Source organism: Rhodococcus sp. O3, assembly GCF_048897285.1.
In the GTDB taxonomy this organism is placed as follows: Bacteria; Actinomycetota; Actinomycetes; order Mycobacteriales; family Mycobacteriaceae; genus Rhodococcus.
The window spans coordinates 1-214,211 of record NZ_JBMBTE010000001.1 but is presented as its reverse complement, the minus strand read 5'-3'; the positions used below and the strand labels follow the sequence as shown (position 1 = coordinate 214,211).

The window sequence follows — 214,211 nt, the reverse complement described above, 5'->3', positions numbered from 1 at the left end:
GGAACCGGCCGCCCCCGCCGCTCCCGCCCCTATCTCGGCACCCGAACCGGTCGCCGAAGCGCCGGCGCCGCCCGCCGCGGTCGCGGCTCCGTCGGGTGCCGAACTGACCGCTGTCCTGCGGTCCGCGGTCGATCCGGCCAATCCCGCATCGGTCCGCCAGTCGTACGTCGAGCGCGGCTCGGAAGCGGCGGGTGTGCTCGAACAGATCAGCGGCCGGGCCGGGCAGATGCTCGCGGTCGTGAACCCGACCGTCGTCGACCCGGTCGCGGTCGAGGGCAATACCGCCTCCGGACGACTGCAGGTGATGTTCGCCGGTGCCGCCGGTCCGCAGACCCCGCTGCGGCTGACCTTCGTGAACGACGGCTCCGGGTGGAAGCTGTCCGCGCGCAGCGTGTGCGATGTCGCGTCGTTCAACGGCTTTTCGTGTCCGCCGGGGTACGCGCGCTGACGGCACCCTCACCCGGCGAGAACAATGCGCTCCACCGCCCCACCAGGAAGCGGATCGCGACGTCCACGACGAGCGCGGCGCTGATGATCGTCAGGGCCCACGCGAACAGTTCCGGCGTCTGCAACAGCGTCCGGGCCTGCGCGATCGCGGCCCCGACACCGTCCGGCGCGGACAGCAGTTCCGCCATCACCGCGACCCGCACGGCACCGGACGCGACCGCGCCGGCCGCACCCACGATCGGCGGCAGTACCGCCGGACCGATCACGAACATGATCCGGCGGGTCCGCGAAAGACGCAGTCCCGCAGCCAGTTCCCTCAAATGCGGGTCGACGGCGCGCAGTGCCGCCGTGGTCGCGGCGGCCACCAGTGGTGTCATGACGGTCGCGGTCACCACGATCGTGATGGCGGGATCGCTGCCGAACCACAGCACCAGGCACACGATGAGCACGATCGGCGGCAGGCCCTGCAGGATCGCCCGCAGCGGTGCCAGGAATCCGTCCGCGACGGCGGACACCGAGGCGGCCCAGCCGATCAGCACTCCCACGACCAGTGCCGCGCCGGTCGCCGCCGCCGCCCGGCCCAGGGTGATCGCCAGTTCCACGGCGAGCGTTCCGTCGACGAGCAGGCCCCACCACGCGGTGAGGGTCTCGGCCGGGCTCGGCATCACGGCGGGGGAGCGGCCCAGTGACAGCTGATGCCAGCCCGCGACCAGGGCGACGATGCACGCCGCCGCGCCGAGCAGGTACCGCGGCGCGCTCACCCCGCCGAGCCCGCGTAGAACCCGTCCGCGGGCAGTTCACCTCCGACGGATGCGGGCACGGTCCCGAGCAGCGACGAGTACAGCAGTTCGGTGTCGGCACGACCCTCCGCGGCCGGCAGGTACACCGGGCGCAGGCCGGGCAGGACCCGGCCGACGACGTCTGCGGGCACCGGGATCCGCGCAGCGACCTCCGCCGCACCCCGGGCGGGCGAGGAGACGACGGACACCACCGAGGAGACGAGGTTCGCCTGCAGCGCCGCCACCAGGTCGGGGTGCGTGCGGGCCAGTTCGCCGCGCAGGACGAACCCGGCGAACGGCAGCGCCGTCGCGTCGGTGCGTTCGGTCCACAGCTGTTCGAGCCCGACCGCCTTGCCGACAGAGTCGGGGGTGTCCGCGACGACCGTGGCCAGGTGCTCGGGCAGCACCGCGTACGTCATGGATCCGCTGGTCAGGCCGGTGGCGATGTCCAGGGGGGTCGGGTGGTACTCGATCGTCACGTCCGGGTTCTCGCCGTCGTACGTCAATCCCGCGGAGTCGAGGATCTGCTGCATCGTCAGGTCGAGGATGTCCCCAGGGAAGGGAATGTGCACGACCTGCCCGCGCAGGTCGTCGAGCGTGGTCCCTTCCGGACCCATGAGCTGGACGTTGTTGCCGCTCACGGTGCCGACCAGCACAAGATCGATACCCTGGGCGCACAGGTTCGCCGCGACGTTCACGGGCATCGCGGCCAGGTCGTACCGGCCGGCGATGAAGTTGGTCCGCAGCTCCTCGGGGGTGCTCGCCGTCGAGACGGTCGTCTCCGCGATGCCCAGGTCGTCGAGCCGGGTCAGCGGCACGGCCATCGCAATGTTGTTGGCGACACCGACGTTCAGCGTGTCGGGCAGGCCCGGGACCGGATCACCCGCGGCCGGGGCGGTGCCGCACGCGGTCGCGGCCTCGTCGCTGCCGCACGAGACGAGCCCGGCGATCAGTACACCGGCGGCGGCAGCCGCGACGAGCGGACGGAACAGGAGGCGGACATGGGGTCGGTTCACGCGGATCCTTCCATCGAGGCGGGGGAGCGCAACGAACCCCGGATCGGGTTCGACGACGTGACGATCGTCCGGGGCGGCCGGAAGATCGTGGAGCAGCTCACCTTTCGGGTCGCCGCCGGAGAGATTCTGGCGCTGCTCGGTCCGTCCGGGCGCGGCAAGACCAGCGTGCTGCACGCCGGTGCCGGCCTGCTGCGTCCGGCGTCCGGGACGGTGGAGCGCCGCACCGAGGCGCAGTCCGTGCTGTTCCAGGAGGCCCGGCTGTTGCCGTGGATGAGTGTGGGACGCAACGTGCGCCTGGGCGCGCGGGACCGCTCGGTGTATTCGCTGCGCCCGTGCTCACGTGTCGACGAGGTCCTCGCCGAGGTCGGGTTGGCGGGCCATGCGGGGTCGGCGCCGTTCCGGTTGTCCGGCGGGATGCAACGCAGGGCCGCGCTGGCCCGGGTGCTGTACAGCGAGCCACAGGTGGTGTTCGCGGACGAACCGTTCGCGCATCTCGACGCGCAGTCGGCCGGTCTCGTCGCGTCGGCACTGCGCCGCCTCGCGGATTCGGGGGCTGCGGTGCTGATCACGGCCCACGAGGAGACCGCCGTGTTCCCACTCATGGGGAATTACCGTACATTATTCCTCTAAACTAAGCCTAAGCTGATTCGAGGACGACATGACCGACGACAAGACCACCGCAGCATCCGGTTCGGGAGAACTCCCCCTTGCCGAACGCGACGCCGCGCACGTGCCGGGACACTGGCTGCTCGCCCGTCTGGGCAAGCGCGTCCTGCGCCCGGGTGGCAAGGAACTGACCGAGCGGATGCTCGCCGACGCGAAACTCGCCGGCGCCGACGTCGTCGAGCTCGCTCCCGGCCTCGGCCGCACCGCTCAGGACATCGTCGCCGCCGGACCGAAGAGCTACGTCGGCATCGAATCCGACCCGCAGGCAGCCGATCTGACGCGCCGCGCGATCGCCGGCAACGGGACGGTCGTGTCCGGTGACGCCGCAGAAACCGGCCTCGACAATGCCTCGGCCGACGTCGTCGTCGGCGAGGCCATGCTGACGATGCAGACCGACAAGCACAAGGCGGAGATCGCCGCCGAGGCGCACCGCGTGCTGCGCGACGGCGGCCGCTACGTCATCCACGAACTCGCGATCGAACCGGACAACGTCGACGACGAGGTCAAGACCGAGATCCGCAAGGCGCTGGCCCGTTCCATCAAGGTCAACGCCCGCCCGCTGACCGCGCAGGAGTGGAAGGACTTGCTCGTCGAGGCCGGCTTCGAGGTCGACGTCGTCGGCTTCGCCCCGATGAAGTTGCTCGACCCGTCCCGGATCGTCGCCGACGAGGGCCTGCTCGGCACCGTGAAGTTCGTTTCGAACGTGCTCCGCGACTCGGATGCCCGCGCCCGGGTGCTGCAGATGCGGTCCACGTTCACCAAGTACCGCAACCATCTCGTCGCGATCGAGGTCGTCGCCCGCAAGAAGGCCGCCTGACCGCCCGAGGCGCACCCATTGCACGACACCGCCCCGGTGCCTCCGCGAGAGCGGAGGCGCCGGGGCGGTGTCTTGTTCTGTTACAGCGGGATTCAGCCGCGCTGGGCCTGCTTGACGAGCCCGCCGCCGATGATCAGGCGCTGGATTTCGCTGGTGCCCTCGTACAGGCGCAGCAGGCGCACGTCGCGGTAGATCCGCTCGACGGGAACCTCACGCATGTAGCCGGTGCCGCCGTGGATCTGCACGGCGAGATCGGCGACCTTGCCGACCATTTCGGTGCAGTACAGTTTCGCGACCGACGGCGCGATGCGGCGGTCGGTCTCCTCGACCCACGCCTTCGCGGCGTCGCGGACGAGCGCGCGGCCGGCCATCACTCCGGTCTGCTGATCGGCGATCATCGCCTGCACGAGCTGGAAGTTGCCGATCGGGTTGCCGCCCTGAGTTGCGGTGGCCGCGTAGGCAACCGACTCGTCGAGCGCGCGCTGCGCCTGACCGACGGACAGCGCGGCGATGTGCACGCGACCGCGGGCGAGCGAGACCATCGCGGCCTTGTAGCCGACGTCCTCGCTGCCACCGACGAGCGCGGAGTTCGGCACGCGCACATCGGTGAACGCGACGTCCGCGGTCCAGGCGCCTTCCTGGCCCATCTTGGCGTCCTTGTTGCCGACCTGCACACCCGGAGTGTCCGCGGGCACGAGGAAAACGGCGATGCCGGTGCCGTTCTCGTCGGCCGGACGGGTGCGGGCGAACACGACGAACAGGTTCGCCAGCGGCGCGTTGGTGATGAAACGCTTCTCGCCGTTGATCACCCAGTCGTCGCCGTCGCGCACGGCCTTCGTGCGCAGGCCCGAGGGGTTGGACCCGGCGCCGGGCTCGGTGAGTGCGAACGACGCGACGACCTCGCCGGACGCGATGCCCTCGAGCCACTGTGCCTTCTGCTCGTCGGTGCCGAAGTTGACGAGGACCTGTCCGGCGATGCCGTTGTTGGTGCCGAACATCGAGCGCAGCGACAGGGTGGTGTAGCCGAGTTCCATGGCCAGTTCCGCGTCCTGCTGCAGGTTCAGGCCGAGGCCGCCCCACGCCTGGGGGATCGCGTATCCGAACAGGCCCATGTCCTTCGCGGCCTGGCGGATGTCGTCCGGGATCGCGTTGGTGTCGGCGATCTCCTGTTCACGGGGCACCACCACATTGCGCACGAAGGCACGCGTCTGCGCGAGGATCTCCTGGAAGTCGTCGTCGTCGACCTCGGGGGCCGGTACGGACTTGGTGGCTGTCGACGAAGTGGTCATGGCAACAACGATCGATCGTTCCGCTCCACCTGTCCAATACGAATGGAGTATCTCCACATAGGCACTGTCGATGGTTCCGGCGGGGTCGACGGCGCGGTTCCGCCGTTATATTCGGATCATCAACTCGTGCGGACTGTCCGCACCTGCCGCTCGTGTGCCTTCCACCGATCCTCCCGGAAGGTCGCATGCCGAAAGGATTCGCATGTCTTTGCTGGAGAACCGTACTGCCGTGATCACCGGTGGCGCCCAAGGCATCGGTTTCGCGATCGCCCAGTCGTTCGTCGAGCAGGGAGCCAAGGTCGTCATCGGCGACCTCGACCTCGACGCCGCGACCGCGGCGGCCGAGAAGCTCGGTGGCCGTGACGTCGCGCGTGCCGTGAAGGCGAACGTCGTCGAGGCCGCCGACTGGGACACGCTCCTCGCCGAGGCCGTCGACGGATTCGGTTCGCTCGATGTCGTCGTCAACAACGCGGGCATCACCCGCGACGCGACGATGCGGACGATGACCGAAGAGGACTTCGACCTGGTGATCGCGGTGCACCTGAAGGGCACCTGGCACGGCACCCGCAAGGCGTCGGCGATCATGCGTGAGGCCAAGCGCGGTGCGATCGTGAACATTTCGTCGCTGTCCGGCAAGGTCGGCATGGTCGGTCAGACCAACTACTCGGCCGCGAAGGCCGGCATCGTCGGCCTGACCAAGGCCGCCGCGAAGGAGATGGCGCACCACGGTGTGCGTGTCAACGCGATCCAGCCCGGCCTGATCCGGTCCGCGATGACCGAGGCCATGCCGCAGAAGGCATGGGACCAGAAGATGAGCGAGATCCCGATGGGCCGCCCGGGCGAGGTCAACGAAATCGCTTCCGTCGCACTGTTCCTCGCCTCCGACATGTCCTCCTACATGACCGGAACGGTCCTCGAGGTCACCGGCGGCCGCTTCATGTGATCGCGTCCCGCGACGCCATCCATCTCCCTCTAGAAAGGTCATCATGCGCGACGTAGTCATCTGCGAACCGGTTCGTACCCCGATCGGCCGCTACGGCGGAATGTTCAAGTCCCTCACCGCAGTCGACCTCGGCGTTGCGGCGCTGAAGGGTCTGCTCGAGCGGACCGGGATCGCACCGGACGCGATCGAGGACGTCATCCTCGGCCACTGCAACGGCAACAGCGAGGCCCCCGCGATCGGCCGCGTCGTCGCGCTCGACGCCGGACTGCCGATCACCGTGCCGGGCATGCACATCGACCGCCGCTGCGGGTCGGGTCTGCAGGCCGTCATCCAGGCCGCGCTCCAGGTGGGCAACGGCGACAACGACGTCGTGGTCGCCGGTGGCGCCGAGTCGATGTCCAACGCCGCGTTCTACTCCGTCGACATGCGCTGGGGCGGTGCCCGCACCGGTGTGCGGATGCACGACGGCCTGGTCCGCGCTCGCGAGACGGCGGGCGGCAAGTTCTACCCGGTGCCCGGCGGCATGATCGAGACCGCGGAGAACCTGCGCCGCGAGTACTCGATCTCCCGCGCCGAGCAGGACGAGCTCGCCCTGAACTCGCACCTGCGGGCGGTCGCTGCTCAGAAGAACGGGATCCTCGCCGAGGAGATCGTCCCGGTGACCGTGACCAGCCGCAAGGGCGACCAGGTCATCGACACCGACGAGCACCCGCGCGCCGACATCAGCCTCGAGACGCTCGCCGCCCTCAAGCCGATCATGGGCAAGCAGGATTCCGAGGCGACCGTCACCGCCGGCAATGCCAGCGGCCAGAACGACGCCGCGTCGATGGCGATCGTCACCACCCCGGAGAAGGCCGCCGAGCTGGGGCTGACCCCGCTGGTGCGGATCGTCTCGTGGGGTCTGGCCGGTGTCGCGCCGAAGATCATGGGTATCGGCCCGGTCCCGGCGACCGAGAAGGCACTCGCGAAGGCGGGCATCACCCTCGCCGACGTGGACGTCATCGAGCTGAACGAGGCCTTCGCGGCCCAGGCGCTCGCCTGCACCCGCGAGTGGAAGTTCACCGAGTCGGACTTCGAGCGCACCAACATCCACGGCTCCGGCATCTCGCTGGGCCACCCGGTCGGCGCGACCGGTGGACGCATGCTCGCGACCCTCGCGCGTGAGCTGCACCGCCGCGACGGCCGCTACGCGCTCGAGACCATGTGCATCGGCGGCGGGCAGGGCCTGGCCGCGATCTTCGAGCGCGTGGCCTGATCCGACGCAGGCAGCCGGGTCAGGCGTTCGCCGACCGCACCAGGTCGACGAACGCCTGACCCACCGCCGACAACGAATCGGGATCGAACACGAGCCCGAACGCTCGGGTGAACGTGGGGTCGCAGGGCCGCACGACCGCGTGGTCCTGTGCGGATTCCGCGAGTTGCCGTTCGACGAGCGAACCACCGAGGCCGGCCAGCACCATCGGCAGCCGGGCCTCGCGATGATCGGTCACCACGCCGACGTCCAGACGCACACCGGCCCGCCGCATCGCGGAGTCGATGCTGTCACCCATCGCGCCGCCGCCGCGGGGAACCAGCACCATCGGAATGTCCGGCATGGCGGCGAGCGGCACGGGGCCGTCCGGAAGGTCGGTGCCCGGTGGATACGCGAGCCAGTACTCCTGCTCGCCGAGCTCGATCACCTCGAGTCCGTAGCCGCCTTCGATCGGGAGGTGGGACACCACGAACTCGCAGTGACCGTCACGGATGAGCGAGGCGGCGGTCTCCTCGGTGCGGAACTCCCCGAACCGGACCGCCACCTTCGGGTGGGCCTTGCGGAACTGCGCGACGAGATCGACGAGCGGGTCGATCGCCAGGGCCGGGAACACCGCCATGTCGAGACGACCGGTGATCTCTCCCTCCAGGGACGTGAACAGGTCTTCCACGCCCCCCACATCGCGCAGGATCTGGCGGCTCGGGCCGATGAGGCTGTGCCCGGCCGCGGTGAGCACCATCCCGCGCCCGATCCGGTGGAACAACTGCACGCCGAGTTCACGCTCGAGGCTGCGCAGGGCCTGCGAGACCGTCGGCTGTGCGACGCCGAGCGCGGCCGCCGCACCGTTGATGCCGTCGTTCTCCACCACGGCGAGGAAGTATTCGACCTGTCGGAATTCCATGTGCGATTACGCTCCCGTCGTCCCGTTGGTGGCGATCGCGACGAACGCGGCGGCCGCCGGTGACGGCTCCCCGGCGCGCAGCACGAGACCCACCGGCCGCGACAACGGCGGATCGAGCGACCGCACCTCGGCGGTGGGCATCTGTGCTTCGGCGACCTGCCGGGGAGCGATCGTCGCGCCGGTTCCCCGCATCACCAGTTCCCAGGTGGCCGAGGGATGCGCACAGTCGACCGCGATGTCGAGGTCCTTGCCGTCGGTGAGTTCCCCCGACTGCATCGCGTCGGTCCGGTTCGTGAGGTCGACGACCAGCGGGATCGTGGGGAGGATCGATCGCGGCACCGGATCCGGGAGACCCTCGGCGAGGTTCGGCGGCACCGCGAGCACCAGTTCCTGCTCGACCAGGGGCACGGTGATCATGCCCGCGTGTTCGACGGACAGGTCGGTCACACCGATCTCCGCCTCACCGCGCCGCAGCGCGGTGTGCACCCCGGCCGGTCCGTCGGTGGCGACCACCCGCACCAGGATGCCGGGATAGCGGCTGCGGAAGCGCCGCGCCATCTCGATGACGGGGTGGATGGAGAACGCCGAGTAGGTCACGATCTCGATGCGGCCGGCGGTGAGTTCGCGGACCGCGGCGACCTTGCTCTTCGCGCGCTCCACGTCGGCGAGGATGCGGCGGGCGCAGACCTCGAAGGACCGGCCCTCGTCGGTCAGGGACAGGCGCCGGCCGGTGCGGTCGAACAGGGTGGTGCCGAGGCGGCGTTCGAGCGTGCGGATCGCCTGCGACAGTGACGGTTGCGAGATGTAGAGGGACTGCGCGGCTTTCGTGATCCCACCGTGGTCGACGACAGCGACGAAGTAGGTCACGAGATGCAGGTCCACCCGGCTATCCTATGCGATCACGTAATCTGCCAGTTACCGGTGAACGAGGGCGGACGCTTCTCGACGAACGCACGGATCGCGCCGGGCGCGTCGGTCGCGAGGTTGACGGCCTGGGATCGGGCCTCGTTGTCGAGGGCTTCGCGCAGCGTCGACGACGAACCTTCCTCGAGCAGGCGTGCCGACAGACCCACCGCGACGGGCGGCGCCTCGGCCAGCCGGGCGGCCAACTCGATCGTTCGGGTACCGAGGTCGGCGGGTTCGACGAGTTCGGTCACCAGCCCGAGCGCGAACGCCTCCTCGGCGTCCACGATGTCGGCGAGCATGACCAGCCGCTTCGCCTGGTGCAGGCCGACGAGGCGCGGCAGGATCCAGGAGCCGCCGAAGTCCACGGACATGCCGCGGCGAGCGAAGATCTGGCTGAACTTCGCGGTACGGGACGCCACGACGACATCGCACAGCAGTGCCAGGTTCCAGCCGGCGCCGACCGCATAGCCCTCGACCGACGCGATCACCGGTTTCGAGAACTCGGCGACCGCCAGTGCCACCGAATTGATCTCCCGCATGCGCTCGAGGGGATGCATGGTGCCGCGCCGGTCCATGTCGGCGCCGCTGCAGAAGTTGCCGCCCGCGCCGGTGAGGACGACCACCCGCACCGAGTCGTCGCGCTGAAGCTCGCGGAAGGCATCCCGCAGCGCGGTCCACGACTCGAGCGTCATCGCGTTGTTGCGATCGGGGCGGTCGAGCGTGACGGTCGCGACCGCGCCGTCCCGCTCGACCGCGATGCCGGACGAACTCATTCGCCCTTCCAGACGGGTGCGCGCTTCTCGGCGAACGCGCGGGCACCTTCCTGGGCGTCGGCGGAGGCGAAGACCGGCTCGATGAACTTGCGCTGCGCGACGAACGCGTCGGGGTCGGTGTAGTTGGCGGACATCGCCACGACCTGCTTGGTCGCGCGCACGGCGAGCGGCCCGTTCGCGGCGACACGCGCGGCGAGTTCCTTCGCGACGGCCAGGGCCTCGCCCGGTTCGGTGAGGCGGTTGACGAGGCCGTGCTGGTGGGCGACCTCGGCCGTGAGCGGATCGCCGGTGATCGCCATCTCCATGGCCAGCGGGTAGGGGAGGATCTTCGGCAGGCGCAGCAGGCCACCCGCGGCGGCCGCCAGCCCACGCTTGACCTCGGGAATTCCGAACTTCGCCTCACGCGAGGCGACGATCAGGTCGGCGGACAGTGCGAGCTCGCAGCCCCCGGCCAGCGCCCAGCCCTCGACGGCGGCGATGAGAGGCTTCGTCGGGGGTGCCTCGGTGAGACCACCGAAACCGCGACCCGGGATCGACGGACGCTCACCGCGCGCGAATGCCTTCAGATCCATTCCCGCGCAGAATGTTCCGCCGGCGCCGGTGAGGATGCCGATGGTCAGGTCGGGACGCGCCTCGAACTCGTCGATCGCGGCGGCGAGCGCCTTCGAGACCTCCAGGTCGACGGCGTTCTTCGCTTCGGGCCGGTTCAGAGTGAACACGGCTACACCGTCGGAGAATTCGGTCAGGACAACGCTCATGTCAGATTTCCTTCGTGTCTGTGCGGACGAGTGACCATCGTGCGGGAACACCGCCGTCGGAACGGATCTCACCGCGGTCGGCGAGAACGATGAGGTGCGCTTGGGTTTCGCGGACGGCGAGACGCCGCAAGCGGGGGGACATCACGTCGATCGGCCGCGACCACGTGATGAGCGTGGTGACTTCCCATGCGGTGGATTCCGGGTGCGCGGCGACGGCCGAGCGGATCTCGTCGAGCCGCTCGTCGTGGTGTGCCATGAGCCGGCGAGCGCGGTCGGCGACGCCGCGGAACCGGTACTCGTGGGCCGGCAGCACCTCGCATTCGGGCAACCCGGTCGTGGCGTGCAGTGAAAGCAGGTAGCGGTGGAGTGGATTCTCCAGCTCGCCGGGACCCGACGAGATGTTCGGGCTGATCCGCGGCAGCATGTGGTCGCCGCTGAACAGCAGATCGTGGTCCCGGTCCAGGAACGCCAGGTGGCCGGGGGTGTGGCCCGGCGTCCAGACCGCTTCGATGTTCCATCCGGGCAGGTCGAGCCGGTCCCCGCCGGACAGCACGACGTCGGCGGACTCCCCGGCCGGGAACCGGACGAGTTCGAAGCGCGGTGCCTCGACGACCTCGTCCGGTGCGCCGAGATCCGTCAGGTCCACCCGCCACGCCTCGACGTCCGCGGCTACATCGGCCGGGGTGAAGTGCCCGAGCGCCGTGGCCTCGGCGGCGTGCATCGCGATGGCGGCACCGGTCGTCTCGCGCAGGCGCGGAGCCAGACCGAAATGATCCGGATGCAGATGGGTGATCGCGGCGTAGCGGACGTCGGAGATGTGGTGACCGGTTTCGGCGATGCCGTCGACCAGGGCGTTCCACGATTCCTCGGTGTCCATCCCGACGTCGACGAGGGCGAGACCGTCGTCGATCGCGAAGGCGTAGACGAGGACGTAGCGCAGCGGATTGCGGGGCATGGGAACGGGAATCGACCACAGGCCGTCCCGGATCTGCTCGACGGGCGGGAGGGTTCCGGCGGCCCAGGCCTCGCGCTGCCGCACGCCGATGTCGTCGGTGATGCTCATGGTTGTGCTCCGGACGCCCGCGTACCCAGGGTGCTGCGCAGGGTGCGCTTGAGGATCTTGCCGCTCGCGTTGCGCGGCAGTTCCGGCACGAAATGGATGTGCTGGGGCTTCTTGTAGGAGGCGAGGCGTTCGACAGTGAACTGCAGCAGCTCCGCCTCGGTGGGTACGGGGGCGCCCTCGGCGATCCGGACGACGGCGGTGACGGCCTCGCCCCACTTGTCGTCGGGCAGGCCGACGACGGCGACCTCCGCAACCGAAGGATGTTCGGCCAGAACGGATTCGACCTCGATCGGGTACACGTTCTCCCCGCCGGTGATGATCATGTCCTTCACGCGGTCGGTGACGAACAGATAGCCGTGCTCGTCGAGATGACCGGCGTCCCCGGTACGCAGAAAGCCGTCCTCGGTGAACAATTCGGCGTTCTCGGTGTCCCGCCGCCAGTATCCGACGGTGTTGTTGCGCGAGCGGCAGACGATCTCGCCGGTCGCTCCGATCGGCAGGATCTCCCCCGTCGCGATGTCCCGGATCTGCACGTCGACCCCGGGCAGCGCGGTACCGGCGGAACGCAGCAGGTAGGAACGGGGGCCGTGCGGATCGTGGTCGTCGGCGCGCAGGGCGGTGAGCGCACCGGTGGTTTCGGTCATCCCGTACCGCTGGACGAACCGGCATCCGAGGGTGTCCATCGCGCGGGCGAGTTGTGCCGGCGTGATCGGGGATGCGCCGTACGCGACGAGGTGCAGGCTCGACAGGTCGTAGTCCGCGAGATTCGGCATCTCGAGCAGCATGCCGATCGCGGACGGGACGAGGAACGCGTGGGTGACGCCGTACTCGGAGATCGCCTCGGCGACCAGTGCCGGACGCATCTCGCCGAGCAGTACCAGGTGCAGTCCGGCGGACAGGCTCGTGCTCATCCATCCGGCGCCCGCGATGTGGAACAGCGGCAGCGCATTCAGCGAGACGGAGTCGTCGCCGAACTCGTAGAGCTCGAAGTTCTCGGGCACGTTGTAGAGGTTGCGGTGCACGGACACAACGCCTTTGGGGCGTCCGGTCGTGCCCGAGGTGTAGAGCTGCAGTGCTTCGCAGTCCGGGTCGTCGCCGAAACCGGGGTCGATTCCGTCGCCGGATTCGACGAACTGCTCCCAGGACTGTGCGCCCGGAACGACCGAGGGGTCACCGACGACGACGATGCGCACGTCGGGCAGCACTCCCGCGACCGCCCGTGCGGTGTCCGCGAAGTCGGCGTCGACGACGAGGATGCCCAGCTGCGCGTCCTCTGCGATCGCGGCGGCCTCCTCCGGCGTCAGCCGCCAGTTCAGCGGGGTGAACACCAGGCCGGCCTTCGTGCAGCCGACGAACATCGCCGCGCCGGGCAGGCTCATGCGCAGCAGCGCCCCGACGCGCCCCGACGCGGACCCGATCGCCGCGAGCGCCGAGCCGACCTTGTCGGTGTACTCGTCGAACTCGCGGTACGTCAGGGTCGTCCCGCCGGCAGTCAGCGCGGGATGGTTCGGGCGCTCGGCCGCGAAGTGCCGAATGCGATTGGGAAGATGCAGCCCACTCGACAGCAGTCCACCTGACAAAGGAAGCTCCCGATCCGCGTGATCCGTCACGAACCCGGACGGGCCCGCACAGCCCAGTCGACCACCACGGTGGCCTCCACCACAAAGACGCGGCGCCGCACGAACCGTTAGGGAAGACCTATATCTCTTGCCGGCGGCACTCCAGCGACCGCACCACGGCCCGGATCCGTTCCGGATCGGACGGCCCGGCGTCGGACACGAACTGCCAGTCGGTCCGGGTCCACGGATCGACGAATCGGCCTTCATCCGAGGGGACGTGCTGGGCGGCCTCGGCGAGGATCGGATACGCCGGGCTGTCGACGTCCTCGTCCTCCGTCCCCGTGAAGATCATCGAAATCTGTTGTGTGGCAGCGAGTTGCGTCAGACGGACCAGGTGCAGGAGGTCGTCGCTGCCGTAGCCGTGCGGAAGACCGGAGACCACCAGCACCCGCGGTTCGGGGCGGTGCGCGTCGACACCCGCGGACGCGGCCAGCGAATCCAGGTCCGCGGCGTCGGCGAGACCCTTCAGCTTCGCACCCACACCCGAGACCTCGTGGACCGGCGGAGCGGCAAGGAGCGAGCCGGCGAGGTCGGTGAGCTGCCGCATCGCACCCGCCGGATCGACGACATGGAGGAGGGAACCCGGCCGCGATGCGAGCAGCCGGAGCGCGAGCGCCGACGCCACCGGGGCCGCGGCCTCGGCGTCACCGTCCACCCACAACGGCCGCCCCAGCGGCACGGGGACGCAGAACGGCACCCGCAACGGTCCGCGGTCGGGTGCCGTGACCTCACCGATCCGCACGCCGTCCGCGGCCTCACCCGGCCGCCGCCACGCGGGTGCATCCCACGAGGCGAGCGCGGCCGGTAGCGATTCTTCGAGCGCAGCCAGCTCGGCGATCAGCTGTTCGGAATCGTCGCTGTAGCGGACCTCGGCCGCGGCGACCAGCTCGTCACAGCGCCGATGCGCCCGCGCCCGGGCCTGCTCGGCAGCGTCACCGGTGCGGGCCGAGAGATCGGCGACCGCGGCGGACAGTTCCTCGTCCAGCCGGTGATGCGCGTACTCGTGCGCCTGGACGTATGCCGCGGCCGACCGGGAGGCGTCCTCGAAGATCTGCCACATCCGCACGCACGTCGCCCCGGTTTCGAGGGGCGGCACTTCCTGCGGTGCGGGCGGGGGAGCCGGCTCGGGATCGTCGACCTCGACGCCGTGCGCGGTGAACAACTCGGCCAGGCCACCCGCATAGCCCTGCCCGAGCGCGCGGATCTTCCAGTCGCCGCCGCGCCGGTAGATCTCCCAGCACAGCAGCGCCGTCTCTCCCGCGACCGGTTCGATGCGGAACGTCGCCAGCGGGGTGCCCGCAGTATCGGTGAGCGTTGTGTCCACCGGGGTGACCAGCTCGGTGCCGACGGCGCACAGCACCTTCTCCGCATCCGGCCGCACCCGCCCCGGTTCGACGACGAGTGCGTCACCGTCGAGCCGGACACCCGCGGTCTGTGGCTGGTTGTAGAACACGACGTCCTGCGACGACGCCACCTGCAGGTGCGTGTCGACGACGAGGGCGCACAGATCCAGCGGGACCGATGCGGTCGCCGTGAAGCGGACCGACGGCGCCGCGAGCGGGGCGTTCTGCCCCGCCCGGAACTCGACGGCCATCGATTACGTCGCCAGGAACCGGCCGAGTTGCGGCGCGGCCTCACCCGGATGCTTGGCCTGAATGCCCTCGCCGATCGCCTGCAGCTTCCACTCCGGTCCCTGCCGGTACACCTTCGCCATCACCATGCCGGTGAACGGCATGCCGCCCTGCAGCGTGTAGCGGGCCAGTTCGGCGTTGGTGGTGCCGTCCACGAGGCGGCAGAACGCGTTCCGGACCTGCTCGAACGTGTGGCCCTTGTACGAGGTGACGATGAACATGACGGTGTTGACGTGCGGCGGGATCCGCGTCAGGTCGACGAGCACGACCTCGTCGTCGCCGGCGCCCTCACCGGTGAGGTTGTCGCCCTGGTGCTGGATGGATCCGTCCTTCGACGTCAACTGCCCGTAGTACGCGACGTCGACGATGTTGTGGTCGGCGAACAGGACCGCCGAGGCGTCCAGGTCGATGTCCACCGACCGATTGCCGAACAGGCCGCGCTTCTCGACCGGGTCCCACCCGAGGCCCATGCGCAGGAACGTCAGCGCCACCCCGCCTTCCTTGCGCAAGGTCACCTTCTGGCCCTTGACCAGGCTGACCGGGCGGTTCTTGGTGAGGCTCACCTCGGCAGGCGGAGCGGCCGGCGCGGGGGCCTGCTGGGCGGCCGCGGGCTGGCCGTAGGGCTGGGGAGGTGCGGTCTGCGGGTACTGCGGCGCGGGTGCCGGATGACCGTACGGCTGGGGAGGTGCCTGCTGCGTGTACCGGGGCTGCGTGTACTGGGGCTGGGGCGCCGCCGGCTGGCTGTAGGGCTGAGGTGCTGCGGGCTGAGGTGCTGCGGGCTGCGGTGCCGGCTGAGCGGCAGGTGCATCGTCGACCGACACCCCGTGGTCGGTGACCAGCGCGGCGAAGCCACCGGCGTAGCCCTGACCGACGGCCCGGACCTTCCACGCACCCTGGCGACGGTACAGCTCGAGAGCGATGACGATCGATTCGCTGCTCAGGCCCTCGATGCGGTACTCGTACAACACCGCGCCGGTGGCGTCGGAGACCCGCGCGGTGGGCGGCGCGAACTGCCCGAAGGTGCTCGACGCGTCGTCGAGGGTGATCACGGCGCGGACCTGTTCGATGTCGGCGGGAACCGCACCGAGCGACACCGCCAGGGACGCCGCCTGCCCCGGAGCGCCCGGAACCAGACGCACGCCCGGACCGGTGGGCTGGTTGAAGAACACGAAGTCGGCGTCCGACCGGACCTTGCCGTCGGCCTTCACCAGCAGAGCGGACAGATCGGCCGGAGTGGTCAGCTCGAGCGAGACGACTACGTCGGAGGCGGTGATCGGGCCGTTCTGGCCCTTGGCGAGCGAAGTGGTCACGTCAATCGTCCTCACTGGATAGGCGTACACCGAAAGCGGCACTCGGTTGGGATCGGTCGAGTTCGGTCCCCACTCCGAGTTCGGTCCCCACTCTACGAACCGGACGGGAGCCGGGTGGAACCGGCAAACCAGGCGAGGATCTCCTCGCCGGCCGAGACACCCGACTCCTCGGTGACGGCGACGGTCGGATGCTGCCAGTTCAGCGCCTCGAGTTCCCCGTGGCACGGACGGATCGCGGCATCGGCCGCCTCGAGCATCGGGGCGTCGAGCGCGCCGTCGCCCGCGGCGAACACCGGCGAGTCCTCGCTGAGCACCCCGTCGGCCACGAGCCGACGGTGCACCTCGGCGACCGCGTGGCTCTTGCACACGCTGTCGGGAACCGTATAGATCTTCCGGCCCTGCTGGGAAGCACCCCAGCCGCGCACGCGGCACCACTCGTCCCACTCGACGAGGAAGTCGGCGGGCTGCGCGTCAACGTCGACGACGAGGTAGCAGAACAGGTCGTCGGCGATCCGCAGCTTGCGCACCCAGTCCGGTGAGATCCGCGCCCGTAGAGCGGTGAGCACCTCGTCGAGGCCCGCGCCGCCGGCCCGCACCGCGAGGTCGAGCCCTTCGCGCCAGGCCGGGTCCGGTTCGCCGTCGACGAGGATCGCACCACCGTTGCTGGTGATCGCGTACCGCCACGGCCCGCCCGGCAGCGTGATGCGCCGGAACTGCGCTGGGGTGCGGGTCGTGGTCGGGACGAGTTGTGCGGTCGTGCTCAGCTCCCGTAAGCGCTGCGCGGACGTTTCCGTCAGGTACGACAGCGGGGCGCCCTCGTGGTACTCGACGCACAGCAGATCGGCGCGGTCGAGCTGGGCCCGCGTCATCGCCGCCCGCGAATAGATGAGTGTGCGGTCGAGGTCCGAGGCGATGAGCGCGGTCGTCACGGTAGGTCCTTGATCAGGCCCATGCAGGAATAGGCGAGGTCGGGGACCTCCACGACCGGGACACCGCGCGCCGCGGCGAGCATCCGGATGTGCGCGTGTTCGGGGGCGTCGGCCTCGCGCACGAGAACTTTCCACGGCAGACGCCGCAGCAGCACGCGGGTCGTCTCTCCCACACCCGGTTTGACGAAGTTCACGCTGGAGATCCCGTATCGGGCCCGGATCAGTTCCACCGACGCCCAGCCCGCCCAGGTCGGGGTGCGATCGGAGTTCATGACCCGACGGGCGTCGGCGACCGCGCACTCGCGGTCGCCGAACTCCGCGCACACCGCGTCGATCAGCGTCGTCGACACGTCCTCGTCGGCGAGTTCGGCGTAGAACTTCGCGCCGTGGAACTCGCCCGGCCCGATCAGGGTGTCGTTGAGGACGGTGCGTGAGATCAACCCGGACACAGTGGAATTCAGGCATGCCGAGGCGATGAGGAAGTCGTCACGGGTGCCGTAGGTGCGCACACACTGCCCGGGGTCGGCCAGGACCGCGAGATCGTCGGACAGCGCCGGGCCACCGGCTGCCGCGTACTCGGCCAGCGCCGCGGACAACTCGCGGGCGATCGCGCCCTTGCCGGTCCACCCGTCGACGAAGACCACCGACGCCGGATCGTGCCGCGCGGTGATGTGGTCGAGCGCGGCGGCGTCGATGCCGCGGCCCCGCACGATGGATACCGCGTAGTGCGGCAACGACAGTCCGTGATGATGCTGTGCCCACCGCCGGATCAGGATGCCGACGGGCGTGCCGGCGCGGGCCAGCGACACGAGTGTCAGGTCCGGTCCGCGTTCTGCCAGAAGGAGTTCGGTGACGGTGCCGACCGCGCGCGCCAGCCGCCCGGAGGTCTCGGCAAGCACCTTGTCGAACAGTTCGCGGTACGCCGCGTTTGGCCGGTATTCCACCGGCAGCGACTCGGCGTAGTGCGCCAGCCCGGCCTGGATACGTTGCTCCCGCTCGGCGATGTCGGCTTCGAGGTCGACGTGCGAGAGGTCCTTGAGCAGCCAGGTCACGTCGTCCGGTGCGTACGACCCGAATCCGGGCCCGGTCAACGGTGCCGTCACAGCGCCTCCCTGCTGGTACGAAGCGCGACCGGGTCGGTCGCGGGAACCGTCGCGACGAGCACGTCCTCACCCGCGGCGGTGAGGACGTCGACGAGTCCTCCGGTCGCGCGGAGTCGGTCGGTGTCCGCGGGACTGTCGACCACCAGCACGAGCACGGGCGGCCGGTCGACGTCCGGCCAGTGCGCGTTGTACAGGTACCGGGGTGCCTCGGCTTCGTGCGTCTCCGGCACGTGTTCCGGTGCGAGGAAGGTGAATCCGCGGCGCAGCGGATAGCCGGGGACGTCGAGGACGTAGCCGGGGGAGCGGGTGGTGGTCTGGAACCGGGTGGGCGTGCCGCGGGTCGCGAGGGCGTCGGCGAGCCGCAGCGGCAGGTACATCAGTTCCTCGTGCCCGACGACGACGGCCGGACGACCGGGTTCGAGCGCTGCCGCGAGGGCGTCGGCGGCCGCGGCGATCGCAGCGTCGAAACCCGCGGTGTCGGTGTTCAGGAATCCGTGCCGACCCCCGTCGGGAACGGTTGCCGGCCAGGGAAGCTCGACGAACTCGGCGGTTCCGCGATGCGGTGCGCGCGGGTTCAGCATCGGATCGGGCAGTGCCGTCACGCGTTCGGTGGTGCCCTCGGGAATCACGGCCCGGCCGGACGCGAGCGACACGTGCTCGATCCGTGCGCCGAGATCACCGGCGGCCTCCGCCACCGCACGGTGGTGTTCCTCGGCGCGCATGTCGACGAGGGAGGCGATCACGTACCGGCTGCGCGGGTGGTGCCGGTGCAGCGCGCGAATGGCATCGAGTGCGGTTGTCCCGGTAGAGATCTCGTCGTCGACGAGAACGAGCGGCGCCGAGTTCGCGAACAGGTCCGGGGAGGTCGGCTGGAGCAGGTGGAAGGTCGCGTGGGAGTGTCCCTCCTCGAAACCCGCGAACGTGTCGGCGCCCGGAACGTCGCGGCGGGTGGAATGCAGGTAGCAGGCCGCGCCGATGCGCGCGGCCACACAATGCCCCAGGCCCGTCGCGGTCTCGGCGAAGCCCAGGACGACTGCCGTCGACGCATCCTCGCCGAGCAGTTCGGCCACCAAATCGCCGAGCCGGTCGCCGGCGGCGATCACGACCGCGGGATCGGTCGGCACGTGCTTGCCGAGCACGGTGGACACCAGCAGGTGCGCACGGCGCGGATTGCGGCGCAGCCCGGGCCGGACCAACTCCGGCACCCGGTACCCGGTGGCCGAATCGTGGTGGTACAGCGTCAGGCCGAATTCTTCTGTCGCCCAGGGAATCCGAACGTCCTCGGTGACGCCGGCCGGAGCGGCGGCGCTCACCGGTCCACCAATGCGGTCAGCAGGTCCACGAACGTGACTCCTTTGTTGGTGACACCGAACACCGACGCGCGCAGCACCGTCTGCTGCGCCCACGTGCGGTGCGGGCGGCGTTCGTTCATCTTGTTGCGATATCCGGAGGCGCGGACGCCGCCGGTGTCGCCGCCGAGGATGTCGACGGCGTCGTGGTATTCCTCGTGGGTCACCGCGGACAGTGCGTGCACCGCGGCAACGTGCGACGGATGGATCACCGTCTTGCCCTGGATGCCGTTGGCCCGGTCCAGCGCGATCTCCCGGAGCAGCCCGTCGAGGTCGCGGCTCACGAGCTGCTGGCGGAACAGCACCGCATCGTGTTCCTCGAACGGGGTGGCCCGAAGCATCGGCCGGAACATGCGTTCGTGATCGGCGAAGTACTCCCACACCGGACCGGTGATGACGAACCCGGTGCCGTCGGTGCGGCCCAGGTAGTTGACGACATCGGCGATGACGTCGACGACGACCCGCACGTCGTAGATCGTCAGGTCGCGATCGCGCCGGATCCCGAACGTGCCGCACATGTCGGTCGCGCCGATCCGCACGGCCAGCACCCGCTGCCGGTGCTCGGCGAGCAGCGCCGACACGGCCTGCAGTTCGTGGTCGCGGGTCTGACGATGGACGAGTTCGCTGGACTCGAGCACCGGCATCGCGTACAGGTGCTTCCCGAGCCGTTCCGACGCCGCGGCGACCGCCTCGAGGAACGCGCCCCCGGTGCGCGCTCCGAACTTCGGCAACACGAAGCCGGTGAGGGCACCGACCCCCGCGCCGAGCTCGGCGGCGATGCGTTCGACGCCGTCGGGTGTGCGCACCCGGACGAACAGCAGCATGCCCGCCGCATCCGTCCCGGCCAGCCGGTCGAGGGTATCGACGGTGTTGCGCAGCCCTTCCTCCACCTCGTCGTCGGCGACGGCGTCCTCCAGATCCAGAACCATCGAGGTGACCCCTTCGGCGGCGCGGCGCAGCACGGTCGCGGCCAGATCCGGGCGGGTCGCCGGTACGTAGAGGGTTGCACCGAGCGCGAGCGCCAGGCGTTCACGGTCGTCGCTGTCGTCGAACGGTTGGGGGTGGTGGAGGAACAAGGTGTCCCGTGTAGCCGGATCCAGGTGACGGAAGTGGCATGTGCCACGCACCTGCGTGAAGGTCCCCCCGCTCATGGGCTGTCCGTCCGTCCTCTCATTCGTTGCACCACCCCGGTGATGAAGTCCGTCACCGCGTCCAGATCGCGCACGTACGCCCAGTAGTCCGGGTGGATTCCTGTCAGCGAATCGACGGCTCTGTCGATCCGGGCGAGTTGTGCGTCGAGTACCGAGCCCCATTCTGCGGTCAATCCACGCTGCACCGCGAGGTGCTGCGCGTCACGCAGTCGGAAGCGCACGGCGTCGACCTTCGCTCCTGGATTCTCCCGTACGGCGCGCAGTGTTGCGAGTCGGCCGGTGACGGCGTCGACGTTGTGTTCGGCGACCGACAATTGCGAGCGTGCTGCGTTGGCGTGATCGAGGGCCTCCTCGGGCCGGCCGGCCGACAACGCGGCGCGTGCCGCGACCAGGCTCTCCTCGGCTTTCGCGAGCATTTCGGTGGCGCGCCGGTCGTTGCCGGTCAGGTCGGCGGAACTGGCAGCGTTGAACTCGCGCAACAGCGCCGAGTAGGCCGGTGCGAGACCCTCGAGCCGGGTGCGGACCGCACCGATCCGTGTGGTCACGGACGCGACGGTGTTCCGGGCCCGCTCCGCCTGCGCGGGTGCCTCGTCCAGGGCCGCTCGCAGCGCCGCCGTCGCCTGTTCGACCTGCCCGGCCTGCTTCCGGATCGCGCCCGCCCCGGCAGCGGCCCCGAGCGCGGCCAGCGCGGCGTCCAGCGCTCCCGCCGCGGCCCGGACCGACGGATAGTCGGCGAACACTGTATTCTCCGGCGACTGCAGTGCCTGCGCGACGGCGTGCGCCGCGGTGCGGGCCCGGTGCGCAAGTTGTGGTGTGGCCGCAGCGACGGCCATCGCGTGTTCGAGATGCGCGCGATGGGCCCCGTAGAAGTCGTCCAGAGTTCTTGTCGCGGAACCGATCCGATGGATCGCCTGCTCGTACTCGGCGGCGCTCGCCAGGGGCTGCTCCGGTTCGGTGCGGGCGAGTCGGAGGTAGAACTCGGCGGCGTCGTAACACGCTTCGCGGATCGGTGTCCACATGCGGATCAGGCCACGCTCGGGTTCCAGTTCGTGCGACGCGGTGACCGCGGCTTCGGCGACCGACTGCCGCCGGTCCATGTCGAGGAAGGCCGCCACCATCGTGTCGTGGGCGTGCCGGGCTGCCGGATCCTCGGTAGGCCCACCCCCGAAGAGTCGGCGCGTGAATCGGCTCGCCACGACCCGAATGGTACTGGTCGCTCCGCCCGGGCCGCGGGTCGGCGAGGAGGCTGGGAGCGTAGCTATGGATATCCGTTTAGGCTGGAGAGAACACGCGCAAATCGGGCGGGTCCGTTCGGGCCCGCCGACCCACGATCGAAAGGACCCCGCATGGGCGTCAGCTTGACCAAGGGCGGAAACGTTTCCCTCACCAAGGAAGCGCCGAACCTGACCGCTGTGGCCGTCGGCCTCGGCTGGGATGTCCGCACGACGACCGGCACCGACTTCGACCTCGACGCCAGCGCGATCGCCACCGGTGCCGACAAGAAGGTCGTTTCCGACCAGCACTTCGTGTTCTTCAACAACCTGAAGTCGCCCGACGGCTCGATCGAGCACGCCGGCGACAACCGCACCGGTGAGGGCGAGGGCGACGACGAGGTCATCAACGTCGACCTCGCGGCGGTCCCGGCGAACATCGACAGCATCTTCTTCCCGGTGTCGATCTACGACGCCGAGACCCGCAGCCAGTCGTTCGGTCAGGTCCGCAACGCCTACATCCGCGTCGTCGACCGCGCGAACGGCAACGAACTGGCCCGCTACGACCTCACCGAGGACGCCTCCACCGAGACCGCCATGGTGTTCGGTGAGCTCTACCGGCACGGCGCCGAGTGGAAGTTCCGCGCCATCGGCCAGGGCTACGCGTCCGGCCTGGCGGGTATCGCCCGCGACTACGGCGTGAACGTCTAGACCGTACGCTGGACCCGATCCGGTCCCGGTCGTCCGTGCCGGGACCGGATCGTTGTGTATTGCAGTACCTCGCTGCATCGACCTGACTACTGACAAGAAAGGCCGCAGTCGTGTTACTGCGAATATTCGGGGCGTCGTTCGCCGTCACCGTCGTCTCCCTGGTCGTCGCCTTCTTCTACGGCGGCCCCCAAGCTCTGTTCCTCTGCGTCATCCTCGGCATCCTCGAGGTCTCGCTCTCGTTCGACAACGCGGTCATCAACGCGACCGTGCTGCAGCGGATGAGCGATTTCTGGCAGAAGATCTTCCTCACCGTCGGCATCCTCGTCGCCGTGTTCGGCATGCGCCTGGTGTTCCCGCTGGTCATCGTGTGGGCCGCGTCGGGACTCGGGCCCGTCGAGGCGCTGAGACTCGCCCTGAATCCGCCGGCCGACGGGGCCGCGTACTTCCCCGACGGCAGCCCCAGCTACGAAACGCTCATCACCGACGCGCATCCGCAGATCGCTGCGTTCGGCGGCATGTTCCTGTTGATGTTGTTCCTGCACTTCATCTTCGAGGAACGCGAAATCAAGTGGCTGCAGTGGATCGAGCGCCCCCTCGCGAAGGCCGGCAAGCTCGACCAGCTCGAGGTCGTCGTCGCGTCGGCGCTGCTGCTGATCACGGCGACGGTCATCGCGCCCGACGACAAGGTGTCGACGGTGATGATCGCCGGCGTGCTGGGCATGATCACCTACATCGCGGTCAACGGGCTCGGCGAGATGTTCCACATCCCCGAGGAGGGCGAGGAGGAGTCCACGGGCGGGCCGTCGGGTCTGGCCAAGGCCACCGGTAAGGCCGGCTTCTTCCTGTTCCTCTACCTCGAGGTTCTCGACGCCTCGTTCTCGTTCGACGGCGTCATCGGCGCGTTCGCGATCACGTCCGACCCGATCATCATCGCCCTGGGCCTCGGCTTCATCGGCGCGATGTTCGTCCGGTCGATCACGATCTTCCTGGTGCGCAAGGGCACGCTGTCGGAGTACGTGTACCTCGAGCACGGCGCCCACTGGGCGATCGGTGCGCTCGCGCTGATCCTGCTGTACTCGATCGGCACGCACGTCCCCGAGATCGTGACCGGCCTCGTCGGTATCGCTCTGATCGGCGCGGCATTCGCCTCCAGCATCTACCGCAACCGCAAGGAGAGGGCACGAGAGGCAGCCACCGCCTCCTGACCCGGGCTCCCGCACCCCACGGTGAAGGGCACGTTCGACCGGTTCGACCGGTTGGACGTGCCCTTCACCCGTTTCGGGGCCGGCCGTCACCGAGTGTCGTACGAACATATGAACATCGGTCTTCCCGGCCGCATCACCCCGTGTTTCACCCTCTCCCGCGGTTAACGGAGACGAGGCGAACGTCGACCTTGCTGCTGAGTACAACGCGCTGCCCTTCCGGCCGGTGAAGCCGAGAGGCCGGATCACGCGTGTGGCAGTGACGTTTCTCCGAAATGCCGCGGCACCTGCGAATCCGTGTCTCGGGACCGGAGGCGCGCGCTGCCGTCGTGTGCGGGGCGGAACGTATCGCAAGGAGATGTGGACACGATGGTGCTGGATACGGTTGCCGACGACCTCCGCGTATTGCGGAAAGCGGAAGTACGCCTCGCGGAGGCGCACGAGCTGGCCCGGTGGGACGAACTCATCGGCGCGAACCCCGACGGTGGCTCGGTCTGGCGTGGCCGGGAGTACTCCGAACACGAACGGGTCCTGGGCTTCACCCCGGTCTATCTGATGGTCGACGACATCGCCTGCACCGTGCTCGAGCGCCGCATCCCGCTGCTGGGGCGGCTGTGGCATCTGCCGGCGGGACCGGGCGTACTCGACGTCACGACCCTCATGCGGGTGTCCGATGCGTTGGCGGAGTTCGCGGCCGAGCAGGGTGTGTTCACCGTGCGGATCGAACCTCTGATCCGCGACGATGCCGCCGAGCGGGAGCGCCTGCTCGCGGCCGGGTATCGGCGCGTGCCGGGCTGGGCGCCGTCGAACACGATCGTCGTGGACATCACCGGATCGGAGGACGACGTGCTGGCCCGGTTCGGGCAGCGGGCACGCCGCTGGATCCGCAAGGCCGCCCGGGTCGGTGTCGTCGTCGAACGGGTCGAGGCGACCGACGAGAACTGCCGAGTTCTCTACGATCTGCTGACCGCCACGGCCGACGGCCGGTTCCCGATCCGGGCCTTCGAGCATGTCCGGAGCATGTACCAGCGGCTGCAGGCCAGTGGTAACGGCCAGTTGTTCCTCGCGCGTCTCGACGGGCGGGTCGTGGCAGGCGCCTACGCGATGCTCGTGGGTGAGAACGCTCTGTACCTGACCGGGGCGTCGGTGCGGAAAGAGCCGGGCCGGTCCGAGGAGAACGGGCTCGGCGCGCACGGCGTCGGTCACGCGGTGCAGTGGGAACTGATGCGGTGGGCGCGCGAACACGGGGCGGTGCGGTACGACATGTGCGGGACCCCGCCGTCGGCGGAGGCGGACGATCCGGCACATCCGCTGCACGGCGTCGGCCAGTTCAAGTTGAGTTTCAACAAGACCATCATCGACTACATCGGCGCCTACGACGTGCCGGCACGACGGATCCGGGCGAATCTCCTGTACGGCTACGAGCGGATCCTGATCGCGGCGGCGGGACATCCGTTGTTCCGCAGGTTCCTCACCTGACCGGATGACGTCGTCGCCGCGGGAAGGCTGTCGGTCGCGGGAACGCTTCGGAGTCAGGGAGTTCGGAACACTCCCTCACGCAGAAGTGTTTCCGCGTCGGCGAAAGCGCGGGCGCGGCGCGTGATGGTGGGCGCGCCCGGCGGGTTGCCGTTCCACTGGTCGAACAGTGTGCTCAGGCTCAACACCAGCCGTTCGGGTGCATGCCACGAACTCCATCGTTCGAAGTCGTTGCTGCGCGCGATCTCTCGCGCCGCCTGTCGCACGGAGATTCCGCGCGCGTGGTGAACGCGGCCGATGTCGCGGAGCCACAACCAGTAGTCGCGGACCGCGCGCAGGTCGTCTACGGTCCCGGTCGATCCGTGACCGGGAACGTACACGGCGGCGTCCCACCCGATGAGGCGATCGAGGGCGGCGAGCCAGTTGTCGAGCGGGCCGTTCCACAGGATCGGGGTGGATCCGACCCACAAGAGGTCGCCGGTGAACACCACGCCCGCGTCGGACACGTGCACGACGACGTCGCCCGCGGTGTGGCACGGGCCGAGGCGCTCGAGATCGACCGTGCGATCGCCGATCGTCAGCCGGTGTGTCGTGTCGAAGGTGCGGTCCGGCAAACGCGGTGTGCGACGGGGGAATCGGGCTCCCGCTCGCACCCGTGCCGAGTAGGCCACGGCCGCACCCACCGGCCCCGGCACGCGGCCGATCAACTCGCCGACGGCCGCCAATGCCCTCAATCCGGCGGGTGGCAGGTCCTCGTGCATCGCGTCCAGCGCCGCCGCGCTGGTGGTGATCCGCGCCGTCGGGGGCAGTGTGTCGTTGCCCCACCAGTGATCTCCGTCGGAATGGGTGTTGACCGCTTCCGTGACGGGAGCGTCGGCGACGAGCGGTCGCTGTACGTCGGAAATGCGCTCGGCCCACGCCACATCCCAGACGGTGTCCACGACCAGGGATGCCGCGCCGGGGGAGACGACGAGCCCGGTGTTTGTTTCGCCCCATCCGCCGCCCGGGCGCACGAACGCCCACACCGCGTCGCCGATCTGTGTCAGACCACCGTGTTCCATATCCGTCCCCCACTCTGTTGGACCATCCACGCTGCTCTGTATGGACCATCCACGCTACCGCTCGGTGGCCGTGGGTTTCGGCCGGAGGGTGTGCGGGTAAGTCGCACGTGGTAACTGTGCGAGGAGAGGTGGATGTGGCATGAGACCAGCGACCGTACTGGGAACCGCAGCGGCGACGGCGATCACCGCTTTCGTCGGGTCCGTCGCTTCCCGGGAATCGGATTCCCGCTGGTACCGGCGCCTCCGTAAGCCGTCGTTCCAGCCGCCGGCATCGGCTTTCCCTGTCGTCTGGACCGCCTTGTACGCCGACATCGCGGTCACCTCCGCAGCGGCGATCGACGAACTGACCCGGCGTCGCGAACTCGACGCGCGACGCGCGTACGTCGCCGCGCTCGCCGCGAATCTCGTGCTCAACGGCTCGTGGTCGTGGGTGTTCTTCAAGGGCGGACGGCTCGTCCCGGCAACGGTGGTCGCGGCACTGCTCGCCGCCAGCAGTGCCGACCTCGTACGACGTACCGCCGACGCCGTCCCCGTCGCGGGTGCGGCGCTGGCGCCCTATGCGGCGTGGACCGGGTTCGCGACGGTGCTGAGCGGGCGGATCGCGCAGCTCAACCGGTGACGTGCTTCACCCGGCGCAGGTGCCCGGCGACCGGGACTTCGGCATACGCGATGATGGGGGCATGCTCGAAGCACCCGTGATGATCGGCATCGTCTCCATCTGCATCGGATTCGTGTTCTTCATGCTCGCCGCGACCGGCACCAGGAGCAAGTGGGACAAGAAGGTGACGATCACGCTGTTCGCCGTCGCGATCGTGTTCATGACGATCATCCCAGTGATCGGTGCGGTCGGCTTCGCGGCCTGACCGCACGTCTCACGACCGGGTGAGTGCATCGCGCAACACGGCGGCGAACTTCTCGGGCTGCTCGGTGAATCCGGCGTGACCGCCCGGAAACTCCTTCGGTGTCAAGGAAAGTGCCTCGGCCAGGGCCATCGACGTCGCGTACGTCGCGAGCCCCCGCGACTCGGCGCCGATGCCGATCACGAGTCGTGCGGGCGTCGCCGCCAACGCGTCGAGGTCGGGCAGATAGCGGGTGGTTCCCCGAATCTCGTGGGCGAAGAAGCGGGCGCCGTCGGCGAGGTCCTGTGCCGGTGACTCTCCCGGCGGGGGACCGGCGGGTTGTTCGTCGGGCCCGGTATCGCCGGGATCGTCGAATCCGGCGAAGTCCATGAACGCGGCCCACGCCGCGCCGAGACCCTCACGGTGGAAGGTGTCGACCATCGCGTCCACCGCGGCGCGTCGCTCGGCGGCGTCGGGCAGCAACTCGAGCAGCGGCGGTTCGTGAGCAACCAGCGTGCGTACCCGCTCCGGGTGCAGTGTCACAAGCGCGAGACCGGTGACCGCGCCTCCGCTGGTGCCGAAGACGTCGGCGGATTCCGCGTCGAGGGCGTCGAGCACGGCGACGAGGTCGGCGGCGCGCAGGTCGGGTGTCGAATCGGAGTGCGGGTCGTCGAGGACGCTGCGCCCGATGCCGCGCGGGTCGTGGGTGAGGACGGTGTGATCGTCCGCGAGGACCTCGGCGAACGGGGCCAGTGCCGTGGCCCCCATCGGGGCGCCGGTGAGGATCAGCAGTGGGCCGGCGCCGCGAATCTCGCAGTGCAGCCGGCCGCCGGACACGGGAACGGTGTGTGTGATGGTCATGCACGAACAGACCCCCGCGGATGTGTTTTCTCATCGCATTGTCGATTGAGGACCGAAGTTGTCCGCAATCGCTCCTACCGTGGGTTACATCATCACCACGACGGAAGGGCAGTGGACATGACCGACAATTCCCGAACCGGAGAACGCGCGGACATCCTCGACATCCTCGCGGAGCAGCGCGAGATGCTGCTGATCACCGCCCGCAACCTGACCGACGAACAGGCCCGCACGCGCAGCACCGTCAGCGATCTCACGGTCGGCGGTCTGATCAAGCACGTCACGGCGACGGAGAAGACCTGGATCGAGACGATCCGCAACCTCGACGACACCACCACGTTCGACATGGAGTCGGCGATGGTGCAGTACTACATGAACGACGACGAAACCCTCGCCGGCCTGCTCGATGCGTACGCCGACGTCGCGCGGGAGACCGAACGGTTCGTCCTGGCACTCGACGATCTCGACCTGCAGGTGCCGCTGCCCACCGCGCCCTGGGCGCCGGAGCGGGAGTGGTGGAGTGCGCGAAAGGTGTTGCTGCACATCATCCGTGAGACCGCGCACCACAGCGGCCATGCGGACATCATCCGCGAGTCGCTCGACGGAGCGAACAGCACCCTGCAGCGCGGCGCCGACGCCGGCATGACCTTCGACTAGCCGCCTCTTTCCCCGCCCTCCTTTTTCCGAGCGAATGTATCCCTCGTCTCCTTCAATCGACTGAATGTACCGCTCGCTCGGAAAAAGAGGGGGAGGGCCGCACTGCTGCCTTCCGTGCGGAGTCCAGTGCGAAAAGGTTCTCGTCCCACCCGGATTCGAGTGGGCCGAAGAAGTGGAAGCGCACCTGCTTGACCTTGTACAGCCACCGGCCGTCGATCTTGACGATCTCGTCGGTGTACCGGCCGGCGGCGACGCTCGCGACCCCGTCGGTGACGCACGGCTGCCACAGGAACGAGCGGACGGTCGCGCGGTCGCCGTCGAGGTCGATCTCCAGGTTGGTGATGAAGTGCCAGAAGGCGGTCAGTCCGCCGTCGGCGAGGCCGGCGAAGAACTCGCGCATCTCGGCCTTCCCTCGCGGGTGGGAGAGGCCGTCGAATTCACCGTCGTCGGTGAACAGGTCCATCAGCGCGTCCCAGTCCCCGTCGTCGAGGTGACGGCAGTAGCGGGCGTCGAGCAGGCGGATCGCCTCGAGGTCTTCGAGGCGGGCGATGCGGTCGGCGAGTGCGGCCTCGCCGGTGGACTCCAAGGTGGTCACAGCAGGATCCTCTCGAGGTCGAGAACGAGATGTTGATTAACGAACGTTTATGTGAGGTGGACCATATGTGAGCCGTGTCGAGTGGTCAAACCGGGGTTCTTGCTGGTCTTTTGTCCGACCTCTACGCTCCAAGGCATGAACACTCGATCGGTTGGTGTGCAGGTGGGGGTGCGCGAACGCATTCTGGAGACGGCGCTCGACGAGTTCTATGCGTCCGGATTCCACGGTGCGACGATGCGCAATATTGCCAACAGTGCAGGTTGCAGCGCTGCGAATGTCTACAACCACTTCGAGAACAAGTCCGAATTGCTCGTCGAGATCCTGCGACGGGCCAGTGACGAGCAGTTCACCGTCACCCGCAACGCGCTGCGCAAGGCCGGCCCGCATCCGGCGGATCGCTGGCGTGCGGCGGTCGTGGCGCACTCCCTTTACACCGCCCGCAATCCCCGCGCGTGCCTGGTGGCCAACTCCGAACTGCGCTACCTCGGCGAAGTCGACCGCAAGCGCGTCGTCGGCTCCCGCGACGCGCAGGAACAGTTGTTCGTCGACATCGCTCGAGATGGCGTCGACCAGGGATTATTCTCCGTTCCGCACGTACACCAGGCCGTCACGGCGGTGCTGACGATGTGCGCCGGCATCCCGCTGTGGTTCCGGGCCGACGGTCCGCTCTCGGCCCAGCAGGTCGCCGACGATTACGGGGTCTACGCCCTCAATCTCGTCGGATATCGGACTTCGTAGCGTTCACCCGTTGACTGGTGACGGGGGTCATGCTCTACTGGGTGAACAAGCGTTAATGACCTGCTTGTCCGCCTGCCCGGCCCATCGAGGGAGTGTCCATGACCCACCGGCCGTCCCAGCCACGCACCGATACCCCGCGCTACCTCACCGAGGAACGCCTCGCCATCCGTGACCTCGCGCGGGACTTCGCGATGACGAAGGTGCTGCCCATCGCCAACGAACTCGACCCCGTCCAGGGCACGATCCCGGATTCGCTGAAGAAGGAAATGGCCGAGATCGGCTTCTTCGGCATCATGATCCCGGAGGAGCACGGGGGCCTCGGGCTCGGCGTCTTCGAGTACTGCCTCGTCGCCGAAGAGCTGTCCCGGGCCTGGATGAGCGTGTCGGGCCTGCTCGCCCGCGGCAACGGCATGGGCGGCGGTTTCACCCCGGAGCAGGAGGCCGCACTGCTGCCGAAGGTCGCCCGCGGCGAATACCTCGGCGCCTACGCGCTCTCCGAGGCCGAAGCCGGATCCGACGTCGCCAACATCTCGTGCCGCGCCACCCGCGACGGCGACGAGTGGGTCGTCAACGGCACCAAGATGTGGTGCACCTACGCCGACGAAGCCGACTACCTGGTCCTGTTCGCGCGCACCGACCCGAACAAGGACCCCGCCAAGCCACACCGCGGCATCAGTGCGTTCCTCGTGGAGAAGGAACGCGGTAGCTTCCCGGAAGGGATCTCCGGCACGAAGGTCCGCAAGATCGGCTACTTCGGGTGGAACACCTGGGAGCTGTCGTTCGACAACTTCCGCATCCCGGCGTCGGCGATGCTCGGCGAGGAGGGCAAGGGCTTCTACCTCGCCGTGTCGGGACTCGAGGTCGGCCGAGCGCACACCGCGGCGCGGGCGATCGGCCTGGCACGGGCCGCGCTCGAGGACTCCATCGCGTACGTCCACACCCGCCGCCAGTTCGGCCGCCCCATCGGCGATTTCCAGCACCTCCGGTTCAAGATCGCGAAGATGGCCGCGGACATCGAAGCGGCCCGCCAGCTCATGTACTCGGTCGCCACCGACATCGACACCGGGCGGCGCTGCTCGCTCGAGGCGTCGATGTGCAAGCTCGTCGCCACCGAGATGGCCGAACAGGTCACCAGTGAGGCCGTGCAGATCCACGGCGGCGCCGGCTACACCACCGACTTCCAGGTCGAACGGCACTGGCGGGATGCGCGTCTGACGAGGATCTTCGAGGGCACCAGCGAGATCCAGATGCGCATCATCTCCGACGAACTGCTCGGAAGGGTCGAAGGCTGATGACACTCACGACCTCCGCCCTCATCAGCGTCGGCGACCGCACCGCCGGCGCCGCCCGGGCACTCGCCCCACTGCTCGCCGAAGCCGGCATCGCCCTGCCCGGCGGCAGTGCGCTCGCGGGCGCGATCGCCGCCGAACTGCTGACGCCGCCCATCCCCGGCGCCACCCGGACCGGCATCGCCTGGTCCACGACCCGGCCGGTCACCCCCGACGACACCGTCCTCGCGGACGTACTGGTCACCCGCGTCGCGGACGGCACCGTCGACCGGCACGTCCGGCTCCTCGACGAGACCGGAACAGTACGGGAGCACGGAACCGAAACCTGGCGGCTCGACGACCCGACGGCGGCCCCGGCGCGGCCGGAGCTGGACTTCTGCACCGCGGCGTGGGGTGAGCTGCTGCGCGCACGTCTCGACGAGGACGCGGAATTCGCGTCGTCGCTGTCGAGCTGGGACGGCACGATCGGCCTGCGCTGCGACGACCGGGAACTGCACCTGCGGATCTACAAGGGCCGCATCGTCGACGTCACGCGGCGCACCCCGCACGGCGCGACCTTCACCTTCGTTGCGCCGGCCCATCTCTGGGCCGAGGTGGTGCTCGCCGAACGCGACGACTTCATGCGCCGTGCCATCGGCGGCGAATTCTCCTCCAGCGGAGACGGATACGAGTACCTGCGACTCACCAAACCGCTCAACATCGTCATCGCGCACGCGCGCGCACTCGCCCAGGAGGTCCGGCCGTGATCGAAGCGCGCTACCTCGAGATCGCCGGTGCCCTTGGCTTCGTCGAGATCGTCACGCCCGATGCGCATCCCGCGCCGGACACGTTGCCGACCGTCCTCTGCATCCACACCGCCGGGCAGAGCGGCGTGCAGTACCGTCACGTCGCCCGCGGTCTCGCCGCCCGCGGATACCGCGTCATCGTGCCCGATCTGCCGGGCCACGGACGCTCCGAGCCCGCTCCGGGTGGACCGGTCACGTCGCTGACCGCCTACGGCGACTGGCTCTGCGCCGTCCTCGACGAACTCGGGATCGAGCGTCCGTATGTGGTCGGCTGTTCCATCGGCGGCAAGCTCACCCTCGAACTGTCCGTCCGCCCCGAACGTCCGCTGGCCGGCGCCGTCGCGATGGAAGCCGAGGCCGGTCCGGGTCGCGTCAACGTCGCCGGACTGCGGCGGGAACTCGAGGACGTCGCCGGCCCGGCCCGCGCCGAACGCACCTATCTCGGAACCCTGGCGTCGGTGGGCACGTCGGTGCCCGACGACAAAGCACGCGTGATCGCGACGATGCACAAGCGCGAGGACCCCGAGATCTCCTCGTCCGACCTGATCGGCTGGGGTAGCCACGACGTCCGCGATCGTCTGCACCTGATCGACGCACCGATCCATCTCGTCGCCGGCCTCGACGATCCGTGGATCCGCGCCGCCGAGGTCGAGCAGGTGGCCGTCCGCATCAACGAGGCGCATCCCGGTCTCGCGCGGTACACCGGGCTGACGGGGATCGGCCACTACCCGATGGAGGAAGTCGAAGACTTCGCCGCCGTCGTCGACACCTGGTTCCGCGAACTCGACGAAAATACCTGTTCGGTAAGGGATTCCGAGGAGGTTGCGTTGTGACCACCACCGACACCACCTCGCTGACCGGACTCCTCGCGGAACTGATCACAACCGACCCGGACGCACCGCTCGCCTTCGACGTCGTCGGTGACGAGATCCGCACCTGCACCCGCGCGCGTTTCGGTGAACAGGTGGAGGCCCTGTGCACCGAACTCGCGGACACCGGAATCGAATCCGGCCAGTGCATCGCCGTGATGCTGCCGAACTGGTCCGACGCGCTGGTGTGGCAGTTCGCCGCGTCGTCGCTCGGCGCCCACGTCATCGGCGTCAACACCCGCTACAACACCGGCGAGGTCGCGCACATCCTCGTCGCCGCCCGCCCGGCAGTGGTCGCCGTGGCCGCGTCCTTCCACGGCCTCGATCTGTTCGGAACACTCAGTGCCGCAGTGGAATCTGTTTCGGAGGTCGCAACCCCGGCCGTGGCGGTCGTGACCGGCCCGTCCACACCGGCCACACCCGCCGACCCGGCGGGATTCGACCTGGGCGGCGGAGCATGGCTCGTCGGCAGCGGCGACATCCGCGGCACCCGCGTACCCCGCACCCCGGTCACCGCGACGGTCACCGCCGCCGGTGCGGTCGCCGATCCGTCGGACCTGCTCGCGGTGGCGTTCACGACCTCCGGCTCCACCGGCACGCCGAAACTTGCCGCACACCGGGATTCGGCGGTGGTCCGGCACGGCCGCGCCGATGCGGAGATCATGGGAGTCACCCCGGGCGACGTCACGCTGTGTGTGCTGCCGGTGTCCGGAGTGTTCGGTTTCAGCACCGCCATGGCGACTCTCGCCGGCGGCGGAGCCCTGCTCATGGAACCGGTGTTCGACGCCGCCGCGGTTCTGCGCCGCATGCAGGAACTGAAGGTCACGCACGTCGTCGGCGGCGACGACCTGTTCGGCCGGTTGTACGACACCTGGCACGCCGAGCAGCGGTCCGATCTGTCGTCGTTGAAATGGCTGGGTATCGCAGATTTCCTGGGGCGCTCCCACGCCATCGCCCGCTGGGCCCGCGACGAGTTCGGCGCACTGACCTCCGGCGTGTTCGGTTCGTCCGAGGTGTTCGCGCTCACGCTGTTGTGGTCCGACCGGGACCCCGAGTCGGTGCGCTGGAACGGGGGAGGCCGCCCCGTCGCCTCCTCGATCGAGGTGCGGATCGTCGACCCGGTCGACGACGGCGTGCTGCCCGACGGCGAACAGGGCGAACTGCAGTTGCGTGGCCCCAACGTCGTCGACGCCTACCTCGGCAATCCCGATGCCGCACGGCGTGCATTCACGGCCGACGGCTGGTTCCGCAGTGGAGACCTCGCGGTCGCCACCGGTGACGGCGGCTACCGATTCGTGTGCCGCATGGGAGATGTCCTGCGGCTGCGCGGTTTCCTCGTCGACCCCGCGGAGATCGAGCGCCGCCTCGCGCAGCATCCCGATGTGGGAGTCGTCAAGGTCGTCGGGATCACCGGTGAGGGCGGCTACACCAGTGCCGTCGGCTTCGTCGTCCTCACCGACGACGCGTCCGCCGGCACCGACGCCGGTGTGCTGAAGCGCTGGTGCCGTGAGGAACTCGCGGCATTCAAGGTGCCGTCGGCTGTGCACATCGTCGAACACATGCCCACCACCGTGGGCGGAAACGGAACGAAGATCCGGGCCGTCGAGCTGCGCGAGTGGGCGCAGAACTGGACCGATCGCGAAAGGGACCACCGCCGTGACTGATTCCACCGCCAGCGCCACCGATGTGGTGATCTGCGAACCGCTGCGCACCCCTGTCGGCCGATACGGCGGCATGTTCGTCGACGTGCCCGCCACCGACCTCGCCGCCCGGGTCGTCTCGGAGCTGATGTCCCGCACGGGAATCGACCCCGAGCAGATCGACGACGTGATCTTCGGCCAGTGCTACCCCAACGGAGAGGCTCCGGCGATGGGCCGGGTCGCCGCGCTCGACGCCGGCCTGCCCGTCACCGTCCCCGGGCTGCAGCTCGACCGTCGCTGCGGCTCGGGCCTGCAGGCGGTGCTCGACGCGGCGATGCGCGTCCAGACCGGTGTCGCCGACATCGTGATCGCCGGAGGTGTCGAATCCATGAGCCGAGCCGAGTACTACACCGAATCCATGCGCTGGGGCGCCAAGGGTGCCCCCGCGGCCCTGCACGACCGGCTCGCCCGCGGTCGCGTCACCGCCGGCGGCCGCAACCATCCGGTCCCGGGCGGCATGCTCGAAACCGCAGAGAACCTGCGCCGCAAGTACGGCATATCCCGTCTCGAACAGGACGAACTCGCCGTCGAATCGCACCGCCGCGCGGTCGCGGCCATCGACTCCGGCAAGTTCGCGGAGGAGATCGTGCCGGTCACCGTGCCGCAGCGCAAGGGCGAGCCGAGGGTGATCGACCGAGACGAACACCCGCGCGCCGACACCACCGTCGAGACCCTCGCGAAACTGCGCCCGATCATGGGCAAGCAGGATCCGGACGCGACCGTCACCGCGGGCAACGCGAGCGGCCAGAACGACGGTGCCGCAGCTTGTGTCGTCACCACACGCGCCACCGCCGAGCGTCTCGGGTTGCGGCCGCTCGGCCGGCTGGTGACCTGGGCGGCCGCGGGCGTCGCCCCGTCCGAGATGGGTATCGGTCCGGTGCCGTCCACCGAGAAGGCGCTGAAGCGTGCCGGTCTGTCCCTCGCCGACATCGACCTGATCGAACTCAACGAGGCGTTCGCCGCGCAGGCGCTCGCGGTGACCCGCGAATGGAATTTCACCGCAGCAGATTTCGATCGCACCAACGTCAACGGCTCCGGTATCTCGCTGGGACATCCCGTCGGCGCGACCGGTGTGCGCATCCTCGCGACCCTGCTGCGCGAACTCGACCGCCGTGGTGCCCGCTACGGCCTCGAGACGATGTGCATCGGCGGTGGCCAGGGCCTGACCGCGATCTTCGAGCGGGCGTCGTGACCGCGCGTCCCCTCGACGGCGTCCAGGTCGTCGACCTGTCGAGCTTCGTCGCCGGACCCACGGCTGGACGCATGCTCGCCGAACTCGGTGCCGACGTCATCCGCGTCGACCCGGTCGGCGGGGCCGTCGACGGTGGACGCTGGCCGCTCACCGAGGACGGCGAGAGCCTCTACTGGACCGGTCTCAACCAGGCGAAACGGTCCGTGGCGGTGGATCTGCGCAGCGACGAGGGCCGCGCGGTGGTCGTCGATCTGATCGCCCGGGCGGGAATCGTCCTCGAGAACGCCGCGCACGCCCCGTGGCTCGCGCACGAGGCACTTGTCGCTCGCCGGCCCGACCTGATCCACCTGCACATCGCCGGCAACGCGGACGGAAGCCCGGCCGTCGACTACACCGTCAACGCCGCCGTCGGACTGCCGTCGATGACCGGACCGGCCGATCACACCGCGCCGGTGAACCACGTGTTGCCCGCGTGGGACCTGATCACCGGTGTCCACGCCGCGCTCGGCATCGTCGCGGCGCTGCGCCGGCGTGACCGGACCGGTCAGGGCAGCTACCTGGAACTCGCCCTCGACGACGTCGCGGTCTCCGCGGTCGCGAGCATGGGCTGGCTCGCCGAGGCGGAGGCGCGTGGGGCGGGTCGCGAGCGGTTCGGCAATGCGCTGTTCGGCAGCTACGGCTCGGACTTCCCCACGCGCGACGGTCGTTCGGTGATGATCGTCGGCCTGACGCCGGGGCAGTGGCGTGCGCTGGTCGATGTCACCGGCACGGCCGACGTGTTCGCGGCGCTCGAGAAGCAACGTGGCCTCGATCTGACGGCGGAAGGTGACCGGTTCGAGGCCCGGGATGCGATCACCGCGATCCTTGCGCCGTGGTTCTCGTCGCGCACCCTCGCGCAGGTCGAAGCAGACCTTGCGGGCACCCGTGTGCTGTGGGCGCCGTACCGGAGGATGGACGAGGTCGCCGCCGAGGTCGCGGCCCGCCCCGACGCGGTGGTGCAGTACGTCGACCAGCCCGGGATCGGGCCCGTCCTCACCGCTCGATCGCCATTGCGCTGGAACGGTCGGTACACCGAGGCGCGGCCCGCACCTCGGCACGGACAGCACACCGACGAGATCCTCGCGACGCCGCCGGAATGACGATCCCCCGGTTCGATTGGGATCGAACCGGATTCGCCCGCCGGGCACGTTGTGGCCCCGTGTGTCGCATGCTACCGTCACGCGTGTATATACAGAGGCTGTTTGTGTATATACAGAGCACCTGTCGGGCATCACCGGCAAGGCCACCCGGCTGCGACGGCTGTCCGCGACACACGAACCCAGCCTGTGGCTGCCCGCGCGGGCCGACGGACGGAGTTGCCATGCCGCTTGCCTTGTGCGCCTCGTCGCACTCGCCGCTGATCGGCTTGCACGATCCGGCGGCAGACGTCGTGAGCGAGGTGCGCGAACAACTCTCCGGCGCCAAGGCTTTCGTGGAAGCGTTCGATCCCGAACTAGTGCTCGTCTTCGCCCCCGACCACTACAACGGATTCCTGTACGACCTGATGCCCTCGTTCTGCGTCGGTGCAGCCGCGACCTCCGTGGGTGACTACGGCCTGCCGACCGGGCCGCTCCCGGTGGACCGCGACGCCGCCTACGCGATCGCGCGGCATGCACTCGACTCGGGTGTCGACATCGCGTTGTCCGAAGCGATGCACGTCGACCACGGTTTCGTCCAGCCTCTGCAGTTCCTGTTCGGTTCCGTGGACAGCATCCCGTCCCTGGTCCCGGTGTTCGTCAACTGCGTGGCCGAGCCGCTCGGTCCGGCGAGCCGAGCCCGTCTGCTGGGAGAGGCGGCGGGGCGGGTCCTGGGGGAAACCGGGAAGCGGGTGCTCGTCGTCGGGTCCGGTGGTCTCTCGCACGATCCGCCTGTTCCGCGGCTGGAGGGTGCAACTCCGGAGGTTGCGGCGCGGATCACGCACGGGCGCAACCCGACTGCAGATCAGCGCCGGGAGCGGGAGTCTCGTACCGTTGCCGCCGCCGGCGCGTTCGCTGCGGGATCAACGGACTTCCACGACCTCAACCCGGAGTGGGACGCCATGGTGCTCGACGCGTTCGAGTCGGGCGACATCGCTGTGTTCGACGAGAAGCCGAACGACTGGTTCACAGGCGAGGCCGGCCGTTCCGCCCATGAGATCCGTACCTGGATCGCGGCCTACGCCGCCCTGTCCACACAGGGTTCGTACGAGATGACCAGCCGGTACTACCGGCCGATCAAGGAATGGTTCGCCGGGTTCGCCGTCACCACGGCGATGCAGCAGAAGGCTGGTGCGCGATGACGATGTGGGACGACCTCGGCTCGGTGGCTCATACGATCGAGTACCGCGAGATCGGCGGATGGCGAACCCGCGTGCTGCGGGCTGGATCCGGGCCCGCGCTGGTACTCATGCACGGCACGGGAGGCCACCTCGAGGCATACTCGCGCAACATACCGGCGCTCGCCGAACACTTCTCCGTCGTCGCCTACGACTTCCCCGGGCAGGGTTACACGACTCCGGCCGACCGCGACCTCGAACTCGATGCCTACGTCGACCATCTTGCCGCGTTGCTCGATGATCTCGGTCTGGATCGCGCGCACCTGTGCGGCGAGTCGCTCGGTGGCTGGGTGGCGATCAAATTCGCTGTCGCGCACCCTGATCGGCTGCGCCGGGTCGTGCTCAACACACCCGGGGGCACCATGGCGGCTCCCGAGGTGATGGCGCGGATCCGGGACCTGAGTCAGGCCGCCGCCGACGATCCGTCCCACGAGCGCATCAGGGCACGTCTCGAGTGGCTCATGGCCGATCCCGCCAGTGTCACGGACGAACTCGTCGGGTGCCGCCGAGCGATCTATTCGCAGCCGGGGTTTGCCGAGTCGATGCGCCACGTCCTGTGCCTGCAGGATCCCGAGGTGCGCCGACGCAACATGGTCACCGACGCCGATCTGGCGGCGGTGACGGTGCCGGTGCTGGTGATCTGGACCAGCGACGACCCGTCCGGACCCGCTGCCGCCGGGATGGACATGGCCGACAAACTGCCGAACGGGCAGTTCCTGTTCGTCGACGGCGCGGGGCATTGGCCCCAGTGGGAGCAGCGGGAGATCTGCGACAAGGCCGTGATCGGGTTCCTGTGCGACGACGCGGGTCGGTGAGGGTCTCCTACTCCCGCCCGATGCTCAGGCGTCGAGTATCGCCCGGGCGATTTCCTCTGCGGCCCGGACAACTTCCGGTGCGGCCGCAGTCAGCTGCTCCTCCCGGTGGCTCATGAGGGTGAGGCACGCGGTGGGGTGCGAGTTCGCGATGGGGGCCGCGACCGCGTAGACGCCGGATTCGATCTCGCCCGCGCTCGTGGCATATCCGCGCCTGCGCGCCTCGGCGACGGCCTCGGGCTCGTCGGGCAGTTCCGGACCGGCCGACAGGAGGGCATAGGCGGCCGCTCCGCGATCCAGCAGCGTGCGCATCCCGGCGCGGAAGGAGATGTGCTGGGGGACGGTGACCGGCTCGACGACCTCGATGGAGACGGCCTCGTCCCTCTCGGCGACGAACAGGTGGACGGTGCAGCCGGCACGGTCGGCGAGACGCCGCATCACCGGGGTGGCGATCTCGCGCAACGCAGGCAGATAGGCCGTCGAGAGCGAGGCCAGACGTGAGCCGGGGCGGTATACGCCGTCCGATCCGGGTGTCACGAATCCGAAGTCGCGTAGCGTCTGCAGGATTCGGTACGCGATCGAACGGTGGACCCCGAGTTCTTCGGCAAGTCGCTGAACGGTCATGCCGGTGGGTGAATCCACCACTGCGAGCAGCGCGGTGAGTCCGCGGGCCAGCGTCTGGCTTCCGACCTGGGGCTGAGGCCGGGAGCGTGCATCCGAACTCGTCATGCCGGACCGGGCCCGGTCGGGACGCAGACACGCATGTGCGAATAAAGCAACATGCAGCTCATTATATACACCACTCCCGTCTTCGCTGTTGACACGGTTACCCCTGTTCGCCATAGTCTGTGTGTATATAGAAGCGTCCTGTTCGATAATTACTACACGCATTCAGGGGGCGACGTGACCGACGGTCGAGAACGATCCGCCGCGGCGTCGGTCGCCGTCGACGTCCTCGTAGTGGGGGCCGGGCCCGTCGGGCTCACCCTGGCGAACATTCTCGGGGCGCGAGGTCTGCAGGTTCTCGTCGTCGAGGAGCGTGACGTGCTCATCGACTACCCGCGCGGCGTCGGTCTGGACGACGAGTCCATGCGTGCCTTCCAGGGCATAGGACTGGCGAAACATGTTGAAAGGCACCTGATTCCGAATCAGATCCTGCGGTTCGTCAATGGCAGGGGTGAGCTTCTCGCGGAGATGGCGCCGAGTGAAGCGCAGTTCGGCTGGCCGCGGCGCAACGGATTCGTCCAGCCGCTCGTGGATGCAGAACTCCTGGAAGGACTTCGGCGCTTCGCCACCGTCGAGGTGCGCTGGTCGACCTCGATGCAGTCCATGCGGGAGGTGGACGACGGTGTCGCGGTCGAACTCCTCGAAAACGATGGTCCGCGCCAGGTGCGTGCGCGATACGTGGTCGGCTGCGACGGTGGCCGGAGCCGTACCCGCCGGATCATCGGTACATCGTTCGACGGTGTCACCTCGTCCACGCGCTGGCTCGTCGTGGACCTCGCCCACGACCCCCTCGGTTCGCCGAACAGCTACGTGGGCGCCGACCCGGAGCGCCCCTACGCCTCCATCTCGATCGCCCACGGCATCCGGCGCTTCGAGTTCATGCTGATGGACGACGAATCCGACACCGAAGTCGACGACCTCGGATTCGTACGGAACCTCCTGGGGCGGCACGTCCCGCGCCCGGAGGACGCGGAGATCATCGCGTACCGCATCTACACCCACCACTCGAGGATCGCTGGCGAGTTCGGTCGCGGACGCATCTTCCTCGCGGGCGACGCAGCGCATCTGATGCCGGTCTGGCAGGGGCAGGGATACAACAGCGGCGTGCGCGACGCGGTGAACCTCGGCTGGAAGCTCGCGGCGGTGTGCTCGGGGCAGGCCCGACCCGATCTGCTGAGGACCTATGACGAGGAGCGACGCGGCCACGCACGAGCGATGATCGACCTGTCCACCATGGTCGGACGGGTGATCTCGGTGCGGAACACCCGCCTCGCCTGGCTTCGCGACAGGGTGCTCCGCTCGGTGTCCGCGCTCCCCACGCTGAAGCGATACATCCTGGAGATGCGGTTCAAGCCGATGCCGCGGTACGAGACCGGGGCCGTCGTCGCTCGCCCCGGCAAGACCTCGCCGGTCGGACGGATGTTCATCCAGCCCGAGGTGGTCACCGAGAACGGGCGGTGCCTGCTCGACGAGGCGCTCGGGAACTGGTTCGCGGTGCTCTGCTGGAACAACGACCCCACCGCGGTCCTCGACAAGCCCAGCGTGGAGGCCTGGCGCGCGATCGGCGCCCGGCTCGTTGCCGTCGTGCCGGCAGCTCAGGTCGGACAGACCTCGTACGGCGACGACGTGACCGTGGTCGGCGACCCGGGGCCGCTGAAGAAGTGGTTCGACGCCCACAGCGAATCCGTCCTGTTCCTGCGCCCGGACCGTTTCGTGGCTGCCGCGGGCATCGCCCAGGACGCCGGTCTGCTGTCGGCGCAGCTGCTGACCGTTCTGGGCATGGAGAAGTACCTGGTGGACAACGTTTCCGACGCGACCGCAGGCTGACGACGGCCGGAACTCTCACCGCAGCTACCGGTACTGTTCTCCGCCTGACGATTTCGGCGGATCGACCGTCGATCCACGCGGCCGGGTGTGAGGATGCTCGAGACGGTCGTGCCGGCTCGCGGCCGTGGGAAGAAGCGCCACCGGAACAGCAGGGTCACCGGATCACAAGAGGAGCACGAGGATGTCGAAGAACGAACCTCCGACGGCAGAGGAGATCGTCCTCTACGAGAAGGACCCGGCAACGAAGATCGCGACGATCACGTTGAATCGACCGGACCGGCTGAACGCGCCGACGGTCGAGGCGCGCCTGCGGTATGCCGACCTACTGCATCGAGCGAACATCGACGACGACGTGAAGGTGCTCGTGGTGCGGGGCGAGGGGGACGATTTCGGGAGTGGAGTCGACCTACCGGACTTCATGGAGGGCGTCGAGAACGGGGACTCCGCCGAACGGCTCAAGGAGTTCGAGATCGACGATCCCGATGTCGTTTATCCGCCCAAGGATTCGTACCGCAACATGGGCAACTACGGACCGTGGTTCGCCAATGCCCGATCCGGTTGCCGGAGTCTGCAGGAGTTCAGCAAGATCAGCATCGTCGAGGTCAAGGGGTACTGCTACGGGTGGCACTTCTATCAGGCCGCCGACGCCGATCTCGTGATCGCCTCCGACGACGCCCTGTTCGGGCACGCCGCGTTCCGTTATGTGGGCTGGGGGCCGCGCATGTGGACCTGGGCGATGACGATGGGGATCCGGCGCTTCCAGGAGATGGTGTTCACCGGGCGGCCGTTCACCGCCGACGAGATGTACGAGTGCGGCTTTCTCAACAAGGTCGTGACCCGCGACCGTCTCGAGGCCGAGGTGCAGACGTACGCCCAGGCGTGCGCGCGCAACCGGCCTACGGACACGGTGGTCATCCAGAAGATGTTCTTCCAGATGATGAAACAGCATCAGGGGGAGTACATGGGAAGTCTGCTCACCGGCATGATCGAGTCGATGGGACGGTTGGTCCGTCCGGACGAGCACGAGTTCCATCTGAATTCCGCGATGATGGAGGCGGGGCTGACCTCATCGGTGAAGGCCAACGACGAGAACTTCCCTCCGGAGTTCCGGCTCAGCAAGGCAGCTCGGAAGCGGCCGTAGCTTTCGAGCCGTGTCAGTTTTCGGTCGCGTCGGTTTCGGCTGTGTCGAACGTTCTGCGCAACGCGGCGTAGACGTCGTCGAGAAATCGCCGGGTCTGTCGCGTGCGGGGTTGTGCGACGAATCCGCCGTGGATCACCCCGGGATAGACGTGGAGTTCGACCGGGACCCCGGCACGGGACAACTGTGCGGCGTAGAGCAGATTGGAATCGAGCAGCGCGTCCACGTCGCCGATACCGATGAATGCGGGTGCTACGCCGCGCAATTCGCCGGGTGTTGCGCGTCCGGGTACAGCCGTGGCCGGCGGTGTCGCTCCGCCGAGCCCGCGGAGATAGGCCTGCCACGCGAGACGCTCGGCGTCGAGCCGCCACAGACCCCAATGGCCGGCGCCGCCCTCGAGCGCCCGGACGGATCCGTGTTCGCGGTCGTCGAGCATGGGATAGACCAGGAGCTGGAGTGCGGGCTGGGGCAGACCGGCTCGGGCGAGTCGGATGCACAGCGCGGTGGCGAGCCCCGCGCCGGCGCTCGCGCCGCCGACGACCAGCCGGTTCGGGTCCACGCCGAAGGCGTCGGCGTTGTCGAGGACGTGACGCCAGACGGTTTCGGCATCGTCGAGCCCGGCCGGGTAGGGATTCTCGGGCGCCAGACGATAGTCGACGGATACGACGACGCATCCGAGTTCGGCAGCCATGCGATCGAGGCGGTCGTCGTTCTCGGCGAGGCTGCCCATGATGTAGGCGCCGCCGTGGAAGTACATCAACGCCGCCAGCGGTCCCGTGGCCTCGCGAGGCCGGTACCACCGGACGGGTACGCCGGGCCGTCCGTCCGTACCCGGGACGACGTCGTCGACGCGTGCGACGTGCTCGGTCGCCGGGGTCGGAGGCGGGGTGACCTTGGAGTAGCTGGCGCGGATGGTGTCGATGCTCGTGGTGTCCCACCGGGTCAGGAGGTCGAGCCCGGCGAGCGTCTCCGGTTCGACCCGGCGGTGGACCGCGACGGCAGGTTCCGCCGGGCCCCGCACCGGGGGGAGTGCCCCGAGCGAGTTGCGCAGGCTCGCCGCTGTCCGGGCGGCCTCCGTGGTGGGCGTGAATGCCTGGGCGAGAAGGGGTGGTTCCTTCCGGCCCCTCACCCGTTCCGCGAGTTCGGTAGCGAGCTGTTCGGCTCCCGGTGCCCCGAGTATCCCGATGCGACCCGGATCGGCACCGAAGATGTCGGTGGCCACCGAACGAGCCCACTGCAGTGCGCGATCGCTGTCGTCGAGCGCGCTGCGGGAGCGGGTGGGGACCTCGACGATCACCAGGCCTCCGTCGGCGAGCTGCCGATAGACGTGCGCGAAATCGGCTGCGCCGTCGACGAGAACGAGCGCCAGGTACGCGGTGTCCGCCGGACGCGTCGTGGCTCGGCACGGCGCAAAGCTGCGGACGATCAATCCTGTCCCTACGTCGTGGGAGTCGCAGTCCGCCACCCCGACCTCCGAATCAAATAGTGAACAAAGAGATTCGAAAAATACACAGAGACCGTAGCCGACGGGGTGGTGCCTCACAAGGTTCCGCGCGCGAGCCTTGACGCCGATCGGCCCTCCCGACAGAATGTGTGTATATCGAATCATACCGTTCGTTAATTACAACATGCCTGGTTGTGTGACGGTGAAGGAGCCGGAACCATGACGGAAACTCGGCACAGCGCAGCCGGTGAGATCGATGTTGCAGACGCGGCGGAAGTCTTCGCCGACTGGCTCGCGGAGTTCGCCACCGCGCTCGGCAAGGGCTCGGAGGTCGAGCTGCAAGCATGCCTCCATCCCTCGGCCACCTGGCGCGACTTCATGGCCTTCCCGTGGGATTTCCACCACGCTGTCGGCGGCGAACAGTCGGCCGGGCGGCTGACGGAACTGGCGAAGGAGTGGAGCGCGTCGGGATTCTCCGTGAGCTCCGAGCAGGAACCCTTCGTCTCCGGTGACGACATCATGGGATTCTTCGACTTCACGACCAGCGACCGGATCAACCGCGGATTCGCCCGGCTCGTGCGGGAAGGTTCCCGTTTCGTCGCCTTCACCCTGCAGACCCAGGTCGTGTCGCTTGCCGCATTTCCCGAGCGGACTCGTCACCGCCGCCCGGAAGGCAAGGTCTACGGCGTCGTCCCGGGCCGCACACGCTGGGCCGACGACCGGAACGAGGAGTCGTCCTTCGAAAACCGCGACCCCGCAGTCCTCGTGCTCGGCGCCGGCCACAACGGCCTCGCTCTGGCGGCGCGGCTCGGTGCCCTCGACGTTCCGACGCTGGTGATCGACCGCGAGGCACGCATCGGCGACACCTGGCGCAAGCGCTATGCCTCTCTCGCGCTGCACAGCACCGTCTACGGGGACCACCTGCCCTATCTCCCCTTGCCCGTGACGTGGCCGGCGCACACCCCGAAGGACAAGTTCGCGAACTGGCTCGAGACGTACGCCTCGACACTCGACCTCAACGTGTGGACCAGCACGACCTTCCTCAACGGCCACTACGACGAGGCCACGGAACGCTGGACGATCCGCGTGCAGATGGGTGACGGCTCGATCCGCGAGCTGCACCCGCGCCACTTCATCGTGGCGGGAGGCATGTTCGGCGCGCCGCGCATCCCCGAGATCGCGGGACTCCGGGAGTACCGCGGTGTCGCGGTGCACTCCGACGAATTCCAGGACGGTGATCGCTACGCGGGCAAGAAGGTACTCGTCATCGGATCCGGGGTCAGCGGCCACGAAATCGCCCACGATCTCTGGGAACACGACGCCGACGTCACGATGGTGCAGCGCACCTCGACCTACGTCGTGACCTATCCGACCTACCACAGGTTCTGGTCGACACTGTTCACCGAGGACATGACGCTGTCGCCGGAGTTCGCGGACCAGATGACCTACGCCCTCCCCAGCGAACGGGTCGACGAGCTCAACAAGGAACTCGTACAGCTCGCCAAGGAGGCCGACAGCGAACTTCTCAGCGCACTCGAAGCCCGTGGATTCAAACTCAATTGGGGTCCGGACGGCACGGGGATCATCGGTGCGCACATGTCGGGCAAGGACAGCTATCAGATCGACATCGGTGCATCCCAGCTGATCGCCGACGGGCGGATCAACCTCCGGCAGGGCGTCGAGGTGAAGGAGATCAGGGACGGCACGACCGTCGTGTTCACCGACGGGTCGGAGATGCACGACGTCGCTCTGATCGTCTTCGCGACCGGTTACCACCAGTTCTGGGGTCACATCGGGCCGGTTCTGGGTTCGGCGGCCGCCAAGATCGACAAGGCCTACGGCCGTGCGGCCGACGGTGAGTACGCGAACACCTGGCGCCGTTCGGCCCAGCCCGGACTCTGGTTCGGGACCGGATTCATCCGCATGGCGCGCTTCTACTCTCGCTTCACGGCGCTGTTGATCAAGGCGATCGAGGAAGGCATCGAGCCGGTGGATCCGGAGGGCCGCACGAGGTAGTCCATCCGGCCCGGGCTCGATGAGCCCGGGCAGGCGGTGGGCCGGGCCTATGTGTCGCGCAAGACGTTTCGCTGGATCTTCCCGGTCATCGTCTTGGGGAGCGCGTCGAGCACGTGGACCTCGCGAGGTCGCTTGTACGCGGCGAGGCGTTCGCCGGCGAATGCGATCAGTTCGTCGGGCTCGGCGGTACCGCCCTCGCGAAGCGCGACGTATGCGACCACCGCCTCGCCACGGTAGTCGTCGGGTACACCCACGACCGCCGCCTCGAGAACCGAAGGATGTTCGCACAACGCGTCTTCGACCTCACGCGGCCACACCTTGTACCCGGAGGTGTTGATCTGATCCTTGATCCGGTCGACGAGATAGACCCATCCCTCGTCGTCGATGACGGCGACGTCTCCGGTGTGCAGGTGTCCACCCGGAAGTGTTCTCTCCGTCGCCTCTTCGTTCTGCCAGTAGCCGGGGATCACCTGCGGTGCGGTGACGACGAGTTCGCCTTCCTCGCCCGGGGACTGTCGCCGTCCCTGCGCGTCGATCGTGAAGACTTCGACACCTCGCGTGGGCACCCCGACCGAGAGCGTCCCGCTCGGTCCGTGGACGGGAGCGGCGACACCCGGTGGCACCGCTATCCCTCCACCGGTCGTCTCGGTCATGCCCCAGATGTTGTGCAGATAGACGCCGAACCGATCGCGGAAGGCCTCGATCGTCGCCGGTGGGATCGGAGCACCGCCGGAGTAGAGGAACTTGGCGCTCGCGAAATGATCGGCGCCGGCGTCGGGGACGCCGAAGAACGCGTTGAAGGCGGTGATGGACCCCACGGTCGTGGTGACCCCGTGCTCACGGAACATGTCGAGCACCACCGACGCCTCGAACCGTCCGCCCATGCTCAGCGTCGCGTCGTTCAGCAGTGCGATCCCGGCGTTGAGCGAGAGTCCGGTGATATGGAACATCGGTGCGATCGCGTAGGACACGTCGCCGGGCGCGAGCCGGATCCACTCGCTGTAGCCCGCGACCGAGCAGAGGAAATTGCGATGGGTGTTGAGGGCGCCCTTGGGCGGCCCCGTCGTGCCCGAGGTGTAGGTGATGAAGGCGATGTCGTCGAGGTTCCGCGCGACCGGAGCCGGCCGTTGCCCGCGTCGTTCGACCAGTACGGTGGCCAGGTCGCCGTCGGGTGACGGTGCGGGATCGGACCCGGTGAACACGCGAGAGTCGTTGCGGGTCTGGAAATCCCGTGAGGACGCCGACATCAACCACCGCACCTGTGTCCCGGACAGGGCACTGCGCGTCGCAGCATCGGTGCCGCGGGCGACGACGATCCCGGTCGTGCCCGAGTCCTCGACCAGCCGCCGTAATTCCTCGCCCCGATACATCGGGTTGAGCGGCACCGCGATCGCTCCGGCCTTCCACACCGCCAGCAGTGTCAGCGGGTAGTGCGGGATGTTCTGCAGGTAGATGCCGATCCGGTCGTCGGGGCGCACCCCGCGCGCCTGCAGCTCGGCGGCCAGCGCGTCGGAGTGCGCGTCGAGGGTGGCGGCATCGATCGTGCCGTCGAAGTAGCGGATCGCCGCGCGGTCCGGACCGGCGGCGACCCGCGCCTGCCACGCGTCGACTATCGAGGTGTACACACTCACTCCTTGTTCCCACCGACTGCGCGGCCCGCACCGACTGCGTGCCGCCCGGCGATCCAGGCGAAGGTCATGCCGGGGCCGAGTGTGCCACCGGGACCGCCGTAGGAGGCGCCGGTCGGGGAGGAGACGTTGTCGGCTGCGTACAACCCGGTGATGACGTTGCCGTCCAGATCGATCACCTGGGCATGCTCGTTCACCTTGGGACCGCCCTTCGTGCCGATGACGCCGCTCGTCAGCTCCATGGCGTAGAACGGCCCGTCCGTGATCGGGCCGAGGGTGCCCTCGATGCTGCCCTTCTTGTAGGGGTCACCCCACCACCGGTCGTGGGCGCTCTCGCCGCGGGCGAACTGCGGGTCCTTTCCGGCGGCGACATTCCTGTTCCACTGCTCGACCGTGCGCTCGAGTTCGTCGCCCGGGATGCCGAGCGCCAGGGCGAGGTCGCGCAGCGTGGGGCTCTCCACCAGCCACGGAGGGGTGGTGCCCGTGTAGGGGCGACCCGCCGAGCCGTAGGTGGTCAGGTAGGTGTGGTCGAAGATCAGCCACGCGGGCAGGTTGGCATAGCGGAACGCGGTGACGTCCTCCTGGTGGAAGGCCCCCACGATGGCGTTGTAGCTCACGGCCTCGTTGGTGAAGCGCCGGCCGGTCCGGTTCACCATGATGCTGCGCGGCCTCGTGCGGTCGCCGTTGATCATCTCCAGGTTCATCGCGTTGATGCCCTCGGGCAGTTCGGTGATGGGAATCCACCAGGCTTCGCGCATGTTCTGGAGCGCGGCGCCGACGCGCATGGCCATGCGCAGGCCGTCGCCGGTGTTGGTGGGGATCGATGCGGGCTTCGTCACGTGGCCGCGGAGGAAAGCGGCGCGATACTCCTCGTTCCATTCGAATCCGCCGGTGGCGAGGATGACCGCGCGCGACGCAGGGATCGTCCGCCGCCCCTCGGTGGTGTCGACGATGACGCCCCGCGCCCGGCCGTTCTCGACGACGAGGTCGCGCGCGGGCGTCGACACCCGGATTTCGACGCCCGCTCGGAGGCAGGCATCGAGAAGGGCGCCGACCAGTCCACCGCCCATGCCGCGCAGGTCTTCCGCGTCGCGGCGTGCGAGTTCCTCGTCGGACGGCGGTTTGGGGACCGCGCAGCCGATCGCGGTTTCGTCCATCCGCAGATGTGTGGAGTAGTAGGGGCTCACTTCGACCCGGTCCCGCCAGTCACCCAGTTTCGCGAAGGGGAACAGTTCCTGCCCGAGCGTTCGGCCGCCCTCGGGCTTGCCGCCGGGATTCGACGGGTGGTAGTCGGGCAGGCCGGGGACGGCGAAGAAGCGGACTCCGCCGTCCTCGCCGAGACAGCGCACCATCTTCGGTCCGGCGTCGACGAAGGCTTGTGCCAGGCGTTCGTCGAGAATGCCGCGCCCGAGCGACATCAGGTAGGCCATCGCCTCGTCGGCGCTGTCCTGCACGCCGATGTCCTTCATGTACGGGTTGTTCGGGATCCAGACATGCCCTCCCGACCAGGCGCTCGTCCCGCCGACCCGATCGTTCTTCTCGAGGACGACGACGCGGGCACCTTCGCGGGCCGCGGTGAACGCGGCTGTCAGCCCGGCGGCGCCGCTGCCGAGGACGATGACGTCGTACGTTTCGGATTCGGGCATTCCGGTCCTCCGGTTCGCGCGATGCTTGTGACTCGGTGTGATGCTGATTACCATAACTGTCGTGCACTAATAGAGTAAGTCTGTTCTATATGTACAACGTGCAGTGGCTCGTCAGGGGTGGGCGACCGCGGCGAACGGATCGGGGGCCGGGTGCAGATTCAGGACACGTACGACGTGGTCGTCCTCGGGTCGGGACTTGCCGGCCTCACCGCCGCGCTGGCCGCGGCGCTCGAGGGCGCCGACGTCGCACTGCTGGAGAAGGCCGAACTGATCGGTGGCACGACCGCGCTGTCGGGCGCGGGGATCTGGATCCCGGCCAACCCGATCGCGGCCGAGAAGGGCATCGAGGACTCCCTGGAGGAAGGCGCGGCCTACCTGGAGAGTCTCTCCAACGGGATGATCCTCCCGGAGTTGGCCGAGGCACTGATCTCCGGCGGCCCCGGTTTCGTCGAATTCCTGCACGAGAACACCGATCTGCGTCTCCGGCTCGTCGAGGGGTACCCCGACTATCACCCCGAGCATCCCGGTGGAAAGGCCGGAGGCGGGCGGACTCTCGAACCGGGCCTCTTCTCCTTCGCCGGAATGGAACAGTGGATCGACCGCATCGGCGGTGACATCCAGCGCATCGTGCTGACCGAGATGCCCTTGGGTGGGGGGACAGGTGTCGTCGCACCCGAAGTCCTCGCCGCCCGCGAGGAAGCCGCGGAAGAAGGCCTGGGTCGCGCACTGGTCGGCGGCGTCCTGAAAGCGTGTCTCGCGCAAGGAATCCGGGTCGAGACCCGGTGCCGGGCGCTGCGCCTGCGCACCGTCGAGCACAGAGTCGTCGGTGTCGAGGTCGAGACGGACGACGGGATGCGAACGGTCGGAGCTCGCGCGGTGGTGCTTGCGACGGGAGGGTTCGAGTACGACCCGGACCTGGTCCGCGATTTCCTGCGGGGACCGCTGACGCGCCCCATCGGCGCGCCGACGAACACCGGTGACGGTCTGCGGATGGCCATGCGGGTCGGTGCCCGTCTCGGCAACATGCGCGAAGCGTGGTGGTCGCCGATGGTGCCGTGTCCGGGTACCCGGCGCGACGGGGTGCCCGCGGCGATGCTGTCCTCGCGTGAGCGTGCGCTGCCCGGGTCGATCATGGTCAACCGCTACGGTCGGCGCTTCGCCAACGAGGCGGCGAACTACAACGCGTTCGGCGGCGCCTTCCACCATCTCGACGAATCGAAACTCGACTATCCGAATCTCCCGGCCTACATGATCTTCGACCAGTCCACGGTCGATCGGTTCGGCGTGTTCGGCGGCCGCCCGGGGGCGCCGGTTCCCGACTGGGTCGAAAGTGCGCCCACGCTGGACGCGCTGGCCGCTGCCCTCGGATTGCCGGTCGACGCGGTGCTGGGTTCGGTCGCGCGCTTCAACGAGTACGCGGAGCGGGGTGTGGACCCGGACTTCTCCCGGGGAAGCAGCGCCTTCGATCGTTTCCCCGGCGGGCGGATGAGCGATCCCGATTCTCCGCACGCAACATTGGGTCCGGTCCGGACGGCGCCGTTCTACGCGGTCGAGGTCGTGAGCTCCGCGCTGGGCACGAAGGGCGGGCCGCGCACGGACACCGCGGGACGGGTCGTCGACGTCGACGGCGAGGTCATCGCCGGGTTGTACGCCGCCGGCAATGTCATGGCCAACCCGAGCGGGATGGTCTACGGCGGTGCCGGTGCCACCCTTGCGGTCGCGGGGATATGGGGGATGAGAGCGGGACGGGCAGCGGTCGCCGATTGCGTCCAGGTGTCGGAATTGCATTGTTGAAACAGGACTTCGCGTCACCTCTCATCCGAAGGGCGGCTCATGGCGAAACGGCGGCATCTCCATCTCAACCTGGTCGGTAACGACATCAATCTGCATTTCGGCGCCCCCGCGTACGAACAGCGTCACCACGCCGACACGACGCTCACCGACCCGTTCGAACGGCTCATGGCCTACGGGCGGCTAGGCGACGAGGGACTCTTCACCGCAGTCTTCCTCGGCGACGTGCCCGGCATGCCGAGCTCACCGGCCTTCGACGGGGGACCTGCCGAGCCGATCACCGCGCTGAGCGCGATGGCCCGTGAGACCACGCACGTCGGTCTCATCGCCACCGCGTCGACGACGTTCTACGATCCGTACACCCTCGCTCGCCTCATCGCGTCGCTCGACCAGGCGTCCGACGGCCGCGCCGGGCTGAACGCGGTCACCACCGTCGGTGACGCGCATGCGCTCAACTACAGCCGGGACGGTCACCCCGATCGGGAGATCAGATACCGCCGAGCCATGGAATTTCTCGACGTGACCGCGGCCCTGTGGGCGAATCGCGAGGTGCGTCGTGACCCGGACGGTGTGACGCGGTACTACGCCGCTCCGATCGACCACAAGGGCGAATCCTTCAGTGTCCGAGGCCCGTTGAATGTTGCACCGAGCCGGCAGGGACGGCCGCTGGTCGCTCAGGCCGGCGGGTCGGGTCCGGGTATCAAGGTCGCCGCCCGGCACGCGGACATGGTGTTCACGGCCGCGACCACCCGCGAGCGTGCGGCACGGTACCGGGAGGACCTGGACAAGGCGCTCGCGGACGCCGGACGTCCGGCCGGAAGCGTTCCGGCGGTCCCCGGGCTCATCCCGTACATCGGGCGTACCGCACGCGAGGCCGAGGAGAAGATGCACGCGCTCGACGACTACGTCCCGTGGGAGAGTGTCGCGCCGAAAGCGCTGGCCCAGTTCGGGTTGGAGGTGCCGTACGACAGCGTCGACGACCGATTCCCGCTCGAATTGCTGCCGAAACCGGCCGACGTCGAGGCGACCGTCAAGAGCACTTTCGGGAACTACGTCGGACTCTACGACTGGATCGAGGCGCATCCCGGCGCAACCGTTCGCGATGTCGCGGCACAATCGCTCGGGCGGGGCGGAGCCCAGCACCGCAAGTTCGTCGGTTCCTACGACGACATCGTCGACGATTTCGATCGGTGGTTCACCGACGGCAACGTCGGAGGGTTCAACCTCATGTTCCCCGTCGGACCGGCATCGGTCCGGGAGTTCATCGACGAGGTGGTTCCGCGGCTGATCGACCGCGGCATCCACCGGGGAACTCCCGACGATCGACCGCTACGGGAACGCTTCGCCGGCGGGGAGTGACGACCATCCGAATTGCCGTCCGTGACAACCACTCCGAGTAGCGCGGGGACGTGCTGAGACTCCGAAAGGAACCGACATGCCGGAGACGTTGACGCCACCGGGACCTCAACCCGAGGGCTTCGACCCGGACTGGGTGCGCGCCAAGCACGCCTACGAGCGCGCCAAGCGACTGCGGCGCGACGGAGTCGAGCAGTACATCGCGGTCACGGCGGACTTCTCGCACTACGAGGACGACCCCTACACCGAGCGGGTCGAGCGCGACCCCGTGAACGACGAGGTCGAGATCCTGATGATCGGCGCGGGTCTCGGCAGCCTGATCGCGGCGGCACGGATGCGCGAGGCCGGCCTCGACGGTATCCGGCTGGTCGACCGGGCCGGCGGCGTCGGCGGAACCTGGTACTGGAACCGCTATCCCGGTGTGCAGTGCGATATCGAGTCCTACATCTACATGCCGCTGCTGGAGGAGATGAACTACATCCCCACGCAGAAGTACGCCTACGGATCCGAGATCCGGGAGCACCTGACGGCGATCGCGCACAAGTACGACCTGGTGCGCGACGCGCTCTTCCACACCACCGTCAAGGAGATGGACTGGGATGACGACGCCGAGCGCTGGATCGTGAAGACCGATCGGGGTGACCGCATCCACGCGCGGATCGTGGTCGTGTCACCGGGCTCGCTCACGCGGCCCAAGCTGCCGGGCATCCCCGGCATCAACGAATTCGAAGGTCATACCTTCCACACCAGCCGCTGGGACTACGGCTACACCGGGGGAGACGAGAGCGGTGGGCTGACCGGGCTGCAGGACAAGTCCGTGGGCATCATCGGTACCGGCGCCACCGGTCTGCAGGTGGTGCCCCATCTCGGTCGGTGGGCCGGGAAACTCTACGTGTTCCAGCGGACTCCGAACGCCGTCGACGAACGGGGCAACAAACCGACGGACCCGCAATGGGCAGCAAGCCTCCGGTCCGGATGGCAACGTGAGCGGATGGAGAACTTCACCCGCTACACGGCCGGGGTGGAGCATCACACCGACCTCGTCGACGACGGCTGGACCCGTGTGTCGGCCGAGGTCACCAAGACGGCGATCAAGCAGGAGATCGAGCGTCGGGGCGCACCGATGACCCCGGAGGAGATCGCCGAGTTCCTGTTCGAGGCCGACTTCAGATCCATGGAACGCGTACGCGCGCGGATCGACGCCATCGTGACCGACAAGGCCACCGCAGAAGCCCTCAAGCCCTGGTACAAGCGCCTCTGCAAGCGTGTCGGGTTCCACGACGAGTTCCTCCCCACCTTCAACCGTGACAACGTCGAGCTGGTCGACACGGACGGGCGCGGGATCCAGCGCCTGACGCGCGACGGTGTCGTCGTGGGGGATCGTGAGTACAAGGTCGACGCGCTGATCTTCGCGACCGGCTACGACGTCAGCAGCAGCTACACCCGTCGCACGGGATTCGACATCGTCGGCCGGGACGGTGTTCACCTCAGCGACAAGTGGAAGGGCGGACCGCGCACCTTCCACGGCTTGCAGTCCAACGGATTCCCGAACTGCTTCTTCCTCGGGTACACGCAGACCGGTGTCGCGAACAACTACACGCACACCGCCGAGGAACGAGCCCGTCACCTGGTCTATCTCCTCGAGCAATGGGTCGCGCGGCGAGCCACCACGATCGAGGCCGATCTCCGGGCGGAGGACGCCTGGGTCGCCACCATGAACGAGCTCTCCGGCCCCGGCCGTGCCTTCTACGCGGACTGCACCCCCAGCTATCTCGACAACGAGGGAGACATCGGCAATCCCGACGGCCTCGCAGCAGCGAACTACGGCGGTGGCCCGGTGCAGTTCTTCGAGCTGCTGGCCCGCTGGCGGGAAGACGGAGAGATGGACGGCGTCACGCTTCGGTGACGCCGCGGTGTTGACGCCGCGGTGCCGAGACGGGAGATCAGTTCCCGGGAGCCCGGTAACTGGTGTCCCGGTGCACGGCCTCGTCGATCTGCTCGGGGGTGAGCAGCAGGATCGGCTTCGACCTGGCCGCACCCGAACCGATGGTGCGCAGTTCCAGGGTGGCAGCGGCGATGTCGTCGGGTACCTCGCCGATCACGTACAGATCGTGGCCGCCGAGCGCGAAATGCACGGATTCGACGCTGCCGCCGACACTCTCGACCATGCTGGTGATCGCGTCGCGGCGGGCGGTACCGCCTTCGCCGAGCAACCCTTTCGCGCCTTCGCTGGTGTAGGTGACCTGCCACAGAAATTTCGGCATGGGACGGTTCTCCTCGGGTCGGGGACTGTCTCCATGTTCGGTCCGGACGCCGCGCCGCGGGGCCGTTTCGCCGCGATCGGTCCGCTCGGGCTGGCCTAGGCTCGTGACGACACCGATAGATCTCATCGAAAGGGAGGGTTGCCGTGCCGAAGCCGCCGCTGCCCGATGCCGTGGCCGAATTCCTCGCCCGGCCCAACTACGCGACCATCAGCACGCTGCGTGCCGACGGCCAGCCAGTGTCCGTGCCCACCTGGTATGTCTACGAGAACGGCCGCATCCTCGTGAACATGGACGAGGGCCGCAAGCGTCTCGACCATCTGCGCAACGATCCGCGAGTGAGCCTCAGCGCGCTCGACCCCGAGGACTGGATCACCCACGTGAGCGTGCAGGGGCGGGTCGTCGAGATCGTCGACGACGAGGGCCTCGTCGACATCGACCGCATCGCGCGGCACTACACCGGCAAGCCGTACTACGTGCGCGACCGCAAGCGCGTCAGTGCGTGGATCGAGATCGACCGCTGGCACGCGTGGGGCCGGCTCAAGGAAGCCTGATCACCTCGGTGACGGGTGCGTCTCTGTCGTCGAACTCGAGAGGCACCCGTCACCCGGGGATGTCAGACGACGCCGGCTTCCTTCGCGACCTTGCGTGCCTGGAACGCGACGGCGATCAGCAGGACGCCGAACAGGATCGCGTAGATGCCCAGCAGCCAGATCAGGCCGATGATGCCGCCGCCGGGGAAGATCAGCAGGACGATGCCGAACAGGATCGCGAGGATGCCGGCGATGAGCGATGCCACCCATCCGGACTCGGGGACCTTCCGGAACCGCAATGCGCCGACGGCCCCGGCGATTCCGAAGAAGATCGCATAGAACGCGATGATGTAGAGCAGTACGAGCGCGGTCGCCTTGGGCCACGCGAGAGCCACAATGCCGGCGAGGACCGAGATGACGGCCATCGCGAGCCACCATCCCCAGCCGTCGAGGGTCCTGCGATCGCGGACCGCGTGGTAGCCGAGCACGAGGCCGTCGACGATCGCGTAGATACCGAAGACGACGACGAGGGCCCACACGGTGATGCCCGGCCAGACGAGGGCGACGATGCCGAACAGCACCGCGAGGATGCCGCGGATCAGAACGATCCACCAGATCTGTTTGAAGAGGGAACGGAACGGATCACTTGGGGTGGCAGCGGCCTCGGACATGAGCACTCCTGGTTTTTGATCTTGTCTCCCGGCACAGCGTATGCCTGCTTACGGGGCGATGCGCCCCAATTGAGCGCCCTCTCGCGGGCGAGTCGTGGAGGTATCGTCGGGCGATGGTCCGCGCACGGGTCGGAATCTCGGGTTGGCGCTATCCCGGATGGCGCGGCGACTTCTATCCGGCGGGACTGCCGCAGCGCCTCGAACTCGAGTACGCCGCCGAGCGGATGGGATCGATCGAGATCAACGGCACGTTCTACAGCCTGCAGCGCAAGTCGAGCTTCGAGGACTGGCGCGACCGTACCCCGGACGATTTCGTGTTCGCGGTCAAGGGCGGCCGGTTCGTCACCCACCTCAAACGCCTCGTCGACGTCGACGAGGCGCTCGCCAATTTCTTCGCGTCCGGCGTGCCCGCGCTCGGTCCGAAGCTCGGTCCGCTGCTGTGGCAGCTCCCGCCGACGATGGCGTTCGAACCGGATCGGATCGCCGGTTTCTGTGCGCAACTGCCGCGCACGACGCAGGAGGCTGCGGCGCTGGCGTCGCGCCACACGGACAAGGTTCCCGACGAGCGAGCGTGGACCGAAGCCGACGCCGATCGCCCTCTCCGGTACGCGATGGAAGTTCGGCATCCGACCTTCGCGACCACCGAAGCCGCTGCGCTGCTCCGCGAACACGACGTGGCGCTCGTCGTCGCGGACACCGCGGGCCGCTACCCCTTCCTCACCGAGGTCACCTCGGACTTCGTGTACGTCCGCATGCACGGTGACGCCGAGCTGTACGTGAGCGGCTACAGCGACGCAGCGCTGGATCGGTGGGCCGAGCGGATCCGGGCGTGGCTCGCCGACGGCCTCGACGTGTACGTGTATTTCGACAACGACGCGAAGGGCTTCGCCCCGCACGACGCGCTCGCGTTGCAGCGCCGGCTGTGATGTGTCGGGGCCGGACGGCACACTGATGCGTGCCACGGACGGGGCGGGCGAAGCAGCACCGGCGAGGCGGACGAAGCAGCACCGACGAGGAGAACACTGTGTGGCCCACGCACTGGCCGACGATCGCGCGGGAGATCGCGCATGCCACCGAGACTGCGCTGAGCGCGGCCCGGGCCGACGACGAACCGGCGTTCGCCGATGCGGTGAGCGCTCTCGTCGAGTTGCCGTACGAGCAGGTCACAGTGGTGCACTCGGGCATGATGCGCGAACTGCTCGAGGAACTGCATCCGGACGGTCTGGCCGGTGAGGACGTTCAGGCCGTGTTCGAACGGTGTGCCCGCGGTTCCGTGCAGGCAACGCCCGACGCGCTGGTGGCGGTGCTGACCGGGGCGCTCGGGGTGACCGATCCGGACGCGCCGAAGGCCAGGCCCGAGCAGTACCTCACCGCGGGGATCGTGGTCCTTGCCGATCTGCTCGCGACCCGCAAGGTCGAGCCGCGGCAGTACATCCGCCGGGCGGTCGGGGAGATCGAACGGGAGCAGACCGTCGAGATGCCCTGACGGTCTCGGTCGTCACGGGCGGGTCTGCTGCTCGACGTTGAACACGACCCGGCGCAACAGGTCGGTGAGGGTGTCGAGTTCGTCGTCCGAGAGACCGTCGAGCATGCGCATCTCGCGGGTCACGCGCCGTGGGTATTCGGTTTCGACGACACGCCGCCCTGCGTCGGTGAGTTCGAGCAGCACGACTCGGCCGTCGCGTTCGAGCCGTTTGCGTTCGACCAGTCCGAGCCCGACGAGCCGGTCGGTGTGTTTGGTGGTGGAGGCCCCCGAGATTCCGGTGACAGAGGTGACCTCGCTGGCGCGCAGCGGATGCGGGCTGCGCGCCAGCGCGCACAGCACCTCGAATTCCGTTCGGGTGACACCGCTTCCGGTGAGTTCGTGGTCGAGATGGTTCAGGGACAGCGAGCTGATCCGGATGATGCGGCCGATGATGTCGATGGGCCGGGTGTTCAGATCCGGATAGGCCTCGGACCACGCGCGTCTCACTCGATCGACGAAGTCGTCCGGGGGTGTGGGTACGTCGGGCATGGGTCCAGTGTAGCGATCCGTTTCACAACCGATTCATAGTTATTTCATCTGTGAAGTATTAGACTGGCTCGGTGCTTTCCTCGACCACCGACCCGACCTACAGCCGTCTGCGACACACCGGCGGCGCACTCGCGCACTCGTTGTCCGCCGACGCCTGGCGTCGATCGCTCGACGTGCGGAGTGCCGACGCGGTCGTCGCCCCGGCGGTGCGCGTCGGGTTGGCGATTCTCGTCGTCCTGATCGGCGGCGGTCTGCTCGATCAGACGCACCTCGCGGGATTCGCGGCGCTCGGTGCCCTGTCCTCGGCGTTCGGACGACACGAACCGTATCGGCGGCTCGCTGCCAAGTCCGCGTGCGCCGGGGGCGGGGTCGTCGTCTATGTGGCGCTCGGCGCCGCCATCGGCGCGGCCGGAATGCCGATGTGGGCGGAGATCGCGCTGCTCGCCGTTGCCGCCGGGATCGCGTTCTGGCTGCTCGCGGCGTTCCGCATCATCGGACCGGGCGCGGTCATCCTCATCTTCGCCGCGGCCGGAGCCGCCGGATTCGCCGACACCGCCGCGGACATCGGTGTGGCCGTGGCCGCCGCCGCGACCGGCGCCGTCATCGGCTGGGTGATCGTCATGGCACCGGTGCTGTACCACCCGCACGGCCCCGCCCGCGTCGCCGTCGCCCGCGCACTCGCCGCGGTGTCCGCGCTGGAGAACGACGGCGAGTCCGCGGTCGCGCCTGCACGCGCGGCGATCGTGAAGGCGCGTGAGGTCGTCGCCCTCGGCCCCCGTCGCCCGCACACCCATGAACTGCTCGCCCTGCTCGATGCCGCAGAAGCGGTCGTCGACGGGGGTTCGCACGACACGATCCGTGCACGCCGCGACGACTTCGCGCGATTCGAATCCGAGTTGCGAAAGGTGCGCCGCGACATCGAGATCCCGCGCGTCGATGCGGCCGACGCCGCACTGCCCGACCGGCCCGAAAGTTTCCTGCGGACCGGCGCCCGGGGTCTGCGCGACCGCGCGATCGTGATCGGTGCCGAGCGGGTGCTGCTCGCGTCGTTGCTCGCAGGCTGGATCGCGCTGGCCGCCGGACTGCAGCATCCGCTGTGGGCGACGATGGGCGCGATGGCCGCCCTGCAGGGCGCCAACTACCGGCAGACCGTGCAGCGCGGAATCCAGCGATTGCTCGGGAACGTTGCCGGTGCGCTGCTCGCCGCGATCCTGATCGCGGCCGCGCTCGGGTACTGGCCGCTCGTCGTCGTGATCGTCGCGCTGCAGACGGTGGCGGAACTGTACGCAACCCGGAACTACGCGCTCACGTCGATCGCGGTCACCGCAATGGCGTTGCTGGTCATCGGCCTCGGCGAGCCGATCGGACCGGACATCGCGCTCAGCCGCATCGGGGACACACTCATCGGCGTCGTCGTCGGTGTGGTGGTCGCCGCGCTCACCATCGCGCGCGGCGACCACCACCACCTGCCCGCCCGGTCCTGACTACCGGGCCGAGGACCGGCCCTTCGGAATGTCGCGGAACGCGATGTTCGGATCGTGGGTGCGCTCGCGGGGCATGCCCAGCACGCGTTCGCTGATGGTGTTCCGGGCCATCTCGGTGGTGCCGCCGGCGATGCACCAGACCTGCTGCATCAGGTAATCGTGTCCGACCTCCGCGACAGCGCCGTCGTCGTCGTCCCACGCGGCACCACCGGCTCCGGTGAACTCGTACATGATCGTGGTGAGCCGGGTCGCGACAGTCCCGGCCATCAACCGGACGATCCCGGCCGCCTGGTCGGAGATCTTGCCGGTCGCGATGCCCCGGCCGATCCGCCGCTGCAGCGCTTCCTTCGCCAGTTCCAGGGTGCGGGCCTCGCCGACGAGGTCGCGGGCGATCGGATCGTCGAGACGACCGGCGTCGCACGCAACGGAGACGAGTTCCGAAATCCGCGACCCGCCGCGGGAACTGCCCGGCGGCCGGGTTGCGAACTGAGAACTCGACTGCATCCGTTCGTGGAACATCCAGCGCGTGCCGACGCTCCAGCCGTCGTCGACCTCGCCGATGCGGTCGCTGTCCGGCACCCGCACGTCGGTCAGGTATTCCTGGCAGAATTCCTTCGAACCACTGAGCATTTCGATGCGGTGAACCTCGATGCCCTCGCGTTTCAGGGGCAGCATGAAGACGGTGAGACCGCGGTGCTTGGGAACGTCCCAGTTGGTGCGCGCCAGGCACAGGGCCCAGTCCGACCACCAGGCTCCGGTGGTCCAGATCTTCGATCCGTTGAGAATCCAGTCCTCCCCGTCGCGCACGGCCGTGGTCACGGCACTCGCGACATCCGAACCACCGCTCGGCTCGGACAGGAACTGCATCCAGATCTCTTCACCCTTGAGAATGGCGGGAATGTGACGCCGCTTCTGTTCCTCGGTGCCGCATTCGAGAAGCACTGCGGCACAAGGAACGAACGTGGGTGACTGCAGCCGGGCCGGGTACTCGAATCCGGCCAGTTCCTCGTCGAGTACCCGCTGATGTGCGCGGGTCAGTCCCTGGCCGCCGTACTCCCGGGGGAAGCAGATGCCGGCGAGTCCGGCGTCGAAGAGCATGCGCTGCAGTTCGCGTTCGCGGGCGACCGCGGCGAGTTCCTCCTCGTCCGTACCCTCGGCGCGCAGGACGCCGATGTGGGCGGTGGGATCGGCGGGCCGCAGGTTCGCGCGGATCCAGGTGCGGGCGCGATCACGGAATTCGTCGAGTGTCTCGGTGGTCTCGGTGTTCTCGGGGGAGGGGGTCACTGTACGGCCTCCTGCTGCAGAGCGATGTCGGCGATGAGCTGTCGGTGTTCGGCGGGACTGCCGTGACTCGACCGGTTCGCGGCGACCCGCCGCATGAACAGGTGCAGGTCGTGTTCGTAGGTGACACCGATTCCGCCGTGCAGCTGCACACAGTCCTGGATCAGCAGGCCACCGTATTCACCGATGTATGCCTTTGCGGCACTGGTCGATTCCGCAGCATCGGGTGCTCCTGCCGCGACCGCGGCGGCGGCGTCGTCGGCCAGGGCGTGGAACGCCTCGAGCCACGTCTTCATGTCCGCGAACCGGTGTTTGAGCGCCTGGTACGAGGCGAGCGGCCGGCCGAACGAGTAACGGTCGAAAGCCCATTCGACTGTCAGGTCGAACACCGATTGGAGGGCGCCGACCGATTCGGCGCAGCCGATCACGATTGCGAGTCGTCGCAGGTGCTCGACGTCGGACACCGCACCGCCGGCGGATCCGACCAGTGCTGTGACCGGCAGACGCACCTCGTCGAACTCGACGGCCGAGTAGCGGCGGGTCACGTCGATCGAACGCAGGGGCGTGACCCGGACACCCGCGGTGCCCGCCGGGACGAGGACCTGGGACTGGCCGTCGCCCGTGCGGCCGGCCACGAGCAGGAAGTCCGCGGTGGGTGCGGCCTCGACGGGACGTTTCGTCCCGTGCACGACGACCTCGTCGCCCTCGACCCGGATCTCGACCGGAGACGCGTCGGCACGGCTTCCGGGTCGCGGTTCGTCGACGCACCATGCAGCGGTCGCCGTGCCGGCGATCAGCGCGGCGAGCGGTTTGTCGTGCGCGTCCGTGTAGTGGGCGCTCAGCGCCGCGGCCACCAGATTGCTCGGGGTCAGCGGGCCGGGCGCGGCCTGCCGGCCGAATTCGTGCGCGACGAAGGTCAGGTCGACCAGGCCCGCGCCGCTGAGGGAGCCGCCACCGTGTTCCTCGGCGACGAGCAGGCTGGTCCAGCCCAGTTCGGCGCCGCGGCGCCAGTAGCCGGCATCGAACCCGGCCGGGTCGTCACGGAGGCGGCGCAGTTCCGCCGGTGGCGCCTGGTCCTGGAGGAACCGTGCGGTGGTGTCTCGGAAGAACTCCTGGTCGGGAGTCGGTTCCCACAACATGTGTCTTCGTCCCCTGCTCTCGCAACCCCGGTACGAAATAGCCTGCTCTCGCAGTAGAGAACAATACTTGCAAGATTTGAAAATGACACTCTTGATGCGAAGGTTGCGAGCTGATAGGACACCGCCGACGGGGATACGATCGCCGGGTGCGCGTACGCCGGATCGTCGACCTGAGCCGCCTCGTCTCCGCGGACACCCAGGTCTACCCGGGCGATCCCGCGCCCGTCCTCACCCCGCACGCCACCCTGAGCGACGACGGCTACAACCTGCTGCGCATCGACATGGGGTCGCAGACCGGCACCCACGTCGACGCCCCGCGGCACATGCGCGCGGCCGGGGAACCCGTCGACCGCCTGGCCCCGGATCTGTTTGTGGGTCGCGGTGTCGTCGTCGACGTGCGCGGCCTGGCCGCGGGAGCCCCGATCACCGCGGACCTGCTGGGCGGCGCCGAGTGCGGGCCCGGCGACATCGTGCTCCTGCACACCGGCTGGGACGCGCACTACGGCACCGACGAGTACTTCGCCCACCCCTACCTGGCGGCCGACGCGTGCCGTGAACTCCTCGGCCGGGGCGTGCGCACGATCGGCATCGACGCGCCGAGCCTCGATGCCACCGGCGCCAGTGAGTTTCCCGCGCATTGGCTCATCGCCGACGCCGGCGGCGTCATCTGCGAGAACCTGTGCGGGCTCGGGCGGATCGACTTCCCGGACCCGCTGATCAGCATCCTGCCGATCCGCTTGCGCGACGGCGACGGCGCGCCGGTCCGGGCGATGGCGATACAACTCGAACCCTGATACCCGTGCGTCTACTTAGCTTCGCCGACGATCCCGGGATTCCCGGCATCGTCGGTGATCGCACCACGACCGCATACCGGACCCACTGGCTGCAACAAACTTGCATGAGGTTCGTGACCGGCGGGATTTGGCGCACCGGTGGTGAGGGCCGAAACCGCTCTTCTTGTGCCGTCGACAATTAGCGTATTCGTCGCATAAACGACGAGTCGTGATTCGATACTTGGAAAATGGCCTTCTGGACGTGGTCTGGGTGGAAGCCTGTTGGGGCTGCCGCGGCGGTTGTTGGCGCATTGTTCACCGCGGTTGGCGTCGTGCTCGGAGGGTGGTTCACGCATCTAACACTGGGGAATGCAAACGAGACGCTCAAGATCACCCAGCATGGACAAATCGCCGAGCGGTTTGGCAGGGCCGTCGAACAACTCGCGTCTGATAAAGCCGACGTGCGATTGGGTGGAGTCTATTCCTTGGCGAATATTGCGGAACAGTCCCCCACTGATCAGCCTGCAGTGATCGATGTTCTTAGCGCGTTCATCCGCGTACACGCTCCTATGTCCGAGAGTTGCGTTTCCGGGCCAACACACCTCCGCCCCCCTGCGGAGATTCAAGCCGCTCTCACTACGATCGTTACGCGTGACCCTAGCCACGATGGTTCCTTGCCTGTAGACCTCTCGCAGACGTGTCTAGTGGGGGCAGATCTATCTGGGGACGCGCAACTAGCAGGTGCAGATCTGTCCTACTCCAACCTCTCCGAAGCAAAGTTGCCCCATGCAGACCTGTCGGGTGCGTCTCTTTTTCAGACTGATCTAACGAAGGCCCAATTGACTGAGAGAGCCAAACTCACCGGCGCGAACCTAACTGTCGCGACCCTGAACTTCGCGGACCTAACCAACGCGGACATGACGTATGCAACCCTGATCGGTGCATGTCTCAAGCGAACGAATCTCACGGGTGCCAATCTGTACCGTGCAGACCTGTCCGGTGCGAAACTTGCTGGCGCGAAACTCGCCGGAACCACCTATACGCCGGTGTGTCCAGACGGACCGGACGTTATGGTGCCACCCTCAGTGGTTGGACTCGCTGAAGCGATGTCGCATGAAACTGATGCGCAGCTCAACGACACCATCCTGATTCAGATCTTCTACGACGACCAAAGCACAATCTGGCCTATCGGATATCAGGCGCCGCCGAGTCGGCCGCAGCGTTAAGCATGGAAGTCCGAGGCTATTGGGGATGGGCGCGTGTTCATTCTCATCCCGCAGCCGCTAACTCGGCTGGTCGCGAAGTCCTGCCGTGTAGGGCGATCAGCCGCAGGGCCTTTTCGGCATCGCTCATGACCAGCGGCCCCAGCCGCTGGAAAGGCACACCGTCACACCAGTTGCGTCAGCACGATCCGCGCGGTCCCGTACACCGCGGTCCCGGCCGTGACCAGACCGAACACCAGAATCCACACGGCCGCCGGGATGCGCGTGAGCCACCGCAGCTGATCGGCGTCCGAGCCCCCGCCACCCCCGCGCCGATGGGTGCGGGCCAACTCGACGACCGGGCGGGTCGCGCCGAACAGCAACACCCACGTCAGCAGATACGCCGCCGTGTAGCGGATGACCGGATCCCCGTAGTACGCCGCCGCCCCGACGGCCGCGCCCACGACGAGGACCGACAGGAAACCGAACAGATTGCGGATCAGCAGGATCAGCAACGCCAGCGCGGCCAGCACCGACCACAGCACGGCGGCCGGGCGATCGAGCGTCAGCAGCGTCGCCGCGAGGAATCCGAGCACGGCCGGGCCGACGTAGCCCGCGAATGCGGTCGCGATCATGCCCGGACCCCGCGGATTGCCCGACGAGACGGTCACCCCGGAGGTGTCGCTGTGCAGCCGGATCCCGGACAGCCGCCTCCCGACCAAACGGGCGACGAGTGCGTGCGACCCTTCGTGGGCCTGGGTGATCAGGTGTCGCGTCGCGAGCCACAACGGCCGCACGGTGACCAGCACGAGTGCGATCACGGCGGTCGTGACGATCAGGGCGGGCGGGGCCGGCTCGCTGACCGCGGACACCGCGTCCCACGCGGATCCCAGTGCGTCCGGGATCGAGGCGAGGGTCGAGGACACGGGGCACCTTCCGTCGGAGAACTGAACGAGTCATCGTACGGCGGAGGCCGCGACGCGACCGCCGCCGGGGACACCGGCAGATCGAGCGCCGCCGGGGACACACCGGCGGATCGGCGGCACCGATAGATTGAATCGTGTGTCCGACCGTCGCTCCGCCCAGATCCGCGCCGGTATCGCCGACTCCTGGGCCGTCGGTCTGGGGCTGATCCCGCTGGGTCTGGCGTTCGGGGTCGTGCTGACCCAGGGTGGTTTCGACTGGTGGTGGGCGCCGATCTTCTCGACCGTCATCTACGCCGGGTCGATGGAGTTCCTCGCGGTCGGGCTGATCGGCGCGGTCACGCCCTTCGCGTCGCTCGCGGTGGCGACGCTGCTGATCAACTTCCGCCACGTGTTCTACGGCCTGAGCTTCCCGCTGCGGGTGATCCGCAGCCGCGCCGGGCGGATCTACAGCGTGTACGCCCTTACCGACGAGTCGTACGCGATCGTTGCCCCGAAACCCCGTGAAGAGCTGACCGGTACCCGGATCCTCAGCGTGCAGGTGCTGTGTCAGGTGGTGTGGGTGGCCTCGGGCACGGTCGGCGCGCTGATCGGAGCGGCCCTTCCTGCGGGCCTGTCCGGACTGGAATTCGCGCTCACCGCGCTGTGCACGGTGCTCGCGATCGATGCCTTCCGCATCAATCGCGACCTGCCCGCGCCCGCGATCGCACTGGTCTGCGGTCTGGTGGCGTTGGTGCTCGCCAAGGACGTCATGCTTCCGGTCGCGCTCGGGTTGTTCGTGCTGGCGCTGCTCGTCCGATTCGTCTATCGCAATCGGGTGTCCCATGCCTGACTCGGTGCCCGGCGCCGGCTACGTGCTGGCGTCGCTGTTCGTGATGTTCGCGGTGACCGTCGGCCTGCGCGCGGCGCCGTTCGCGGCGCTCGCGTTCCTGCGCGAGTCGGCGGTGGTCAAATTCCTCGGTGCGACGATGCCGGCCGGAGTCATGTTGATCCTGGTGATGTACACGCTGCGTGACACCGGTGCGACGACGTGGCTGCCCGCGGTGATCGGGCTCGGTGTGACCGTCGCGGTCCATCTGTGGCGACACAGTCCGGCGCTGAGCACCGTGGCCGGCACCGTCGCCTATGTGGTGGCGGGCGCGCTCTGGAGCTGAGCGGTCTCCTCGGCGGGTGCGCCGGAGGTTTCGGATCCGCGACGCGACCGGGCGGCGATCACGGCGGCGACCAGCAGCGCGAGCCCGGTCAGGCACTGGGCGTTGCCCAGCAACTCGAGGACGGCCTGCTCGACCCAGCCGTGCGACGCCGCGTCGATGAGCAGGTAGTTCGGTCCGACCAGGAACACGAGCGCGGCGGGCAGCAGGACCGGCCACCAGCGGCGGTATTGCGGCGCGAGCGGGATCGCGACGAGCAGCACGCTGTACGCCCAGTGATGGGTGACGGCGATGGGGGCGGCGAGCAGCGTCGCGAGCGCGATCACCCCGAGCGCGATCACCGGTTCGTCCGAACGCAGGAAACGATTGGCGGCCCACGCGGCCGCAGCGACGATGACGAGGGCTCCGGTCAGCCACAGGCCCTTGGTGACCGTCTCGGAGAAGTCGAACCGGGCCAGCAGACCGGTCAGCGCCTGATTCCGGAAGAACTCCTGATCGCCGGCGCGGTCCGTCGCCCAGGCCTCGTGGGTCCAGAAATAGACCGACGACTCGGGCCGCAGCCAGTAGCCGAACGCGGCGAGCGCGATGAACCCACCGGCCGCGCGGGCCACCGACGGGAGGTCCCGGCGCAGCAACAGCAGCAGACCGAACGCCGCAGGTGTGATCTTGATGGCCGCGGCGACCGCGATACCGATCCCACGGAACCGGCGGGGGACGACCCCGAGGCAGTCGGCCACGACCAGCGCCATGAGCACGATGTTGATCTGGCCGAACGCGAAGTTCGACCGTATCGGCTCGAGGCACAGTGCCGGCCCGAGTGCGGCTGCGGCGAGCAGGGGTGCGCGTTCGACGTTCATGCGTTCGAACGCGACCTTCAGCACCCACCAGACCAGCGCGATCAGGCCGAGCGTCCACAGGAACTGCATGGTGGTGCTGCCCACGAGCGGCAACGCCGCGAACAGGGCCGCCGCGAACGGCGGATAGATGAACCGGAAACCCGAGCTGGTGTGGAAGCCCTCCGTGTACAGCGGAGTGTGGTGGAGGAACGCTTCACCGGCATCGCGGAACACGTCCAGGTCCATCAGGTACTCGGTGAGCGAATCTTGCAGGTACCTCGTCACGACGATCGCCGACAGGATCAGGCCCAGCGCGACGAGTGCCGACTGCACGGGCCGGATTCGTATTTCGGACGACAGCACGAGCGTGCACCCCCTGGGTTCGAGACGGCGTGGAGCCGATACGGCATGTGAACTCGAGCCACGTTACACAATCGTTGTCATTGCGACGTGGCAGCAAGATTACCGTTGACGGCTCCGTTGCGTTGCCGTCATCGACTGCGGGTGGCGAGTTCCCCGTGCAGCAACCGGGTCCGATCGACGTCGTCCAGCGAGGTCACCACCAGGTCGGCGTGTGCCGCTACCAGGGCGTCCGCGTCGCCGGACCGGGCGACGCCGAGCGCCGCCATGTCGCCGGCTTTCGCGGCAAGAATTCCGCTGACCGCGTCCTCGACGACGAAACACGATTCGGGCAAAACACCCAATTCTCCTGCGGCGGCGAGGAATATCTCAGGATCCGGCTTACCGCGGGCGAAATCCCGTCCGGACAGGTTCGCGTCGAAGACATCGAGAAGGGTGAAGCCGGACGCCGCATCCGGGACACCCTCGAACTCGGCGAGCGAGATGCCGCGCAGGAACCGGTCGGCGTTCTTCGACGAGGACGCCGCGGCGACGGGGATACCTGCGGCGCGCACGGCGAGGACGAACCGCACCGCGTCCGGATACGCCTCGAACGCACGCTCGTCGATCAGGCGCACCAGCAGCTGCTGCTTGCGTTCCGCGTAGGTCGCGGTGCGCTCGGCGGCGTCCGGGACACGGAAGTACTCGAGCGCGGCGCGCGCGCCGCTCAGACGCGGCTTGCCCGACAGCACCTGCTGATAGACCTGCGGGGTGAAGGCCTCCGGCGACCACGTGGTCGCATCCCGGATGCCGGACCATTCACCGACCATCAGTTCGTGCAGGGCTCGTCGCCACGCCGCTTCGTGGGGGGAGTCGACGAGGACTCCGTCCACATCGAAGATCGCGCCGGCGAAACCGGTGCGTCGGGACGGCGGAGGCGTCGCCGCCGGGGTCACGACCGCACCCCGCGCGGTTGCCGGTTGCTCGACGACCGCTGCGCGGGGAGGGTGAACACACAGCTGTCGCCGGGGCCGAGTTCGTGTTCCTGTCCGTCGAGGGCCACCCGGATCGGGACGTGGAAACCTACGGCCTGCGCGAGCACCGTCAGTTCTCCCGCGGAGATGCGCACCCGCAACGGTGTTCCGCGGAACCGGATCGAGAAGGACACGCCGTCGAGCCGGTCGACGAGCCGTGGCCGGAACACGAGGACACCGTTCTCGACGCGGGTCCCCACATAGGTGCGTTGCAGCACGTCGAGCGTGCCGGACATCACCCCCATGTGGATACCTTCCTTGGTGGTGCCGCCCTGGAGGTCGCTGACGTCGCTCTCGAGCGCCAGCATGAAGCGATTCCAGGAGCCGGGCGGGTCGAGGTCGGCGAGCACGGACGCGAACGTCACGTGGCTGAGTGTCGAACCGTGCGAGGTTCTTTCGTCGTAGTACTCGATGGTGCGGTCGACGAGATCCCGATCGAACGGGTAGCCGAGCCGCTCGAAGACCGGTTCGAGTTCCTCGTAGTCGAACAGGTAGAACAGCATGACGGTGTCCGCCTGCTTCGCCATCTTGAACCGATTGGGATCTTCGCCCTCGGCGCGCAGGATCCGATCGAGGCGCCCGATGTCGGGGTAGGTGGCGCGGTACTGCTCCCAGTCGAGTTCCTCCAGTTCGTCGTATCCCTCGAACTGGCTGATCACTCCCATGTGGAACGGCACGAACATCTTGCGGCTCATGTCGTCCCACAGGCTCAGTTCCTCGTCGGTCACGGCGAGCCGGGCCAGCAGCGCGTTCCGCCGGATCGTGGACAGCGACTCGAGGACGGACGGGACCGTCGCCATCACCCACGCCACCATGACGTTCGTGTACGCGTTGTTGCGGAGCCCCGGCTCCGTCGAGCCGGGGTAGTGTTCGTGGAACTCGTCCGGTCCCATCACGCCGTGGATCTCGTACCGTTCCCGCTCCGGGTTCCAGTGCGCGATCGACGCCCAGAAACGGGCGATCTCGAGCATGATTTCGGCGCCGTAGTCGGCGAGGAACTCGGCGTCGTCGGTGACCTGATGGAAGCGCCACACGTTGTAGAAGATCGCCGCGTTGATGTGCCGCTGGTTGCGACTGTGATCCGGATCCCACTGTCCCGAAAGGGGATTGAGATGCACTTCCTGGGTTTCCTCGGTACCGTCGCTGCCGCTCTGCCACGGGAACATCGCACCCTGGAATCCGGCATCCTGTGCGGCCCAACGTGCTTCGGTGAGACGACGATACCGGTACAGGATCAGGCTTCGTGTCACCTCCGGCATCCGGAGATTGAGGAACGGGTAGACGTACATCTCGTCCCAGAAGACGTGGCCCCGGTACGCTTCACCGTTCAATCCGCGGGCCGGGACCCCGGCGTCGTGCCGTGCGGTGTGCCGCGAGCAGACCTGCAGCAGGTGCGCGACGTGCAAGCCCAGCAGGAGATGCGCGCGGGGTTCGCTGGGCAACTGGACATCGCAGATGTCCCACAGTTCGTCCCATGCCGCCCAGTGCTCGGCGTATGCGGTGGCGAAATCCGGATACCGCAGCACGTGCCGGCCGGCCGCGGCCAGTGGTTCGGTGATGGCGTTGTCCCGAGAGGTGAACAGCGACACCATCTTCTCGATCCGCACCGGCTTCCGGCGCTCGACGTCGAAGCTGAGTACCTGCTGGATGTAGTCCTCCATCTGGTAGAGGTCGCGTTCGACTTCGCTCGGTTCCTCGCTGTCTCCCAGGAAGACCCGGGTGCGCGCCGCCTCGGCCACGTAGATGTCGGACTGCCGCGTCTGCACCCGCAGAGCGATGGTCTCGTCGCTGAACGTGCGCGGCGAGACCGGATCCAGATGCCGGCCCTCGAGCTGCCGGTAGCGGGCGACGACGCGGTTGGTGACGCGACCGTCGAGGGCCGAGACCACTTCCACTCGCCCTGACCAGTTCTCGGGTGTGACGGTCCATTCGATCGCGGCCTGGTGGCTGTCGGCCATGCTGACGAACCGGCGGCTCCGCAGCGTCGTCTCCCGTCCGCAGTGGTCCCGGAAGGTCATCTCCCGCATCACGGTCGCCGAGCGGATGTCGTAGGTGTGGCGGTATCCCAGCAGGTCGATGTTGTCGAGCCGGATCGCGTCCTCGCCTTCGATGCGAAGCTTGAGAATCAGCCAGTTCGACACGTTGACGAGGTCCTCGTTGAGGACCGGTCGACCTCCCATGATCGTGGTCTCGCGGTTGTAGATGCCGTGGACGTATGTTCCGGGATAGTGGACGGGACTCATGTCCTCCCACTCGGCGGTGCCGCGCGTGCAGAAGTATCCGTTGCCCGTGGATGTCAGGGCCTCACGCAAACCCTCTGCGGCACTGTCGAACCGATCGTAGTCCAGTCCGAAATCCGGAGATTGCACTGTGTTTCACCTCCCGAATCACACGACCTACAGCTGTGTCAGGTCAGGGTCGCCAGGAAACGTTCCACGTCGTCGACGGACGCCAGCGCGTAGCGGGCCGCCGTGGTTCGATTCGCCACTTCCGGGTCGTCGGGATCGCCGACGAGGATGCCGATCCCACGGTCGCGCAATGCCTGGAATGCGTACTCGTCGGTGATGTCGTCGCCGAGGTAGAGCGGCACGATGTCGTCGCTGTCGAGACCGAGCACGTCGATGAGATAGAGCACCGCCTTGCCCTTGTTCCAGTCGACGTTGGGCCCGAGTTCGTACACCATCTTGCCGGGCGTGAGCTTCAATTTGCCGGAGTAGGCGTCCATCACGGTCTGCACCGTTGCCGAGATGCGGTGCCGGTCGGCGGGGTCGACCTGGCGATAGTGCACGGCAACCGATGCGCGTTTGGGTTCGACGTGGGCACCGGGGATGCCGCGGGTCTCGTCGCGGAGCCGCGTCGTGACCTCCGCGACGAGGTCGGTGTACTGCGCGACGTACGCGTCGGACAGCGCGCCCCGGGTCGGCGTCCAGATGTCGAAACCGTGACTGCCCGCGATCGTGAGGTCGTCGATGCCCATCAACTGCTGTGCGACGGTGCGGTCACGGCCGGTGACGACACACACCGGAACGCGGCCGGCGAGGTCGCGGACGACGGTGCGCATGCGCTCGGACATCACCGCATCCTCGGGTCGCTCCACGATCGGGCTGAGAACGCCGTCGTAGTCGAGGAACACTGCCGGGCGGCGTCCGGCCAGCCGACGGGCGAGCTCGGGGTTCCCGAGCGCCGGGGGAACATCGCGCACGGTCGTGTCCTGCATTCTGAGCACCTCCAGGGGTCCTGTCGCGGTGACCCGGCCTTCATCGTCGCACGGACCCGCGGGGCAGCGCCGTGACTCTCGGCGGCGAGGATTGCCGAGACACCGCAGTATTCGGATATCTACCGTAGTGCCTAGAGATCGATAGATATCCGAATGCGCGAGTGTGCCGCCGAGGCGTGCGGTGTCCGTCCCGCCACGCGCGGGGCGGCCGGACCCCTGCGCTGCAGAGGCCCGGCGTCTGTGTCACGATCTCGTCCGTGAAGCGGGCGGTGGACGGGTGGTCGGGACAGAATCGGCGCGGGCTGCCGCTGGCGGTGGTGCTGGCGGCCGTCGTCGTCGCGACCGGACTGCCCGTCGCCTCGGCGGACGAACCGGACGGGCTACCGGGGACCGGACCGTGCGCGACCGACACCTGGAAACACGAGTCGCTGGTGCCGTCCGACCTGGACATCCCCGTGCCGTACCCGGTGATCACGACCGTTCCCTATCCGGCGCCGGAACCGGAGCCGGTGCGCATCCAACCGGACCCGCTTCCGGTGGACCCGTGCACCGATCCGTGCCCGGACCTGACCGACGAGCCCGAGCGGACCCCGCCGTTGCTGCCCCGCATCGGGCTGAAACCGACGCCGTTCTACTTCGGCCTGCCCGTGCCCGGACCCGAGCCGGAGCCGCCCGCACCCGAACCCGGCGGTGAGATCGCGCCGATCGAACCCGCCCCACAGGTTCCGGCGCCTCCGGTGCCGAATGTCGTGGACGTCACCACCGTTGCCAAGGAGACCGGCGCCGGTTCGATCAACCGGACCGACAAGCGCTGGCAGGTGTACGGCACCGATCTCGGCGTCATGTGGGAGTCGGAGCCGGGAAAGATCGCCGTCGCATTCGGCGACACGGTCGGCAAGGGTTTCCATCCGCCGGGCGGGCAGGGCGAGGACTGGCGCAGCAACGTCCTCGCGTTCAGCACCGACCGCGACCTCGCCGACGGCATGACGTTCGATTCGATGGTGCAGGACTCGCGCTGTCACGCGGCCGAGATCCTGAACAGCCGCAAACTCGACAACGTCGAGATCACCGTGATTCCCACCTCGGGCTTCGCGGTCGGATCGCGCCAGTACCTGACCTACATGTCGATCCGCACCTGGAACAGCATCCCCGCCACCTGGTGGACCAACCACGGCGGCATCGCCTACTCCGACGACGGCGGTTCTACCTGGACGAAGGACCCACATGCCCAGTGGGACAACATCTTCGGGGTGACCAACTTTCAGGTGGCGGCGGCGGTGCCCGCCGAAGGCTACGTGTATCTCTTCGGAACCCCGAACACACGGCTCGGATCGGTGGCGCTGGCCCGGGTTCCCGAGGACCGGGTGCTCGAGCCCGACGCCTACCAGTACTGGAACAACGGAAACTGGACGCACGTAGGCGGTTACACCGCGGCCACGCCGATCGTGCACGGACCGGCCGCGGAGTTGTCCGTGCGATACGACGCGGCCGCGGGCCGATGGCAGATGGCGTATCTGGACACGGCGAAGGCCGCGATCGTGCTGCGCGAGTCGGACACCCCGCAGGGGGCGTGGTCGGAGAGCGCCCGCCTCGTCGGGGTGGAGGAACACGTCGAGCTGTACGGCGGGTTCCTCCACCCGTGGTCGACCGACGAGGACGTGTACTTCATGCTCTCGACCTGGTCCGACTACAACACCTTCCTGCTGCGCACCCGCATCGAGCGGTGATCAGGTTCCGCTGATCTCGTTGGGCGTTCGCGGCAGGGTGCCGGTGGTGATCGCGCCCGTTGTGAGGTCGACGGCGTGCAGTTCGTCGTCGGCGGGGTCGGTGACGTAGGCGGTTCCGTCCAGCACCTTCAGCGCGGGCCGCGGCTGTTGCCACTCGTCCGGTTCGGTCCACGGATCGACGACGGCGATCTTCCGGATCAGCTCTCCGGTGTGTTCGTCGACGACGTGCAGATTGCCGTCCGTGCCGAGCACCAGTGCCTCTCCGTCCGGTCCGCGACCGAGCGACCGGAAGGTGTAGCTGGTGCCGAGGTCGACCAGCCGCAGTTCCGAGGTGACCGTGTTCACCAGCGCAATGCGTTCGGGGCGTTCGAGTTCGGCGTCGGGGTCGGTCTTGTAGTCGGCGAGCACGACGTCGGAGTTCGCCGATCCGGCCTGGTTGCCGAGACGCGCATACGGATCGGGCGCGGCGACCTTGGTGGCGGTTCCGTCCCGGTAGACGAGCATGCCGTCCTCGCAGCCGGCGACGACCGCGTCGCGGGTGGTCGCTTCCCCGTGGACACCCGGGCACTGTTCGTTGCGGGTGACCTCGGCGCCGGTAGCGTCGAGGACGGCAATCCCGTTGCGGGAGTCGCTGTTTCCGAGCGTGACGAGGAGACCGCCGTCGGCCAGGGGCACCGCGACACCGTGATGCGCCTCGGGCAGCGCGACCGTTTCGACGTCGGGGCGGCCGTCGGCGAGGTCGGCCGGGTCGAACAGGTCGATACGTCCGGTGCTGTCGTCGAACAGCGCGGTGCGGCCGGCATGGGTGACGACGTGTCCAGGCTTTCCGGCAGCGAATTCCGCGGTGGTCCAATCGGGTTCACCGGCATAGTGGTGTGCGTGGTCGCCGTGTGCCTCGGACCAGCTTCCGGTGTCCAGGGCCCGGAATCCGCCGGACGTCGTGACGAACACGTGGCGCCCGTCGCCCGCGGCGTTGAGACGAGTGAAGCCGTCGGCCGGAAGATCCGCGAGGACGTCGAGGCTGGTGGCATCGACGACGAGGATGCCGCCGTCGTAGGTGAGGGTCAGTCGTGGTTGCGCAGACGTGGTCTCGGCGGGTCCGTTTGCGGCGGGGGCGCCGGAGGGCTGGTTCGACGAGGTGCCGGTGTCGGTCGACGAGCATCCGGCGAGCAGCGTGACGGCGAGGCCTGCGGACAGCACGGCGGGACCGGGGCGGAGGAGGGATCGCATGGGCACAGATCTACGCGTTAATGGAAACGAATGTCAAAGTCGAGTATGCGTATGTCTGCATCCGGGCAGACGAGGGCGACGAACCCGGAGGCGACGGCAGGTTCGCGAATCACCGTTCGGATGAACGCGGAATCGTCCACACCTGTCGATACCATCGACCGATGGACCCGGTCCGCAACCCGTATGCCCCGGGCGCGGGACAGCGCCCGCCCGAACTCGCCGGCCGCGACAAGCAGCTCTCGGCGTTCGAAGTGGTTCTCGAACGCATTGCGCGGGGCCGTCCGGAACGGAGCGTCGTGCTCACCGGGCTGCGCGGCGTCGGCAAGACCGTGCTGCTCAACCAGCTGCGCTCGGCCGCGATCGCCCGCAGCTGGGGGACCGGCAAGATCGAAGCGCGCCCCGACCAGGACCTGCGGCGACCCCTGTCGTCGGCGCTGCACATGGCGGTGCGGGAGATCGCGGCGGCTCATCCGGACCGCGAATCGGTCGACTATTTCCTCGGCGTCCTCAAATCGTTCGCGCTGCGCGCCACCGCGGACAAGGGCATGCGGGAACGCTGGCAGCCGGGGATCGACGCGCCCGCCGTCAAGGGTCGCGCGGACTCCGGGGACATCGAGATCGACCTGGTGGAACTGCTCGTCGACGCGTCCGGTCTGGCCCGCGACGTCGGCGTGGGCATCGCGTTGTTCATCGACGAGATGCAGGACCTCGGCGCGGCCGACGTGTCGGCGATCTGCGGGGCCTGCCACGAACTGAGCCAGGACGCGGCACCGCTCATCGTCGTCGGTGCGGGTCTGCCGCACCTGCCGGCGGTGCTGTCCGCGTCGAAGAGCTACTCGGAGCGGCTGTTCACCTATCACCGCATTGACCGGTTGGATCGTTCCGCCGCCGACCTGGCGCTCATCGCCCCCGCCGCACGCGAGGACGTGGAGTTCACGCAGGACGCGCTGGATGCGCTCTACGAGACGGCCGACGGATACCCGTACTTCGTGCAGGCCTACGGCAAAGCTACGTGGGACGTGGCGGCGGCGAGTCCGATCACCGCGGACGACGTGCGGGTCGGGGCGCCGGCGGCCGAGGAGGAACTCGCCGTCGGGTTCTTCGGATCCCGGTACGAACGCGCGACGCCCGCCGAGCGTGAATACATGCGGGCGATGGCCGACCTGTCCGGCGACGACGGGCCCGTCGCGACGTCGAAGATCGCAGCGGAACTCGGGCGGAAACCGGCGTCGTTGTCCCCGGCGAGGGACGGGCTCATCAAGAAGGGACTGATCTACTCCGCCGAGCGGGGCTTCATCGGGTTCACCGTGCCGCACTTCGGACGGTATCTGCGCGCTCAATCCGATTGAGCTGCGCCCGGATTCGATTCAGTGCCCGGTGCTGGGCGATGCGGACCGCGCCCGGTGTGGTGCCGAGCATCGCGGCGGTGCGTTCGGTGCTGTAGCCCTGCATGACCCGCAATTTCAGCACGAGCAGCTGTTGTTCGGGGAGCGTCGCCATGAGCTGCTGCGCGGCGGTGATCAACTCCTCGTCGAGTACGGCTTCCTCGGGACCGGGGACCGTCACCTCGTGCACGTGCGGCACGGAACGGGCCGCTCCGCGGCGGGCGTCGGCGATCTTCCGGGTGGCGATACCGAAAGCGAAGCGCAGCACCGAGGTTCCCTGGTCGCGGTAACGGGGGAGCGCGCGGGTCAGCGCGAGGCACACCTCCTGGACGAGATCCTCGACCGGGGTGTGGGCGCGGGTGTGCGCATCCATCCGTGCGTCGCAGAACCGCATCACGTGGGGATGGACCGAGCGCACCACCACACCCACGGCATGCGGTTCACCGGCGACGGCCCGCGGAACCCAATTGCGGAGCAGGGCTTCGGTTTCGGTATCGGTCACGGTGGTTCCTCTCGGTGCGGGAATTCGACACCTCGAGCGTGCGCCACCGTGGCCTCACGAAACAGCACCCCTGGGGGTGGTCAGTCCTCCACCCACCGCACGACGTCGTCGAGCTCGGCGCGGTCGGTCCGGCACGTGTTCGCCGGATGCGACTCGTCGGCGTAGCCGAACGAGACCGCGCACACGATGTCGCGCTCGTCGGAGATGTTCAGTTCCTTGCGGAGCGCCGTTGCCGTCATTGCGACCGCCGCCTGCGGTACGGCGGCGATCCCGAGGGACTGCGCGGCGAGCAGCAGAGTGGCGACGTAGCCGCCGCAGTCGACGGCGCCGTACGTTCCGAGCTGCTTGTCGCTGGTGACGATCGCGACGTGCGGGGCGCCGAAGAAGCGGTAGTTCTCGAGCATCTGCCGCGTGCGCTCGGGGTAGTCGTCGCGGGCGATGCCGAGTGCGTTGTACAGGGCGTATCCCGCGTTGCGCCGGCGCTCGGCGTACTCGCCGCGGTATTCGACGGGGCCCGCGATGTCCGGGTCGAGGAGCCCGGAGGCGGCCTGCTCGTACGTCGCGGCGCGGAGCCGGTCGGTGGCATCCCCGCTGGTCACGTGTACCTGCCAAGGCTGCGAATTGCACCACGAGGGGGTGCGCTGCGCCATCCGCAGCATGCGTTCGATGTCCTCGCGCGGCACCTGCTTGGACAGGAACGCGCGGCAGCTGTACCGGGTGTCGAGCAGCGTCGACAGGATCGTCGCATCGTTGGCAGTCATAGGCTCACGATCGCACATGGCGGGAGCTAGCGCTCGTTCAGGTCCTGTCCGGTGGTGCACAGAGAGCGTTACCGCCCACCTGCGACCACCGGGCGCTCGGTCTCTCGGGCGAGTCGCTCGACGAACGGGACGACCCTCGACTCGAGCGCCGAGTTGTAGGCCTGCGGCCGCTGGATCGGATTGGCGTGCCCGGTGCCCTCGATTCGCACCACCCGCAGGAAGCCCTGAGGTCCGCCGATACGGTCGAACAGAACCTTCTGGGTGTAGTCCACATCGACGACCTCGTCATCGGTCCCGTGCCGGGGTCGTAGGAACACCACCGCCGGAGGTTGCCGGTCCCTCCGACGGGACGCAAGCACCCCGAGGTTGTCGAGCGCACCGGAAGCCACGATCGCCTCGAATTGCGCCTCGATCAACCCGTTGCTGGCGGCATCGGTGGAGAAGATCTTGTCCTGGAGCACTTCGGTGACCGCTTCGACCAGCGCGCCGGGATCGACGGTGGGCAAGCGGTTCGGGCGCGTGACGAGATAGCGGTCTTTGCGGGCGGCGGTTTCGACCACCAGACGCAACGTGCGGCTCTCCCGTGCTCCGGGCAGCCAGCCCATCCAGCGCAGCAGATCTTCCCCGGTGTCTCGTGCATCGGCCCGCACCGCGTGCAGGTCGATCGGGGTGCAGTCCAAAATCACGGCCAGCAGGTTCACCTCCGGATCGGTGACGACATGCTCGGCCACCTCGAGAGCAATGATGCCGCCCATGCTGTGTCCGACCAGCACGATCCGTTCCACCTCGGCGTGTTCGGCATGATCGAGGATCATCCGGGCGATCACGGCGGTGTCGAGGCCGGCGTTGTCGTACTGCACCGCCCACACCTGACCCAGCTCGGCCAGTACCGGAAGCGCCCGGGCGGTGTCGGTGGCGTCGAGATTGCCCAACCCGACCAGATCCACGACTGCGGTGGTTCGGTCGGCCGGCTCCGCAGCATCGAAGATCGGATGCAGATACGGCTGCGTGTGGGCCAATCGGGCCCGTTCCGGTGCCACGTCATGGATCCAGTACTGCCCGTACAGCGTCAACAGCGCCACGAGAACGAGGGTCAGCCGAACCAAAGCTCGACGCACACGCGCGAACCGCCTCCAACGGTGACCCAACCGAGTGGTGCGCAAAGCCGCTCGGCGACGCTCATCGCTCCAGTCTGTGACCGGACACGGTGCCAGAGGCAGATGATCGGTCATGCACGCCTCAGTGTAGTGATCGGTTCTTGCGCCCGGGTGGCCGTCACCTCCGCCGATGGACCGTGGTTCGGCCTGGGCGGGGCGACTGTCCTGCCCGCGGCCGTGGTGGCTGCGGTGCCGACGGTTCGAGTCGAGATCGGGTCGCGTGTACGGTCTCGGTTCGTAACGCGCCGGAGTCGCGTGACCGCTCGGGGCCCTTCTCCGAACGATCGACCGGTGTCTCCGACAAGGCTGTGAGTCGAATCCGGACAATAGGGATATGTGTGCCAATCTGCTGATCGTCGAGGACGACGACCGAGTGCGAGCCTCGCTCAGGCTCGCACTCGAAGACGAGGGCTACCAGGTGGAAGAAGCCGAGGATGCCGAGAACGCTCTGCGCCACCTCGAACGCTACGGTGCCCCTGATGTGATGCTCGTGGATCTGATGCTAGGCGACATGGACGGCTTCACGTGCATCCGCAGGATTCGCTACGACCATGATGTGCCGATCATCGTCGTCAGCGCGCGCGACGACACTCACGATGTCGTGGCAGCCCTCGAGGCCGGTGCCGACGATTACGTCACGAAGCCTTTCGAGGTCAAGGAGATCACCGCGAGAATGCGGGCGCTCAGGCGCCGTGCGGGTGGGTTTGCGGAGAGAACCGGTCCCGCCGAGGTGGTACTGGAGGCTGATGACGCGGCACCGCTCGTTCTCTCGCCGGGCAGCGGCATCGTTCGTCGCGGTGATGAGCGGCTACACCTGACGTTGACCGAGTTCCGCCTGCTCTGTGAACTGGCCGAGTCGCCGGGACTCGTGCTCAGCCGTCGATCGCTGCTCGAAACAGTTTGGGACCGAGGCTACTTCGGTGACGAGCGCATCGTAGATGTGCACGTGCGTCGGTTGCGCACCAAGATCGAGCGGGATCCCTCGGACCCGCAGGTGGTGGTCACCGTGCGAGGACTGGGATATCGGTTGGATGTCCGGCGCTAGCAGCCGGCCCCGATTGGGGCTTCGCGGCCGCGTGATGCTCGCGTTCGCCGTCGGTGCGAGTCTCGTGTCGATCGTGCTCTCGGTGTCGGTGTTCACGACCAGTCGCAGCTACATGGTGGCGCAACGAGAGCGTTCTGCGGAGCGGCAGACGTCGATCCGTGCCGAGTTCGTGCGCAACGTCCTCGACGGCTCCGACAGCGAGACGGCTGCGGTCGTCGAAGACTTGGAACTGCCCGCGCAATCGGTGGTGCTGGTGCGTCGAGATTCCCGCTGGTTCGTATCGGAACGGGAGCTCTCACCCGCGTTCGTGCTCGACAAGCTCGGCGGCGCGGACGTCGAGCTCGACGACGGCAGTATGCGGCTCGACGTCACGCTGTTGGGTGACCCGTACCTGGCGATCGGGGTTCCCCTCAACGACGAGGGCGACGTGTTGTTCGAACTGTCTTCGCTCACCGAACTCGAATCGACTCTCCGAGTCCTCAAGCTCGCACTTGTCTCCTGTGGCGTCCTCACGACGATTGCCGGGGCATTACTCGGGCTCTGGGCGAGCCGGCGAGTGCTTCGTCCGCTGCACGATGTCGCCGGTACCGCCGCCGAGATAGCCGCCGGCAACCTCGATTCCCGGCTCGCAGACACACACGACACCGATCTGGAGACCATCGGTCAAGCGTTCAATGCGATGGTCGACTCGCTGCAGTCGCGCATCGACCGTGAGCGACGATTCTTCGGGGACGTCAGTCATGAGCTGCGCACACCGTTGACCACTCTCGTCACCAGTGTTGCCGTGCTGGGCCGGCATGAGCAGGACCTGCCCGATCGATCACGCCGGGCGCTGCTGCTGATCAATGCCGAGCTCGACCACCTCCGGCGACTCCTCGAGGATCTTCTGGCGCTGGCGCGTGCGGAGGCCGGTCTGCATCAGGACCAGCTCGAGCCGCTGCCGCTCGCCGATCTGCTCGAGCACACACTGGCGGAGTCGAAGAGACCGTCCGAACTGTTGGTGGTCGAGCACGATGGTGTCGTGGAGGGCCGCAAGCTCGCGCTCGAACGTGCCTTCCGGAACCTGATGGACAACGCCGACAAGCACGGCGGCGGTCTGCTCGGGATCGCACTACGGCAGGTCGGCGAATCGGCTGTCGTGATCATCGACGATGCGGGACCGGGCGTCCCGGAGGGTGAGCACACGCGGATCTTCGAGCGATTCGTCACCGGCAATCCCCGCCGGAAGGAGACCACCGGTACCGGAACCGGTCTGGGTCTGGCCTTGGTTGCCGAGACGGTCAAAGCTCACCGCGGACGTGTGCGGTACGAACCGCGACCCGGGGGCGGTGCGAGGTTCGTCGTGGAGTTGCCGTTGCAGACCGCGGGAACGGAGCTGCAGCAAGTGCGACGCCGGGACGGCGCTCGGCGGGGTTCCGCCTCCCGGGGCACCGCCATGACAGATCGTCGCACTCTGTAACACAACCGCAAAGAAACGGACCGAACCATCTCAAACTCGGAGCGGCAGGCTGGGCACCCGTCACCGAGTCGAGATGGAGTGTGCCGTATGAGATGTCGACCGTCGTCGTTGCGCGTTGTACCCGACCGCGAGAGCGCAACCGATCGAGGCGTGGCGTGCGGTCGCCTTTGCGAGGCAGGGCAGGGTAGGTGAAACCCACTACCCCTGTGCGACTGCGAACACCCGAGATCGCCGATGCGAAACGGATCTGGGAGATCGCGGCACGGTCCCGCGAACTCGACCTGAACTCGAGCTACTGCTACCTGATGTGGTGCCGCGACCACCGGGAGACCTCGATCGTCGCTGAGCTCGACGGTCGGACGGTCGGCTTCGTCACCGGATACCTCCGCCCGAGCGCACCGTCGGCCCTGTTCGTATGGCAGGTCGCAGTCGACCCGGATTTCCGTGGCCGCGGCGTCGGTCTTGCGATGCTCGGTGCACTCGAGCATCGATGTTCGGTGACCACGATCGAAACGACCATCACCAGGGACAACGCGGGCTCGATTGCGATGTTCACCGCCCTTGCCCGCAACCGCGGCACCTCGATCGGAAGGCGCCCGCTGTTCGAGCCCGAAGACTTCCCGGACGGTCACTCGGCCGAAGAGCTCTACACCATCGGACCCTTTCCCCGGATTGGAGCGGCATGACTATCTTGACCCTGCCCGGAACCTCGATCTTCGAGAGCCTCGAGTCGGAGGTCCGCAGCTACTGCAGGAACTGGCCGACCGTGTTCGATACCGCCCGCGGTTCGTGGATCACGGACGAGTCGGGACGTGAATACCTCGATTTCTTCGCCGGAGCAGGATCGCTCAACTACGGGCACAACAATCCGGTACTCAAGCGTGCCCTCCTGTCCTACCTCGAACGTGACGGCATCACCCACGGCCTCGATATGTCGACCACCGCCAAACGGAGCCTGCTCGAGACCTTCGAGGACACGATCCTCCGGCCCCGGGGCCTGCCGTACAAGGTCCAGTTTCCCGGTCCTACCGGGACCAATGCCGTCGAGTCCGCGCTCAAGCTCGCGCGCAAGGTGACAGGAAGAGAATCGATCGTCAGCTTCACCAACGCGTTCCACGGCATGACACTGGGATCGCTGTCGGTGACCGGCAACGCGATGAAACGTGCCGGGGCAGGCATCCCCCTCGTGCACTCGACTCCGATGCCGTTCGACAACTACCTCGGCGCCGGCGCCAACGACTTCGAGTGGTTCACGCGACTGCTGGACGACACCGGTTCGGGTCTGAACCGTCCTGCGGCAGTGATCGTCGAGACCGTGCAGGGCGAAGGGGGCGTGAACGTCGCTCGCCCGGAATGGCTGCGGGCCCTCGCTGATCTGTGCAGGAATCGGGAGATCCTGCTGATCGTCGACGATGTACAGATGGGGTGCGGGCGGACCGGACCGTTCTTCTCCTTCGAGGTGGCGGGAATCCAGCCCGACATCGTCACGCTGTCGAAGTCGATCGGTGGGTACGGTCTGCCGTTGGCGCTGACGCTCTTCAAGCGAGAACTGGACGTGTGGTCGCCCGGGGAACACAACGGCACGTTCCGGGGAAACAACCCGGCGTTCGTCACCGCCCGTGTAGCGCTCGAACAGTACTGGTCCGACGACCACCTCGAGAAGTCGGTGCTCGACAAGGGAGAATTCCTCGAGCACACGCTCGCCGAGTTGGCCAGAGGTTTCCGGGGGGTGTCCTCACGCGGCCGCGGTCTGGTTCGCGGCCTGGCCTTCGAGGACGCGTCGCAGGCCGGCAAGGTCGCGCAGTACGCCTTCGAACACGGACTGCTCGTCGAAACGGCCGGCCCGCAGGACGAAGTGGTGAAACTGCTTCCTCCGCTGACTACGACTCAGGACGAACTCGAGCACGGGTTGGGGATCCTGATCGACGCAACCGTAACCGTCTGCGCTGGACAGGAGGCGTGAAAGCACATGATTGTCAGAACCACCGAAGAGATCACCGGCACCGATCGCGACGTCCGCAGTCCCGACGGCCACTGGCGCAGCAAGCGAATCGTCCTTGCCGGCGACGGCGCCGGATTCTCCTTCCACGAGACGACGATCGAACCGGGAACCGTCAACGAGTTCCACTATGCCCACCACATCGAGGCGGTATGGCTGATCGACGGTGAGGGAACACTGACCGATCACGAGACGGGGACCGTCTACGCGCTGGGGCCCGGATCGATGTACCTGCTGAACGGGCACGAACGACACCGCGTCGAGGCGCGGACCAGGATGCGCATGCTGTGCGTCTTCAATCCGCCGGTGACCGGAAGGGAAGTACACGACGAGAACGGTGTGTACCCCCTGCTGACTGCATGAAACGCTACGTGGTCGCAGTCGACAGTCGAAGTTCCGTGTTTCGAATTCAGGAGTGCGTGTTGCCTAAGGTAGGAGCCGGGATCGACCGGTACCCGACCCGGGTCGACGGAGAGCCGGAGATCCGGGACCGGAACGACCCGTGGGTGTGGGGCGAACCATCCACCCGTGAAATCGCGGGGTACGCCGAGCGTGGTTATCTACAGCGGGAGAGCGTGATCGCGCCGGCGACGGTCGAAGCGTGCCTCGCCGAAATCGACCGTATCCGTAACGATCCCCGATTCGATGGGGACGAGCGCGTCGTCCGCGAGGAGAACGACACCGCGGTGCGATCGATCTTCGACATCGATCTTCTCAGTGACGTGGTGCGGGAGGCGATCTCGGAGTCCGGCGCCGAGGAGTTGGCGCGAGAGATCCTCGGTTCGGACGTTTACGTCCACCAGAGCCGGTTGAACTACAAGCCGGGATTCCGCGGTGGCGCCTTCTACTGGCATTCGGACTTCGAAACCTGGCATGCAGAGGACGGGATGCGGATCCCCCGGGCAGTCAGTGCATCGATTGCGTTGACCCACAACGAAACATACAACGGTCCTTTGATGATCATGCCGGGAAGCCAGCGCTTTTTCGTGCAGTGTGCGGGGAAGACGCCGCGCAACTACCATCGGCAGTCGCTCGTGACCACCACACCGCGGATCGGTGTGCCGTCCGAGGCGATGGTCACAGAACTGTGGAACCTGCTGGGCGTGGACGTTCTCACCGGACCCGCCGGATCCATGACGATGTTCGACTGCAATGTCATGCACGCCTCCGGAGGCAACATCACACCGGTGCCGCGGGCGAACATCTTCGTGGTGTTCAACAGTGTCGGCAATCGCCTCGGCCGACCCTGTGCAGCCGAAGCGACGCGGCCTGTGTATCTGGCCCGGCGGTCACTCAGCTGACGTGTCGCCCGAGTCTGCGACCAGGCGAACTGCATCATCCACCCGAGGGCAGGGAGTCGCCGGTTTGTGGATGGTCAGGCACTGGATGCTATGTGCTGCAACGCTGTTCGACCCCAAGATGCCGAAGAGCTGCCCACGACCGAGATCCGATCAGTAGAGCTCGTCGATCACCGCCTGCGAGAGGACGGCCGCGGTGTGCTGTCCGTCGGGTCCGGTCATCATGTTCGCCCAGGCGATCACGGTGAGGTCGCGTTCCGGATCGTGTCCCATGAACGAGTTGTAGCCGGGAAGCTCCCCGCTGTGTCCGTACAGGCTGCCGTACTTCGCGATCGCCTCGCCGTAGGCGGCGCTGTCGGGGTTGCCCGGATCGATCGGGATGACGCTTGCGAGGCGCTGTTCCTGCATCCGGTCGTCCAGCAGCTCGCCGCCGACGAGTGCCTTCACGAAGCGGGCGAGGTCGTTGCTCGTGGAAATCCCCGCACCGGCGACCCATCCCCATGAGGGGTTAATGTCGGTCACGTCGTTGGGTTGCAGCGTTCCCGCCGCCGCCTCGGCAGCCTGCTCCGGCGGCAGCACCCCGCCGGAGGCGATGAAGTCGGTGACCGTGCCGAAAAGGTAGCCCCGCGCGTGCTGCTCGGGGATCACATTGGATGTCCGGGCGGGCAGCAGCGTGCGTTCCAGGCCGAGCGGCGCGAAGATCCGCTCGTCGAACGCCTGCTCGACCGGTGCGCCGGTGAGCTGCTCGATGATCAGTCCGAGCAGGACCGCGTTGGCGTTCGAGTAGAGGTACCCCTCGCCGGGTGCGAAGGCGACCGGCTGAGCGAAAGAGAGTGCGAGGAGCTCATCCGGCGTCCAGACGCGGTCGGGGGTTTCGTCCATCGACCGGGCGATCTCGGGCAGGCCGCTGTAATCCGCCAGGCCGCTGCGCATGTTCAGCAGCATCTCGATGGTGATGTCGTCGCCGTTGGGCACGTCGTCGCGGTACTTCGAGACCGGGTCGTCGAGACTGAGCTTGCCCTCCTGGACGAGTTGCAGGACGATCGTGCCCGTCATGGGCTTGGTGTTGCTGCCGATGCGGAGCTGGTCGTCGAAGCCGATCGGCTCCTGCTCCGCGACCGTGCGCGAACCGAACGTGAGCAGGCAGTCGCCCAGCTCCGGCGAGAGCACCATGACGACCGCACCCGGTACGTTCATGCTGTCGGCCAGGCCGGCCAGCTCGGGTTCCATCTGCTGGCAGTAGCCCGGGACGGCATCGGTCGATTTCGAGACCGGATCCGCGGTGTCTGTGGACGTGCAGCCCGTCAGGAGCATGCCGGGAAGTACGACGACCAACCCCAGCGTCGCGGTGCGTAGCGAACCGAGCATGCCCATATCGCCTCCAGTCGGACCAACCTTACCGCGTCGCCGACGCCGCCATACCCAACTTGCGTTCGGCGAGAGGACGGGCGAGACGCGGCTCGGGTGCTGGGTCCGGCCGAGTGGATTTCAGCCGCCGCCCTTACTTCATCGGATGCAATGTGCAGCGGCTGAATTGACACTCGGTCCGCCGGCACCCCACGGCCGGGCTACATGGGCATGTGCATCATCGGCATCCCACCCATCTGATGCAGCCACATCATCAACTGATGCAGCATCATGTGCGCCTGGTCCATCATCGCCATCATGTTCATGGCCGTGCTCCTTCTTCGCGCTCTGCGTGGGCGACAAACCGGACGGGGAAATCGGTTACAGAGTGGTCAGCAACTGACGCATGGTGTCGATCTCCTGCTGCTGGGTGTCGATGATGGTGCGGGCCATAGCGATTGCGTCGGGGGATTGTCCGTTCTCGACCTCGGTCTGCGCCATCGCGATGGCACCTTCGTGGTGGGCGATCATCTGGGTGAGGAACAACCGGGCGGCCTCGGTGCCCTGCGCGGCGGACAGTGCCTGCATGTCCTCGCCGCTCATCATCCCCTGCATGCCCGGCATGGACTGCATGGGCATGGACTGCATGGGCATGGACTGCATGGGCATCGACGTCATCGGCATGGACTCCATGGGCATCGGCTCCATGGGCATGGACGTCATGCCGGGCATGTTCTGCCCAGCCCCCGGAACACCGGTGGGCATCTGCGGTTGGCCCCACTGGCCGAGCCAGGATTCGAGCTGTTCGATCTCCGGTCCCTGGGCGGCCTTGATCTGCTCGGCCAGCGCGGTCACCTCGGCAGGCATATCCTCTTTCGCCAGGATCATGTCGCTCATCTCGATCGCCTGGGCATGGTGCGGAATCATCATGCGGGCGAACATCACATCCGCCTGATTGTGCGCGACGGCCTCTTCCTCGGGCGAGGTGGCCGGGGCGCTCGACGGGGCGGCGGTGGTGCCCGTGTCGGAGTCGCTGCACGCGGTCGCGGTGAACACCACCGCAAGCGCCACTGCGCCGGCAGCGAGAGTCTTCTTGTCCATCGGACTGTTCCCTTTCTCGAATGGCCGCAGAGCACAGGTGAACCCGCGACGAGGTGCCCTCGCGGCCGGTGCACCACGGGTCACGCCGGCCACGGACCCGGCTGTGCCGGCGGCGGGTCCGCGGTGGTCTCGCGGCTGTGCCTCAACATCTGCCGGCGAGCAGCGAATTCGTCGGAGTCGATCTCGCCGCGGGCGAAACGCGTCTCGAGCAGCCGCAGCGGATCGGGCTCCCGGCCGTCTCGGCCGGATCCGACCACTCGGTCGGAACGGAACATCACCGCCACCAGATAGATCACCACCGCCCAGAACGCGACCATGCACACGGCCATGACGATCCATCCGGTCCAGGTCAGCTGACCTGCCCATCCCATCATGATCGCCTCCCTTCTCCGGTTCGTGTCTTCAGCCTGGCGCTCCTACCCCGGGATTGCTGTGGAGGTCGTATGAAGATTTGCTCAAGAAGCCCGACCGCAGCGTTCGTAGTGGTGAGCGACGGTGAAGATGGACGTCATGGACTCCTTCGCGCGCACGCCCCCTGCAGCCGGCGACCCGGGGCCGCCGCAACGCCCCGCGACCGGGCTGCGGGCGATGGTCGTCGAGGACGAGGCGCCGTTGGCGAACCTGATCGGCTCGTATCTCGAACGCGACGGTTTCGAGACCGTGATCACCGGCGACGGCGCCGACGCGGTGACCCTGGCCCGGCAGGTCGATCCCGATGTCCTGGTCCTCGATCTGGGGCTGCCGGGTTTGGACGGTGTCGAAGTGTGCCGGCGGCTGCGCACCTTCTCCGATGCGTACGTGGTGATGCTCACCGCCCGCACCGAAGAGGTCGATACCCTCATCGGGCTGTCCGTCGGCGCGGACGACTACATGGCCAAACCGTTCAGTCCCCGCGAGTTGATGGCCCGCATCCGGGCCATGTTGCGCCGCCCCCGGGCCGGCCTCTCCGTACCTTCATCCGGTCCCGTCCCGGACGCTGCCGATCGGATCCGCCTGTTCGGTGACCTGACGCTCGATGTCGATGGCCGGGAGGTCACCGTCGGCGGTATGCCGGTAGCGTTGACCCGCACCGAATTCGACGTCCTCGCCGCCTTGGCGCGCGATCCCGGAGTGGTACTCACCCGCGCCCAGCTGATCGAGACGGTGTGGGGTCCGAGCTGGGCCGGGGACGAGCACCTCGTCGATGTGCACATCGGTCATCTGCGTCGCAAACTCGGTGACGACGCCTCGCGCGGCCGCTATGTGCGCACCGTCCGCGGAGTCGGCTACCGGATGGGAACCGGCTCGTGAACCCCAAGACTTCTCCACGAGGATCGTTGCGGCGCAGCTTCCCCGGGGCGAGTTTCGGCACCCGGCTGTTTCTCGCGCTGACCGTGGTGGTGGTCGGCTGCGCGGTCAGCGCCTGGCTCGTCGCTTCCTCTCTTGCGCCCGGCATCTTCCACGATCACCTCGGTCAGGCCGGCATCGACCACAACTCCAGCCAGGCTGCTCACGTCGAGCAGGCCTTCACCTGGGCGATCGTCCTGGCTTGGGGTCTGGCCGTCGCACTCGCGGTGCTCCTGGCGTTGGTGGTGAGCTGGTACCTGACCCGTCGGGTGCAACGCTCGATCACCGCGGTGACCACCTCCGCCGCCCGCATCGCCGGCGGTCACTACGACACCCGTCTGACCAGCCCCGGACTCGGCCGCGAATTCGACGAACTCGCCGTCACCGTCAATGAACTCGCCCGCCGCCTCGACGCCACCGAAACCACCCGCCGCCGTATGCTCGCCGACCTCGGTCACGAGATGCGCACGCCCATTGCCACTCTCGACTCGTACCTCGAAGCCCTCGACGACGGCGTCCGCACCTTCGACGACGAGACCCGCCAGGTCCTGTACGCCGCCACTCAACGGCTCTCCCGGCTCGCCCAGGACATCACCGCCGTCTCCCGCGCCGAAGAGCACCTCACCCGCATCCGGCCGGTGCCCACCACCACCGACGCCCTCGTCGACAACGCAGTCGATGCAGTACGCGAACGGTACGAAAGCGCAGGTGTAACGCTGCGAACCTGCATAGACGACTCCATGATCGTGACGGTCGATCCGGACCGGATCGGTCAGGTGCTGGGGAACCTGCTCGACAACGCCCTGCGGCACACCCCTCCCGGTGGAACCGTCACGGTCACCAGCAGGCAGGCCGACAAGGATCGTGTGCAGATCACCGTCGCCGACACCGGCGACGGCATCGCACCGGATCACCTCGACCATCTCTTCGACCGCTTCTACCGCGCCGACACCGCCCGCGACCGCGAAAGTGGAGGCAGCGGAATCGGACTGACCATCGCCCGCGCCCTCGTCGAAGCCCACCACGGCCGCATCCGGGCCCACACCGACGGTCCCGGCCGGGGAGCGAGCTTCACCCTCGAACTGCCTGTCGTCAGGCTGTGAACGACGAGCCGGCGCTACTGCCCTCGTCGCGGTTCACAGTGCCGCCAGGGTGCGGACCAGCTCGGACTCGTCGACCCGGGTGCTGCGTCCATCCTGGATCATCACCTCACCGCCGACGATCACGGTGTCCACGATCCGGCTGGTGCCGGTCGTGAGAATGGCGGCACCCGGATCGCGGACGGGCAGGGCCGCGAAGTCCCGATCGAACCGGATCAACGTCAGATCCGCCGCATCCCCGACGTGCACGCCACCGGACCGGGTCGGGAGTCCGAGTGCGGAGTTGGCTCCGCCCGTAGCGATGTCGAGCATCTGCTCGAAGCCGAACAGGTCTGCCCTGCGCCGCGCCGCCCGCTGCACGTACGCACCCGTGCGAAGTGATTCGAGCATGTCCTGGGTGTCGTTGCTGGCGGCGCCGTCCACGCCCAGCCCGACCGCGACACCATCGGAGATCAGGTCGGGGACCGCGGCGATCCCGCTGCCGAGTCGCATGTTCGACACCGGGTTGTACGACACGGCGACGCCGTGGTCGGCGAGCGTGCGGCGGCCGGCCGCGTCGAGTTCGACGCAGTGCACCGCGATCATCCGGTCCCATAGGAAATCGTGGGTGGCCAGATACTCCACCGCGCCCATGCCCGCGCGCTCCCTGCACATCATGTCGTCGGTGGTGGTTTCGAGCAGATGGATCGAGACGGTCATGTCGCGGGCGGTCGCGAACTCCCGGATGGCGGCCATGCCCTCGGCCGTGACGGACCGCGGGTTCGGCACCGCGAGCCCGACGGTGACGGCGGATCCGGCCGCGTCCTCCGCGAGCTGGTCGGCGTGGGCGAGCACGTCGTCGAGCGGCTGCATGAGCCGCGGCTCGAAGCCCCACTTTCGGGTGGCGTCGGCCCGGTCGGCGACGCCGCGACCGAGTACCGCGCGAATCCCGGTGTCGCGCAAGCCCCGAAGCACTGCCTCGTGCACCTCGGTGGACGGGTGTGGCCACATGTGCTCGACGAGTGTCGTGGTACCACTGCGCAACGCTTCGAGCGACGCGGCGACCGTCGCGGTGTACGCCCGCTCCGGGGTGATCGCCACCGACTCCTCACCCACCTGCAGCAGCCATTCGAGAAGCGGTATGCCTTCGGCGATGCCGCGCATCAGCGACTGCTGCAGGTGCGTGTGGGTGTTGACGAATCCCGGAATCATGTGGGCGCCGGACCCATCGATTCGCCCCGCCCCGGTCGGGTCGACCTCACCGCGAGCACCGATGGCGCCGACGTGCCCGCCGGAGATCAGCACATCGCGTCCGGGCAGCCACCGACCTCCCGTGAACACCGTCACGTCGGTGATCACGGTGGTGGCCGGGGATGCGGTGTCGCTCACTGTCGTTCCTCCGGTGTCGAGTAGTTGGCCTCGACGCGTCGGCGCAGGTAGTCCTCGGCGGTGATCGGCGGGTACTTGCCCTGTGGGCTTTCGATGAGCACGTCGCGGTTGGCCTGCGCGAAGAACGCCAGGCTGTACCGGGCGCCGCGGTGCTCGCCGGGGCCCGGTGACCGCACCCGGTGGAAGTTGGACGGCAGCAGATCGTCACTCCAGCGCATGAGCATGTCCCCGATGTTGCAGGTGATCACGTCGTCGGACGGTTCGATCGGCGTCCAGGCCTCGCCGTCCATCTCGCGGCCGGGGCAAACCTGCAGTCCGCCCTGCCCCGTGCGCTGGAACAACAATGTCAGACAGTCGAAGTCGGTGTGGGCACCGGCGCGCCAGGTGTTCGGAGAGGCAGGAGCATCGTCGGGCAGGGCGAAGTAGTGCAGCAGCCGGAGCGTGCTCTGGTAGCTCACGGTCTCGGGATCGTGTGCGCGGGTGAAGAAGTCACGTTCGAAGCCGAGCCGGTCCGCGAAGCAGGACAGCAGCCTCATCGCCAACTCCCAGCAGCGACGCTCGAAGTCGAGGACGGTCTCGCGGAATCCCGGCAGGTTCTCCTCACCCGGCCACAATCCGTCCATGTGCGGCCGGGTGATCTGGAACGACTCCTTCTGGTCGGGGGTGCCGATCGAGGGCCGTACCTGGCTCAGCGACTCCCAGCCGGAGTTGAGTCCCTTCTTCAGCGGTGCCGCGCCCTTCACGGACTCGGGCAGTGCGAAGTACTGCTCGGCCGCGGCGAAGGCGCTGCGCACCTCGTCGAGGTCGATGCCGTGCCCGACGACCTGGAAGAATCCGATTTCGGTGGCGGCGGCCCACAGTTCGTCGGTGATCTGTGCACGCCGGTTCTCGAAGTCGGACAGATCGATTCGGCGAACCTCGCGGTCGGTGGTCACGGTGCCGATGGAGCCCATCCGGGATTCGCGCTGTAGTTCGGTCAGGGGGTGGTTCATCAGTGGTCCTATCCGTCGGATCGTGTCGCGGCGGTCACTCGATGCCGATGGAGGCGTCGGTGAACCGGTTGGTGAAGAGCTGTTCGGCGGTCAGGCCGGCAGGCAGGTTCGCGCCGCCCGCGTTGAGCACCGGCACGAGCTCGTCGATGTTGCGCTGCGTGCGCGCGGCGTCGTAGGTGCCGACGGAGCCGTCGGCCTCGTTGGCGATCAGCCCGTCGGCGGCGAGCAGCTCGGCGCCCGCCGCGGCCTCACCGGCGCTGTACGGCGTGTACGCGACGTCCTGGGCGATCACGTCGACGATCGTCGCGTTCGCCGCGTCGGGCGCGGTGATGTAGTCGACGCTCGCCTGCTGGATGATCGGGACCAGCTTCTCGAGGCAGGGCGACATCGCGTCGAGCTTGTCCGCGCGCACGACCACGTTGGATGCGTAGATGTCGAAGCCGACGTCCTTGACCAGCTGGTACTCGATGGGCTTGTTCCAGGCCGGCGTGTCCTCCTCGTAGGAGTACGGCTCGGAGTTCGCGAAACCCTGCTGTGCGATGGTGGGATCGCCGACGAAACGGGAGGGGGCGCCGTCGTAGGTGGGATCCAGCTGGGATGCCTTCAGCAGGTTCTTCGCGACGAGCCATTGCGGGAAGATCTGTTCCTTCGAGACCACGACCGTCGCGTCGGTCTTCCCGATGTCGCCGATGGACTCCCAGTCCGGATGGCTTGCCGGATCCCACATCAGGATCGCGGGACTGTACTTCAGCAGCGGCGTGACACCGACGACGGGCTGGTTGCCCGCTGCAGCGATCAGCTGGTCGCCGTGCACGATTCCGAGGTCGATCTCCTCGTCCACATACAGCTGGGAAGTCACGGACTGGAAGCCGATCGCGGGACCGCCGGCACGGAGGGAGAGGTCGACCCCGGTGTCCTTGCCGCCGGCGACGAGCGGACCCGTCACCGACCGGTTCTCGGTGTCGACGGTGTAGCCGGGACCCAGCATCTCGAACAGGGCGCCCATGTCGGACTGCGGCTGCCACTGGAGCTGCACCGTCACCGTGTCGGGGCAGGCGCCGGCCAGCTGCTGTTCCTGCGCGGTGGGCTCGAGGGTGACCTCGTCTGCTTCCGCGGCGTCACCGTCGGCGCACGCGGTCATGGTCAGCGAGGCGAGAGCGAGGACCGAGAGGCCGGCCCGCAGGCGATGTGTGCGTGAAGTGGTCACTGTGCTCCTCGGGATCTGCGCGTGTGTCCGCGCCGGGAAGGACGTAGGGAGAGCCGATGGGTGAGCCGGGGACTGCCGCCGGTTCGACACGGACAACATCCCACGAGGCAGAATTACATGCAATATGTGCGTCGTTGCATCTGGGTTAACAACCCGGATCGGCGGTTTTGTCCGTAAGTGTGCAGTGTGTATCCGACTTGGTGACCGCGACGTAATATTTCGTCACTCGTACGTCATACATGTAATAAATGATCTTGACAGCAGATACACAGATGTTCTGCATGTAGAACGGATCCCTGGAGGGTCGGTATGGCGCTGGTGAACACGATGCGCGACGCGGACGCGCGCACTCTGACCAAGTCGACGCAATTGACGTTCGACGGCGTGGTCAAACGATTCCCCACGGGGACGACGGCGCTCGACGGAATCGACCTGCAGGTCGGCCGTGGTGACTTCGTCGCGGTGGTGGGTCCGTCGGGTTGCGGCAAGTCGACGCTGCTGCGGATGGCGGCCGGGCTCGACACCCCCACCGAGGGCAATGTCGCCGTCGGAACCGAGTCCGTCGGGTTCATCTTCCAGGAGCCGACCCTGCTTCCCTGGCGTACGGTCCGGCGGAACGTCGAGCTCACAGCCGAACTGGGACACATGCCGAAGGCGGAACGACGGGTCAGGGCCGATGCCGCGATCGCCGCCGTGGGCCTCGAAGACTTCGCCGACCAGCTTCCGCGAGCACTCTCCGGTGGAATGAAGATGCGTGCCTCCCTTGCTCGTTCGCTCGCTCTGGCCCCGGAGGTGTTGCTGCTCGACGAACCTTTCGGTGCCCTCGACGAGATGACCCGCCTCGACATGCAGGTCGAACTTCAGAGGCTCTACACGGGGAAGACGTTCACGGCCATGTTCATCACCCATTCGGTGTCCGAGGCGGTGTTCCTCGCCGACCGGGTGGTCGTCATGACGGCCCGCCCCGGTCGGATCGCCGAGATCGTCGACGTCGACTTCCCCTACCCCCGCCGTCCCGAACTGCGCTACGACCCCCGCTACACCGAATACGTCTCGCGGATCTCCGCCTCGCTGCACGGAGGTGCACAGTGACCGTCCTCGCCAGAACTGAACGAATCGCGCGTCCCACCTTGGTCTTTGCGGCGCGACGCCCCTCCACGAGATCCGCGCGTCGCATGCTCGGGGCCGCCGCGGTTCCGCTCGCGTCCTTCGGCGTCGCGCTCGCCGCCTGGTATGCGGTCACGTACCTGGTGCTCAGCCACGAGCGACGATTCCTGCTGCCGCCACCGCATGCGGTGCTGACCAATTCGATCCTCGACTGGACGCACCTGAAGCCGATGCTCGACGCCTTGCTCGTCACGACCCAGGTCGCGGCGTTCGGATTCGTCATCGCCGCCGCGATCGGTATCGGTGTCGGTGTCCTCATGAGCCGGGCCCTCTGGCTGGAGCGGGCGATCTACCCTTACGCCGTTGTGCTCCAGGTGATTCCGATCCTGGCGATCGTGCCGTTGATCGGACTGTGGTTCGGGTACGGCACCTTCGCGCGAGTACTGGTGTGTGTCATCATCGCCGCCTTTCCCATCATCACGAATACGCACTTCGGACTCCGGTCCGTCGACCGCGGGCAACACGAATTGTTCACGCTCGCCCGAGCATCCGCGTGGGACCGGCTGGTCAAGCTCGAGCTGCCGTCGGCCCTTCCGTCGATCCTCACCGGTATCCGCACCGCCGCAGGGCTGGTCGTGGTCGGCGCGATCATCGGTGACATGTTCTTCGCCAAGGGAGACCCCGGCATCGGCACCCTGCTCGACATCTACCGCAGCCGCCTGCAGTCCGAGGATCTCTTCGCCGCCATCGTCCTCGCCTCCTTGCTCGGTGTGGCCGTGTTCACGCTCTTCGGAGCGCTGTCCAGGGTTCTGATCGGGAGCTGGCACTCCTCCGCCGATGCAGCGAAGAAATAGGAGGAAAACCTGAGCGCGACAACAATTCCTGGACCGATGAACGATGCTGTCGCGTCCGTGGGTGTCCGCGAAGCCGAGCGAGTCCGTGCGACGCGGACCTCGAGGACACCCGGTCGCGACCGAGGAGTACGCCACATCCGCGTTACCGTGGGGCGTGGCACAAAGCAGCGGAGAAACACAGATGACGACCACAGAACGCGAGCTGCTCGCGGAATCGGTTCACGCCACGCTCCGAGAACAGATATTCGCGGGGGAGCTACCACCCGGCACCGCGCTGTCCGTGCCGGCGCTGGCCTCGAGACTCAACGTGAGCAGGACCCCGGTCCGCGAGGCCGTGCAGCAACTCATCAACGACGGACTCGCGGTATACACCAGGAACGCCGGGGCCAAGGTCGAAACGGTCGACGACGAGACGATCCGGGAGGTGTTCGCGGTGCGCGAGGTGCTCGACGGGCTCGCCGGCTACCAGGCGACGTTGCGGGCCACCCACCAGCAGGTCGCCGACCTCATGGCGATGGTCGACTCTCAGCGGTCGATGCTCGACCAGCCCACCGACCGACGACGGGACTCGCGGCTCGATCTCGACTTCCACACCGCAATCCGCGACATCGCCGCGAACAAGCCGCTGCGCGAGGCCTCGTTTCGCCTCGACGCGCAGGCCCACCTGTACCGCTCGGACATGTGGGCGTCGGAGACCAACCGGCGGATCGCCGTCGAAGAGCACGAACGTATCGTCGCGGCCATCCGGGCCGGCGATGCCGAGGGTGCCCGCGCCGCCAGCTGCGCCCACGTCGCGGGACTGGCGGTGCGGATCCGTCGTCGGTAGAGGCGCCTCGGGCCTCCGGACTCGGGATGCGGTAGTTCTCGCGACCGGATCGGGGCATGCTGGAGGAAGCGAATCGACAGCGCCGCCCGGCCGGCCTTGGGTGCCCCGGGCGCGGACGGGAGCCACCATGCCGGAGAACGTTGCGCGCAAGCTCATCGGAACGCATCTCGTGTCGGGGAGCATGGACCCCGGCGAGGAGATCGCGATCCGGATCGATCAGACCCTCACCCAGGACGCCACCGGGACCCTGGTGATGCAGGAACTCGAAGCACTGAAGCTCGATCGGGCCCGGACGGAGGTCAGCGTCCAGTACGTCGACCACAACCTGCTGCAGGCCGACGAGAAGAACGCCGAAGACCACGAATACCTGCGTACCGCCTGCCTGCGATACGGACTGTGGTTCTCCAAGCCGGGCAACGGCGTCTCGCACCCGACGCACATGCAGCGATTCGGGATTCCGGGCAAGACACTGGCCGGATCCGACTCGCACACCCCCGCGGCCGGGTCGCTCGGGATGCTCGCCATCGGAGTCGGCGGCCTCGAGGTTGCGTTGGCCATCGCCGGTGAGCCGCTGAACCTCCGGATGCCCGAGATCTGGGGCGTCGAGCTGACCGGTGCGCTACCGCCGTGGTGCTCGGCGAAGGACGTGATTCTCGAGATGCTCCGCAGGCACGGCGTCAAGGGTGGCGTCGGGCGGATCGTCGAGTACTACGGGCCGGGCCTGGACACGCTCACGGCGATGGACCGCCACGTGATCGCGAACATGGGCGCCGAACTGGGGGCGACCACCACGGTCTTTCCCGCCGACGACGCGGTGCGCGAGTTCCTGAGGTCGGAGGGGCGGGAAGACGACTTCATCGAGGTTGCCGCCGACCCGGGCGCGGGATACGACCTCGTCGAGCACATCGACCTGTCCGCCGTCGAGCCGCTGATCGCGAAGCCGTCGTCGCCGGGCAACGTCGTGCCCGTGCGGGAGGTCGCCGGCGAACCGGTGGCGCAGGTGGTCATCGGATCGTCGGCGAACCCGGGGCTGCGCGACTTCGCGATCGCGGCCGCGATGGTCGCGGGGCGGCAGACCCTCCCGGAGGTCAGCTTCGACATCAACCCGTCGTCGCGGGAGATCTACTCCGACCTCACCCGTATGGGCGGCACGCTCGACCTCGTGACTGCGGGTGCCCGCATCCACCAGTCCGGATGCATGGGTTGCATCGGCATGGGACAGGCCCCCGCGACCGGGCGGAACTCGTTGCGCACGATGCCGAGGAATTTCCCCGGCCGGTCCGGCACCCGGGAGGACTCGGTGTGGCTGTGTTCGCCGGAGACCGCGGCCGCATCCGCGCTGAACGGCCGCATCACCGACCCCCGCGACTGGGCTTCTCAGGTCGGCATGGACTATCCGACGCTGAAACTGCCTGCCGATGCCTCGGTGAACACCGCGATGCTCGTCGCGCCGCTGTCGGAGGGGGACTCCCGCGGCGTCCAACCGGTGAAGGGACCGAACATCTCGTCGCTGCCCGATTTCCCGCCGCTGCAGAACCGGATCGAAGCACCCGTCCTGTTGAAGGTCGCGGACAACATCTCCACCGACGAGATCTCGCCGGCGGGAGCCCGGGCACTGCCGTTCCGGTCCAACATCCCCAAGCTCGCCCAGTTCACCTTCACTCAGGTCGACGAGACCTACCCCGAGCGGGCCGCGGAAACCAAGGACACCACCGGGCACATCGTCGTCGGAGGAGAGAATTACGGGCAGGGATCGTCGCGTGAGCACGCCGCCATCACGCCGCGGTATCTCGGTCTCCGTGCCGTGCTCGCGAAGTCGTTCGCGCGGATCCACTGGCAGAACCTCGCGAACTTCGGCGTCCTCGCCCTCGAATTCGAGAACCCGAACGACTACGACGCGATCGAGCAGGGCGACGTGCTCGTCCTCGACGGGCTTCGCGACGCCCTCGTGGCAGGACCCCACCTGTCGGTGCACGACTCGACCCGCAACATCGATATTCCGGTGCGGCACAGGCTCTCGCCCCGGCAACTCGAGGATGTACTGGCCGGCGGGATCATTCCGAAACTGGCGTTACGGGAACGAGACCGGTGACGGCTCCATCGCGGATACCGGTACGTGGTAGTTCTCGCGGTCGAACCGTCGGGTGCGCCACCGGTAGCGCCACGCGTAATCGGGCCACAACGAACGGTTGACGCCACCGCGGTCGAGGTACCAGCTGTCGCAGCCGGACGTCCACGCGGTTCCCGCCGACCGCGCGGCCATCTCGGCGCCGAACCGGGCCGGCGCCCGCTCGTCGACTTCGAGAGCATCGACGCCTTCGCGATCGGTGCCGTCCATTACAGCTGCGGCATAACGGAACTGGGATTCGAGCATCGTGAGAACCGATGTGTGGGCCAGACCGGTGTTGGGGCCACCCAGAACGAACATGTTCGGGCACCCCGAGACGGTGACACCCAGATGCGCTTGCGCGCCTTCGCGCGCCCAGCGTTCGAGAAGGACGACTCCGCCCCGCCCGGCCACCGGCACCGATGCGAGCGCACCCGATACGTGAAATCCCGTGGCGAACACCAGGGCATCGGCGGGGTGTTCGCGACCGTCCGCGGTGACGACGGCGTTCCCGGCGAGCCGTGCGATCGGTGACGGCACCAGCTCGACGTTGTCCCGACTCAGGGCGGGATAGTAGTCGTCGGAGAACAGGATTCGCTTGCATCCGATCCGGTGACGCGGAGTCAGTGCCTCACGCAGCGCCGGATCGGCGACCCCGTCGTGCAGGTGTCTCAGCGCGCGGGCCTCGAGCCGGTCCGGTGATCCCGTGAAGGAGCCCAATCGCGCTTCCGCGCGCCAGTATTCGAATGCCCGGCGAGCCGGACGGGGGAGCGGAAGCCGGGGTGCGGTGCGCGGCAGAATCCACGGTGCGGTGCGCTGCACGACGGTGACATGAGCCGCGATCTCGGCGAGCCGGGGCACGAGTTGTACCGCGCTGGCGCCGGTTCCGACGACGGCGACGCGCCGGCCGGTGAGGTCGAGGGAGCGGTCCCAGCGTGCGGTGTGGACGGCGGGGCCGTCGAACGTGCCGTCCAGGCGGGGGATCCGCGGAACGTTGAGCGCACCGACCGCGAGGACGAGGAAACGTGCGTCGTAGGTGGTTCCGCGGTCGGTGGTGACGTGCCAGCGCTGCGTGTGCTCGTCCCAGCGGCATCCGGTGGCGCCGACTCCGCAGGTGATGCGCTCGCGCAGGCCCGGTTCGTCGGCGAGTTCGTGCAGGTGCGCGAGGATCTCCGGTTGGCCTGCGCGTCCCCGGGCCCACGTCGCCTGCGGGGCGAACGAGTACGAGTACAGCGCCGGCGGGATGTCGCATTCGCAGCCCGGGTAGGTGTTGTCACGCCACGTCCCACCGAGGGAATCTGCGCGTTCGAGAACCCGAACATCCCGGCCTCGGCGATGCAGGTGCACGGCGGTACCGAGGCCGGCGAATCCGGCACCGATGATGAGCACTTCTGTGGGCGACGACACCTGAACAGTGTTCAAGTTGTGGTCTGAACAGTCAAATCGGGGGATCTATCGATATCTAGGACTTGCCCGAGAATGCCGAATATTCGCCTGATCAGACGAGGTCCTCCTCGTCGCCGGGTGCGCGCTTCCGGAGTCCGCGGTAGGCCTCGGTCGGGGTACGACGCCCCGCGACCACCGCTTCGACCTCGGCGGCGATCGGCATCTCGACGCCGTACTCGCGGGCCAGTTCCATCACCGTCGGCGCGGTCTTGACGCCCTCTGCGACCTGACCCAGCTCGGCGACCGCCTCCTCGAGGGACAGCCCGCGTGCGATCGCCTCGCCCACCCGGCGGTTCCGGGACGCCGGGCTCATGCACGTGGCGATCAGATCTCCCATGCCGGTCAGGCCGGAGAAGGTCCGCGGTTGCGCGCCCATCGCCACTCCGAGCCGGATTATCTCGGCGAGTCCCCGCGAGAGCACCATCGCGCGGGTGTTGTCGCCGACCCCGAGGCCTTCGGCCATGCCGGCCGCGATCGCGACGATGTTCTTGAGGACCCCGCCCAGCTCGCAGCCGAGCACGTCGGTGTTGCGGTAGACGCGGAACACCTTCGACGCGAACAGCGGTTGCAGCGCGCTCGCGATCGATTCGTCCTGCATCGCCACCACCGCCGCGGCAGCCAGGCCGTCGGCGATCTCGCTGGCGATGTTCGGGCCGGCGAGCAGCCCGACCGGGTGCCCCGGCAGGCACTGCGAGATCACCTCGGTCGGCCGCAGCCGGGTGCCCGGCTCCAGGCCTTTCGCGAGCGAGACGACCGGCACCCACGCGCGCACCTCGTCGGCGATCTGCTCGAGCGTCTCCCGCACCGCGTGTGAGGGCACGCCCACCACCAGCACATCCGCTTCGTGCGCGGCCCCGACCAGGTCGTCGGTGGCGCGCAGTTCCGTGGGAAGCTCGCGGTCGCCGAGGTAGCGGCTGTTCCGGTGCTCCTCGTTGATCTCCGCCGCGGTATCGGATTTCCGCGACCACACCAGCGTCGGCGTGTTCTGGGCCGCGAGCCCCGCGACCGTGGTCCCCCACGACCCGGAACCGAGAACGACGACGCGAACCGGACGTGCCATCTGCGATCACCCCTGTCTGGTTTCTGCCGGCGAGGCCTACAGATCTCCAGCGTGTCAGGACGCAGGGACCAGCGGGTACGTTTTCGGGCGGGTCAGGAGCCGAGCAGCTCCGACACCGTCACGAACCGGAAGCCCTCCGCCTGCAGGCCGGCGACGATCCCCGGAATGGCGTCGAGCGACGACTGTCGCGCCGGATACATCACGTGCAGCAGGATGATCGACCCCGGACGGGTCTGCGCGAGCGCCGTGTCGACCATCGTGGTCGCGTCGACGGCGACCGAGTCCGGTTCCACGTCCCACATCACCGTGGTCCGGTCGTGTGCGTCGAGATACCGGGGGAGGGCGACGAGTTTCTTGCCGTAGGGCGGCCGGAACGTGATGTCGCCGTCGAACCCGGCGGCACGGATCTGCGCGTCCGTGCTCTCGATCTCCTCCCGCACGGTGTCGCCGCCGACGAGGACCATCCGCCGGTGCGTGTAGGTGTGGTTGCCGAGCTCGTGCCCGGCCACGACGATCGCGCGACCCATCTCGGGGCGCGCGGCCAGCTCGGCGCCGGTGACATAGAACGTCGCCGGTACACCCGCTTCGGCGAGGACACGCAGAACTTCGGGAGTGCGGTCGGAGGGTCCGTCGTCGAGGGTCAACGCGACGAGCTTGTCGTCGGTCTCGACCCGGTGTACGAGGTCGCCGAAGAGCTGGTAGGTGCGTGAATTCGAGAGCGTGTAGAGACCCAACACGGTGGCGATCACGAGGAGCACCGCGGCGGCGCCGGTGATCACGATGCGGAGGCGTCTCGTCATCGGTCCAGGCTGCCCCATCCGGAAATTCGATTGCGCTGCGGGGCCACCGGGTTCACCATCGGAATCTGTCGGAGCGGGCACGGGCCCCGCGCGTCACCACGAATCAGGAGTCACCGTGCACCCCGATGTCCTTCCCGGAGTCGAACCTCTGGCCGAGTACGGCTGGAGTACTCGGGTCGCAGAGCGCTTCGCGGACAGCGACATTCAAGGGTCGCCGGGCCGGATCGTGCGGTCCGGTCGAGGCCACAGCGAAGCCGTGACCTCCGCGGGCCCGCTGCGGGTGCGGGCGTCGGGCCACCAGGTCTGCACCGGCGACTGGGTGATCGTGCGCGAACCTGCCACCGACGGTGACACGATCGGCACGGTCTGCGCAGTGCTGCCGCGTACCGGAGCGATCCGTCGCGCCGCCGCGTCGGGACGATCGGAGGAACAGGTCCTCGCCGCCAACGTGGACACCGTCGTGGTGACGGTTGCGGCGGACACTCTCGATCTCGGTCGCGTGGAACGCCTGCTCGCCCTGGCCTGGGACAGCGGTGCCCAGCCCGTCGTCGCCCTCACGAAGGTCGACTTCACGACCGAACCGGTCTTCGAGCAGGTCGTGGCACTCGCGCCCGGCGCTAGCGTGGTCGAGGTGTGTGCGCCGGAGGGGTCAGGGCTGAGCGAGCTGCGCGACCACATCCACGGCACCGTCGTGTTCGTCGGAGCATCCGGTGCCGGGAAGTCGACCCTGGTCAACGCGTTGTGCGGCCGCGACATCCAGGCAACGGCGCCGGTGCGGTACGGCGACGGCAAGGGTCGGCACACCACCACCGATCGGGAGATGTTCCCGCTGGGCGACGGACTGACCCTCATCGACACGCCGGGGCTGCGCGGCGTCGGGATGTGGGACGCCGATGCCGGCATCGCCGCTGCGTTCCCCGAGATCGACGAACTCGCGCAGCACTGCCGTTTCACGGACTGTGCACACGAGAGTGAGCCGGGATGTGCGGTTCTCGCCGCCGTCGAATATGGCGACCTCGACGCGCGACGAGTGGAGAGTCACCGCAAGCTGCGGCGCGAGAACGAGTGGGTAGCGTCCCGTGCCGATGCACGGTTGCGGCACGAGCGGAACCGCGAGGCCAAGGTGATCAGCCGAGCGATCCGGGCGTACTACCGCGACCGCTGAGGCATGGGATCGTCCGGTGAGTTCAGGGAGTGCGTTTGGCGGTTCCCATAATTCGGGATCGATTTCCCACTTATTGGGCACTTCGCCTAGGCTCGAACCATGGGTAACGATGATGTCGTCTACACGCACGGTCACGACGAGTCGGTGCTGCGCGGTCATCGCTGGCGCACGGCCGAGAACTCCGCCGCGTACCTCTTGCCGCACCTGCGGCCGGACATGACCCTTCTCGACGTCGGATGCGGTCCCGGGACGATCACGGCCGACTTCGCCGGGTTGGTTGCCGAGGTCACCGCGGTCGAAATGAACGACGAGGCCCTGGATCTCGCCCGGAAGGAGTTCACCCGGCGCGGGATCACCAATGCCGAGACGGTCGTCTCCGACATCCACGAACTCGACTTCCCCGACGACAGCTTCGACGTCGTCCACGCCCACCAGGTCCTGCAACACGTGGGTGACCCGGTGCAGGCGCTGCGCGAGATGGCTAGGGTCTGCAAGCCGGGCGGCATCGTCGCCGCTCGCGACGCCGACTACGGCACCTTCACCTGGTACCCCGAGAATCCCGAACTCGACCGATGGCTGTCGCTCTACCACGACATCGCCCGCGCGAACGGTGGCGAACCCGACGCGGGGCGGCGTCTGCGGGCCTGGGCGCACGCGGCCGGCCTGGACGACGTGGTCTGCACTGCGAGCACATGGTGTTTCTCGTCCGACGAGGACCGCGAGTGGTGGGGCGGGTCGTGGGCCGACCGGGTTCTGAAGTCGAACTACGCCGATCGGGCCGTCGAACTGGAGCTCGCAACCGGCGAAGACCTCGACCGGATCTCGGCGGGCTGGCGTACCTGGGCTGCCGACAACGACGGTTGGTTCGCGCTGCTCCACAGCGAGATCCTGTGCCGCATAAACTAGGTCCAGTCGCTGCGCTCGAGTAGCCACGACACCGCGATGCCCGCGACCAGCCCCCAGAACGCGGCGCCGATGTTCCAGAACGCGACGTTCGATGCGGTGACCACGAACGCGATCAAGGCGCCCATCGTGTGGGTGCGGCCGAACCCGGCGACGAACGCGCCCTGGAGTGCCCGCAGCATCGCCAGCCCGCCGAGCGTGGCGACGAACGCGACGGGTGCCGCGGTCATCCACCGAACGAACAGCGGTGCAAAGGAACCGAACACGATCGCCAGTACGCCGCAGGTGACGGCGGCGGTGTACTGGCGGCTGCGTTCACCGGAGGACACCAGCAACGCGTTGGTCGGTCCGGTCAGGCACGTGGACACGGCGCCGACCGCCGCTGCCGCGAACGACCACACCCCGCACGCGACCGTCGCCACGTTGATCGGCGCTTGATGTCCGGCTCCGCGCAGCACCGCGACACCCTGCCCGTTCTGCACGACCAGCACCGTGATGGCGAGCGGAACAACGAGTTCCAGGATCGCCGTCCAGGTGAACACCGGCGCGGTGAACACGGGTGCCGCGAACACCCCGGCATCGTCGCCGACCGGATCGAATCTGCCGGACACCGCGATCGCGACCACTCCCGTGAGCAACGCCCCCAGGATGGGAGGCATCCACTTGCCGAGAGAGGGAACTGCGCTGAGCGCCAGAAACACCAGGACCATCGGCACCGCGATCGCGACGTCGGCGTCGAGTGCATGCACGAGATCCACCCCGAACTTCAGGAACACCCCGGCGACCATGGCCATCACGATCGGCATGGGCAGAGCCGACATCACGCGCCGCACCAGACCCGAAAGTCCCAGCAGCAGAATCAGTGCGGACGTGACGACGTAGGCGCCGATCACCTCGGGCCAGCTCAGGTGCGTCAGCGATTCGCCGACGACCACCGTGCCGGGGATGGTCCAGAAGAAGCCGAGCGGCTGACGGTACGCGAGGCTCATCGCGATCGTGAGGATCCCGTTGAGCACGAACACCCCGAAGATCCACGACGCGAGCTGCGGTGCGCTCAGTCCTCCGGCGGCACCGGCGGCGAGTATCACCGCGACCGGTCCGGTGCACGAGAAGATCAGCCCGACAAGGCCGTTGGCTGCATACCCGGGTCCGATGTCGCGGCCGAGCCGACGCAGGCTCGTGCGGGGTCGTGTGGGACGTTCGAACAGGACGGTAGTGGCGCCGGTCCGGGCGTCCTCGTCGACTGCGGTCATCGTGGAACAACTACTCCTGTTCTCGGAACCGGGCCGCGAGTTCGCTCCGGGAGCGGATGCCGAACTTCGCATACACCCGGGTCAGGTGGTACTGCACGGTCTTGACGGACAGGAACAGCTCGCCGGCCACTTCCTTGTTCGTGTGGCCGGCCGCGACGAGCGCCGCGACCGCCTGTTCCTGCGGGGTGAGGGCGACGGTATCGACCGAACGGTCCACGGTCTCCTCGCCGGCCTTCAGGCCGCCGGCCTTGAGCTCACGATCGCAACGCTGCACGTAACTGGTCGCGCCGAGCGTCGAATACAGTTCCCGGGCCGAGCGCATCACTGCGTCGGCCTCGCGGCGCCGGCCCGCCCGACGCATCGTCTGCCCGTAGGCGTAGCTCACCCGGGCGCGGTCGTACGGCAACGGAAGCGGGTCCAGCTGTGCGAGCGCCGCCTCGAAAGTGTCTCGTGCCGCGTCGATGTCGCCGCGCGAGCCCTGGATCCGACCCCGCACGAATCCGAGTCGCGCCGCCGCGGACCGGCGTCCGCGTGCGGCGGCGCGCTCCTCGAAAGGACGGAGGAACGCATCGGCTTCGTCCACCCGTCCGGTCATGACGAGTGCGTTGGCATACAGGTCCGGCCACGGCCAGAAGCCCGGTTCGTCGAGTCCCTCCCGGTGCTGCACGGCAGTGAGGGGCTCGAGATGCCGCAGCACGTCGCTGTATTCCGCTGCGACCTCGGACACCTGCGCCGCCGCGATCGCCGATGGCGCCAGCATCATCGCGTAGTCGTTGCTGCTCGCGCGACCCCGCAACAGGTGTTCCCGCGCCCGGGCGCCGTCGCCGCGCAGCGCATGGATCTGGGCTCCGGTCCAATGTACCAGGGGCCGAAGAAGATCCAGTCCGGTGCGGTCGAGCTGGGCTGCGGCCCTGTCGACCGTGCGGATCGCGTCGTCCCACTTGCCGAGCGCGAACTGGGTGCGGGCCAGCCAGGCCTGCGCCCACAGCGAGATGCGGAGCGAGCCTCCGCGGAACGCGGTCGGTTCGGCCGATTCGAGTTCCGACCGCGCCCGGTCTGGGTCGTCGAGCGCCAGTGCCAGCCAGCCTTCGGCCATGCGGACACGCTGGCTCTGTGCACCCGGTCCGACCGTCTCGGAGAGGGCTGCATACGACGTCACCCCCTCGTCGACGTGACCGATCATCGCCAGTCCGAGACCGCGGACGGCGGCGGATTCGACCGCTGCCGGGGTGGCCCCGGGTACCAGTGCGGCGGTACGGTCGGCCCACTCGACGAGTTCGTCACCGCGCAGCCGGGCCAGGGAGTGCAGCACCATGCGCTGGCAGATCCGTGCCGCGAGCTGCGGATCCGCCTCCGGGTCGTCGAGCGAGGCCCAGGCACGGGTGAGGAGTTGATGTGCTTCGGCGGCGCGTCCACGTTGGATGGCCAGGTAACCGAGCACGGCATCACGCATGGGTCCGACTGGTGCGCTTTCGATCTCGGGGACGAATGTCTGTGCCTGCGGAAGGTCGGCGGCCCCGGAGAGTGCGTCGACTCCGCGGATCAGGCGTTCGGTGCGCAACTCCCGGTCCGGAGTGATCCGGCTCGAGATGATGAGGGCCTCGGCAGCATCCGACCACGCTCCGTCCGACGCACGCGCCTGCGCATATCGATCGAGGCGGTCGGCGAGGCCGGCATCGGCCAGGGGAGTGGCGGAAACAAGGTGCAGCAGGGAGGCTCCCTCGTCGTCGACGATCTCCGCGGCCCGGGCGTGCAGTTCCTGCCGTCGCGCCGGGCCCAGACCGTCGACGACGGCGGCTCGGGTCATCGGGTCGGGAAACGACAGCGTGACGACGCCGCGTTGCTCTCGTACGGTGAGCAACCCGGCGTTGTGGGCGTCGTCGAGGGCGGTTGTCGGGTCGTCCAGCCCGGCGAGCGACGCGGCATGCGCGAGGGAGCAGCCGGTGCCGAGGATCGCCGCCGATTCCACGAGCAGGCGAGTTCGGTCCGAACAGCCGGTGAGTCTCCGCCGCACCGTCGCGGCATGTTGCTTCGGCGCCGGGAACCGGTCCTGCCAGTGCTGCCATTGTGATCGGGGCATCTCGTCGATGACCTGCAGGGTCGGCAGGGGACTACCGAGAGTGTGTTCGTACAGGCGTCGCGCCGTCCACGCGGACAGGTCGACGCCGGCACGTGTGAGAGCCAGTTGCGCTATGTCCGAAGGTGAGAGCGGACCGACGTGCACCGTGACGGCGCGGTGCATGTCGAGGATGTGGGCGACCTCGTCGTAGACGGTCTCGGGCAGGACGTCGGGGATCAGCCACAGCATGCACAGCGGGTGACCGTGGGCGCGGCGGATCAACGACGACAGCGCCTGCAGCGACGCGGGATCGGACCGATGCGCATCGTCGACGACGATCACCGTGGGGCCGGTCAGACCGGCGAGGATCTCGTGAGCGACGTCGACCGGGTCCGTCGCTGTCACCGGCGCCTGCAGCAACTGTTCGGCGACGGACCACTCCCGGTGCGACTCCCATTCTGCGCAGGTCGCACCGAGAACCGTCCAGTCGGACAATGATTCGACGAAAGTTCTTACCAAGGTGGTCTTCCCGATACCCGGCGGACCCTCGACGAGGGCGAGCCCGGGGATTCCGGTTCGCGCCTCGTCGAGGAGCCGTTCGAGCTCTGCGAGCTCGCGGGTACGTCCGACCGGCATGGAAGATCCCGTCACGCCTCCACCGTAGCCGCGACCGCAGGCTCCGGTTCGGTGTTCGGGGCGGTCGGCCGGGGTGGCACGAAGAATGTGACGACCGCACCCGCGAGCGCGATCCCCGCGAAGATGTAGAAGTTCACGTTGTTGCTCAGACCTGCACCGATGAGCAGGCCGCCGATGATCGGCCCGACGATGCCGCCGAGGCGACCGAACCCGGCGCACCATGCGACGCCGGCGGCTCGGGCCCGCGTCTCGTAGTAGTTGGACACGAAGCCGTAGACCAGGACCTGGGTGCCGATCGTGCCGACACCGGCGACCGCGACCGCGGCGAGGAGCACCGGCAGCGGGAACCCGAAGGTGAGCAGCACCAGGGCGAGGGCCGCGAGACCGAAGGTGGTGGCGACGACGGGCTGGGGACCCCGACCGTCGGCGATCCGGGAGGCGAACAGACCGCCGACGATCGCACCGCCGTTGAGGACGAGCAGAAATGCCAGCGAGCCCTTCGCGTTGTACCCGGCGTCCGCCATGATCTTCGGAAGCCAGGTGTTCAACCCGTAGGTGAGCAGCAGGCCGGCGAAGCTCATCATGCCGAGCAGCGACGTGCCGAGCGCGTACCGGCGGGTGGTCAGCGCAGCGAAACCGATCTTCTCGACCGGTGCGACCGGAGCTGCCGACGGGAGCGGGAAGCCGTACTCGGCGCACACGGCCCTGGCTTCGTCGGTACGTCCGCGGGCCTGCAGCCAGGCCGGCGACTCGGGGAGCTTCAGCAGCGCGAGCGGCAGCAGGATGACCAGGGGGAGAGCCCCGATGAGGAACAGGCCGCGCCACCCGATTACGTCGCGCAGCAGGATGGCGAGCAGGGACGCCAGCACGCCGCCGGCGGGGACGCCGCTGTAGACGATGGCGTTGAACAGATTTCGCTTACCGGGCGGGGCGAACTCGGCGACCACGGCTCCCGCGGTCGCGACCAGACCGCCGACGCCGATGCCGGTGAAGAATCGGAGGGCACCGAACATCGTGATGCTGGTGGCGAATGCTGCCGCACCCATACCGATCGAGAACCAGACGATGTTGATCAACATCATCTTTCGGCGGCCGAACCGGTCGCCGAAGGCACCGGTCAGCAGCGCGCCGACCATGACGCCGATGAGCGCATAGGAGCCGAGTGCACCACCCTGCTGGGCGGAGATCTCCCCGAGTTGGGCGGGATCTGCCATCAGTGCCGGGAGGACGGTGCCGTACACGACGAGGTCGTAGCCGTCGAAGATGATCGCGAGGGTGGCGAGCGAGACGATCCAGATGACGCTGTGCCGATGTTGCGGACTGGCCCAGGTCTTCGTGGCTTGGGTCATGCGGGGCTCCGGTCTGTGAGGGGAGTCACTACTGAATTCGGGGAAAGATATGGCCTCACCGGTGGGCGAACGCCTCCGGTGAGGCCCGGCGAAAGGGGGTCAGCCCAGATCGCCTCCGGCGACGGGGAGAACCGTGCCGGTGATGTAGGAGGCCTCCTCGGAGGCCAGGAAACAGATTGCGGCGGCCTGCTCTTCGAGCGAGCCGTAGCGCTTGAGCAGGGACGAAGCGACGGTCTGGTCCACGATTTGCTGGTACCAGGCCTTCTCCTGCTCGGACTGCGGGGACGGACCGCGAGCGATCCGTCGTTCCGGCGCGACGGTTCCGCCAGGAGCGGTCGCCACCACGCGAACCCCGTAGGGCGCCAGTTCGAGCGCCAGCGACGCGGTGATCGCGTTGACTCCGCCCTTCGCCGCCGCATACGGGACGCGGTTGACGCCGCGGGTCGCAACGGAGGAGACGTTCACGATCGTCCCGGCCCCTCGTTCGACCAGGTGCGGAACGACGGCGCGGCACGTCCACAAGGTGGGGAACAGCGACCGCCGGATCTCCTTCTCGATCTCTTCGGGCGCGTAGTGCTCGTACGGCTTCGCCCAGATCGTTCCGCCCACGACGTTGATGAGCACATCGATGCAGCCGGTGGTCTGGATCGCGTACGACACCGCCGCCTGCGCGCCGTCGAAGGTCTCCAGATCCGCCGTTACCGAATGCGCCTTGCCGCCGGATTCGCGCAGTTGCTCGGCGACCTCGTGCACGAGTTCCGCTCGGTCGACGAGCACGACCTCACCACCCTCGGCGGCGATCCGCTTCGCGACTTCGAGTCCGATGCCCTGCGCCGCTCCCGTGATCGTCAGGCGCCGGCCGTCGAATCGGCCCGGGAAGATCTTCGTGTCGGTCATGAGGCACCTGCCGTGGCACCGCTGGCGATCGCTCGGCGCATCGTCTCCTTGGCGTGCTGCGAGTGGACGACGACGAGATCGCGCGCGGCGGCCTTGTCGCCCTTCTCGAACACCTCGACGATCTTCATGTGCTCGTCGACGATGTGCTCCTCGATCCATTGCGCGTCGCGCAGCACCTGCTTCATCAACCGGGTCACCTCGAGCTTGTTGTAGGCCTCGAGCAGCACCGGGTTCGTGCAGCAACGGAAGAGGAACTCGTGGAAGGCCGCGTTCGTGTCCGTGAACGCGGCAGCGTCGGTGAAGTGATCACCTTCGACCGATGCGCCGGATGCCTCGGCGAGGATACGGAATTCGACGAGTTGCTCGGGCGTGAGCCGGCCGATCGTGAGTTCGACGACTCCGAGTTCGAGCGCCATCCGGGCGTCGAACTGCTCGTCGGACTCGGCGACGGGCGGATGTTCCTCGCCGATCTCGTAATTGCCGGGTGCGGGATTCTCGAGCACCACCGGACGGCCGGTCTCGGCGGCAGCCTTCTCGGCAGCGGCCTTCTCGGCGTCCGTGGCTGCCGGTGCGGTGGCGCCACCGGGGGTGGCCGAGGTGTTGAACTTCTCGAAGTAGAAGTTGGTGGGAGTGATCCCGTTGTCCGACAGGTGGTTCCGAACGGCTTCGACCATCGGAGGAGGACCGCACAGATAGACGTCGACGTCACCGTCGTTGAGATGCTGCGGCTCGAACAGGCCGGTCACATACCCCTTGTTGGGGGCGGACGACGATTCGTCGGCGACGCAGTAGTCGAACGTGAAGTTCGGCAGCTTATTCGTGTATTCCGCGAGCTTTTCGAGCTCGACGAGGTCGTGGTCGAAGGTGACCCCGTAGATGAGGTGTACCGGATGGTCGGAACCGTCGGCCTCGATCTTCGACAGGATCGACAGCAGCGGCGCCAGTCCGGTGCCGCCGGCGAGCAGCAGCGACGGGCGCTTGCGCTCCCGCAGGAAGAAGCTGCCGAACGGGCCGGTGAACTCGAGGGTGTCGCCGACCTGCGCGCGGTCGCGCAGGTACTCCGACATCAGACCACCCTCGGTGATCTTCACCAGGAACGCGAGCGAGTTCTCGTTCGGGCCGGTGCTGAACGAGTACGAGCGGGTCGCGGGCTTACCGGTGCCGTCGTCGCTGCCGGGCACACCGATGTTGACGTACTGACCGGGCAGGAAGACCAGATCGTCGCGGTTGTCGATCTCCACCGTGAACCCGACGACGCTCTCCGAGTAGCGGCGCAGCTCGGTGATCGTCGCGGTGTATGTGGCGGCCGCGGTCTTCGCGACGTCGGAGGTGCTCGCGATCTGCACCACCAGGTCGGACTCGGGCATCATCTGGCACGGCAGGCAATAACCCTGCTCGGCTTCCTCGTCGGTGAGGGCGTCCTCGATGTAGTCGCCGCCGTCGAAACTGCCGGATTCGCAGAAGGCCTTGCACGTTCCACAGGCGCCGTCACGGCAGTCGAGCGGAATGTTGATGCGAGCCTTGTACGAGGCGTCGGCGACGGTTTCGTTCGGGTTGACCTTGATGAAGCGGGTGACCCCGTCCTCGAAGCTCAATGCCACCTGGAAAGCCATGGCATGTGCCTCCTTTCGTGAATCGGGGTGGGTCAGACGACGTAGACGTCCACGATGTGGTGGATGTAGTCGTTCTTCAGGACGATCTTCTTCTTCCGGATCACCGGCTCCGGTCCGGAGACGTCGAGGGTGACGAAGTTCGTGCCGAAGTAGGTGTCGGTCGTGTTGTACCGGTAGTACAGCGAGAACCAGTTGTGGCGCAGGTCGATCTCGGTGCCGCGGCGCTCGAGAATCTCGACGTTGGTGATGTTGTGGCCGGTGCGGGGCTCGGGCAGCGACGTCGCCGACGAACGGTCGGTGCGGATGCGGAACACCCGGTCCTCGAGCCCGCCCCGGTTGGGGTAGTACACGAGCGAGATCTCGCGCTGCGGGTCCTCGGTGAGTTCACCGTTGTCGTCCCAGGCCGGCATCCAGTACTCGGCCTGCGGGTGGTAGCACTCGAGCCACTTCTCGAACTCGCGGTCGTCGAGCAACCGTGCTTCCCGGTAGAGGAACTGCTCGATCTCGGTCTGCGTCAACTCTGCTGCAGTGGTCATTGTTTCGGTTCCTCAGCGCTCGTTCGTGGCGGTGGACTCGGCTTCGGCCTCGGTGGCCTTGCGCATCGTCTCGAGCCAGTAGCTGTGCTGGATCGGGTAGAGGCCTTCGTCCTCGGTCTTCACCCCGCTCGACAGCACGTTGTGCATGCCCAGGTCCTTCGCGACCTGATCGGGCCCGTTGAGCACGTGGGTGGCGCCGCGGCTCATGTCGTTCCACGGGGCGGCGGTCGCGAGGTAGGTCTTCTGGCAGGACCGGAACTCTTCGAGATCGTCCGGGGTGGCCATGCCCGTCGCGTTGAAGAAGTCCTCGTACTGGCGGATGCGGTTGGCGCGGGCCTCGGCCGACTCGCCCTTGGGGGCGATGCAGTAGATCGTCACCTCGGTCTTGTCCACCGAGACCGGCCGGAAGTGCCGGATCTGGGACGAGAACTGGTCCATCAGATACATGTTCGGGTACAGGCACAGGTTGCGTGACGCCCCGACCATGAATTCGGCCTTCTTCTCCCCGAATTCGGCGGCCAGCTCGTCCTTGCGTGGGTACAGGGGGCGGTCCTGCGGATTGCCCCACCACATCCACAGCAGCAGGTGACCGTGCTCGAACGAGTGGTAGCCACCGCCCTGCTTGCCCCATGTGCCGGCATCCATCGCCTTGGTCTCGTTGGCCGATTCCCCGGCGGTGCGGCGGGCGGTGGTCGCCGCGTAGTTCCAGTGGGTCGCGGACACGTGGTAGCCGTCGGCGCCGTTCTCCGCCTGCAGTTTCCAATTGCCGTCGTAGGTGTAGGTGGATGCGCCGCGCAGCACTTCGAGCCCCTCGGGGGACTGGTCGACGACCATGTCGATGATCTTGGTGGCGTCGCCCAGGTGATCCTCGAGCGACGGGACGTCGGCATTGAGGCTGCCGAACAGGAATCCGCGGTAGTTGCCGAAACGGGCGACGCGGGTCAGGTCGTGGCTGCCGTCGGTGTTGAACTGTTCCGGGTAACCGGCGTCGCGGGGGTCCTTGACCTTGAGCAGCTTGCCGTTGTTCCGGAACGTCCACCCGTGGAAGGGGCACGTGAACGTCGTGCGGTTGTCGGTCTTGCGTCGGCACAGCATCGCACCGCGGTGACTGCACGCGTTGATGAGGCAGTGAAGTTCGCCTTCCTTGTCGCGGCTGATGACGACGGGCTGGCGTCCGATGTAGGTGGTGAAGTAGTCCCCGACGTTGGGTACCTGGCTCTCGTGGGCGAGGTACACCCAGTTGCCTTCGAAGATGTGCTTCATCTCCAGCTCGAAGATTTCCTCGTCGGTGAAGATGTCGCGCCGGACCTGGTAGCGGCCGCTCGCTGCATCCTCGACGAGAGCGCCGTCGAGGCGGGAACGCACGTGGTCGATGGTGTGGGTCATGAGTACTCCAATGTGGCGTCGTACCGGGGAGGGGCGATGCGAGGTCCGGGCCGGGAGAGCTCCGGCTCAGTGGTCTTCGATCGGGCGGACTTGTGCCGTGATGCCTCTACGATGCCATCCTGTGTCTCCGGTCACACCGGGTAAATGCCTAGGGGTGTCTAGGACCGTCGATCGAGGTCTTAAGGCCCTCGACGCGTCGCGAAACGTGTGAGCATCCGGCGCCTCGTCGGCGACCCCGCCGCCGGGATCGCCTGTGTGCGCAAAGGCGCGAACCGCTCGGAATCTGCACGAAGTCGCATCGAGTGTGCAAGAGTGCGAGATTATTGCTGATAATGATTGGTGGGTTTTGGATGGTTGCAACGACGGTGGCGAAGCCTGCGGTCCGCCCCGAGTGGATAATGGGGTCGATCTTCGCGGTCTTCACAGTGAGCAACGCTCCCGCGCCGCTCTATGTGCTGTGGCAACGTGAGATGGGGTTCACCCAGACCACGGTGTCGTTGATCTTCGTCAGCTACATCATCGGAGCGATTGCGTCCTTGCTGTTCGGCGGGCGCCTCGCCGACCGGGCAGGGCATCGATCGGTGCTGCTGCCGGCGCTGGCGCTCTCCCTGGTGGCGTGCGCTCTCTTCGCCTTCGCACGCACCCCGCTCTGGCTGGAATCGGGTCGCTTTCTCATCGGAGTCGGGTCCGGGGCGTTCGGCGCGGCAGGTGGTGCAGCCATCGCGGAACTCTGTGGTCCGGGCGGCCGGGCACGCGCGGCGTTGTACGCGAGCGTCGCGCCCGTGGCGGGGTCTGCGGTGGGCCCACTGCTCGCCGGGGCACTGGCCGATTTCGTCTCGGCGCCCACGAGCCTGGTGTTCGCGGTTCTGGCCGTTCCCCTGATCGTCGTGGCGGTCCCGGTTTCGCGAACGAGGAGACGTCCCGACGTTCCACCCGGAGGGCGGTTGGTGGAATGGCCGAGGCTTCCCGCCGGAACGGGATCGGTGGTGGTGATGGCGATGGCGGTGGCCGGCAGTCCCTTCGCGCTCGCGGGGTTGTTCATCTCCCTGGGACCGGCCATGATCGCCGACCTCCTCGGCAACGACACGCGACTCCTGGCCGGTGCCGTCTCGTTCATGGTCTTCGGGGCAGGAGCGGGAAGTCAGGTCCTCGCGAGCCGGATGAGCACCTACCGGGTCGCGCGGGTGGGCTTGGCGATATCCCTCCTCGCGGCAGTGCTCATCGCGGTCGCCGTCGGTCTGGAGTCGATTCCCGTGATCATCGCGGCGGCGCTGGCGGCCGGGCTCGGACAGAGCCTCGCTCAACTCGCGGGACTGCAACTTGCCCGCGCTTGCGCTCCGGCGGACCGCGGCGCGGAGGTTACGGCCCTCGTATGGCTCGCGGGCTACGGGACGGTGGGCGCAGGGATTCTCGGCATGGGTGTACTCGCCGACGAGTTCGGCCTTCTTGCAGCGAGTTACACCTTCTGTGCGTTCTTCTTCCTGTGTGTCCTGGCCGCGTCGGTGCTCGTCGCCCGACGTCGGCGAACGGTCGACCGATTGACGTCCTGATGTTGTTGACATCACACAATAGATGAATATGATTATGATTGACTTTGCCGGCGGGAGACAGAGGAGTCCGCGATGACCTACATCGTTACCGAGCCCTGCGTGGATATCCTGGACAAGGCATGCATCGAAGAGTGCCCGGTCGACTGCATCTACGAGGGCGGACGGATGATGTACATCAATCCGGACGAATGCGTGGACTGCGGCGCGTGTGAGCCGGTGTGCCCGGTCGAAGCCATCTTCTTCGAAGAAGATGTGCTCGAGGAGCATTCGGCCTACGTCGGTGCAAATTACGATTTCTTCGCCGAGATCGGTTCGCCGGGTGGGGCGTCCAAGATCGGACGCACCGATTTCGATCCGCCGCTGGTGAAATCGCTTCCCGTGCGAGCGTGACAGTGCCCTCCGGGCGGGGGACGCGGTCCGCCGCGACGTTGGGCGTCGTGGTTGCGCTCACGTTCGCGCTGACCGTGGTCGGTTCCAACATTCCCGGACCTCTGCTGCCGCTGTACGAAGAGCGGCTCGGAATGTCCCCGTTCGCGCTCGCGGCGCTGTTCGCGACGTATTTCGGGACCCTGATCTCGATGTTCCTCGTGATGAACCGGACGGCGCTCGGCCGCCATGTGCAGATCGTTCTGCCGGTGGCCGTGCTCGTCGGCATCCTGGGCGACGTCGCGTTGTGGCTGGGAAGCGACTCGCCTCCACTGCTGTTTCTGGGCCGGGCGTTGACAGGTATCTGTGTGGGGGCGGCCACGGGTTCCGCTGCAACCCTCGCCGTGACGGCTCGCGGGGATGCCGGCCGGACACTCGCGGCAACCGGGGCGATCGGCGGTTCGCTGATCGGTCTCATCGCGGCGGCGGTTGCCGCCGAGTTCTTCCGGGATCCCACAGTGCTGATCTATCGAGTTCACGCCGTCGCCCTCGCGGTGGGCGAGATCCTGCTCCTGTGGGTGCTGTGGTGGAACCGCACTCGAATACGCGACGCCGCAGGCCTCGTGGAATCCGCGGAGCGGAGCCCGGACGAGCATTCTGGGGAAACGGTCTCTCCGCGTGGCAGACTCGCGGCGTACGGACTCGGTGCGGCAGGGTGGACCGTGGGCGGTATCGCTGTGGGGGTGCTCCCGCCCGCACTCCGAAGTGGCCTGCAGTCCGATCTGCTCGTCACGGGGGTCCTGGGTGGGATCGTCTTGTTGGTCGTGGCCTGGGTCGCACCGTACGTCGGACGAGCCGTCGGGCGTACACCGTCCGCACCCCAGTCGTTGGTCCTGTTGGGTTCCGGCAGTGTCGTTCTCGCCGCCGGTACTCTCTCCGGACGGTTGCTCCCGGTTCTGGCGGGTTGCCTGCTGTGGGGGATCGGGCAGGGATTCGCGTACGCGAAGGGGCTCACGCTCCTCACGACCGGAACGACACCGGTCGAGCAGGGCAGGGCTACCTCCTTGTATGCGTGTACGTCCTACGGCTTCGCGGCGTCGCTGATTCTCCTCGCAGGGGCGGTGTCCTCCGGCATCGGATACGCCGGGGGCACCTCGATCGCGGTGCTCCTGTTCGGGGTCTTCTGCGCGGCCGTCTTCGCATTCGGCCGGAAGCATTGGGCTGTTACCCGAACCGGCCGTATGCAGGCAACTCTCGTGGCCGAGCGCTGACCGGACCGCGTTCCCGTTTTCTCCTGTGGACATTTTGGATGCGTCACTTTACTGTGATTCCAATCACGAATAATGATGCACATCATTCGTCCCGAAAGGGGAGTCATGAGTCGAGTCGATCGCGGGTGCCGTGTTCGGATCTTCGCCGGAATCGGGGCCGCAGCCCTGGTGCTCGCCGGTTGCGGATCCGGAGCGGGGGGAACGGTTTCGGACGGTGATCTACCGGACCAGGTCAAGGTCGTGTCGGTCACCGACCAGACCGGAACCACCGCATACGTCGGTAGCAGCCAGTTGAAGGGCATCGAGCTCGCCATCGATGAGATCAACGCCCAGGACTACCTCGGAGAGACCGAATTCCTCTTGGAGAAGAGGGATTCGGCGAGCGATACCCAAACCGCCGTCAGTCAGACCACGGAAGCGCTGACGGACCGGAGCGTCAGCGCGCTGCTAGGCCCGGTCCTCAGCGCTCACGCGGTCGCGATCGCGCCCCTTGTCGAACGGGCCAAGCTGCCGACCGTCTTCACGCAGTCCGGGAGCGAGGGAGTGGTCATCGGTGATTACACCTACCGGGCGACGGCTCCGATGGAAACCTATTTCGTCAAGGCGCTCGAGCGATTGCGGGATCAGGGGGTCGGCACGGTGAGTGTGCTGTACAACGCCGGCAACGTCACCCTTGCTGGACTCGGTGAGCACACGATCCCGGACGGGCAGGCCGAGTACGGATACAAGATCCTCTCCAGTACCGCGGTGCAGGCGACCACCCAGGACTTCAGCACCACCGCAACGCGTATCGCCGGTGAGAAACCCGACGCCGTCATCGTCCTGCTGGTCGGGGCGGGCAATTCCACCGCCATGTCCCAGCTCCGGCAGGCCGGGTACACCGGGCCCGTCGTCGGCAATCCGGCCGCAGGCGCCGGAAACCTCGCTCCCGCAGGCGTCGCGGGGGCCGGAATGTACTGGGCCACCGACTTCAGCTTCCACCAGACCGCACCGTCGTCGGTGGCGTTCGTCGAGTCCTACCGGGCGAAGTACAACGGTGAGAACCCGCTCAACTACGCCGCCGAGGGCTACGACGCGACCTGGATGCTGGCGCACGCGGTGAAGAACTCCGGAGGGGCCTCTCGCGAGGACATCCAGCGTGGACTCGAGCAGGTCGTGAGCGAAGGCTTCGACGGTGCGCTCGGGCCGGTGACGTTCGAAGGCAACGACATGCGGGTCGAGGGCGTACTGGTCGAGTGGACCGGCACCGAGGAAGTTCTGGTCGAGGGTTCCGATGTCGCCGAGTGATGCGTTCGCAACCGTGCGGGTCGACGGCGCACTCCGGATGCGCGTGCGGTACGAGAAGACTTCAGCGGCAACGAGATCGAAGGAAGCGACACCATGTCTCAACTGATGATCGATGCGCTCGTACTCGGGTCCATCTATCTGTTGTTCTGCCTCGGAATGAGCATTTCCTGGGGCACGATCGACATCCTGAACTTCGCTCACGGCGGAATCTTCATGTTCTCCGCGTTCGTGGCGTCGCAGATCGTCTCCCACGTCGAACTGGGCCTGGTCGCGATCTGTGTCATCTCTGCGGTGGTCGGCGCGACGGTGTCGGCGGCGATCGACGTCCTGGCCTTCCAGCCGATCCTCCGGAGGGCGAAGAACCAGCGCACAGCCGAACTCCAGATCCTCATCGGCGGTATCGGTATCGGCACGATTCCCGTGGCGATCGTGCAGGTCTACACGCTCAGTGAGCCTTTCGGCTTCCTGGGAAGCAGTTACGAGACGACGGTGCACAGCTTCGGAGATATGCGGCTGTCGAGTACCGGTCTGGTCGTTCTCGGCTGCGCGCTCGTGCTGACCGTCTCGATCTCGTACTGGCTCAAGAACACCAGTCACGGGCTGGCGCTCCGCGCGATCGGTGTGGACCCCGAAACCGCCGAGCTCATGGGCGTCAAGCGCCGGCAGCTGTCGTTGCTGACGATGGCGATCTCGGGTGGGCTCGCGGGTCTCGCCGGTGCGCTGCTCACCTTCAACCTCGGGGCGATCACCGCCGAGAGTGGGGAAACACTGCTGATCAAGGCGTTCGCCATCATCATCCTCGGCGGAGTCGGCAGCACCGGCGGCGCTGCCCTCGGCGCGATGATCCTGGCGTTCTCCGAGGTGCTCGTCCTGCGCTACACCGGCGGCGGGTGGGTCGACGCCGTCGGCTTCGGCCTGATTCTGGCCGTGCTGCTCCTGCGCCCGCAGGGAATCTTCGGAAAGAAGGAGGTGCGACGGGTATGAGCGACTTCTACTTCTCCAACATCGTGCTCATCCAGAGCACGTTCACGGTCTTGCTTCTGGCCCTGAGCATTCAGATCCAGTTCCGGATGGGAGTGTTCTCCTTCGCCGGCGCGGCATTCTACGGAATGGGCTCGTACGGCGTCGCCATCCTCGTGCTGCACTACGATTTCGGAGCACTGCCGGCGCTCGCGGCAATCGTCGTGATCTGTGCCGTCGTCGGCTACCTGCTCTCGCTCGTCGTGCAGCGGCTCAGCGGGCTCTACCTGGCCATGGCGACCGTCGCGTTCGTGATGATCGTGACGGTGGTGGCCCACAACGGCGGCACTCTCACGGGTGGTTCCGTCGGATTGTTCGGCGTGCTGACGCCCGTCGAGATCTCCGTCCCGCATCTCGCCGTGGTGTGCGCGATCGTGGTCGCGGCGATGATCGTGAGTGAACGCGGCGCCATGGGCCGGCGGATCGAAGCGGTCCGCGAAGACCCCGAACTGGCCTCCGCGATGGGCATCAACGTCGCCCGCTACCGCAAGATGTCGTTCGTGCTCAGCGGAGTCCTGGGTGCACTCGGCGGGGGACTGAACATCCTCATGATGACCGCGATCGCCCCGGAGAACATCGGGTTCCCGCTGATCGTGCTGGCGCTGACCATCATCATCGTCGGTGGGTCGCGCTCGTGGATCGGTGTCCTCATCGGTGCTCTGATCTTCACCTGGCTGCCCGTCGTGCTCGAACAGGTCGGCACCTACCAGAGCATCGTCTACGGCGTGATCGTCGCGATCGCCGCGATCTTCATGCCCGGCGGCATCACCGGAATCGTCACGGACCTGTACCGCCGCCGGTCGGCCCGTCTGAACGCCGACGCGCTCGGATCGGACGAACTGCTCGAGGCCCGTGCCGCGGAGAAGGATGCCGAAGACGCAGCGGAGCTCCAAGCCGAACTGGCGTCCTCCGGCGCACCGACGATCACGTCAGGAGATCCCCGATGACCACGGAACTCACCCGGCCGCAGCCGGACCCGTCGAGTCCCGCCGGGAGCGAGGTGCTGACGCTGGACGACCTCGCCGTTCATTTCGGCGGTATCAAGGCGGTCGACGGCATCACCTTCGGTCTCGCACGCGGCAGGATCTCGGGGATCTTGGGCCCCAACGGATCCGGTAAGAGCACCCTGCTCGGCGCGATCACGCGTCTGACCCCGCTCACGCGCGGAACTCTCCGGTTCGAAGGACAGGACTACTCGCGTGTCCGGCCGGAGGCTGTTGCGCGACTGGGAATCGGCCGGACATTCCAGACCGTCCGCCTGCTCGACGACCTCACGGTCCGCGAGAACGTCCAGCTCGGTCACGATCTGATCGCCGGTTCGCGCTCGTGGTGGCGTCGCCCCGACAGCACGGACCGCGACGCGGCCGATTCCGCGGTGGCGACGGCCCTCGAGCGGACCGGACTGGACGGCAAGGAGAATCTTCGTCCGGGACAGTTGTCCTACGGTCTGCAGCGCCGCGTCGAGATCGCCCGGGCGATCGTGATGTCGCCGAAGCTGCTGCTGCTCGACGAACCCACTGCGGGAATGAACCGTTTCGAACGGGAGGAGATCGGCAAGCTGATGACCGATCTGCGGTCGGAGGGACTCACCCAGCTCATCGTCGAGCACGACGTGCAGATGATGGTGGACGTCTGCGATCACCTCTTCGCCATGAACTCCGGACGCCTGATCGCGTCGGGCGCGCCGTCGGATGTCGTTCGTGATCCGGCGGTGCGCGAGGCCTATCTCGGAAAGCAGGACAACGATGATCGAGATTCGTGATCTTCACGTCGACTACGGCAAGGTCAGTGCGGTCCGCGGTGTTTCGGTGATCGCACACCCGGGCCGCGTCACCCTGGTGCTCGGCGCGAACGGCGCCGGCAAGACCACGACCCTGCGCACGGTCGCAGGATTGAACGTACCCACCTCCGGGGAGATCCTGGTCGACGGTGAATCCGTCGTGGGGTGGCCGGCGCACCGGATCCTCGCTCGCGGCGTGTCTCTGGTGCCGGAGGGACGCAGGGTCTTCTCGTCGCTGACCGTGGCCGAGAACCTGAAGGTCGGGGGTCTGATCGCGTCGAAGAGGGACCGCGAGGAATCGATGCGACGGGCATTCGGGATGTTTCCCATCCTCGAGGAGCGGCAGGACGGCCCGGCCGGTCTGCTCAGCGGCGGCGAGCAGCAGATGCTCGCATTCGGTCGCAGCCTCATGTCCCAGCCCTCCTACATCCTGATGGACGAACCGTCCATGGGGCTCGCTCCGGCCGTGGTCGACCGTGTCATGGACAGCGTCCGTGCGATCGCAGATCAAGGCATCGGCGTGCTGATGGTCGAGCAGAACGCCGAGGCCGGAATGAAGATCGCCGACGACGTGGTCGTGGTCAATCGAGGCGAGTCGGTCTATTCGGGGCCCGTACAGGAGGCACGCAGGCATTCCTCGGTCGTGTCGGCATTCCTCGGCGAGGCGGCACTGACCGGGTCCGACAGCGGAATCGAGAGCTGAAAGATCATGAAGAGACGTTTGTCGGTCGCAGTGCTCGCGATCGCAGGCCTGTTCGGCACCACCGCGTGCGGATCCGGCGGCGGTCCGGTTGCGAACGGGGAGATGCCCGCGGAGATCAAGATCGTATCCGTCACGGACAAAACGGGATTGACGGCATTCGGCGGCCAACCGCAGTTCCGCGGGATCGAGTTGGCGGTCGAGCAGATCAACGAACAGAACTACCTCGGCGGGTCGCGGTTCGCGTTGCGCAGCCGCGACGCCGCGAGCGACACGCAGACCGCGGTGAGCCAGGCCGTCGAAGCCACGGCCGACCGCTCCGTCAGTGCCATGATCGGGGGCATTTCGAGTGCGCAGGCGACCGCGATCTCGCCGCTCGCGGAGCGATCGGGGCTGCCGACGATCTACACGCAGTCGGCGAGCAACGGTGTGTTGATCGGCGACTACACGTTCCGGGCGACCCCGCCGCAGACCACCCACGTGGCGACGTCGATGGCACACCTCCGGCAACTCGGCGTCAAACGGCTGAGCGTGCTGTACAACGCGGGTAATCCGGCTCTGGCCGAGATGGCGGAGAAGAACCTCGTCGAGGGGCAGGAGAAGTACGGCTTCGAGATCGTGTCGGCGACGTCGGTGCAGAACTCCACGCAGGACTTCGCGACGTCCGCGTCGAAAATCGCCGCGGAGCAACCCGATGCGGTCGCCTTTCTCCTCGTGGGCGCCCAGAACGCCACCGCGATGCGCCAGTTGCGGCAGGCCGGATACGCCGGACCGGTCCTGGGCCAGACCGGAGCGGGCACCAACAACCTCGTTCCGGCCGGAGCGGACGGGGCCGGCATGTTCTGGACGACGAACTTCACCGTCGACCAGCCGTTCCCGTCGTCGCAGGCATTCGTCGCCGCCTATCGCGCGAAGTACGGCGAGGACCCGGTCAACTATGCCGCCGAAGGCTACGACGCGGCGTGGATGCTGGCGCACGCCGTCAAGGCCGCCGGCGGCGCGTCCCGGGAGGACATCCAGCGCGGTCTCGAAATCGTCCTCGAGAACGGTTTCGAGGGTGCCCAGGGCTTGATCGGTTTCGAAGGCCACGACATGCGCACGCCGGGCGTGTTGGTCGAGTGGAACGGCACACGTGAGATCGTGCTGATGGAACCGGCGAAGATCTGACCGCCCTCCAACCGGAAAGGGTCCCCCGAGAAGATTCTCGGGGGACCCTTTCGCTTGCAGCGGCGGCGCTTCGGATCAGCGTCCCTGCCAGACCGGTTCGCGCTTCTCCTTGAACGCGAGTGCGCCCTCCTTGGCGTCTTCCGAGGAACGCACGGGCTCGTAGATCTCGCGCATCCGGTCGAACTCCTCGGCGTTCGACCAGTCCCGTGCCTGCGCGATGATCTCCTTGGTCGCGCGCAGGGCGAGCGGGCCGTTCTTCGCGATGGTCCGGGCCAGCTGCAGGGCCTCCTCCAGGGCCGTGCCCTCGGGAACGAGCCGGTTGAGCAGTTTCGCGTCGTAGGCGGTGGCGGCGGACACGAACTCGCCGGTGAGGCACCATTCGACGGCCAGCTGGTGGGGGACGCGGCGGGGCAACCGCAGCAGGCCACCGCCGCCGGCGAGCAGACCACGCTTGACCTCGGGGAGCCCGAAGACCGCGGTCTCGGAGGCCACGATGAGATCGCACGCGAGCACGATCTCGAATCCGCCGGCGACCGCGTGCCCTTCCACCGCGGCGATCAGCGGCTTGGCGGGAGACTTCTCGGTGATGCCGGCGAATCCCCTGCCCTCCACCGAGGGTCGTTCGCCCGCCAGGAATGCTTTGAGATCCATTCCCGTGCAGAAGGTCTTGCCGGCGCCGGTGATGACGCCGGCGACGAGATCGTCACGTTTGTCGAGCTCGTCGAGCGCGGCGGCGATGGCCACGGCAGTCTCGGTGTTGATCGCATTACGGACTTCGGGACGGTTGATCGTGATGATCTGGACGCCGTCGGACTGTTCGACGTGGACCGGTGTGTTCATATTTGCTCCTAACGCGGCTGCATGCGGATGGCACCGTCGATGCGGATCGTCTCGCCGTTGATCATGGCGTTGTCGACGATCGACAGTGCGAGCTTGGCGTACTCGTCCGGCTGCCCCAGTCGCGACGGATGCGGGGTCTGGGCGGCGAGACCGTCACGGATCTCCTGTGAGAACCGGGACAGGATGGGGGTATCGAAGGTGCCCGGTGCAATGCTGTTGACCCGCACCAGCTTTCGTGCGAGATCCCGAGCGGCGACGAGGGTCATGCCGACCACGCCGGCCTTGGCGGACGCGTAGGGGATCTGCCCGATCTGGCCTTCCCAGGCCGCCACCGACGCCGTCAGGATCACGACGCCGCGTTCGCCGTCCACAGGTTCGTTGCGCACCATCCGGGCGGCGGCCAGACGCAGGACGTTGAACGAACCGATCAGATTGATCCGGACCAGATTCTCGTAGAGGTCGAGCGAACCGGGCGTACCGTCCTTCTCGACGACCCGAACGGTGCCGCCGCGGCCGGCGCAGTGGACGACCGCCCGGATCGGCGCGAGTGCCTCGGCGGCGTCGAGTGCGCGGTTGACCGCATCCGGGTCCGTGACGTCGGCAGGCGCGAACACCGCGAGATCGCCCAGTGACTTCGCGACCACCTCGCCGTCCGAGGTCGGCAGGTCGACGATCACCGTCGGTGTGCCCTGTGCGACGAACCGCTCGACCGTGGCCAGGCCGAGGCCCGAGGCCCCTCCCGTGACGACGGCGGATCCGTGTGTCATGTCCATGATGGCTCCTGTTCGTTCGGTTATCGGATTCGTTCGAGGACCGTTGCGTTGGCCATTCCGCCCGCCTCGCACATGGTCTGGAGGCCGTAGCGCCCGTCGATCCGCTCGAGATGCGTGAGCAGGGACGTCATCAGGCGTGCGCCGGATGCCCCGAGCGGGTGTCCGAGCGCGATGGCGCCGCCGACGGGGTTGAGCACATCGTCCGGGACGCCCATCTCGCGCTGCCACGCCAGCGGAACGGATGCGAAGGCCTCGTTGACCTCGAACGCATCGATGTCCCGCACCGACAGACCGGCCCGGTGCAGCACCTTCTCGGTGGCGGGGATGGGACCGGTGAGCATCAGGGTCGGGTCGTCGCCGACGACCGCGGAGGCGCGTATCACCGCGCGGGGGCGAAGGCCGAGTGCACGGGCCCGCTCCTCCGACATGATCAGCAGGGCGGACGCTCCGTCGGAGATCTGCGAGGAGTTGCCCGCCGTGACCTTCCAGTCGAGATCGGGGAACCGGGTGCGCCACTCGTCGGACGCGAACGCAGGGCGCAGTCCCGCGAGGGCGTCCGCGGTGGTGCCCTCACGGATCGTCTCGTCCGCCGACACGGTGCCGTTCGGGGTCACGATGGGCACGATCTCGGAATCGAACCAGCCCTCGCGCTGCGCGCGGGCGGCACGCTCGTGCGAGCGCGCGGCGTAGTCGTCCAGTTCGGCGCGGCTCAGCGCCCACTTGTGGGCGACGAGTTCGGCTGCGATCCCTTGCGGTACCAGCGCGGGAAAGCGCTCGCGGACGCCGCTGCCGTGCGGGTCCTTGCCCATCGCGGCGGAACCCATGGGCACCCGGCTCATGGATTCGACGCCGGCCGCGACGGCGATCTCGTATGCACCGGAGACGATGCCCTGGACCGCGAAGTCCACGGCCTGCTGACCGGAACCGCACTTGCGCTCGACGGTCACCGAAGGCACGTGTTCGGGGAAGCCGGCTGCCAGCAGTGCCTGACGGCCGGGCGTCGCGGACTGTTCGCCGGACTGGTTGACGCAGCCGACGATCACATCGTCGATGGTTCCGGGATCGAGGTCGTTGCGGGAAACCAGGCCGGAGAGCACGGCGGCGAGCAGGTCGCTGGGGTGCGTCCCGGCGAGGGCGCCGGTGGGTTTGCCCTTGCCCACGGGGGAGCGGACGGCATCGACGATCACGGCACGGGTCATGGGGAAGCCTCCCGAATGGAGAATTAATGATGATGGTTAGTATAGATCACACTGTGCGATGGATATGGCGCGTGTCACAACACCGGGGTGATCGTCCGGTGCCTACAGGAAATCTCCGACGCGCGGAGGCGTCCCCGGCCAGCGGATGCGTTCGGTCGCGCAGACGCCGTCGTTCATGTCGTCGATGGGTACGGCATACAGGAATCGCAGGTCGCGGCGGGCGAAGAGCCAGGCCTCGTCGCTGCGGACGTACTCGTCGGCGTACCGGTAGGACGCCAGTACGAGCGTGCCGTCGAGCGCGAGTTCCGCGCGGCCGGTGAGTATTCCGCGGGCGCGATCGCCGTCGAGGCTGATCTGGTCGCTCAGCGGTTGGTGCAGCGTGAGCGAGTAGCGGTTCATGGCCTCGCTGTAGAAACTGCGGATCGCGTCCCTGCCCCGGGAGGCCGTGCCGGCGCGAACGAATTCACCGTCCTCGGTGAACATCGAGACCACGGCCTCGAGGTCCCGGTCGTCGACCGCGATGGCGTACGCCGCGATCAGATCCTGGATCCGGGCGCGATCCTCGAGTCGTTCTATGCGGCGGGTGAGCGCGCCGAGTTGTTCGAGGTCGAAGTCGTTCGGCATGGGGTCCTCCGAGGTGAGCGCTGGTCTGGAGGAGTTTCGGCGCGGACGGCGCGCCGTGTCGGAACTCCAGCGATTGCGTCTTAATCATTATCATGGTTAGTATCCACTCGTCGGCGTGAGTGACCTTGACCACATCGACCTCAATCTCTAGGTTAATGATGAACAGGAAAGGTGGCCCCATGTGGAATCCAGGGGTGGAGGACGAACTCCGCGAGATCCGTGCAGCCGCCGCGAAGGTGGCCCGCGAGCGTTACGCGCCGAAGGCGGCTCAATGGGACCTCGACCGCACCGCGTTTCCGCACGAAGAGCGCCGTTTCCTCGGTGAGCTGGGCTATCTCGGAATCTCGTTGCCGGAGGAGTACGGCGGGGCGGGAGCGCCGCTGTCGCACGCCCTCGCGGTGATCGAGGAGTTCGCCAAGGTCTGCCGTCCTGCCGCATTCCAGATCTTCGAATCCAACACCGGTCCCGCCCAGGTGATCGCCCTCATGGGCACCGAGCAGCAGAAGAAGGCGTTCCTGCCCGGGATCGTCGCCGGCGAGATCACGATGGCCGTCGCCATCTCCGAACCCGATGCGGGTTCCGCCGCCACCGACATGACCACCAAGGCGGTCCGCACCGCCGACGGGGTGGTGGTGAACGGGATGAAGCGCTGGATCTCCAACGGCAGCGAGGCCGACGTCTACCTCACCTACTGCAAGCTGAGCGACGCGCCCGGCTCGAAGGGTATCGGCGCGGTGCTCGTGGAGGCCGACCGGCCCGGAATGTCCTTCGGGGCCCGGGAGAAGCTCATGGGTTTCCGTGGCATCCCTTCCGCCGACATCTTCTACGACGACGTTCTCGTGCCCGAGGAGAACGTGGTGGCCGAGGCCGGTGGCTTCAAGAAGCTGTTCGGTGCCTTCACCATCGAGCGTCTCGGCAACACCACCATGAGCCTGGCGATCGGCCAGGAAGCGCTCGACCGCACCGTCGCGTACGTGCAGGAGCGCTACCAGTTCGGCAAGCCGCTGGTCGAGTTCCAGTCCGTCCAGATGACTTTGGCGGACATGGTTCTGCAGGTCGAGGCTGCGCGACTGCTCCGCGACCGGGCAGTGGCCAACATGGGGGACGGGCTCCCCGACCCGCTGGAGGTCTCCCTCGCCAAGTGCACCGCCAACGAGATGGCGAAGCGCGTGACGGACATGGCGATCCAGCTGCACGGCGGAAACGGGTACACCGAAGAATTCGGAATCGAACGCCTGCACCGGGATTCACACGGATGGGCGCTCGCAGGGGGAACGCCCACGATGCAGCGAACCCGAATCGTATCCGAATTGCTGGGCCGCACCTTCGATCAGCGGTCCTGAAGACGACAAGCAACCACAAGCTTCTGTGAAGGACGAGGTGAACGACATGTTGGGTCGATACGAAGGGCGCATCGCCGCCATCGTCGGTGGTGGCTCGGGAATGGGCCGCGCGATCAGCCATCGGATCGCGAAGGAAGGCGGCCACGTCTACGTCGCGGACCTGTCCGAAGACGGCGCGATCACCGTCGCCGACGAGATCCGGGCCGACGGAGGCCAGGCCACCCCCATCCGGGTCGATGCCACGAACAAGGACGACCTCCGCGCACTGTTCGGAAAGATCGATGCCGAGCACGGCGTGCTCCACGCGCTGCACGCCCAGGTGGGAATGCCCGGCCCCGGCGGCATCGACATCGACGATGCGGACTGGGAGAAGAACATCGCGGTCAACGTCAAGAGCGCCTACTACTCCACGACGCTCGGCTTCGATCTGCTGAAGAAGGCCCAGGGCAAGGGTTCGATCACGCTGACCTCGTCGACGTCCGCGCTCATCGGCTCCCCCTTCAGTCCGATCTATTCGATGACCAAGGGCTCCCTCGTTCCGTTCGCTCGCTCGCTCGCGCTGGTCGGTGCGAAGGACGGGATCCGCGTGAACGTGATCTGCCCGGGCCAGGTGGTCACGCCGATGCTGTCGCAGTTCTTCGGGCGCGAGCCCGGTGCGGACGTCTCGGCGCTCACCAGGGACTTCGTCGCGACCATTCCGCTCGGGCGCGGTGCGCAACCCGAGGAGATCGCTTCGGTGATCGCATTCCTCAACAGCGACGACGCAAGCTACATCACCGGCACGACCATCCCGGTCGACGGCGGACTCACCGCACAGTAACGCTGGGCCAACGGGAGGAGCGGAACAATGGTTCAGGTCGGATTACTGCTCAGCGACGTACCGAAATCGGTCAGTCCTGCCCAGCAGTTCAAGGATGTTCTGCGCATCGTCGACGCGGCGCAGGAGAACGGGTTCACCTATATCGCCATCGGGCAGCATTTCCTCTACGGGGACTTGCGGTGGCTGCAGCCCGTACCGCTGCTGGCGCGACTGGCTGCGCACGTCGAGCCGAACGTCAAGCTCGTCACCCAGATCATGATTGCGCCGCTGTACCACCCGGTGATGCTCGCGGAGGAGATCGCGACCCTCGACGTGGTCACGGAAGGTCGCCTGATCTTCGGTGCGGGCCTCGGATACCGTCCCGAGGAGTTCGACTACCTCGGAATCCCTTTCAAGGAGCGGGCCGGGCGCTTCGACGAGTCGCTCCAGGTCATGAAGAAGCTGTGGACGGAAGACGAAGTCTCCTTCCAGGGCAAGTACTTCCAGCTCGAGGGTGTCAAGCCGCATCTGCGTCCGGTGCAGGATCCGCACCCGCCGATCTGGATCGGAGCGCATGCGATGGCCGGCGTGCGTCGCGCCGGAAAGTACGGCGATGCCTACGCGACTCCGCCGGAGACCCCGAAAGAGGAAGTCCTCGAGCGATTCCGCGTCGTTCGCGACCTGTTCGCGGAGCGCGGCAAGGAGTTTGCCCCGCAACCGCTGCGCCGCAACGTTCTCGTCGCCGATACCCGTGAAGAGGCGATGCAGGAGTACGCGCGGGTGGCACAGGGCCGCTACCTCACCTACATGAACAAGGGACTCGACGTCATGAAGGGGACGGATCTCGAGAACGAATTCGCGAAGGCGGTGTCGGGCCACGCCGTCGTCGGCGATCCCGAACAGGTCGTCGCGCAGCTCACCGATCTCGTGACCACACTTCCTGTCGATCCGCTGCTGATGCGACCGCAGTGGCCGACGATGGACGCGGACGAGACGATCGCCGCCATCGCTCGACTCGGCAAGGAAGTGGTCCCCTCGATCACTGCGATTCCCCCGAACCGAGAGTTGACATGATGCAGACCTACACCGATCTCCAGCCCACGTTCCCGGATCCCGAGACCTGGACTCTCGATCACGTGTTGAGGACATACGCTGCATCCCAGCCGGATTCGGAGTTCTTGGTGACCCCGGACGAGAATTGCCGGTTCACCTACGCGCAGATGCTCCGGTCGGCCGAAACGATCGCGAGCCAGTGGTACCGGGACGGCGCCGACGCGGGCGACCGCGTCGTGATCATGGCGCAGAACTCGTCGCAACTGGTGCGGACCTGGTTCGCGGCCGCGGTCGGCAACCTGGTCGAGGTGCCCATCAACACCAACTACGAGGGCGAGTTCCTGCGCCATCAGGTCGTCACCGTCGAGCCTCGGTGGGCCGTGATCGACGCCGCCTATGCGCAGCGGTTCGTCGCGATCGCCGAACACGCCCGGGGTATCGAGAAGTTCTGGGTCATCGACGATTCGAGCGGAAACCGCAGTGCCGCAATCGAACTCCTGAGGTTGCACGGCTGGGAAGCCGATGAGTGGGAGACGCTCGAAACCGGTGAGATCACGGACCTGCCGAAGGCGGCGCCCGAGGAACTCGGTGCCATCTTCTTCACGTCGGGTACCACCGGCCCGTCCAAGGGTGTGGCCATGCCCCATTCCCAGCTCTACTTCTTCGCCCAGGAGGTCGTCTGCTTCACCCGGCTGACGAAGGACGACACGTACCTCACCACGACGCCGCTGTTCCACGGCAACGCCCAGTTCATGGCCGTGTACCCGGCTCTGATCGCCGGCGCGCGGGCAGTGGTCCGCCCGAAGTTCAGCGCGAGCCGGTGGATCGACCACGTGCGCGACGACGGCGTCACCGTCACCAACTTCGTCGGCGTGATGATGGACTTCGCCTGGAAGCAGCCGCCGCGTGACAACGACCTCGACAACCAGCTTCGGTGTGTCTACGCTGCGCCGACGGCGAGCTCCATCGTCGAGGACTTCAAGAAGCGCTACGGCATCGAAGCGTTCGTCGACGCGTTCGGGCTGACCGAGACGTGCGCACCGATCATTGCCCCCTACGGTGTGCCGCGTCCGCCGGGCGCCGCGGGGCTCGCCGCGTCACAATGGTTCGACATCCGCTTGGTCGATCCGGAAACCGACCGAGAGGTCGAGATCGGAGAGGTCGGTGAACTCGTGGTCCGCCCGGTCCAGCCCTGGACCTGCAGCATGGGCTACTACAATATGCCCGAAAAGACCCTCGAGGTGTGGCGCAACCTGTGGTTCCACACCGGCGATGCCTTGAAGAAGGACGAGCACGGCTGGTTCTACTTCGTGGACCGCTACAAGGACGCGCTGCGTCGCCGAGGCGAGAACATCAGTTCCTACGAGATCGAGCAGGCGGTGCTGGGCCACCCGGCGGTCGTCGAATGCGCGGTGATCGGTGTGCCGGCGGACGTCGAGGGCGGTGAGGACGAAGTGCTCGCCACCGTCGTGTGCAACGGCAACGGGACTCCCGATCCCGAGGAGATTCTCTCGTGGTGCGACGGCCGGGTGCCGGCATTCGCGATCCCCCGCTACCTGCGCTTCGTGGACGAACTGCCCAAGACGCCGTCCGAGAAGGTGCGCAAGGCCGCCCTGCGCGAAGAGGGCGTCACCCCCGACACGTACGACCGCACCGCGGTTCGTGACATCGACCGCGCTACGGTGCCGGCGGTCTGACAGCCGAGGAAGGCTTTCGAGATGGACTTCACCCCCAACGAGACCCACGAAGAGATCAGAAAGGGAATTCGCGAGCTGTGCAAGCGATTCCCCGACGAGTACTGGGCCGAACACGACGAATCCCACGAGTTCCCGTGGGAGTTCTACAACGCGATGGCCGACGGCGGCTGGATGGGCCTCACGGTGCCGGAGGAATACGGCGGCGGAGGCCTCGGCGTCACCGAGGCCGCGATCGTCGAACGTGAGATCGCCGCTTCGGGTGCGGGGATGGGCGGCTGCAGCGCGGTCCACATCGGCATCTTCGGATTCGAGCCGATCATCCACCACGGTTCCGAGGAGATGAAGCGCAAGTACCTGCCGCGCGTCGTCACCGGTGAGCTGCACACGTCGTTCGCCGTCACCGAACCCGATGCCGGCACCGACACGACCAACATCCGCACCTTCGCGAAGAAGGTCGACGGAGGGTGGCTCGTGTCCGGCAAGAAGGTGTGGATCACGAAGGCGCAGGAGGCCGAGCGCATGCTCCTGCTGTGCCGCACCAGCCCGCGCGACGAGAACGCCAAGCGCACCGCCGGCATGACGCTGATGTTCGCCGAGATGGACCGTGACAAGGTGCAGATCCGGCCCATCCCGAAGATGGGCCGCAATGCGGTCGACACCAACGAGCTGTTCATCGACGAGCTGTTCGTCGCCGACGAAGACGTCGTCGGCGAGGTCGGCCACGGTTTCCGCACGATCCTCGGTGGTCTCAACGCCGAACGCGTGATTGCCTCGAACGCGGCTCTCGGCATCGGTGAGGCCGCGCTGCGCCGGGGCGTCGACTACGCCAAGCAGCGTGAGGTCTTCGGTCGCCCCATCGGACAGAACCAGGGCATCGCCTTCCAGCTCGCGGAGGCCCGGATCCGTCTCGACGCGGCCCAAGCGGTGCTGGACAAGGCCACGTGGATGGTCGACCAGGGACTGCCGTGCGGTCGCGAGGCGAACGCCGCGAAGTTCCTGTGCGCGGAGGCCGGCTTCTACGCCGCCGACGTGGCACTGCAGACGCACGGCGGTTTCGGCTACGGCAAGGAATTCCATGTCGAGCGGTACTTCCGCGAAGCGCGCCTGATGCGGATCGCGCCGATCAGTCAGGAAATGGTTCTCAACTACACCGCCGAACACGTGCTCGGCCTGCCCCGCAGCTACTAGGAGGACGTCGTGCAGCCGTATCGTTCGATCTTGTTCGTCCCGGGGCACCGCCCGCAGTGGGTGGACAAGGCCATCGCGGCCGGAGCCGACTGCGTGGTCCTCGATCTCGAGGACTCGGTGCCGGCAGCGCAAAAGGAAGCGGCGCGGGCCACCGTCGCCGAATCCATTGCACGCGTGCGTGAAACGAACACCGATGTCGGCTTGTTCGTGCGGGTGAACCCGCTCGCCACACGCCTGACCGGCGCCGATCTCGAAGCGGTCGTCGTGCCCGGGCTGACGGGGATCTTCGCCCCGAAGATCGAGCAGGCCACCGACGTCCTGCAATACGACGCGCTGCTCGACCACTTCGAGATGCGCAACGGTGTCGACGGTCTCGAATACATCGTGCCGGTCGAAACGGTCAAGGCGATCCAGAACAGCCGTGAGGTCGCGTCGGCGTCACCGCGGGTGGGTGCCATGATCGGGCCGTCCGCCGAACACGCCGACATCGCCCGCGAGGTCGGCTACGAGTGGACACCCGAAGGGCTCGAGACGCTGTATCTGCGCAGCCGGGTGCTGCTGGCGTGCCGCGAAGCGGGCATCCATGCCCTGACCGGGCTGTGGGAGGACCTCGAGAACCTCGACGGTCTGCGCGAGTTCGCGGTCCGCGGAAGGCAACTCGGCTTCCGCGGGATGATCGCGATCCATCCCACGCACGTGGCGACGGTCAACGACGTGTTCAGCCCGTCGCAGGACGACCTCGAGTTCTACCGGGGGATGGCCGAGGCCTACGAGAAGGCCGAAGCCGAGGGTGTCGGTGCGCTCCGCTATCGCGGGCTGCACATCGACAAGGCTCACTACGACAAGGCAATTCAATGGCTCGATCGAGCCGAGGCAATCTCGAGGAAAGGTGAACGCTGATGCGCGGGTTGTACTTCGAAGAGTTCGAGGTGGGGAAGCACTACAAGCACGCGATGACCCGCACCGTCACCGAGATGGACAACGTGATGTTCACCTCGCTGACGATGAACATCCAGCCGTTGCACCTCGACGAGGAATTCTGCAAGACGACGATCCACAAGCAGCGGGTGGTGAACAGCCTGTTCACCGTCGCGTTGATCGGTGCGTTCCACGTTCCCGAGCTGACCATGGGGACCACCCTCGGGAACCTCGGCTACGACAAGGTCAAGTTCCCCAACCCGGTCTTCCACGGCGACACCCTGCGCGCGGAGACCACCATTCTGAAGAAGCGTGAATCCGAGAGCCGCACCGACAGCGGCATCGTGTGGTTCGAGCACAAGGGATTCAACCAGCGCGACGAACTCGTCTGCCTGCTCGAACGTGTCGGCCTGATGATGAAGCGTCCCACGACGGAGGAAGGTGCCTGAGATGACTGCAGCAGCCGAGACCGAATTCCCCTTGAAGGATTGGGTTCCCGAGACTCGCACCCTGCTCGTCGGCGACCGCGAGGTCGAGCCCGCCGGTGACACCTGGGACGTGTACAACCCGGCAACCGAGCAGGTCATCGCCACGGTCGGCGGAGCCTCCCTCGACCAGGTCGACGCCGCGGTCGCAGCGGCACGCGAGGCCTTCCCCGCGTGGTCGGCACTCAGCGGTGAGGAACGCTCCCGCCACATCCATCGCTTCGCGGACGTGCTCGAGAAGGCCGCCGACCGGCTGCTGCCCTCGATCGTCAACGAGGTCGGCACCCCCGTCTCCCTCGCCGAATACCTCCAGGTCAAGATGGCCGTCGACGAGCACCTGCGGTGGGCGGCGGAAGCCGCGAAGACCGACCGCACGATCCACCTCGGCGAGTACGACAAGCCGGTCCCCACCATGAGCGACGTGGTGTACCAGCCCGTCGGCGTGGTTGCGGCGATCACCGGCTACAACTACCCGCTCAACCTGGCGATCTTCAAGTTCGGCGCCGCACTCGCCGCCGGCTGCACGGTGGTGCTGCTGCCGTCGCCGCGCACCCCGCTGACCACGCTGTTCCTCGGCGACCTCATCCGTGAAGCCGGTCTGCCCCCGGGCGTCATGAACGTCGTCGTCGGAGGTGCCGACGTCGGACAGCGGCTGTCGTCGCACCCCGGTGTCGACCGGGTCTCGTTCACCGGCTCCGACGGTGTGGGCGCGAAGATCATGGAGCAGGCTGCGGCGAACCTCGCGGGTGTGACCCTCGAGCTCGGCGGGAAGTCGCCCAACATCGTCCTGCCCGGGGTGGACGTGCAGAAGATCGCCGTCGAGATGCACCTGCGCTGGTCCCGCAACGGCGGCCAAGGCTGCGCGGCGCTGGCACGCCTGCTCGTCCACGAGGCCGTCTACGACGAATTCCTCGAAGCCGGCGCATCCGCATTCGATCAGATGGTGGTGGGAGATCCGTGGGATCGCGCCACCAACATCGGGCCGATGATCAGGCCCGATCACCAGGCGCGGGTCCAGGGCTACATCGACGGTTCGCTCGCCGACGGAGGCAAGAAGCTGCTCGAGGTCACCAAGCCGCTGCCCGAGCGGGGTTGGTTCGTCAACCCTGTTCTGCTGGGCAATCTTCCGCACGACGCCCGCGCCGTCCAGGAGGAGATATTCGGTCCCGTCGCGGTGATCCTGCCGTTCAAGGACACCGAGGAAGCCATCCGCCTCGCCAACGACACCCCGTACGGTCTCGCCGCGAACGTGTGGTGCGACGACCTCGTCGAGGCGCGCCGCGTCGCCGAGCAGATCCGCGCCGGCACGGTGTGGATCAACGGTGGCGGCGCGATGCGGCCGGACGCTCCATTCGGTGGCTACGGCAAGTCCGGTGTGGGCCGTGAACTCGGTGAGTGGGGTATGCGCGAATACCTCGAGGTCAAGCACATCCAGTGGCGGATCTGATCCCCACCAACGCTATTCGACGCTAGAACCTGGGAGACGACGATGAACGCATCCGGTGTGGGCCCGCTCGCGGGCATCAAGGTGCTCGAACTGGGAACGATGTACGCGGCACCCACCGCGGGACGCATGCTGCGCGACTTCGGTGCCGAGGTTGTCAAGGTCGAAGATCCGACGACCGGTGACTTCGCCCGCCAGTGGGTGCCGCAGAAGGAGGGCCTGTCGCTGGGGTTCTCGAGGCTCAACGCCGGCAAGAAGTCGCTCGGCATCGACCTGCGTTCGGAGCAGGGCCGCGAACTGGTGCGCAAGCTCGCGGCTGAGGTCGACGTCGTCGTCGAGTCGTTCCGTCCCGGCCGGCTCGAGGAATGGGGTCTGGGGTACGAGGCACTCAGCGCCGAGAACCCCGGCCTCGTCCTCGCCCGCGTGTCCGGTTTCGGTCAGACGGGGCCGAACCGGACACTGCCCGGGTTCGGGACCGTCGCGGAAACGGCCAGCGGATTCGCGCACGTCAACGGTTGGCCCGATTCGCCGCCGACGTCGCCGCCGTTCGGGTTCGCCGACTCGATCGCCGGCCTGTCGGCCGCGATGGGTGTGTCCATGGCCCTGTACAAGCGGGAACGCACCGGACAGGGTGATGTCGTCGACGTCGCGCTGTACGAGCCGCTGATGTTCATCATCGGGGACATGTTCCTGCGCTACACCGCCCTCGGGGAGATCCAGCAGCGCATCGGCAACGCCACCGGAGCGGCCTCGCCACGAGGAATCTACGAGGCGCAGGACGGACGATTCCTGTCGATCGCCGCGTCGAACCAAGGCATCGCCAAGCGGTTGTTCGCCGCGATGGGCAAACCCGAGATCATCGACGACCCGCGGTTCGCGACCAACGCGGCTCGGCTCGAGAACAACGACGAGGTGCAGGCCCTCGTCAAGGAATGGGTGGGCTCGATGCCGCGCGCAAGCGTGCTGGAGACCCTCGAGAAGTTCGAGGTCGTGTCGGCGCCGGTCAACGACGCAGCGGATGTGGTGGCAGACCCCCACTTCCAGGAACGCACCCTCGTCGAGATCACCGGCAACGAGATCATGAAGGGCGTGCTCACGCCCGGTCCGGTTCTGCACCTGGGGAGCTACGCCGGACCCACCTATGACGGTGTGTCCACGATCGGTGAGCACACCCACGAGGTGCTCGCCGCTCGTCTCGGCCTCTCTGCGGACGATCTCGCCGCGCTCGCCGCGGCCGAGGTGATCAGCGCACCGTAGATCCCCACATCCCGACGACCGGGTCGAGTTCGCCGCGAACTCGACCCGGACTCGAATATGCCCCGATGCAGCAGACGACGCACCAGGAGGGGACACGACCATGCGCCTGAACATCGGATCGGGCTCGGCCTACGCCAACGACCGGCTCGACACCGCTGCCGCGATGGCGGACAGCGGACGCGTCACCTACATGGGTTTCGACTGTCTCGCCGAGCGCACCATGGCGCTCGCACAGATCCGTCGGATGGGCGATCCGGCTGCCGGGCAGGACGAGCGGATCGGCGCGCTCGTCCCGATCCTGAAGACCTTCCTCGAAGCCGGCGGCAGAGTGGTCGGGAATTTCGGTGCCGCAAACCCCGACGCGGCCGCCTCGGATTTCGCTGCCGGTCTCGCCCGGCTCGGTATCACCGGCACCCGCATCGGCATCATCCGCGGCGACGATGTCCGCGACACCGTGCTCACGCACGACCTCGAGCTACCCGAACTGGGGACCACCACCCGCGCGCTCGGCGACCGGATCGTCTCCGCCAACGCCTACATCGGCGCCGACCCGGTCGTGGAATGCCTGCAGCAGGACGCGCAGATCGTTCTCGGGGGGCGACTGGCCGATCCGTCGCTGTTCGTGGGCCCCATCTGCCACGAACTCGGATGGTCGCTCGACGACTGGGACCGGGTCGCCACGGCCACGCTGGCCGGGCATCTCCTGGAATGCGGAGTGCACAGCACCGGCGGCAATTTCGAGGATCCGCCGTATCGGGTGGTGCCGGACCCGCACAACCTGAGCTTCCCGCTCGCCGAGATCGACGACGACGAACTGGTCGTCACCAAACTCGACGGCACCGGCGGTGCGGTGGACGTGCGCACCACCCGCACGCAGCTCTACTACGAGATCCACGATCCGGCACAGTATCTCACGCCGGACGTGACCGCAGACTTCAGCGGCGTGCACGTCGAGGAGATCGGCGCGGACAGGGTGCGTCTGTCCGGCGCGCGCGGTGCGGCGCGGCCCGACACGTTGAAGGTGCTCGTCGGTGTCGATCTCGGCTACAAAGCTGTGGCCGAAATCTCCTACGGCGGACCGGGATGCGTCGATCGGGCGCGCCGCGCCGAGGAGATCGTGCGGAAGAGGCTCGAGCCGATCCGCGATCGCATCGAGGAACTGCGCATCGAACTGCACGGTGTGAACACTCTTTTCGGTGATCGGATGCGCGGTGGGGAACCGGCCGAGGTGCGATTGCGGCTCGCCGCCCGCGCCCTCGACGCCGACGTCGCCAAGGCGGCAGCCTACGAAATCGAATACCTGTACTTCGGGCCGGCCGGTGGCGGTGGCGTGGTCACCTCGGTCGTGCCCGCGATCGTGGTGACACCGGCGCTGCTGCCGCGCAGCGACGTGCCGCTGTCCGTGGAGGTGATCTCGGCATGAAACTGCGCGAGGTGGCGTACAGCCGCTCGGGTGACAAGGGCGATGTCAGCAACATCTGCGTGTTCCCCCACGACGACGGTGACTACGAGTGGCTGCGGGAGGTGCTCACCGCCGAACTCGTCGCGAAGACGTTCGGGGATCTCGTTGCGGGCACCGTGACGCGCTACGAGATCCCGGTCAACTGCTGCCTGAACTTCGTCCTCACCGAAGCCCTGGCCGGGGGCGTGTCCAAGTCGCTGCGAGTGGACCCGCACGGAAAGTCCTACCAGTCACTGATTCTCGACATCGACCTTCCCGAAATGCAGGTGCGGTCGTGAACGGCGCATCGGTGTACATCGACGGACGGTGGGACATCGGCCGAGGCGAGCCCGTCGACTCGATCGACCCCGCCACCGAGAAGGTGATCGCCCGGTGGCATCAGGCCGACGCCGAGCAGGTCACCGCGGCGGTGAGGGCCGCCCGTCGCAGCTTCGACGCGGGGGCGTGGCGTACCGCCGAACCCGACCGGCGCGCCAAGGTGCTGCGCCGAATCGCCGACCTGATCGACGATCGCGCCGACGAGCTCGTCGACCTCGTGGTGCGGGAGGTCGGCTCACCGATCACCCTCACCCGTGCCCTGCAGGTGGGCCAGCCCGCCGTGAACTTCCGCTGGTTCGCCGATGCCGCCGAGCGCGGCCCACGTGGCGGCTACCGCGAGCAGTTGCCGGGGATCCGCGGACCGGTCGCATCGGACAGCGTGCTGGTGCGCGAACCGATCGGGGTGGTCTCGGCGATCGTCCCGTACAACTACCCACTCAACATGATCTCGTGGAAGGTCGCGCCCGCACTCGCCGCGGGATGCAGCGTCGTGCTGCTGCCGTCTCCGCGCGGGGCTCTGACCGCGCTGGCGTTCATGCGGCTCGCCGACGAAGCCGGGGTTCCGCCGGGGGTGCTCAACCTCGTCCTCGGTGGCCCCGAGGCAGGCACCGTCCTCAGCTCGCACCCCGACGTGGACATGGTGAGCTTCACCGGTTCGTCCGCAGTCGGCTCCGCCGTGATGGCGCAGGCGGCGGCCACCCACAAGAAGGTGGTGCTCGAACTGGGCGGCAAGTCGCCGAACATCCTGCTTCCGTCCGCAGACCTCGATGCCGCGGTCGGGCCGTCGGTCCTGCGTTTCTGCCGCAACGCCGGCCAGGGTTGCGGCGCCACGACCCGGATCCTCGTGCCGGAGGACCGGGTCGGCGAATTCCTCGGCCGGGCAGCAGCGTTCATCGAAGAATCGGTGCCGACCGGTGATCCGTTCGACGAACGCACCGAGGTCGGGCCGCTCATCTCGGCCGAGCATCTCGCGCAGGTTCGCGGCTACCTCGACCGGGCCGTCGCGGGTGGGGGCCGCGTCGCCGTCGCCGGGGAACGTCCCGCGGGACCCGGCTGGTTCCTGCCCCCCACCCTGGTCACCGGCGTCTCCAACGACGACGAGATCTGCCGCGACGAGCTGTTCGCACCGGTCGCGGTGGTGCTGCCGTATCGCACCGTCGACGAGGCCGTCGCCGTCGCCAACGACTCCCCGTACGGACTCAACGCCGGCGTGTTCGGTGACCTCGACGAGGCGCTCGCCGTGGCCGAACGCCTCGACACCGGCACCGTCGCGATCAACGGCGGTGGGCCGATGCGCCCCGACGTGCCGTGGGGTGGTTCCAAACGCAGCGGCACCGGTGTCGAGATGGGTGAGGACGGGTTCGCAGAGTTCTTCCGGATCAAGCACCTCAATTGGCAGGTGCCGTCGTGAACGCCGTGGTCGCTCCCGCGTATCCGCTTGTCGCCGGATGTTCTCCGGGCGACGAGATTCGCGCGCCGTTCGGCGACCGCACTGTGCCGTGGCTTCTGGCCCGGTACCGCAACGCCGTTCCGGACAGGGTGTTCCTGACGTGGGAACCCCACACGGGTGCCGCGGCGCAGTCGTGGACATACGAGCAGTTCGGCGTCGCCGTGGACCGGCTCGCCGCCGGGCTGCAGGCGCGCGGCGTCGCACCCGGCGATCGCGTCGTACTGCTGATGGACAACTGCCCCGACTTCCTCGCCGGATGGTCGGCGATCGTGTCGATCGGCGCGGTGGCGGTGTGCCTGAACACGCGCAGCAGCGCCGACGAACTCGCCTATTTCGACGAGCATGCCGCGCCGCGCGCTGCGCTCGTCGGCACCCGCTTCGCGGAAGCGGTCGCGGCGGCGATGCCGGGCCTGTCGTGGACCGTGACGACCACCGGAACCGACGCGTTCGGTGACGGCGCAGACGGCCCCCTCGCTGAGCTCACCGGCATCGCGGACGTCCCCACCCCGGTGCGCATCGATCCGATGGCAGCGGCCACCATCCAGTACACGTCGGGTACGACGGCCCGGCCCAAGGCGGTGGTCTGGACACACACGAACTGTCTGTGGGCGGCCCGGACCAATGCGGCCCACGCGGGGCTGCGCCCGGACGACACCGGGCTGATCACGCTGCCCCTGTTCCACACCAACGCGCTGGGCTATTCGTTCCTCGGGTTGCTGTGGGTGGGGGCGAGCATCGTCCTCACACCCGGGTTCTCGGCGTCCCGATTCTGGGATGTGTCGGTGCGGCACGGCTGTACGTGGGTGTCGGTGGTGTCGTTTATGCTGCGTGCCCTCGCCGGCCGCCCCGTCCCCTACGACCACCGGTACCGGCACTGGTCGGGCAGCACCAGCGTGCTGTGGGGCCCCACCGGTATTCGCACGACCGGCTGGTTCGGGATGACCGAGACGGTGTCGCACCCGGTGGTGAGCGAGCTCGCCCATCCCGACCCGGACGGGACGATGGGGCTGCCGGCACCCGAATACGCGGTGGCGGTGGTCGACGAGGACGGGCTCGCCGTCGAGCCGGGCGTCGTGGGGGAACTGTGGGTGCGCGGTGTGGTCGGCGTGTCGTTGTTCGCGGGCTACTACCGGAACGACGAGGCCACCCGCGACGCGTTCACCGAGTCCGGGTGGTTCCGCACCGGCGACCGGGTGAGCCGGGATCAGGCGGGTCGGCTCCGATATGTGGAGCGGGCCAAGGACATGCTCAAGGTGGGCGGCGAGAACGTGGCCGCGGCCGAGGTCGAGCGGGTGGTGGCGGCGGTGCCGGGTGTGCGGGAGGTCGCGGTGGTCGCCGCACCCGACCACATGCTCGGCGATGCTCCGGTCGCGTTCGTCATCGCCGCCGAGCGGGCGGCGGACGGTCTCGTGTCCGACATCGAGGCGGCGTGTGAACGCATGCTGTCGGACTTCAAGAGGCCGCGGCAGATCCGGCTCGTCGACGAGTTGCCGCGTTCGACGTTGGACAAGGTCGCCAAGGCGCGACTGCGGGCGTTGCTGGCGAACGAGGTGTAGGCACCAGCGGGATAGGAGAGCGGGATGGAACTCGGTGTGATCCTCGGCGACGTGCACACCACACTGTCGCCGCGCGAGCACCTCGACGGTCTGTTGAGGCAGGTCGAGGCCGCACAGCGCAACGGGGTGCGCTACATCGTGATGGGACACCACTACCTGTACGGCAATTTGCGTTGGCTGCAACCCATTCCGACGCTCGCCCGGATCGCGGCCGAACTGGATCCCGGGGTGCGGATCGGCACAATGGTGGTGCAGGTTCCGCTGTTCCACCCGGTCGCGCTCGCCGAGGAACTGGCGACCCTCGACATCCTCGCCCGGGGGCAACTCGTCGTCGGCGCCGGTGCCGGATACCGCCGCGAGGAGTTCACCGCGTTCGGTGTGGACTTCGATCGGCGGTTCGCGATGATGGACGAGGCGCTGCAGATCGTGCGCATGCTGTGGACACAGGACGAAGTGACCTTCCACGGCCGGTTCTGGACCCTCGACGGAGTTCGGACCCACATCCGGCCGTGGCAGGATCCCTATCCGCCGATCTGGATCGGTGCGCTGCGCGATTCGGGTGTGCGGCGCTCGGCGAGGCTCGGCGACGCATGGCCGGTGACGCCGGAAACCAGGACTTCGGACATGCGTCGCATGTTCGACGTGTATGCGCAGGCGCGGCGGAAGCACGGCCGGCCACTGGTGGCGAGGCATCCGTTGCGACGGGAGATCGTGCCGGGACGCACGACCGAGGCGGCATTCGCCCGGTTCGAATCGATGGCCCGGGACCGCCTGCTGGCGTACGCGCAGCGGGAACTGATGACCCGGGACGCCGACGCCCTGAGGGACCAGTTCAGAAAGGTCGCGGAGAAGGAAGCGATCGTCGGCACCCCCGGCGAATGCCTGGCGCAGTTGCGAGATCTCGCCGCGCAGGTGCCGGTGGATCCGGTGATCGTGCGCGCCCAGTGGCCCGACATGAGCTCGGACGAGGTGGTGGCCTACCTCGACGACCTGGGACGCGACATCGTTCCCGGCCTGAACGAGATCACCGCGATCGACGCGCATTCACTCGAGAGCCGGCCGGACGGCCGGTTTCCGACCCGACAGGAGCGGTGTGATGTCCCTCGATGATCCAATCGTCGAGCCGGCTTGTCCCGAAGTCGATTTCGACCACAACTCGCCCGAGCATGCCGTCGACCCGGTGGCGTCCTATCGGCGCCTGCGTGAACTCGGCTCGGTGGTCCGTTCGCCGAGACACGACGGTTTCTGGGTGTTCACGGACTACGAGACCGTGTTCGAGGCCGCGCGTGACGATCAGGTGTTCTCGTCGGCGCGGTGCCCGTACGGGGGCGATGGCCTGGCGACGGTGATTCCCAAAACTCCGGTCAACCATCATATTCCGGTGGAGCTCGACCCACCGGAGCACCGCAAGTACCGGAAACTGATCAATCCGTTGACGGCACCGGCCGCTGTCGAACGTCTGCGCCCCACGATCGAGAAGTACACGACGTGGTTCATCGACCGGGTGATCGAGGACGGTCGTTGCGACTTCGCGACGATCATCGGGGTGCCCGCGGTGGTGACGATCGACTGGCTCGGACTGCCGCCCGAGGACTGGGAACGATATGCACACGCGCATCACGCGGCGTTGTCCGAGCTTCCGGGCACCGCGGAGTTCGCGCACGCGATCGATGTCGAATTTCCCTGGATGGAAAGGCAGTTGAGATCGGCGATCGCGCAGCGTCGCGTCGAGCCGCGCGATGATGTGCTGACCCATCTGGTCGGTTCGCAGGTCGACGGTCGTCCGCTGACGGACGACGAGGTGTTCGGGATGGCGGAACTGCTGATCTCGGGTGGGGTGGGTACCACGGCGTCGCTCGTCGGTCAGACGTTGATGTACCTCGACGGCGACCGGGACCTCCGCCGTGCCCTGATCGATCACCCGGAGAAGCTTCCCCGCGCGGTCGAAGAGTTCCTCCGTGTCTTCTCTCCCACCCAGGCATTGGCGCGCACCGTCACCCGTGACGTCGAGTTCGGTGGCCGCCGTTTCCGCACCGGCGATCGGGTACTGCTGAGCTGGGCCTCGGCGAATCGGGACGCCGCCGCATTCGAGAATCCGGACACCGTCGATATCGAGCGATGGCCGAACAGGCACACGTCTTTCGGGATGGGGGTTCATCGTTGTGCCGGTTCGCATATCGCCCGTGCCCTGGCGGTCGAGATGCTCGGCCAGATTCTCGGCAGGATGCCGGACTACGAGATCGTGCACGACGGAGTCGTGCCGTTCGCCCATCAAGCGGTCAATCTTGGCTGGAAGAAGATGCCGGCCCGGTTCACTCCCGGGGCGCGGCGCGGTTCCGGGGGCGGGGTGCGTTCGGGGTCGCAGTGAGCTGTTGTACCCCAGTAGTTTTCGAATCCCGAATACGGAAGATCGCGTTGACGGACATCGGACGATGTGAGCATAATCATATTCATTGATTGAAGGGTGGTTGTTCATGGGATTCGACGGCAAGGTCGCCTTCGTCACCGGGGCGGCGCGCGGTCAGGGACGTAATCACGCTGTGCGACTGGCTCGTGAGGGAGCCGACATCATCGCGCTCGATCTGTGTGCCCCCGTGGGAGGTGCACCCTACGACATGGCCACTCCGGCGGACCTCGACGAGACCGTACGGCTCGTCGAAGCCGAAGGGGGGCGAATCCAGGCGAACGTCGCGGATGTTCGCGACCCGGCCGCGGTGACAAAGGTTCTCGCGCGCGGTGTCGAAACCTTCGGTCGCCTGGACGTCGTCGTGGCCAATGCCGGGATCGCCGGTAGTTATGCGGTCGAGGACCTCACCGACGAGGTGTGGCGCGACATGATCGACATCAACCTCACCGGCGTGTGGAACACGGTCAAGGCGTCGGTTCCGCACCTGCGTGCCGGTAGGGGCGGCGGCAGCATCATCCTCATCAGCTCGATCGCAGGCCTCAAGGGCCTACCCAACAATGCGCACTACGCCGCCGCCAAGCACGGTGTTCTCGGCATCATGCGCAGTCTCTCGAACGAGCTGGGACCGGACGGCATTCGGGTCAACGCGGTGCTGCCCACCAACGTCGATACGCGCATGCTGCTCAACGACGCCATCTACAAACTGTTCCTGCCCGACGCCGACAAACCCACCCGCGAAGACGTGGAGCCCCTCCTGCACGGCATGCACGCCCTCGACGTTCCCTTCGTGCACCCCGACGACGTGAGCAACGCCGTGCTCTTCCTCGCCGGCGAACAGTCCCGTTACGTCACCGGCATCGCCATGCCGATCGACGCCGGCGCGTTGGTGAAATCGTGAACGGCCACGGAGAACGGCCCGGACGGGCCGACGACGTCGTCGCGATCGCCGGACTCACAGCACGCTATGCGCTCGTCGTCGACGATCACGACATGGACGGTCTGGCCGACCTGTACGCGCCCGACGCAAAGCTCGTCGGACTGTCCGGCACCCTGCACGGCCGGGACGCCATCGTCGCGTATGTCCGCAGCACCCTCGAAACCTACGACGGGGCCAGCATCCACACCCCACATCCCGGCGTCGTCGACTTCACCGGCGAGAACACGGCCCGAGGTGTCGTCCCGAGTCACGTCGAGTACGCGCAAGGGGGAGTGCAGTATGTGCTGGCGTTGCGGTACCACGACCGCTACGTGCGCAGCGACGACGGCTGGCGCTTCGCCGAACGGCGACTCGAGGTCCGGTATGCAGTGCCGGTCCATCACTATGGCACGGTTCTCACGAACCTCACATCGAGCGAGGTATAGCCATGCAGGACAACGATAGTCCCGAAACCTACGACGTCGTCGTTCTCGGTAGCGGGGCAGCCGGGCTGTGTGCCGCGCTGTCCGCCGCGCGCAGCGGAGCCACCGTCGCGGTGTTCGAGAAGGGGGAACTGCTCGGCGGAACCACGTGCCTGTCCAGTGCAGTGGCATGGCTGCCGAACAATCGCTACGCCGCCGAAGTGGGCATCGAGGATTCCCGCGAACACGCACTCGCCTACCTCGAATCGCTGTCGAACGGCATGATTCTGCCGGAGCTGGCACAAGCGTTCGTCGACACCGTCCCCGAACTCCTCGACTGGCTCGACACCACGCCCCTGAAAATGCAGCTGGTTCCCGGGTATCCCGACTACCACCCCGAACGTCCCGGTGGTATGCCCGGCGGCGGACGGTCGCTCGAACCGGGCCTGTTCGGCTTCATCGATCTGGGGCGATGGAAAGGCAAGCTCGTCGGAGTGCCGAGACGGATGACGGTGGGCGAAACACCGATCGGGGGTGGCACCGGCCATCTGCCGGCCGAGGTGCTGGCCGAACGGGAACTCGCCGACGTGGAGGGCCTCGGCCGCGGGATGATCGGCGCGCTGCTCCAGGGCTGCCTGGACGACGGCGTCGCCGTGTACACCTCCGAGCGTGGCGTGCGCCTGCTTCGCGGGGAGCAGGGCCGGATCTCCGGGGTGACCTTCGAGGGGTCGGACGGCACCCGCGATGTTCACGCGCGACGCGGCGTCGTGCTCGCCACCGGCGGATTCGAATGGGATGAGAACCTGTGCCGCGACTTTCTTCGAGGACCTCTCCGGCACCCCGCCACGGTGCCGACGTCCACCGGTGACGGGCTCCGCATGGCGATGCGCGTGGGCGCGCAGCTCGGCAACATGCGGGAAGCGTGGTGGGCGCCCGTTGCGGTGCTGCCGGGGCAGCAGGCCAACGGGGCGCAGGCCGTGCAACTCGTGCACCGCGAACGCACCGCCCCGCATTCGATCATGGTCAATCGGCTCGGTCGCAGGTTCACCAACGAGGCGACCAACTACAACGCGCTCGGCGGTGCATTCCACCAGCTCGACGCACACGACTTCGACTACCTCAACCAGCCGTGCTGGCTGATCTTCGACGCGGACCACCTCGACAGATACGGCGCGTTCGGCGCGGCTCCGGGCACCGAGGCGCCGGAGTGGGTGATCCGCGCGGACACCCCGGCAGAGCTGGCCCGGTCGATCGACGTGCCGGTCGAGGCACTCGAGGCGACGCTCGCGCGGTGGAACGAGGACGTTGCCCGCGGCCGCGACACCGAGTTCCGCCGGGGCGAGAGCATCTACGACGGATTCGTCGGCGACAAGAGCGAGTACCCCGGTGTCGGATCGACGCTCGGTTCCGTCGCGCGGGCGCCGTTCTACGCCGTGCAGATCCACAGCAGCACACTCGGCACCAAGGGCGGTCCGCGCACCGACGCGGACGGCGCCGTTCTCGACGTCGACAACTGTGTGATCCCGGGCCTGTTCGCGGCCGGGAACGTGATGGCCGCCCCGACGGGCATGGTCTACGGCGGTGCGGGCGGGACACTCGGACCCGCGCTTGTGTTCGGGTATCGCGCGGGGCGTGCGGCGGCGCGCGGGGCGGATCATCCGCTCGGATCGTCGTCCGATTCGGTCGATGGCGTGATGGAGCAGGCCACGGCGTGACGATTCACCGGAGGGCCCGGCACGCGTCGGCAACGATTGCCGGCGCGGACCGGGTCTTGCGGCATACGCGCATGATCGGGGCCGGCGACAAGCCCGGGTGAACGTTGCGATGTACACGTCGATCGTGCCGAAGGCGCTGGTCCGCCTCTTTCGCGAACGGCGTCCCACCGGCCGAAGTCGTCACGATGCCACTGCGGCCGGACGACGAAACGGCGCGTTCGAGACCGGATCCACCGCGGGCGGCCGATCGGCCTTGCCACCACAGCCGTCGCCGTCGGCTTCCGCGCACTCACCCGGCCACCTGGATCGAATCGCCCAACTGACGCCTCTGACCTGCAACCCGCGCCCACTCGCTCCCCGGGACCTTGTTGTCCCCTACGCGGGACCTTCGGATCTTGTTCTACATGTAGCTAATAATGATGATAAGCATTAAAGTGCTGTTCATCACATAGGCTGGGAAGTGGGAAGGAGAGCACACATGGGGCGAGTAACCGGCAAGGTCGCGCTGGTCACCGGCGCTGCGCGAGGCCAGGGCCGCTCGAACGCCGTTCGTCTCGCGGAGGAAGGCGCCGATGTCGTCGTCCTCGATGCCTGCAAGGACATCGATACCGTCGCCTACCCGCTCGCCACCCCCGACGATCTGGCCGAGACCCACCGCCTGGTCGAGGCGGCGGGCCGCCGGTGTCTGTCGCGGGTCGTCGACGTCCGCGATCAGGCGGCGCTGGACCTGCTCGTCTCCGACGCGATCGACGAGTTCGGGCACATCGACATCGTCAACGCGAACGCCGGCATCGTCAGTTTCACCCCGACCTGGCACCTGAGCGACGAGGAATGGCAGAACGTCATCGACGTCAACCTCACCGGTGTCTTCCACACCGTGCGCGCGGTCGTGCCCCGGATGATCGAGCAGGGCACCGGCGGGGCGATCATCCTCACCAGCTCGGTCGCCGCGATCAGGGCGAGCCGCAACCTCGGGCACTACGCCGCCAGCAAGGGCGGCGTAGTGAGCCTCATGCGCACCCTTTCCAACGAGCTCGGCGAGCATGGCATCCGGGTGAACACGCTGAATCCCGGCACCGTGCGGACCGAGATGATCGAGAACGACGCGATGTACCGTATCTACCGGCCCGATCTCGAGTCGCCGACACAGGACGACATCCTCGACCACTGCCGTCGGCGCAACGAACTGGACGTCCCGTGGGTCGAACCTGTGGACATCAGCAATGCGCTGGTCTGGCTCGCCTCTGACGAGGCCCGCTATGTCACCGGTGTCGTACTGCCCATCGACGCCGGCCTCCTCGCAAAGTCCTAGAACAGTTTCGCTCGACGATTCACCTCGGAAGGAATGCACGATGGAAAGCCCCGCCCGCTGTCCCGTGATCCACTTCGATCACAACTCGCCGGAACACTCGGCGGATCCTGCCGGCTCGTATCGGAGAATCCGCGAATCGGTGAAGGTGGGATGGACCGAAGCCCACGGCGGATACTGGGTGTTGTCCGACTACGCCTCCGTCTTCGACGCGGCACGCGACGACGAAGTATTCTCTTCTCGCCGAACGGAATACGGCGGGGAGGGGCTCTCCGTCGTGATTCCCAAGACGCCTCACCACGATCACATTCCGATCGAGCTCGACCCGCCCGAGTTCCGTAAGTACCGCAAGATCGTCAATCCCGTCTCGGCGCCTGCTGCCGTGGAGAAGATGAAACCGATGGTCGATCGCCACGTCGCCGGATTCATCGACAGTGTCATCGAGGCCGGCAAGTGCGACCTCACGTCGGTGATCGGCGTGCCGTCCATCGTGACCATCGAATGGCTCGGCCTCGACGTTTCGGAATGGCGTCGCTATTCCGGGGCGCACTTCCAGGTGCTTGCCGGTATTCCCGGTACACCCGAGCACACCCAGGCCGTCGAGGTCGACTTCCCGTATCTTGCGGATCGGATCCGGCAGCGGATCACCGAGCGTCGCGCGGAACCCCGGGACGACATCATCAGCTATCTGGTGCAGCAGGAGGTCGACGGCGAGCCCCTGAACGACCACGATACGTTCGCGATCGTCGACCTCCTGATCTCGGGTGGCGTTGGCACCACGGCATCACTGGTGAGCAACTCGCTCGTCTGGCTTGCGCGTAATCCTGCTGTGCGGCAGCGCCTTATCGACAACCCGAGCCTGATGGACCACGCCGTCGAGGAGTTCCTGCGGTACTTCTCACCGACCCAGGCCCTGGCCCGTACCGTCGTGCAGGACATCGATTTTCACGGCTGCCCGATGAAGAAGGGGGATCGCGTTCTGCTGTCGTGGTCCTCGGCGAACCGGGACGCGGAGCTGTTCGAGAACCCTGACGAGGTCGATATCGATCGTTGGCCCAACCGCCACACCGCATTCGGTATCGGCGTGCACCGTTGCGCCGGTTCTCACCTCGGCCGTTACATGTCCCACGCGCTCATCAGCGAGGTGCTGCGCCGTATGCCCGATTACGAAGTGGACGTGGACGCTCTCGAGACCTACCCCCGCCAGGGGGTGAACTCGGGGTATCAGAGGATCCCGACGACGTTCACACCGGGCGAGCGGATCCTGACCGACTACACGCTCATGTGAGAACCGGGAGCGGTCCGAAGCGTGCGGGCCGCCCCAGCCGCAGGGAAGGGCGCCGTCCATCGGAACGGCGCCCTTCCCTGTGAGTACCCCTGATTGAACGGGAAATCAGTTCCGTGGAACGGTATTCAGGAACTGCACGGTCGCGTCGTCGAGGTAGACGTACTCCTGGTGGTGGTCGACCTGATCACGGGTGTCGGCGTAGAAGAACCGCCCTTCCTCGCCGAACCGCCGTCGACCTCGATGGTGACGCCTCGGGCACGGTAGTCCGCGAGCGCCCGTTCGTACTCGTCGAGCGTGTCGAACCTGCTGCCCATGTGATGGAACTGCATGATGTTCTTGTACGTGTGGAACCTCCCGCTCTCCGGGCGACAACGTCAGAAGAACCGCTTGACGATCTTCGCTGTCGGAGCGACGTCCATGTCCGAGCGGACGTAGAGTGCGTCCGTGACCTGCTTTATCGGTAGGGTATGCCACGGATCGAGGTCGGATTCCACGCCGAACGAGATGGAACCCCGGCCGGACCACGCCTGCTTCGGAGTTACGTAGCAGGTGTTGAGCACCAGATCCGCGAGCGACGGGTCACCGCCCTCGGGGTTCGGGATGACACGGAGACCCATCGGTTTCATTTCGTAGGGCTCGAGATCTACGGGCCGCTCCGGCTTCATCTGCACGGTGCAGATCCGGGTTCCCTTGGGGCGCTCCACGATACCCTGCATGACTTCGCTTTCCTGCTGCCACTCGATGTGACCGAGTTTCTTGGGATTGCCCCAGATCTCACGACCGGCGGCCAGCGCGGATTCCTGGTTGAGCAGGATGCGAACGGGATAGATGCAGGGCTCGCCTTGCCAGGTGCAGTCGAGGAACTGGTACGCCTCCTCGTATGCGCCGAACGTCGTGAACGGCATCTTTGCGATGACGATCCGGACGGTTGCGGGCAATGTGAGCTCGAAGCCTGCTGCTTCCGGCAGAATGTCGAGTGCGGCATTCTCGTCCGTCTCGTAGGAAACCGTGATCGTCTCCATATCCCGGTAGTAGACAGGCAGTTTCGGGTACCACGGTTCATCGACCGGCATCGTGTAGCCGAATCGGTCGGGGGTGAGTTGTCCCTGTCTAAATCGTGTCTTATGTGGAGAGTTTCTTGAAGCAGGTGAGTGCAGCGCCGAGTTGTAGGAATCCAGCGAAGTGTTCGGCATGACGTTCGTAGCGGATCGTGAGTCGGCGGTAGCCGCTGAGCCAGGCGATGGTGCGTTCGATCTTCCACCGGTGCCGGCCCAGCCGGTTGTTGCGCTCGATACCGCGGCGGGCGATGCGCGGGATGATGCCCCGCTGACGCAGCCATCGACGGTGGACGTTGTAGTCGTAGCCCCGGCAAGAAGAAGGTCGTCGCGGCGCGGTTCGTTCACAACGATCGGCTCATCGATGCGCTGAACTCGCAGGCGTTCTCGGCCCTGCACGCTTCTCCCGGCGCTCGTGCCTACTACGACAAACAACGCGCCCGAGGTCTCGACCACGGCCCTGCACTGCGGCAGCTCGCCAACCGGCTCGTCGGCATCCTGCACGGATGCATCAAGACCCGCACTCGCTACGACGAAACGACGGCCTGGTCGCATCACGTCGAGCAGGCTGCTGCTTGACACCCAAGCTCCTGGGATGTCTTTTGCCCGAACGCTTGCCGCATCCAGGATTGCCGCCGTCCAGTCGAGTTCACCTGCTCCGCTGAGTCGGTCGAGCACGTCCTGGTGCAGTTTCTCGAACACTCCGGCCGCCACCCACGTGGTGAACCTTCGGTGTGCAGTCGGGACCGTGACTCCGAACGAGGGACGAGTGTGGGAGTGAGTAACTCGCGTTCCCGGCGGTGGCGATGAGATTCCGGGTTTCGCGCTGATGCCGAACCAAAAAGGACGAGTTCGGCATCGGAAACGATCGCTTTTCCACGACAGGGCTGTACTCACCGATCTCTCACGGCCAAGTCAGTGGACGTATCCAGTTCCCGCAACTCAAGTCGCTCGAGGCGACGGGAGCTCGCGGCCCTCCCGCGAACTCCCGTCGAGTCTGTGGTGGGTCAGACCACTTGATCCAGATCGCGGCCCTGAGTCTCGGGGCCGACGGTCGCGATGACTGCGATGACGACACACATGCCTCCCACCAAGGTGTAAACACCTACCTCCCCAAATCCATCCATCAACGCGCCCGCAGCCAGCGGGCCAAGACCGGCGGCCAGCAGGCCGACCGTCGAACACGCACCGGTACCGAATGCGCGCAAACGGGTTGGATACAGCTCCGGGAGGTACGCCCACAGGTTGGCCAGCAAAACCTGGAAGGTGAAGGCCAGCAGGAACGAGAAGATCACGGCAGGTACCGCATTGGTTGAGAACGAGAAGCACACTGCGAACGCGGCGCACATTCCAGCACCAGATATGAACGTCAACCGCCGTGGCAGCTTGGACGCCGCAACGATGCCCACGAGGCCTCCAAGCAAACCGCCAAAGTTGATCAAGGTGGTGTACAACAGTGACGTTCCGACTTCGAACCCGCGCGCGACGAGCACCGTAGACATGAACACCGTAAGCACCACGATGGTGCCGAACATAGCTAGCGTCAACAGCCAACCGACGATAGTACTGCGCAGTACCGCACCCTGAAAGATGTCCGTCAACCGCACTTTCCCGAGGTCTTCGGTAGGACGCGTTCCTTCCGGAACATCAAGGAAACGTTCGACTTCGAAGTCCTTCCCCGGCCTCAGAGTGTTGCTCGCAAGGCTGGAAAGAACACGATTGGTCTCGTTGATCTTGCCGTGCTGAAGCAAGTACCGCGGGGTTTCGGGCACATATCGCCGAATAAACAGAATAAGCACCGCCGGCAGGACCATGATCGCGAAGAACCAGCGCCACGCGAGTTGTTCTCCCCCGAGAATGCCTGACATCGGTCCGAGCACCAGCGCTCCGAGACCGGACGCCGCGAACACTCCGATTCCGCCCGCCACGAAACTAAGCGACGCCGTCATCGTTCCGCGGCGCTTGGTCGGCATCATCTCCGACACGACCGTAAAACCGAGCGCGATTTCACCACCGAGGCCAAGACCGACCAGAATGCGGGCAGCAAGTAAGGTTTCGTAGCTGGGAGCAACCGCAGCGAGTAGTGCGCCGACGGCGAACACGGCGAGATTGACCATGAAGATGACGCGGCGTCCGTACCGGTCGCCCGCAATACCGGACAGCAGCGAACCCACCGCCATAGCGATGAACGTGGCAGTTGACAACAAACCCACCGCTGTCGAGGACAGCGCCCACTGCTCTGCGATGATCGGCCCCGCATATCCGACGTTGTACTGCTCGATCGCGTTGAACAAGCTCCCCAGCGCGACCAGTGCAAAGATCTTGTAATGAACAGGACGCATGGAGATGCCGTCCACAGCTGCTCCTAGGCGGCCGTAGAGATCGACACCTGCTTGCGTCGTCGTTTTTTCCAGTCGTTGTTCCGCCATCGTTCCTCCGAGGGGCTGCGCGCTCGTACGCGGCGCGGTGAATGCCATCACATCGATGCGAGGGGGAAGGATAGCCCCACTCTGTGGCCAGCACCATAGTTTTCTACCACAACGATTGTAATCATGCGTACCAATAGCTAGATTCAGGAGAACAGCTGTCCCGGGCCGCTGTCCCGCAGGGGGAGGCTGGACAGTTCGGCAACTGCGCCCTTGAGCTTTAGTACTGGAGCGACAGTTTGTGATGCCGTCGTTTGTAGTGACTGACGCGGGCTCCGGCTTGGCTGATGCGCCGCCAGTTCGACCAGTGCCACACGTGGACAAGAGTGTGCCGCACCGGACACGCGACACGATTGAACAGTCGTCGAATCTCGTTGACTGTCAGAGGAATCAGCTTGCCGAGACCGGCTGAAGATCCCCCTTTTGAGCGCCTCGGCGCAGGATCGTCAGGAACCGGCCGCAGCCATCGACAGGGTGATGTGTCGGTACCAGGCGGTGTAGCCGCGCACCTGGTAGTGGTCGAGGCCGGTCTCGTTCTTGGCGGTCTGGAAGCACTCCTCGACGGCCCAGCGGCTGCCGGCGACCCGGACCAGCTCGGCGAGCGGGGTGTCGGCGGGCCGGATGTCGACGCTCGCCCAATCGTAGAGCCGGGGGTCCGTGAGCGCCGTCGCCGCAGTTGATCCGCTGCCACTCGGTCGCCGGCAGGTCGGCGATCACGGCGTGGGCGCGGCGCTGACGCAACTCCATCGAGATCACCATCTGCGACTTCGGGACGGCGAGAACGTGTGCCACACCGCGGGATTCGAGCCACAGCCGAAGCTTGCCGACTTACTGATCGTTTCAGAATGAGGTCCGCAGTCGCCTCAAACAGATGATGCTGCATGCCAGTTCGAGCAATCCCTGATGGATGTCGGCTCGTACCTCGGAACGTGTTCGTAGGCGCTTGAATTGGTGCAGCCAAGCGAAGGTCCGCTCGACGACCCAGCGAACCTTGCCGAGACCGGAACCATGCGCGGCACCTCGGCGGGCGATCATCGGTGTGATCCCTCTTCACGGAGGAGGTTGCGGTACTTGTCGTAGTCGTAGTCGTAGTCGTAGTCGTAGCCGCGGTCGGCGAACAACCTGCGGGGACGGTTCCGCGGCCGGCCGCGGCGGTCTCGGATTGGTGGGATCGCCTCCACGAGCGGCATCAACTGTGTGACGTCGTGCTGGTTTCCGCCGGTCAGGGACACTGCCAGCGGTGTGCCGTGCCGATCGACGATCACATGATGCTTGCTGCCGAGGCGGGCCCGATCGACCGGCGAGGGGCCAGTGTGATCCCCCCTTTGAGGGCTCGCACGTGCGAGCCGTCGACGGCGACATCGTCCATCTCGAGCAACCCGGCCGTCCGCAGCTCGGCGAGCAGCATTTCGTGCAGTCTCGGCCACACCCCGGCTTCGGTCCACTCCCGCAACCGGCGCCAGCAGGTCACCCCGCTGCACCCGACCTTCTCCGCCGGCACGTCCCGCCACGCGACATTGGTCCGGAGGACGGAGATGATGCCACCCAGCGCAACCCGGTCCTCGACCGGCTTGCGCCCTGGGAATCGATACCGCCGGGCAGGCCTGGGCGGGAGCAGCGGAGTTACCCGATCCACAAATCATCAGGAACAAGATCAACAGGCACTCGGTGCACCCTGCCGAAAACGCTGCCGGTACGCCATCTGCCACGCCGAACTCATTCTGAAACGGTCAGTTAGCCATGCTCTGCTTCCTTTTCTCCGATGTGGTTGTGGCTGATCAGTGTTCGTAGACCGGAACGGTTGTGCCGGCGGGGACGATCTTCTTGTCGAATTGGGCTTGCTCGATCAGTGCGGTGTCGCAGAACTCGAGCATCGATGCGATCTTGTCGTCGCGAACGGTGACGATCCAGCAATACTGGTTCTTGTATTCAACACCGTTGCGTCCCATGCCATCCGATCGGCAGAAGACGACGACGCGGTCGTCTTCGAGTGAGAGCACGTCCTCGACTTCGAGCGGTTTGATCCCGTACTCCTGGCTCAGTCCCTGGACCGAGGGGCCTTCTCGCTCCTCGCCGCGGAAGTTCGCGCCGAGGAAGTCGTTCTGGATGGATTCGAGTCCGTGGTAGGTGCCGGAGATCGGTGTCGAGCCGATGAGCGTCCACGTGGCGTCGGGATGGAAATACTTGGTGAACGCACCGCCGACCTCCTCCGAATCGCCGCGGGTGGCGGCGAGCCAGTTCTGGACGACCTTCTTTTCCTTGCTTCCCATGTTCGTACTCCGTGTTCTCCACAGCGTATGCATGTGGCGGGGTGGGTTCCGCGGACGGCTCCGCAGGTGGAGGATGTGCCCGTCGAGGGGATCGGATCGGAGTTCGCCGTCCGCGATACTCGGCGACGCTGAAGGTCCCGAGCTTGTGACGTGCATCACCATAGCAGGAATGCCAAGGGAGTCAACGGGAACGGGCGCCGCTCCCGGAGGAGCAGCGCCCGTGTGTTGGGTCTATCCGAGTGATCTGGGGGGATCGAGGGTGCGCAGTGCCGCGAGGAAGCGCTCGGGGATCGCAGCCTTGGTGCCGTCCGGGTTCCGGACGGCGAACGTCATCCTGCCCTGTGCGACCAGTTCGTCGCCGCGCTCGAAATCGAATGCGAGGGTGTAGGAGGTGTTGCCGATGCGGTCGAGTGCGACCGTGCACGTGAGTTCGTCGAACACTTGGCAAGTGCGGATGTATTGGCATTCGGATTTCAGACCGACGGTGTAGACGCCGACGGTCTCGAGCAGGGTGTGGCTTTCGAGGCCGAACGAGTGCAGCCACACGCTGTAGGCGCGCTCCATCCACGGATAGTTGATCGCGAAGTACGAGATGCCCACGGCATCGCAATCTCCGTAGGACAGTCGAAACCGCTGCTGGGTGACAGGCGCCGTGGTCGAGATCATTTCTTCGGTCATCACGGGTGCCCCCCGTCGACGGTGAGGATCGATCCGGTCGTGAAACTCGAGGCGTTACTTGCGAGGTAGAGTGCGGCGCCGACGATCTCGTCCGGCTGCCCGCCACGTTTGGCGGCGAAACCCTGCGCGCGCTTGCGGAAGGCCTCCATGTCCCAGGAGTTGCTCACATCCGTCAGGAATGTGCCGGCCATGATGGCGTTGCTGCGAACCTTGGGACCGAACGCGTGCGCCATGCCGATCGTCACGGCGTTCAGGCCTGCCTTGGCTGCGGCGTAGGGGAGGATGTCGGGTCTCGGATGGACCGATCCGGCGCTGGAAATATTGATGATGGACCCGCCGTCGCCCTCGGCCATTCGAGTTCCGACGAGTGCGGCGAGCCGGAACGGTCCCTTCAGGTTCACTCCGATCACCTTGTCGAAGAGCGTTTCGGTGACGGTGTCGAGGCTGTCGTACAACGGGGACATCCCGGCGTTGTTGACCAGGACGTCGACCTTCCCGAAGTGGGCGTACACCGCGTCGGCCAGTTCTTCGATGGATTCCCAGCGGCCGACGTGGAACGCGTGCGCCAGGGTCTTGCGCCCGGTCTCGGCGGTGATCTCGTTCGCGGTGGCCTGGCAGGACGCGAGATCGCGGCTGGCGATCACCACGTCGCATCCGGCGCGGGCGAGTCCGAATGCGATGGCACGACCGAGGCCCCGGCTGCCACCGGTGACGATCGCGACGCGGTCGGTCAGATCGAACGCGCGGGTCGGGTCGAACTCCGGAACGGACTTTCCGGTTGACGATTCGGCCATCTTCTTCCTCCACAGATTCCGGTTGACGGGCCATAATTCCTTGTTATTGTGATCATAGATTAGCGGATAGTGATCCAGTTCACGAGTCGATCGGACAACGCGCCTCACCACGTTCCGCTTCGAGCCCGACGGTAGGCCGCTTCGCCAAAAGGAGTACACAGTGAGCAACGACCAGCAGGATCTCTTCACCCTGCCGCAGCGATACCTCGAGCTGCAGGCTGCGGCACGCGAGCTCGCTGCGGACTGCGTCGACATCGCGGCGCGGGCCGACGAGGCCGACAGTTTCGACCCGGACGTACGCAAGCGTCTGGTGGCCTCCCGGCTCACCGAGGTCGTCGTCCCCGCGGCCTACGGGGGCCGTTTCGACAAGGTCGACTCGCTCGCCGTGACCGTCGTGCGCGAGGCCCTCGCCGCCGAGTCCGCACACCTGGACTCCATGTTCGCGATGCAGGGCATCGGCAGCTACGGCATCGGCGTCGGCGGTTCCGAGGAGCTCAAGCGGGAGTGGCTGCCCAAGGTCGCGCGCCTCGACGCTGTCGCCGCACTCGGACTGACCGAGCCGGACGTGGGATCGGACCTGAAGGCTCTGTCGACGACCATCGTCGAGCGCGACGGCAAGCTGATCGTGAACGGCCGCAAGTCCTTCATTACCAACGGTGGCGACGCGGACTTCTACAGCATTCTCGGACGCGAGGGAGACGGTTACTCGCTCGTGCTCGTCCCTGCGGATACAGCGGGCCTGAGCACCGAACGTCCGCACCAGATCATCGCCCCGCATGTGCTGTCCGATGTCGTCCTCGACAACGTCGAGGTTCCGGTCGGCAACCGCATCGGTGAGCCCGGCAAGGGATTCGCGCTGGTGCTGGCAACGCTCGCCACCTTCCGTGTCTCCGTCGCCGGTGCCGCGGTCGGCCTCGCGCAGGCCGCCCTCGACGAGGCGGTGGCTCACGCGAAGACCAGGGAGGGCTTCGGCGTCACGCTCGCCCGACTCGGTTCGGTGCCGGAGCACCTCGCCAAGTGCTGGACCGACATCGAGATGGCCCGCTCCCTCACCTACCGTGCGGCCGCCGCATCGGCCCGCGACGCGCGTGCGAACCTGCATCTGTCGTCGATGGCGAAGGTCGCGGCGACCGAGGTGGCGGCCAGCGTCGTCGATCGCTCGGTCCAGGTCGCAGGACGCTTCGGGCTCGTGCGCGGCGGAAAGCTCGAACGCCTCTACCGCGAGGCCCGGCCCATGCGCATCTACGAAGGTTCGACCGAGGTGATCTTCGATTCGCTCGCCAAGCAACTCGTGCGGGACGCCGGCTAGGCAACCGATCGGACCGGAGGCAACGAGTATGACGAAAGTCGACAAAACGAAGCTCGAGCGGGTGGTCATCCGCTTCGCCGGCGACTCGGGCGACGGCATGCAGCTGACAGGTGACCGGTTCACCGCGGAAGCCGCGGTGTTCGGCAACGACCTGGCCACCCAGCCCAACTTCCCTGCGGAGATCCGCGCGCCCCAGGGCACCCTGCCGGGAGTGTCGTCGTTCCAGATCCAGATCGCCGATCACGATATTCTCACCGCCGGTGACCGTCCCGACGTGCTCGTGGCGATGAACCCCGCGGCGCTCAAGGCGAATGTCGCGGACCTGCCGCGCGGCGGCACCGTCATCGTGAACACGGACGAGTTCACCAAGCGGAACCTGAGCAAGGTCGGGTACACGTCGAATCCGCTCGAGGACGGTAGCCTGTCGGACCTGGTCGTGCACGCGGCGCCGATGTCGTCGCTGTCCGTCGGCGCGGTCGAGCCGGCAGGGCTGAGCCGCAAGGACGGCGAACGGTCGAAGAACATGTTCGCGCTCGGTCTGCTGTCGTGGATGTACAACCGGCCGGTCGCCGGGATCGAGGATTTCCTCCGAACGAAGTTCGCGAAGAAGCCGCAGGTCGCCGAGGGTAATCTGCTGGCTTTCCGGGCCGGATGGAACTACGGCGAGACCACCGAGACGTTCGCGACCACCTACGAGATCACCAAGGCCGATCTTCCGGCCGGAACGTACCGCCAGATCTCCGGAAATACGGCTCTGGCATACGGATTGGTGGCGGCACAGCACCTGTCGGGCCTGGAACTGTTTCTCGGGACGTATCCGATCACGCCGGCCTCCGACATCCTGCACGAGCTGACCAAGCATCGGCGTTTCGGTGTGACCACCTTCCAGGCGGAGGACGAGATCGCCGCCGTCGGTGCCGCGATCGGTGCGTCCCTCAGCGGTGCTCTGGGGGTGACGAGCACGTCCGGTCCCGGGCTTGCCCTCAAGAGCGAGGCCATCGGCTTGGCCGTCATGACCGAGATTCCTCTCGTCGTCGTCGACGTCCAGCGCGGTGGACCGTCCACCGGTCTGCCGACCAAGACCGAGCAGGCAGATCTGCTGCAGGCTCTGCACGGCCGCAACGGCGAATCGCCGGTCGCGGTGATCGCCCCCTTGTCGCCGGCCGACTGCTTCGACACCGCGGTGGAGGCCGCGCGTGTCGCGGTGACCTATCGGACTCCGGTGCTCCTGCTCTCGGACGGCGCTATCGCGAATGGTTCCGAACCGTGGCGTATTCCGTCCGTCGAGGCGATGACACCCATCGATCCGGGCTTCGAGTCCGCGCCGGCGGACTCCGGGGCGTCGTTCCGGCCGTACGCACGTGATCGCGAGACACTCGCGCGGCCGATGGCGATTCCGGGTACTCCGGGACTCGAACACCGTCTCGGCGGCATCGAGAAGGCCAACGGCAGTGGCAACATCTCCTACGAGCCGGCCAACCACGATCTCATGGTGCGGCTGCGGCAGGCCAAGATCGACGGCATCGATGTCCCCGACGCCGTGGTCGATGACCCGTCGGGAGAGGCCGAACTGCTGATCGTCGGCTGGGGCAGCTCGTACGGGCCGATCGGTGAGGCATGCCGAAGAGCGCGCCGCCGGGGAACGAAGGTCGCGCATCTGCAGATCCGGCACCTGAACCCGCTTCCGAAGAATCTCGGCGACGTGCTGAGAAGCTACCGGACGGTGATCGCGCCCGAGATGAACCTCGGCCAGCTGTCGTCCGTGCTCCGCGCGCGCTTCCTCGTCGACATCCAGCCCGTTACCAAGGTTCAGGGCCTGGCGTTCCTGGCGGACGAGATCCTCGACGCGATCGATGCGGCGCTGGCCGGCACATTGCGCGGCTGGGAAGAATCGAAGACCACCACGGCGCTGGCCGAGGCAGAATACCGCGATTCGAGCGGCTGTGAGGAGGAAAACGTATGACCGAGTTGATAAGTCGCGTGGGAGTGGATCTCGGTCTCAGTGCCACGGCGTTCGTTCCCCGGACCGACACACCGCAGAAGGCCAAGGACTTCACGAGCGACCAGGAGGTCCGCTGGTGTCCGGGCTGCGGCGACTACGTGATCCTGGCGGCCATCCGCAATTTCCTCCCCGAGTTGGGATTGCGCAGGGAGAACATGATGTTCGTCTCGGGAATCGGCTGTTCGAGCCGATTCCCGTACTACCTCGAGACCTACGGTCTGCATTCGATCCACGGCCGTGCGCCGTCCATCGCGACCGGACTGGCCGTCATGCGCCCGGACCTGTCGGTCTGGGTGGTCACGGGTGACGGCGACGCCCTGTCGATCGGCGGCAACCACCTCATCCACGCGCTGCGCCGCAACGTGAACATGAACATCCTGCTGTTCAACAACAGGATCTACGGCCTCACCAAGGGGCAGTACTCGCCGACCTCCGAGGTCGGGAAGGTCACCAAGTCGACACCGATGGGGTCGGTGGACCATCCGTTCAACACGATGTCGCTCGCACTGGGCGCGGAGGCGACGTTCGTCGCCCGGGCGCTCGACTCCGATCGCAAGGGGTTGACGGAGGTGTTGCGGCAGGCTGCCGAGCATCGCGGTACCTCGTTCGTGGAGATCTACCAGGACTGCCCGATCTTCAACGACGGCTCGTTCGACGTGCTGCGCAAGGACGACGCCGAACAGCGAGTCGTGCCCGTGCACCACGGAGAGCCGATCGTCTTCGGCGCCGAGGGCAGGAAGTGTGTCGTGCGGGACGGTTTCGGTCTGCGGGTCGCCGACACCGATACCGTCTCACCCGAGGACATCGTGGTCCACGACGCACACTCGGATGATCCCGAGTATGCGTTCGCGTTGTCGCGGTTGTCGGATCAGGACCTCGAACACACGATCTTCGGTGTGATCCGGTCGGTCCACCGGCCTTCCTACGACGATCTGGTGCGCGAGCAGAGCGATTCGGCTCGCACCGGCCGCGCCGGTGACGGTAAAGCGTTGCAGGAGTTGCTCACCGGATCGGACACCTGGACGGTTTCGGGCTGAGCCGGACGCCTCGGGCAGCGTTCCCGGCCGTCACGCCTCGGGCCTAGACAATGCGCATGATTAGTATAGAGTGATGGTTGTCACATCTCATCACTCCTTGATCCTTCGTCGGTAGGAGCAGTAGCAATGTCGCTCAGGAACGAGATCGAAAACGCCCTCGCCCGATACGCCCTCGCGTACGACGACGGTGACATGGACGGCGTCGAAACAACTTTCGGCGAGCAGGCGATCTTCACCATGCGTATCGGCGAGGGGGAACTCGTCGGCCCGCTCGAGGGTCGTGACGAGATCATGGGTCTGTTCCGCGGTGCGCACGAGTCCCAGTCCGATCAGCGTCGCCACATCACCACGAACCTGCTGGTCGACGAGATCGACGAGAAGAACGTGCGCACCGTGTCGTACCTGCTCATCACGTCCGCGGCGGACGGGACGCTGACCGTCCTGACCACGGGCAAGTACGAGGACGAATGGACCAAGGCGGGCGGCGAGTGGGTGCTGGCGAAGCGTCACATCGCACTCGACCTTCCTTACTGATCTCAACTGGGAGACATTGTCGATGACGATGAATCAGGGTCTCATCCCCGCCAAATGGGCCGCACTCACCCCGAACAAGATGGCGGTATACGACGTACCGAACAACCGGCGGATCAGTTTCGCCGAGCTCGACGAGAGGGTGCGCCGTCTCGCGAACGGTCTGCGGGCGCTCGGTCTCGAGAAGGGCGACCGCGTCGCGGTTCTCACCAAGAACAGCATCGAGTTCCAGGAGCTCTTCTTCGCCGTCGGCCGGGCAGGACTCATCCTGCAGCCGCTCAACTGGCGACTCGCGGACACCGCCCTGCTCGAACTGATCGCCGATGCCTCGCCGCGAGTTCTCATCACCTCCAGCGAATTCCGTGCCACTGCCGAAGAGCTGACCCGGGTCGCGAACGTCGACCATTGGCTCGAATTCGGGCCCGGCGGCGCGGGCACGTACGAAGACATGCTTGCCGCTGCGAGCACCGACGAACCGATCTGGACGCCGACTGTCGGCAACGACGATCCCTTCTTCATCCTCTACACCGGGGGCACGACCGGACAATCCAAGGGCGCGTTGCACTCCCATGCCAGCGCGGCCGCCGGCATGCTCAATCAGACGGTGGCCGAACGGGTCGTCCCGTCGGACGTGTACATGCTCACCGGGCAGATGTATCACATCCCGGTGGTGCTCTCGATGAACTACATGAAGCACGGTTGTCCTGTCGTACTGGTCAACTTCCAGGCCGAGCAGGCCCTCGGGATCATCGAGCAGGAAAGGGTGTCGGCGTTCCTCGGCATCACTACGATGCTCAACTGGATGATGGCCGTCGAGGGCTTCGATCGATACGACCTGTCCAGCCTGCGGAATATCCAGTACGGTGGCGGTCCGATGCCGTCTGCGATCGTCCGGCAGGCGCTGGACGCGTTCCCCTGCACCCTCATTCAAGGCTACGGTCAGACCGAGGGAACGACGATGTCGTTCCTGTCGCAGGAGGACCACCTCGATGCGGTGAAGGGCATCAACGAACATCGCCTCAGGTCCTGTGGCCGTGAAGGTTTCGGCACCACGATCCGTGTCGTCGATTTCGACGGGACGGAGGTGCCGCGGGACGGTAAGACCCCCGGCGAGATCGTCGTCCGCTCCGAAGCCAACATGCTCGGCTACTGGAACAAGCCCGAACTGACCGCCCAGACGCTGCGCGACGGCTGGATGTGGACCGGAGACGTCGGGGTCTGGGACGAGGAGCGCTACATCTACATCGTGGACCGCGCGAAGGACATGATCATCTCGGGCGGGGAGAACATCTACAGCATCCAGGTCGAGGAAGCGATCGGCGCACACCCCGCGGTGCTCGAATGTGCCGTCATCGGAATTCCCGACGACGAGTGGGGCGAAGTTGTCAAGGCCGTCGTGGTACTCAAGCCCGGGCACACCGCCACCGAGCAGGAGATCATCGACACCGCCAAACGTAATCTGGCCTCGTACCAGAAGCCGCGGTCGGTGGACTTCGTCGATGCCCTGCCGAAGGCTCCTACCGGCAAGATCATGAAACGCGATCTGCGGGAACCGTACCTCGACGCGGCGGCCGCCCGATGACGGTCGGCACGGAGCGCAGGGCACCGAGCGAATCCGAGCTGGACGCTCTGATCGGTACTTCCTTTCCCGGCGGGGAAGCCACGCTGGAACCGTGGTGGGTGCACCTCGTGCTCGACAGCATGCTCGCCGACCCCGCCGACGGCGGCGCACACCCCGTGCTGGTGTTCCTCGTCGCAACGGGGTCCATGGGCTGGAGCTGGGACGAACTGTTCGCGTTGTTCGGCGCCTCCGACGCCGACGGTCCGATGGCAGGGGAGACCGACACCGTGGTGTACAGCCCGCTCCGGGTGGGTGGCACCTACCGGGTGTCGGGTCAGATCGTCTCCGCCGTCCGCAAGGTCGGACGGCGTACCGGCGTATTCGACATCGTCGGTTACCGGCTCGACCTGCACGACAGCGACGGTGCGCACTGCGCCTCGACCACGAACTCGATCGTCTTCCCTCGCAGAGGTGAAAAGCTGTGATACCGACAGTCGGCCAGCAGATTCCGGTGAGGATCATCGACTCGGTCGATCCCGCCCGCATGAAGACACTCTCGGCGCTCATGCGCGACCCGAATCCCATCCACTTCGACCGATCCGCGGCGAGCGGGCTCGGTCTCGGTGATCGCACCGTCAACCAGGGGCCGAGCAACATCGCCTACGTGATGACCATGCTCGGAAACTGGGCGGGAGGCGTCGACCGCATCACCCGATACCGGTTCCGATTCCTCGGCAACGTCTTGGAAGGTGATCGGCTGCAGGCGTCCGGCACGGTCACTGCAGTCGACGAGACGCCCGAGGGCCTGCTCGTGCAGTGCGACCTCGCACTCGACGTCGTCGGCGGCGCGCGCGTCCTGGAAGGGACGGGTACGGTTCGCCTGCCCGCCGACAACTGACCGCCCTCGAACCCCATCACCAGGAGGACATCATGGCCGGACGTACAGCAGGCAAGATCGCGTTCATCACGGGAGCTGCCCGTGGTCAGGGTCGCTCCCACGCGATCCGTCTCGCGGAGGAGGGCGCGGACATCATCGCCGTCGACATCTGCGAGAACATCGACTCCGTCACTCCGTACTACGATCTCGCGACCGAAGCCGACCTGGACGAGACCGTGCGCCTGGTCGAGGGACTCGGCCGCCGCATCGTGGCCCGCAAGGCGGACGTCCGCGACCGGACCGGCCTGCAGAAGGCGCTCGACGACGGCATCTCGCAGCTCGGAGGAGTCGACATCGTGGTCGCGAACGCGGGCATCGCCACCTACGGTCTGTCCTGGGAACTCACCGAAGAGCAGTGGCGCGACATGATCGACGTCAACCTCACCGGCGTCTACAACACGGCCGCGGTGGCGATTCCGCGGATGATCGAGGCCGGGCGCGGCGGATCGATCATGTTCATCAGCTCGATCGGTGGACTCAAGGGCGTTCAGCACGTGGGGCACTACGTGGCGGCGAAACACGGGATCGTCGGACTCATGCGCACGATGGCGAACGAACTCGGGCCCCACAGCATCCGGGTCAACACCATTCATCCCACCAATGTCGATACGACGATGATCCAGAATCCGGGTACGTACGCCATGTTCTCTCCCGACGACCCCGAACCGACCCGGGAAAAGGCGATGCCGGGATTCATGTCGCTCAACACGCTGCCCGTCCCGTGGGTCGATCCGGTGGACATCAGCAACGCGGTACTGTTTCTGGGCAGCGACGAAGCGCGCTACGTCACGGGTGTCACATTTCCGGTCGACGCCGGCGCATACGTCAAGTAGGTCGAACAGTGGCCGTAGGTATCGACGACAACGAAGACCTCACGTCGCTGCGTGTGGACGCACGAACGCAGGACCTTCTCCTCGACGCGCAACGCGAATGCACCTTCGCGTTCGCGACGAAGGAAGGATGGCCGGCGGGTGTCGTGATGAGCTATCTGTATCGGGACGGCGCCTTCTGGCTCACCGCGGCGGCGGGTCGCACCCATGTACTTGCCGCCCAACGCGATCCGCGTGTGACGCTCGTCGTGTCCAACGCCGGTACCGATCTGCCGGGGCGCAGGATGCTGGCCGTCCGCGGGCGCGTCGTGGTCCACACGGACGCGGAAACCAAACGGTGGTTCTATCCGGCGTTCGCGAAGCGCCACGCCCCTGATCACCCCGAAGCCTTCCGGCAACTGCTGGACAGTCCCAATCGTGTAGTTCTCGAGGTACGTCCCGTGCGTATCGCCGTCAGCCACGACTCCACGAAGATGCCCGGTGACGGCCGCGGCGGTGGGACCGGAACACGACCGACCAGAAAGTGATCGCCATGTCTGCGGATTCCAACAACGACTACTCGCACCTGTTGTCCCCCTTCCGGATCGGGCCGATGGAGCTGAAGAACCGTGTAGTGCTGCCACCGCACGCTTCTGCGATCGGCAACATCTTCGGCACGGACGAGGAAGCCGAGCGCAACCTCGCCTACTACGTCTCCCGCGCCCGGGGCGGTGCGGCGTGGTTCGACAGTCTCAGTGCGTGGGTTCCGAACACGGGAGTGATCCCGGGATTCGAACCGACGGGTGTCGGCGCGACCGTGCAGGGGCACTACAGCCTGCCGTTCTTCGTCGAACGGGTGCAGGCCTATTCGGATGCGCTGCATGCCGAGGGCGCGGTCGCCACGGGCCAGATGGTGCATCAGGGCGGCATGCCGCACGGTGCGTCGCCGGTGCTCAGCGCCCCGGTGGTCAACAACATTCCGCACCAACTCAACCGCGAGGAGATCGCGTACTTCGTCGGGCAGTACGAGTTCTGTGCCCGGCAAGCGCAGGCGGCCCGGCTGGACGGTGTCGAACTCCACATGAACCACGACGATCTGCTCGAGTACTTCCTCTCGCCGCTCACCAACAAGCGCGACGACGAGTACGGCGGGTCCATCGAGAATCGCTGTCGGTTCCCTGTCGAAGTGCTGCGCGCGATTCGAGACGTGATCGGTTCGTCGATGGTGATCGGCATCCGCCTCAACCTGCGTGAGGAGGTGCCCGGCGGCTACGACGTCGACGGAGCCATCGAGATCGCCCAGTACCTCGAGAGCACCGGCTTGGTCGACTATTTCCACGGTGTGGTCGGAAGCCCTTGGGGCAACCCGTCGTACATTCAGCCGCACTTCTTCGAGGCAGGCCAGTGGGCCGAGCTCGCAGGCCGGTTCAAGCGCGCGATCTCGCTGCCGGTCGTGCACACGGGCCGCATCAACCACCCGGATGTGGCCGAACGGATCCTCGCCGAGGGGCACGCCGACGTGGTGGGTATGGCTCGGGCGCACATCGCGGAGCCGGACATCATCGAGAAGACCCGCACCGGTCGAGTCGAGGAGATCCGGCCGTGTGTCGGTGGCAACGAATGCATCAGCCGACGCTACGTCGAGGGCTTGCCGTTCGGATGTGCCGTCAACCCGGTCACGAGTAACGAGGTCGACGGTCCGTGGCCGACGGTCACCGACCCCAAACGGGTACTCGTCGTCGGTGGTGGGCCTGCGGGGATGGAATTCGCGGCGCTGGCCCGCGAGAAGGGTCATGATGTCGAACTGTGGGAGTCGTCGAATGTGCTCGGTGGTCAACTGCGCACTGCGATCAATGCACCCACCTACGACATGTTCGAAAAGTACCTCGGTTGGCAGCAGCGCCGCCTCGAACGCGTCGGCGTCAAGATCGAATACGGCCGCACTGCAACGCAGCCCGAGATCGACGAGGCCGGTTTCGACGTGGTCGCGGTCGCGACCGGGTCGACCCGCCGAATCCCGGACATCCCGGGAGTGTACGGCGACAACGTTGCCGACATCCGCGACGTTCTCACCGGGGAGGCGAAGGTCGGCAAGCGCGTGCTGATCGTTGCACAGGACGATCACATGCCGCCGCTGTCGCTGGCGGACTACCTCACCGAGCGCGGCACCGAAGTCACCATCGTGTATGCGACGCAGGTGGCCGGTCAGCTGCTCGGGCGGTACATCGTGGGCGGAATCCTCGGCCGTCTCGACGAGAAGGGTGTGCAGTACCGCTTCATGGAGGACGTCGTGGAGATCACCCCGACGGGCGTGATCACCCGCAACGTCTATTCGGGTCGCACCTACGAGGTGGACGGCTTCGACAACGTCGTGCTCGCGTGCGGCGGGATCGGCGACGCAGGGCTGTACGAGAGCCTGAAGAACGGGCCTGCGGCGGCCGGCGACCGCGAAGTCCACATCCTCGGTGACGCCTACGCTCCGCGCCGGCTGGTGTTCGCCACTCGTCAGGCATACGCGCTGGCCAAGCTGGTCTGAGTGCAACGAGCGCCCGGCGACCGCGACCGGGACGCAGGATCGGTCCCTCCTTCCGTTCTCCGACGGAGAGAGGGGCCGATGCCTGTCCGGGGTGAGGCAGGCGGCTCTGTCGAATCCCTGCACGAGACGGCGTCGTCGAATCCCTGCACGAGACGGCGTCGGGATCGGTATCCGCAGCGAACCTCGGGGCGCGGGACGCGAGAACGCCGGGTGACCGCTGATGCGATCACCCGGCGGCGGTGGATCTGTGTCAGGACTGGAGGACGAACCCCTTGTAACCGGCGTTCCGGACTTCGTTCCAGGTCTCTTCGTAGAGCACGATGCCACCCGCGTACGGCATGAAGATCTGCGGTTTGCCCTCGATGTTCGCGCCCCGGTACCACGATCCCGACTCGCCCTGCGGCCACAGCGTCGTGTTGGCGATCTCCTCGACGGTCTCCACCCATGCCTCCTGAGCGTCCTCGGTGGCTTCGATCGTCGTGATTCCGTTGTCGCGCATGTGGTCCATCGTCTCGACGGTCCACTCGACGTGCTGCTCGATCGCCGTGACCATGTTGGCGAGTACGGACGGGCTGCCGACGTTGGCGATGATGAACATGTTGGGGAACCCCGCTGTACCCAGTCCCAGATGCGTCTTGGGGCCTTCGGACCATGCCTCGCTCAGCGGGCGGCCGCCGCGGCCTCGAATGTCCATCGAGGTGAATGCCCCGGTGAATGCGTCGAAACCGGTTGCCAGCACGATGGCGTCGAATTCGTACTCGGTCCCGTCGGCGAGGCGCATACCCTTCGCGGTGAAACCCTCGAGCTGCTTCTTGCGGAGGTCGACGAGTTCGACATTGTCGCGGTTGAACGTCTCGTACCAGTCGGTGCCGACGACGGGACGCTTGGCTCCCATCGGGTAACCGTACGGCTTGAGGCTGTCGGCCGTGTCCGGGTCGGTGACGATCTCGTCGATCTTGGAGCGGATGAAGTCGGAGACGGCATCGTTGGCCTGCTGATCGACCATGAGATCGGCGAAGGCACCCAGGAAGGCGATTCCGCCACCTTCCCAGCGCTTCTCGAACTCGGCGCGACGTTCTTCGTCGCTCACCTCGAACGCGGTCTTCGGGTTGTCGTCACGAATGCAGCCGGCAGGCACGGACCGTGCGAGACGGCGACGCTCACGGTAGCCGGCCTTGATGTCGGCGACGTACGCCGGATCGAGCTTGTGGTTGCGTGCGGGGATGACGAAGTTGGCGGTTCGCTGCAGCACGGTCAGCCGGCCGGCCTGCTTCGCGATCTCCGGAATGACCTGGACGCCCGACGAGCCGGTACCGACAGCTGCGACCTTCAGGCCCGAGAGATCCACACCGCCCTCGGGCCACGAACTGGTGCGGTAGACGGGCCCGGTGTAGTTCGCCAGGCCGGGCACGTCCACATCCTTCGGGACGGAGAGACATCCGACCGCCATCAGGCAGAACTTGGCGACATAGGTCTCGCCGGTATCGGTGCGCACGGTCCACTTCTGCGTATCGTCATCGAAATGTGCTTCGGTGACCGTCGTTTCGAGACGGATATCGCGCCGGAGGTCGAAGCGGTCGGCGACGTGCGAGAGGTACGCCTGCAGTTCGGGCTGCGAGGGATAACGCTCGGACCACTCCCATTCCTGCTCGAGGTCCTCGTCGAATCCGAACGAGTAGTCGTGGCTGTCGACGTCGCAGCGCGCGCCGGGGTAGCGATTCCAATGCCAGGTGCCACCGACTTCCTTGCCCTTGTCGAGCGCGATGGCGGTGTAGCCGTGCTTGCGCAGCTTCCACAAGAGGTAGAGACCGGCGAATCCGGCTCCGACCACGACTGCGTCGACTTCGGAAGGGGTGGAGTGTGCGGTGGCCGCGTGTACAGAGTTCATCTGGATGCCTTTCCTGGATGTCGGATGCGAAGGCGTGCGGTGAAGTTCGATCGAGGTTTGGGGTTCCGGATATGCGGGGCGTCGTGAGCCGGACGGGATTTGTGGCGCCCTCGCGATTCACCCTGTGATCGCCACCACATTATCAATGCATATGGATATAATCAATGGCGTTATCCGCTGTCGATCACCGGTCCGTACCGTCCCGGTTCGGTCGGCACCATCGCGCTCGGCGATCCGCCGAGAGGCAATCACAGGAGGAACCGTGTACCGACTCGTCGCTATCTACAACCACCCCGAGAATCCCGAGAAGTTCCTCGATCACTACGAGAACGTCCACGCAAAGCTCGCCCTCGACCAGAAGGGCATTCGGAATTTCGAATGGGGCGTGTGCAGCACGGCCGACGGGTCCACTCCCCCGCACTTCCTCGTCGCAATCTGCGACTGGGACAGCAGGGAAGCCATGCTCGAGGACATGGCGTCGCCCGCAGGCCAGAAGGGTGCGGCCGACCTCGAGAACTTCGCGCAGGCCGGCGTCTCGTTCGACTTCTACGAGATCAACAAGGGCATCTAGGCACGTGAATGCGGCTGTGGGGCAACAATTAACGATTGATGCCCCACAGCCGTGGCGAGCAGTGGCGCCGCCGTCAGGCGTCGAAACCGTCCATCTGCGGGGTCGTCAGAGCCGTGATCACACGTTCGGCGATCTTCCACCCCTCCGCCGTCCGTACGTACCGGTCGGTGTTCAGCGCGATCGCCTTGATCGCCGCACCGTTCTTCATCTCCGCCTCGGAGAAAACGTAATTGGTGCCGGTGGCGTTGTCGTCGTCCTGGAAATCGATGATGTGGTTGGTGATGATGTGGAACTGCTTCTCCACCGCCTCGGCGTCACGCTCGAAGAAGTCGAGCAGTTGCTCGTGGCCCTCGTAGCGGGTCAACCCGACCGCGCTGGCATCCCACGCGCCGTCCACGGAGAACGCGGACAACGTCTCCTTCGGATCGAACCGATCGAGACCACGCGCATACAGATGCGTGATCCGGGTGATCTCGGCGATGTCACCGCTTCTGTCGTTGATCGACATATCTTCTCCTGTCAGGGAATCAGGGAACGGAAGGCAACTCGATCTGTTCGAGATCTGCCTTGATCTGTAGAGCCAGGTACTTGTTGTAGACGCGGGCCATCGTCAGGTTGCCGCCGCTGATCCAGAAACCGTCGTGCCCGGACCGCCGCCACACCGATCGAATCTCGCCCTCGTCGTCGAGTCCCCACACGGGTCCGCACTTGTCTGCCACTGCGTTGCCCAGGACTCGGCGAGCGGTCTCGTGGATCCCGCGGAATCCGGTAGCGAGCACCACCGTATCGGCGGGAATCCGTCGGCCGTCGCTCAGTTCCAGACCACCCGGGGTGAAGCGCTCTACCGCCCCGGCGACCACTCCGATCTCGCCGTCCGCGATGAGCCTGGCCGCCCCCACATCGATGTAGTAGCCGCCGTTTCGGGTGAGGAACAGGTTCATCGCGCCCATATCGTCGTCACCGAGGTTGTGCCGGAACCCACGCGCAGTGAGTCCGTCGAGCATCTCCCGGTCACGTTCTGCCATGAGCGCCACCGCTTTTCGCAGACCTTGCTGCGCCGACGCATCGAACCGCGGGAACGACGCCCCGACGAGGTCGGCGAGCTCGGTGGGTGGCGAGTCCTCGCCGTATACGGGTTCGAGCATGACGTCGACCACCGTCGTGCCACCCACTACGTAGGTCGGCCCGCGCTGCACCAGTGTGACGTTCGCGCCCGAGTTGTACAGGTCCTGGGCGATGTCGTGACCGCTGTTGCCCGTCCCGATCACCACTACCGAAATGCCGGCGCGTGCCCGATCGGTGCTGTACTGACCCGAATGCAGCAGTTCGCCGCGGAATGTGTCGGTGCCCTCGATCTCCGGAACGAGCGGTTCGGTGCCGCTGAGTCCGGTGGCGAGCACCACGTGCCGAGGCCGGACGGTGCGGGTCCGCCCGCCGCGGTCCAGGCGGACCTCCCACGTTCCGTCGGCCGTGTCGTAGGTGCTCGACGCGACCTCGGTCCGGGGCCATACGTTCAACTCGAGTGCCTGCGCATACAGTTCGAGCCAATCGCCCATCTTGTCCTTCGGCGTGAAGACCGGCCAGGTGGGCGGAAACGGCATGAAGGGCAGATGATTCGCCCACACCGGATCGTGGAGCACGAGAGAGTCGTAACGGTTGCGCCAATTGTCGCCGACCCGGGCGTTCCGGTCGACGATGAGGGTCCGGATCCCGAGTGACGTCAGGTGCGCGGCGAGACCGAGACCCGAATGCCCGGCACCGATGACGAGAACATCCGGCTCGATGTCGTCGAAGTCGAGTTCGCGGGCCCGCTTCGCACCCCAGTGTTCGAGGGTGCGCTCATCGGGGGCGGGCGCCCCCTTCGGCCGTCGGCGTCCGATCGCCGGTTCGTGCCCCTTCAGGGCGTCGAGTTCGGTGAGCAGCGCGGTCGCCCGCCATGCTCCGTCTTCGCCGGGCGTCAGCCTCGCCACCGCACGGACACGGCCGAGGCGGGTGGTGAGACCGAACAGTATCTGTATCACCGGCCGGTCGGATTCGCCGGACAACAACGCCGGCGGAACCCGAGAGTCGAGTCCGAGGCCGGTGACGTCGAGGGTTCCCGCGGTAGTGATCATCGGTCCGATGGCGTCGGCGGCGTACAGACTGCGCAGGTCCCCGCTGAACGCGAGCAGGTCACGCCACCACGCGTCGACTGCGAATATTGTTGTGTAGGAGTCGGTGTCGCCCTCGCGCAGAATGCGCCCGAGTGTATCGAGCCACTGGTTCGCAATGAGGGGAAGGTCGGTTTCCGAGGCCATGATCTCTCTCTCGTCCTGAGCGGTCATCGAGTCGTGTACCCGGCGTCGACCTTCAGTTCGGTGCCCGTGACGTAGCGGGCTTCGTCGGAAGCGAGGAACAGCACGGCGTTGGAGATGTCGATCGGCTCGACCCACGGGACCGGTATGGCGTTGGTAGTCGCGAAAATCGGTGCCGCCTGTTCCTGCGTGGGATGTTCCACGTCCGGAAGGAACAACCGGAAGCACGACTCGTTGAGGATCATGTCGGTGGCAACGCCGGTGGGATGCACCGTGTTCACGCGGATTCCGTGTGGTCCCAGTTCCAGGGCCAGCGTGCGCATCAGGCCGACGACGGCGTGCTTGCTCGCCGTGTAGGGAGCGACATTGGGTGTGCCCTTGATGCCGGCCGACGAGCTGGTGATGATGATCGAGCCGCTGCCCTGTTCGACGAGTTGCGGGGTGACGGCCTTGCACGTGTGCCACACACCCTTGAGGTTGATGTCGAGCACATCGTCCCAATCGCTCTCGGTCACGAGGTGTGTGGGCTCGCCGAACAGGAAGATTCCCGCGTTGGCAACCACGGTGTCGATCCGGCCGAACTCGGCGATCCCCTCCTGAACCACCGCTGCGACCGCATCGAAGTCGCGGACGTCGGCGGTGCGGGCAAGGATCTTGCGTCCGCGGGACTCGACTTCACGCACTGTCTCGGCGAAATCGTCCTCGGTGGCGCTGGGATAGAACCGCTCGACGGTTTCGATGGTGCCGGCGATGTCGAGGGCGATGATGTCGGCACCTACCTCGGCGAGCCGGATGGCGTGGCTGCGGCCCTGCCCGCGCGCGGCTCCGGTGATGAAGGCGACCTTGTCTGCTACCCGTCCTGCCATGACTGCTCCTTCAGCGCGGACGGTGGAACTCCGATCCGCGGTAGGTGTTCCAGGTGGATGCCGACTCCGGATAATCGGCGTCGGAGTATCGAGTCTGTGGCCACCGAATCCGTTTGGTGGTACGGAAACTCGAGGCCATCGATTCGAAAGGTAGCGCATACATGAAGGACACGGAGCGTCTTTCGAACAACCACCGTCCGTCCACCTTCGTGTAGCGGTCGCGGTAGCGGAACGCGGTCAGCATGAGGGTGTCGTGCACGGCGAGTTCCGCGTGCCCCGTCATGATCCCGGTGGCCTGAGAATCGTCGAGGAGCGTGACGAGATGAATCTCGGGCGTGTGCAGCATCGTGTGGTAGCGGTCCATGCTGTCGACATAGAACGGTCGAATCTCGTCGCGGCCCTGTAATGCACGGCCCGCGACTTCGAAGACTCCGTCGTCGGTGAACATCGACAGTACGGATTCGATGTCGTGATCGTCGACGGCGAGTGCGTATCGTCCTGCAAGGTCCCGAATCTCGTCTTTCGCGACCAGTTTCGCGATAGCAGCGGAATCCTGTGCGGTGAGAGCGGACATTGTCATCGGCTGAGCTCCTGTGGTGGGAATGCGCTCGGGCCGGGGCAGAGCAAGGCTCCACCCCGGCCCGAATCGAATCCGTTGTGTCGTTGTCGAATCCGACAGGTGTTGCGGACTATTCGTCGTACATGATGACGCCGCGGATGTTCTTGCCCTCGCGCATGTCCTTGAACGCGGTGTTGATGTCCTCGAGCTTGTAGGTCTTGGTGATCAGTTCGTCGAGCTTGAACTCGCCTCGTCGGTACATGTCCGTGATGAGGGGGATGTCGCGACGCGCGGTGGTGGAACCGTACAGGGTGCCCTGCAACCGCTTGCCGGACATGGCGAAGGTGAACAGGTCGAAGGGAACGTCGCGCTGGGTGACGGGTGCCGCGGAGGTGAGCACCAGGGTGCCGCCGCGTCGCGTCATCTCCTGCGCCGGATTGAGGAGGTGACCGTAGGCGATGTCGACGGTGATGATGACGACGTCGGCGCCCTGACCGTTGGTGAGGTGGTCGACGACCTCGCGGCACTGGTCGAAGTTCTCGACGGTCTGGGTCGCACCGAATTGCTTGGCCATGTCGCGCTTGAACTCGACCGGGTCGATCGTGACGATGTTCTTCGCGCCCTTGTGGCGCGCTCCCTGAACGGCATTCATGCCGACGCCGCCGGTTCCGATGACGACGACGGTGTCGCCGAGCTGGATGTCCGCAGCGTAGACGGACGAGCCCCAGCCGGTGGGCACACCGCAGCCGATGAGCGCAGCCTTGTCGAGCGGGATGTCCTTGTCGATCTTGACGCACGAGTCGATGTTGACCACGACATACGGCGAGAAGGTGCCGAGGTAGGAGAAGGGGCCGACGCCCTGGCCGCGGGCGTGGATGCGGTGGGTGCCGTCGGGCGCGAATCCGCCGAGCACGCCGGCGCCGCGCTCACACATGTTGGACCTGCCGATGGTGCACATGCGGCAGCTGCCGCAGGAGGGCAGGAACGATAGAACGACGTGGTCACCGACCTCGAAACCGGTGACGTCGGGACCGAGTTCCTCGATGACCCCGGCACCTTCGTGTCCGCCGATGATCGGAGCCCAGTCGAGTGGGATGTCGCCGGTATCGACATGGTCGTCGCTGTGGCAGATGCCGGAGGCTGCCAGCTTGACGCGAACCTCACGGCTCTTCGGGGGATCGATCTCGATTTCCTCGACGCTCCAGCCGGACTTGGTGCCGGGCTCCCACAACAGTGCTCCGATGGTCTTCATGTCGTCTCCTCACGGTGAACGGGGAAGATGCGCGTGGCGTCGGTGCGGTACCGACGACTCCAGCGTCTGTGATCGTTATCACCATAACCATATGCATGAATAGACGCAATCGCTGGAGGGCATCATTTCTGATCCCGGCGTGTCCCCCGAGGGTGGCGTCTCGGGAGCCGCCCCGAAAAGAACTGGCCCGCACCGGATCACCGGTACGGGCCAGTTGTTGTCGGATGTCGTCCGAGGTGAGGTTCAGCCGCCGAGGGCCTGATTCCAGGGCAGAACCTGCTGCAGCACCTCAGGGAACTTGCGCTCGGCGTAACGCGCGTACTCCTTGATGTGATCACGCATGCGGTCTTCGGACAGGTCGGTGTCGTGATCGCTCAGTGCGTCGTAGATGCTGATGTGTGCCTTGAGTGTGGCCTTCCGCAGTGTTGCGGGGTGGTCGACCCCCATCACGGTTCCGCCGGTGATCCGCATGAGGGCGTCGGTCATGTAGCCGAAGAGAGCGTTGCCGGTGGACCAGGCGATGATGTCGTGGAACTGCTTGTTGGTCTCGAGGAACGTATCGATATCCGCCGTCTCCACGGACTGCTGCATCCGGTCGACGGAGTCCTTGAGTTCGAGCAGTTTGTCTTCGCCGATTCGTTCGGCGGCAAGGCGGCACACGACGGGTTCGAGCGCTGTCCGCGCCTCCACGATCGTGCTGAGCGAGGCATTCTGCAGTTGCATGAGCAGGATGATGGTGCTCGCAAGGTGGGATGCGTCGGGGTCCAGGAGAACCGGGCCGCCCTTCGGTCCGGGTTTGAAGGTGAGCATCCCCTGGAATTCGAGAAGGCGCAGTCCTTCGCGGAGGGTGCCGCGACCGATCTGGTACTCCTCCAGCATCGCCTTTTCCGGAGGCAGCAGATCTCCGGGTTGCAGGCCCTTCCGGGCGGTGTCGCGAACGATCTGCTGGGCGACGACCAGCGACGTCTTCGGACCTCTCGACATTGCGGTCACGGAACCCTCCTCAGCCTCTGACTCCCCGGTCTGGGTCGACGCGGAGGTCCACCTCGACGAAGCCGGTCGGCCCGCCGTACTCCGCATCGGCTGGGCGTCGACGTTAGCCGTTACGGAGAGTGCACAGACCCTATTGTGCACCCTAATGTGCACATTCATACTCACGATTTGTGTGATGCTCGTTATTCTGCAGGCGGGAACTGCGGCGCCCTCTTCTCCAGGAACGCTCGAGCTCCCTCGATCATGTCGTCGCTGCCGATGGCCTGCACCAGCATGCCGAGTCCGTTACTGAACGAATCGCGGGCGGAGTTCCACCACAGGTTCGAGTTGACCTTGGTGATCTCGAGGTAGCGCGGGCTGAGGAGTTCGAACTCGCGGCACAGCGACCGGACGTGGTCCTCGAGGATCTCGTCGTCGACCACCTCGTTGACGAGCCCCATCTCGTAGGCGCGCTCGGCCGGGTAGCGACGGCACAGCATCGAGAGTTCTTTCGCTCGCTTCTCTCCGATCTGCACGCCCATCACGTTCGTGGCGCCCGTAACAGGAGAGCTTCCGACCCGAGGGCCGGTCTGGCCGAATGTCGCCGAACGCGCGGCAACGGCGAGATCGCACGCGACCACGAGCTCGTTGCCGCCCCCCGCGGCTGCGCCGTTGACGGCCGCAACGACCGGGCGGGGGCACGAGCGGATCGCGTCGAACAGTGCCAGGGAGGATCGGTAGAGATGCCGAAGATCCGTGACGGTCGGTTCGCTCAGCTGGCCGAGGGAGCCGCCTGCGCAGAAGCTTCCGCCCGAGCCGGTGATGACGATCGAGCGGTACCGGTTGGCGTCGTGGAGTGCCTCGACGATCGTCGAGCACATGTCGGGATCGAAGGCGTTTCGCCGTTCGGGTCGATTGAGGCGTATCCACAGGCTCGAATCGATGGATTCGATCACGACGCTCGTGGTGGTGGCGGGGGTGCTCATCGCAGGTCCTTCGTTCGATGTCGCCCGTGCACGGGGCCTGGAAGGTGAAGCTTGTCCGGGACGTCCTCCTTCGGGTGGGAGACGTACCTTCACGTTATAATGGTTAGCATCATTTTCTCCATCAGGGAACTGTAGTGCGGGATTCGGCGGCGGTTGTCCACGACGGCCGCCGGTCCAGGAAGGGGCGCGATGCTCACGGGTCGGGCGCCGAAGGCCGCGATGGTGGTGGCGCAACAGATAATCAAGGACGCCGGCCGTGCGCATCTGTCCGCCGGTGATCTGCTCCCCTCGGAGCGGGCGATGCTCGAGCAGTACAGGATCGGCCGGGGAACATTGAGAGAGGCGCTGCGCCTGCTCGAATTCCAGGGCGTGATCGAACTCAGGCCCGGGCCCGGGGGCGGGCCGGTCATGACGGACCCCGACGCCTCGCACCTGGCCAGCTCGTTGATACTCCTCATGCAGCTCAACGATGCGCCGTTCGGTGTCATCGTCGAAGCCAGGGCCGCGCTCGAGCCGATGATCAGCCGGCTGGCGGCCGAGCGGATTTCGGCTCGGACCCTGGTGGAGCTCGGGGACAACGTCGACCGGATGCGCGGGTCTCTGAACGACCGGCACGAGTTTCTCGAAGCGAACAAGCGCTTCCACGATCTGATCGCATGGTCGTCGGGTAACCCGCTGTTCGGGTATCTGGCCGATTCGCTGCTGGGCATCATGGACGGCACAGCGATCGGAATCGATTACCCACCGCACCATCGTGAAGCCATCCTCGATGCCCACGCGCAGATCTACGAGGCGCTCGTGGCCCGAGATCCGATCGGATCGGAAAGGTGCATGCGCGAGCACATCGATGCCTACCGGCGCTATGCGGAGAGAAAGTATCCCGACCTGCTCGGCCAGGTGATCCCGTGGGACCGAACTCTGGGGTAGGTCCCGGGTCGGCGTGCTCCCGGGAGCGGCGCGAACAAGGCAGGGAAGGAACTCCGGTGAGGAGTTCCTTCCCTGTTTCGTCGTGGTCGCGCAGGTTCAGTCGGTGACGACCGAGATTGCTCGCTCCGGGCAGGACGCGGCGGCGTCGCGGGCGGCCTGTTCGTTCGCAATGTCGTCGCCCCCGGGGAGGACATACGCATGGCCGTCCTCGTCCCGCAGTGCGAACACCTGGGGCGAGGTCATGAAGCACAGCCCGTGGCCCTGGCAGTGATTCTCGTCTACGACAACCTTCATGGTTGCTCCTTCCATCGTGCGGGCATCTCGGAATGCCGTCTTGTTGAACTTTCGATCGGATGGCTGGGCTGGCGATGTGACCTACGCTACTCTAGCATCTGTTATAACCATTAGCAGAAGATCCCTGATTCAGAGCAGGAGGGTTCACGCGATGGAGAATCGCACCGGTTGCCCTGTCATCGATTTCGACCACAACTCGCAAGAGCATTCCGCCGATCCGGTGGCGTCGTACCGAAAGGTGCGTCAGAACGAGCGGGTCGCATGGACCGAAGCGCACGGTGGGTATTGGGTACTCGCCGACTACGACTCGGTCTTCGAGGCCGCACGCGATGACGAAACGTTCTCGTCTGCGCGGACGGAACATGGGGGAGAAGGGCTTTCGGTCGTAATCCCCAAGACGCCGATGCACTTCCACATTCCGATCGAGCTCGACCCGCCCGAGTTCCGCAAGTATCGAAAGATCGTCAACCCGATCACCGCTCCGGCCGCAGTCGAACGTATGAAGGCGCTCGTCGACCGGCACACGGCCGGCTTCATCGACAGTGTGATCGAGGATGGCCGCTGTGACCTCACGTCGGTCATCTCCGTGCCGTCCATCGTCACCGTGGACTGGCTCGGACTCGACCTGGCCGACTGGAAGCGCTATTCCCACGCGCACCACCAGGCACTGGCCGGTATTCCGGGAAGCGACGACTACCGGCACGCGATGGAGGTCGAATTCCCCTACCTGGGTGAGCGCATGCGCGAAACGATTCGAGCACGCCGCGAGAAGCCCACCGACGACATCATCAGCTATCTGGTGCAGCAGGAAGTGGACGGTCGTCCTCTCGACGACTTCGAGATGTATGCGATCGTGGATCTGCTGCTCGCCGGCGGCGTCGGCACCACCGCGTCGCTCGTGAGCCAGGCTCTGGTGTGGCTCGCCGAGCATCCATCCGTGCGGCAGCGACTCATCGACGACCCCAGCCTGATGGATCATGCTGTCGAAGAGTTTCTGCGCTACTTCTCTCCGACACAGGCGCTCGCCCGCACCGTCACCAAGGATGTCGAATTCCAGGGATGTCCCATGCGGAAGGGCGACCGCGTCCTTCTGTCGTGGTCGTCGGCGAACCGCGACGAGAAGTTGTTCGAGAACCCGGACGAGATCGACATCGACCGCTGGCCGAATCGGCACACTGCATTCGGAATCGGCGTACACCGTTGTGCAGGTTCACATCTCGGTCGTTACATGTCGAGGACTCTGATCAGTCAGATCCTGGAGAGGATGCCCGACTACGAGGTCGACTTCTCCGCGCTCGAGCGGTACCCGCACCAGGGCACCAACATGGGCTGGCAGCGGATCCCCGCGACGTACACGCCGGGGCCTCGGGTTCTGGCCGACTACACCCTCTACTGAGGGCTGCTGCACCGGAACGGCCGGAACGCATCTCCGTCCGTAGAGGAAATCGAACAGGCAGGGGAACGACGTGTTCGTCGGAAGAAGGATTCTGGTCGTCGGGGGTGGGCTCGCGGGATTGCGGGCGTGTGAGGCATTGCGCGCCGAAGGATTCGACGGCGAGATCGAATTGCTCTGTGGTGAAGAAGCGCCGCCGTACGATCGCCCGCCGTTGAGCAAGGCGGCCCTGGCCGAGCGGCGTGACACGACGTTCGACGTGGACTACGACGGCCTGGGGATCGGCGTCCGGCTCGGGGTCCGGGCGACGGGCTTGGACCGCGAGCGACGTCTCGTTCTCACCGAGGACGGAGCACATCCGTACGACGCTCTGATTATTGCCACCGGCGCCGCGCCGGTTGTCCTCCCCGGTTCGGGCCGGCAGCACGTGCTGCGGACCGCCGCCGATGCGGATATGCTACGTGCCGAGCTTCGGCCTGGAACCCGCCTGACGCTCGTCGGAGCCGGTTGGATCAACGCCGAGATTGCCACCACAGCAAACACTCTCGGATGTTCGGTGACGGTCCTCGAGGCGGCCCCCGCCCCATTGTGCGAACCGCTCGGGTTCCAAGTCGCGCAGCGCATGCTGCCGTGGTGGGACCGAACCGATCTACGGTGTGGCGTCGCGGTCGCCGAGATCACCGAGGGCGGACCGGTCCTCACGGACGGCACGCTCGTCGAATCCGACGTCGTCGTCATCGGTATCGGTGTCCGGCCGGATGTCGCGTGGCTCGCCGAATCCGGCCTCGCGGTCGACCGGGGAGTGGTCGTCGACGAGTCCCTCCGTACAGCCGATCCGGTGGTGTTCGCTGTCGGTGACGTCGCGGCGCGATGGTCGCCGCGTTATCGCAGCAGGATCGTCGGACAGCATTGGGACGACGCGCGGACGGGGCCGGCAACGATCGCTGCGGCTCTCCTCGGGCAGGACTCCGGATCCGTCTTCGACCCCGTCCCCTACTTCTGGAGCGATCAGTTCGGCCACAAGGTCCAATTCGTCGGGCACCGAAGCCCATCCGATCGGATGATCTTCCGTGAGGGCCGCGACGGAAAGTGGGGCGCGGCATGGATCGACGACTCCTCCAGACTGACCGCCCACCTGTCCGTCGACTCCCCCCGTCACATGGTGCAGGCCCGCATGGCGATCGACCGCGGTGTCGTCGTCGAGCCCGACGTGATCGGAGATCTGGACGTACCACTACAGCCGGCGGCCCTGCCCACGCCGTAAATACCTCGTCAATCATCGAGTCAGCCGCGCCCGCGCACGGCCGAGTGAGGAACGAAAAATGACTACAGCAACTCCGATTCGGTTGAAGAGCTACGACAAGTTGTTCATCGGTGGATCCTGGGTCGAGCCGTCGAGCAACGCCGTCATCGATGTGATCTCCCCGATCACGGGAGAAGTGATCGCGTCGGTGCCGGAGGCTCGCGAGGCGGATGTGGACCGGGCTGTCGCGGCAGCGCGCAAGGCATTCGACGAGGGACCCTGGCCCAGGATGACACCTGCCGAGCGCGCCGAAGTGCTCGTGCGTGTCGGCAACGAGGTCAAGAAGCGGATCCCCGCGATGGCCGAGGCATTCACCCTCGAACTGGGTGGTCCGGCGGCGATCTCGACTCTGTTCCATCAGAACGCGGTCGACATCTGGGACGACGCGGCGACCTTCCACGAGCGTTTCCCGTTCGAGGAGGAGCGAACCTGGAAGGACGGCCGCGGCAAGATCGTTCGCGAGCCCATCGGGGTCGTCGCCGTGGTCGTCCCGTGGAACGGTCCTGTCGCCACGGCGTCGTTGAAGATTTCCCCTGCGCTCGCGGCCGGGTGCACCGTGGTGCTCAAGCCCGCCCCCGAGGGACCGGTCACGACGATGATGCTCGCGGAGGCCCTCGAGGCCGCGGGTCTTCCGGAAGGCGTCATCAGTGTTCTCCCAGCCGGACGGGAGGTCGGTGATCATCTCGTCGGCCACCCCGACGTCGACAAGATCAGCTTCACCGGAAGCACCGCTGCCGGGCGCACGGTGATGACGCGGGCAGCGGAGAAGATCAAGCGTGTGACCCTCGAACTCGGAGGCAAGTCGGCCGCGATCATCGCCGACGACATCGAGCTCGAATCGTTCCTGCCCGGAATGGTCTTCGGTGGTATCGGGCACTCGGGTCAGGTCTGTGCAGCTCTGACCCGGATCCTCGTCCCTCGGGAGCGTCAGGACGAGGTCGTCGCGGCGATCGAGGCGGTCATGAAGAGCGTGAAGGTCGGTGACCCGCGGGACCCCGACACGTTCATCGGCCCCCTGGCGGCCGAGCGGCAGCAGAAGCGGGTGCTCGAGTACATCGAGATCGGTAAGCAGGAAGGTGCCCGGCTCGTCGTGGGCGGCGGCAAACCCGCCCACCTCGATCGCGGATGGTACGTCGAGCCGACGTTGTTCGCCGACGTCCGCAACGACATGCGCATCGCCCGGGAGGAGATCTTCGGCCCGGTCCTGGTGGTGATCCCGTTCGACTCGATCGACGAGGCCATCGCGATCGCCAACGATTCCGATTACGGTTTGTCCGGTGCGGTGTACGCGAAGGATCGGTCCCTGGCCGAGGACATCGCGCGGCGCGTCCGGACGGGCCAGATCTCGGTCAACGGCTATGCCATGTGCGTGGTGCAGCCGTTCGGCGGATACAAGCAGTCCGGTCTCGGCAGGGAGGGTGGAGTCGAGGGATTCGACGCCTTCTTCGAAACCAAGCTGATCCAGGAGTTCTGAGCCGGAATCCGGGCTGTCTCTGAGGAAAGGAACTGGGGTGGAATCGATTTCTGCTGATCTCGGCTACCGAGCCGAGAGATTGCTGTACGACTACGCCGCGGCGGTGGACACCGGCGATCTCGACGCCCTCCGGGGCCTGATCACCGACGACGTCACCATCGAGCAGAACGGCAAGTCGGACAACGGCCCCGACGAGTTCATCGGGGTGTACCGCGCCTTCGTCGAATCCCCGGCGGAGTTCTCGCGTCACCTGATCTCGAACGTCCGCGTCACACCCGGAGAGGGCGGACGTGTGAACGTCGAAGCGTACTTCGAGGCGACGGTGTGTGCTCCGGGCTCGAATCAGCGTCTCTACGGGCGGTATTCGGATGTCTACGTCGATCGTGGCGGGAACTTGCTCATCGAGCGGAAGGGCATCTCCGTCGACCGGATGATCGATCTGCCGGCAGGGGAGGTCGAGTACCAGCCGTACTGACCCTCGGACGAACAGGGAGGTTGTCCTCTGCGAGTCGATCGCAGTGGGACAACCTCCCTGTTCTGTATCCGGGTATGTGCGATGTCAGGGACGTCCGCCGTGGGTGGCGTTCACACGGGTCGCGAGCAGGCTCGCATCCCGGGTGTGACGTCGGGCCGCTTCCGACGAATTGGGCGCGGCGCAGGCGTAGAGCGTGTTGCCCTCGTGCCCGCCGAGCATGCACGCGAAGACTCCGGTGGGAAACCGGACTTCCTCGGTGATCCGGCCGCCTTCGACGACTCGAACGACGCGCCGGTTGAGTGCGTCGGCCACCCAGACGGCACCGCTGTTGTCGAGACCGATGCCGTCGGGTGCAACTGCGGCAGCGCTCATCGCGGCCTTGACCGAGTCGCGGGGCAGTTCCGGACCGAAGCTGGCCCACGTGCGCTGATTCGACAGGGAGCCATCGGATTCGATGTCGAACGCCGTCAGACGGTTCCCCATCGATTCCGCGACGACGAGAGTGCCGCCGGGCGTGATCACCATGCCGTTCGGGAAGAGCAGATCGTCGGCTTCGACGGAGAACGTGCCGTCGGGAGCGACCCGGACGAGATTGGCCGGCCGGATCGGGGTGTCGCGTTTGAATTCGAACCCGAAACTTCCGACATAGGCGGTGCCGTCGGCGGCAACGACCATGTCGTTGAGCTTGCCCGTGGCCACGGACGACAGGTCCGCGTGCACGACGATCTCGCCGTCGTCCTCGCGGCGCATGATGCATCCGGACTCCATCGCGGTGATGAGGAGTCGGCCGTCGGGAAGCCATCCGAGACCGGACGGTTCGTCGCCGGTCAGTGTTGCTTCGACGACCACGTCGCCGTCGTCACCGATCGAGATCACCTCGTGGCGATACAGATCCGAGACCCATACGCGACCCTCGTGCCAGCGGGGGCACTCCAGGAAGGCGCGGTCGGACACGATGGTGTCGATCGAGCCCTGTAGAGAGGTGTCCTGTTTTCCAGCGGTCATGTCGGTGCCTTCCGTGTCGTGCGGGGAGTCCCGCGTGGAGCCCCCTATAACTAGACCAATCATATTCATGAATCAGGGGCCAGGGCAGCCCTTGGCGCATCTATTGCGACTAATGATGTTTATCGTTATGGTGATCTGTATCACTCGAGGACGGACCGCTCTTGCGGAGTCCTCCGCCACACGTTCATGTGATGTGCCGCAGCCCCTCTGAAGGAGTACTCATGGCCCTGGATTCCGCCACGTCCGCCTTCCTCGCCGAGATGGCGAAGGCAGGAGGACCCGCACTGCACGAGATGACGCCCCAGGAGGCGCGCGAGATGAGCGACGGCTTCATCGAGCTCGTCGGCGAGGGGCCCGAGATGGCGCGCGTCGAAAACGTCACCGTGACCTCGACGGACGGGCATGAGGTGCCGGTGCGGGTGCTCGTGCCTTCCGACGACGCACGTGGCTTCATCGTGTACCTGCACGGCGGTGGCTGGGTGGTCGGAAGCATCGACGGTTACGACACCCTCGGTCGTCAGCTCGCCGAGCGCACCGACTGCGCCGTCGCGATCGTCGACTACCGGCTCGCCCCCGAGCACAAGTTCCCCGCTGCCGCAGACGATTCGTGGGCGGTGCTGAAATGGGCGGCCGAAAACCGCGGCAGGTATGCGGCATCGGACGGTCCGCTCGTCGTCGCCGGTGACAGTGCGGGCGGTAACCTCTCTGCCGTCGTCGCGCAGCGAACCGTGCGAGAAGCCGGGCCGAAGATCGACCTGCAGGTGCTCGTGTACCCCGTCACCGACGACAACTTCGACAACGCCAGCTACCTCGATCCCGCGAACGAGCTGATGCTCACCGCGACATCGATGAAATGGTTCTGGGATCTGTACGTACCCGAGGTGGCCGACCGTGCGCGATGGGAGGCTGCCCCACTGAAGGCGAAGACCCTTGCCGGCGTGGCTCCGGCAGCGGTTCTCGTCTCGGAACACGATGTGCTGCACGACGAAGGGCGCGCCTACGCCCGCAAGCTGGCCGAATCGGGTGTTCCGGTGCGCGAGAAGATCTTCGCGGGGCAAATGCACGGATTCTTCCAGTTCGTCAACGTGCTGCCCGGCGCGAAGGAAGGCATGGACTACGTCGTCGACGCGGTCAACGATGTGGTCGACGGCAAGGGCATCGCCGACGCCGTTTCCGGCAAGGAGGCACGCGCATGAACACCACCGGGAACTCCGCCGAGTTCGATGCCGTCGTCGTCGGAGCCGGATTCTCCGGCATCTACATGGTGCACCGGTTGACCGAGATGGGCTTGTCCGTTGCAGCATTCGAAGCGGCGGACGGGGTCGGAGGCACATGGTTCTGGAATCGCTATCCCGGAGCCCGATGTGATTGCATCAGCATGGAATACGCCTACACCTTCTCGCCCCAGCTGATCGAGAAATGGGACTGGTCCGAACGGTACCCGTCGCAGCCGGAAATCCTGCGCTACCTCGAATTCGCCGCCGACGAACTCGACGTGAAGAAACTCTTCCGATTCCGGACGCGAGTGGAATCGGCGTCGTACGACGACCGAACCGACCGGTGGACCGTCACCACCGACGCCGGCGACACCGCGGTGGCCAAGTACTTCGTCACGGCGGTGGGTTGCCTGTCCACCTCGCAGACTCCTGACTTCCCCGGCATCGAGAAGTTCGGCGGGGCGACCTATCACACCGCCGACTGGCCGGAGGGCGGCATCGATTTCACCGGGAAGAAGGTCGGCGTCATCGGCACCGGCTCCTCGGGGGTCCAAGTCATCCCGCTCCTCGCCGAACAGGCCGCGAAGCTCACCGTGTTCCAGCGAACACCTGCATTCAGCCTCGACTGCGGGAACAGGCCGCTCACCGAGGCAGAGAAGCGGGACTTCAAGGAGAACATCGAGACCTTCAAGGCGGTCTCCAAGACCACCCCGTCGGGTCAGTACACCGACACCCTCGAAGTCAGCGCGCTCGATCACACCCACGCCCAGAGGTGGGCGGTCTACGAGGAGCGCTGGAACCGGCACCGCGCGATCGACCTGATCCAGGCCTATCCCGATTTGTTCAGCAACCGGGAAGCGAACGAGACGATCGCGGAGTTCTTCCGCAGCAAGATCCGCGCTGTCGTGAAGGACCCCGAACTCGCGGAGCGACTCTCGCCGCGTACCTATCCACTCGGCGCGAAGCGGATTACCCTGGATACGAACTATTTCCAGACCTACAACCGTGAGAACGTCGAGTTGGTGAACCTGCCCGAATCGCCGCTCGAGGAATTCACCGGCAAGGGGATCCGAGCCGGTGGTGTCGAGCACGAACTGGATGCCGTCGTGCTTGCCACCGGGTTCGACGCGATAACCGGTCCGCTGCTGAAGATGGACATCCGGGGTGTCGGTGGGCAGACGCTGAACGAGAAATGGCAGGACGGCCCCGTCACATATCTCGGGATCGCTGTGGACGGCTTCCCCAACATGTTCATGCTCACCGGGCCGGGAAGCCCGAACGTGCTCACGAACGTGGTGTGCGCGATCGAGCAGCACGTGGAGTGGGTGGGCAAGTGCATCACCGACCTCGAAGCGCGCGGCGCGCGCAGATTCGAGGCATTGGAACCGAGCACCGACGAGTGGACGCAGCTCAACAACGAGATGGCCACCCAAACCCTTTACCCGGAAGGGAATTCCTGGTACACGGGTGCGAACGTGCCCGGCAAACCACGGGTGATCATGTCCTACGTCGGCGGGCTCCACACCTACCGGGAGATCTGCGACGACGTGGCGGCCAACGGCTACCGCGGATTCGCGATCAAGTAGGAATCCTCGACCGTCCGGCACGCTTGCGCATGCAGAAGACAGCCGCACAGGCCAGGACCTGTGCGGCTGTCTTTGCGGTCGGAGGATGCGGAATCAACCGACCCACATCGGCGGGACGGGACGGTCGAAGGACAGTTCGGGATAGTCGTCGTCGGCGATCGGGGTGTGCAGGCGTCGCTCGACGTAGTCGTGGCCGTGGGACCGCATGTGACCGATGCACCGGACCGTGTATCCGACGCTGTCGGTTCGGGTCGTGTGGACCGGACGGAACAGGTTGGGGAATCCGTGCGCGGTGAGGTCGGATGCATCGAATGTGTTGTCGTCGCGACCCTTCAGCGGCACCTGCCCGTCGCCGTCGACGACGAGTTTCGCGCGGGCGACGATCTCGCTGTCGCGCCGGATCTCCCACCGGTTGTCGATCTCGTCGTACGAAGCCGATGTGGCGGTGTCGATTTCGAGAACCGACAGGTGGAGTTCGTTCCGCAGTCGGACGGCTGCGCGAAGGGACGCGAAGGAGCGCCCGACGACGGCCACATCGAATTCCGGGATGCAGGGGGGTCGGGAATCCGGCTGTGCCAGGAACATCGGGCGCTCCTTCGCTGGGTGTTGGTTCGGGACCGCGCGCGGGCAGGTAGGGCACTGCTGCCCGCGCGCGGCAGTCTGGGTTACTTCGTGTAGAAGGCGCTGACGTCGGAGTTTCCGATGAGATCCGGAACCGTCCAGCCGTCGAGGTCGTACTCGCCCATGAACTGCTCGGCGAAGCCCTTCATCGACGCGACGTCACCACGGCCTTCGGCGGCGAACAGCAGCTCGGCCTTGACGTTCTCGTGGTTGCCGGCGTAGTTCCGCTCGTACAGCTCGTGCCGGCCACCGAACTCGGAGCCGATCGAATCCCACAGGGCCTTCATGACCTTGACGCGATCGACGGCCTGGATGCCGTCGGAGCCGCGGACGTACTTGTCCAGGTACGGGCGCACGTCGGGATTCTGGAAGTCGGCGGCCGACGACGGCAGGTAGATCAGGCCCGAGGCGACGTCCTGTTCGATGATCTCCTTGATGCGGGGGTAGCCCTGCATCGCGAACATCCGGTAGGTCAGGCCGTACTCGAGCTTCGGGATGACGGTGTCGCCGATCCACGGTTCGGGGTTGTTGACCATGGCATCGCTGAGCGACCAGAACAGGTTCCGCCATCCGATGACCTCGCCGACCCGGGTCTGCACACCCCGGAAGCCGCCGGCGCCGGTCGCGTCGAGTGCCTTCATGAGCAGGCCGGCGATGAAGTCGAGTTTGACCGCGAGGCGCGTGCAGCCCTGCAGCGTGAAGCGCTGGAGGAATCCGGATCCGCCGAGGAAGTTGTTGATCTTCTCGACGTCTCCGTACATGAAGACGTTCTCCCAGGGCACGAGCACCTTGTCGAAGATGAAGATGGCATCGTTCTCGTCCATGCGCGAGGACAGCGGGTAGTCGAAGGGAGATCCGACGACGTTGGCGTTCTGCGAGTACGACGCGCGGGAGATGAGCTTGATGCCGGGCGCGTCCATCGGCACCGTGCAGATCAGGGCGAATTCCTTCTTCTTGATCGGCAGGCCGTAGTGGGCGATGAAGTTGTAGTTCGTGATCGCCGAGCCGGTCGCGACGACTTTGGCGCCCGAGACGATAAGGCCGGCGTCGGTCTCCTTCTCGACCTTCATGAACACGTCGCCGACCTCGTCCGGCGGCAGCGACCGGTCCACCGGCGGGTTGATGATCGCGTGGTTCCAGTACAGAACCTTCTCCTGCGATTCCCGGTACCACCGCTTCGCGTTGTCCTGGAACGGCGAGTAGAACTCGTCGTTGGCGCCGAGAGTGCCGAGGAACGAGGCCTTGTAGTCGGGGCTGCGGCCCATCCAGCCGTAGGTCAGGCGTGCCCACGTGGCGATGGCATCGCGGTCGGCGCGCAGGTCGTCGGCCGACTTGGGGGTGCGGAAGAACGGCATCGTGACGCCACCGCTGCCGGTGTCGGTGGGGGTGGTGAGCTTGTCGACGTGCTCACCGGTGTGCATCGCGTCGTACAGGCGGGCGGTCATGCGGATGGAGTTGCGGAAGGCGGGATGCTCGGTGAAGTTCTTCACCCGCTCTCCGTGCAGGTAGATCTCGCGGCCGTCCTTGATCGACTCGATGTACTCGTCCCCCGTCATCGGCCGGCTCGCGAAGTTCTTCTGCTCGTTCGCTGCGCAGTCGGCGGCGACGTTGACCTTGGAGCGGTCGACCGTGTCGGTGGGGCGGGGTTCGGTCGTGGTCATGTCATCTCTCCTGGTGACGGGGAAGGTGATGAAGAAGGGGGAGTGGTGGTCGGATCACGCGGTGGGGACGGCGATGCGCATGGGCGTGAACCGGGTGGATGCGTCGAACCATCCGCTGTGCGGGTCGTCGAGCGATCCGTTCCACGCGGCGGACGCGCTGGGTGTGCCGAGATCGTGGAAGGTGCTGCGGTAGAACAGAAGTGGTTGTGCGTCGGCGCGGGCTGTGGCGTCGACGATCTCGCCGATGTAGATGATGTGGTCGCCGCCGTCGTAGTCGCGCCACGGCACGCACGAGAGGGTGGCCGCGGTGCCGGCGAGGATCGGAGCGGTCGGGCCCTGCTCCCACACGGGTTCGGGGGACTGTGGGCGCCCCGCGAAGTGCAGGGCGGTGTCGATCTGGTCGTCCGCGAGGATGTTCACCGCGAACGGTGCACCGGACAGGAAGCGGCACGCCTTCGACGTGCGCGTCAGGGTGACCTGGCACAGTCGCGGTTCGAGCGAGACCGCGGTGAATGCGGTGACGGTGGCACCGTGGGGGGTGCCCTCGTGGTTGTGGCAGGTGATGACGGTGACGCCACTTGCAAACTGCCCGAAGATGTTTCGAAGCTCTCGCTGGTCCATCTCGGAGGCCCTTCCGGTCGATCCGTCGTGGTGTGATCCAGACCATATGCCGGAGGGGAGGGGGCCTGCGATCCGCTGAGCGCGGCCGTTATCCACCTTGCGCGGTGAAGTGACCGGCGGCCTTGTTTGCGGCGGGTAGTGTTGCCGGTCACACTGGGACCAAAGCCCCGAAACGTGAGCCGAGGAGGGTGAATGCGCACCGATGACGTGCAGATTCCCGACAATTGGGATGAAGCGGAAGTGGTGGTATCGGACGCCTACTTCCCGCATTCGCTGCGTCCGGTCGATTCCGTCACCGCGCCGAAGGTGACCTTGCGCAAGGTCGATCTCGGCCCGCTACGGCTCGCCCGCGTCGGCTGGGGCGCGGAGGTGTCGCTCGAGTCCGATCACCCTGGTGCATACGCCGTGAACATCCCTCTAGCTGGGCAGATCGAGTCGGTGAGCGAGGGGCGAGAGGTCGTTTCCCCGCACGGTTACGCCACGGTTTTCCGTCCCGACACCGCGGCAGCGATCACGCGATGGACGGCGAACTGCGAGATCGTCGGGATCAAGCTCGACCGGGACTACCTGCACCGGGAGATGGCTCGCGTGCTCGGCCGGCCCGGACTGCAGCTGCCTCCTCAGGCGGACCTGACGACCGACGCCGGGAAGAACTGGCTGTCGATGCTCGGGGCGATGGTCGGAAACCTCGAATCGGGCGCCTCACCCTGGAACAATCCGCTGGTCGCCGACCAGTTGTCCGGGGCGATCATCTCGGCTTTCGTCCTCGCCGTCATGCAGGAGACCGACCCCGGTGCGGTCGCGCGACCGCGCATCATCAAGCGGGTTCTGGACCGATTGCACGACGATCCGTCCCTGGCCTGGACCAGCGCCGACATGGCCGAGGTTGCCGGGGTCAGCGTTCGCCGGCTGCAGGAGGGCTTCCGCGAGTACGTCGGGGTCTGCCCCCGCGAATACCTGCTCGACCTGCGCCTCGAGCGCATCCACACGGAACTTTCCGAGGCCGATCGGGGCGCGGTCTGCGTCACCGACGTCGCACTCAAGTGGGGTATCACCCATACGGGCCGGTTCGCCGCCGCCTACCGGCGCAAGTACGGCGTCGCGCCGTCCGAGACGCTGCGTTCCTGAGCGAGTCGTTGCAGGGCCGACCCCGAGTACCGAGAGGTCGGTGATGACGGGTCGCCGGTGTCGTTGACCCGGACGGTTTTTCGCAAGGTCAGCAGGGTCCGGCGGTCGACAGGACGGGACTCGCTGCGGCACTGGCGAGTTCGGCGGGACGGAAGTCGGGCCGTCGGCGAAGTCCTGGTCGGTGCCTCGGGCATCTCCCTGGTTCCGGCTAGGCATCGACTCTCTCACCTGCGGATTTGCAGCGCGTGTCTCGACATGTGGTTGACAACCGATGTGACAGCGCGCACAGTATCCAACGTACGCATTGCGCGCCGTTGTTCGCAGAGCGTATTTCGCCTCGGGCCACAGGCCAGCCCCCTGCAAAGCCCCCCCAACAACTTTCGCGACTTTCGCGTCAGACCAGTTCGACCTCACGAGGAGTGTCCATGACCACCACGGAGAACCCCACCGCCTTCGGCTCGGGCAATGCCGCCACCGACAAGTTCAAGGGCGAGCGCGTCACGTCCGACACCTCGGTCGAGCGCGCCGGCGCGATCATCCAGGATGTTCTGAAGGCCCTCACCGACGTCGTCCACAAGCACCAGGTGACGTACGACGAGTACCGCGTCCTCAAGCAGTGGCTCATCGACGTCGGCGAGTACGGTGAATGGCCGCTGTGGCTCGACGTGTACCTCGAGCACGAGGTCGAGGCCGTGCACTACGAGCGCAACAACTTCTCGGGCACCAAGGGCAGCATCGAAGGCCCGTACTACGTCGAGAACTCCCCGAAGCTCCCGTCCAAGTGCACGATGCCGATGCGCGAGAAGGATGCTGCGGCACCATCTCTGATCTTCAAGGGTCAGGTCACCGATCTCGAGGGTAAGGGTCTGCCCGGCGCCACGGTGGAACTCTGGCACGCCGACGAGGACGGTTTCTACTCCCAGTTCGCTCCCGGCATCCCCGAGTGGAACCTGCGCGGCACGATCGTCTGTGACGACGAGGGCTTCTTCGAGATCACCACGCTCAAGCCCGCGCCGTACCAGATCCCGGCCGACGGACCGACCGGTTGGTTCATCAACTCCTACGGCGGTCACCCGTGGCGCCCGGCCCACCTGCACCTGATGGTCAAGGGTGCCGGACACCGTTCGATCACCACCCAGCTCTACTTCAAGGGTGGCGACTGGGTCGACAGCGACGTCGCCTCCGCGACGAAGCCGGAGCTCATCCTGGACCCGAAGCTGAACGCCGACGGGGTCGCCGAGGTTACCTACAACTTCGCGCTCGACCCCGAGGCCTGACCGGCCCCCGCCCCTCGTGCGTGGTTTCGGTAGCACCCGCTACCGAAACCACGCACGAGCGCGAATCCACCGGCAACCGACCCGAATGCGAGTTCCCTCGATGTCCGACACGGACCTGAAGATCGTCTCCGTCGAGACCACGATTCTCGACGTCCCGCTGATCCGCCCCCACAAGTTCGCGACCACGACCGCCGAGGCGCAGCCGATCCTGCTCGTCGCCGTCACCACCGCCGGCGGCGTCACCGGCTACGGCGAAGGCGTCGTGCCCGGCGGACCGTGGTGGGGAGGCGAATCGGTCGAGACGATGAAGGCCATCGTCGACCGCTACATCGGCCCGTACATCACCGGCCGCGGCGTCGACGACATCACCGGCATCATGGTCGATCTCGAACGCATCGTCGCCAACGCGCGATTCGCGAAGGCCGCCGTCGACGTCGCGTTGCACGACGCGTGGGCGCGCAGCCTCGGCGTCCCGGTGCACACGCTGCTCGGCGGAGCGTTCCGCACCGGCGTCGACGTACGCTGGGCTCTCGGCGCCGCTCCCCTCGAGGAGATCGTCGAGGAGGTCACCCACAAGATGGAGCAGCGCTTGAACTTCTCCTTCAAGCTCAAGATGGGTGCGCTCGACCCGGCGGTCGACACCGAACGCGTCGTCAAGGTCGTCGAGGCGTTCGACGGCAAGGTCGGATTCAGCATCGACGTCAATGCCCGGTGGGATCGCTTCACCGCACTCCGTCACGTGCCGGAACTGGTCGACGGTGGGGTCGAGCTCATCGAACAGCCCACCCCCGCAGAGCAACTCGACGTTCTCGCCGAGATCAACCGGAGGGTCGCGGCACCGGTCATGGCCGACGAATCCGTGCAGACCCCGCACGACGCATACGAAGTGGCCAAGCGCGGCGCCGCCGACGTCATCGCACTCAAGACGACGAAATGCGGTGGGTTGCAACGCAGTAAGCAGGTCGTCGCGGTCGCGAAGGCCGCCGGGCTCCGCTGCCACGGCGCCACCTCGATCGAAGGACCGATCGGCACCGCCGCGTCCGTCCACTTCGCGTGCGCCGAACCCGGCATCGACTACGGGTCCGAACTGTTCGGTCCGCAGTTGTTCGCCGTCGAGTTGCTGCAGACGCCGCTCGACTACTCCGACGGTCAGGTGCACCTCCCGCAGGGGCCCGGCCTCGGCGTCGAACTCGACATGGATGTCGTCAAGCACCTCGCCCGAGACTGACCCGACCGACCCCACCCAGATCAGACAAGCCCGGATCAGGAGAACCGACCATGGCGCTGTTCCACGTTCGCATGGACGTCGACATCCCCCGCGACCTCGACCCCGAGGTCCGCGCCGACACCATCGCGAAGGAGAAGGCGTACAGCCAGGAACTGCAGCGCAAGGGCAAGTGGCCGCACATCTGGCGCATCGTCGGTCAGTACAGCAACATCAGCATCTTCGACGTGGACTCGGCGGACGAACTGCACGAGATCCTGTGGAACCTTCCGCTGTTCCCCTTCATGAAGATCGAAATCATGCCGTTGACCAGGCACGGATCGGACATCAAGGAGTAAACACGCGCCGACGGTCCATACTCGGGGTATGAGTCTGCCGCTCCGAGACGTCTACGAACAGCCGACCCTCGCGGATCTGCTGCCGTCGGTGCTCGCATCCGCGGGCGTGGCCGGGGAACGCAACCGGCTCGAACTGACCGAGTGCGCCCGCACCGTCGTGCTGCTCGTCGACGGAATGGGCTGGAATCTGCTGCAACGCAACAGCAGTGCCGCACCGTTCCTGACCGGGATGACGGGGGAGCCGATCCGCGCGGGATTCCCCACGACCACCGCGGTGAGCCTCGCGTCGCTGGGAACCGGCCTGCCCTCGGGGCGGCACGGCGTCACCGGATACCAGGCGTACCTGCGCGAGATCGACAGCCCGTTCAACTGGTTGCGCTGGACACTCGCCGGCACCGCTATCGACCAGCGCACCCAGCTCGTCCCGGAACTCGTGCAGGCGCACCCGACCGTCTTCGAACGCGCCGAGCGGGGAGGTATCGCCGTCACCACCGTCGTCCCGCGGACGTTCGAAGGCAGCGGACTGACCCGTGCCGTGCTGCGCGGCGGCAGGTTCGTCGGTGTCTCCGCCTACGGCGACCTGCTCGCCCGGATCGTCACCGCCGTCGGTTCCGCCGAACGCACCCTCGTCTACGGCTATCTGGGTGAGGTCGACACCCTCGGCCATCTCTACGGTCCGGAGTCCCCGGCGTGGCTCGCGCAGCTCACCGTCGTCGACCGGTTCGTCGAACAACTCGCCGACGCGCTACCGGACGGAACACGACTCGTCGTCATCGCCGACCACGGAATGGTCGACACCACCCGAGGCCGGCGCTTCGACTACGACCACTGCGACGGCCTGTCCGAGGACGTCGCCTACATCGCCGGGGAACCCCGCTGCCGCCACATCCATACCGAACGGCCCGACGCGGTCCTCGAACGCTGGCGCAACGAACTCGGCGACGAGATGTGGGTCGGCACCCGCGACGACGTGCTCGCCGCCGGGCTCTTCGGGCCGGAACCGTCCCCGGACGCGGCGAGCCGCGTCGGCGACATCGTCGCGATCGGCCGCGGCGAATCGTCGGTGATCCGCACCGACGGGGAACTCGTCATGGCGCGGATGCCCGGCCAGCACGGCGCGCTCACCGACGACGAACTGCTGATTCCGTTGCTGTCGCTGGATCCGATCCGCCTGCACACGTGATGATCCGGGCGACGCCGAGGGTCGATCTGTGAGCGACAGTACGTCGCCGGAGCCGTCGTACCCGACTTATCGTGGCGTACATGCGCACCCACGGAGCGACGGTCTGGCACTGGTCGATCAGCGTGAAGGCCTGGCTGATCTTCTGGTTCGCCCGGATCCTCATCAAGCCGATCATGACCTGGTGGCCCGCCACCGACCGCGGTATCTCCGTCTTGAGCAGGCTCGACCGGCAGGTCGACAAGCTGCTGCCCCGGCCTCGCGGCGTCGACATCGACCCGGTGACCCTCGGTGGAGTTCCCAGCGAACGGATCGAGCCGCCGCGTCCCGCCACCGACTCCCTCGCCGGCGCGACGATCCTGTACTTCCACGGCGGTGCATTCGTGTTCTGCGGACTCGCGACGCATCGCACGGTGTGTTCGCTGCTCGCCGCCAAGTCGGGCGTGCCCGTCTACTCCGCCGCCTACCGGCAGTTGCCGGACGGATCGATCGGCACGTCCGTGATGGATGCGATGGCCGCGTACACCGCGGTTCTTTCGGTCGCCGAGGATCCGAACCGCGTCATCGTCGCCGGTGACTCCGCCGGCGGTTATCTCGCGATGAAGGTCGCGGAGATCGCGGCGCTGCGCGGCATGACACGACCGGCCGCCGTCATCGGTTTCTCGCCGCTGCTCAACCTGAACCTCGAATCCCACGACCCCGACTACATGAAGCGCGACGCGTACCTGCCGATGCGGCAGCTCGAGAAGCTGCGCGACAAGTGGCTCGACGGTCCGGACCACATCGAGGGCGCCCAATCGCCGGTCGACGCCGACCCCACGCTGTTCCCGCCGGTGTTCTTCTCCGTCGCCGAATACGAGATCACCCGGCCCGACGTCGAGATCGTCACCGAAGCGATCGAACGGACCGGGCGTCCGATCGAAACCCACATCTGGGCAGGTCAGGTCCACGCGTTCCCGGTGATCGGCCAGACGTTGCCGGAGGCCCGCGCGCTGCTCGACCTCAGCATCGACTTCGCGCGCCGGTCCGTCGCCACCGATGCCACTGAGGGAAGCAGCCGCACCGCGTAGGTGCGGCTTCGCCGCCGGTGTGTACTTCTGGCGGCTCCCACCGCCGGAAAGGCACACCGGCGGCTACGCCGCCAGGCGCGGTTTCAGCCACTCGGTGAGGTCGTCGAGGACCTTCTCCTTCTCGTATTCGTTGAAGACCTCGTGGTACAGGCCGTCGTACATCTTCAGCGTGACGTCGTCCGAGCCGGCGAGGTCCGCGACCAACCGGCTGCCCGACGGATCGGTGAGTTTGTCCTCGGTGCCGTGCTGCAGCAGCACCGGCACCGTCAGCGAAGGCAGGCGCTTCGGATACGACTGCTCGCTGAGAACGAGGGCACGGACGACGCCCGCAGGGACCAGTCCGTGGTGCACGAGCGGATCGGCCTCGTACGCGGCGACGACCGCCGGGTCGCGGGACACGTGCTTGCTGTCGAGTTTCTGCACCGGCAGGTCCGGCAGGAACCGGCCGATCAGTTTGCCGGCCTCGACGACCACCCCGGGCGTGCCCGCGGTGACGACGACCGCGGGACCGGACAGCGCCAGCGCGGTCAGTTCCCCCGGATGGTCGAGCGCATAGCTCAGGGCGATCGCACCGCCCATCGAGTGCCCGAGCAGGAACCGGGGCAGCCCGGGATGCGCCTCGTCGGCGATGGCGAACAGCCGGGCGATGTCGTCGGTGTACTCGGTCATCTCCCTCAGGTGCAGGCGCTTGCCGCCGGACCGTCCGTGACCGCGATGGTCGGGGGCATAGACGACGAGCCCGATCTCGGTGAGCCGCTCGGCGACGTGGTCGTACCGCCGGGCATGCTCGCCGAGGCCGTGGCACAACACCAGGACGCCGCGGGGATCGCCGTCGGGCGACCAGATGTCGTAGACGATCCGCGTCGCGGACCCGCCGGTGAACGAGGACTCGGAGTGCTGCATGGCGTCTCCCTGCCGTGGACTCGACGTGCGTGACGACCGCATCCTTCCACGAGACGCCGCGATGTGTGCCCCGTACCGGTGACCGGGCCGACGGGAGGAGGGGCCGGGCGGAAAATGCGTGGCTCGAGACCCGTCCTCGGTGGGAGCCTGGTATTCGTGACTTCCCTCGAATCGACGACCGTGGATGCACGGCGCCTGCGTGCGTTCGCCCCGCTGCGCCGCCGCGACTACCGGCTGTTGATCGCGGCGGTCGCGTTGTCGTTGTTCGCCAGCGGCATGTGGACCGTGGTGATGGTCTTTCAGGTTCTGGCGCTTGTGGATTCACCGACCGCGCTGTCCGCGGTCGCGGCCTGTTTCAGCGGCGGCCTGATCGCGTTCGCGCTCGTCGGTGGTGTCGCGGCGGACCGCCTGTCCAAACGCGCGATCCTGGTGACGGTCCAGGGCGCGAGCCTGGTCGCGGTCGCGGTGGTCGCCGTGCTCGGAACGGCGGGCGCGCTCGCCCTGTGGCACATGGCCCTCGCGTCCGTCGTGCTCGGCGCCGGCGTCGCCTTCTTCTTCCCGGCGTACAGCGCCTATCTGCCCAGCGTGCTGCCCGCGGACGAGTTGCTCGCCGCGAACGGGCTCGAAGGCGCGTTGCGGCCGACGCTGCAGCAGGCGCTGGGTCCGGCCGTGGCGGGCATGGTGGTCGGTGCGTTCGTGCCGGCCACGGGCGCCTTCGTCGTGTCCGTCGCCTTTGCCGCGGCGATGGTCCTGCTGCTGTTCGTGCGGCCGCTTCCGGTGTCCCCGTCGGAGTCGTCGGCACCGGCGGCCCACTCGAACGTGTTCGCCGATCTTCGCGAGGGCTTCGCGTTCACCGTGAGGACCCCGTGGCTGCTGTGGACCTTGCTGTTCGCGTGCCTGATGGTGCTCGTGGTCATGGGACCGATCGAGGTGTTGTTGCCGTTCCTGGTCCGCGACAACTTCGCCGACGGGGAACGGGCCTTCGGTCTGCTTCTGACCGCGTTCGGGGCCGGGGGAGCGATCGGCTCGCTCGCGGTGTCGGCGGGACGTCTGCCGCGCAGGTACCTGACCGTGATGGTGTTGTGCTGGGGTCTCGGGTCGGTGCCGTTCGCGGTGCTCGGATACACCTCGTCGTTCTGGGTGATGGCGACCGCGCTGTTCGTCGTCGGGCTCACCGACGGTGCCGGAATGGTCATCTGGGGCACGTTGCTGCAGCGCCGCGTGCCCGGGGAACTGCTCGGTCGCGTTTCGAGCCTCGACTTCTTCGTCTCGCTCGCGCTGATGCCGGTGTCGGTCGCGCTGGCCGGGCCGCTCGCGACGGTGGTGCCGGTTCCGGTGATCTTCGTCGTCGTGGGCACGGTTCCGCTGGTCCTCGCGCTGGTCGCGTTGACCGTGGGGCGCATGCCGGCCGACGAGATCGCCCACCCGCTCGACGTCGTCGAACGGGTCGACACACGCCCCTAATCCGAGGGCACGATCGATCCGGCCAGGGCCTGCATGAGGTGGTCGAATTCGCGGCTGCGGGTCGCGCCGGCGCGCACGACCGCGCACACGGGCACGCGCAACCGTTGCCGGGCTTCGCTCATGATCCGCAGTCCGGTGCGGGGCGTCGCATCGACGGTGCCCGCGTACAGCACCGTCCACGCCCGCGGATTGGTGAGGACCTCGAGCGTCGCGGTGTGGTCGCTCGCGATGGCGGGACCGAGCTGGACGCGGCGCCCGACCTCGAGGAAGGCGTTCTCGACGACCCGGTGGATGAGGATCTGGCTGTGCCGCGGGGGCAGCAGCAGCGGATAGTGCGCGAGGTCGCGCAGATCGACGGTCGAGAACGCGGACAGCGGATGCTGGCTGGAGGTGACGATGACGAGGTCCTCGACGCCCAGTTCGATCGCCTCGAGTTCCGGCCGGTCGATGTCGCCGCGGATGAGGGCGAGATCGGCGTCGCCGGCCGCCACCGCGTCCACGCGGTCCGCGAAGTCCCGGATGACGAACTCGATGTCGAGGTTGGGGTGCTGCTCGCGGACCCGGGAGATCGCATCGAGGCTCTGCGCGGCGAAGCTCATGTTCGCGCTGATCCGGATGCGGTCGCGGGGCGGCCTGCCCACCTCGAGGGCGCGTGCCTCGAGGGCGAGGACCTCGGCGGCGATCGGCATGAGGCGGCGGCCCGCGTCGGTGAGCCGGACGACGCGAGTGGACCGCTCGAACAGGCTCGTTCCCAGCTCGTTCTCGAGCTTCGCGATCTGGTGGCTGATCGCCGACTGCGAGATGAAGCAGCGCTGAGCGGCCCGCGAGAAGCTCGACTCCTCTCCGACGGCCACGAAGTACCGCAGTTGCCGGAAGTCCATCGCCCTCCTATTTATGAGCAAACCAGATAACAGTATTTCGAATCTCCCAGGTTAGTGGACCGGACCCCCGCGAGATACATACGGTGGGACTCATACATCGATTTGAGTCGACTTCAATGTGGAGGTCTTGGCAGGTTATGGGCGATGCAGATTTCGATCGGACGGATGTCGTCATCGTGGGTTCGGGCTTCGGTGCCCTCGCGGCCGCGAAGAAGCTCGGCAAGGCGGGCACCCCGTTCGTCCTGATCTCCGAGACCACCGAGCATCTCTTCCAGCCGCTGCTGTACCAGGTCGCCACGGGTGTCATCTCGCCCGGTGAGATCGCCCCCTCGGTCCGCGCGATCCTCGCCAAGTATCCCAACGCCGACGTTCGGCTCGGTCGCGTCGTCGACGTCGACCCCGACGCGAACACCGTCGTCTACGAGGCCGCCGGCAAGCGGCACACCCTCGGCTACAAGCACCTCGTCGCCGCGACCGGCGCCCGTCAGGCCTACTTCGGCCGCGACGAGTTCGCCGATCTGACGTACGCCCTCAAGACGGTCGACGACGCCGAGAAGCTGCGCCGCCAGATCATCCGGTGCTTCGAGGAAGCGCACATCACCTCCGACCCGGAGCTCCGCAAGAACCTGCTCAGCTTCATCGTCGTGGGCGCAGGCCCGACCGGCGTCGAGCTGGCCGGTCAGATCAAGGAGCTTGCGCAGCGCTACTTCGCGGAGTCGATCGGCAACATCAATGCCGACGACGTCACCGTCACCCTCGTCGAGGGCGCGGACAAGGTGCTCCCGCCGTTCGGTGGCAAGCTCAGCGACTACTCGAAGGAATCGCTCGAGAAGGCCGGTGTCGACGTCGTGCTCAACACGATGGTCACCGACATCGACGAGCACGGCGCGACCCTGACGACGCCGTCGACCGAGGAAACGCGCCGGCTCACCGCCGAGACGATCATCTGGTCGGCCGGTATCCAGGCCAACGACTTCGCCGACGTGCTCGCCGAGCGCACCGGCTGCGACACCGTCCGCGGTGGCCGGCTGCTCGTCGACAACGACTTCACCGTCGGCCGCGCGGACAACATCTACGCGATCGGCGACATGGTCACGCTCGACAATCTGCCCGCGCAGTCGCCGTTCGCGATGCAGGGTGGCCGCCACGTCGCGAAGATGATCCTCGGCAAGATCCCCGCCGGCACTCCGTTCCAGTACCGGGACAAGGGCAGCATGGCGATCATCAACCGCTTCCGCGCGATCACCCGCGTCGGCAAGATCGAGCTCACCGGCTTCATCGCGTGGGTTCTGTGGCTCGCGGTCCACCTCGTCTACCTGGTGGGCTTCCGCAACCGCTACATCGCGGTGATGTCGTGGTGCGGTTCGTTCCTCGGTCGCCGGCGTCCGCACTTCTACTACGCGCAGACCGCCGAGCCGGTTCCGGCCGTGAACCAAGCGGCCGCGGAGGTGGAGGAACCGGTGGTCGCGGATGCGCCGGACGACGAACGCGAACCCGCCCCGGCCATCGCCTGACCGAGACCCACCGCCTGACCGAGACCCACCGCCTGACCGAGACCCACCGCCTGACCCGATACCGACGAGCTGCGCCCCGGACGAACACCGTCCGGGGCGCAGCTCGTTGTGGGGGACGGTGACTCGGCGCCGCGCGGATCCGCGTGTGGGTGAAACATGGGGTGAAAATCCAGAATTCGTTGGCGGACAGTCCGATCGGGCTTCACAGCGCCCCGCGACCTGCGGTTACAGTGTTCGGCACACTCGGTGCGTTCCGGTGGTGCCCCGTACGGCACGCGGCACACCGGTGCCGAATCGAGCCCGGAAAACCCGCAGGAGGTCCCGTGACCCTCGACGACCGTCGTCCCACGTGGGCCCCACGGATCGGGTGCGACCTGGTGACCGTGCAGGACGTGGCGGACAGTATCGAAATCTTCGGAGATCGTTACCTGACCCGCACTTTCACACCTCACGAACTCGAGACGTGTACGGGGACACACCGGTCCCAACGCCTTGCCGCGCGATTCGCGGCCAAGGAAGCGGTGCTGAAAGTGCTACGCCCGGGCGACACCGCGGTGCCGTGGCGTTCCATCGAGATCCGGCGAGCCGAGTGGGGCGGGTGCACCGTCGAACTCAGCGGTAACGCTGCGGCACTCGCCCGAGATCAACAGGTGATCGATATCCAGGTCTCGATCTCGCACGAACCCCGGTATGCGCTCGCGACCGTGACGGCGGTCGTCGCAGGAACGTAGGAACAGGAAGTGACCCAGCATGACTGAGCAGGCCATCCGCAAGATCCTCGGCGAGCACGGGCGGCTGTCGGTCGATTCGACCACCGTCGAACCGTCCGCGGATCTGTACGAACTGGGTCTCACCTCGCATGCGAGCGTCAACGTGATGCTCGCGCTCGAGGACGCGTTCGACGTCGAATTCCCCGACGAATTGCTGCGCAAGAGCACGTTCGCGAGCGTCGAGGCCATCCACGCGGCCCTCACCGAACTGGGTGTGTGATGAGCCTCCTCGATGAGCGCAACGCCGAAATCGGTGGGCCCCCGCCCCTTCGCGAGCGTGCCGAGAGCGTCGGTCGTGACATCGCGGCACAGTGGGCCGACGAGGTGGATCGCGACGCCAGGTTCCCCCACGAAGCCCTCGCGGCACTGCGCGCCCACAAGCTGCTGTCGTGCGGTGTGCCGCCGGAACACGGCGGTGCCGGCGCCTCGCTCGGCGAACTGTGCGAGATCACCCGGATACTGGGCCGCTACTGCGCGTCCACCGCCATGGTCTTCGCGATGCACCAGACCCAGATCGTCTCGCTCGTCCACCACGCCGACAGCGCCGCGTTGGCCGACTTCGTCCGCGACGTGGCCGCCCGCGAGCTTCTCCTCGCGTCGGCGACCACCGAACTCGGAACCGGCGGCGACGTCCGCAGCAGCCTGTGTGCGGCCCGGGCCGACGGGGACACCGTGACCCTGCGCAAGAACACACCCGTCGTCTCGTACGGGGAGTACGCCGACGCGATCCTCGTGACCGCACGACGGACCGAGGACAGCCCCGCGAGTGATCAGGTGCTCGTCGTGTGCCGCCGCGAGGACGTGACGCTCGAGCGCACCGGGGACTGGAACACCCTGGGAATGCGCGGCACGTGCAGCCCAGGCTTCGTGCTGGAGGCCCGAAGCAGCGCCGACATGATCGTCCCCGCGTCCTACGCCGACATCTCGTCCCGCACGATGCTGCCCGTGTCCCACTGCGTGTGGTCCGCGGTGTGGCTCGGCATCGCCGACGCCGCAATGGACAAGGCCCGCAGCTTCGTTCGGGCCGCGGGACGCAGGCAACCCGGTGTGACGCCACCCGGCGCCCTGCGCCTGGCGGAAGCCGCCGGCGTGCACCAGCAGTTCTCCGATCTCGTCTTCGCGTCCGCGGCCCGGTTCGACGCCGCGATCGTCGAGCCCGAGAACCCGAGCGGTCTCGGATTCTCGCTGGCCATGAACAACCTGAAGGTGACCGCGTCGACACTCGTCGTCGAACTCGTCACCAAGGCCCTGCTCATCTGCGGCATCGACGGATACCGCGAGGACGGCCGCTACTCCCTGGGCCGTCACATGCGTGACGCGCTCGGCGCCGCGCTGATGGTGAACAACGATCGCATCATGGCCAATTCGGCCCAGATGTCACTTGCCTACCGAGGAACGATATGAGCACCGCATCGATCGACGACCGCACCGAACTGGATCGGGCGCGCCGGGACTTCCAGCAGCAACTGATCGCCGCCGGCCTGCTCGTCGAAACCGGGGTTCCCGGGTTGTACGGGCGCTCCGGTGTTTTCGAGGACATCGTCGACGGCATCGACCGGGTCGTGGTCGCAGCCGGACCCGGCCGGGCCGCGACTCGGTTGCGTTTCCCGCCGGTGTTCCCGCGCACCAGCTTCGAACGCACCGACTACATCGCGTCGTTCCCGCACCTGACCGGTGCGATCAACACCTTCGCCGGGAGCAACGCCGAGCATGCCGAACTGCTCGCGGCGCGGGCGCGCGGCGAGGCGTGGGATCCGTGGCTCGAACCGGCCGACACCGTCCTCGTCTCCGCCGCCTGCCATCCCGCCTATGCGCGGTACAGCGGAACCCTGCGAGACGGTGGCGAACTCCTCGACGTGTACGGCTACTGTTTCCGCCACGAACCGGCCGTCGACCCGGCGCGCATGCAGGCCTTCCGGATGCACGAGTTCGTGCGCATCGGCACCGCGGACGATGCTGCCCGGCACCGTGATTCGTGGATCGGGCGAGGACTCGAGGTGCTCGCGGACCTGGGCCTCGCCGCGACGGCGGAGGTCGCGAACGACCCGTTCTTCGGGCGTGCCGGGCGGATGCTCGCCGCGAACCAGCGGCACGAGAACCTCAAGACCGAACTGACGGTGCGGCTCTACGGCGACCTCGGGGACGGTACGGCCGTCGTGTCCTGCAACTGCCACCAGGACCACTTCGGCGACACCTTCGGTATCACCACGGCCGACGGGGAAGTCGCGCACAGTGCGTGTGTCGGATTCGGGATGGAACGCATCGCGCTCGCGCTGCTGCGCACCCACGGTTTCGACCCGGAGCGCTGGCCGGCCGCGGTGAAGGACAGGATGTTTCCGTGACGGTCCGGCTCCTCGGGGTCTCGGCCGACGACTACGTCCCGCACCCGATCCACGCAGGCAACCGAATCTGGACCGAGACGAACTGCTACGCCGACCTGTGGATCGAGATCCTGCATTCGCTGGGTCTCGACCCGGTTCCGGTGGCGGTGTGCGCGTTCGGCGCCCGATTCGACGGTGCGCAGTGGACATTCCTCAAGTTCAAGCCCGAGGATCTGTTCGCGCTGTACGGCATCGAGGTCGACGAGATGAACGTGTGGCGGCGGCCGATCGAGCACATCGAGGACAACGCGGCCGCGGGCATGCTCTCCACCGTCGAGGTCGACTCGTTCTGGCTGCCCGACACCGCTGGCACCGGATACCGTGAAGCGCACGGCAAGACGACGATCGTTCCGGTCCTCGTCGACCGCGACCGCGAAGAACTGCAGTACTTCCACAACAGCGGCTGCCATCGCCTCACCGGTGCCGACTTCCGCGGTGTCTTCGGCCTCGACGAGCCGGAGCCCCCGGCGTGGCCGCCCTATGTCGAACAGATCCGGTTCCGTCCGGGGACGACACTGAACGTCGACGCATTCGACACGGCACTGCGCCGGCACCTGCGTGCCCGGCCCCGGGGGAACCCGGTGCGCTTCCTCGCGTCCCGTGTTGTCGCGGACGTCGAATGGCTCGGCGCCGCAGGGGTGGACGGCTTCCATCGGTGGTCGTTCGGGGTGCTGCGCCAGTGCGGTGCGACCGCCGAACTCGCCGCCGACGTGTGCGGCTACATGCAGAACGCCGGATACCCGGACGCGGGCGGTGCGATCGACGATTTCCGTGCGGTCGCCGAAGGCGCCAAGGCAGTGCAGTTCCGGATGGCCCGCGCGGCCCGGGGTCGTGCCGTCGACCCCACCGAACAACTCGACGCGATGGCCGACGCGTGGCAGCGGGCGATGACCGTCGTCGCGGCGGCCGCGGGGCAGGCCGTTCCGAGCCGGGTGTCCGGGCCGGCCTGATGGATCTGTTCGACGGAGCCGTCTGGCATTGTGTCGCAACTTCTCCGGGGGCCGTTCTCTCCCCGGATCAGTTGCCGGACGAGGTCGGATCCCGGTTGGTGGCCGAGGTACCCGGTACCACGGCAGGAGCGATCCGCGCCGCGCGCGGTGCGACGGCCGCCCGCGAGGCGCGCACGGACGCGTCCGATTGGTGGTTCGTCACGCAGGTGCAGCGGTCCGGCACCGGGCCGTGGCGACTGGAGCTGGACGGTCTCGCCACCCTGGCCGAGGTGTGGGTCGGAGACGAGCGGGTCGCGGTATCGGAGTCGATGTTCGTTCCGCTGGTGGTCGAGCTCGACTGTCTTCCCGAGAATGTCCTCGTAGCACTGCGATTCGCCTCCCTCGATGCGGCCCTCGCGAAGAGAAGCCCGCGCGGACGGTGGCGGTCGTCGATGATCCGGGCACAGGGGTTGCGGTGGATCCGCACCACCATGCTCGGTCGCGCCCCGGTGTTCTCGGGAGTGCCGGCGCCCGTCGGGCCGTGGCGTCGGGTCGCGCTGGTGGATGCGAGTGCGCCGCGCCTCGTCGACCGCCGGGTACGCGCGACGGTCGACGGCGACAGCGGTGTCGTGGAGCTGGACGTGACGTTGTCCGGTGTCGCAGTGGGTGATTCGGTGACGGTACGGGTCGGTTCCGCGGTGGCCTCGGCGACGGTCGAGGGCGGCCGGGTCCGCGCCCGCGTCGAGGTGCCCGACGTGCGGCGCTGGTGGCCGCACACCCACGGTGAACCGGCGCTGTACCCGGTCTCGCTGGAGGTGGGGGGCGGCCGCCTGGATGCCGGTGTGGTCGGATTCCGCGACCTCGCCGTGGACCGCTCCGACGGCGGATTCCGGTTGAGCATCAACGGAGTCGGCGTGTTCTGCCGCGGTCTCGTGTGGACGCCCGCGGACCCCGTCGCGCTGACCTCGCCGGAGGAAACCCGGCGCATGCTCGAGCGGTGCGTCGACGCGGGTGTCAACCTCATCCGCATTCCGGGCACGATGGTCTACGAGGACGACGCCTTCTGGTCGGCGTGCGCCGAATCGGGAATCCTGGTGTGGCAGGACGTGATGCTCGCGACGACCGACCCGCCCGAAACCGACGAGTTCCGAGCACTTCTCGTCGACGAGGTACGCGGTGTATTGCAGGCCGTGTCCGGCAACCCCGCGCTCGCCGTCGTGTGCGGGGGCAGCGAGACCGAACAGCAACCCACGATGCTCGGTCTCGGGCGTCCGCCCATGGCCGCGCTCGACGAGTGGCTGCCCGCGGTCGTCGCGGAAGAGGCGCCGGGCGCGGTGTGGGTGTCGTCGTCGCCGTCGGCCCCGCCCGGGTCGCGGGCGCTGCCCACCCACGTCGGGTCGGGGATCGCGCACTACTTCGGTGTCGGCGGGTACCGGCGTCCGCTGACCGACGTGCGTTCTGCGGGTGCGCGATTCGCCGCCGAATGCCTCGCGTTCTCGATCCCGCCGGGCAACGATGCGATCGAGGCGGATTTCGGGACGGTCGCGGTCGCGGGGCACCATCCGCGGTGGAAGGCGGCCGTGCCACGCGACCACGGTGCGTCCTGGGACTTCGAGGACGTGCGAGATCACTACGTGCGCACGGTCTTCGAACAGGATCCGGCGAGCGTGCGATGGTCGGTCCCGGAGCGGTACCTGGATCTCGGGCGGGCCGCGGTGTGCGAGGCGTTCGCCGCGACCCTGGCGTTCTGGCGTCGCCCCGATTCGCGATGCGACGGCGCGCTGATCCTTGCGGCGCGCGACCTCGAGCCGGGCGCAGGCTGGGGCGTGCTCGAGCATTCCGGTGTGCCGAAGGCCCCGTGGTTCGTGCTGCGGCGCATCTGGGCGCCGATCGCGGTGCTCGTCGGCGACGACGGGCTCGACGGTCTGCGCATCGACGCGTTCAACGACACCGGGGTTGCGGTCGAGGCGCGACTGGAGGTGCTGGTGCACGCCCGCAGCGGTGTCGTCGCGCACGAGGAGACGTTGCCGGTGGAACTCGCCGCGCACAGTGCGTGCACGTGGTCGTTCGACGAACTGCTCGGCCGCTTCACCGACGTCACCCACGCGTACCGGTTCGGAGCACAGACCTACGAATCCGTCACGGCGCGGCTCGTCGCGGCCGACGGCAGGGTGCTGTCCGAGGACGTGTACCTGGTCGGGGGAGCGGTGCGCCCGTACGAACGCAGCGTCGGATTGTCCGCCACCGCAATCGAATCGGGGTCCGGTGAGTGGTCGCTGGAGGTCGCGACCGACGGTGCCGCCCAGTACGTGTCGCTCGACCTGCGCGGATTCGAACCGGCCGACTCGTGGTTCCATCTGCCGCCCGGCGGCCGCCGCACCGTCGCACTGCGGCGGACCGGCGAGGCTCGGACGGTCGCGGGGCGCGTGCGCGCGCTCAATTCGGCCGCAACCGTCGCTGTGTCCACCGGGTGAGGGGAACCGGCGCACAGGTGTCGCGTCGGGCGGGCAGACTGAGGGGCATGAGCGATTCCACGAACGTCCAGAGCACCCGGATCGTCCTTGCCTCCCGCCCGGTCGGCGCACCCACCCCGGAGAACTTCCGCACCGAGACCGTCGACGTTCCCGAACCCGGGGACGGTCAGATCCTGGTACGGGTGGTGTACCTGTCGCTGGACCCTTACATGCGGGGCCGGATGAGCGACGCGAAGTCCTATGCGCCTCCCGTGGAACTCGGTGACGTGATGGTGGGGGCGACGGTCGCGCAGGTCGTCACGTCGCGTCACCCGGACATCGCCGAGGGTGATTACGTGCTGGCGGGAACGGGCTGGCAGACGCACGCCGTCGTCGACGGGCGGGCCGTACGGAAGCTCGATCCGGAGGCGGCGCCGCTGTCGACGGCGCTCGGTGTGCTCGGCATGCCCGGCTTCACCGCCTACTCCGGCCTGTTGAAGATCGGGCAGCCGAAGGAGGGCGAGACCGTCGTGGTCGCGGCGGCGAGTGGTCCCGTCGGGTCCGCGGTCGGGCAGATCGCGAAGATCAAGGGCTCCCGCGCGGTCGGGATCGCCGGCGGCCCCGAGAAGTGCCGGCATCTGCTCGACGACCTCGGGTTCGACGCGGCCGTCGACCACCGTGCCCCCGATTTCGTGGAGCGGTTGCGTGAGGCGGTGCCGGACGGCATCGACGTCTACTTCGAGAACGTCGGCGGACCGGTCCAGGCGGCGGTGATCCCGCTGCTGAACCTGTACGCGCGGATGCCGGTGTGCGGTCTGGTAGCGCAGTACAACACCCTCCCGACCGAGGGCCGGGACCGGCTGCCGGCGTTCTTCTCGACGGTGTTGATCAAGAGCCTGACCGTCCGCGGATTCATCCAGTCCGAGTTCGTCCGCGAGATGCACGACGACTTCCTGCGCGATGCCTCCGAATGGGTCCGCAGCGGCAGGTTGCGGTACCGGGAGGACATCGTCGACGGTCTCGACGCCGCGCCGGAGGCGTTCATCGGGCTGCTCGAGGGGAAGAACTTCGGCAAGCTCGTCGTGAAGGTCGCTCCGGAGTCCTGACCGGATGACGGGAACCGTCACCCGGTCAGGGCCGAACGACGGTTCCCGCCACTGTTTGGCGATGTGCTGCGTTCAGGCGATGCGCTCGAACACCGCGGCCAGACCCTGGCCGCCGCCGATGCACATGGTCTCGAGACCGTAGCGACCCTCGCGGCGGTCGAGTTCGCGCAGCAGGGTGGCGAGGATGCGGCCACCGGTCGCACCGACCGGGTGCCCCAGCGAGATGCCCGAGCCGTTGGGGTTCAGCCGCGGATCGTCCGGCTCGAGACCCCAGGTGCGGGTGACGGCGAGCGTCTGGGCCGCGAACGCCTCGTTGAGTTCGATGACGTCGAGGTCGGACAGGGTCAGGCCGAGGCGCTTCATGACCTGCTCGGTCGCAGGGACCGGGCCGATGCCCATGGTGCGCGGCGGCACTCCGGCGACCGCCCAGCCGGCGAGGCGGGCCAGCGGTCGCAGGCCGAGCTGCGCGGCCTTCTCCGGGGTGGTGACGATGGCGAGAGCAGCGCCGTCGTTCTGGCCGCTGGCATTGCCGGCGGTGACGGTGGAGTCGGGGTCGATCCGGCCACGGATGGGGCGGAGTTTCGCGAGCGATTCCAAGCTGGTGTCGGCGCGCGGGTGCTCGTCCGTATCGACCACCACCGCATCGCCCTTGCGCTGCGGCACCGCGACCGGGACGATTTCCTCCGCGAACACGCCACTGCGCTGGGCGGCGACAGCACGCTGGTGGGACTGCACCGCGAGTGCGTCCTGATCCTCGCGGGAGATGGAGAATTCGGCGCGCAGGTTCTCGGCGGTCTCGATCATGCCGCCGGGGACGGGGAAGTCGCGGCCTCCGGCGGTGACGCGGGCGCGGGCGAGGCGGTCGTTCAGTGCGACGGCTTCACCCTTGACGCCCCAGCGCATTCCGGTGGCGTAGAACTCGGCCTGGCTCATCGATTCGGCGCCACCGGCGAGGACGAGGTCGCTGCCGCCGGTCTGGACCTGCATAGCGGCCTGGATGATCGCTTGGAGGCCGGAGCCGCATCGACGGTCGACCTGGAGACCCGGAACGTCGACGCCGAGCCCCGCGTTGAGTGCCGCGACGCGGCCGATCGCGGGGGCCTCACCACCCGGGGATGCCTGACCGAGGATCACATCGTCGACATCGGAGCCGGAAATTCCGGTGCGCGTGATGATTTCGCGGATGACGGTGGCTGCGAGGTCCTCCGGAGCGATGTCCTTCAGTGCGCCGCCGAAGCGGCCGACCGGGGTGCGGAGTGGTTCGCAGATCACTGCGTCGAGCATGTTCTTCCTCGGTTCCGTTGATTTCTAATGGGTTTGGGTACGTGCGAGGTCGGTGGAGATCGCAGCGGCGGTCGCGACGACCGCGGGGACCAGTTCGCCGCGAACCGTGTCGAGCGTGTAGCGGGCGGCGTGGGTGGAGATGTTCACGGCGGCGACCACCGTGCCGGAGGCGTCCCGGATCGGTGCGGCCAGCGACCGCAGCCCTTCCTCGAGTTCCTGGTCGACGATGCAGAAGCCGTCGCGGCGGATGGTGTCGAGTTCGGCGCGCAGCTGGTCCGGGGTCACCACGGTTCGCCCGGTCAGCGGCCGCAGGTCGGCGCGGTCGAGATAGGCGTCGAGGTCCTCGGGGGACAGGCCCGCGAGCAGCACGCGACCCATCGACGTCGCGTGCGCCGGAAAGCGGGTGCCGAGCGTGATGGACACGGTCATGATCCGGCTGACCGGCACCCGCGCGACGTACACGATGTCGTCGCCGTCGAGTACCGACACCGACGTCGATTCGTGCACCGAAGCGGCAAGGGCTTCGAGGTGCGGCCGCGCGACGTCGGGCAGCGTCAGGCTGGACAGGTAGCTGTAGCCGAGCTCGAGCACCCGAGGTGTCAGCCAGAACAGCGACCCGTCCGTCCGGACGTAGCCGAGTTCGGCGAGGGTCAGCAGGAAGCGGCGGGCGGTCGCGCGGGTCAGGCCGGTGGCCTTGGCGACGTCGCTGAGGGTGCGTCGCGGGTGCGTCGCGTCGAACGCCTTGACGACGGCCAGCCCGCGCGCCAGCGACTGCACGAAGTCGGGTGAGGCGGCGGGAGTGTCGTCGGGCGACCGGTTCTGCTGCGGCGCGGCGGCGGTGTCGATTTCGCTCATGGTCCGGAAATCCCCCTCGGTGTCGGTGTGCCCGAATACTTCCACGTGTCCGGGTGCGTTATCGGCGACCGTCGGCGCCACGAGCGATGTGGGCGAGCACCAGTTCCGTGATCCGTTCGGCCTGTTCGACGTTCGCGAGATGCGCGCCCGGGTCGACGACGTGGAAGGTGGCGTCCGCGATGCCGTCGGCGAGGACCCGCATGGTGGCGGGCGGTGTCGCGGGGTCCTGCTCCCCGGCGACGACCAGGGTGGGTGCGGTGATGCGCGCGAGGTCGGCGCGGCCGTCCCAGCCCGCGAGTGCTTCGCAGCACGCGGCGTAGCCCTCGTCGGTCGTCGACTTCACCATGTCGACGTGCCGGGCGACGAGTGCCGGATCGCGGTCGCGCAGACCGGGCGTGAACCAGCGGTCGACGATCGATTCGGCGATGGAGGCCAGGCCCTCGGTGCGCACGGTCGCGGCCCGCTCGTGCCACGGTCCGGGCGGGGCGAACGCGGCGGACGTGCACAGCAGCGTGAGGGTGCGCACGCGCTCCGGGTGATGCGCGGCGAGCCACTGCCCGACGGCCCCGCCCAGGGACAGCCCGACGAAGTGCACGGAGTCCAGGCCGAGGTCGTCGAGCAGCGCCAGGATGTCGCCGCCGAGGTCGTCGAGGGTGTAGGGGCCTTGGGGCGCAGGGGATTTCCCGTGCCCACGGTGGTCGACGGCGACGACGTGCGCGACGGTCGACAGGGCCTCGATCTGGGGTGCCCACATGGACAGGTCGGATCCGAGCGAGCCGAGGAGCACCACGGGTGCGGCGGCCGGGTCGCCGTGCCGTTCGTGATTGAGCGTGACGGTCATGCCTTCAGCATAGCCCTTGTTCGCGATACGTACGAGGGTTCACATTGCGTACGAGACGCGCTATCCTCGGGTCATGGACAAAGTCGTTGCCACCGCCGCCGAGGCCGTAGCCGACATCCCGGACGGCGCCACGATCGCTGTCGGCGGATTCGGCCTGGTCGGCGTCCCCGAAATCCTCATCGATGCCCTCCTCGAGCAGGGCGCCACCGACCTCGAGACGGTCAGCAACAACTGCGGAACCGACGGTTTCGGTCTCGGGGTACTGCTGGAGAAGGGCCGCATCCGCCGCACCATCTCCTCGTACGTCGGTTCCAACAAGGAGTTCGCGCGCCAGTACCTCGCCGGTGAACTCGAGGTCGAACTGACCCCGCAGGGCACCCTCGCCGAGCGCATGCGCGCCGGCGGCGCGGGCATCCCCGCATTCTTCACCCCGGCAGGTGTCGGCACCCAGGTCGAAGAGGGCGGACTGCCCCTGCGCTACGACGGCAACGGCGGCATCGCGGTCGCGTCCCCGCCGAAGGAGACCCGCGAGTTCGACGGCGTCACCTACGTGATGGAACGCGGCATCGTCGCCGACTACGCCCTCGTGCACGCGTGGAAGGGCGACCGCCACGGCAACCTCGTCTACCGGCAGAGCGCCCGCAACTTCAACCCGCCGGCTGCGACCTCGGGCCGCATCACCATCGCCCAGGTCGAATACCTCGTCGAACCCGGCGAACTGGATCCCAACGAGATCCACACCCCCGGCATCCACGTGCAGCGCGTCGTGCCGGTCGGACCGGTCACCGTCGGCATCGAGAACAGGACGGTCCGCTCATGACCCAGGCAGCCACCAGGAAACTGACCCGCGAGGAGATGGCCGCGCGCGTCGCACAGGAACTGTCCGACGGGCAGTACGTCAACCTCGGCATCGGTATGCCCACGCTGGTCCCCAACTACCTGGACCCGGGCATCGAGGTCGTCCTGCACTCGGAGAACGGTGTGCTCGGTGTCGGCCCGTACCCGTACGAGGACGAGATCGACCCCGAACTCATCAACGCCGGCAAGGAACTCATCACCGTCGTGCCCGGCGCATCGTTCTTCGACTCGTCGCAGTCCTTCGGGATGATCCGCGGCGGACAGATCGACGTCGCCGTGCTCGGTGCGATGCAGGTCAGCGCGAAGGGTGACATCGCGAACTGGATGATCCCCGGCGCCATGGTCAAGGGCATGGGCGGCGCGATGGACCTCGTGCACGGCGCGCGGCGCGTGATCGTGATGATGGAACACGTCACGAAGAAGGGTGAGCCGAAGATCTTCGAGGAATGCACGCTGCCGCTCACCGGCAAGCGCTGCGTCCAGCGGATCATCACCGACATGGCCGTCATCGACGTCACCGACGAGGGCCTGAAGCTCGTCGAGACGGCCCCCGGTGTGAGTGTGGAGGAGGTCGTCGCCGCGACCGCCGCGACGTTGATCGTCTGACGCTCGACCGCGTCGTCCGCCGGCCTGCAGGGGGGTCGGCGGACGACGCGTTTCTACGGCCTTCGGCATCCGCTCCCTCGAGCTTCCCGGCCAGTAGGAGGATTCCTCCCGCGGACCGCCGGCTGCGCCTACCGTGATCCACCTCAGCGAACGGTCATGAGGAGGCAGCGTGGTGGACTGGGCGGAAGAATGCGACGTGCTCGTCGTCGGGTCGGGAGCAGGTGGGTGCTGCGGCGCGTACACCGCCGCCCGTGAGGGCCTGTCGGTGATCCTCGTCGAAGCATCGGAGCAGTTCGGCGGGACCACCTCCTATTCCGGTGGCGGTGGCATGTGGTTCCCGACGAACGCGGTGCTGCGTCGCGCCGGTGACGAGGACACGATCGAGGACGCCCTCACCTACTTCCACGCGGTGGTCGGCGACCGCACGCCCCGCAAACTGCAGGATGCGTTCGTCACCGGGGGTGCCTCGCTCATCGACTATCTCGAAATCGATGCGGACCTGGAATTCCAGGTCCTGCCGTGGCCCGACTACTTCGGCAAGGCACCCAAGGCCAGTGCGACCGGCCGGCACATCATTCCGTCGCCGTTGTCCGCGAAGGGGATCGAGGATCTCAACGAGTCCATCCGCGGTCCCCTCGGCCGCGAACGCAACGGCGAACCCCTGCCCGGTCACCTCATCGGCGGCCGCGCACTGGTCGGCCGATTCCTGGTGGCGCTGAAGAAGTTCCCCGACGTCAGCACGCATCTGAACACGCCGCTGGTCGATCTCGTGGTCGAGGACGGCGCCGTCGTCGGTGGCATCGTCGAACACGACGGCGAGCGTCGCGCGATCCGTGCCCGTCGCGGTGTCGTGCTCGCGGCCGGCGGGTTCGAGCAGAACGACGCCATGCGCGCCGAGTACGGCGTGCCCGGTGAGGCGCGGGATTCCATGGGGCCGTGGTCGAATCTCGGCAAGGCACACCAAGCGGGCATCGCCGCCGGCGCCGACGTCGATCTCATGGGCGAGGCCTGGTGGTCGCCGGGCATGACCCACCCGGACGGGCGCTCGGCGTTCGCGCTGTGGTTCACGGGCGGCATCTTCGTCAACCAGGACGGCCAGCGTTTCGTCAACGAGTCGGCTCCTTACGACCGTCTCGGCCGCGACGTCATCGCGCAGATGGACGCCGGTTCGCTGACGCTGCCGTTCTGGATGATCTACGACGACAAGGACGGCGGTGTTCCGCCCGTCCAGGCGACGAACGTGCCGATGGTCGAACCCGAGAAGTACGTCGCGGCCGGTCTGTGGAGGACGGGGGAGACCCTCGAGGAACTCGCCGAACAGATCGGGGTCCCCGCCGACGCGCTGGTCGCGACCGTGGCCCGCTACAACGAGATCGCCGCCAAGGGTGTCGACGAGGACTTCGGCCGCGGCGACGAACCGTACGACCGGGCGTTCTCCGGCGGGCAGTCCCCGATGGTCCCGATCGAGCAGGGCCCGTTCCACGCGGCGGCGTTCGGGATCTCCGATCTGGGCACCAAGGGCGGGTTGCGCACCGATACGTCGGCGCGGGTCCTGACCCCCGCGGGCGATCCGATCCCCGGCCTGTACGCGGCGGGTAACACGATGGCCGCGGTCAGCGGCACGGTGTACCCGGGCGGCGGCAACCCCATCGGCGCGAGCATGCTGTTCGCGCACGTGGCGGTGCGGGACATGGCGAAGCGCTAGGCGGCTTCGCCGCCCGTGTGCCTTTGTGGCGGTTGGGGGCGCCAGAAGGGCACACGGGCGCGTCAGCGCACTACTCCGGCGGTTCGGCTTCGGCGCGGTCGGTGTCGTCCGGTTGGTCCGTGTCACCTGATTGGTCCGTGTCACCTGATTGGTCCGTGTCACCCGGTTGATCGATGTCACCCGGCTCGACGACCAGGTCGTAACGATGACCGTATGTTTCGACGAGGGCCTGCAGCACCGCCACGACCGGGACGGACACCAGTGCACCCATCGCGCCGAACAACGACGCTCCGACGATCACGGAACCGAACGCGACCGCCGGGTGGATCGACACGGTCTTCGACGTGATGCGCGGGTGCAGCAGGTAGTTCTCGACCTGCTGATAGCCGGTTCCGAACAGCACCACCCACAGTCCGTCGATGGGCTGGTTGGCGGCGGCGATGATCGCGGGCAGGGCGATCGCCAGATACGTGCCCAGGGTCGGGACGAACTGCGACACGATGCCCGTCCACAGTGCGAGCGGCAGCCAGTAGGGCACACCGATGATCATCAGGAAGATGCCGGTGCCGATGGCACTGATGGCTCCCAGGATCAACCGGGAGACGACGTAACCGCCGGCCTTCTCGACGGAGGTTTCCCACACCGTCGCGATGATCTTCTGCTGCCGGGCGGGGAACCAGCTCGAGATGGTGCGCCGCAGGGCGGGACCCTCCGCCGACATGTAGAACACGAACAGCAGCATCGTCAGGGCCTGGAACACCACGCTCACCACCGAGGACACCACGCCGAGCACGCCGGGGGTGAACCGCTGCACGAGATCCCTGATGGTCTCCGGGGTCAGTTTGATCAGTTCGTCGCCGGTCGAGAAATTCGTGTCGAACGTGCGGTTGGACCACTCGGTGACCGTGGTGATCGCATCGGGCAGCGCTTCGAGCAACTGACCGAGCTGCTCGGCGAGCAGCGTCCCGAACAGCGCGACGAACCCGATCAGGAACGCCAGCAGGCCGAACAGCACCAGACCGGTCGCGGCGCCGCGGCGCATCCCCAACCGCTCCAGCCAATCGACGACCGGCTCGAGGGTGATGCTCAGCAGCCACGCCAGGAACAGCAGACCGAGGAAGCCGCGCAGGTTGAAGAACAGCCAGCCGGAGAGTTGGTAGGCGGCGACGGCGAGCAGGACGTAGAAGACGGCGGGCCGCAGCCAACGAGGTGTGGTGCGCTGCCGGGGTGGGTCGCTCGGGTGGTCCTCGCTCATCGCACCCTCCCGGTTGTCTGCCTGACGGGTCTAGGCGGAATCTACTCCGGGAAAAACAAAACCGGCCCGGACTCGTGAGTTCGAGCCGGTGGCGCGAACACTTCGTGGCGTCGTCCGGATTCGCATCCGCGTGGTCTCCAGTCATCCGCCGGTGCAATCGTCACAGCGGGTGACTGACGGCCAAGCGGATCCG

194 protein-coding genes and 7 pseudogenes are annotated in these 214,211 nt (G+C 67.1%); 115 read left to right on the top strand and 86 right to left on the bottom strand.

Going from position 1 to position 214,211, the window contains the following annotated elements:
• Positions 1–448: pseudogene (locus ACN675_RS01005) on the top strand (hypothetical protein); the annotation flags it as partial.
• On the opposite strand, the gene ACN675_RS01000 reads toward ACN675_RS01005, so the two are convergent.
• Positions 411–1,208, bottom strand: a complete 798-nt coding sequence (locus tag ACN675_RS01000) for an ABC transporter permease (RefSeq protein ID WP_420749122.1) — start codon at positions 1,206–1,208, stop codon at positions 411–413. The pseudogene ACN675_RS01005 and the gene ACN675_RS01000 sit on opposite strands and share 38 nt — an antisense overlap.
• Entirely contained in the window at positions 1,205–2,242 is a 1,038-nt protein-coding gene (locus ACN675_RS00995; RefSeq protein WP_420749121.1) for an ABC transporter substrate-binding protein, read from the bottom strand. Before ACN675_RS00995 ends, ACN675_RS01000 begins: the two co-directional genes overlap by 4 nt.
• Between ACN675_RS00995 and ACN675_RS00990 the strand changes: the two genes are divergently transcribed.
• Together ACN675_RS00990 and ACN675_RS00985 are read left to right on the top strand one after the other, a co-directional pair.
• Positions 2,228–2,872 carry an ATP-binding cassette domain-containing protein gene (locus ACN675_RS00990; protein ID WP_420749120.1) on the top strand — a complete coding sequence of 215 codons (645 nt, stop codon included), beginning with the start codon at positions 2,228–2,230 and terminating at the stop codon, positions 2,870–2,872. The two genes, ACN675_RS00995 and ACN675_RS00990, sit on opposite strands and share 15 nt — an antisense overlap.
• Before the next feature lie 28 nt (positions 2,873–2,900).
• The gene (locus tag ACN675_RS00985; RefSeq protein WP_420749119.1) at positions 2,901–3,725 is read left to right on the top strand and encodes a methyltransferase domain-containing protein; all 825 of its coding nucleotides are present in this window, start codon (positions 2,901–2,903) and stop codon (positions 3,723–3,725) included.
• 92 nt (positions 3,726–3,817) lie between these two features.
• Here ACN675_RS00985 and ACN675_RS00980 read toward each other — a convergent pair whose 3' ends face one another.
• Positions 3,818–5,014 carry an acyl-CoA dehydrogenase family protein gene (locus ACN675_RS00980; RefSeq protein ID WP_420749118.1) on the bottom strand — a complete coding sequence of 399 codons (1,197 nt, stop codon included), beginning with the start codon at positions 5,012–5,014 and terminating at the stop codon, positions 3,818–3,820.
• Between the two features lie 202 nt (positions 5,015–5,216).
• On the opposite strand from ACN675_RS00980, the gene fabG reads away from it, so the two are divergent.
• Both fabG and ACN675_RS00970 read left to right on the top strand, forming a co-directional pair.
• Positions 5,217–5,957 carry a 3-oxoacyl-ACP reductase FabG gene (gene fabG, locus ACN675_RS00975; RefSeq protein ID WP_420749117.1) on the top strand — a complete coding sequence of 247 codons (741 nt, stop codon included), beginning with the start codon at positions 5,217–5,219 and terminating at the stop codon, positions 5,955–5,957.
• 43 nt (positions 5,958–6,000) lie between these two features.
• Positions 6,001–7,212: an acetyl-CoA C-acetyltransferase gene (locus ACN675_RS00970; RefSeq protein WP_420749116.1), complete on the top strand. Its 1,212-nt coding sequence runs from the start codon at positions 6,001–6,003 to the stop codon at positions 7,210–7,212.
• A 19-nt stretch (positions 7,213–7,231) separates the two neighbouring features.
• On the opposite strand, the gene ACN675_RS00965 is transcribed toward ACN675_RS00970, so the two are convergent.
• From ACN675_RS00965 to ACN675_RS00905, 13 genes are all read right to left on the bottom strand, one after another.
• Positions 7,232–8,110, bottom strand: coding sequence for a LysR family transcriptional regulator (locus tag ACN675_RS00965; RefSeq protein WP_420749115.1), 879 nt, complete (start codon positions 8,108–8,110; stop codon positions 7,232–7,234).
• Positions 8,111–8,116: 6 nt separating this feature from the next.
• Positions 8,117–8,992 carry a LysR family transcriptional regulator gene (locus tag ACN675_RS00960; protein WP_420749114.1) on the bottom strand — a complete coding sequence of 292 codons (876 nt, stop codon included), beginning with the start codon at positions 8,990–8,992 and terminating at the stop codon, positions 8,117–8,119.
• A 17-nt stretch (positions 8,993–9,009) separates the two neighbouring features.
• Positions 9,010–9,789, bottom strand: a complete 780-nt coding sequence (locus ACN675_RS00955; protein WP_420749113.1) for an enoyl-CoA hydratase/isomerase family protein — start codon at positions 9,787–9,789, stop codon at positions 9,010–9,012.
• The gene (locus ACN675_RS00950) at positions 9,786–10,547 is read right to left on the bottom strand and encodes a crotonase/enoyl-CoA hydratase family protein (protein WP_197251068.1); all 762 of its coding nucleotides are present in this window, start codon (positions 10,545–10,547) and stop codon (positions 9,786–9,788) included. The genes ACN675_RS00955 and ACN675_RS00950 overlap by 4 nt, the downstream gene beginning before the upstream one ends.
• Before the next feature lies 1 nt (position 10,548).
• The gene (locus tag ACN675_RS00945; RefSeq protein ID WP_420749112.1) at positions 10,549–11,610 is read right to left on the bottom strand and encodes an MBL fold metallo-hydrolase; all 1,062 of its coding nucleotides are present in this window, start codon (positions 11,608–11,610) and stop codon (positions 10,549–10,551) included.
• Positions 11,607–13,190, bottom strand: a complete 1,584-nt coding sequence (locus ACN675_RS00940) for an AMP-binding protein (protein ID WP_420749111.1) — start codon at positions 13,188–13,190, stop codon at positions 11,607–11,609. The genes ACN675_RS00945 and ACN675_RS00940 overlap by 4 nt, the downstream gene beginning before the upstream one ends.
• A gap of 118 nt (positions 13,191–13,308) precedes the next feature.
• Positions 13,309–14,823, bottom strand: a complete 1,515-nt coding sequence (locus ACN675_RS00935; protein WP_420749110.1) for a TerD family protein — start codon at positions 14,821–14,823, stop codon at positions 13,309–13,311.
• 3 nt (positions 14,824–14,826) lie between these two features.
• Positions 14,827–16,170 carry a TerD family protein gene (locus ACN675_RS00930; protein ID WP_420749109.1) on the bottom strand — a complete coding sequence of 448 codons (1,344 nt, stop codon included), beginning with the start codon at positions 16,168–16,170 and terminating at the stop codon, positions 14,827–14,829.
• Positions 16,171–16,262: 92 nt separating this feature from the next.
• Positions 16,263–17,039 (bottom strand): HAD family hydrolase, encoded by a 777-nt coding sequence (locus ACN675_RS00925; RefSeq protein WP_420749132.1) that lies wholly within the window; start codon positions 17,037–17,039, stop codon positions 16,263–16,265.
• Positions 17,040–17,095: 56 nt separating this feature from the next.
• On the bottom strand, positions 17,096–18,202 hold the full coding sequence (locus ACN675_RS00920; RefSeq protein ID WP_420749108.1) for a cysteine protease StiP family protein: 1,107 nt from the start codon (positions 18,200–18,202) through the stop codon (positions 17,096–17,098).
• A complete protein-coding gene (locus tag ACN675_RS00915) occupies positions 18,199–19,515 on the bottom strand; it encodes a phosphoribosyltransferase family protein (protein WP_420749107.1) in 1,317 nt (438 codons plus the stop codon). Before ACN675_RS00915 ends, ACN675_RS00920 begins: the two co-directional genes overlap by 4 nt.
• Positions 19,512–20,702: an HpcH/HpaI aldolase/citrate lyase family protein gene (locus ACN675_RS00910; RefSeq protein WP_420749106.1), complete on the bottom strand. Its 1,191-nt coding sequence runs from the start codon at positions 20,700–20,702 to the stop codon at positions 19,512–19,514. Before ACN675_RS00910 ends, ACN675_RS00915 begins: the two co-directional genes overlap by 4 nt.
• Positions 20,699–21,820 (bottom strand): hypothetical protein, encoded by a 1,122-nt coding sequence (locus ACN675_RS00905; RefSeq protein WP_420749131.1) that lies wholly within the window; start codon positions 21,818–21,820, stop codon positions 20,699–20,701. The genes ACN675_RS00910 and ACN675_RS00905 overlap by 4 nt, the downstream gene beginning before the upstream one ends.
• A gap of 228 nt (positions 21,821–22,048) precedes the next feature.
• Here ACN675_RS00905 and ACN675_RS00900 point away from each other — a divergent pair, with 228 nt between their 5' ends.
• The 3 genes from ACN675_RS00900 to ACN675_RS00890 all read left to right on the top strand — a co-directional run bounded on the left by ACN675_RS00900 (position 22,049) and on the right by ACN675_RS00890 (position 25,305).
• Positions 22,049–22,624, top strand: coding sequence for a TerD family protein (locus tag ACN675_RS00900; protein ID WP_420749105.1), 576 nt, complete (start codon positions 22,049–22,051; stop codon positions 22,622–22,624).
• A gap of 110 nt (positions 22,625–22,734) precedes the next feature.
• A complete protein-coding gene (locus ACN675_RS00895; protein WP_420749104.1) occupies positions 22,735–23,829 on the top strand; it encodes a DUF475 domain-containing protein in 1,095 nt (364 codons plus the stop codon).
• A gap of 366 nt (positions 23,830–24,195) precedes the next feature.
• Positions 24,196–25,305 carry a lipid II:glycine glycyltransferase FemX gene (locus ACN675_RS00890; RefSeq protein WP_420749103.1) on the top strand — a complete coding sequence of 370 codons (1,110 nt, stop codon included), beginning with the start codon at positions 24,196–24,198 and terminating at the stop codon, positions 25,303–25,305.
• A 53-nt stretch (positions 25,306–25,358) separates the two neighbouring features.
• Here the strand turns inward: ACN675_RS00890 and ACN675_RS00885 are convergent, their stop codons facing one another.
• Positions 25,359–26,363 (bottom strand): MBL fold metallo-hydrolase, encoded by a 1,005-nt coding sequence (locus tag ACN675_RS00885; RefSeq protein WP_420749102.1) that lies wholly within the window; start codon positions 26,361–26,363, stop codon positions 25,359–25,361.
• A gap of 139 nt (positions 26,364–26,502) precedes the next feature.
• On the opposite strand from ACN675_RS00885, the gene ACN675_RS00880 reads away from it, so the two are divergent.
• Positions 26,503–26,982, top strand: coding sequence for a TspO/MBR family protein (locus tag ACN675_RS00880; protein ID WP_420749101.1), 480 nt, complete (start codon positions 26,503–26,505; stop codon positions 26,980–26,982).
• A 61-nt stretch (positions 26,983–27,043) separates the two neighbouring features.
• Positions 27,044–27,226: a hypothetical protein gene (locus ACN675_RS00875; RefSeq protein ID WP_420749100.1), complete on the top strand. Its 183-nt coding sequence runs from the start codon at positions 27,044–27,046 to the stop codon at positions 27,224–27,226.
• Positions 27,227–27,235: 9 nt separating this feature from the next.
• Here ACN675_RS00875 and ACN675_RS00870 read toward each other — a convergent pair whose 3' ends face one another.
• Positions 27,236–28,063, bottom strand: a complete 828-nt coding sequence (locus ACN675_RS00870; RefSeq protein WP_420749099.1) for an alpha/beta fold hydrolase — start codon at positions 28,061–28,063, stop codon at positions 27,236–27,238.
• Between the two features lie 117 nt (positions 28,064–28,180).
• Between ACN675_RS00870 and ACN675_RS00865 the strand changes: the two genes are divergently transcribed.
• Entirely contained in the window at positions 28,181–28,717 is a 537-nt protein-coding gene (locus ACN675_RS00865; protein ID WP_420749098.1) for a DinB family protein, read from the top strand.
• Between the two features lie 52 nt (positions 28,718–28,769).
• Here ACN675_RS00865 and ACN675_RS00860 read toward each other — a convergent pair whose 3' ends face one another.
• The gene (locus ACN675_RS00860; RefSeq protein ID WP_420749130.1) at positions 28,770–29,303 is read right to left on the bottom strand and encodes a nuclear transport factor 2 family protein; all 534 of its coding nucleotides are present in this window, start codon (positions 29,301–29,303) and stop codon (positions 28,770–28,772) included.
• Positions 29,304–29,447: 144 nt separating this feature from the next.
• Between ACN675_RS00860 and ACN675_RS00855 the strand changes: the two genes are divergently transcribed.
• From ACN675_RS00855 to ACN675_RS00815, 9 genes are all read left to right on the top strand, one after another.
• Complete coding sequence (locus ACN675_RS00855) at positions 29,448–30,050, top strand: TetR/AcrR family transcriptional regulator (RefSeq protein WP_420749097.1); 603 nt, start codon at positions 29,448–29,450, stop codon at positions 30,048–30,050.
• A 98-nt stretch (positions 30,051–30,148) separates the two neighbouring features.
• Complete coding sequence (locus ACN675_RS00850; protein ID WP_420749096.1) at positions 30,149–31,342, top strand: acyl-CoA dehydrogenase family protein; 1,194 nt, start codon at positions 30,149–30,151, stop codon at positions 31,340–31,342.
• A complete protein-coding gene (locus ACN675_RS00845; protein WP_420749095.1) occupies positions 31,342–32,085 on the top strand; it encodes a hypothetical protein in 744 nt (247 codons plus the stop codon). Before ACN675_RS00850 ends, ACN675_RS00845 begins: the two co-directional genes overlap by 1 nt.
• Positions 32,082–32,957, top strand: a complete 876-nt coding sequence (locus ACN675_RS00840) for an alpha/beta fold hydrolase (protein ID WP_420749094.1) — start codon at positions 32,082–32,084, stop codon at positions 32,955–32,957. The genes ACN675_RS00845 and ACN675_RS00840 overlap by 4 nt, the downstream gene beginning before the upstream one ends.
• Positions 32,954–34,657 (top strand): AMP-binding protein, encoded by a 1,704-nt coding sequence (locus ACN675_RS00835; protein WP_420749093.1) that lies wholly within the window; start codon positions 32,954–32,956, stop codon positions 34,655–34,657. The genes ACN675_RS00840 and ACN675_RS00835 overlap by 4 nt, the downstream gene beginning before the upstream one ends.
• The gene (locus ACN675_RS00830; RefSeq protein ID WP_420749092.1) at positions 34,650–35,885 is read left to right on the top strand and encodes an acetyl-CoA C-acetyltransferase; all 1,236 of its coding nucleotides are present in this window, start codon (positions 34,650–34,652) and stop codon (positions 35,883–35,885) included. Before ACN675_RS00835 ends, ACN675_RS00830 begins: the two co-directional genes overlap by 8 nt.
• Positions 35,882–37,024 carry a CoA transferase gene (locus tag ACN675_RS00825; protein WP_420749091.1) on the top strand — a complete coding sequence of 381 codons (1,143 nt, stop codon included), beginning with the start codon at positions 35,882–35,884 and terminating at the stop codon, positions 37,022–37,024. Before ACN675_RS00830 ends, ACN675_RS00825 begins: the two co-directional genes overlap by 4 nt.
• 221 nt (positions 37,025–37,245) lie before the next feature.
• Entirely contained in the window at positions 37,246–38,202 is a 957-nt protein-coding gene (locus ACN675_RS00820) for a 3-carboxyethylcatechol 2,3-dioxygenase (RefSeq protein ID WP_420749090.1), read from the top strand.
• Positions 38,199–39,053, top strand: a complete 855-nt coding sequence (locus ACN675_RS00815; protein ID WP_420749089.1) for an alpha/beta fold hydrolase — start codon at positions 38,199–38,201, stop codon at positions 39,051–39,053. The genes ACN675_RS00820 and ACN675_RS00815 overlap by 4 nt, the downstream gene beginning before the upstream one ends.
• 24 nt (positions 39,054–39,077) lie before the next feature.
• Here the strand turns inward: ACN675_RS00815 and ACN675_RS00810 are convergent, their stop codons facing one another.
• Positions 39,078–39,779: an IclR family transcriptional regulator gene (locus ACN675_RS00810; protein WP_420749088.1), complete on the bottom strand. Its 702-nt coding sequence runs from the start codon at positions 39,777–39,779 to the stop codon at positions 39,078–39,080.
• A 174-nt stretch (positions 39,780–39,953) separates the two neighbouring features.
• Between ACN675_RS00810 and ACN675_RS00805 the strand changes: the two are divergent.
• Both ACN675_RS00805 and ACN675_RS00800 read left to right on the top strand, forming a co-directional pair.
• Positions 39,954–41,552 (top strand): annotated as a pseudogene (locus tag ACN675_RS00805) (bifunctional 3-(3-hydroxy-phenyl)propionate/3-hydroxycinnamic acid hydroxylase); the annotation flags it as partial.
• Between the two features lie 232 nt (positions 41,553–41,784).
• Positions 41,785–42,744 carry an enoyl-CoA hydratase/isomerase family protein gene (locus tag ACN675_RS00800; RefSeq protein ID WP_420749087.1) on the top strand — a complete coding sequence of 320 codons (960 nt, stop codon included), beginning with the start codon at positions 41,785–41,787 and terminating at the stop codon, positions 42,742–42,744.
• A 13-nt stretch (positions 42,745–42,757) separates the two neighbouring features.
• Here ACN675_RS00800 and ACN675_RS00795 read toward each other — a convergent pair whose 3' ends face one another.
• Positions 42,758–44,206 (bottom strand): alpha/beta hydrolase fold domain-containing protein, encoded by a 1,449-nt coding sequence (locus tag ACN675_RS00795; RefSeq protein ID WP_420749086.1) that lies wholly within the window; start codon positions 44,204–44,206, stop codon positions 42,758–42,760.
• A 198-nt stretch (positions 44,207–44,404) separates the two neighbouring features.
• Here ACN675_RS00795 and ACN675_RS00790 point away from each other — a divergent pair, with 198 nt between their 5' ends.
• A complete protein-coding gene (locus ACN675_RS00790) occupies positions 44,405–46,201 on the top strand; it encodes an NAD(P)-binding domain-containing protein (RefSeq protein WP_420749085.1) in 1,797 nt (598 codons plus the stop codon).
• A gap of 47 nt (positions 46,202–46,248) precedes the next feature.
• On the opposite strand, the gene ACN675_RS00785 is transcribed toward ACN675_RS00790, so the two are convergent.
• Both ACN675_RS00785 and ACN675_RS00780 read right to left on the bottom strand, forming a co-directional pair.
• Positions 46,249–47,826, bottom strand: a complete 1,578-nt coding sequence (locus ACN675_RS00785) for a class I adenylate-forming enzyme family protein (RefSeq protein WP_420749084.1) — start codon at positions 47,824–47,826, stop codon at positions 46,249–46,251.
• A gap of 2 nt (positions 47,827–47,828) precedes the next feature.
• Positions 47,829–49,475 carry an FAD-dependent oxidoreductase gene (locus ACN675_RS00780; protein WP_420749083.1) on the bottom strand — a complete coding sequence of 549 codons (1,647 nt, stop codon included), beginning with the start codon at positions 49,473–49,475 and terminating at the stop codon, positions 47,829–47,831.
• A 150-nt stretch (positions 49,476–49,625) separates the two neighbouring features.
• Here ACN675_RS00780 and ACN675_RS00775 point away from each other — a divergent pair, with 150 nt between their 5' ends.
• From ACN675_RS00775 to ACN675_RS00765, 3 genes are all read left to right on the top strand, one after another.
• On the top strand, positions 49,626–51,269 hold the full coding sequence (locus tag ACN675_RS00775; RefSeq protein WP_420749082.1) for an FAD-dependent oxidoreductase: 1,644 nt from the start codon (positions 49,626–49,628) through the stop codon (positions 51,267–51,269).
• 39 nt (positions 51,270–51,308) lie between these two features.
• Positions 51,309–52,625 carry an NtaA/DmoA family FMN-dependent monooxygenase gene (locus tag ACN675_RS00770; protein WP_420749081.1) on the top strand — a complete coding sequence of 439 codons (1,317 nt, stop codon included), beginning with the start codon at positions 51,309–51,311 and terminating at the stop codon, positions 52,623–52,625.
• Positions 52,626–52,701: 76 nt separating this feature from the next.
• Positions 52,702–54,528, top strand: a complete 1,827-nt coding sequence (locus ACN675_RS00765; protein ID WP_420749080.1) for a flavin-containing monooxygenase — start codon at positions 52,702–52,704, stop codon at positions 54,526–54,528.
• Between the two features lie 37 nt (positions 54,529–54,565).
• Here ACN675_RS00765 and ACN675_RS00760 read toward each other — a convergent pair whose 3' ends face one another.
• Entirely contained in the window at positions 54,566–54,886 is a 321-nt protein-coding gene (locus ACN675_RS00760; RefSeq protein WP_197251101.1) for a GYD domain-containing protein, read from the bottom strand.
• 143 nt (positions 54,887–55,029) lie between these two features.
• Here ACN675_RS00760 and ACN675_RS00755 point away from each other — a divergent pair, with 143 nt between their 5' ends.
• Positions 55,030–55,437 (top strand): PPOX class F420-dependent oxidoreductase, encoded by a 408-nt coding sequence (locus tag ACN675_RS00755; RefSeq protein WP_420749079.1) that lies wholly within the window; start codon positions 55,030–55,032, stop codon positions 55,435–55,437.
• Between the two features lie 62 nt (positions 55,438–55,499).
• Here the strand turns inward: ACN675_RS00755 and ACN675_RS00750 are convergent, their stop codons facing one another.
• A complete protein-coding gene (locus ACN675_RS00750; RefSeq protein ID WP_420749078.1) occupies positions 55,500–56,087 on the bottom strand; it encodes an HdeD family acid-resistance protein in 588 nt (195 codons plus the stop codon).
• Between the two features lie 113 nt (positions 56,088–56,200).
• On the opposite strand from ACN675_RS00750, the gene ACN675_RS00745 reads away from it, so the two are divergent.
• Together ACN675_RS00745 and ACN675_RS00740 are read left to right on the top strand one after the other, a co-directional pair.
• The gene (locus ACN675_RS00745; RefSeq protein ID WP_420749077.1) at positions 56,201–57,013 is read left to right on the top strand and encodes a DUF72 domain-containing protein; all 813 of its coding nucleotides are present in this window, start codon (positions 56,201–56,203) and stop codon (positions 57,011–57,013) included.
• A gap of 98 nt (positions 57,014–57,111) precedes the next feature.
• A complete protein-coding gene (locus ACN675_RS00740; protein WP_420749076.1) occupies positions 57,112–57,573 on the top strand; it encodes a hypothetical protein in 462 nt (153 codons plus the stop codon).
• A gap of 12 nt (positions 57,574–57,585) precedes the next feature.
• Here the strand turns inward: ACN675_RS00740 and ACN675_RS00735 are convergent, their stop codons facing one another.
• Positions 57,586–58,101 (bottom strand): MarR family winged helix-turn-helix transcriptional regulator, encoded by a 516-nt coding sequence (locus ACN675_RS00735; RefSeq protein ID WP_420749075.1) that lies wholly within the window; start codon positions 58,099–58,101, stop codon positions 57,586–57,588.
• A 71-nt stretch (positions 58,102–58,172) separates the two neighbouring features.
• Here ACN675_RS00735 and ACN675_RS00730 point away from each other — a divergent pair, with 71 nt between their 5' ends.
• Positions 58,173–59,585, top strand: coding sequence for an FUSC family protein (locus ACN675_RS00730; RefSeq protein WP_420749074.1), 1,413 nt, complete (start codon positions 58,173–58,175; stop codon positions 59,583–59,585).
• On the opposite strand, the gene ACN675_RS00725 is transcribed toward ACN675_RS00730, so the two are convergent.
• Both ACN675_RS00725 and ACN675_RS00720 read right to left on the bottom strand, forming a co-directional pair.
• Complete coding sequence (locus ACN675_RS00725; protein ID WP_420749073.1) at positions 59,586–60,869, bottom strand: acyl-CoA dehydrogenase family protein; 1,284 nt, start codon at positions 60,867–60,869, stop codon at positions 59,586–59,588.
• Positions 60,866–62,005 carry an acyl-CoA dehydrogenase family protein gene (locus tag ACN675_RS00720; protein ID WP_420749072.1) on the bottom strand — a complete coding sequence of 380 codons (1,140 nt, stop codon included), beginning with the start codon at positions 62,003–62,005 and terminating at the stop codon, positions 60,866–60,868. The genes ACN675_RS00725 and ACN675_RS00720 overlap by 4 nt, the downstream gene beginning before the upstream one ends.
• Positions 62,006–62,151: 146 nt before the next feature.
• On the opposite strand from ACN675_RS00720, the gene ACN675_RS00715 reads away from it, so the two are divergent.
• Positions 62,152–62,799 (top strand): cyclase family protein, encoded by a 648-nt coding sequence (locus ACN675_RS00715; protein ID WP_420749071.1) that lies wholly within the window; start codon positions 62,152–62,154, stop codon positions 62,797–62,799.
• Positions 62,800–63,026: 227 nt separating this feature from the next.
• A complete protein-coding gene (locus tag ACN675_RS00710; RefSeq protein WP_420749070.1) occupies positions 63,027–64,004 on the top strand; it encodes a pentapeptide repeat-containing protein in 978 nt (325 codons plus the stop codon).
• A 161-nt stretch (positions 64,005–64,165) separates the two neighbouring features.
• Here ACN675_RS00710 and ACN675_RS00705 read toward each other — a convergent pair whose 3' ends face one another.
• Positions 64,166–64,906: a M50 family metallopeptidase gene (locus ACN675_RS00705; protein WP_420749069.1), complete on the bottom strand. Its 741-nt coding sequence runs from the start codon at positions 64,904–64,906 to the stop codon at positions 64,166–64,168.
• 136 nt (positions 64,907–65,042) lie between these two features.
• Between ACN675_RS00705 and ACN675_RS00700 the strand changes: the two genes are divergently transcribed.
• Both ACN675_RS00700 and ACN675_RS00695 read left to right on the top strand, forming a co-directional pair.
• Positions 65,043–65,735 carry an AzlC family ABC transporter permease gene (locus ACN675_RS00700; RefSeq protein WP_420749068.1) on the top strand — a complete coding sequence of 231 codons (693 nt, stop codon included), beginning with the start codon at positions 65,043–65,045 and terminating at the stop codon, positions 65,733–65,735.
• Positions 65,728–66,057 (top strand): branched-chain amino acid transporter permease, encoded by a 330-nt coding sequence (locus tag ACN675_RS00695; protein WP_420749067.1) that lies wholly within the window; start codon positions 65,728–65,730, stop codon positions 66,055–66,057. Before ACN675_RS00700 ends, ACN675_RS00695 begins: the two co-directional genes overlap by 8 nt.
• On the opposite strand, the gene ACN675_RS00690 is transcribed toward ACN675_RS00695, so the two are convergent.
• The 4 genes from ACN675_RS00690 to otsB all read right to left on the bottom strand — a co-directional run bounded on the left by ACN675_RS00690 (position 66,027) and on the right by otsB (position 71,480).
• Positions 66,027–67,253 (bottom strand): glycosyltransferase family 87 protein, encoded by a 1,227-nt coding sequence (locus tag ACN675_RS00690; RefSeq protein WP_420749066.1) that lies wholly within the window; start codon positions 67,251–67,253, stop codon positions 66,027–66,029. The two genes, ACN675_RS00695 and ACN675_RS00690, sit on opposite strands and share 31 nt — an antisense overlap.
• A gap of 128 nt (positions 67,254–67,381) precedes the next feature.
• Complete coding sequence (locus ACN675_RS00685; RefSeq protein ID WP_420749065.1) at positions 67,382–68,185, bottom strand: HAD family hydrolase; 804 nt, start codon at positions 68,183–68,185, stop codon at positions 67,382–67,384.
• A complete protein-coding gene (locus ACN675_RS00680) occupies positions 68,182–70,632 on the bottom strand; it encodes a glycoside hydrolase family 65 protein (protein ID WP_420749064.1) in 2,451 nt (816 codons plus the stop codon). Before ACN675_RS00680 ends, ACN675_RS00685 begins: the two co-directional genes overlap by 4 nt.
• 38 nt (positions 70,633–70,670) lie before the next feature.
• Positions 70,671–71,480 (bottom strand): trehalose-phosphatase, encoded by an 810-nt coding sequence (gene otsB / locus ACN675_RS00675; protein ID WP_420749063.1) that lies wholly within the window; start codon positions 71,478–71,480, stop codon positions 70,671–70,673.
• Between the two features lie 257 nt (positions 71,481–71,737).
• On the opposite strand from otsB, the gene ACN675_RS00670 reads away from it, so the two are divergent.
• Complete coding sequence (locus ACN675_RS00670; RefSeq protein ID WP_420749062.1) at positions 71,738–73,207, top strand: DUF4185 domain-containing protein; 1,470 nt, start codon at positions 71,738–71,740, stop codon at positions 73,205–73,207.
• Here ACN675_RS00670 and aztD read toward each other — a convergent pair whose 3' ends face one another.
• Positions 73,208–74,437: a zinc metallochaperone AztD gene (gene aztD, locus ACN675_RS00665; RefSeq protein ID WP_420749061.1), complete on the bottom strand. Its 1,230-nt coding sequence runs from the start codon at positions 74,435–74,437 to the stop codon at positions 73,208–73,210. It abuts the gene before it with no gap.
• A 161-nt stretch (positions 74,438–74,598) separates the two neighbouring features.
• Between aztD and ACN675_RS00660 the strand changes: the two genes are divergently transcribed.
• Positions 74,599–75,786 carry an AAA family ATPase gene (locus ACN675_RS00660; RefSeq protein ID WP_420749060.1) on the top strand — a complete coding sequence of 396 codons (1,188 nt, stop codon included), beginning with the start codon at positions 74,599–74,601 and terminating at the stop codon, positions 75,784–75,786.
• On the opposite strand, the gene ACN675_RS00655 is transcribed toward ACN675_RS00660, so the two are convergent.
• From ACN675_RS00655 to ACN675_RS00645, 3 genes are all read right to left on the bottom strand, one after another.
• The gene (locus tag ACN675_RS00655; RefSeq protein WP_420749059.1) at positions 75,740–76,324 is read right to left on the bottom strand and encodes a sigma-70 family RNA polymerase sigma factor; all 585 of its coding nucleotides are present in this window, start codon (positions 76,322–76,324) and stop codon (positions 75,740–75,742) included. The two genes, ACN675_RS00660 and ACN675_RS00655, sit on opposite strands and share 47 nt — an antisense overlap.
• Positions 76,325–76,404: 80 nt before the next feature.
• Complete coding sequence (locus ACN675_RS00650) at positions 76,405–77,085, bottom strand: nitroreductase (protein ID WP_420749058.1); 681 nt, start codon at positions 77,083–77,085, stop codon at positions 76,405–76,407.
• Between the two features lie 68 nt (positions 77,086–77,153).
• Positions 77,154–78,317 (bottom strand): alpha/beta fold hydrolase, encoded by a 1,164-nt coding sequence (locus tag ACN675_RS00645; protein WP_420749057.1) that lies wholly within the window; start codon positions 78,315–78,317, stop codon positions 77,154–77,156.
• Positions 78,318–78,576: 259 nt separating this feature from the next.
• Between ACN675_RS00645 and ACN675_RS00640 the strand changes: the two genes are divergently transcribed.
• The 6 genes from ACN675_RS00640 to ACN675_RS00615 all read left to right on the top strand — a co-directional run bounded on the left by ACN675_RS00640 (position 78,577) and on the right by ACN675_RS00615 (position 84,046).
• Positions 78,577–79,287 (top strand): response regulator, encoded by a 711-nt coding sequence (locus ACN675_RS00640; RefSeq protein WP_420749056.1) that lies wholly within the window; start codon positions 78,577–78,579, stop codon positions 79,285–79,287.
• Entirely contained in the window at positions 79,274–80,746 is a 1,473-nt protein-coding gene (locus tag ACN675_RS00635; protein ID WP_420749055.1) for an ATP-binding protein, read from the top strand. The genes ACN675_RS00640 and ACN675_RS00635 overlap by 14 nt, the downstream gene beginning before the upstream one ends.
• A 206-nt stretch (positions 80,747–80,952) precedes the next feature.
• Positions 80,953–81,432 (top strand): diaminobutyrate acetyltransferase, encoded by a 480-nt coding sequence (gene ectA / locus ACN675_RS00630; protein ID WP_420749054.1) that lies wholly within the window; start codon positions 80,953–80,955, stop codon positions 81,430–81,432.
• Positions 81,429–82,709 carry a diaminobutyrate--2-oxoglutarate transaminase gene (ectB, locus tag ACN675_RS00625; protein ID WP_420749053.1) on the top strand — a complete coding sequence of 427 codons (1,281 nt, stop codon included), beginning with the start codon at positions 81,429–81,431 and terminating at the stop codon, positions 82,707–82,709. The genes ectA and ectB overlap by 4 nt, the downstream gene beginning before the upstream one ends.
• Positions 82,710–82,715: 6 nt before the next feature.
• Positions 82,716–83,108, top strand: coding sequence for an ectoine synthase (locus ACN675_RS00620; protein ID WP_420749052.1), 393 nt, complete (start codon positions 82,716–82,718; stop codon positions 83,106–83,108).
• A gap of 59 nt (positions 83,109–83,167) precedes the next feature.
• Positions 83,168–84,046, top strand: coding sequence for a phytanoyl-CoA dioxygenase family protein (locus ACN675_RS00615; protein WP_420749051.1), 879 nt, complete (start codon positions 83,168–83,170; stop codon positions 84,044–84,046).
• Between the two features lie 150 nt (positions 84,047–84,196).
• Here the strand turns inward: ACN675_RS00615 and ACN675_RS00610 are convergent, their stop codons facing one another.
• The 3 genes from ACN675_RS00610 to ACN675_RS00600 all read right to left on the bottom strand — a co-directional run bounded on the left by ACN675_RS00610 (position 84,197) and on the right by ACN675_RS00600 (position 86,865).
• Complete coding sequence (locus ACN675_RS00610) at positions 84,197–85,417, bottom strand: serine hydrolase domain-containing protein (RefSeq protein ID WP_420749050.1); 1,221 nt, start codon at positions 85,415–85,417, stop codon at positions 84,197–84,199.
• A 354-nt stretch (positions 85,418–85,771) separates the two neighbouring features.
• Complete coding sequence (locus ACN675_RS00605; protein WP_420749049.1) at positions 85,772–86,491, bottom strand: DUF305 domain-containing protein; 720 nt, start codon at positions 86,489–86,491, stop codon at positions 85,772–85,774.
• Between the two features lie 80 nt (positions 86,492–86,571).
• Positions 86,572–86,865 (bottom strand): SHOCT domain-containing protein, encoded by a 294-nt coding sequence (locus ACN675_RS00600; RefSeq protein ID WP_420749048.1) that lies wholly within the window; start codon positions 86,863–86,865, stop codon positions 86,572–86,574.
• 136 nt (positions 86,866–87,001) lie between these two features.
• On the opposite strand from ACN675_RS00600, the gene ACN675_RS00595 reads away from it, so the two are divergent.
• Positions 87,002–87,781 (top strand): winged helix-turn-helix domain-containing protein, encoded by a 780-nt coding sequence (locus ACN675_RS00595; RefSeq protein WP_420749129.1) that lies wholly within the window; start codon positions 87,002–87,004, stop codon positions 87,779–87,781.
• The gene (locus tag ACN675_RS00590; protein ID WP_420749047.1) at positions 87,778–88,920 is read left to right on the top strand and encodes a sensor histidine kinase; all 1,143 of its coding nucleotides are present in this window, start codon (positions 87,778–87,780) and stop codon (positions 88,918–88,920) included. Before ACN675_RS00595 ends, ACN675_RS00590 begins: the two co-directional genes overlap by 4 nt.
• A gap of 33 nt (positions 88,921–88,953) precedes the next feature.
• On the opposite strand, the gene ACN675_RS00585 is transcribed toward ACN675_RS00590, so the two are convergent.
• The 3 genes from ACN675_RS00585 to ACN675_RS00575 are packed head-to-tail and all read right to left on the bottom strand — an operon-like array spanning position 88,954 to position 92,418.
• Positions 88,954–90,285: an amidohydrolase family protein gene (locus ACN675_RS00585; RefSeq protein WP_420749046.1), complete on the bottom strand. Its 1,332-nt coding sequence runs from the start codon at positions 90,283–90,285 to the stop codon at positions 88,954–88,956.
• Positions 90,282–91,277, bottom strand: a complete 996-nt coding sequence (locus ACN675_RS00580) for an isopenicillin N synthase family dioxygenase (RefSeq protein WP_420749045.1) — start codon at positions 91,275–91,277, stop codon at positions 90,282–90,284. The genes ACN675_RS00585 and ACN675_RS00580 overlap by 4 nt, the downstream gene beginning before the upstream one ends.
• A gap of 34 nt (positions 91,278–91,311) precedes the next feature.
• Entirely contained in the window at positions 91,312–92,418 is a 1,107-nt protein-coding gene (locus ACN675_RS00575) for a nitrate ABC transporter substrate-binding protein (RefSeq protein WP_420749128.1), read from the bottom strand.
• A 375-nt stretch (positions 92,419–92,793) separates the two neighbouring features.
• On the opposite strand from ACN675_RS00575, the gene ACN675_RS00570 reads away from it, so the two are divergent.
• The 4 genes from ACN675_RS00570 (at position 92,794) to ACN675_RS00555 (ending at position 97,363) form a co-directional block, all read left to right on the top strand.
• Complete coding sequence (locus ACN675_RS00570) at positions 92,794–93,576, top strand: ABC transporter ATP-binding protein (RefSeq protein WP_420749044.1); 783 nt, start codon at positions 92,794–92,796, stop codon at positions 93,574–93,576.
• Positions 93,577–93,659: 83 nt separating this feature from the next.
• Complete coding sequence (locus ACN675_RS00565; RefSeq protein WP_420749043.1) at positions 93,660–94,445, top strand: ABC transporter permease; 786 nt, start codon at positions 93,660–93,662, stop codon at positions 94,443–94,445.
• A gap of 181 nt (positions 94,446–94,626) precedes the next feature.
• Complete coding sequence (locus tag ACN675_RS00560) at positions 94,627–95,271, top strand: GntR family transcriptional regulator (RefSeq protein WP_420749042.1); 645 nt, start codon at positions 94,627–94,629, stop codon at positions 95,269–95,271.
• Between the two features lie 127 nt (positions 95,272–95,398).
• The gene (locus ACN675_RS00555) at positions 95,399–97,363 is read left to right on the top strand and encodes an aconitate hydratase (protein WP_420749041.1); all 1,965 of its coding nucleotides are present in this window, start codon (positions 95,399–95,401) and stop codon (positions 97,361–97,363) included.
• Here ACN675_RS00555 and ACN675_RS00550 read toward each other — a convergent pair.
• The 3 genes from ACN675_RS00550 to ACN675_RS00540 form a co-directional block, all read right to left on the bottom strand.
• On the bottom strand, positions 97,343–98,785 hold the full coding sequence (locus ACN675_RS00550) for a flavin-containing monooxygenase (protein WP_420749040.1): 1,443 nt from the start codon (positions 98,783–98,785) through the stop codon (positions 97,343–97,345). The genes ACN675_RS00555 and ACN675_RS00550 overlap by 21 nt on opposite strands.
• Positions 98,786–98,876: 91 nt before the next feature.
• Positions 98,877–99,884 carry an NAD(P)H-dependent glycerol-3-phosphate dehydrogenase gene (locus ACN675_RS00545; RefSeq protein ID WP_420749039.1) on the bottom strand — a complete coding sequence of 336 codons (1,008 nt, stop codon included), beginning with the start codon at positions 99,882–99,884 and terminating at the stop codon, positions 98,877–98,879.
• Positions 99,885–99,976: 92 nt separating this feature from the next.
• Positions 99,977–100,684: a polysaccharide deacetylase family protein gene (locus tag ACN675_RS00540; protein WP_420749038.1), complete on the bottom strand. Its 708-nt coding sequence runs from the start codon at positions 100,682–100,684 to the stop codon at positions 99,977–99,979.
• Positions 100,685–100,799: 115 nt separating this feature from the next.
• Between ACN675_RS00540 and rsgA the strand changes: the two genes are divergently transcribed.
• Positions 100,800–101,849 (top strand): ribosome small subunit-dependent GTPase A, encoded by a 1,050-nt coding sequence (gene rsgA / locus ACN675_RS00535; protein WP_420749037.1) that lies wholly within the window; start codon positions 100,800–100,802, stop codon positions 101,847–101,849.
• A 99-nt stretch (positions 101,850–101,948) separates the two neighbouring features.
• Positions 101,949–102,755, top strand: coding sequence for a class I SAM-dependent methyltransferase (locus ACN675_RS00530; RefSeq protein WP_420749036.1), 807 nt, complete (start codon positions 101,949–101,951; stop codon positions 102,753–102,755).
• Here the strand turns inward: ACN675_RS00530 and ACN675_RS00525 are convergent.
• From ACN675_RS00525 to benA, 7 genes are all read right to left on the bottom strand, one after another.
• Positions 102,752–104,005, bottom strand: coding sequence for a benzoate/H(+) symporter BenE family transporter (locus ACN675_RS00525; protein ID WP_420749035.1), 1,254 nt, complete (start codon positions 104,003–104,005; stop codon positions 102,752–102,754). The two genes, ACN675_RS00530 and ACN675_RS00525, sit on opposite strands and share 4 nt — an antisense overlap.
• A gap of 10 nt (positions 104,006–104,015) precedes the next feature.
• Positions 104,016–106,700 carry an AAA family ATPase gene (locus ACN675_RS00520; protein ID WP_420749127.1) on the bottom strand — a complete coding sequence of 895 codons (2,685 nt, stop codon included), beginning with the start codon at positions 106,698–106,700 and terminating at the stop codon, positions 104,016–104,018.
• A gap of 11 nt (positions 106,701–106,711) precedes the next feature.
• On the bottom strand, positions 106,712–108,049 hold the full coding sequence (locus ACN675_RS00515; RefSeq protein WP_420749034.1) for an MFS transporter: 1,338 nt from the start codon (positions 108,047–108,049) through the stop codon (positions 106,712–106,714).
• 99 nt (positions 108,050–108,148) lie between these two features.
• On the bottom strand, positions 108,149–108,946 hold the full coding sequence (locus ACN675_RS00510; RefSeq protein WP_420749033.1) for a 1,6-dihydroxycyclohexa-2,4-diene-1-carboxylate dehydrogenase: 798 nt from the start codon (positions 108,944–108,946) through the stop codon (positions 108,149–108,151).
• On the bottom strand, positions 108,943–110,559 hold the full coding sequence (gene benC / locus ACN675_RS00505; protein WP_420749032.1) for a benzoate 1,2-dioxygenase electron transfer component BenC: 1,617 nt from the start codon (positions 110,557–110,559) through the stop codon (positions 108,943–108,945). Before benC ends, ACN675_RS00510 begins: the two co-directional genes overlap by 4 nt.
• A 32-nt stretch (positions 110,560–110,591) precedes the next feature.
• Positions 110,592–111,095: a benzoate 1,2-dioxygenase small subunit gene (benB, locus tag ACN675_RS00500; RefSeq protein WP_420749031.1), complete on the bottom strand. Its 504-nt coding sequence runs from the start codon at positions 111,093–111,095 to the stop codon at positions 110,592–110,594.
• Positions 111,096–111,107: 12 nt separating this feature from the next.
• Positions 111,108–112,481, bottom strand: coding sequence for a benzoate 1,2-dioxygenase large subunit (benA, locus tag ACN675_RS00495; protein WP_420749030.1), 1,374 nt, complete (start codon positions 112,479–112,481; stop codon positions 111,108–111,110).
• A 350-nt stretch (positions 112,482–112,831) separates the two neighbouring features.
• Here benA and ACN675_RS00490 point away from each other — a divergent pair, with 350 nt between their 5' ends.
• From ACN675_RS00490 to ACN675_RS00450, 9 genes are all read left to right on the top strand, one after another.
• On the top strand, positions 112,832–114,031 hold the full coding sequence (locus ACN675_RS00490) for an MFS transporter (protein ID WP_420749029.1): 1,200 nt from the start codon (positions 112,832–112,834) through the stop codon (positions 114,029–114,031).
• Positions 114,032–114,103: 72 nt separating this feature from the next.
• A complete protein-coding gene (gene fdxA, locus ACN675_RS00485) occupies positions 114,104–114,421 on the top strand; it encodes a ferredoxin (protein WP_420749028.1) in 318 nt (105 codons plus the stop codon).
• Positions 114,418–115,668 carry an MFS transporter gene (locus tag ACN675_RS00480; protein ID WP_420749027.1) on the top strand — a complete coding sequence of 417 codons (1,251 nt, stop codon included), beginning with the start codon at positions 114,418–114,420 and terminating at the stop codon, positions 115,666–115,668. The genes fdxA and ACN675_RS00480 overlap by 4 nt, the downstream gene beginning before the upstream one ends.
• Positions 115,669–115,773: 105 nt before the next feature.
• The gene (locus ACN675_RS00475; protein ID WP_420749026.1) at positions 115,774–116,955 is read left to right on the top strand and encodes an ABC transporter substrate-binding protein; all 1,182 of its coding nucleotides are present in this window, start codon (positions 115,774–115,776) and stop codon (positions 116,953–116,955) included.
• A gap of 93 nt (positions 116,956–117,048) precedes the next feature.
• Entirely contained in the window at positions 117,049–117,939 is an 891-nt protein-coding gene (locus ACN675_RS00470; protein WP_420749025.1) for a branched-chain amino acid ABC transporter permease, read from the top strand.
• On the top strand, positions 117,936–118,922 hold the full coding sequence (locus tag ACN675_RS00465; RefSeq protein ID WP_420749024.1) for a branched-chain amino acid ABC transporter permease: 987 nt from the start codon (positions 117,936–117,938) through the stop codon (positions 118,920–118,922). Before ACN675_RS00470 ends, ACN675_RS00465 begins: the two co-directional genes overlap by 4 nt.
• Entirely contained in the window at positions 118,919–119,737 is an 819-nt protein-coding gene (locus tag ACN675_RS00460) for an ABC transporter ATP-binding protein (RefSeq protein WP_420749023.1), read from the top strand. The genes ACN675_RS00465 and ACN675_RS00460 overlap by 4 nt, the downstream gene beginning before the upstream one ends.
• Positions 119,721–120,458: an ABC transporter ATP-binding protein gene (locus tag ACN675_RS00455; protein ID WP_420749022.1), complete on the top strand. Its 738-nt coding sequence runs from the start codon at positions 119,721–119,723 to the stop codon at positions 120,456–120,458. Before ACN675_RS00460 ends, ACN675_RS00455 begins: the two co-directional genes overlap by 17 nt.
• A 6-nt stretch (positions 120,459–120,464) precedes the next feature.
• A complete protein-coding gene (locus ACN675_RS00450) occupies positions 120,465–121,622 on the top strand; it encodes an ABC transporter substrate-binding protein (RefSeq protein ID WP_420749021.1) in 1,158 nt (385 codons plus the stop codon).
• Between the two features lie 75 nt (positions 121,623–121,697).
• Here ACN675_RS00450 and ACN675_RS00445 read toward each other — a convergent pair whose 3' ends face one another.
• From ACN675_RS00445 to ACN675_RS00430, 4 genes are all read right to left on the bottom strand, one after another.
• Positions 121,698–122,462 (bottom strand): crotonase/enoyl-CoA hydratase family protein, encoded by a 765-nt coding sequence (locus tag ACN675_RS00445; RefSeq protein ID WP_420749020.1) that lies wholly within the window; start codon positions 122,460–122,462, stop codon positions 121,698–121,700.
• Positions 122,463–122,470: 8 nt separating this feature from the next.
• Positions 122,471–123,235, bottom strand: a complete 765-nt coding sequence (locus ACN675_RS00440) for an SDR family NAD(P)-dependent oxidoreductase (RefSeq protein ID WP_420749019.1) — start codon at positions 123,233–123,235, stop codon at positions 122,471–122,473.
• A gap of 20 nt (positions 123,236–123,255) precedes the next feature.
• A complete protein-coding gene (locus ACN675_RS00435; RefSeq protein WP_420749018.1) occupies positions 123,256–124,434 on the bottom strand; it encodes a thiolase family protein in 1,179 nt (392 codons plus the stop codon).
• A gap of 102 nt (positions 124,435–124,536) precedes the next feature.
• A complete protein-coding gene (locus ACN675_RS00430) occupies positions 124,537–125,058 on the bottom strand; it encodes a nuclear transport factor 2 family protein (protein WP_420749017.1) in 522 nt (173 codons plus the stop codon).
• Between the two features lie 179 nt (positions 125,059–125,237).
• Here ACN675_RS00430 and ACN675_RS00425 point away from each other — a divergent pair, with 179 nt between their 5' ends.
• The 20 genes from ACN675_RS00425 to ACN675_RS00330 all read left to right on the top strand — a co-directional run bounded on the left by ACN675_RS00425 (position 125,238) and on the right by ACN675_RS00330 (position 148,085).
• Positions 125,238–126,401: an acyl-CoA dehydrogenase family protein gene (locus tag ACN675_RS00425; RefSeq protein WP_420749016.1), complete on the top strand. Its 1,164-nt coding sequence runs from the start codon at positions 125,238–125,240 to the stop codon at positions 126,399–126,401.
• 46 nt (positions 126,402–126,447) lie between these two features.
• Positions 126,448–127,221 carry an SDR family NAD(P)-dependent oxidoreductase gene (locus ACN675_RS00420; RefSeq protein WP_420749015.1) on the top strand — a complete coding sequence of 258 codons (774 nt, stop codon included), beginning with the start codon at positions 126,448–126,450 and terminating at the stop codon, positions 127,219–127,221.
• Between the two features lie 27 nt (positions 127,222–127,248).
• Positions 127,249–128,274 carry an LLM class flavin-dependent oxidoreductase gene (locus tag ACN675_RS00415; RefSeq protein WP_420749014.1) on the top strand — a complete coding sequence of 342 codons (1,026 nt, stop codon included), beginning with the start codon at positions 127,249–127,251 and terminating at the stop codon, positions 128,272–128,274.
• Positions 128,274–129,950, top strand: a complete 1,677-nt coding sequence (locus ACN675_RS00410) for an ATP-dependent acyl-CoA ligase (protein WP_420749126.1) — start codon at positions 128,274–128,276, stop codon at positions 129,948–129,950. Before ACN675_RS00415 ends, ACN675_RS00410 begins: the two co-directional genes overlap by 1 nt.
• 21 nt (positions 129,951–129,971) lie before the next feature.
• Positions 129,972–131,138 (top strand): acyl-CoA dehydrogenase family protein, encoded by a 1,167-nt coding sequence (locus ACN675_RS00405; RefSeq protein ID WP_197251873.1) that lies wholly within the window; start codon positions 129,972–129,974, stop codon positions 131,136–131,138.
• Positions 131,139–131,147: 9 nt separating this feature from the next.
• A complete protein-coding gene (locus ACN675_RS00400; protein ID WP_420749013.1) occupies positions 131,148–132,038 on the top strand; it encodes an HpcH/HpaI aldolase/citrate lyase family protein in 891 nt (296 codons plus the stop codon).
• A complete protein-coding gene (locus ACN675_RS00395; RefSeq protein ID WP_016691775.1) occupies positions 132,038–132,505 on the top strand; it encodes a MaoC family dehydratase in 468 nt (155 codons plus the stop codon). The genes ACN675_RS00400 and ACN675_RS00395 overlap by 1 nt, the downstream gene beginning before the upstream one ends.
• A 1-nt stretch (position 132,506) precedes the next feature.
• Positions 132,507–133,988: an aldehyde dehydrogenase family protein gene (locus tag ACN675_RS00390; protein WP_420749012.1), complete on the top strand. Its 1,482-nt coding sequence runs from the start codon at positions 132,507–132,509 to the stop codon at positions 133,986–133,988.
• 42 nt (positions 133,989–134,030) lie between these two features.
• Positions 134,031–135,242 carry a CaiB/BaiF CoA transferase family protein gene (locus tag ACN675_RS00385; RefSeq protein WP_420749011.1) on the top strand — a complete coding sequence of 404 codons (1,212 nt, stop codon included), beginning with the start codon at positions 134,031–134,033 and terminating at the stop codon, positions 135,240–135,242.
• 100 nt (positions 135,243–135,342) lie between these two features.
• On the top strand, positions 135,343–136,665 hold the full coding sequence (locus ACN675_RS00380; protein WP_420749010.1) for an acyclic terpene utilization AtuA family protein: 1,323 nt from the start codon (positions 135,343–135,345) through the stop codon (positions 136,663–136,665).
• On the top strand, positions 136,662–136,982 hold the full coding sequence (locus ACN675_RS00375) for an AtuA-related protein (protein ID WP_420749009.1): 321 nt from the start codon (positions 136,662–136,664) through the stop codon (positions 136,980–136,982). The genes ACN675_RS00380 and ACN675_RS00375 overlap by 4 nt, the downstream gene beginning before the upstream one ends.
• Positions 136,979–138,433, top strand: coding sequence for an aldehyde dehydrogenase family protein (locus tag ACN675_RS00370; RefSeq protein WP_420749008.1), 1,455 nt, complete (start codon positions 136,979–136,981; stop codon positions 138,431–138,433). Before ACN675_RS00375 ends, ACN675_RS00370 begins: the two co-directional genes overlap by 4 nt.
• The gene (locus ACN675_RS00365; protein WP_420749007.1) at positions 138,430–140,028 is read left to right on the top strand and encodes an AMP-binding protein; all 1,599 of its coding nucleotides are present in this window, start codon (positions 138,430–138,432) and stop codon (positions 140,026–140,028) included. Before ACN675_RS00370 ends, ACN675_RS00365 begins: the two co-directional genes overlap by 4 nt.
• A 24-nt stretch (positions 140,029–140,052) precedes the next feature.
• On the top strand, positions 140,053–141,138 hold the full coding sequence (locus tag ACN675_RS00360; RefSeq protein ID WP_420749006.1) for an LLM class flavin-dependent oxidoreductase: 1,086 nt from the start codon (positions 140,053–140,055) through the stop codon (positions 141,136–141,138).
• Complete coding sequence (locus tag ACN675_RS00355) at positions 141,125–142,396, top strand: cytochrome P450 (RefSeq protein ID WP_420749005.1); 1,272 nt, start codon at positions 141,125–141,127, stop codon at positions 142,394–142,396. Before ACN675_RS00360 ends, ACN675_RS00355 begins: the two co-directional genes overlap by 14 nt.
• A gap of 106 nt (positions 142,397–142,502) precedes the next feature.
• A complete protein-coding gene (locus ACN675_RS00350) occupies positions 142,503–143,333 on the top strand; it encodes a mycofactocin-coupled SDR family oxidoreductase (RefSeq protein WP_420749004.1) in 831 nt (276 codons plus the stop codon).
• Entirely contained in the window at positions 143,330–143,797 is a 468-nt protein-coding gene (locus ACN675_RS00345; protein ID WP_420749003.1) for a nuclear transport factor 2 family protein, read from the top strand. Before ACN675_RS00350 ends, ACN675_RS00345 begins: the two co-directional genes overlap by 4 nt.
• Positions 143,798–143,799: 2 nt before the next feature.
• Complete coding sequence (locus ACN675_RS00340; protein ID WP_420749002.1) at positions 143,800–145,488, top strand: FAD-dependent oxidoreductase; 1,689 nt, start codon at positions 143,800–143,802, stop codon at positions 145,486–145,488.
• A gap of 478 nt (positions 145,489–145,966) precedes the next feature.
• Positions 145,967–146,800 carry a mycofactocin-coupled SDR family oxidoreductase gene (locus tag ACN675_RS00335; RefSeq protein ID WP_420749001.1) on the top strand — a complete coding sequence of 278 codons (834 nt, stop codon included), beginning with the start codon at positions 145,967–145,969 and terminating at the stop codon, positions 146,798–146,800.
• Positions 146,801–146,840: 40 nt separating this feature from the next.
• On the top strand, positions 146,841–148,085 hold the full coding sequence (locus ACN675_RS00330) for a cytochrome P450 (protein WP_420749000.1): 1,245 nt from the start codon (positions 146,841–146,843) through the stop codon (positions 148,083–148,085).
• Positions 148,086–148,210: 125 nt separating this feature from the next.
• On the opposite strand, the gene ACN675_RS00325 is transcribed toward ACN675_RS00330, so the two are convergent.
• The 10 genes and pseudogenes from ACN675_RS00325 to ACN675_RS00280 all read right to left on the bottom strand — a co-directional run bounded on the left by ACN675_RS00325 (position 148,211) and on the right by ACN675_RS00280 (position 155,308).
• Positions 148,211–148,414, bottom strand: a complete 204-nt coding sequence (locus tag ACN675_RS00325; RefSeq protein WP_420748999.1) for a hypothetical protein — start codon at positions 148,412–148,414, stop codon at positions 148,211–148,213.
• A gap of 45 nt (positions 148,415–148,459) precedes the next feature.
• Positions 148,460–149,158 carry an acetoacetate decarboxylase family protein gene (locus ACN675_RS00320; protein WP_420749125.1) on the bottom strand — a complete coding sequence of 233 codons (699 nt, stop codon included), beginning with the start codon at positions 149,156–149,158 and terminating at the stop codon, positions 148,460–148,462.
• Positions 149,159–149,207: 49 nt separating this feature from the next.
• Positions 149,208–149,450: pseudogene (locus tag ACN675_RS00315) on the bottom strand (transposase); the annotation flags it as partial.
• Positions 149,451–149,733: 283 nt separating this feature from the next.
• Positions 149,734–149,914 (bottom strand): annotated as a pseudogene (locus tag ACN675_RS00310) (IS5/IS1182 family transposase); the annotation flags it as partial.
• Positions 149,915–150,147: 233 nt separating this feature from the next.
• Entirely contained in the window at positions 150,148–151,617 is a 1,470-nt protein-coding gene (locus ACN675_RS00305) for an MFS transporter (RefSeq protein ID WP_420748998.1), read from the bottom strand.
• Between the two features lie 339 nt (positions 151,618–151,956).
• Positions 151,957–152,394, bottom strand: a pseudogene (locus ACN675_RS00300) (transposase); the annotation flags it as partial.
• 12 nt (positions 152,395–152,406) lie between these two features.
• A pseudogene (locus ACN675_RS00295) lies at positions 152,407–153,231 on the bottom strand (IS5 family transposase).
• Positions 153,232–153,344: 113 nt separating this feature from the next.
• Positions 153,345–153,836, bottom strand: coding sequence for a nuclear transport factor 2 family protein (locus ACN675_RS00290; protein WP_420748997.1), 492 nt, complete (start codon positions 153,834–153,836; stop codon positions 153,345–153,347).
• 231 nt (positions 153,837–154,067) lie between these two features.
• Complete coding sequence (locus tag ACN675_RS00285; protein WP_420748996.1) at positions 154,068–154,514, bottom strand: acyl-CoA thioesterase; 447 nt, start codon at positions 154,512–154,514, stop codon at positions 154,068–154,070.
• Positions 154,514–155,308, bottom strand: coding sequence for an SDR family NAD(P)-dependent oxidoreductase (locus tag ACN675_RS00280; RefSeq protein WP_420748995.1), 795 nt, complete (start codon positions 155,306–155,308; stop codon positions 154,514–154,516). The genes ACN675_RS00285 and ACN675_RS00280 overlap by 1 nt, the downstream gene beginning before the upstream one ends.
• 160 nt (positions 155,309–155,468) lie before the next feature.
• Between ACN675_RS00280 and ACN675_RS00275 the strand changes: the two genes are divergently transcribed.
• The 10 genes from ACN675_RS00275 (at position 155,469) to ACN675_RS00230 (ending at position 166,030) form a co-directional block, all read left to right on the top strand.
• Positions 155,469–156,617 (top strand): acyl-CoA dehydrogenase family protein, encoded by a 1,149-nt coding sequence (locus tag ACN675_RS00275; RefSeq protein ID WP_420748994.1) that lies wholly within the window; start codon positions 155,469–155,471, stop codon positions 156,615–156,617.
• A gap of 28 nt (positions 156,618–156,645) precedes the next feature.
• The gene (locus tag ACN675_RS00270) at positions 156,646–158,580 is read left to right on the top strand and encodes a 2-oxoacid:acceptor oxidoreductase subunit alpha (protein WP_420748993.1); all 1,935 of its coding nucleotides are present in this window, start codon (positions 156,646–156,648) and stop codon (positions 158,578–158,580) included.
• On the top strand, positions 158,577–159,656 hold the full coding sequence (locus ACN675_RS00265) for a 2-oxoacid:ferredoxin oxidoreductase subunit beta (RefSeq protein ID WP_420748992.1): 1,080 nt from the start codon (positions 158,577–158,579) through the stop codon (positions 159,654–159,656). Before ACN675_RS00270 ends, ACN675_RS00265 begins: the two co-directional genes overlap by 4 nt.
• 126 nt (positions 159,657–159,782) lie before the next feature.
• Positions 159,783–160,190, top strand: a complete 408-nt coding sequence (locus ACN675_RS00260) for a nuclear transport factor 2 family protein (RefSeq protein ID WP_420748991.1) — start codon at positions 159,783–159,785, stop codon at positions 160,188–160,190.
• A 22-nt stretch (positions 160,191–160,212) separates the two neighbouring features.
• Positions 160,213–161,769 carry an AMP-binding protein gene (locus ACN675_RS00255; RefSeq protein ID WP_420748990.1) on the top strand — a complete coding sequence of 519 codons (1,557 nt, stop codon included), beginning with the start codon at positions 160,213–160,215 and terminating at the stop codon, positions 161,767–161,769.
• Positions 161,766–162,233 carry a hypothetical protein gene (locus ACN675_RS00250; RefSeq protein ID WP_420748989.1) on the top strand — a complete coding sequence of 156 codons (468 nt, stop codon included), beginning with the start codon at positions 161,766–161,768 and terminating at the stop codon, positions 162,231–162,233. Before ACN675_RS00255 ends, ACN675_RS00250 begins: the two co-directional genes overlap by 4 nt.
• The gene (locus ACN675_RS00245) at positions 162,230–162,646 is read left to right on the top strand and encodes a MaoC family dehydratase (RefSeq protein ID WP_420748988.1); all 417 of its coding nucleotides are present in this window, start codon (positions 162,230–162,232) and stop codon (positions 162,644–162,646) included. The genes ACN675_RS00250 and ACN675_RS00245 overlap by 4 nt, the downstream gene beginning before the upstream one ends.
• Before the next feature lie 32 nt (positions 162,647–162,678).
• Positions 162,679–163,518, top strand: coding sequence for a mycofactocin-coupled SDR family oxidoreductase (locus ACN675_RS00240; protein ID WP_420748987.1), 840 nt, complete (start codon positions 162,679–162,681; stop codon positions 163,516–163,518).
• Positions 163,519–163,526: 8 nt separating this feature from the next.
• Positions 163,527–164,042 carry a pyridoxamine 5'-phosphate oxidase family protein gene (locus ACN675_RS00235; protein WP_420748986.1) on the top strand — a complete coding sequence of 172 codons (516 nt, stop codon included), beginning with the start codon at positions 163,527–163,529 and terminating at the stop codon, positions 164,040–164,042.
• Between the two features lie 5 nt (positions 164,043–164,047).
• On the top strand, positions 164,048–166,030 hold the full coding sequence (locus ACN675_RS00230; protein ID WP_420748985.1) for an FAD-dependent oxidoreductase: 1,983 nt from the start codon (positions 164,048–164,050) through the stop codon (positions 166,028–166,030).
• 250 nt (positions 166,031–166,280) lie between these two features.
• Here ACN675_RS00230 and ACN675_RS00225 read toward each other — a convergent pair whose 3' ends face one another.
• Positions 166,281–167,918: a flavin-containing monooxygenase gene (locus tag ACN675_RS00225; RefSeq protein WP_420748984.1), complete on the bottom strand. Its 1,638-nt coding sequence runs from the start codon at positions 167,916–167,918 to the stop codon at positions 166,281–166,283.
• 262 nt (positions 167,919–168,180) lie between these two features.
• Here ACN675_RS00225 and ACN675_RS00220 point away from each other — a divergent pair, with 262 nt between their 5' ends.
• A complete protein-coding gene (locus tag ACN675_RS00220; RefSeq protein WP_420748983.1) occupies positions 168,181–168,489 on the top strand; it encodes an EthD family reductase in 309 nt (102 codons plus the stop codon).
• A 73-nt stretch (positions 168,490–168,562) separates the two neighbouring features.
• On the opposite strand, the gene ACN675_RS00215 is transcribed toward ACN675_RS00220, so the two are convergent.
• The 7 genes from ACN675_RS00215 to ACN675_RS00185 form a co-directional block, all read right to left on the bottom strand.
• On the bottom strand, positions 168,563–168,997 hold the full coding sequence (locus ACN675_RS00215; RefSeq protein WP_420748982.1) for a nuclear transport factor 2 family protein: 435 nt from the start codon (positions 168,995–168,997) through the stop codon (positions 168,563–168,565).
• Between the two features lie 19 nt (positions 168,998–169,016).
• Positions 169,017–170,813 (bottom strand): flavin-containing monooxygenase, encoded by a 1,797-nt coding sequence (locus ACN675_RS00210; protein ID WP_420748981.1) that lies wholly within the window; start codon positions 170,811–170,813, stop codon positions 169,017–169,019.
• Positions 170,810–171,649 (bottom strand): mycofactocin-coupled SDR family oxidoreductase, encoded by an 840-nt coding sequence (locus tag ACN675_RS00205; RefSeq protein WP_420748980.1) that lies wholly within the window; start codon positions 171,647–171,649, stop codon positions 170,810–170,812. The genes ACN675_RS00210 and ACN675_RS00205 overlap by 4 nt, the downstream gene beginning before the upstream one ends.
• 10 nt (positions 171,650–171,659) lie before the next feature.
• Positions 171,660–172,229 (bottom strand): nuclear transport factor 2 family protein, encoded by a 570-nt coding sequence (locus ACN675_RS00200; RefSeq protein WP_420748979.1) that lies wholly within the window; start codon positions 172,227–172,229, stop codon positions 171,660–171,662.
• 109 nt (positions 172,230–172,338) lie between these two features.
• Complete coding sequence (locus ACN675_RS00195; protein ID WP_420748978.1) at positions 172,339–173,460, bottom strand: NDMA-dependent alcohol dehydrogenase; 1,122 nt, start codon at positions 173,458–173,460, stop codon at positions 172,339–172,341.
• Between the two features lie 243 nt (positions 173,461–173,703).
• Positions 173,704–174,444, bottom strand: coding sequence for a FadR/GntR family transcriptional regulator (locus ACN675_RS00190; protein WP_420749124.1), 741 nt, complete (start codon positions 174,442–174,444; stop codon positions 173,704–173,706).
• Positions 174,445–174,635: 191 nt separating this feature from the next.
• On the bottom strand, positions 174,636–175,418 hold the full coding sequence (locus ACN675_RS00185; RefSeq protein WP_420748977.1) for an enoyl-CoA hydratase/isomerase family protein: 783 nt from the start codon (positions 175,416–175,418) through the stop codon (positions 174,636–174,638).
• Positions 175,419–175,607: 189 nt separating this feature from the next.
• Between ACN675_RS00185 and ACN675_RS00180 the strand changes: the two genes are divergently transcribed.
• A complete protein-coding gene (locus tag ACN675_RS00180; protein ID WP_420748976.1) occupies positions 175,608–176,345 on the top strand; it encodes a FadR/GntR family transcriptional regulator in 738 nt (245 codons plus the stop codon).
• A gap of 96 nt (positions 176,346–176,441) precedes the next feature.
• On the opposite strand, the gene ACN675_RS00175 is transcribed toward ACN675_RS00180, so the two are convergent.
• The gene (locus ACN675_RS00175) at positions 176,442–176,654 is read right to left on the bottom strand and encodes a ferredoxin (protein WP_269437595.1); all 213 of its coding nucleotides are present in this window, start codon (positions 176,652–176,654) and stop codon (positions 176,442–176,444) included.
• A gap of 136 nt (positions 176,655–176,790) precedes the next feature.
• Here ACN675_RS00175 and ACN675_RS00170 point away from each other — a divergent pair, with 136 nt between their 5' ends.
• The 4 genes from ACN675_RS00170 (at position 176,791) to ACN675_RS00155 (ending at position 181,284) form a co-directional block, all read left to right on the top strand.
• Positions 176,791–178,035: a cytochrome P450 gene (locus tag ACN675_RS00170; RefSeq protein ID WP_420748975.1), complete on the top strand. Its 1,245-nt coding sequence runs from the start codon at positions 176,791–176,793 to the stop codon at positions 178,033–178,035.
• A gap of 70 nt (positions 178,036–178,105) precedes the next feature.
• Positions 178,106–179,296 (top strand): NAD(P)/FAD-dependent oxidoreductase, encoded by a 1,191-nt coding sequence (locus ACN675_RS00165; protein WP_420748974.1) that lies wholly within the window; start codon positions 178,106–178,108, stop codon positions 179,294–179,296.
• Positions 179,297–179,354: 58 nt separating this feature from the next.
• Positions 179,355–180,809, top strand: coding sequence for an aldehyde dehydrogenase (locus ACN675_RS00160; RefSeq protein WP_420748973.1), 1,455 nt, complete (start codon positions 179,355–179,357; stop codon positions 180,807–180,809).
• Positions 180,810–180,846: 37 nt separating this feature from the next.
• Positions 180,847–181,284, top strand: a complete 438-nt coding sequence (locus ACN675_RS00155; RefSeq protein WP_420748972.1) for a nuclear transport factor 2 family protein — start codon at positions 180,847–180,849, stop codon at positions 181,282–181,284.
• 84 nt (positions 181,285–181,368) lie between these two features.
• Here ACN675_RS00155 and ACN675_RS00150 read toward each other — a convergent pair whose 3' ends face one another.
• Complete coding sequence (locus ACN675_RS00150) at positions 181,369–182,289, bottom strand: SMP-30/gluconolactonase/LRE family protein (protein ID WP_420748971.1); 921 nt, start codon at positions 182,287–182,289, stop codon at positions 181,369–181,371.
• 221 nt (positions 182,290–182,510) lie between these two features.
• Between ACN675_RS00150 and ACN675_RS00145 the strand changes: the two genes are divergently transcribed.
• Both ACN675_RS00145 and ACN675_RS00140 read left to right on the top strand, forming a co-directional pair.
• Entirely contained in the window at positions 182,511–183,485 is a 975-nt protein-coding gene (locus ACN675_RS00145) for an alpha/beta hydrolase (protein WP_420748970.1), read from the top strand.
• Positions 183,482–185,092 (top strand): flavin-containing monooxygenase, encoded by a 1,611-nt coding sequence (locus ACN675_RS00140; protein WP_420748969.1) that lies wholly within the window; start codon positions 183,482–183,484, stop codon positions 185,090–185,092. Before ACN675_RS00145 ends, ACN675_RS00140 begins: the two co-directional genes overlap by 4 nt.
• Positions 185,093–185,185: 93 nt before the next feature.
• On the opposite strand, the gene ACN675_RS00135 is transcribed toward ACN675_RS00140, so the two are convergent.
• The 3 genes from ACN675_RS00135 to ACN675_RS00125 all read right to left on the bottom strand — a co-directional run bounded on the left by ACN675_RS00135 (position 185,186) and on the right by ACN675_RS00125 (position 187,995).
• On the bottom strand, positions 185,186–185,677 hold the full coding sequence (locus ACN675_RS00135; protein ID WP_420748968.1) for a hypothetical protein: 492 nt from the start codon (positions 185,675–185,677) through the stop codon (positions 185,186–185,188).
• Between the two features lie 80 nt (positions 185,678–185,757).
• On the bottom strand, positions 185,758–187,374 hold the full coding sequence (locus ACN675_RS00130; RefSeq protein WP_420748967.1) for a 4-hydroxyphenylacetate 3-hydroxylase family protein: 1,617 nt from the start codon (positions 187,372–187,374) through the stop codon (positions 185,758–185,760).
• 54 nt (positions 187,375–187,428) lie between these two features.
• A complete protein-coding gene (locus ACN675_RS00125) occupies positions 187,429–187,995 on the bottom strand; it encodes a flavin reductase family protein (protein WP_420748966.1) in 567 nt (188 codons plus the stop codon).
• 192 nt (positions 187,996–188,187) lie between these two features.
• On the opposite strand from ACN675_RS00125, the gene ACN675_RS00120 reads away from it, so the two are divergent.
• The 6 genes from ACN675_RS00120 to ACN675_RS00095 all read left to right on the top strand — a co-directional run bounded on the left by ACN675_RS00120 (position 188,188) and on the right by ACN675_RS00095 (position 194,213).
• Complete coding sequence (locus ACN675_RS00120; protein ID WP_420748965.1) at positions 188,188–189,123, top strand: AraC family transcriptional regulator; 936 nt, start codon at positions 188,188–188,190, stop codon at positions 189,121–189,123.
• A 425-nt stretch (positions 189,124–189,548) separates the two neighbouring features.
• Positions 189,549–190,400 carry a catechol 1,2-dioxygenase gene (gene catA / locus ACN675_RS00115; protein WP_420748964.1) on the top strand — a complete coding sequence of 284 codons (852 nt, stop codon included), beginning with the start codon at positions 189,549–189,551 and terminating at the stop codon, positions 190,398–190,400.
• Positions 190,401–190,500: 100 nt separating this feature from the next.
• Complete coding sequence (locus ACN675_RS00110; protein WP_248674216.1) at positions 190,501–191,628, top strand: muconate/chloromuconate family cycloisomerase; 1,128 nt, start codon at positions 190,501–190,503, stop codon at positions 191,626–191,628.
• Positions 191,629–191,678: 50 nt separating this feature from the next.
• The gene (gene catC, locus ACN675_RS00105; RefSeq protein WP_197251925.1) at positions 191,679–191,963 is read left to right on the top strand and encodes a muconolactone Delta-isomerase; all 285 of its coding nucleotides are present in this window, start codon (positions 191,679–191,681) and stop codon (positions 191,961–191,963) included.
• Positions 191,964–191,991: 28 nt separating this feature from the next.
• The gene (locus ACN675_RS00100; RefSeq protein WP_420748963.1) at positions 191,992–193,146 is read left to right on the top strand and encodes an alkaline phosphatase family protein; all 1,155 of its coding nucleotides are present in this window, start codon (positions 191,992–191,994) and stop codon (positions 193,144–193,146) included.
• 80 nt (positions 193,147–193,226) lie between these two features.
• Positions 193,227–194,213 carry an alpha/beta hydrolase gene (locus ACN675_RS00095; RefSeq protein WP_420748962.1) on the top strand — a complete coding sequence of 329 codons (987 nt, stop codon included), beginning with the start codon at positions 193,227–193,229 and terminating at the stop codon, positions 194,211–194,213.
• A gap of 63 nt (positions 194,214–194,276) precedes the next feature.
• Here ACN675_RS00095 and ACN675_RS00090 read toward each other — a convergent pair whose 3' ends face one another.
• Complete coding sequence (locus ACN675_RS00090) at positions 194,277–195,116, bottom strand: lysophospholipase (protein WP_420748961.1); 840 nt, start codon at positions 195,114–195,116, stop codon at positions 194,277–194,279.
• Positions 195,117–195,296: 180 nt separating this feature from the next.
• Between ACN675_RS00090 and ACN675_RS00085 the strand changes: the two genes are divergently transcribed.
• The gene (locus tag ACN675_RS00085) at positions 195,297–196,580 is read left to right on the top strand and encodes an MFS transporter (RefSeq protein WP_420749123.1); all 1,284 of its coding nucleotides are present in this window, start codon (positions 195,297–195,299) and stop codon (positions 196,578–196,580) included.
• Here the strand turns inward: ACN675_RS00085 and ACN675_RS00080 are convergent.
• A complete protein-coding gene (locus ACN675_RS00080) occupies positions 196,577–197,461 on the bottom strand; it encodes a LysR substrate-binding domain-containing protein (RefSeq protein WP_420748960.1) in 885 nt (294 codons plus the stop codon). The two genes, ACN675_RS00085 and ACN675_RS00080, sit on opposite strands and share 4 nt — an antisense overlap.
• Before the next feature lie 137 nt (positions 197,462–197,598).
• Here ACN675_RS00080 and ACN675_RS00075 point away from each other — a divergent pair, with 137 nt between their 5' ends.
• The 8 genes from ACN675_RS00075 to ACN675_RS00040 all read left to right on the top strand — a co-directional run bounded on the left by ACN675_RS00075 (position 197,599) and on the right by ACN675_RS00040 (position 206,614).
• A complete protein-coding gene (locus tag ACN675_RS00075) occupies positions 197,599–198,975 on the top strand; it encodes an NAD(P)/FAD-dependent oxidoreductase (protein ID WP_420748959.1) in 1,377 nt (458 codons plus the stop codon).
• Positions 198,976–199,298: 323 nt separating this feature from the next.
• Positions 199,299–199,706, top strand: a complete 408-nt coding sequence (locus ACN675_RS00070; protein ID WP_420748958.1) for a holo-ACP synthase — start codon at positions 199,299–199,301, stop codon at positions 199,704–199,706.
• 19 nt (positions 199,707–199,725) lie between these two features.
• Entirely contained in the window at positions 199,726–199,965 is a 240-nt protein-coding gene (locus tag ACN675_RS00065; protein ID WP_420748957.1) for an acyl carrier protein, read from the top strand.
• Positions 199,965–201,149 carry an acyl-CoA dehydrogenase family protein gene (locus ACN675_RS00060; protein WP_420748956.1) on the top strand — a complete coding sequence of 395 codons (1,185 nt, stop codon included), beginning with the start codon at positions 199,965–199,967 and terminating at the stop codon, positions 201,147–201,149. The genes ACN675_RS00065 and ACN675_RS00060 overlap by 1 nt, the downstream gene beginning before the upstream one ends.
• Positions 201,146–202,087: an amino acid--[acyl-carrier-protein] ligase gene (locus ACN675_RS00055; RefSeq protein WP_420748955.1), complete on the top strand. Its 942-nt coding sequence runs from the start codon at positions 201,146–201,148 to the stop codon at positions 202,085–202,087. The genes ACN675_RS00060 and ACN675_RS00055 overlap by 4 nt, the downstream gene beginning before the upstream one ends.
• Positions 202,084–203,076, top strand: a complete 993-nt coding sequence (locus ACN675_RS00050) for a DUF1839 family protein (protein WP_420748954.1) — start codon at positions 202,084–202,086, stop codon at positions 203,074–203,076. Before ACN675_RS00055 ends, ACN675_RS00050 begins: the two co-directional genes overlap by 4 nt.
• A gap of 98 nt (positions 203,077–203,174) precedes the next feature.
• A complete protein-coding gene (locus tag ACN675_RS00045; protein WP_420748953.1) occupies positions 203,175–205,529 on the top strand; it encodes a glycosyl hydrolase in 2,355 nt (784 codons plus the stop codon).
• Between the two features lie 47 nt (positions 205,530–205,576).
• Complete coding sequence (locus ACN675_RS00040; RefSeq protein WP_420748952.1) at positions 205,577–206,614, top strand: NADP-dependent oxidoreductase; 1,038 nt, start codon at positions 205,577–205,579, stop codon at positions 206,612–206,614.
• 72 nt (positions 206,615–206,686) lie between these two features.
• Here ACN675_RS00040 and ACN675_RS00035 read toward each other — a convergent pair whose 3' ends face one another.
• From ACN675_RS00035 to pcaD, 3 genes and pseudogenes are all read right to left on the bottom strand, one after another.
• Positions 206,687–207,898: an acetyl-CoA C-acetyltransferase gene (locus ACN675_RS00035; protein ID WP_420748951.1), complete on the bottom strand. Its 1,212-nt coding sequence runs from the start codon at positions 207,896–207,898 to the stop codon at positions 206,687–206,689.
• A 24-nt stretch (positions 207,899–207,922) separates the two neighbouring features.
• Complete coding sequence (locus tag ACN675_RS00030) at positions 207,923–208,753, bottom strand: IclR family transcriptional regulator (RefSeq protein ID WP_420748950.1); 831 nt, start codon at positions 208,751–208,753, stop codon at positions 207,923–207,925.
• Between the two features lie 79 nt (positions 208,754–208,832).
• A pseudogene (gene pcaD / locus ACN675_RS00025) lies at positions 208,833–209,594 on the bottom strand (3-oxoadipate enol-lactonase); the annotation flags it as partial.
• Positions 209,595–209,667: 73 nt separating this feature from the next.
• Between pcaD and ACN675_RS00020 the strand changes: the two are divergent.
• The 3 genes from ACN675_RS00020 to ACN675_RS00010 all read left to right on the top strand — a co-directional run bounded on the left by ACN675_RS00020 (position 209,668) and on the right by ACN675_RS00010 (position 212,763).
• Positions 209,668–210,414 (top strand): CoA transferase subunit A, encoded by a 747-nt coding sequence (locus tag ACN675_RS00020; protein WP_420748949.1) that lies wholly within the window; start codon positions 209,668–209,670, stop codon positions 210,412–210,414.
• Positions 210,411–211,058 carry a CoA transferase subunit B gene (locus ACN675_RS00015; RefSeq protein ID WP_420748948.1) on the top strand — a complete coding sequence of 216 codons (648 nt, stop codon included), beginning with the start codon at positions 210,411–210,413 and terminating at the stop codon, positions 211,056–211,058. Before ACN675_RS00020 ends, ACN675_RS00015 begins: the two co-directional genes overlap by 4 nt.
• A gap of 169 nt (positions 211,059–211,227) precedes the next feature.
• A complete protein-coding gene (locus ACN675_RS00010; protein WP_420748947.1) occupies positions 211,228–212,763 on the top strand; it encodes an FAD-binding protein in 1,536 nt (511 codons plus the stop codon).
• 70 nt (positions 212,764–212,833) lie between these two features.
• On the opposite strand, the gene ACN675_RS00005 is transcribed toward ACN675_RS00010, so the two are convergent.
• The gene (locus tag ACN675_RS00005) at positions 212,834–214,018 is read right to left on the bottom strand and encodes an AI-2E family transporter (RefSeq protein ID WP_420748946.1); all 1,185 of its coding nucleotides are present in this window, start codon (positions 214,016–214,018) and stop codon (positions 212,834–212,836) included.
• Between the last annotated feature and the right edge of the window lie 193 nt (positions 214,019–214,211).

What these genes read in the sequence shown, in the direction of transcription:
- ACN675_RS00990 (WP_420749120.1), top strand. Translation starts at nt 2,228, where the DNA reads ATGGGGTCGGTTCACGCGGATCCTTCCATCGAGGCGGGGGAGCGCAAC.
- ACN675_RS00985 (WP_420749119.1), top strand. Translation starts at nt 2,901, where the DNA reads ATGACCGACGACAAGACCACCGCAGCATCCGGTTCGGGAGAACTCCCC.
- ACN675_RS00980 (WP_420749118.1), bottom strand. Translation starts at nt 5,014, where the DNA reads ATGACCACTTCGTCGACAGCCACCAAGTCCGTACCGGCCCCCGAGGTC.
- fabG (WP_420749117.1), top strand. Translation starts at nt 5,217, where the DNA reads ATGTCTTTGCTGGAGAACCGTACTGCCGTGATCACCGGTGGCGCCCAA.
- ACN675_RS00970 (WP_420749116.1), top strand. Translation starts at nt 6,001, where the DNA reads ATGCGCGACGTAGTCATCTGCGAACCGGTTCGTACCCCGATCGGCCGC.
- ACN675_RS00965 (WP_420749115.1), bottom strand. Translation starts at nt 8,110, where the DNA reads ATGGAATTCCGACAGGTCGAATACTTCCTCGCCGTGGTGGAGAACGAC.
- ACN675_RS00955 (WP_420749113.1), bottom strand. Translation starts at nt 9,789, where the DNA reads ATGAGTTCGTCCGGCATCGCGGTCGAGCGGGACGGCGCGGTCGCGACC.
- ACN675_RS00950 (WP_197251068.1), bottom strand. Translation starts at nt 10,547, where the DNA reads ATGAGCGTTGTCCTGACCGAATTCTCCGACGGTGTAGCCGTGTTCACT.
- ACN675_RS00945 (WP_420749112.1), bottom strand. Translation starts at nt 11,610, where the DNA reads ATGAGCATCACCGACGACATCGGCGTGCGGCAGCGCGAGGCCTGGGCC.
- ACN675_RS00935 (WP_420749110.1), bottom strand. Translation starts at nt 14,823, where the DNA reads ATGGCCGTCGAGTTCCGGGCGGGGCAGAACGCCCCGCTCGCGGCGCCG.
- ACN675_RS00925 (WP_420749132.1), bottom strand. Translation starts at nt 17,039, where the DNA reads ATGACGCGGGCCCAGCTCGACCGCGCCGATCTGCTGTGCGTCGAGTAC.
- ACN675_RS00910 (WP_420749106.1), bottom strand. Translation starts at nt 20,702, where the DNA reads ATGAGCGGGGGGACCTTCACGCAGGTGCGTGGCACATGCCACTTCCGT.
- ACN675_RS00905 (WP_420749131.1), bottom strand. Translation starts at nt 21,820, where the DNA reads ATGGTGGCGGCCTTCCTCGACATGGACCGGCGGCAGTCGGTCGCCGAA.
- ACN675_RS00900 (WP_420749105.1), top strand. Translation starts at nt 22,049, where the DNA reads ATGGGCGTCAGCTTGACCAAGGGCGGAAACGTTTCCCTCACCAAGGAA.
- ACN675_RS00890 (WP_420749103.1), top strand. Translation starts at nt 24,196, where the DNA reads ATGGTGCTGGATACGGTTGCCGACGACCTCCGCGTATTGCGGAAAGCG.
- ACN675_RS00885 (WP_420749102.1), bottom strand. Translation starts at nt 26,363, where the DNA reads ATGGAACACGGTGGTCTGACACAGATCGGCGACGCGGTGTGGGCGTTC.
- ACN675_RS00880 (WP_420749101.1), top strand. Translation starts at nt 26,503, where the DNA reads ATGAGACCAGCGACCGTACTGGGAACCGCAGCGGCGACGGCGATCACC.
- ACN675_RS00875 (WP_420749100.1), top strand. Translation starts at nt 27,044, where the DNA reads ATGCTCGAAGCACCCGTGATGATCGGCATCGTCTCCATCTGCATCGGA.
- ACN675_RS00870 (WP_420749099.1), bottom strand. Translation starts at nt 28,063, where the DNA reads ATGACCATCACACACACCGTTCCCGTGTCCGGCGGCCGGCTGCACTGC.
- ACN675_RS00865 (WP_420749098.1), top strand. Translation starts at nt 28,181, where the DNA reads ATGACCGACAATTCCCGAACCGGAGAACGCGCGGACATCCTCGACATC.
- ACN675_RS00855 (WP_420749097.1), top strand. Translation starts at nt 29,448, where the DNA reads ATGAACACTCGATCGGTTGGTGTGCAGGTGGGGGTGCGCGAACGCATT.
- ACN675_RS00850 (WP_420749096.1), top strand. Translation starts at nt 30,149, where the DNA reads ATGACCCACCGGCCGTCCCAGCCACGCACCGATACCCCGCGCTACCTC.
- ACN675_RS00845 (WP_420749095.1), top strand. Translation starts at nt 31,342, where the DNA reads ATGACACTCACGACCTCCGCCCTCATCAGCGTCGGCGACCGCACCGCC.
- ACN675_RS00820 (WP_420749090.1), top strand. Translation starts at nt 37,246, where the DNA reads ATGCCGCTTGCCTTGTGCGCCTCGTCGCACTCGCCGCTGATCGGCTTG.
- ACN675_RS00815 (WP_420749089.1), top strand. Translation starts at nt 38,199, where the DNA reads ATGACGATGTGGGACGACCTCGGCTCGGTGGCTCATACGATCGAGTAC.
- ACN675_RS00810 (WP_420749088.1), bottom strand. Translation starts at nt 39,779, where the DNA reads ATGACGAGTTCGGATGCACGCTCCCGGCCTCAGCCCCAGGTCGGAAGC.
- ACN675_RS00800 (WP_420749087.1), top strand. Translation starts at nt 41,785, where the DNA reads ATGTCGAAGAACGAACCTCCGACGGCAGAGGAGATCGTCCTCTACGAG.
- ACN675_RS00790 (WP_420749085.1), top strand. Translation starts at nt 44,405, where the DNA reads ATGACGGAAACTCGGCACAGCGCAGCCGGTGAGATCGATGTTGCAGAC.
- ACN675_RS00780 (WP_420749083.1), bottom strand. Translation starts at nt 49,475, where the DNA reads ATGCCCGAATCCGAAACGTACGACGTCATCGTCCTCGGCAGCGGCGCC.
- ACN675_RS00770 (WP_420749081.1), top strand. Translation starts at nt 51,309, where the DNA reads ATGGCGAAACGGCGGCATCTCCATCTCAACCTGGTCGGTAACGACATC.
- ACN675_RS00765 (WP_420749080.1), top strand. Translation starts at nt 52,702, where the DNA reads ATGCCGGAGACGTTGACGCCACCGGGACCTCAACCCGAGGGCTTCGAC.
- ACN675_RS00760 (WP_197251101.1), bottom strand. Translation starts at nt 54,886, where the DNA reads ATGCCGAAATTTCTGTGGCAGGTCACCTACACCAGCGAAGGCGCGAAA.
- ACN675_RS00750 (WP_420749078.1), bottom strand. Translation starts at nt 56,087, where the DNA reads ATGTCCGAGGCCGCTGCCACCCCAAGTGATCCGTTCCGTTCCCTCTTC.
- ACN675_RS00745 (WP_420749077.1), top strand. Translation starts at nt 56,201, where the DNA reads ATGGTCCGCGCACGGGTCGGAATCTCGGGTTGGCGCTATCCCGGATGG.
- ACN675_RS00735 (WP_420749075.1), bottom strand. Translation starts at nt 58,101, where the DNA reads ATGCCCGACGTACCCACACCCCCGGACGACTTCGTCGATCGAGTGAGA.
- ACN675_RS00720 (WP_420749072.1), bottom strand. Translation starts at nt 62,005, where the DNA reads ATGTTGTGGGAACCGACTCCCGACCAGGAGTTCTTCCGAGACACCACC.
- ACN675_RS00710 (WP_420749070.1), top strand. Translation starts at nt 63,027, where the DNA reads ATGGCCTTCTGGACGTGGTCTGGGTGGAAGCCTGTTGGGGCTGCCGCG.
- ACN675_RS00695 (WP_420749067.1), top strand. Translation starts at nt 65,728, where the DNA reads ATGCCTGACTCGGTGCCCGGCGCCGGCTACGTGCTGGCGTCGCTGTTC.
- otsB (WP_420749063.1), bottom strand. Translation starts at nt 71,480, where the DNA reads ATGCAGGACACGACCGTGCGCGATGTTCCCCCGGCGCTCGGGAACCCC.
- aztD (WP_420749061.1), bottom strand. Translation starts at nt 74,437, where the DNA reads ATGCGATCCCTCCTCCGCCCCGGTCCCGCCGTGCTGTCCGCAGGCCTC.
- ACN675_RS00660 (WP_420749060.1), top strand. Translation starts at nt 74,599, where the DNA reads ATGGACCCGGTCCGCAACCCGTATGCCCCGGGCGCGGGACAGCGCCCG.
- ACN675_RS00650 (WP_420749058.1), bottom strand. Translation starts at nt 77,085, where the DNA reads ATGACTGCCAACGATGCGACGATCCTGTCGACGCTGCTCGACACCCGG.
- ACN675_RS00645 (WP_420749057.1), bottom strand. Translation starts at nt 78,317, where the DNA reads ATGACCGATCATCTGCCTCTGGCACCGTGTCCGGTCACAGACTGGAGC.
- ACN675_RS00640 (WP_420749056.1), top strand. Translation starts at nt 78,577, where the DNA reads ATGTGTGCCAATCTGCTGATCGTCGAGGACGACGACCGAGTGCGAGCC.
- ACN675_RS00635 (WP_420749055.1), top strand. Translation starts at nt 79,274, where the DNA reads ATGTCCGGCGCTAGCAGCCGGCCCCGATTGGGGCTTCGCGGCCGCGTG.
- ectB (WP_420749053.1), top strand. Translation starts at nt 81,429, where the DNA reads ATGACTATCTTGACCCTGCCCGGAACCTCGATCTTCGAGAGCCTCGAG.
- ACN675_RS00620 (WP_420749052.1), top strand. Translation starts at nt 82,716, where the DNA reads ATGATTGTCAGAACCACCGAAGAGATCACCGGCACCGATCGCGACGTC.
- ACN675_RS00610 (WP_420749050.1), bottom strand. Translation starts at nt 85,417, where the DNA reads ATGGGCATGCTCGGTTCGCTACGCACCGCGACGCTGGGGTTGGTCGTC.
- ACN675_RS00605 (WP_420749049.1), bottom strand. Translation starts at nt 86,491, where the DNA reads ATGGACAAGAAGACTCTCGCTGCCGGCGCAGTGGCGCTTGCGGTGGTG.
- ACN675_RS00600 (WP_420749048.1), bottom strand. Translation starts at nt 86,865, where the DNA reads ATGATGGGATGGGCAGGTCAGCTGACCTGGACCGGATGGATCGTCATG.
- ACN675_RS00595 (WP_420749129.1), top strand. Translation starts at nt 87,002, where the DNA reads ATGGACTCCTTCGCGCGCACGCCCCCTGCAGCCGGCGACCCGGGGCCG.
- ACN675_RS00580 (WP_420749045.1), bottom strand. Translation starts at nt 91,277, where the DNA reads ATGAACCACCCCCTGACCGAACTACAGCGCGAATCCCGGATGGGCTCC.
- ACN675_RS00575 (WP_420749128.1), bottom strand. Translation starts at nt 92,418, where the DNA reads ATGACCGCGTGCGCCGACGGTGACGCCGCGGAAGCAGACGAGGTCACC.
- ACN675_RS00570 (WP_420749044.1), top strand. Translation starts at nt 92,794, where the DNA reads ATGGCGCTGGTGAACACGATGCGCGACGCGGACGCGCGCACTCTGACC.
- ACN675_RS00565 (WP_420749043.1), top strand. Translation starts at nt 93,660, where the DNA reads ATGCTCGGGGCCGCCGCGGTTCCGCTCGCGTCCTTCGGCGTCGCGCTC.
- ACN675_RS00560 (WP_420749042.1), top strand. Translation starts at nt 94,627, where the DNA reads ATGACGACCACAGAACGCGAGCTGCTCGCGGAATCGGTTCACGCCACG.
- ACN675_RS00555 (WP_420749041.1), top strand. Translation starts at nt 95,399, where the DNA reads ATGCCGGAGAACGTTGCGCGCAAGCTCATCGGAACGCATCTCGTGTCG.
- ACN675_RS00545 (WP_420749039.1), bottom strand. Translation starts at nt 99,884, where the DNA reads ATGGCACGTCCGGTTCGCGTCGTCGTTCTCGGTTCCGGGTCGTGGGGG.
- ACN675_RS00540 (WP_420749038.1), bottom strand. Translation starts at nt 100,684, where the DNA reads ATGACGAGACGCCTCCGCATCGTGATCACCGGCGCCGCCGCGGTGCTC.
- ACN675_RS00530 (WP_420749036.1), top strand. Translation starts at nt 101,949, where the DNA reads ATGGGTAACGATGATGTCGTCTACACGCACGGTCACGACGAGTCGGTG.
- ACN675_RS00525 (WP_420749035.1), bottom strand. Translation starts at nt 104,005, where the DNA reads ATGACCGCAGTCGACGAGGACGCCCGGACCGGCGCCACTACCGTCCTG.
- ACN675_RS00520 (WP_420749127.1), bottom strand. Translation starts at nt 106,700, where the DNA reads ATGCCGGTCGGACGTACCCGCGAGCTCGCAGAGCTCGAACGGCTCCTC.
- ACN675_RS00515 (WP_420749034.1), bottom strand. Translation starts at nt 108,049, where the DNA reads ATGACCCAAGCCACGAAGACCTGGGCCAGTCCGCAACATCGGCACAGC.
- ACN675_RS00510 (WP_420749033.1), bottom strand. Translation starts at nt 108,946, where the DNA reads ATGACCGACACGAAGATCTTCCCGGGCCGATTCGACGGCCGGCGCCTG.
- benC (WP_420749032.1), bottom strand. Translation starts at nt 110,559, where the DNA reads ATGGCTTTCCAGGTGGCATTGAGCTTCGAGGACGGGGTCACCCGCTTC.
- benB (WP_420749031.1), bottom strand. Translation starts at nt 111,095, where the DNA reads ATGACCACTGCAGCAGAGTTGACGCAGACCGAGATCGAGCAGTTCCTC.
- benA (WP_420749030.1), bottom strand. Translation starts at nt 112,481, where the DNA reads ATGACCCACACCATCGACCACGTGCGTTCCCGCCTCGACGGCGCTCTC.
- ACN675_RS00490 (WP_420749029.1), top strand. Translation starts at nt 112,832, where the DNA reads ATGGTTGCAACGACGGTGGCGAAGCCTGCGGTCCGCCCCGAGTGGATA.
- fdxA (WP_420749028.1), top strand. Translation starts at nt 114,104, where the DNA reads ATGACCTACATCGTTACCGAGCCCTGCGTGGATATCCTGGACAAGGCA.
- ACN675_RS00475 (WP_420749026.1), top strand. Translation starts at nt 115,774, where the DNA reads ATGAGTCGAGTCGATCGCGGGTGCCGTGTTCGGATCTTCGCCGGAATC.
- ACN675_RS00470 (WP_420749025.1), top strand. Translation starts at nt 117,049, where the DNA reads ATGTCTCAACTGATGATCGATGCGCTCGTACTCGGGTCCATCTATCTG.
- ACN675_RS00465 (WP_420749024.1), top strand. Translation starts at nt 117,936, where the DNA reads ATGAGCGACTTCTACTTCTCCAACATCGTGCTCATCCAGAGCACGTTC.
- ACN675_RS00460 (WP_420749023.1), top strand. Translation starts at nt 118,919, where the DNA reads ATGACCACGGAACTCACCCGGCCGCAGCCGGACCCGTCGAGTCCCGCC.
- ACN675_RS00455 (WP_420749022.1), top strand. Translation starts at nt 119,721, where the DNA reads ATGATCGAGATTCGTGATCTTCACGTCGACTACGGCAAGGTCAGTGCG.
- ACN675_RS00450 (WP_420749021.1), top strand. Translation starts at nt 120,465, where the DNA reads ATGAAGAGACGTTTGTCGGTCGCAGTGCTCGCGATCGCAGGCCTGTTC.
- ACN675_RS00445 (WP_420749020.1), bottom strand. Translation starts at nt 122,462, where the DNA reads ATGAACACACCGGTCCACGTCGAACAGTCCGACGGCGTCCAGATCATC.
- ACN675_RS00440 (WP_420749019.1), bottom strand. Translation starts at nt 123,235, where the DNA reads ATGGACATGACACACGGATCCGCCGTCGTCACGGGAGGGGCCTCGGGC.
- ACN675_RS00435 (WP_420749018.1), bottom strand. Translation starts at nt 124,434, where the DNA reads ATGACCCGTGCCGTGATCGTCGATGCCGTCCGCTCCCCCGTGGGCAAG.
- ACN675_RS00430 (WP_420749017.1), bottom strand. Translation starts at nt 125,058, where the DNA reads ATGCCGAACGACTTCGACCTCGAACAACTCGGCGCGCTCACCCGCCGC.
- ACN675_RS00425 (WP_420749016.1), top strand. Translation starts at nt 125,238, where the DNA reads ATGTGGAATCCAGGGGTGGAGGACGAACTCCGCGAGATCCGTGCAGCC.
- ACN675_RS00420 (WP_420749015.1), top strand. Translation starts at nt 126,448, where the DNA reads ATGTTGGGTCGATACGAAGGGCGCATCGCCGCCATCGTCGGTGGTGGC.
- ACN675_RS00415 (WP_420749014.1), top strand. Translation starts at nt 127,249, where the DNA reads ATGGTTCAGGTCGGATTACTGCTCAGCGACGTACCGAAATCGGTCAGT.
- ACN675_RS00410 (WP_420749126.1), top strand. Translation starts at nt 128,274, where the DNA reads ATGCAGACCTACACCGATCTCCAGCCCACGTTCCCGGATCCCGAGACC.
- ACN675_RS00405 (WP_197251873.1), top strand. Translation starts at nt 129,972, where the DNA reads ATGGACTTCACCCCCAACGAGACCCACGAAGAGATCAGAAAGGGAATT.
- ACN675_RS00395 (WP_016691775.1), top strand. Translation starts at nt 132,038, where the DNA reads ATGCGCGGGTTGTACTTCGAAGAGTTCGAGGTGGGGAAGCACTACAAG.
- ACN675_RS00390 (WP_420749012.1), top strand. Translation starts at nt 132,507, where the DNA reads ATGACTGCAGCAGCCGAGACCGAATTCCCCTTGAAGGATTGGGTTCCC.
- ACN675_RS00385 (WP_420749011.1), top strand. Translation starts at nt 134,031, where the DNA reads ATGAACGCATCCGGTGTGGGCCCGCTCGCGGGCATCAAGGTGCTCGAA.
- ACN675_RS00380 (WP_420749010.1), top strand. Translation starts at nt 135,343, where the DNA reads ATGCGCCTGAACATCGGATCGGGCTCGGCCTACGCCAACGACCGGCTC.
- ACN675_RS00375 (WP_420749009.1), top strand. Translation starts at nt 136,662, where the DNA reads ATGAAACTGCGCGAGGTGGCGTACAGCCGCTCGGGTGACAAGGGCGAT.
- ACN675_RS00360 (WP_420749006.1), top strand. Translation starts at nt 140,053, where the DNA reads ATGGAACTCGGTGTGATCCTCGGCGACGTGCACACCACACTGTCGCCG.
- ACN675_RS00355 (WP_420749005.1), top strand. Translation starts at nt 141,125, where the DNA reads ATGTCCCTCGATGATCCAATCGTCGAGCCGGCTTGTCCCGAAGTCGAT.
- ACN675_RS00350 (WP_420749004.1), top strand. Translation starts at nt 142,503, where the DNA reads ATGGGATTCGACGGCAAGGTCGCCTTCGTCACCGGGGCGGCGCGCGGT.
- ACN675_RS00340 (WP_420749002.1), top strand. Translation starts at nt 143,800, where the DNA reads ATGCAGGACAACGATAGTCCCGAAACCTACGACGTCGTCGTTCTCGGT.
- ACN675_RS00335 (WP_420749001.1), top strand. Translation starts at nt 145,967, where the DNA reads ATGGGGCGAGTAACCGGCAAGGTCGCGCTGGTCACCGGCGCTGCGCGA.
- ACN675_RS00330 (WP_420749000.1), top strand. Translation starts at nt 146,841, where the DNA reads ATGGAAAGCCCCGCCCGCTGTCCCGTGATCCACTTCGATCACAACTCG.
- ACN675_RS00325 (WP_420748999.1), bottom strand. Translation starts at nt 148,414, where the DNA reads ATGCAGTTCCATCACATGGGCAGCAGGTTCGACACGCTCGACGAGTAC.
- ACN675_RS00320 (WP_420749125.1), bottom strand. Translation starts at nt 149,158, where the DNA reads ATGCCGGTCGATGAACCGTGGTACCCGAAACTGCCTGTCTACTACCGG.
- ACN675_RS00305 (WP_420748998.1), bottom strand. Translation starts at nt 151,617, where the DNA reads ATGGCATTCACCGCGCCGCGTACGAGCGCGCAGCCCCTCGGAGGAACG.
- ACN675_RS00290 (WP_420748997.1), bottom strand. Translation starts at nt 153,836, where the DNA reads ATGGGAAGCAAGGAAAAGAAGGTCGTCCAGAACTGGCTCGCCGCCACC.
- ACN675_RS00285 (WP_420748996.1), bottom strand. Translation starts at nt 154,514, where the DNA reads ATGACCGAAGAAATGATCTCGACCACGGCGCCTGTCACCCAGCAGCGG.
- ACN675_RS00280 (WP_420748995.1), bottom strand. Translation starts at nt 155,308, where the DNA reads ATGGCCGAATCGTCAACCGGAAAGTCCGTTCCGGAGTTCGACCCGACC.
- ACN675_RS00270 (WP_420748993.1), top strand. Translation starts at nt 156,646, where the DNA reads ATGACGAAAGTCGACAAAACGAAGCTCGAGCGGGTGGTCATCCGCTTC.
- ACN675_RS00265 (WP_420748992.1), top strand. Translation starts at nt 158,577, where the DNA reads ATGACCGAGTTGATAAGTCGCGTGGGAGTGGATCTCGGTCTCAGTGCC.
- ACN675_RS00260 (WP_420748991.1), top strand. Translation starts at nt 159,783, where the DNA reads ATGTCGCTCAGGAACGAGATCGAAAACGCCCTCGCCCGATACGCCCTC.
- ACN675_RS00255 (WP_420748990.1), top strand. Translation starts at nt 160,213, where the DNA reads ATGACGATGAATCAGGGTCTCATCCCCGCCAAATGGGCCGCACTCACC.
- ACN675_RS00250 (WP_420748989.1), top strand. Translation starts at nt 161,766, where the DNA reads ATGACGGTCGGCACGGAGCGCAGGGCACCGAGCGAATCCGAGCTGGAC.
- ACN675_RS00240 (WP_420748987.1), top strand. Translation starts at nt 162,679, where the DNA reads ATGGCCGGACGTACAGCAGGCAAGATCGCGTTCATCACGGGAGCTGCC.
- ACN675_RS00230 (WP_420748985.1), top strand. Translation starts at nt 164,048, where the DNA reads ATGTCTGCGGATTCCAACAACGACTACTCGCACCTGTTGTCCCCCTTC.
- ACN675_RS00225 (WP_420748984.1), bottom strand. Translation starts at nt 167,918, where the DNA reads ATGAACTCTGTACACGCGGCCACCGCACACTCCACCCCTTCCGAAGTC.
- ACN675_RS00215 (WP_420748982.1), bottom strand. Translation starts at nt 168,997, where the DNA reads ATGTCGATCAACGACAGAAGCGGTGACATCGCCGAGATCACCCGGATC.
- ACN675_RS00210 (WP_420748981.1), bottom strand. Translation starts at nt 170,813, where the DNA reads ATGACCGCTCAGGACGAGAGAGAGATCATGGCCTCGGAAACCGACCTT.
- ACN675_RS00205 (WP_420748980.1), bottom strand. Translation starts at nt 171,649, where the DNA reads ATGGCAGGACGGGTAGCAGACAAGGTCGCCTTCATCACCGGAGCCGCG.
- ACN675_RS00200 (WP_420748979.1), bottom strand. Translation starts at nt 172,229, where the DNA reads ATGACAATGTCCGCTCTCACCGCACAGGATTCCGCTGCTATCGCGAAA.
- ACN675_RS00195 (WP_420748978.1), bottom strand. Translation starts at nt 173,460, where the DNA reads ATGAAGACCATCGGAGCACTGTTGTGGGAGCCCGGCACCAAGTCCGGC.
- ACN675_RS00190 (WP_420749124.1), bottom strand. Translation starts at nt 174,444, where the DNA reads ATGTCGAGAGGTCCGAAGACGTCGCTGGTCGTCGCCCAGCAGATCGTT.
- ACN675_RS00185 (WP_420748977.1), bottom strand. Translation starts at nt 175,418, where the DNA reads ATGAGCACCCCCGCCACCACCACGAGCGTCGTGATCGAATCCATCGAT.
- ACN675_RS00180 (WP_420748976.1), top strand. Translation starts at nt 175,608, where the DNA reads ATGCTCACGGGTCGGGCGCCGAAGGCCGCGATGGTGGTGGCGCAACAG.
- ACN675_RS00175 (WP_269437595.1), bottom strand. Translation starts at nt 176,654, where the DNA reads ATGGAAGGAGCAACCATGAAGGTTGTCGTAGACGAGAATCACTGCCAG.
- ACN675_RS00170 (WP_420748975.1), top strand. Translation starts at nt 176,791, where the DNA reads ATGGAGAATCGCACCGGTTGCCCTGTCATCGATTTCGACCACAACTCG.
- ACN675_RS00160 (WP_420748973.1), top strand. Translation starts at nt 179,355, where the DNA reads ATGACTACAGCAACTCCGATTCGGTTGAAGAGCTACGACAAGTTGTTC.
- ACN675_RS00150 (WP_420748971.1), bottom strand. Translation starts at nt 182,289, where the DNA reads ATGACCGCTGGAAAACAGGACACCTCTCTACAGGGCTCGATCGACACC.
- ACN675_RS00145 (WP_420748970.1), top strand. Translation starts at nt 182,511, where the DNA reads ATGGCCCTGGATTCCGCCACGTCCGCCTTCCTCGCCGAGATGGCGAAG.
- ACN675_RS00140 (WP_420748969.1), top strand. Translation starts at nt 183,482, where the DNA reads ATGAACACCACCGGGAACTCCGCCGAGTTCGATGCCGTCGTCGTCGGA.
- ACN675_RS00135 (WP_420748968.1), bottom strand. Translation starts at nt 185,677, where the DNA reads ATGTTCCTGGCACAGCCGGATTCCCGACCCCCCTGCATCCCGGAATTC.
- ACN675_RS00130 (WP_420748967.1), bottom strand. Translation starts at nt 187,374, where the DNA reads ATGACCACGACCGAACCCCGCCCCACCGACACGGTCGACCGCTCCAAG.
- ACN675_RS00125 (WP_420748966.1), bottom strand. Translation starts at nt 187,995, where the DNA reads ATGGACCAGCGAGAGCTTCGAAACATCTTCGGGCAGTTTGCAAGTGGC.
- ACN675_RS00120 (WP_420748965.1), top strand. Translation starts at nt 188,188, where the DNA reads ATGCGCACCGATGACGTGCAGATTCCCGACAATTGGGATGAAGCGGAA.
- catA (WP_420748964.1), top strand. Translation starts at nt 189,549, where the DNA reads ATGACCACCACGGAGAACCCCACCGCCTTCGGCTCGGGCAATGCCGCC.
- ACN675_RS00110 (WP_248674216.1), top strand. Translation starts at nt 190,501, where the DNA reads ATGTCCGACACGGACCTGAAGATCGTCTCCGTCGAGACCACGATTCTC.
- catC (WP_197251925.1), top strand. Translation starts at nt 191,679, where the DNA reads ATGGCGCTGTTCCACGTTCGCATGGACGTCGACATCCCCCGCGACCTC.
- ACN675_RS00100 (WP_420748963.1), top strand. Translation starts at nt 191,992, where the DNA reads ATGAGTCTGCCGCTCCGAGACGTCTACGAACAGCCGACCCTCGCGGAT.
- ACN675_RS00095 (WP_420748962.1), top strand. Translation starts at nt 193,227, where the DNA reads ATGCGCACCCACGGAGCGACGGTCTGGCACTGGTCGATCAGCGTGAAG.
- ACN675_RS00090 (WP_420748961.1), bottom strand. Translation starts at nt 195,116, where the DNA reads ATGCAGCACTCCGAGTCCTCGTTCACCGGCGGGTCCGCGACGCGGATC.
- ACN675_RS00080 (WP_420748960.1), bottom strand. Translation starts at nt 197,461, where the DNA reads ATGGACTTCCGGCAACTGCGGTACTTCGTGGCCGTCGGAGAGGAGTCG.
- ACN675_RS00075 (WP_420748959.1), top strand. Translation starts at nt 197,599, where the DNA reads ATGGGCGATGCAGATTTCGATCGGACGGATGTCGTCATCGTGGGTTCG.
- ACN675_RS00065 (WP_420748957.1), top strand. Translation starts at nt 199,726, where the DNA reads ATGACTGAGCAGGCCATCCGCAAGATCCTCGGCGAGCACGGGCGGCTG.
- ACN675_RS00060 (WP_420748956.1), top strand. Translation starts at nt 199,965, where the DNA reads ATGAGCCTCCTCGATGAGCGCAACGCCGAAATCGGTGGGCCCCCGCCC.
- ACN675_RS00055 (WP_420748955.1), top strand. Translation starts at nt 201,146, where the DNA reads ATGAGCACCGCATCGATCGACGACCGCACCGAACTGGATCGGGCGCGC.
- ACN675_RS00040 (WP_420748952.1), top strand. Translation starts at nt 205,577, where the DNA reads ATGAGCGATTCCACGAACGTCCAGAGCACCCGGATCGTCCTTGCCTCC.
- ACN675_RS00035 (WP_420748951.1), bottom strand. Translation starts at nt 207,898, where the DNA reads ATGCTCGACGCAGTGATCTGCGAACCACTCCGCACCCCGGTCGGCCGC.
- ACN675_RS00030 (WP_420748950.1), bottom strand. Translation starts at nt 208,753, where the DNA reads ATGAGCGAAATCGACACCGCCGCCGCGCCGCAGCAGAACCGGTCGCCC.
- ACN675_RS00020 (WP_420748949.1), top strand. Translation starts at nt 209,668, where the DNA reads ATGGACAAAGTCGTTGCCACCGCCGCCGAGGCCGTAGCCGACATCCCG.
- ACN675_RS00015 (WP_420748948.1), top strand. Translation starts at nt 210,411, where the DNA reads ATGACCCAGGCAGCCACCAGGAAACTGACCCGCGAGGAGATGGCCGCG.
- ACN675_RS00005 (WP_420748946.1), bottom strand. Translation starts at nt 214,018, where the DNA reads ATGAGCGAGGACCACCCGAGCGACCCACCCCGGCAGCGCACCACACCT.